This is a genomic window from Bradyrhizobium sp. IC3195 (assembly GCF_020193585.1).
GTDB lineage: Bacteria > Pseudomonadota > Alphaproteobacteria > Rhizobiales > Xanthobacteraceae > Bradyrhizobium > Bradyrhizobium yuanmingense.
Genome location: NZ_JADYVG010000002.1, coordinates 111961 through 339521, shown reverse-complemented (window position 1 = coordinate 339521; position 227561 = coordinate 111961). Strand labels below are relative to the sequence as shown.

Below are 227561 nucleotides of genomic sequence, written 5' to 3'. Positions count from 1 at the left end.
TTTGCACCGTTCTTGATATCAAAACGCAGGTGCGCGAGGTGTCGCTCACCAATCCGGGGGGCGTACGCCGATGAGAATTATACTTCTGGGACCGCCGGGGTCGGGCAAGGGGACCCAGGCCCAGCTCCTGGTGCAGCGCTATGGCATCGTCCAGCTCTCGACTGGCGAGATGCTGCGTGCCGCGGTTGCGGCCGGCACCCCGGTCGGGTTGAAGGCCAAGGAGATCATGGCGAGCGGCGGCCTCGTGCCCGATGACGTCGTGGTGGGAATCATTTCCGACCGCATCGAGCAGCCGGACGCCAAGAGCGGTTTCATCCTCGACGGTTTCCCCCGCACCGTGCCGCAGGCCGAGGCGCTGGACGAGCTGCTCAAGCGCAAGCACCTCAAGCTGGACGCCGTGATCGAGCTCCGGGTCAATGAGAGTGCGCTTCTGAGCCGCGTCGAGACCCGCGTCGCCCAAATGCGGGAGCGCGGCGAGGAGGTCCGGCTCGACGATACCCCGGAGGTCCTGACCAAGCGGCTGGCCAGCTATCGCAGCCAGACGGAACCGCTGATTCACTACTATTCCGAGCGGCGGAAGCTCTCGACCATCGACGGCATGATGACCATCGACGAGGTCACCCGCGCCATCCATCGCCAGCTGCTGGCTCTGGGGGCGGTCGAGCCCAAGACGCATGCCCGGAGCGCCGCCAAGGCGGCGCCGGCTAAAAAGGCCCAGGCGGGGAAGAAGGCGGCGGCAAGGCCGGCAAAAACGGCCAAAAAGGGCGTCAAATTGGCTAAAAAGGCCGCCAAATCGGCGGTGAAAGGCCCAAAGAAGGCGGCCAAGAAAGCCTCCAAGAAAGCCACCAAGAAAACCGTCAAGAAAGCAGCCAAGAAGTCGGTCAAAAAGGGTGCCAAAAAGGCCGCAAAAAAGGTCACGAAAAAGCGAGCCAAGCGCTAGCAGCGGTTGACGAAAGCCCCCGGAATCCCCTAATAAGCCCCGCATCCAAGTCGGATAGTTTCAGACGATGCCGGGCCCCAGGAAGACCGGGGGTGGGCGTCGTGTTCGCGTTTGTGAACACCTGCCCGAGAAAGCAAGCACTTAAAGCCCGAGCCCTGACGAGGGATCGGCAACAGGAGAGAAGGCCGTGGCCCGTATTGCCGGCGTGAACATTCCCACCAACAAGCGCGTGCTGATCGCGCTCCAGTACATCCATGGCATCGGCCAGAAGATCGCTGGTGAGATCCTCGAGAAGGTGAAGATCCCCGTGGATCGTCGCGTCAATCAGCTCAGCGACGCCGAAGTGCTCCAGATCCGCGAAGTGATCGACCGCGACTATCTCGTCGAGGGCGACCTGCGTCGTGAGGTCGGCATCAACATCAAGCGTCTGATGGACCTCGGCTGCTATCGCGGCCTGCGTCATCGTCGCGGTCTGCCGGTGCGCGGTCAGCGGACCCACACCAATGCGCGCACGCGCAAGGGCCCGGCCAAGGCCATCGCCGGCAAGAAGAAGTAAACTGGCGAATTGGACGTGGCGAGTGGCGAGTAGGGGGCTTCCCTATTCGCCACTCGCTACTCGCTATTCGCTTCCATAGGTGTAGCCGCTGGCATTACGGCGGCGTTTGAGATCTTCAGGAAAGGGACTCAATGGGCAAGGAAGCCACCCGCGTTCGTCGTCGTGAGCGCAAGAACATCGCCTCCGGCGTCGCGCATGTGAACTCGTCGTTCAACAACACGACCATCACCATCACCGACGCGCAGGGCAATACGATCGCCTGGTCCTCGGCCGGCACGATGGGCTTCAAGGGCTCGCGCAAGTCGACCCCGTATGCCGCGCAGGTTGCCGCCGAGGACGTGTCCAAGAAGGCGCAGGAGCACGGCATGCGCACGCTGGAAGTCGAGGTCGCCGGTCCCGGTTCGGGCCGCGAATCGGCGCTCCGCGCGCTCCAGGCTGCCGGCTTCACCGTCACCTCGATCCGCGACGTGACCACGATCCCGCACAACGGCTGCCGTCCCCGCAAGCGTCGGCGCGTTTGATTTTGACGAGCTGCGGGCGCGTCGGCGCCCGCGGCGACTTTGCAAGAAGCCGCGGGAATGATCTGCGGCCTTTCTCCAACGCCAGTATTTGCACCGTCAAATTGACTGGCCTGTATGGGTGAAACAGTGACGATCCAGAAAAATTGGCAAGAACTGATTCGGCCGAACAAGCTCCAGGTCACGCCCGGCAGCGATTCCTCGCGTTTCGCGACCATCGTCGCCGAGCCGCTCGAGCGTGGCTTCGGCCAGACCCTCGGCAATGCGCTGCGCCGCATCCTGCTCTCCTCGCTCCAGGGCGCGGCGGTGCAGTCGGTGCACATCGACGGCGTGCTGCACGAGTTCTCCTCGATCGCGGGCGTCCGTGAGGACGTCACCGACATCGTGCTCAACATCAAGGACATCTCGATCAAGATGCAGGGCGAGGGCCCCAAGCGCATGGTCGTGAAGAAGCAGGGCCCGGGTGTCGTCACCGCGGGCGACATTCAGACGGTCGGCGATGTGGTCGTGCTCAACCCCGATCTGCAGATCTGCACGCTCGACGAGGGCGCCGAGATCCGCATGGAGTTCACGGTCTCGACCGGCAAGGGCTACGTGCCCGCCGAGCGCAACCGTCCCGAGGATGCGCCGATCGGCCTGATCCCGGTCGACAGCCTGTACTCGCCGGTCCGCAAGGTCTCCTACAAGGTCGAGAACACCCGCGAGGGCCAGATCCTCGACTACGACAAGCTGACCATGACGATCGAGACCAACGGCGCGATCACGCCGGATGACTCGGTGGCCTACGCCGCCCGCATCCTGCAGGATCAGCTCAACGTGTTCGTCAACTTCGAAGAGCCGCGCAAGGAAGTCGCCCAGGAGATCATCCCGGACCTCGCCTTCAACCCGGCCTTCCTCAAGAAGGTGGACGAGCTCGAGCTGTCGGTGCGTTCGGCCAACTGCCTGAAGAACGACAACATCGTCTACATCGGCGACCTCGTGCAGAAGAGCGAGGCGGAAATGCTCCGCACCCCGAACTTCGGCCGCAAGTCGCTGAACGAGATCAAGGAAGTGCTGGCCCAGATGGGTCTGCACCTCGGCATGGAAGTGCCGGGCTGGCCGCCGGAGAACATTGACGAACTCGCCAAGCGCTTCGAGGATCATTACTGAGCGAATGGCGAGTAGCGAGTGGCGAGTAGGGGAAGAAGATCGATTCGCTACTCACCATTCGCCACTCGCGGCCTAGGGCGAACGCAGGAAGCCCACCTGAAAACCAGTCGCTGAACCACCGCGACACAATCGAAGAAGGACTACACACATGCGTCACGGCAAGGTTCATCGGAAGCTCAACCGCACGGCCGAGCACCGCAAGGCGATGTTCGCCAACATGGCGGCCGCGCTGATCAAGCACGAGCAGATCGTCACCACGCTGCCCAAGGCCAAGGAGCTTCGCCCGATCGTCGAGAAGCTCGTCACCCTCGGCAAGAAGGGCGGCCTGTCGCTGCGCCGTCAGGCCATCTCCGAGCTGCGCGACGTCGATATGGTCAAGAAGCTCTTCGATACGCTCGCGACCCGCTACAAGGACCGCCAGGGCGGCTACACCCGCATCATCAAGGCCGGCTTCCGCTATGGCGACAACGCCGCGATGGCCGTGATCGAGTTCGTCGATCGCGACGTCGACGCCAAGGGCCAGGATTCCGGCCCGGTGCAGGAGAAGGAAGCCGAGGCGGCGTAAAGCCCGATCGGCATGACGTTTCAAGAGCGGCGCCTTTGGCGCCGCTTTTTTGTTGGAACGGTCGGGTGGACAAAGGCCCGCTCTTGGCGCGCCGTGCCCACCATTCACGCTCCTCACGCGTCGGTGAGCCCCGATTGCAGCTGAGGGAGCCGCTTCCGATATCTCCATCCGCATCCATGGAGATATCGCATGAAGATCGACCTTTCCGGAAAAACCGCTCTCGTGACCGGCTCGACCGCCGGTATCGGCCACGCCATCGCCAGGGGTCTCGCCGGCTCCGGCGCCAGCGTCGTGATCAACGGCCGCGGCCAGGACAAAGTCGATGCGGCGGTGCGCAGGCTGGAAGGGACGGGCGCCAAGGTCCGCGGCATCGCGGCCGACGTCTCGACCGCGGCAGGCTGCAAGGCCCTCGTTGCGGCGCTGCCCGAGGTCGACATCCTCATCAACAATGCCGGCATCTTCGAGCCCAAGGATTTCTTCGACATCCCCGACGAGGACTGGAGCCGATTCTTCGAGGTGAATGTGATGAGCGGCGTGCGCCTATCGCGCGCCTACATGAAGGGCATGCTCGCGCGCAATTGGGGCCGCATCGTCTTCATCTCCTCGGAATCCGGGCTCAACATTCCCGTCGAGATGATCCACTACGGCATGACCAAGACGGCCCAGCTTTCGGTCGCGCGCGGCCTGGCGCAGCTCACCAGCGGCACCGGCGTTACCGTCAATTCCGTGCTGCCGGGCCCGACCATGTCGGAGGGCGTCGAGACCTTCGTCAAGGATCTCGCCAGGCAGAACGGCCAGTCCGTGGACGAAGCCGCCGCCAACTTCGTCAAGCAGCACCGCCCGAGCTCGCTGCTGCAACGCTTCGCCAGCGTCGACGAGATCGCCAACATGGTGGTCTATGTCGCCTCGAAGGAGGCATCCGCCACCAACGGTGCAGCGCTGCGCGCCGAGGGTGGCATCGTCAACACGATCGCCTGAGGGGAAGCGATCGGCTACTCGTCTTTGATGCCGGCCTTCTGCGCGATGTCCTTCATCTCGACCGTCTCTTTGGTCACCGCACCGGCCCAGTCGTCAAAGCGCGCGAAGCGGGGCTCGAAGCCGACCTTGACGAAGCGCTCCACAACGGAGGGGCTGTTGATGACCTCCTCCAGCGTCGCCGTGAGCTTGTCGGGAACCGGTGGCGGCAGTCCCTTGGGCGCGACCACCGCGCCCCACGACGAGAAGTCGATAGCGGGATAGCCGAGCTCTGCCAATGTCGGTACGTCGGGCAGGAATGGTGTGCGCTGGCTGGAGAATACGGCCATCACCTTCACGGCGCCGGCCTCGATCTGCGGCTTCGCGGCGATCACCGTGTCGACATGATACTGGATGTGCTTGCCGATGAGATCGTTCATCGCCGGCGCGCTGCCCTTGTAGGGCAGGTGAACCATCTTGATTCCGGCATTCGACTTGAACAACTCGCCGGCGAAATGCGACACCGTCGCGACGCCGAAGGAGGCCAGCGACAGCTTGTCCGGATTAGCCTTTGCCTCCGCGACGAGCGCAGGCAGATCCTTGACCGGATTGTCCTTATAGGTGACCAGCGCCAGGGTGATCTTGCCGACCCGGCCGAGCGGCTCGAAATCCTTGGCCGCATCGTACGGAACGTTCTCCTTCACGGCGGCCGGCAAGGTGAAGCTCGAATTCGAGCTGAAGAACAGGGTGTACCCGTCGGGGGCCGCGCGCGCGACCTCCTTGGCCGCGATCGTGGTGCCCCCGCCGGGACGGTTCATGATGATGACGGGCTTGCCGAGCCGCGCTTCGAGCTCGCCGCCGATGATGCGGGCCACCACGTCCGAGGCTCCGCCCGGTGGGAACGGGACGATCAATTGCAAGGATTTCTCGGGATAGGCCGATTGCGCGGTTGCGAGCGAGTTGACGCTTATCGAGCCGATCGCGGCGAGCGCTAGCGTCAGGAGCGTTGTTTTCATCGTGTCGTTTTTCCGCGGTTGAGGTTTCAATCGAAGGCTAGAAATCCCGGCTTGTCCGCAATCGGCGGCTGCCCGGCAAGCCACGCAATGTCGGGAACGGGGCGGGCGGTATCCGAATTGGCGGCGAGCACCGCTTCGATTTCGCGCGCGACCGCGAGCGTTAAGAGATCGCCGCCGCGCGGGCCGATCACCTGGATGCCGAACGGCAGGCCGGCGCCGTCGCATCCGGCGGGGATTGCGACGGTGGGATGGCCGACATTGGTGACGGCATAGGCGAGCGCGAGCCAGTGGAAGTAGCTCTTGGTCGGGCGACCGTCGATCTCGGCTGGATAGAGCTCCGACCACGGCCGTGGGCTGATGGTGACCGCAGGCGCGACGATGAAATCGTGATCCGCGTAGAAGGTCTGCCAGCGCCGGTAAAGGTCGGTCTGCATCGAGAGCGCACGCGCCACGTCGGCAGCGGAATAGCCAAGCCCCTCCGCAACATTGTCGCGAACGTTGGGCCCTACCTTGTCCGGAAACTTCTCCACGAGTTCGCGGTGGCGGCCGAGGAATGCGACCGCGCGGAGAATGCTGAACACTTCGTCAGCGCCGGTGCAATCAGGATGAGCCCATTCGACTTTGCGAAACACCGTTTCGAACGAGTTGAGCTTCTGTCTGAAGGCGCGGGCGACCGCCCCCTCGGTCGGCGCAAAGCCGAAATCGCTGGTTGCCGCAATGCGGAGCGCGGAGAGATCGACGCGCGGCGGATTGCGATAAAGCGCCGGCGAAGGCACTCCGCCGGCATGAAGGATTGCCGACAATGGATCGCGGGCGTCACGATCCAACATGCAGGACAGCATCAGGCAAACGTCGGGCACGGTTCTCGCCATCGGCCCGAGCTGCGAGATCTGCAGCCAGGCCATGTTGCGGCTGTTGCTGGCGGTCAGTCCGGGCGAGGGCCGGAAGCCGACCACGCCGCAAAAGGATGCCGGATTCCGCACCGAGCCGCCGGTATCGGATCCGGTCGCGAGCGGCACCATGCCAGTGGCGAGCGCGACGGCCGATCCCCCCGACGAACCGGCGGCGGATCGATTGGGATCGAAGGGATTGCCGGTCGCGCCATATACGGCGTTGCGCGTATTGCCGCCGGCGCCCCATTCCGGCACATTCGTCTTGCCGATGACGATCGCTCCCTCGCGCTTGAGCATCGCGACGATGGCCTCGTCCTGCCTGGCGACATTGTCCGCGAACAGCACGCTGCCGAAGCTGGTCGGCAACCCCTCCGCATCGATCAGGTCTTTGACACCGAGCGGCAGCCCATGCACGGCGCCGAGGGTCTCACCGCGCATCACGGCGGCCTCGCGCTCGCGCGCCGTCTTGCGCGCGGTTTCGAACGAGCGCGCAACGACGGCATTGACCGCCGGATCGACCGCTTCGATGCGGCGGATGCAGCTATCCGTCAGCTCGACGGGGGAAAGCTTGCGTTGGCCAATCAGCGTGCGTGCAGCGACCGCTGACAGGTCGCATGGTTCGGTCATCATCAATCTGCTTGTTGCTGGTCCCGGCGGGCGGGGGGTCGGCCCTCTTGTCCGGGACCGCAGACGCATGATGCATCAATCGTGCCAAGCCTACCACCCCTCCAGCACGATCTTGCCGCGCGACTTGCCGCTCTCCAGCAACTCGTGCGCGCGCTTGAGGTTGGCGGCGTTGATCGTGCCGAAGGTCTGGTCCAGCGTGGTGCGCAGCACGCCCTTGTCGATGAGGTCGGCGACGTCATCGAGCAGATGATGCTGGGCGATCATGTCAGGGGTCTGGAACGAGGAGCGCGTGAACATCGATTCCCAGTGCACCGAGATCGCCTTGCCCTTGAACGCGGCAATCGTGAACTCCGGGGGATCGTCGATCAGGCCGAACTTGCCCTGCGGTGCCATGAATTCCGCAATCGCCTTGTAGTGCTGGTCGGTAAAGGTGAGGCTGGCCACGAGTGCGACCGGCGGCAGCTTCAGTTTCTCGATCTGCTCCTTCATCGGCTTGCCATGGTCGATCACCGCATGCGCGCCGAGATCGAGGCACCATTTCTGCGACTCCGGCCGCGTCGCGGTGGCGAGCACCGTCAGCCCGGTGAGGCGGCGGGCGAGCTGGATCAGGATCGAGCCGACGCCGCCGGCGCCGCCCGTGATCAAGAGGGTACGCGGATCGACGCTCTTGCCCGGCACTGCGCCGAGCCGGTCGAACAGTAGCTCCCAGGCGGTGATGGAGGTGAGGGGAAGAGCGGCGGCTTGCGCGAACGAAAGACTCTTCGGTTTGCCGCCGACGATGCGCTCGTCGACCAGGTGGAATTCGGCATTGGTGCCCTGACGCAGGATCGACCCGGCGTAGAAGACCTCTTCCCCCGGCTTGAACAGCGTCACGTCAGGGCCGACAGCATCGACTACGCCGGCCGCGTCATAGCCGAGGATTTTCGTCTCGCCCTCTGGCGGGGCGGCGCGCTTGCGCACCTTGTAGTCGACCGGATTGGCCGAGATCGCTTTCACCGCGACGCGGATGTCGCGCCCTTTGGGCTCGGGTTTTGCGGTCTCGAAATCGAACAGTGACTCCGCGTCCTCGATCGGAAGCGATTTCTTGTAGCCGACGGCCTTCATGGCGTGTCTCCATCAGATGGCTTTGTTCGCCTGCTGTCTTAACTGTCGCTCTGGCTCCGATTTGGCAAGTACTGTAAATTCGGGGATATAGTCCCTGTTTGGATACTATTGGGAAATGCCGCATGAAACGCCGTAATTTCGCCCGCCGTCCAGGCTGCTCGGTCGAGGCAACGCTGGACCTGATCGACGGCAAGTGGAAGGGCGTGATCCTCTACCACCTGCAGAGCGGCACCCAGCGCTTCGGCGAATTGCGCCGCCGGATGCCCGGCATCACCCAGCGCATGCTGACGAAGCAGCTGCGCGCGCTGGAGGAAGACAAGCTCGTCATCCGCAACGTCTATGCCGAGGTGCCGCCGCGCGTGGAGTATTGCCTGTCCGAGCTGGGCGAGAGCCTGAGGCCCGTGATCGACATCCTGAAGGCCTGGGGCGAGAGCCACCAGGAGCGGCTGTCCTGCGCGCCGCCGCCGGTGATCGTGAAGAAGAAGCGCGCGGCGTGATGAAGGTGAGGGGCGGTGCCGTCACCCGACGGGGAGAGGTCGAATTGCGCCTGGCGATGCGAAGCATCGTCCAGTGCAATTCGGGTGAGGGGGCGCGGTATTCTCGATAGAGCGTAACCCCTCACCCGCGCCGGAGCCTGTCATCGGGCGCGCCTTCGGCGCGACCCGGTGGGCGCGACCTCTCCCAACCGGAGAGGCGACGAGGTCTAGAACGCGAACTGCGTGCGCATCGCGACCGCGTCGAACTTCGAGCCGACGTCGGCGGTCGAGATCGGCGAGGCCTGTCGCGACACCGTGCCGTGCAGATAGTCGAGCATGAAGCGCACGTTGCCGTTGACGTACCAGTTGAGCGCGAGCGTATAGACGGTCTGCCGGCCGCCTGCGACGCCGCTCGCGGTCGCGAGCTGATCGTTGAGGTCGATCGTCGAGAACCGTCCTGCGATCTCCCACGCGCCCCAGCCGCCGCCGCCGTCGAGAGAGAACGGATGCGCCGGCTTGACGCCGCTATAGGCCGCGTTCGCCGCATTGTACGACCGGCCCTCGCCGGTCAGCACATAGCCGGCCTGCGCATAGCCGCCCTGGAATTTCAGGCTCGGTGCGCCCGTCAGCGGCACGGCAGTGTTGGCGGTGCGATCGACATTGTACCAGAAATACTCGCCCTGGACGATGAACGGACCGTAGGTCGCCGCCGCCTCGACGCTGTAGACCTGCGCGCCCGCGGCGTTGGCGATGGCGCCGGTCGAGATCAGCGTGGTCGGGTCGAGCCGCAATTCCGGACGATCGCTGAGCGTGACCGTCTGGGTGTTGGCGATCAGATTGCGCGGTGGCTGGATCAGCCATTGCGCATTGGCGCCGATATGCACGGAGTAGTCCTTGGTGCTGATCGGATTGCCGGCCACGCGCGCCACGGCACCATATTGCTCGCTGGTGCCGGGCGGCGCCGCGCTCGAGGCGGAATGGATCGCGCCAGTCGAGGGGCCCGTGACATAGCCGCCGATCCAGAGCTGGTCGTTGAACCAGCGCGCACCGGCTGCGGAACGGAAGTCACCGGCGGCAATGTTGGTTGCGATCACGCCGGGCGAGGCGCGCTCCATGAACATGATGTCGTTCGAGCTCGTGGCTTCATCCATGGTGTAGGGCAGGTCCATGATGCCGGCCTCGATCGCCATCTTGCCGCCGAACGGCTTCAGGCCGGTATAGCTGATATAGGCGTTCTCGACGCCGGAGACGGCGCCGCCGGGCAGCGATCCCGGAGCAGTGCCGCCAAATCCGTCGGACGAGCCGCCGAAATCGTAGACCAGTGCGAAATTCCAATCGTGGAAGAACTTGCCGGTGACACCGATGCGCGCGCGGCGGACGTTCTGGCCGCTGTCGAGCTTTTGCGGCACGGTGGCCGCGGTGTTGGGACGATAGTCATAGCCGCCGACGTCCCAATGCAGGCGGCTGGTGATGGCGACGCAGTTGGCCTGGTCGGCGGTGCAGATCGTCGGCCGGTTGTTCGGCATCGTCACGACGACGCCGGAGGCCGGCGCCGGCCCCTTGACCGGGATTGCCGCGTTGGCATTGGCCACCGCGGCCTTTGCCTCCGCGCGCGCCTCGGCCTTTGCCTCAGCCTTGGCTTCGACTTTCACCTTTGCTGCGGCGGCCGTGTTCGCCGCGGTCTGGCTCTGCAGCTTGTCGAGCTTCTGCTCGAGCATCTTCAACTGCTGCTTCAACAGCACGATCTCCTGCTCGCTGCTGCTTGCCGACTGGGCCTGGGCCTGCGAGGCTGCCAGCGCGCCGGCGAGACCAATCGCGGTCGCCGCAATTCTTGTTCTGCTCACGTTACGCCTCCATCTTCCAACTGTTTTCCTGAAGTCGCGAACGGAGAGCCTAGGTGTGATCGATGACTGCCCCGCGACGCTGCGATCGGTTGCATGGGTTCCTACTGATGCAAATTCGCCTCAACCGAATCCGCCTCACACCACCATGCAAGATGACGTACATCATGCCAATCCGCCGCCGGGCAAATTGCCGATTCGCACGGCACCCTTGCATCCCGGACACGGCTTCGAGGCGGCCGAATATTGCCCTCCGGCGCCCTTCTATTGGGGGGCGAACGCGCCTATATTCCGGCGTCTTTTCCAAGAGGTAGGAATGTTTCGAGCGACCTGGACTGCCGCCGTCACGGCGCTGTGCGTAGCCTTTTTGGCCACCTTCAATCCGACTGCTGCGCAGGACCGTCGGGTCCCGTCGTCGCCGGCCGAGCTGCGGATGTCCTATGCTCCGATCGTGCAGCGGGTGCAGCCGGCGGTCGTCAACGTCTATGCCGCAAAGGTGGTGCAGAACCGCAATCCGCTATTGGACGATCCGATTTTCCGCCGCTTCTTCGGCGTGCCTGGCCAGCAGCCCGAGCAGATGCAGCGCTCGCTCGGCTCCGGCGTCATCGTCGATGCCTCCGGCCTCGTCGTCACCAACGTCCACGTCATCGAGGGCGCCGACCAGGTGAAGGTGTCGCTGTCGGACAAGCGCGAGTTCGAGGCCGAGATCCTGCTCAAGGATTCCCGGACCGATCTCGCCGTGCTGCGCCTGAAGGACAGCAGGGAGAAGTTCCCGACGCTGGACTTCACCAATTCCGATGAGCTCTTGGTCGGCGACGTCGTGCTCGCGATCGGCAATCCCTTCGGCGTCGGCCAGACCGTGACCCAGGGTATCATTTCGGCGCTGGCGCGCACGCAAGTCGGCATCACCGATTATCAGTTCTTCATTCAGACCGATGCGGCGATCAATCCGGGCAATTCCGGCGGCGCGCTGGTCGACATGGGCGGCAAGCTCGCCGGCATCAATACCGCGATCTATTCGCGCTCCGGCGGTTCGCAAGGCATCGGCTTTGCGATTCCCGCCAACATGGTGCGCGTTGTCGTCGCCTCCGCCAAGAGCGGCGGCAAGGCGGTGAAGCGTCCCTGGCTCGGCGCGAAATTGCAGGCGGTGACGCCCGAGATCGCGGAGAGCCTCGGCCTGCGCTCGCCGACCGGTGCGCTGGTCGCGAGCGTAGTGTCGAACGGTCCGGCGGCCAAAGCCGGCCTGAAATCCTCCGACCTCATCACCGGGATCGACGGCCAGATCGTGGATGATCCCAACGCCTTCGACTATCGCTTCGCAACCCGTCCGCTCGGCGGCACGGCGCAGCTCGACGTGCAGCGCGGCGGCAAGTCGGTGAAGCTGACGGTAGCGCTGGAGACCGCGCCCGACACCGGACGCAACGAGCTCGTCGTCACCGCGCGCTCGCCGTTCCAGGGCGCGAAGGTTTCGACCATCACGCCGGCCGTTGCCGATGAGCTGCGTCTGGATGCCGATACGGAAGGTGTCGTGATCACCGACATCGGCGGCGATACCGCTGCTGCGAGTGTCGGCTTCCAGAAGGGCGACATCATCCTCGCCGTCAACAATCAGAAGATCAGCAAGACCGGCGACCTCGAGAAGGCCGCAGGTGAACGCGCGCGGATCTGGCGCATCACGCTGGTGCGCGGTGGCCAGCAGATCAACGTCACGCTGGGCGGATGAGTCCGAAGCGGCCAAAGGAGACACCGACTCTCTTCGCCGCAGCGGGGCTCGATCACGATGCGCCCCATCCGCTGCCGGACCGGCTGCGCCCGCGTCTGTTGTCGGAGGTCGTCGGCCAGGATCACATCCTCGGCCCCGACGGTGCGCTGACGCGCATGCTGGAGACGCGCACGCTCGGCTCGTTGGTGTTCTGGGGGCCGCCGGGCACCGGCAAGACCACGGTGGCGCGGCTTCTGGCTGACGCGACGGATCTGCATTTCGAGCAGATCTCCGCGGTGTTCTCCGGCGTCGCCGACCTCAAGAAGGCGTTCGATGCCGCGCGCGCCCGCCGCGAGATGGGCAAGGGCACGCTGCTGTTCGTCGATGAGGTGCACAGATTCAACCGCGCCCAGCAGGACTCCTTTCTGCCGGTGATGGAAGACGGCACGGTCGTCATGGTCGGCGCCACCACCGAGAACCCGTCCTTCGAGCTCAACGCGGCGTTGCTCTCGCGTGCGCGCGTGCTGGTGTTCCGCTCGCTCGATGCCGCCGCGATCGAAAAGCTGTTCGAGCATGCCGAAGCCGTCGAGGGCAGGAAGCTGCCGCTCGATGCGGAGGCGCGCGCGGTGCTGGTGCGCATGGCCGACGGCGATGGCCGTGCGTCGTTGACGCTCGCCGAAGAGGTCTGGCGTTCGGCGCGGGCGGACGAGATTTTCAATGCCGCGCAGTTGCAGGAGATCCTGCAGCGCCGCGCGCCGATCTACGATAAGTCGGCCGACGGCCACTACAATCTGATCTCGGCGCTGCATAAATCGGTGCGCGGCTCCGATCCTGATGCCGCGCTGTATTACCTCGCGCGCATGCTGGACGCCGGCGAAGACCCGCTGTTCCTGGCCCGCCGCGTCGTGCGCATGGCGGTCGAGGACATCGGGCTTGCCGATCCGCAGGCGCTCGTCATCGCCAATGCCGCCAAGGACGCCTTCGACTTCCTCGGCCATCCCGAGGGCGAGCTCGCCATCGCCCAGGCCGTGGTCTATCTCGCCACCGCGCCGAAATCGAACGCGGTCTACACCGCCTTCGGCACCGCCATGCAGGTCGCCAAGCAGGCCGGCTCGCTGCTGCCGCCAAAGCACATCCTCAATTCCCCGACCAAGCTGATGAAGTCGGAAGGCTACGGCTCCGGCTACGCATACGACCACGATGCGCCGGACGCCTTCTCCGGCCAGGACTACTTCCCGGAGGCCCTGGGACGCCAGACCTTCTACGACCCGCCCGAGCGCGGCTTTGAACGCGAGATCAGGAAGCGGCTGGATTACTGGGCCAAGCTGAGGAAGGAGCGGGGCGGCTCGCCCTAGAAGCGGCCATTTCGTCGTGACGGAAGGCCGCTTTTAGGCTACGCAGGCAACCATGAGCCGCCGTATCAAGAGAATGAACCCAAAGCCGCGTTCGCGTGACGAGCGCGACGATTCGCGGCCGCATCAGGCGCGTAGCGCGAAGAAGGCCGGGCCGCGTCCGGGTGGCAAGCCTGGCGGTAAGCCGCCGCGCTTTGTCGGCGAGCGCGCCGAGCGGCGTCCGCCCAAAGCGGTCCAGGAGAGGCCTGCGCCTGAAAAATCCGTGGAGGCGCTGCTGCCGACCAAGGTGCAGACCGTCACGGTCACGGCCGACGAGAACAACATGCGCGTGGATCGATTCCTCGAGGCGCGCTTTCCCGGCCTGTCGTTCTCCCACATCCAGCGCGTCGTGCGCAAAGGCGAGCTGCGCGTCGATGGCAAGCGCGTCGACAGCAAAGACCGGCTGGAGGAGGGACAGAGCGTCCGCATTCCGCCGCTCAAGCTCGACGCGCCGAAGGTCGTTGGGGAGCTCTCGGACGCTGCGCAAAAAACGCTCAAGGCGCTGAAGGAGATGATGATCTGGGAGGACGACGACGTCCTCGTCCTGAACAAGCCGGCCGGCCTTGCCGTGCAGGGCGGCTCGGGCATGACGCGGCACATCGATCAGATGCTGGAGGTGATGCGCGATGCCAAGGGCCAGAAGCCGCGTCTCGTCCACCGTATCGATCGCGAGACCTCGGGCTGTCTGCTGATCGCCAAGACGCGCTTTGCCGCCTCGCATCTGACCGGTGCATTCCGCTCGCGCTCGGCGCGAAAGGTCTATTGGGCCCTGGTGCCGGGCCTGCCGAAGCCGAAGCAGGGCCGCATCTCGACCTTCCTCGCCAAGGAGGAGGGCGAGGACGACACCATCATGCGCATCGCCGAGCATGGCGATGAGGGCGCCAGTCACGCGGTGACGTACTACGCCGTGGTCGAGACCGCCGGTAACAAGCTGACCTGGGTGTCGCTGAAGCCGGTGACGGGCCGCACCCACCAGCTCCGCGCCCACATGGCCCATATCGGCCATCCCATCGTCGGCGATCCCAAATATTTCAACATCGAGAACTGGCAGCTGCCGGGCGGCCTGCAGAACCGGCTGCATCTGCTCGCACGGCGCATCGTTATCCCGCATCCGCGCGGCGGCGTGATCGACGCCACCGCGCCGTTGCCGCCGCACATGCAGCAGTCGTGGAACCTGCTCGGGCTGGACGCAAGCCGGTTCGACCCGATCGAGAATGCGCCGGAGGAGTAGAGCTGAGCTCCGCTGCTAGCCCGTCATTGCGAGGAGCTCTTGCGACGAAGCAATCCAGACTTCCTCTGCCGAAAGATTCTGGATTGCTTCGCGGAGCCTGTCATCGGGGCGCGCTTCGCGCGGACCCGGTGGCTCGCAATGACGGTGTGGAGACAGCGGTGGTTGCCACTTCAATTCCGAAACTGCTCCAGAAACATCCGCAAGGAATCGTGCGGGCTCTCGACATCGGTGATCAGCCAACCCTCGGGTCCGTTGACTAGGACGAAATTCAGCATCACCCGGCGGCCGTGATTGTCGAAATTCGCCGCGACATAGGTCTTGTCGTATTGCCTGCGGGCGACCACGATCGTAACAGGGCCGAGCTTCCAGCTTGAGCTCTGCACCAAGAAATCATAGGGCGCGACTCGCGGTGTGCTCCAGGCCTTGCGCAATGGCGGATCGAAGAACTGGCGGGCAGTCACGGCATCCCGCGGCAACCCCTTCGACAGCTCCGGCGCCCCTTCGCCGTAATGGGCATAGACGTTGCGGACCAGCGATTCGGGGGTGCGGAAGCCGGCCTCCGCCCCGGCCAGCCAAAATCCTGCCAACAAGGCTCCAACGCCCGCAAGTTCCCTCATGCCCGCCGCTCGCTTTATCGGCCGCCGGTCTTATCTTAGAAGCCTAGCATCCAGCGACCGGGACCGAAAACTCACATGCGCGAATTGTTCGAAGAAGCAGCAAGGCAGCCCGCGCCGGATCCCCGGGAATCGGCGCGCGCCTCTGCGCGCACGCCCCTGCGCAAGCGCTTCTACAAGGACGCCGGCGTCGCCGACGCCGAGGGCGGCTTCGCCATCACGCTCGACGGCAAGCCGATCCGCACGCCCTCCGGCCGTCTGGTGGTGATCCCCTCGCGCGCGCTCGCAGATGGCGTCGCCGCGGAATGGGCCGCCCAGGGTGACATGATCGATCCCGTGACCATGCCTTTGACGCGCATCGCCAACAGCGTGGTCGAGGGGGTCGTCGATCGCGTCGAGCTCGTCAGCGACGACCTCGCCAAATATTTCGAGTCTGACCTGCTGTTCTATCGTGCCGGCCATCCTGAGGGACTGGTCGCCCGGGAGGCCGCGCATTGGGATCCTGTGCTGTCCTGGGCGGCGCAGACGCTGGGTGCGCATTTCATCCTGTCCGAAGGCGTCATGCACGTGAAGCAGCCGGACGAGGCGGTGAAGGCCGCACGGGCCGCGCTGCCCGGCGACCCCTGGTCGGTCGCCGCGCTCCACATGGTGACCACCCTGACCGGATCGGCGCTGCTCGCGCTGGCGCTGGACCAGGACGTGCGCGATGCCGACCAGGTCTGGGCCGCCGCCCATGTCGACGAGGACTGGAACGTCGAGCAATGGGGCTTGGACGAGGAGGCGGCCGCCCGCCGCGCCGCCCGCCTGAAGGATTTCCAGGCCGCTGCGACGGTTCTGGCGGCGGTGAAGCCGCCGGCCGTGCCAGGTTAACGAGAGGTTTACGAGGCAGCGGTTACGGTAGCCAGCATTCCCCTAGGGCTGCCGAGATGCCGACGCCGGTCACCCCCATCGCTCCCGTCAACGCTGCCAGCCGCCCGGCTGATGCGGCGACGCCGGATCTCGTGCTGCAAGCCGGCAGTGTCGTCGATGCCAGGGTGGTCAGCGTGCTCGCCGACAATCTGGTGCGGATCGCGATCGCCAACCTGGCGATGGACGTGATGTCGGAGGTGGCGTTGACGCCGGGGCAGAATCTCCAGCTCGCGGTCTCGCAGAGCAACGGCACCATTCGCCTCGCGGTCATGGGCGGGGCGGGCGAGGCGGCGGGAGATCAGGTCACGCTGACGCCGCGGGCGGCCTCGCTGGTGGACAGCCCGCCGCTGGCGCCGTCGGTGGCCACGGCACGGAACACCCTCACTCCGTCCGAGCAGGTCGCCGTTCAGACGGCCTCTGCCGACGCCGCGACCAAACAGGGCAGCCAGGCAGCGCTGTTCGCCAACCTGGCCTCCGTCGTGACGAACAGCAAACTGCCCGCAGGGCTGAAGCAGGCGGTGCTCGATGTGCTGGCGCAGCAGACGCCGCTCAACACCGCCCTCGACGGCGGCGATATCGAATCCGCGTTCCAGAAGTCAGGGCTGTTTCTCGAGGCGTCATTGGCCGCAGGCACAACGCCGTCCTCCGGCACGATCCCGGACTTGAAGGCCGCTCTGCTGGTGTTGCGCCAGACCCTGGCATCGACCTCCGGCGCGCCGCAAGCAACTGCGCCAGGTGTGGCGCTGCCGGCGAGTGCTGCGGCAACGACGCAGACCGCAGCCTCCGCGCTGGCGGGCGAAACGGCCCAAGCGGCGTTGCCGGAACTCGCCCAACCGGCGCAAGCGTCGCGCGGTGCGCTCGCTGTCGCCGTGCTGGCCCATGCGGCGGGGAACAATCCGCAAGCCTTGGTGTCGCGCACCATGTCCGGGGGCCTTGCCGCGAGCCTGCTGCAGGAGGTCACGGAAAACCTGCCGCGCCTGACCGGCAACGTGCCGGGCTCCAACAAGTCCGTGCCGGACGCCCATATCTTCGAGGCGGCCGCACACCCGACACCTCCACCGGTCCGCGGTGCGCTGCCGGCGCCTCAGTCCATCGCCGCGCCGTCGCTCGCACCGGATACGCCGCTGGCTGCGACCGTGCATCGTCTGCTCGATGACACCGATGCCGCGATCGCGCGGCAGACGCTGTTGCAAATTGCCTCGCTTCCCGATCGCACCGACGCCAGCGGCCACCGCATCGATCCGGCCGTGCCGCAGTGGAATTTCGAGATTCCGTTCGCGACCCCGCAAGGTACCGCGATGGCGCAGTTCGAGATCTCGCGCGACGGCGGCAATGAGTCGGACGATCCCGCCAAGCGCGCCTGGCGCGCGCGCTTCTCGCTCGATGTCGAGCCGGCCGGACCCGTGCATGCGCTGATCACGCTGAACGGCGACAAGACCTTCGTTCGGATGTGGGCGGAGCGGCCGGTCACGGCGCAGCAGCTCCGCGCCGGCATCGGTGAGCTCAGCCAGGCATTGACGAAGGCCGAGCTCAAGCCCGGCGATATCGTGGTCCGCGACGGCACGCCGCCGGCTCCGGCGCCCGCTCGCGCCGGCCACTTCCTGGATCGCGCCACATGAGCGATCCCTCCAAGCTCGCGATCGCGCTGCATTACGAGAAGGGATCTGGCGCGCCCGTCGTCGTCGCCAAGGGCAAGGGCACGATCGGCGAGAAGATCGTCGAGATCGCCAAGGCCCACGACATTCCGATCGAGGAGAACGAGGTTCTGGCCGGCGCGCTGTCGAAGGTCGAGCTCGGCGACGAGATCCCGCCAGATCTCTACAAGGCCGTCGCCGAGGTGCTGGTGTTCGTGCTGCGGCTGTCGGGCCGGGGGCGGTAAACACAACCTGTCATCGTTTCAACACTTAGCGGCTGCATGGTCGCGCTGGTTTTCGCTGCTCACGGATATCGCTTTTGCTGACCCGCCGTTCCACCCTCGGCCTCCTCGCCGCAACCGCGATCCTGCCTCGACGCGCGCGCGCCCATGTCGCGCCGCCGCGCAATGAAATCCGCGACGCTCTTGCAAAGCGCTTCACCGACCTCGGCACGTCGGGCACCTTCGTCGGCTACAAGGTCGAGGACTATCTGATCGTCGCCAGCGACAAGGAGCGCTCGGGTGAGGGCAAGTTGCCGGCCTCGACCTTCAAGATTCCCAACTCGCTGATTGCGCTCGAGGCCGGTGTCGTCACTGACCCCGACAAGGACGTGTTTGCCTGGGACGGCGTCAAGCGGCCGATCGAGACCTGGAACAAGGATCACACGCTGCGCAGCGCGATCGCGGTGAGCGCGGTGCCGGTCTATCAGGAGATCGCGCGCCGCATCGGCGAGGTGCGTATGCAGCAATATGTCGACGCGTTCGACTATGGCAATCGCGAGATCGGCGGCGGCATCGACCAGTTCTGGCTCACCGGGGCCTTGCGCATCGATCCGGTCGAGCAAGTCGATTTCGTCGACCGGCTGCGCCGCCGCGCGCTGCCGATCTCGAAGCGCAGCCAGGATCTCGTCGCCGACATCCTGCCGGCGACCAAGGTCGGCGACGCCGTCATCCGCGCCAAATCTGGTCTCCTGGGCGCCGAGCGCGGCGAGCCGTCGCTCGGCTGGATGGTCGGCTGGGCCGAGAAGGGCGAGGCACATACCGTGTTCGCGCTCAACATGGATTGCAAAGAGCCACGGCACATCGAGGCTCGCATGACGCTGACGCAAGCCTGCCTTGCCGAGATCGGCGCGATCTAGCGCGACCGTGTGGTTGATGGAGAAGCAACCCGATCCCACACGGTCAGCTTAAGCGCGCGGTTGCAGATCAGCCGGCACCTGAACCTCGGTCGTCGCAATCAGGCGCCAATCGGCGAGCGCGGCCAAACGGTGGGGCTCGGCCTCACGCCGGTAATCGGAGCTCAAGACGATCGCTCGAAAGGTCGCGAAGGCAGGGTAACGGACGATTGCGGCGTCGTGCCAGGCTTCGCCTTGCGCGGCCACCAGCAGAGCTCCGACAGATCCAAGCCAAGTTGGCCTGACCCCTTGCGGAGTCGCGATCTTGCGAAATGCGGGGACATAGCGCGTAAAATAGGCTTCGCAGCCGCTACAGGCCGGAAGCTCGGACTTGTCCCGGTACAAGGCCTCATTCCGATAACGGAGAAGATTGATCATGAAGATAGGTTGATCTCCGGGCAGGCTCGAGCCTGCCATCGCGAGTGATGCATTATCGATATCGACGAACATTGTTCTCTCCGGTCGTGGGTTCTTGCTGCGCTGATATCGCTTTCGAACGCCCGGCCTTGTAGTGGATTCGGTGTCACCGCTATGATGACGTCATGGCAACACCACGCAGCCATCGGCAACTCCTCGGCTATTCCGAGCGCCAACCCGGCGGTCCAGCTCGAGCTGAAAGTCGACGATTTCGGGGACGGAGTTCAGGCGTTGTCGGGTTTTGCCGTGAGCGCCCGGTCAATCGCAAAGCCGCCGATCTCGCTCATGGCCTGCGAGATCGGATCACCGCGCCGGGCAAAGCCGCTGGAGAGATAATCGAACTGCGTCCGCGCCAGCCGCAGCACTTCGATCGGCACCGAGACCGCGGTCTCGTTGAGGCTGTCGACGGAGGCGCGCAAGCTGTCGAGCTCCGTCGTGAGCTTGCCGATATGTCTCTCGGCATGCTGCATCAGCTCGAGCAGCTTGCCGCGCTCGGCATCGAAGGCGGCGCGCTCGGCTGCGGTCGCGGCGGTGAGCTCGGCGAGCTGTGCCCGCAGCGCCGCGATCTGGCCGACCATGGCGTCGGAGGCGAGTTCGGCGGACTCGCGCAGCTCGGCGTTGCGCGTGCTCTCTTCCTGCGCCTGATGATAGAGCCGCTCGGCCGACATCGCCCGCTGGCTCAGCGTCTCGATCATGCTGGCTGCGCGCAGCAGCATCTCGCCGTTCCGCCCCGACACCATGCCGGCCATGCGGCGCAGGAAGTCGATCGTTTCGGACGCTGGGTTCGGCGGCAAGCGGACGACCGTCGCGGACATCTCGGTGATGCCAGTAGGTAGACGCTGGAGCCAGGGCATGATGATCACCGCCGTACCGACTGGGCTCACGCAACATTCGGCGCCTGATCTGACTCGGAGCAAGCCTGAATCGGTTGGCCCGGTCAACCTGCTGGTGCGGCAAATAAGGTCTCGTAGCCCGGATGGAGCGCAGCGAAATCCGGGGGGAGCGCGTCCTTTATCGTCCCGGATTACGCTGCGCTCCATCCGGGCTACGCACTCAGCCGAGATGAGAGATCAGGAGTCCCTCCGCCCAATCCGCCCCAGGTGGGTGAAGCCGAATCCGGCGGAATATTTCAGGCCGTAGCCGAGCGCCCGGTCGATGCCGATATGGGCAAGCCAGATCAAGGCGATGGAGAGGGTGAGGGGCGAGGCGAGGGCGAAGCCCAGCGTCAGCAGCGCCACCGGCACCAAGTAGCTGTGGGCGGCGTTGTAGACCATCGCGCCGAACCTGGCGTCGGACAGGTAGGCCAGGAAGCTCAGATCGGGTACGAAGAACAGCAGCGCAAACACCAGCCACGACCCGTCCCAGGCCGCATAGAGCGTCACCATCCCTGCAAACAGGGTGAGGCCCTCCAGCCGCAGCAGGATGTTGACGCCGCCTGTTGCAGCGCCCGTCTCGGCCGTTCCTCCGCTCACGCTCGCCTCCTGGGCAAAACTTTGTAATTCCTTGCGCTTTCCCGCTACGGCAGGGCAGCCCTGCGACGGCGAAAGCGGCTTTCCGGGCCGCAAAATGCCGTGTTAGAACCCGCCCATCACTTAAGAACTGGCGGGAGCAAATGAAACACATCCTGGACGCCCTTGAAGATCGTCGTGCCGGCGCAAAGCTCGGCGGCGGGGAGAAGCGCATCGAGGCGCAGCACGCCCGCGGCAAGCTGACGGCCCGCGAGCGCATCGAGCTTCTGCTCGACAAGGGATCGTTCGAGGAGTTCGACATGTTCGTCGAGCACCGCTCCACCGAGTTCGGCATGGAGAAGAGCAAGGTGCCGGGCGACGGCGTCGTCACCGGCTGGGGCACCGTCAACGGCCGCAAGACTTTTGTGTTTGCCAAAGACTTCACGGTGTTCGGCGGCTCACTCTCGGAAACGCATGCGCTGAAGATCACGAAGCTCCAGGACATGGCGATGAAGGCGAGGGCGCCCATCATCGGCCTCTATGACGCCGGCGGCGCCCGCATCCAGGAAGGCGTCGCCGCGCTCGCCGGCTATTCCTACGTCTTCCGCCGCAACGTGCTTGCCTCGGGCGTGATCCCGCAGATCTCCGTCATCATGGGCCCCTGCGCCGGCGGCGACGTCTATTCGCCTGCGATGACCGACTTCATCTTCATGGTGAAGAACACCAGCTACATGTTCGTCACCGGCCCGGACGTCGTGAAGACCGTGACCAACGAGGTCGTCACCGCCGAAGAGCTCGGCGGCGCCTCGGTGCACGCCACGCGCTCCTCAATCGCCGACGGCGCCTTCGAGAACGACGTCGAGACCCTCTTGCAGATGCGTCGCCTGATCGACTTCCTGCCCTCCAACAACACCGACGGCGTGCCGGAATGGCCGAGCTTCGATGACATCGAGAGGGTCGACATGTCGCTCGACACGCTGATCCCCGACAATCCGAACAAGCCCTATGACATGAAGGAGCTGATCCTGAAGGTCGTGGACGAGGGCGACTTCTTCGAGATCGCCGAAGCCTTCGCCAAGAACATCGTCACCGGCTTTGGTCGCATTGCCGGGCGCACGGTCGGCTTCGTCGCCAACCAGCCGATGGTGCTGGCCGGCGTGCTCGACAGCGACGCATCGCGCAAGGCGGCACGCTTCGTCCGCTTCTGCGACGCCTTCAACATCCCGATCGTCACCTTCGTCGACGTGCCGGGCTTCCTGCCCGGCACCGCGCAGGAATATGGCGGCCTGATCAAGCACGGCGCGAAGCTCCTGTTCGCCTATTCGCAGTGCACCGTGCCGCTCGTCACCATCATCACCCGCAAGGCCTATGGCGGCGCCTTCGACGTCATGGCCTCCAAGGAGATCGGCGCCGACATGAACTACGCCTGGCCGACCGCCCAGATCGCCGTGATGGGCGCCAAGGGCGCGGTCGAGATCATCTTCCGCAGCGATATCGGCGACCCCGACAAGATCGCCGCCCGGACCAAGGAATACGAGGACCGCTTCCTGTCGCCGTTCATCGCCGCCGAGCGCGGCTATATCGACGACGTCATCATGCCGCACTCGACAAGAAAGCGCATCGCGCGGGCGCTGGCGATGCTGAAGGACAAGAAGACGGAAATGCCGGCGAAGAAGCACGACAATTTGCCGTTGTAATAGGAGGTAGCCCGGATGAGCGCAGCGAAATCCGGCCCTTTGCCGAGGTCCCGCATGTCGCTTTGCTCATGCGGGCGACAGGCTCCTTCTGATTTGGCACGCTCGATCCAATGACCGAAGACGATCCTTCCGACGAAATCTCCGACATCGAAGATCGGATCGAAGAGCTCGCCGAGATCGCTGAGCGGTGCCGCAAGTACATCCTGGCGTCCAAGATCGCGATCGGTGGCGGGGCGGCGCTGCTGCTGGTGACGATCCTCGGTCTGTTCGGATTTGGTCAGACTGCCGCGCTCGGATCGATTGCGCTGGTGCTCGGCGGGATCGTCTCGCTCGGCTCGAATGTCTCGACGTTGCGGCAGACGGACGAGGCCATCAGTGCTGCGGAGGCGCGGCGTGCGGCGTTGATCGGCAGCATTGACCTCAGGGTCGTTGCCGATGCGCCGCTGAAGCTGGTGTGAGGTGTAGGGTGGATTAGCGAAGCGTAATCCACCAAGGTGTGCGTCATCGGATGGAGAAGTGGCGGATTACGCTATCGCTAGTCCGCCCTACGCATCAGACGCCTCCAGCGCCAGCAAGCCTCACGCGGCCTGCTTGACTGTCAGCTCCGACAATTCGGCGCGGCATTCGGCGGCGTAGGCCTGGAGCCGGTCGGCGGTCTGCCGGTCGAGGATGGCCTTGGCCAACCGCTCGGCGCGGGCGATCTGTCGCTTGAGATATTCGATGCGGACCATGGGTCACCTGTCGAATTGAATCGTTCCGATGCCGGCGACTCTATGCCAAGCACAGCATCGATTATGTGAGGTGCATCACGCCCCGCGCGCCTTATCCGCCGCGGCGAAATGCGCCAGCTGGTCGGCGTGGGCCTTGGCGAACGCCGGACGTCCGGTGGCGCGCGCGACGTAAGCGCGGCAGGCAGGACTATCCGTCAGCCCGTTGAAACCATCGACGACGCGCAGCACGTCCGCCATCAGGATGTCGGCGACGGAGAAGGAGCCCGCCAACCATTCGCGGCTGGCCAGCACCGCCTCGAGATGCTTGAGCCGAAGCTTGAGGAAGTCGTCCACGAATTTCCATGCTGCCGTGTCGGTCGGATGTCCCATGAATTTGGACATGCCCCAGGGCAGGCTGGCCATCTCCACCGAATTGAGCGCCGCGAACACCCACTCCGCCGCTTCAGTGCGGCCGCGCTGATCCTTTGGCATCAGCCTCTCGCTGAGGCCGCCGAGATGCAGCAGGATCGCGCCGGTCTCGAAGATCGAGAGGTCGCCGTCGGTCAGCCACGGAACCTGGCCGAACGGCTGGTGGGCGAAGTGCGCGGGCCCGCGGTCGTCGAATGGCACGCTGGCGACGCGATAGGGCAAGGCGGCTTCTTCCAGCGCCCAGCGCACGCGGAAGTCACGCACGAAGCCTCGCGGCGCTGCGGGAACCCAATCGAAGGTGGTCAGGGTGAGCTCGGCCATTTTCTGTCTCCGTGTCCTGGTTCGATGCAAAGGACGAACGAAGAGCGCCCGTTCCGACATCCAGGCCAACTCTTTTTGTCGCCGGCGGCTTAACCGGCTAGGCTCGCCCCAAACAACAGGAGGAAATCCGATGCCAGCAGCCTTCTTCGTCGTTCGCGCCGTCGTCTCCGACGCCGAAAAGCGCGCTGCGTTCGACCGGTGGTACGAGACGGAACACTTGCCCGACGCAGTGAAGGCCTTCGGCGTGAGCAAGGCGTGGCGGTTCTGGAGTCTCGACGATCCCTCGCTGCACCAGGCGATGTATCAGTTCGACGACGAGGCCAAGCTGAACGCGATGCTGAAAGGCGACGCGCTGAAAAAGCTCGTCGCCGATTTCAACCGCGACTGGCCCGACGTGAAGCGCTCGCGCGAGACGCTGGTGCTGGCGCAGGAGTTTGCGACGTAGCGAGGTCCTGTAACCCGGACGGAGTTACGAATTCTTCATCTCGGCTCGCATGAATCTGAACGCCGGCTTCAGCTTCGGTTCATGGCGTTGCGGCGACATTCCTTCTGCATCACGGGTACGATGATCCAAGAAGGAAGAAACGATGGAGCGCCGGAACTTTTTGAAACTTGCCTTGGGATTGACGGCGGGCGCCGCTGCCTTCGCCGCGACCGCGGCACAGGCCGCGCCGCTGTCACCGCAGCCGCTCGCTGATCCCACTCACGCGCCGCAAGGCAATCCCGACGCGCATCCCGCTGTCACGACCAGTGAGGAAGCTGCGCAACTCGCTCCTGAGCAGGTTCACTGGCGTGGGCGTGGCCGCCACTGGGGCTGGCACCGCCGTCATTGGCGCCGGCGTCACCGGCGCTGGCGCCGCCGCCATTATTGGTAAGCTCGCGACCATTCGCGGACTCAACGGGGATCGCCGCTGGCGGTCCCCGTTTCGATTCTGCAGACGCCCGGCTCCGTGGGCGAAAGTCAGAGCGCCAAAAGAAAATGGCCGCGCAGCGGGTGCCGCGCGGCCATTCTGGAGTGCGAAGAAGATCAGTAAGGACGGCAGCGGCCGGCGTACCAGCGGAAGCCGTAAGGGCAGACGCGCGCGCGGGGCACCACGACGACCGGTGGGGCGACCACCACGGGGGCGGGGCGCACGACGACCGCGCCACGCATCGGGCGGCACTGACCATAGGGGCCGCGATAAAACCCTCGGCCGCAGCCCTCGGCGGCGCTGGCCGCCTCGCTGAAACCGACGACGGCCGCGCTGGCGAGCATGACGGCGGCTAACAGGTATTTCATTTTTGATCTTCCTTCTCGTCCTGGGGGCAGGCTTAGGGGGATGGCGCTTGTGGCGCACAATGAATCAACAGACACGATTCGACACGTTAAAATTGGAGAAACGTGCCGGCACGTTGCGATCCAAACCTGCCAATCATGACCTGAATGCGGCATGAACGTTCCCCGCATCTGGTCCCGGACGACACGCTGGTGTCGCTAGCGGCCGAGAAAGCCCAGCACCAGTTCCTTGTACGTCTCCGGCGCCTCCAGGAACACGAGATGGCCGGTGCCGGGGATCACCTCGGCCCGCGCGTTCGGCATCTTCGCGGCGAGCTGCTTCGCAAGCTCTGCGTTCTGCCCCATCTTGGCCCGCAGCGCCTCCGGCGCGAGCGGCCGGCCCGGCGCGTTGTGGTCGTCCGCGCCCATGATGAACAGAGTCGGTGTCGCGATCAGCGGGATCTCGTGCGCCACCGGTTCACGATAGATCATCTGGCCGGAAGAGACGAAGGCGCGCAGCCAGCGCGGATAGTCCGGGCTGCCCTTGATATTGAAGCGGGCCTCGATGAACGGCGTGATCGCCTCGGCCGGCAGCTTGATTGCGTAATTGGTCTGGAGCTGCTTGCGATAGCGGTCGGCGGTGAGCTTGTCCTCGGTCTCGATCATCTTCTCGGTCGGCGTCGGCGGCACGTAGAGGCGGTAGTCCTCGAGCCCGATCGGCGCGGTCAGCACCAGATGGGCGAGCGGTCCGGATAGGCGCGAGCGATGCGCACGCCGAGCATGCCGCCGAGCGAATGCGCGACGATCTCGGCCTTGTCGATTTTGAGGTGATCGAGCAGCGCAATGGTGTTGCGCGCCAGATTGTCGAAATGCAGCTCGCCCGCCGGCTTGGAAGACTTGCCGAAACCGACCTGGTCCGGCACCACGACACGAAAGCCGGCCTCGCTCAGCATCTTGATCACGGGCGCCCAATAGCTCGACGGAAAATTGCGCCCGTGCAGCAGCACGACGGTGCGGCCGTTCGGCCGTGCCGCGGCGACATCCATATAGGCCATGCTGAGCTGCTCGCCGTCGTTGACGACGGGGAGCAAGTGCACGGGGTAAGGATAGGCAAAGCCTTCGAGCGCGATGCCATAGGGCTCGCGGGGCGTGGCATCGGCGGCGTAGGTCGATGTGAGTTGGAAAGTAAGAAGGGCGGCGGCGAGCGCGGCCAGGAAGATGCGGTTCATCACGGTCTCCGTCATGCCCCGGGCTTGTCCCGCCTGCGCGGCCGAAGCCGCTTCGGCGAGGCGAAGGCCCGGGCATCCACGTGCCAGCCGCAATAAAGACGTGGATGGCCGGGTCAAGCCCGGCCATGACGAGAGTGCACATTCACACGCAAACGTGCGATCTCACAGAGCTTGTGTGATCAGTCCTTCCCATTCGCGAACAGCGCAGCGAACTGCTTCTCGCCGGTACGGGTGAAATTCACGATACGGCTGCCGGGCGTGGGATCGCGCGCGGCCCATTTCAACTCGGCGAACCGTTGCATCATGGCCGCGCCCAACGTGCCGGCGAGATGGTGCCGCCGCTCGCTCCAGTCGAGGCATGCCTTGCAGACCGGGCGGCGCGGATGGCTGAGCATGTCGGGCGAGATCTGCAGGTGCTTCACAAGAAAGCGCTCGCCTTCGGCGGTCAGCTCGATCTCCTGCTTCCTCTGCCTGACCAGATGTCGCTCGCGCAAAGAGTCCAGCATCTGCACGCCGAGATCGCCGGCGAGATGGTCGTAGCAAATCCGCGCGCGCCGCAGCGCAGGGTCCTTCGGCCCGGTGCGCACGCGCATATGGCCGGTCCGCGCGGCAAGGCCGGCGAGCCCCTCGAGCACGCCGGCGACGTCGTCGTCGGTGAGGCGGTAATAGCGGTGGCGGCCCTGTTTCTCCGGCTCGATCAGGCCGCCGGCCTCGAGCTTCGACAGATGCGAGCTTGCGGTCTGCGGCGTGATGCCGGCCTCCTGAGCCAGCTCGCTCGCCGTGAGCGCACGGCCGTTCATCAGCGCCGTGAGCATGTTGGCGCGGGCGGGATCACCGACCAGCGAGGCGACCATGGCGATGTCGGGTCCTGATTTCATGCTTCGATGGTAACCGAAGCGTTGCAGTCGGGCAAGCGCGTAGCGTGTCACCAAGTCGTCATTGCGAGCGTAGCGAAGCAATCCAGACTGCGTCCGCGGAGGGACTCCTGGATTGCTTCGCTACGCTCGCAATGACGGCGAAAACAAAGGAGCCCATTATGTCCGTCACCGTCTTCATCCGCTATCAGCTCGATCCCTTCAAGCGCGCGCAGTTCGAGGAATATTCGAAGCGCTGGCTCACCATCATCCCCAGATGTGGCGGCGAGTTGATTGGCTACTTCATGCCACATGAGGGCACCAACAACATTGCGTCGGCCCTGATCTCGTTCGAGAGCTTGGCCGCCTATGAAGCCTATCGCAAACGGCTGCGCGCCGATCTCGACGGTATGGCAAACTTCAACTTTGCCGAGGCGGAGAAATTCATCCTCGCCGAAGAACGCACCTTCCTGCGCAAGGTGGTATTGTAGGCCGACCAACAGCAGGAGACGCCCATGATCGCCGTGATCTTCGAGGTCTGGCCCAAGCCGGAACACCGCCAGACCTATTTCGACCTTGCAGCCGATCTGAAGCCGTTGCTGCAGACCATCGACGGCTTCATCTCGGTCGAGCGCTTCGAGAGCCTGACGGAGAAGGGCAAGATCCTGTCGGTATCGTTCTGGCGGGACGAAGCGGCCGTCCAGGCCTGGCGCAACACGATGGAGCACCGCCGCACCCAGGCCAGGGGCAGGGCGCAGATCTTCGCCGATTATCACTTACGCATCGCCAGCGTCATCCGCGACTACGGCATGAACGATCGCGACGAGGCGCCGAAGGACAGCCGCGCCGTGCATGACGCGCACTAGCGGACTCGAAAACGCAGCCTTATCTCTGCGCGGCTAACAAGGGAGAGAAACATGCACGTGACGACCGCTGACAAGCGCGCGACGTTCAGGAAAATGCACGAGAGCGGCTGCTTCATCCTGCCCAATCCGGTCGATGTCGGCAGCGCGAAAGCCTTGCAGCATCTCGGCTTCAAGGCGATCGCGTCATCGAGCGCGGGCTTTGCCTGGACCATCGGCAAGGCCGACAACCACGTCACCGTCGAGGACGTCTGTCAGCATCTGGCAGCATTGAGCTCGGCTGTCGACATCCCCGTGAACGCCGATTTCGAGGGTGGCTTTGCGGTCGAGCCCGACAAGGTCGCGGACAATGTCGAGCGCGGTGTGCGCACCGGCGTTGCGGGCCTCTCGATCGAGGATTCCACCGGCGACAAGGACAAGCCGCTCTACGATCGCGCGCTGGCCGTCGAGCGCATCAAGGCCTCGCGCGAGGCGATCGGCGACAGCGGCACGCTGCTGGTCGGCCGCTGCGAGGCCTATCTGTGGGGCGTGACCGATCTCAAGCTCGTCATCGACCGGCTCACCGCCTATGCCGATGCTGGCGCCGACTGCCTCTATGCGCCGGGTCTGAAGAGCCGCGAGGACATCGCCGCGGTGGTCAAGGCGGTCGCACCGAAGCCGTTCAATCTTCTGATCGGCGGCTCCGGCCTGTCGCTGCAGGAAGCCCAGGATCTCGGCGTGCGCCGCATCAGCGTCGGCGGCTCGCTCGCCCGCGCCGCCTGGGGCGGCTTCATGCGCGCGGCCAAGGAGATGGCGGAGAAGGGGACCTTCACCGAGCTCGGCGGTGGCTATCCCGGCGGCGAGCTCAACAAGATGTTCGGGTAGGCAAACGAAAGCGGCGGGATGTTGCATCCCGCCGCTCTCGCGCATCATTACGAAATGTTACTTCGCCCCGTCGGACGGAGCTGGCGTATTCGGGGCCGGCCTGTTCGGCGCTGCACCCGTGGTCACGCCCGGCTCGGTGTTGCTGCGCGGCGTCACGTCACGCATGCCGGGAGGTGCGGCCGGATTGGTCGGCTGCGTCTGCGCAGTCTGCGAGGCCGGTGTGTTGCTGGCCTCGTTGGTGGTGCTGGAATTGTTCAAGCCGTAGAACACTGCGCCCAGCACCAGGGCGACAGCGACCGCAAACAGCGCGATCTTGCCGCTGGAGGCGGGGCCTTCCCCGAGCTCGGGATCGGCCTGCAGGTCGGCATCCCGGCGCGCCGCGCGAGAGTACTCATCGTCGGCGAGGTTCGGGCGGTACGGATCGTTGGGAAAACGGTCGTCTGCCATCGATTTGGTCTCCTCGGTTATGACCCCGGGACAACCCTCAGGTGCGAGATTCTGTTCCGCCGCCTTGGTGCTTTCGTCGCATGTTGCCTCGGTGTGGGGAATCGGGAACCTGTACCATGGGAACCCACGCCTGAGTTCGAGGGCCATGGAGGAGGGAACACGCGATGTGGAGCCTGCCGCCTACCGATAGCGTGCTGCATTTCCTGTCCCTGGCCGCGGTGGCCGCGCAGGGCATGACGGCTGCGCTCGCTGCCGGACGCCGCAGCATGGATTGGCTGGGCGTCTGCTTCCTCGGCTGCATCACCGCGCTCGGCGGCGGCACGTTGCGCGATCTCTTCCTCGGACATTATCCGCTGGCCTGGGTGCAGAACCCGATCTATCTCGCGCTCGCCGGCGGCGCCGCCTTCCTCACCATCCTGTTTGCGCGCCTCGTGCACCGGCTGAAGGTCGCCTTCATCGTGCTCGATGCCATCGGTCTCGTCGTCTTCACCATGGCCGGCTGCGACGTTGCCTGGCAGATGGATGCCTCGCTGCCGATCGTCATCGTCTCGGGCATGGTGACGGGCTGCGCCGGCGGCGTGCTGCGCGACGTGCTCTGCAACGACGTGCCGCTGCTGTTTCGCTCCGAGCTCTATGCCAGCGTCTCGGTGGTGACGGGGTTGTTCTATGCGACCGCGTTCGGTCTCAAGCTCAACGCGGAGCTCTGGACCATTTTGACATTTGTCCTCGGCATCAGCTTCCGCCTGCTTGCGGTGCGCTACAAATGGGAGATGCCGAAATTCGTGTTCACGGGGGATGAAGAGCGGTGAGCGCTGTCGCGCGCGAATGGCGAATAGCGAATGGTTCTGGGCCATTCGCCACTCGCTATTCCCCATTCGCCTCTCGCTTCCTTGCTTTTGCCACCTGTGCCGGTGTCACCAGCGGGCCTGCATTGCCCCAGGAATTGCGGATGTAGTTCGTCACCGCGGCGATCTCGGCGTCGGACAGCTGCTTGGCGTAAGCCGGCATCTCGCCGGTGTTCGGCGCGCGCGGCGTCGTCACGGTGTGGGCACCGTCGAGGATGATGCGCAAGGTCGAGGACGGATTGATCGATTGCAGCAGCGCATTGCCCGGCAGCGGCGGGTAGATGCGCGGGCTGCCTGTGCCGTCGGCCTCGTGGCAGGCAATACAGAGCTTTGCGTAGACCGCCTGGCCGGCCTTCATCTCGGCAGCGTCCGGCGGCGTTACGATCGTCTCGCGCCGGGCCGGCGGCAGGCTCTTCAGATAGGTCGCGATCGCGCGCACGTCGGCATCGCTCATCTTCGAGGTCGAGTTGACGACGACCTCCGCCATCGGCCCGCCGGCGTGGCTTTTGGCATTGCGCCCGGTTTGCAGGTACTCCGTGATATCGGCCTCGCTCCAGGATTTCAGCCCGGTGCGCGGGGCGCCGTCGAGCCGCGGTGCGAACCAGCCGCCGACCGCGTTGCCGGACAGCGCCTGCGCATCCCGGTCGGCGCCGAAATAATTCTTGGGCGTGTGGCAGGCGCCGCAATGGCCGAGCCCGGTGACCAGGTAGCCGCCTCTGTTCCAGGCCGCGCTCTTGGTCTGGTCCGGCTCGAACAGGCCGGGCTTGAAATACATCGTGTTCCAAAGCCGCATCAGGCCGCGATAGCCGAATGGCCAGCGCAGCTCCGGCGGCTTGTTGCGGCTGGTGACGGGCGCCAGCGTGGCGAGATAGGCGCGGATCGCCAGCGTGTCGTCCTTCGTCATCTTCGTGAAGTAGGGGTAGGGAAACGCCGGGTAATAATTCGAGCCGTCAGGCGCGATGCCGGTGCGCAAGGCGCGGGTGAAATCGGCATCCGTCCAGCCGCCGATGCCGGTGTCGCGGTCCGGCGTCAGGTTCGGCGCATAGATCGCGCCAAAGGGCGTGTCGATGCGCTTGCCACCCGCGAACGGTTTGGCCGGATCGGCAGTGTGGCAGCCCGCGCAGTCGCCGGCCTCGACCAGCGCCTTGCCATAGGCGATCAGCTCGGGCGATGGTCCGGCGGCGCCGGCCGCGCTTGTGACCGTACTTGCAACCGCACTGCACAACGCCAGGCCCACAAGCGCCAGGCCCGTCAGAATCGTCCGCATCGACAGCCTCCCCTGCGACCCATCGACCCTACCTGCGTGAAGGGAAGCGTCGATTCATTTCGCAACGATGGGGGTATGGTGACACAAACTGAAAATCGCCAACGTGTTTCAGGCCACGAAATTGCGATTTTTACCCGAGGCCTCCTTTGGTCCAGAATTGTGGTGCGGAGCATGAAATATCCGACATAGAGTGGCGGAGGTGGTCGGCGCGCCCTAGCTAAAACCAATGGGCAGGCAACGACTTAAGTCAGCAAGACCTGAACAGGGCGCAAGCGAGGACAGCATGGGCATCAACCAGGGTCCGATCAGTCTCGATCAAAAGTACACCCAGCAGACCGGACACGTCTTCACCACGGGCATCCAGGCCCTGGTCCGCTTGCCGATGGCCCAGATCCGGCGCGACCGCGCCAACGGCCTCAACACCGCGGGCTTCATCTCCGGTTATCGCGGCTCGCCGCTCGGCGGCTACGACCAGCAGCTCTTCGCCGCGCGCAAGCATCTCGAGCAGTACAACATCAAGTTCCAACCCGGCGTGAACGAGGACCTCGCCGCGACCGCGGTGTGGGGCTCGCAGCAGCTCAACCTCTCGCCCGGCGCCAAATACGATGCCGTGGTCGGCATCTGGTACGGCAAGGGCCCGGGCGTCGACCGCTGCGGCGACGTGTTCCGTCACGGCAATGCCGCGGGCTCGGCCAAGAACGGCGGCGTGCTGTGCCTTGCCGGCGACGACCACGGCGCAAAATCCTCCACCGTCCCGCATCAGTCCGACCATGCTTTCATGTCGGCACTGATGCCGTATCTCTATCCCTCGAGCATCCACGAGATGATCGAGATGGGCCTGCTCGGCATCGCGATGTCGCGCTATTCCGGCTGCTGGGTCGGCATGAAGGTGATCACGGAGACGGTGGAGACCACCGCCGAGATCGACCTCACCGACGAGATGAAGCCGTTCATCATTCCCACCGATTTCGAGCTGCCACCCGGCGGCCTCAACCTGCGCTGGCCCGACGACCGCTTCGAGCAGGATCGGCGCCTGCAGGACTACAAGGGCTTTGCCGCCATCGCCTTTGCCCGCGCCAATAAGGTCAACCGTGTCACCATGGATTCGCCGAACGCCCGTTTCGGCATCATGGCCTCTGGCAAGAGCTACGAGGACGTTCGTCAGGCGCTGCGCGAGCTCGGCATCACCGAGGAGGTCGCCGCCAAAATCGGCCTTCGTCTCTACAAGATCGGCATGCCCTGGCCGCTCGAGCCGGAAGGCGTGCACGAATTCGCCGTCGGCCTGGAGGAGATATTCATCGTCGAGGAGCGGCGCGAGATCGTCGAGAACCAGGTCAAGCAGGTGTTGTTCAACTGGCGCGACGATGTGCGCCCGCGCATCGTCGGCAAGATGGACGAGCACGACAAGCGCTTCCTGACCTTCGCCGCCGAGCTCAGCGTCGCCTCGCTCGCGACCTCGCTCACCGAGCGCCTGCTTCGACTTGATCTCAACCCTGAAATTGCGGAGATGCTCCGCGCCAAGGCCGATTGGTTCAACGGCCGCCAGGCGACCCAGATGCAGGCGGTCGCCCCTGTCTCCCGAACCCCGTATTTTTGCTCCGGCTGCCCCCACAACACGTCGACGAAAGTCCCCGAAGGCAGCCGCGCGCTGGCCGGCATCGGCTGTCACTTCATGGCGCTGTGGATGGACCGCTCGACCGAGACGTTCACGCATATGGGCGGCGAGGGCGTGCCCTGGGTCGGCATCGCGCCTTTCACCAACGAGAACCACATCTTCGCCAATCTCGGCGACGGCACCTACTTCCACTCCGGCATTCTCGCCATCCGCCAGGCGATCGCCTCCAAGGCCAACATCACCTACAAGATCCTCTACAACGATGCGGTAGCCATGACCGGCGGCCAGCGTCATGACGGCGATCTCTCGCCGCAGCAGATCACCCAGCAGCTTTACGCCGAAGGCATCCGCGAGCTCTATCTGGTCTCGGAAAACCCCGACGCTTACCCGGCTGATACCATCGCGCCCGGCGTGAAGAAGTATCACCGCGACGAGCTCGACAACGTCATGAAGATGTGCCGCGAGTTCAAGGGCACCTCGGCGATCGTCTTCGTGCAGACCTGCGCCGCCGAGAAGCGCCGTCGCCGCAAGCGCGGCCTGATGGAGGACCCGGCGCGCCGCGTCATGATCAATCCGGCCGTCTGCGAAGGCTGCGGCGATTGCTCGGTGCAGTCGAACTGCATCTCGGTCGAGCCGCTGGAGACCGAGTTCGGCCGCAAGCGCGCTATCAACCAGTCATCCTGCAACAAGGACTATTCCTGCCTGAAAGGATTCTGTCCGTCCTTCGTCACCATCGACGGCGGCGCGCCGCGCCACCGCGCGCCAGCCGAGCTCGCTGAGATCGGCGCGCTGCCCGAGCCGGCCTCGCGTCCGACGCTCGACAAGCCCTATAACATCGCCGTCGGCGGCGTCGGCGGCACCGGCGTGCTCACCATCGGCGCGCTGCTCGGCATGGCCGCCCACATCGAGGGCAAGGCCTCGATGATCCTGGATATGTCGGGCCTCGCGCAAAAGGGCGGGGCGGTGCTCAGCCATGTGCGGCTATCAGATCATCCGGCCGAGGTGACCTGCTCGCGCATCGTCACCGGCACGGCCGATCTCGTGCTCGCCGCCGACGAAGTCGTCGCAGTCGCCAAGGACACGATCACCCTTTGTGACACCAGCCGCACCCACGGCATCATCAACAGCCACGTCATTCCCACGGCCGATTTCATCCTCAACCGCGATTTCAATTTCCAGACCCGCAAGCTGAACGGGCTCCTGGAAACGGCGCTGCACAAGGATTCGGTGTTCTTCGACTTCACCAAGCCTGCCGAGCAGCTGCTCGGCGATGCCATCGCCACCAACATGATGATGATGGGCTATGCCTATCAGAAGGGTCTGTTGCCGCTCTCCGCGGAAGCGATCGAGCAGGCGATCGAGGTCAATGGCGTCTCGATCAAGATGAACAAGGAAGCCTTCCGCCTCGGCCGCCTCGCAGTCGCCGACCCCAAGCGCCTTGCCGACATGCTGAAGGGCGGGGACGAAGTGGTCGCGCCGAAGGCGCTGGATGCCATGACGCTGGACGAGGTCGTCGAGCACCGCGCCAAGCATCTGACCGCCTACCAGAACGCTCGTCTCGCCAAGCGCTATCGCAAGCTGGTCGACCAGGTCCGCGATGCCGCCGCGAAGGGCGGCTATGGCGATGCGCTGCCGCGCGCGGTTGCCGTGAATTATGCAAAGCTCCTCGCCTACAAGGACGAGTACGAAGTGGCGCGCCTCTACACCGACGGCGCCTTCGAGCAGCAGCTTCGCGACCAGTTCGAGGGCGACTTCAAGTTCAACTTCAATCTCGCGCCGCCGATCCTCAGCAGCGGTGTCGATGCGCTGGGGCGCCCCAAGAAGCGCGCCTTCGGCCCGTGGATGCTGAAGGTCTTCCGCGTGCTGGCCAAGTTCAAGTTCCTGCGCGGCACGCCGTTCGACATCTTCGGCCGCAGCGCCGACCGCAAGCTCGAGCGCGATCTCATCGCCGGCTACGAGAAGGACGTCGCCACCGTGCTCGGCCTGTTGTCGCCGCTCACGATCGACACCGCGGTCGATTTGCTCTCGCTGCCCGACCGCATTCGCGGCTACGGCCCCGTGAAGGAGAAAGCCGTACACGACGCCAAGGCCCGCTACGCCCAGCTCGCCGCGGATTTGACCAACCCGCCGCCGGCGCCCCGGCAGATCGCGGCGGAGTAGCTGTAGTAGCCCGGATGGAGCGCAGCGTAATCCGGGACGAGTGCCTCCGCGGGTGACGGCCCCGGATTGCGCTGCGCTCCATCCGGGCTACGACACCATCCGTTGCGTTGCCCGTCGGGCAAAACACCCAAGCCATGGTCAAGCCGGTCGCGCAAAAACATTCCGCTTTACCGAAATTCGGAATTATCGTATCTGTCCGCCACCTCATCCCTCTCAGAGGGGCGTATCGCGATCGTCACGAAACGCGGGGTGAGCGGCGGTGGACGCGGGCTGCGTCGCGCGAGTCTTTCGCGCGCACGACGGGCGCGGTCTCGCGTACGGCAAAATCGTGTGGTCCTGACGCCCGGGGTCTGTGCGTCAAGTCTTGCGGGTCTCTCTCGCAAGGCGACGGGGGCAATAGTGCATCGCTCCCCGGGGAGAGCGCGACATAAGCCGTAAAGCCACTGCGCAGGGAAGGCCGGATGTTGAGCCGCACCTGTATGCCGCTGTGCATCTGTTTTTCGCGCAATTCGCGCACAGCGGACCGTGGGTGCCCAGCCGGCACCCGGTCTTCCCTGCGCCCTCTGTCTTCGGAGGGAGCAAGACGGGAGCAAAACTCGGGCGAGATGTGCCGCGAGGATGCGGGCGTGTGTCTGCGAACGAGTCTTGACTTGAAGCAGCGCCATCAGTGGCAACAAACTCCGTCATTGCGAGCGTAGCGAAGCAATCCAGAATTCCTCAATGGAGGGGCTCTGGATTGCTTCATCGCAAGGGCTCCTCGCAATGACGACGCGGCGGGCAGGTTCGCTTGCTATCCGAGGCCCGGATTTCGGATGTGCTCCACTCGCGCCAATCCGCCGCTCTCTCGCGGGGCGGAATATTTCCGCGCTTGCCAATCAGCCCGGTGCGGTTCAGAAAAAAGCACCAAGACAAGACGCGAGCGGAGACTGAAGTTTTGACCATCAAGGGCAAGGCCTACATTGCCGGGATCTACGAACACCCGACCCGGCATGCGCCGGACAAATCCACCGCCCAGCTCCACGCCGAGGTCGCCAAGGGCGCGATCGAGGATGCCGGGATCAGCAAGGATGATATCGACGGCTATTTCTGTGCGGGCGACGCGCCCGGCGGCGCCTGGCCGATGGTCGATTATCTCGGCCTGAACACCAAGAAGCTTCGCCACATTGATTCCACCGAGACCGGTGGCTGCTCCTACATCATCCATCTCGGCCATGCCGCCGAGGCGATCGCCGCGGGCAAATGCTCGATCGCGCTCGTGACGCTCGCCGGCAAGCCGCGCACCGGCGCGATGCCGCCGCGCGCTTCCGGCGCCGAGGTCGATTTCGAAACCGCTTACGGGGCGACCACGCACAATGCCTATGGCATGTGTGCCATGCGCCACATGCACGACTATGGCACCACCTCCGAGCAGCTCGCCTGGATCAAGGTCGCGGCCTCGCATCACGCGCAGTACAATCCGCATGCGATGCTCAAGGACGTGGTCACTGTCGAGGACGTCCTGAACTCGCCGATGATCTCCGATCCCCTGCATCGCATGGATTGCTGCGTCGTCTCCGACGGCGGCGGCGCGCTGATCGTGACGACGCCGGAGATTGCCAAGAGCCTGAAGAAGCCGCTGGTGCGCCTGATCGGCCATGGCGAGGCGATGAAGGGCCCGCGCGGCGGCAAAGATCTCGACCTCACTTACTCCGCCGGCGTCTGGTCCGGTCCGCGTGCGTTCGAGGAAGCCGGCATCACGCCGAAGGACATCAAATACGCCTCGATCTATGACAGCTTCACCATCACCGTGCTGATGCAGCTCGAAGACCTCGGTTTCTGCAAGAAGGGCGAGGGCGGCAAGTTCGTCGCCGACGGCAACCTGATCTCGGGCGTCGGCAAGCTGCCGTTCAACACCGATGGTGGCGGCCTCTGCAGCAACCACCCCGTCAACCGCGGCGGCATGACCAAGATCCTCGAGGCCGTCAGGCAGCTGCGCGGCGAGGCGCATCCGAAGGTGCAGGTCAAGAATTGCGATCTCGCCATCGCCCACGGCACCGGCGGCCTCCTCGGCGTCCGCCACGCCGCCTCGACCGCCATTCTGGAGCGCGTGTGATGAGCGAAGTGAAAAAGTATCCGGCCCCGGTGACGAATCCCGAGACATCAGCGTTCTGGGACGCCGCGAAAGAGGGCAAGTTCATGATCAAGCGCTGCACCGCCTGCGGCGAAGCGCATTACTTCCCGCGCTCGATCTGCCCGTTCTGCTACTCCGACAAGACGGTGTGGGAGCAGGCCTCGGGCGAGGGCACGATCTACACCTACAGCTTGATGCGGAAATCGCCGACCGGTCCTTACGCCATCGGCTACGTCACGCTGAAGGAGGGGCCATCGGTGCAAACCAATTTCGTCGACTGCGATCTGGAGAAGCTCAAGATCGGTCAGAAGGTGAAGGTGGTGTTCAAGCCGACCGACGGCGCCCCGCTGCCGTTCTTCACGGTGGCTTGATTGCTTTCTTCCTTCCCCCCTTGCGGGGGAAGGTGGCGCGAAGCGCCGGATGAGGGGTTCTCTCCACGGAGAGAATCTTCAACGTGGAAGCAACCCCTCACCCGAACGCGTATGTGGCCGGCACCTCGGAGCCCTCTCCCGCAAGGGGAGAGGGCGCATCAGTAAGCGCCGGTGAAATCCCGGGAGAAACCAGAAGAATGTCCGCCAGATACGAAGAGCTCAAAGGCCTGAAAAATCTCGGCCAGAAATACGCCTACACCGATCGCGAAGTCATGCTCTACGCCTACGGCATCGGCCTCGGTGCCGATCCCATGGACGAGAACGAACTCGCCTTCGTCAACGAGGGCACGTTCACGCCGCGGCCGCTGAAGGTGGTGCCGACCTTCGCCTCTGTCGCGGCCTGGGGCTCGGGCCCGGGCGAGATGAATCTCAACCGCGTCATGGTGGTCGACGGCGAACGGGACATCACCTTCCACCAGCCGCTGCCGGTCGCCGCCAACATCACCGCCGACTCCTCGGTGCTCGAAGTCTACGACAAGGGCAAGGACAAGGGCGTGGTCATCGTTCACCAGACCGTGCTGAAGAACGAGAAGGGCGAGAAGCTGGCAACGCTGGTCGCCTCGCGCTTTGCCCGCGGCGATGGCGGCTTCGGCGGGCCGAACCTGACCCAGCCCGATCCGCACAAGATCCCATCGCGCGAGCCGGACAAGACCATCGACATCACCACGCGCCCCGACCAGGCGCTGGTCTATCGCCTCTGCGGCGACCGCAACCCGCTGCACTCCGATCCCGAGTTCGCCAAGAAAGCCGGCTTCCCGCGTCCGATCCTGCACGGCATGTGCACCTACGGCATCACCTGCCGCGGCGTGCTCCAGACCTATGCCGACTACGATGCGAGCGCCTTCCGTCAGCACGTCGCGCGGTTCTCCTCGCCGGTCTATCCCGGCGAGACCGTGACCATGGACCTCTGGAAGGACGGCAACGTGATCTCGTTCGAAGCCAAGGTGAAGTCGCGCGGGGTGACGGTGATCAAGAACGGCAAGACGGTGCTGGGTTAGTGGGCACCGGCGTTTCACTCCCTCGCCCCGCTTGCGGGGAGAGGGTGGGGTGAGGGGCTCTCACCACGAGTCGGGACGGCATTGAGACCTGTACCCCCTCACCCGATCGCTACGCGATCGACCTCTCCCCGCAAGCGGGGAGAGGTGGAAGAAAAACAAACAGGGAGACGCCACCATGGGACTACTCGACGGCAAGGTCGCGCTGATCACCGGCGCGGGCGGCGGGCTCGGTGAGGCCTACGCAAAGCTGTTCGCGCGGGAAGGGGCCTCGGTCGTGGTCAACGATCTCGGCGGTCCCCGCGACGGCTCCGGCGCCGACAAGTCCATGGCGCAGCAGGTCGTGGACGCGATCAGGGCCCAGGGCGGCAAGGCGGTCGCGAACGGTGCCGACATCTCCACCATGGAAGGCGGCCAGTCGGTGTTCGACGACGCCATCAAGCATTTCGGCCGGGCCGACATCCTGGTCAACAATGCCGGCATTTTGCGCGACCAGACCTTTCACAAGGCCAGCGAGGCCGACTGGGACAAGGTCATCAAGGTCCATCTGAAGGGCACCTTTTGTTGCACCATGCCGGTGTTTCGCTGGATGCGGGAAAACGGCGGCGGCGTCATCGTCAACACCTCCTCGACGTCAGGGCTGATCGGCAATTTCGGCCAGACCAATTACGGCGCGGCCAAGGGCGGCATCTGGGGCCTGTCCAACGTGCTCGCGATCGAGGGCCGCAAGTACAACATCCGGATCTGGACGCTGGCCCCGGGCGCCCTGACCCGCATGACCGCAGACCTGCCCCGCTATAAGGAGAACCCCGGCGCCGCGCTCGGGCCGGACGGCATCGCGCCGGCCGTGCTATACATGGTCAGCGACTTGTCGGGCGACCAGACCGGCAAGGTGCTGGGCGTGTCCGGGCCCCGCGGCGTGCGCGAGATGCGGATGATGGAGATGGAAGGCTGGAAGCCGCCGCACTCGGGCTGGAAGGCCCAGGACATCGTCGATCACGCCAAGGAGATCTTCTTCTCCGAGGAGCAGATCAAGATGGGGGCGCGGCGGTTTTAGAAGGCCGTCATCCCGGGGCACGCGAAGCGTGAGCCCGGGATCCATACTCCGGATCGTGGTTATGGATTCCGGGCTCGCGACTGCGTCGCGCCCCGGAATGACAGATTAGAGAAAGACGAGGACCGATGAAACTCACCGCCGACGCCAAGGGCACCTTCGCAATCGCGCCGACGCCGTTCCATGACGACGGCCGGATCGACGAGCGCTCGATCGATCGCCTGACCGATTTCTACGAGGAGGTCGGCTGCGACGGCGTCACCGTGCTGGGCATCCTCGGCGAGGCCCCCAAACTCGATGCCGCCGAGGCCGAGCAGGTAGCGGTGCGCTACGTCAAGCGTGCCAAGAAGATGCAGGTGATCGTCGGCGTCTCCGCGCCGGGCTTTGCCACCATGCGCTCGCTGGCCAAGGCCTCGATGGATGCGGGCGCGGCCGGCGTCATGATCGCGCCGCCGCCCTCGCTTCGCACCGACGACCAGATCATCGGCTATTTCAAGCAGGCGGCGGAAGCCATCGGCCCCGATGTGCCCTGGGTGCTCCAGGACTATCCGCTGACCTTGCAGGTCGTGTTCACCCCCGCCGTGATCCGCAAGATCGTCATGGACAATCCGAATTGCGTGATGCTCAAGCACGAGGACTGGCCGGGCCTGGAGAAGATCTCGACGCTGCGTGGCTTCCAGAAGGACGGCTCGCTCCGTCCGCTCTCGATCCTCTGCGGCAATGGCGGCACCTTCCTGGACTTCGAGATGGAGCGCGGCGCCGACGGCGCCATGACCGGCTATGCCTTCCCGGAGCTCCTGATCGACGTCGTGAACCTCTCCAAGGCCGGCAGGCGCGACGCGGCACATGACATCTTCGACGCGCATCTGCCGCTGATCCGCTACGAGCAACAGCCTGGCGTCGGCCTCACCGTGCGCAAATACGTGCTGCAGAAGCGCGGCATCATCGCTTCCAGCGCGCAGCGCAAGCCCGGTGCGACGATGACGGCGACGGCGAAGGCCGAGGTCGACTATCTCTTGTCGCGGGTCGCCCGTTTCGACAAGCGCGCCAATCTCGGCCCGCAATCCAGCGCCGCAGGCTAGTTGCATGGCCGAGACATCAGCATCACGCCCGGCCTCGACGATCCTCCTGCTGCGCGACGGCACTAAGGAAATCGAAGTCTTCATGATGGTCCGCCATCATCAGATCGAGTTCAACTCGGGCGCGCTGGTGTTTCCCGGTGGCAGCGTCGATGCCGGCGACAACGAGATCGTCGCCCGCGCCGACCTCTATTCGGGCGGCGAAAGCCTCAGCGAAGCGGACCGCGGCTTCCGGATCGCCGCGATCCGCGAGACCTTCGAGGAGAGCGGCATCCTGCTGGCGCGATCGAGGCAGACTGGCCTGGCGGTCGATGCCAACCGCGCCGGCGAGATCGCTGACGCGCACCGCGTTGCCCTCAACGAGCACAAGATCAGCTTCCTGAAGATCCTCGACGACAATGGCCTCCAGCTCGCGCTCGACACGCTGGTGCCTTACGCACACTGGATCACGCCGGAGGGCATGCCGAAGCGCTTCGATACCTGGTTCTTCCTCGCGGCCGCGCCGCCCGACCAGCTCGGCGCCCACGACGGGCGGGAGTCCACCGATTCGATCTGGCTGTCAGCGCGCGAGGCGGTGGAGGGCGGCGAAAGCGGCCGCTTCAAGCTGCCGTTCCCGACCACGCGCAATCTGATCCGGCTCGCCAAGCAGGGAAGCGTGAGCGCGGCGCTGGAGCACGCCCGCGGCCTCTCGATCGTTGCGGTGATGCCGGTGATGACCAAAACCGAAACCGGCCGTCAGCTCCGCATCCCCCGCGAGGCCGGCTATGACGGCGAGGTGTTCGAGGTCGGCCCCGTCGGCTAGCACACTTCGACAGGCGGCGAAGTATCGATGAATCCCGGCGCGCGGGGCAGCCAGCGTCAAACTGTCGTAAAGCTGAAGCGGGCGGCAGGTCCCAATATTAACGATATTCCGCGTCCCGAGGCATGTTCCCCCCGGGCAGCATTACGTCGTATATTGGACCTCCAGCAGTCCGGTCCTCAAACCACCAATGTCCGCCGAATTGAAGCCGTCCCCTGAGAAAAGGCGAACTTTCTCGCTCTCCATCGGCCAGCTCACCTTCGGTAGCTTCCTGTTGGTGCTGGCGGTGATCATCGTCACCTCGACTGCGAGCGTGATTGCGATCCGGCACATCGATTCGACCTTCGCCGAGCTGCAGCGGCTGCAGAGCGTCGGTGACCTCGCCGAGGACATCGATCGCCGCATGAACGAACTGCGTCTTGCCGCGCGCGACTTCGTCACAGATCCCGGTGCCGGCATCCAGTTCCAGCAGGTCGGCGAGGCGGCCTCGACGCTCAGCGACATCCTGAAGAAGACCCGCATCGAGCTCGCGCCCGAGCAGCAGGACATGCTCGACGGGGTCACCGAGCGGCTCGCAACCTATCGCTCCGGCCTCGAGCGGATCTCCACGCTGATCGACCGCCGCGCCCAGCTGCTCGCCGGACTGCCGCCGCTGCGCGAACAATTCGACGCAGCGGTTGAAGGCACCGCGGACCGCGAGCTGGCGTCCCGCCTGTCCGAGGCACAGGGCCGGATCGCGATCGGGCTGCTCGCGCGCAACCCGTCCGCAGCCGAGCAGGCTGCACAGGGAATGCGGGGGCTCGATATTGCCGATGCCAAGCTGAAGTCGGCGGTGAACGACTATGCCGAGGCGATCATGGCCGTCGCCGTCCGCGAGCGGCAGATCGCCGACATCGATCGCGAGGTGCTGGGAACGGAAGGACGGCTGATCGGCCGCGTCACCGAATTGCTGCGCGAGGTCAGCTCCCGACGCGGTCATGTGCTGTCGCGCGACTTCGCCCGGACACTGACCGAGGCGCGATGGCAGAGCATCGTGCTCGGCACGGTCGGCGTGCTGATCGGCATCGGCGCTGCCTGGTTCGTGGTTCGCAGGACGGTGCGTCCGCTCGCCCAGATCGCGCGATCCATTCGCGCGCTTGCCGCCGGCCGGAAAGATGTCTCAATTCCGTCCGCCGACCTTGGCAACGAGATCGGCGACATTGCGCGGGCGGCCGAAGTGTTTCGCCGCGCGCTGGAGGAGGCCGACACCGCGCGCGAGGCGGCGGTGCGCGCGCTCACCGAGCAGCGGCTCGCCGAGGAGAGCTATCGAAAACTGTTCGAAGGCTCCATCGACGGCATCTACGTGACGACCCCGGCCGGTGACCTCCTCAACGCCAATCCCGCGCTGGCGCGCATGATGGGCTACGACAGCCCGCAGCAGCTGATCGACAGCATCAGCGACATCGCCCACACGATCTACGTCCACCCCGAGGCGCGCGCCGAATACCAGCGGCTGATGGCGCGCGACGGCATGGTGCGCGAGTTCGAGTATCAGGTGCGCCAGCGCAGCGGCGACATCCTCTGGCTCTCCGACAGCGCCACGGGCGTGCGAGACGAAGCGGGCAACATCATCCGCTACGAGGGCACGCTGCGCGACATCACCGACCAGAAGCGGGCGGAGGAAGCCATCGCCGAAGGCCGGCGCCTGCTCCAGCAGGTCATCGACACCGTGCCGGCGGTGATCAACGTCAAGGATCGCAATCTGCGCTACGTGCTGATGAACCGCTACATGGCCGGCATCTTCGGCATCGAGCCCGGCGAGGCGCTCGGCCGCACCACGGCCGACCTGATGTCGCGCTACGGCGCATCCAAGTCGGACGAGAGCGACAAGCGGGTGCTCAAGCTTCGAAAAGGTCTCGGTTTCTACGAGGAGGAGTATCAGGACGCCTCCGGCAACATGCGGCAATGGCTGGTCAACAAGTTGCCGCTGCTCGACGCCGAGGGCGAGATCGAGCGGATCGTGACCGTTGCGCTCGATATCGGCGAGCGCAAGCGCGGCGAGCAGGAGATGCGCAAGGCCAAGGAAGCCGCCGAAACCGCGCTGCGCAATCTCCGCGAGACCCAGGCCTCCCTGATCGAGGCCGAGAAGCTGGCCGCGCTCGGGCGCCTCGTCGCCGGCGTCGCCCACGAGGTCAACAATCCCGTCGGCATCAGTCTCACCGTCGCCTCCGCGCTGGAGCGCAAGACCGCCATGTTCACCGCCGAAGTCGAGCGCGGCGAGCTGCGCCGCTCCACGCTCAACGACTTCCTCAGCACCAGCCGCGATGCGTCCTCGCAGCTCGTCTCCAATCTCAACCGCGCCGCCGAGCTGATCCAGTCGTTCAAGCAGGTCGCCGCCGACCGCAATTATTCGGATCAGCGTACTTTCGATCTCGGTGACCTCACCGAGCAGGTGGTGATGAGCCTGCGGCCGGGCCTGCGTAAGCACAATCTGACGCTCAACGTCGAGTGTCAGCCGGACCTGACCATGAACAGCTATCCCGGCCCGTACGGCCAGGTGCTGACCAATCTGTTTCTGAACTCGGTGGCGCACGCCTTCCCGGACGGCCGGCCCGGGACGATCGAGATCCAGGTGCGCGAGTCCGGCAAGGACAACGTCGAGATCATCTTCTCCGACAATGGCTGCGGCATGTCGCTCGACGTCCGTCGCCGCGCCTTCGATCCGTTTTTCACCACGCGGCGCGACCAAGGCGGCACCGGCCTCGGGCTGCACATCGTCTACAGCATCGTCACCAACCGGCTCGGTGGCCGGCTCGATCTCGATTCCGAACCGGGTGGCGGTACGCGCATCCAGATGATCCTGCCGCGTGTGGCGCCGCTCGAACAGGCCGCGGAATAGCTAATCGACGTCTGCAAGCTTGTGCAGCGTCGCGCCGAAGATCTGGCTGGCCTTGCCGACCAGCGCGGTGCCGGTCATCTGTCCGCGCGTGTCCGTGAACGTGCCGGTGACGCCGATGCCGACCGGGGCAGGGCCGCCGAACAGCGGATTGTCATCGCCTCGAGGCGAGGTGTGCCGTTGCACCAGCACCTCGCCCTTGAAGCTGTTGTTGTCCTTCACCGTGTAGCTGCCGGTGTAATACAGGTAGGCATCGCCGCCGAGAATCTTGCCGTCGCGGAAGAGAATCACGCCGCTGCCCTTGCCGACTCGACCATCGAGCAGGGTGACGTGAATTGAATAGAGGCCGTTTTTCATAACGTCCCGTAGGCCGGCCGCCATCGCCCAATGGCGCAACCGGTCCCGCTTTTATGCCAAAGCCCATCCCTGCGCGCAACGAGGCAGTTTGCCGGGCCGGTCGCCGCGGCCTGCGAGCCGTAGTTGTTCCGGCTTGTCCATGACACCGTCGTGACGCTCTGATGGTGAGGCGAGGCCCGACGTTGCGAATCAGAGTTGGCCCGCGAAATGCATAACCATTGTTGCACTGGCCGCGGGGTGCTGGAGCAAGACGAACGTGACCAACTGGATCGATTCCGGCGGCAATGAGCCGCGTCTGTACAGTGCGCGTCCCACGAATTGCAAAAGCGAACAACGGCGGATTGGCGATGCGATACGCCGGGCAAGCCTGACGAGGCTGGCGCCCGCGTTGGCTTTGATCGCGCTCGCAGCCTCCTCCGGGCACGCGCGTGACCGCGGGCAGTTCGTCAACACCAATCCCGAATTGAAGGCTTGGTTCGACAGTCTGCGCAGCGGCAAGGGGCCCTGCTGCTCCGATGCCGACGGTTCGGCGCTCTCGGACTCCGACTGGGACAGCAAGGACGGGCATTATCGCGTCCGCGTCCCGCGCTATGGCTATGCGCTCGATGGCCAGCAGCAGGAGCTCGTCTGGGTCGACGTGCCCGCGGAGGCCGTGATCTCGGAGCCGAACCGGGTGGGACGCACCATGGTCTGGCCGATCTACGGCTACATGGGTGTCACCATCCGCTGCTTTATGCCCGGTAGCATGACTTAGCCTTCGGGCGTGACGTCGTCGCCGGCTCGGTGCCTGGACGGCGGGGCGCCCCGTCGCGTCAGGTATATTTCTTGTCGCGCTCGAGCAGCTCGATCGAGATGCCTTCGGGCCCGCGGATGAAGCAGATGCGTACGCCGGGACGAATGGTCGTCGGCTCGCGCGTGAACGTGACACCCTTGGCCTTGATCTCGGCGGCGACCGCGTCGATGTCCTTCACCGTCAAGCCGAAATGGTCGAGGCCCTGATGCGGGTGCGGAGGTGGCGGGCTGACGGCGCTGTCGCCCTCGAGTGGCGCGATGAAGATCCTGGCTCCGCCGAGGTTCACGTCGATTCGTCCCGGCGCGCGCACGATCTCGCCACCAAGGATGTCCTGCAGCCAGGCCGCGGTGGCCTCCGGATCGGGGCTGCGCAGATGGACGTGATCCCAAGCGACGGCGAACGGCATTTCATAATCTCCCAACGGGTCTTTTCGATGCTATGGCGCATGCTAGCAGTATCGCCGGTGGCCACCACCGCCGTTGCCGACTCGCATGACGTTGGGGGAACCTTAGTTCGTCGCCCGAATTAAGGTAAGCTGTGACTAAATCCATCTTCGATGGTGCTGCGGTCGCGATCGGTGTGCAACCATGAATGCGAGGCTCGACCGACTCGGATTGGGGCGCTTGGCCGGCACCGGCGAACGACTGGCGCGGGCGGTGACGATTGCGAGCGTCTCATTTGGCCGAAGCCTTCTATGGCTGCTGGCGGCAATCATCGTCGGTTGCGGCATTTGGATGCTGCTACCTCTCTCCAAGGGCAACAGTGCTGAGCCGGTGAGGCCTGAGCTGGCGGCTGTTGAAGCGCCTCCCTCCGGCGATGCGTCCAAAGTAGCCTCGCCAGTGTCCGAAGCTCAGGTGCCGGCGACAGCAGAACTTGGTCGTCTCAGGATTTCATCACAGACCTGGCGTCGCGGCGGCCTCGGCTCCAAAGCCCTGGTGACGTTCACGCTGCGAAACGACAACGACTATGCCGTAAAGGATGTCGAGATCGTCTGCGCCTTCACGCGGCGCGATGGAAGTCATCTGACCGACCGCAGCCGCGTGCTGGCCGATCCGGTCAGCATGAAGAGCCGCAAGACCTTTGTGCGTATCCCGATCGGCTTCGTTAACGTGAATGCCGATCAGGCAAAATGTTCCCCGGTTGCAGCACGCCGTGCTTGAAGGCGACTTGTCCCGGTAGCTGAAAAGTTACCTTCTGCAGTCCTTGGCCGAAAACTATGCATCACCATTTGAACCGAACGGCTGGGCCAGGAACCAATTGGAAGATCGCCTGTTGAGGCGAGCAGAGCCCACGCGGGGATGCGGGGGGCGGAGCGCGGCCAATGCCCATCTTTAGGTATTTCATCTTTGTCGGTGGAGCTTTGCTCACACTGCTGTTCGCGGCGGATTTCGTTCTCCCGGCGGCGCCCGTAGCGCAGGCCGTCGCGACCGCAAGCAACGACCAGCCGCTGATCCGAATCCGGTCCGACCGCCATCTGCCTGAGCGCGTCGTCCTCGACACCAGCCAGCCGACGATTGTCGCACCCGCGGTTCAGACTGCCGCAGTTGCGGCTCCCCAGCCACCGGTACAGGAGAGCCTGTCGCCGGCTTTGGCCGAGATGTCTGCCAAGACGCGGGTGCGCGAGACCTTCGCCCAGTTCACGCCAGAGCCGAGGGCCGGGACCGCCGCAGCGAGGAAGTCCGACGCGGGCCAGCCCCAGACGTTCCAGGCCCAAGCGTCTCCTGTCCAGGCTCAGCCCAAGCGTAAGATCGTCAGGACGCAACCGGCGCATCAGCCGGGCCGCCCCATGATGCTGGTCGCTCAGCAGCCGCATTTCGGCCTCTTCAACACGACCTGGTAACAGCGCCTTCGGCTGCCTCGATCGAGGTGGGAAGGGCTTTTTATTGGCCGGCCTCTCTGCTAATTCGAACCAATCCGACCGCCGTCGGGTGTACTGGCTCCTCGCCAGTGCCGGCCGGCGGATCTCGGTGGCCCGCTACTCGGGCCAGGGCGCTCGTAGCTCAGCTGGATAGAGCATCGGATTTCGATTCCGAGGGTCGGAGGTTCGAATCCTTCCGAGCGCGCCAGCAAAATCAATCAGTTAGATGATGACGATGCCGGCTCTTGGGCCGGCATGTTGCGTTTATGTCGCGCTCAGCAGCTGGCGCTCTGCCGCTTCCAGCTCGGCGCCGTCGTCGCCGCGGGGGAAGAGGTGACCATAGGTGTCCGCTGTCATCGCGATGGTGGAGTGCCCCAGCCGGCCTGAAACGACCTTCAACGGCAGCTCAAGCCCGCCCTCGGCCCGGCGGTTGATGCACCAGGAAGCGTAGAAGTGACGCAGTGAGTGCATGCCCGTGTACTTGGCTTCGACCGTCGGGTTTCCCTCGGCATCGACGGCGGGGACGGTCACGCCCGCGGCGATCATCGCTGGTTGCAAGCCGCGCTGGAGGATGTTGGACAGGCTCTCGATGTTCCCGCTGCCGTTCGGGAAGACAAACTCCAAGGCTTTGATCGGCTCGCCGGTCTCGTCTTTTTCCCCGGTGTCGCGCCTCGGGCACTTTAGTTTCCATTCCCTTAACGTGTTGGTCAGGATCGGCGGCATCGGAACCGTGCGTTCGCCCGATTCGCTCTTCGGCATGCCGATTTCGTTGTAGATGTCGGCGCGCTGGCGGACGTGAAGTTCGCTCTTCTGGAGGTCGACATCGACCCAGCGGAGACCGCGCAGCTCCGAGGCTCGCAACCCCGTGAAGATGGCCGTCAGGAGGAGGGGGCGCCAACGGCCCTCCAGTGATGCGATCAGCTGGCGGATCTCGGCCGGGGCGGGGATATCGATGCCGACCTTAAGTTTGCCTCGCTGACGGCGCTCGGCCTTCTTGGATTGGCCGCGCTTCCGGCGCGCCGACAGCACTCGGACAACATTCTGATTGATAGCGCCGCGCTCCTGAGCGTCGGCCAGGAGCGAGCCGAGACTGCTGACGACCTTTTTGACCAGGGCCGGCGACCGCTTCTTTTCTTCGGTCGTGCCCGGCGCGGGCTTGCCGTCCAGCAGTTTGTCCGAAAAGTCCCGCACCATGGGTGCCGAGAGATCGCTGAGCTTCACTGCGCCCAAATAGGGATAGATGTGCAGGTCGAGATGGTCGCGGTACTGGGTGAGAGAACTTCGTTCGAGCCCGTTTCGCTCGCAAGCTGCATGCCAAGCTTCGCCCGCCTCTCGAACCGTGACGCTCCGACTGCGTGGAGTGTGGGTGCCCTCAGACACTTCCACCCTGACGGTCGCGTGATAGGCGTCCGCTTCTTTCTTGCGCTCGAAGGTCTGGATGCAACGGTTGCCGGCCTGGTCGACGTAATCGACGATCCAAGCTTCGCGCGCTTCGCCTTTGCTGGTCTTCCATGTCCGCTTGCGTACCGACATAATCAGGCCTTTCCTTTATTGCGCTTACGTAGGGCAGCTACGCGGCACTTGTCCGAGCAATATTCAGCATGTGACCGACGTCCGGTCCGAGGGCCGTGAATGAACAGCGTGAAACAGTTTTCGCAATGCTTGGCTTTTGCGCCGGCTTCAGCGATCAGCGCGGCTTCCATCGCCATGTAGGCCAACAGGTTTGCTACTCGGTAGATTAGCTGAGGGTGTCCCTCGTCTGAACGGCGCAATGCGGGCTTCACCGAATAGCCCGCCCATTCCACTATCAGGCGATTGAAATCTGCCGCAGCGATATCAACGCTCTTGTCTTCCGTCCCAACCGCGGCCCAGAAAAGCTGCTCGATCTCGGCCTGCTGCTCTTCAGCAAATTCCCGTTTCATCGACTTCCCCTCGATAGGGAGGCCGTACTTGCTGAAGAAGCCGACGAAACCGGCATCAATGCCAGCTCTCTTGGTCTCCTTGCGCCCGACCTTCGTCGCGTGAGCGATCTCCTTTGGGTGCGTCGCATTCAGAAAATCGACGATCAAGGTCTCCTCTAGACCTGCCAAGCGGCGGCGCACTGTGTCTCTGGACTCCGATCGGCATTCAAAACGGCTTCCTCGATGATCGTGCGTGAGCCGCACACCATCTGTGCACCGCGACCATTCCAGCTCCAGTGGGGACATGTAACGCTTATTCCCTGCCAAACGATCTATGGAGATTAGGCTACTTCCGGCCCGTTCGCAAGCCCTGTATGTAACGGATACCGTATAAGATCGAATCAATCTTCTGCGGGCATTTTGAAAGCCGTCCGAACAGGAGCCGCAAATGGACAAGCAGATCGAAGACTCAGGGGACATCGTTTGGGGAGCAGAGGGGATCGCTGGCGTCATCAAGCGATCGGTCGTGGCAACCAATCACCTGCTGGCGCAGGGAGCTTTGCCGGCGAAGAAAGTAGCTGGCCGCTGGGTCGCTTCGCGGCGCCGCTTGCTCGAACACCTGCTCGGGGAGGCTGCGTGAACCATGCAGATTGCCGCTATCAACACGGTGGTTACCACCGAGGGCATTGTTCGCCAAATTCACGAAGCAGCCGCCGGCGCGACTTGGCCGGCCAACGAAGTTGATCTTGCCGTTGTTGAACTAGCTCTTCGCCAGTCGCTCGGGGCGGTCCAGCAGGAAATGAGCTGGCGGCTCCATCTGAACGGGGAGGCTGCTTAAGCATGACCTCTCAAATGGAAAACCCCGCGCTGGCGGCACGGGGCGTTCCGGCAATCAATCTAGCGGCTGGCAAGATCGAACCGGAATATGCCCTTGAGCTTCGGCGTAGGCAATACCTTGCCGAGATTTTTGCCCTCCCGCCGCACACCGCTGTTGTGGTTGCGGAGTTGGCTTTCGGGGAGGCGCGCGCATGAGTATCCGCGAACGCCTTCCCAACTGCCGGCCGAACGAAACGCAGGAATTCGATCGCGACGGCATCCACATCACCATGACGGTCGGCTTCAAGCCCGACGGGGAGATCGGCGAAGTGTTCCTGAACGCCGATCGACTGGATTCCATGCTCGACGTGCTCATGTCCGACGCAGCGATCATCGCCAGCCTGGCGCTTCAGTACGGGGTTTCGCTGCGCCAGATTGCCCACAGCATCAAGCGCGACAAATTCGGCATCGCCTCATCCCCAATCGGCGCTGCCATCGACCGCATCTGCCCGCCGGAGGCGCTGTGATGAGGGGTGGACGCAAATCACGGGACAAAGGCAATCGTGCCGAGCGTGCGATCGTCAAATTCCTCCAGGATCGCGGCTTTGCCGCCGAGCGGGTGCCGCTAAGTGGCTCTGCCGGCGGCTCCTATCTCGGTGATGTCACGGTGCCGGTGATCGGCGTCGATCGCGTAGCCGAAGTTAAGTGCCGCGCGGACGGCTTCCGCGAACTCTACAAGTGGCTGGAGGCTCGCGATCTGCTGATTGTCCGGGCGGACCGCAGAGAGCCTCTTGTGGTCATCCCCCTCAAGCTGGCTGCGGAGATTGCCGCGAAGGCAGGTGGTCATGGGTAGGCACGCCCTCATGGTCTCTGACCCCGAGATCCGGAAGCAGCTGCAGCTCGCCGGCCTCCGCTTCATGTGTACCCGCGCGAAGTGGTTGGAGAGCGAGGCCAAGATCCTCGGCGTGAGCCTCAAGAATGGCAACCTTTCAAGTCGAGAGGTTGATCAGCGGCTAGAGCAAATGGGCGCTTTGGATCTCGTCTATCCCGAGCTGATGAGGTGCGAATGAGAACCCCGGACATCGCACAGGCGCGTCCGAAGGGTTTCGGGTTCGAGCTGTTTGGCAACATTCGTAGTCCAACCGAGGCCACCAAGTCCCACATCATCAAGGGCATCTTCGCCCGCGACGAGACGTCAGCATGGGTTGGTCCTCCTGGAAGTCTAAAGTCCGCACTGCTGGCGGATGCCGCAGTCGCGATAGCCAGCGGCTCCGATTGGTTCGGCCACCGCAACAAACATCAGACAGGGGTGATCTATTTCGCCCTGGAGCGGGCGGATCTCGTACGGCGGCGCCTGCTTGCAATCGCGAAAAGCAAGGGGCTCGATCGGCTGCCAATCGCGGTTGTGCCCGCGGTTGTCGACCTAGTCCGGCCGGAATCGGTCAGGAAGGTGCTCGACACCATCGCGGACGTCGAAGCGGAGTTCTACGGCCCAGACTACGATCAAGCTACCAGCGTTGGCGTGCTAATCTTCGACACCTGGGCCAAGCTGATCGCCGCCGGCGGGGGCGACGAGAACCAGGCCAAGGACCAGGGCGCAATCTTCGCCAACCTCCAGCGCATCAAAAACGTCACGGGCGGCCCCCACGTGGCTCTGATCGGGCACACGGGAAAGGAAGCGGACCGCGGACCGCGCGGAAGCAACGCGCTCGTCGGGGACGTCGACATGCTGGTGACGATCAGCGGCGACGAGATCAAGACGGCGAGCATCACGAAGGCTAACGACGCTCCCGAAGGCCCGCTGTTCTCCTTCAAGTCGAAAGTGCATGAGTTCGGCTTGGACGAGGACGGCGACCCGATCACGGTCAACGTCGTGGAGACCGCAGACGCGCCTGCCCCGATGTCTCGGTCAACCAAACTCTCGGCCAACCAGCAGACGTTCTTCCGCATCCTCCATGATGCTGGGGCCGCTGGCTTGACCTTGGAGGAGTGGAACAGCGAAGCAAAGGCATTGGGCATCGGGGCCAATCGCAAAGCCACGCTGCACGATCTTCGCAAGGCATTGGAAGACCGTTCTATGGTTCGCGAGTCGGCAGGCCGGTGGAGGGTGGACCACGCCTCCTAGCCTCCGCTCCCCATCGATTTTGTGAATGATCCGGCGGCTGAGCCAATCAAGTCGCCGAAGAACGACGCAATTCGGCTTCGCCGCTCACCCGCGTCTTCGTCGTGCTTGGCATCGGAAATCGACTGGCCAATGCTTTTGCCACCAAGATTTGCTGGCACGGCGTTCAGAGCAGCTAACGACTTAGTTGTCAGGCAATATAATTCCACGAGGCCGTGGTCGACAAACCCCTCAAGTACAAGCCATTTGAGCGTGGCTGTGTACACCTCTTTGAACATCCGACCTGACTCCATGACCTGCATCGCGTGCTCAATCTTCATGGTCTGCATGATGGCGTCTTCAGATATTCGGGTTCGTATCGGATGCGTTTCGGCTAGCTGATCCAAAATCAATCCCGCGATGGTCGCAAACTCTTGCATATTCGGTCTGGGGGTCATTACGCCTCCGCGCAGGTTGGGTCGGTGAGGTACGGTTACGGGTTACGGCTCTCTATAGAGAGCCGAACCGTAACGTAACTCCGTAACCCGCGGAAATCCGTAACCGTAACGTAACCCGAACCGTAACCCGTAACTTGGGATGAGGCTGAGCAGCGGGGCAGGCAGCATTTCCGCAAAAGCAGCCGATTTTTTTCTGTCGCGATTTTTGGTGTGAAAAATTTGCATCGAGACTGCGAAGCGATGCAAACCGCTGCGAATGAGTATCGGATTTTATATCCTACTGTCTTTGCAATTTCCTCGTAGAAACAGCATGTTGTCGAAGCATGTCGCGTGCGTGTTGCGCGCAGTGAGGTTTGACAATCGTGCTGATCGATACGTCCGAAACCCCTACCGATGCGGAAGAGGTATCCCCTCGAAAGGGTGCCGATACTTCCAAGACGGTGCGTCTGCTGACGCTTGCAGACTTGGACGGTCGCACGCGCGCTGCCAAGCGAGCAAACGAAGTCCTGGAGACAATCATCAGCGAGCGCGGCGGGCGCGATCGTCTGAACATGGTGCAGCTGAAGTCCGCGGAGGCCTACGCAGTCCTCACGGCGATGATTGAGGGCATTGGCGCCGGCTGGCTCGACGGCCAGAAAGTCGACGCGAACGAATACGCGACGCTCCTGAACGCACGGCGCCGCGAGCAGCAGGTCATGGGCGGTCCTGAGCCGCGCGACGTGACGCCTGGCGGCAACCTCCGCAACACGCTGTTGGCGGAGCGCGCATGAAGCAGGACAATCCGTCTCCGCTTGAGTTCTTCTCTAAGCTTCGCTGGCTCGACGGGCGCGATCTGCTCGACACGATGGAGGACTACCGGCGCGAGCTGCACATGCAGGCGCTGTACACCTTCAGGGACGACGGCTCGCCTCTGTACAACTTCGTTCTGTCCGGCCGCGCGAAGAAGAACTGGAAGACGACAGACCTCGTCTTGGCGGCCTTCTATCGCAACCTGGTGTGGCACAGCCTGCACAACAATGATTGCTACATCCTCGCAAATGATGAAGGGCAGGCCGGCGACGACCTGACGATTGCGAAGAAGCTCGTTGAGGCCAATCCGATCATCAAGCGCGACGTCAGCGTGCTGGTGAAGGGCATCAAGCGCAAGGACGGTGCGGGCGCCATCATGATCCTGCCGGCCGGCGATCCGACTGGCGCGCACGGCAAGACAGCCTCGTTCATCGGCTTCGACGAGATCCACGGCTACAAGACCCATGACCTGTTCGAGGCGCTGGCGCCCGATCCGACGCGTCAGGACACGATGACGTGGATTACGTCATACGACACGATCTACAACTCGCCCGGCGTGCCGCTGTACGACTTCAAGCAGGCCGGCAAGGCAGGCACTGATCCCCGCATGCTGTTCAGCTGGTACTCCGGCGAATACTGCACCGATCCACGCTTTGCTGAGCTGCCGAGCGACGAGCGCGCCAACCCCAGCATGGGCTCATGGCCGGAGGGGCCGGCTTATCTCGCTCAGCAGCGCCGCCGCTTGCCCTCGCACAAGTTTCGCCGCCTGCATCTGAACCTGCCTGGCGCGCCCGACGGCGCGTTTCTCGACAATGACATCGTCCTCAATTCGACCATCTCCGGCCTCCGGCGCATCCCCTATGAGCCTGGCCGCAACTACGTCGCCTTCGTCGACATGTCCGGCGGCTCGTCCGACGATGCAGTGCTGGCGATTGCGCACAAAGAGGGTCGCTACCGCCGCCTGGACGTCTGTATCTCGCAGGATGGGAAGCCGCCATTCAATCCGCGCGATGCCGTGCGCAAGTTCGTTCGGACCCTGGTCGACTACAAAATCGATGAAGTCACCGGCGATAACTACGCGGGCCTGACCTTCAAGAGCGATTTTGAGATTGCAGGCATCAGCTACCGCTCGTCGGATAAGAACAAGACCGAGATTTACGAGGCGTTCGAGCCTCACCTCAACGGTGGTGATGTCGAACTGCTCGATCTGCCCAAGCTGCAGGAGCAGTTGCTTACGCTTGTGGTGCGCGGGGCCAAGATTGACCATCGGCCTGGCGATCACGACGACTGGGCCAACGCTGCGGCCGGCGCGATCGCGCTCGCCAATGACGAGAAGGCTTATCACGTTCGAAAATGGGATGAGGTTGAGCGTCGCCAGCATCGAGAGATGGCGGACCCGCTTGCTGAATTTTGAGGAGGCAGAGCATGACACGCTGGGCAGTGACGAAGCGAATTGAAGCGGGCGAGGATCTGAAGCCCGCGAGGACCGAGGTGATTTCGATCTGCAGCCGCGAGGAGAGGAGCGGGCCGCCGCCGATGCCGGGCCTGGAGAACTCCGACCTGAAAGACCGCTATGCGGCCGTCGAGGTGCCTGACGGCGTGGTGGTCGGGATGATCAAGGGCGGCCCGGTCGACGCTGCCGGCGGCTTTGGCTGGCCGAGTGTTTCGGACCGGCTCGTGGTGCAGCTGGACGAGAAGCGGCTTGCGCCTGCGCGGCGCCGTCGCTCGGGAGTGAAATAGCCATGAACATGCGCGCAACGGCAGCCGTGCGGTTGATGTCAGGAGACCGTGAACCGGTGCGCCTTGCGTCGACTACGAACCTTGCCCTTGTCGGGCTCGTGACCGTTGACGGCGTGGCGGCGGCTGCCGGCGATCGGATCCTGGTGAAGAATCAGACCGACGCGACACAGAACGGCATCTACACCGCGTCCGCGGGCACTTGGTATCGCGCGCCGGACAGCAACTCCTCTCGCACTCTCATCAAGGGAATGAAGGTCGCGGTGCAGGAGGGCGCCACGCATGCCGATCAGGTCTGGAACCTCGTCACGAACCGGCCGGATATCGGCGACGATGATATCGAGTGGGAGTTCTATCTCAGCTCGGACATGGTCACGCAGATTAACAATGCTGCGAACGATATTATTGCAACGATCATCGCGCTGACCAATGCCGCGGACTTCGCGAGCCGCGCGATTGCCGCCGGAACGACGCTGCCGAGCGGGATGACCTACCTGCGGACGGCGGGCTATGCCACGGCTGGCGACGGTGGTGGGGCGCTCTACAAGAAAGTCGGGGCGCAACCTACGCACAGCGGAAAGTTTCAGTCGGCAGATGGGGCGTGGTGGGAGGTCGTCTATCTCGGCCAGCCCATGAACCTGCTGCAGTTCGGGGCGCTCGGTGATGACTCGACGGATGACAGAGCGGCTATTCAGGGGGCGATTGATTTCGTCTCTGCTGCGGGTGGCGGCATTCTTCGTGGTATCCCCGGGAAGACTTATCGATGCGTCATCAACACCGGCGTCACTAGCCACGGTTTGGTGCTGAAGCCGAATGTTACGCTTGATCTCTGCAGGTCGACCATCTCTCTCCGTTGCACGGGCGATGTCTTTGGTGTCCGCGTCCAGAGCAACGCAACTATTGAGAACGGTACGGTTGCGACCACTTTGTCCAGCAGCCTGTCAAGCGGACAGGCGATCTATCATACGCCGATTTCCCTTGGTTCCGCATATGGAGATTATCCGACCGTTGGGTCAGTGGATGCTTTCGCCTCGCCGAGTGGCTGGAAGCTCAGCAACTTGACGGTGACGAATGTTCGCGCAGACAGTCCAACGCCGGGCGGCGAGATGATTTGTATTTTCGGTGGCGCCCATCACGGCCTCATCGAAGACATCACGATCCCGGACAATGCCACCGTTGGCATCGCGATCGGCATGGACTGGATGCCGGTCGGGCCGTTCACCGGGACCGATCTTGCGGCGCTCAACGCGGCCAAGACTGCTTTCAATTCTGGACAAGCTTATACTTTGCATCCTCACGAAATCGATGTGCAGAGGATCAACATCGGCAACATGAGCGCACCAAACACGGGGTCGTTTGGATCGCACGGCATTCGTCTGTCGGGCTGTTATTCGATCCGCGTCGATGGCGTGACCGTTGTCGGTTCAACGTACGCGGGCATATACCACACCGCCGGTGATTTTGGATTTGAGTTTGCGCCCACGGCTGTCAAGGATTTCCGGCTCAAAGGCATCGTCTTCCGGAATGTGACTATCGAGAATGCGAATAACGGCTATGGCGTCTTCTGCGATGCCTATGCGGACAACATCGACGCTGCAGTGAGCCTAGGTTATTCCTCGTTGCTGCCGACGATCACCACCACCGATATTCTGTTCGACAACGTGTTTACTCAGGGGTCTTTGACCTCATCGGCTATTGCTGGCTTCAGGATCACCTATGCGGACGGAGGCGAGTTTAGAAACTGCCGCGCCCGCCGCCATTCGGCAGGAGTTTTCGTCGACTCCCATGTTTCGAACCTCAAGATCATTGGCGGCAACTACAACTCCAATTGGGTCCACGGCATTCAGGTCGATCCAGATTCTACCGCAGAAGACATTCTTATCGATGGGGCAAGGTGCTTCTCGAACGGCCTCGGCCTTGGTGGAGCTGATGCCGGTATCTACCTTGCGAACACGCTTCGACCTGTCGTGCAGAACTGCACACTCGGGATCAACGGTGAGAATTTCCAGGATTTCGGGCTGCGGTGCGTGGCAGATGTCCAGGACGCTATCATTCTCAACAACTATTGCGATGGCGCTGCTGGAACGACGCCCGCTTACTCGATCGCGTCCGGCGGGGACTACGGCGTGCTGGCCCAATTCAACGGCAACCGCTGCCGATCTACGGTTACGACCAAATACGGCGGCGTGAACATCATCCCTTACGACTACGTCATCAACAGCGCCGGCGATGTGGTGCTGAAGTGTCGCGCTTCGAATGCAGCCTTGGTAAGCGCGACAACGCCCAGCGGCGGCTCCTGGAAGCGCGGGACCATTATCGAATTCGACAATCCAAGCGCTGGTGGAGCGTGGGGCACTGTATGTGTGTCCTCCGGCGCTCCGGGTACCTGGAAGACGATTGCCTCGATCAACGCTTAGGGAGATCCTCACTCATGCAAGACGACGTTGAAAGTCTCCGCATTGAGGTCGAGCGCGCTGAGGAAGCATACATCGCGCGACACCGTCAGTTTCGGTTGGCGGAAGGTGAGCTGAAGCTAGCGACGGCTTTGCGCCACGATCTGCACCAGCGCTATGCGCGCGCGGTTGCCGAGAATGATGCTCTGCGGGCCGGAAGGGCTTGCTGATGGCAACTATCCCTCGCATCATCGCCGGCCGCAGCCTCGATCCTGGCGGCGTCGTCTCGTTCCCGTCGGGAAGTCCGGTTGGGCAGGCGCTCGAACAGGGCGGCAAGACCCTCCAGCCGCTCATAGAGCGGTATGAGGAACGGCGTCTACAGCAGGAACGGTTCGGTACGTTCCTCGATTTTGATGGGTTCTCCTCAAGTTTGGAGGGTGAAAAGCTCGCGGCTGTGCAGGCGATGAAGCCAGGCGCCTTCGGCCTGCATGATACGCTGATGAAGACCTTCGATGATCGATCGAAGGAATGGCTTTCGAGCGTTCCGGAGCAGCAGCGCCCGGAGTTTCAGGCCCGGATCGCGGCTAAGCGGGAATCTTATTCGGTCTCTGCGGCACAGCTGGAGCTGAAAGAGAGCCAGCGCTTTCAGTATTCGGGCATTGATAATCGTCGTGAGCAAGCAAAGGCCGGCATCCTGCAGGGCGGTCCTGAGGCGCTGGCGCCCTTTAGCCGCGACATGGAAGAGTTGATCGACGCTTCGACCCTATCGCCCGAACTCAAGGACATCCAGAAGCAGAAGGCGCGCGCGGAGTTGTCGTCGGCCGCTTTCCAGTCCCTGGCAAACCGCGATCCTCAGGCCGCCCAACAGGTTGCGAAGGGCTGGGGCGTCGACCGCGGCTTCTCAGGCTCCGCCATTGACCGGACAATGCAGCTGCTTCGCGACAAGGAAGGGTTTCGATCATCGACCTATTGGGACGTAAATGCCGATCGGGTCGGATACGGTTCGGACACAATCACGGATGCCTCCGGCGCGGTTCGGCGCGTCCAGCGGGGCGATACGGTCACTCGCGAGGATGCAGAGCGTGACCTTCGCCGACGAACCACGGAGACGCTTGGAGCGATCCGGAGCGCGGTCGGTGACGCTGCGTTCAATTCACTGAACCCTAATCAGCAGGCCGCGCTGGGTTCTGTGGCCTACAATTACGGAAAGCTGCCTGAGGGCGTCGTGGCGGCGGTCCGAACTGGCGATGCAGGGTTGATCGCTCAATCGATCGAGGATCTTCAGAACGACAACTCGGGCACCAACCGTAACCGGAGGCGTTCGGAAGCTGCACTGGCCCGCAGTGCCGGCGGGGATGGCCCTGTGCCTGGTGTCTACCAGCCGGATGTCCGGTTTGAGGGTGTCCCCGCCGACGACCGCGCGCGCCTGGCGGGTGTGCTGGAAACAAGCATCAAGCAGCGCGCCGCTGCGCAGGCTGCGGAGGATGCGAAGTACTACAACGAGCGCTTTAACTCCCTCCAGACTGACATCATCGACGGGAAAGCCTCTCTAGCCGACGTCACCAAGGCCCGCGAAGAAGGATGGCTGCGCAGCGCGGATGACATCCTGCGGCTGGCCGGCATGATCGACAAACGGGACCGGGACACCGACCTGACGCGGGCCGCTATGTCTGCGATTCAGACGGAAGGCTTTGCCTGGAACCAATTCGATACCGATCACAAGAAAATGGCCGATCGCGCATTTGAGCAGCTGGGCAGTAGCGAAGCTGCGCTCGATACGGTTGTGAGCAAGACCGGGATTGTGCCGGCTTCCGCGGTAACGCTCATGCGCGGCGGTTTGAACTCGAACAATCCCCAGCGTGTGCAGGCGGCGCTGCAAGCCGCCAGCAACATGATCGAGCAGAAGAACCCGAATATCTTTGCCGGTGTCGAAGGCGGTTCAACGGTCGCTGAACAAGCTTTGAAATTTCGCGAGTACGTCTATGGCCGCGGCATGACGGGGGCCGACGCTGCCCGCAAGATCATGGAAGAACAGACGCCGGAATATCAGCAGAAGGTGAAGGCCCGCATCAAGTCGGAGGACGTCGACGAGATCGTGAGGAAGAACCTCAAGCCGGATGATATCCGCGGCGCCTTCGATCAGAGCTTCCTGGGTCTCGCGTCCAATCCGCAGCTTACCTTCAATCCCGAAATGCGCGTGCGCGCGATGGGCGATTATGAGGCAGCTTTCCGGGATCATTATCTCGCCAACGGTGACGTCGAACTGAGCAAGAAGCTTGCGCAGGAAGAGATGAAGCGGACCTGGGGTATCACCAGCGTCAACGGCTCTGCGGTGGTGATGAAGTACCCGCCTGATCGCTCACCGGCATATGCTGGAATTGAGGATCCGGCCGGCAGGTTTGCTCAGCAGGCAACGGACGCCATCAAAGAGTGGAATGGGAAGGACGTTCCGCGCGGCAATCTGATCATCAGCGAAACGCGCGCGACCGGCGAACGCTACGTTCGCGGTGAGCCGCCGACCTATGTGCTCGCTTACAAGGACGAAAACGGGATCGTTCAAACCATTCCCCGCCAGTTCTATGCCGATCCCGCCAAGATGAAGGCCGATCAGACGGCGGGCCGCCAGATCGAGTACGATGCCATCGTGAAGGATCGTTTGCTGCGCACTGCGGATTGGAAACTCAGCCCTGAGGAGCTTGCCCAGAAGCAGGCGATCAAAGCTGAGCGAGCAGTGAACTGGACGCCCGCCACGCCGGAAGAGACCGCGATGGTTGGAGATGCGAGCGAGGCCGCGGCGGCTCGCGTCGCTGGAGCCGCGCGCGGCGGCCGCAGCGGGACCAATCAGCAGTTTGAGGCGGCTGCGGCAGCTGACAGGGATGCCAGCGCGGCTTCGACGAACGAACTCTGGCAGCGAATTTTGGACCAGGCGGAGCGCGATCGCGCCGCTCGCAAACAGCGTCTGGAAGGCATCTACGGAAGGAGAGATCGATGAAGGCGAATGCACTGAACAGTTTGCTTGAGGAATGCCGGTCGTCCAAAACTTCGGATGACCTGGGCACGGCGGTGCGTAAGGTCGACGAGATGGCTGCGAGTGTCCGCGCTGAGCGCGCGAAGCTCGACGGGCAGCTTCAGGAAACGATCCTGGCCGGCAGGGACACGGGCAAGATCCATGGGACGATCGCCGATCTGGATCAGCAACTCAGGGACTTGGAGGCCGCTCAGACGGGCTTCAGCCAGCGGCGCGACGAGATGGCAAAGCAAGAGACGGAGGCCGCCAGAGCGGCCCTAAAGGAGCGGCTCGCGTTGGAAACCGATCAGGTGGCCGACATCGGCCGGCGCATCCGTGCTGCGGCGGACGTGCTCCTGGAGCTGACTGCCGAGGGCGAGAAGCTCGTCCGGCAGCATGACCGGACAGTGGGCGAACTGGAGAGCCTGGGCGAGCGCCGGCTAGAGCGTGCCGCGACCGTGCTGCGGGAGAACATCGGGCAGCCGCCGGCGCCGTCGGGCAAGATGGGCCTCTCAGAGTATGGGCGGCAGGTATTCACACTTGTGAGCCAGATCTTGAAGCTCAGCCCGTCCTATCTGCTGCGGGGCAGACTGACCCGGCGGCAGAACGGGCGGCTCGGGGAGAGCTTCGCTGCAAAGGACCACGCCACGGAGGCGCTCATGGATCAAGTGAGGAGTGTCAGGTCCGCTGGCGACCGCTGAATTGGCGAAACGGCATATCTGAATCAGGCAAACATCATCCGCTTTTGGTGCCGGTGTTCGAGATCCGCAACGATGTACTCAAGCCGATCAGAGTGGATGGTAGTGCCGGCAAATCGAGCAACGTAGCCTTTACTCGGGTCGGTTGGGTCGCTGAAAAACTCGACGGGCGATCCGAGAAATCCGAGCTTCACGGGCGCCATTTTGTGAAAATCATCCACTGAGGCGTGGTGGCGCACAAACTGATCGCGGTCTGGATGATCTACCCACTGAAGTACGCTGTAAGCAGTCACGGGGCGAACCACATCGGCTAAAGCCATCAGTTCATCGGATGTCTCATCGCAGAAGCAATGAAGATGCACTGATACAGGAGTGTCTCTCAGAGCTTCGAATAGGGGGAAGAAATCTAGATCTGTAGTCATGACGTGCGCTTCCGACATGTTCCGAAGTGAAGCGTGTTTAAAGACGTCGATCGCAAGCAGAATATCTACGCCCTTCTGCTGTCGAGCACGACTAGCCAACCTGTTTCGGGTAATTCCCTCGCGGGTATGCATGTAAGGCGTCGCGTTGATCCGCGCGAAGAGGTTCTGTTTGCGTTTGAGAATTTCCTCGTAACCAGCTTGATCTTGGTCGGGCTTAGGCACGGGAAGAGCATCGTAATAGAACGTGCGTTGGAAAGGACCGGCTATGCGGTCGAACTTGACCTCGTCGATTGAGATGAGACGATCGTAGAATTTGGCGGCCTTCGGGATCAAAGATTCCAGAAATCCGCCATCAACGAACAAATACTTTGACATAGGCTTTGCTTTGCTCGACGAGCTTTGTTGACTATGCAACCCGAGCCCGAGCCCTAGGTGCATTGATTTGCTCCTCTTCTTCTGCTCCCAATCAATCGCAACCAATGGATGAGAGCAACGGAAGATGCTGGTGGATCGACAACTGTTCGCCCTTGCGCCGCCCCGACTCAGGCGCGCCCTTCCGCAGCGCTGTATCTACTCAGTAGAGCCAGCGATAGGTAGCCCAACCGGCCAGCAGCACGGCAGCAAGCACAAATTCAATTCGGCGCGGTCGGTACATCGGTCCGCCTCTAAAGTCACTTTCTCAGGCGCGACGGGGTTATGACGGGCTTCCTAACCAAAATGCGCCGCGACCGCAAAAACGCGAAGGCATTCTGGGAAAGCGAATGGGAGGTGCGCGCTAGGGCCGGCAGCGTCGCATGTCGTACATAACCAGTTTCAATGTAGCGTGAGCCCCAATAATTCGACCCATCTACCAGTCCAATTACCGCGATATCTTCGTCATCGAAATCTAAACCGTTCCGCTCGCAGGCGGCTTGAAGTTTGCAAAATTGATGGCCGTAAGTGGATTTGATCTCGACCGGGGAGAGACCCAGGGCCCTCAGAACACTTTTTAGGTAGAGTTCTATGGAGTGATAATAGAGGAAGCGGATCGGCGCATCGAACATTAGTGGCTTCGCCTTGCTCAGTCTGATGCGGTTGGCACCGTGACGATAGCTTTCCGCGAAGTGATACATTCCGAGGGCCGTCGTTCGTTCCTCTGGGCTAAGCCCTGTCGCAGTCGCCATTCCTGCCCCCTTCGCATTCCCCGTAGACTACCAAAAGACGGGCGAGAGCGCCCCACAAGGGGATGGATTTTTAAACAAATCAGGAGCAGCATGGCCCGTGGGTGTGAGAACCCGGACCAGAGCTAGAGCCGCATTCCTTGGTCAGGAAATCCCTCGTTTGGCGACGAGCGATCGCGGCTGAAAGAATTCTGCCTCCACGGTAGAATTCTGACGGACGCACTTGGCGGTGCGGCTCCGACCCAAACCTTATTGCCTATTCGGTTCCGAAGGGCAAGTGGCCGGGGGCGGACTGTGCTGTCCAGGGGAGCAATCCCTAAAAGCGTCCGACCAGTCGCTCTGGCTGGTTCTCACCCCCCGGCTGCCCGGTCCGTCTCCGGGCTCAGGCTGTGAGAAGCCAAAGACAGAGCAACCACCATGGAAAACGTCAGAGAACTTGATACGGAGTCCAGCCGTGCGATTTCAGCCGGGCTGGCAATCCAACAGCGCAGACGCGAAACGTCGCTCCAGCGCCTCGCGAGACTCAGGAAAGAGGCATCCGCGGAGATCGAGCGGCTGATCGCCTTCCTGGACGCTTCGGATCCCTACGTCATGACGGAGCTTGAGGACGACATTTCGGCCGACCTGGAGGATGATGACCCTGCCGAGGACGATGACCCCGCGGAGAACGATCTCCACGACGAGCCGTCGCTCGGCAGCATTGAACGGCACCCGAGCTGCTACGGGCCGGATGGTCGCAACGGATCGGGCGATCAGACCCGCTGGGCTGCCGGCGACAGGAGGGATCTAGAGGACGAGCACGATGGCGCCGAACCGGACGATAGCGGTATCGGTGACATGGAGGGCCTGCTTGAGCAGATGGGCTCACAGAGCTGGCAGCTGGACGGTTACGTCTGATGCGCCTGGTCCGGCTCCTACTTGGCCGGCTCTGCTTCAGGGTGAGCTTGCATCTCACGATAGCGGGGGCGGCTATCAGCGGGCTTAGGACGGCCCCCGCGCGATCCTTCCCGGCTTACCACTGCTGACAATCCAGGCCCGCCGGTTCACGCTGGCGGGCTCACCACCTGCCTGTAAGGGCTAGGAAGACGATGCTGAATAGGGCAACCACAAACAGCATGATCGCGCAGCCTAGGCTTTCAACCGGCTTGCCGCGGTAATAGCGACCGTGACTGCCCATCGCCGCGACTAACCAGCAGCCCAAGAACAGGGCAAACAGCATGCCGGCGAGTTGGATGATCGTCATCATTGGGCACCCATCTCGCACATCTCGCTAGCCCTGGGGCCGCTTTTTTGCTTCGCTCCTGAAGTGCCACGCCGATCGTGCGGAACGTCGAGGGCACCGGCCGGACGCCCCAGCATCATAATGCCCCCCGGCCCGATGCTGGGGCTGCCACGGGCTTTCACGAACGAGCCTGTATCAGTTCCGAAGCCGTTGCTCTGTACATCCCTGCGTTGAGCGTGCAATGCTCAGGCATCAAACGGGGGTGATATTATGCGGATAATCATTTTGCTTGCGGCCGTCCTTTCGGTTTCCTCGGCCCACGGTCAAAGCTGCACGGCGGTCGGCGCCACGACGTTCTGCGACAATGGCGTGAGTGGCACTCGAATTGGGGACACCACCTTTTGGAGCGACGGGGTCTCCTCGACCCGCATGGGCGACACCACGTTCAACAGTGATGGCACTAGCTCGACCAGGATCGGGGGCAGCAGATTTTACAGCGACGGCACATCGTCGACCACGATCGGGGATACTACGTTCTTCAGCAATGGGCGCTCTTGCACCCGCATAGGCGACACGGCCTTCTGCAATTGAGCCGACATGTCGCGAGCATGTCGCGTCGAGTAGCCGCCAGTCGTTATGACTGGTTGATATTGCAGGGAATTTGGTCGCAACAAATGCGACATGCGTAAGTGGTTGAGGGTAACATCGAAGAACCAAAATGCTCTTGTTTTTCAGTTGCTTGCTTGAGTGCGGCAGCGTGCGAGGCGATGAATTTGATCGGATTTCGATTCCGAGGGTCGGAGGTTCGAATCCTTCCGAGCGCGCCAGTCCTCTTTGTTCCATATATGTTCTAGAGCGGCGAGGATGCCGGGTCACCGCCGCGAGGGCCTGCGGCGTCCATCAGCCTGCCGGGACACCGCTTTGCCGGCCGCGTGCCAGCGTGTCGGAGGGCGCCTCGTGGAAGATCGCGCGGTAGGCTGCGGCAAATTCGCCGAGATGATGGAAGCCTTGGGCACGTGCGCAGGTGGCCACGGTGACGCCGCCCTTGAGGAGGCGGGCGCGGGTCGCCCACAGCCTCTTCAGGCGAATGTACTGGTGCAGGCTCATGCCCCGCACCTTGCTGACGGCGCCGCCGAGCGTACGGATCGAGACGTCGAACTCGCGGGCGAGATCGGCTGTATAGATCGGCGCGGTCGGATAGGTAGCGACGTAGTCGTCGATGCGCTGCACGAGCTTGATCGCCCGCTCGCTGTGGACCGAGGTGCTCCGATCCGACGTCGAATCGATTCGAAACAAATCGTCGAGCGCGAGCAGCAGGCCTTCCTGCAGATGGGCCGCAACCTCGGTCGTCTCGAACAGGTCTGGCTGCACTGACGCGGTGCGCAGGATATCGAGCAGGAGCTGTCGGCTGTGGAGCAGGGCGGGCCGGTTCGCGACATGGGCGCGCAAATGGTCGGCGCGGTCGAACCAGCCCCGGTCTCTCAGCTCGGGGGAGAAGATGATCATGGCGTGATGATTGGTCCGGGGCTCGACGAAATGGCACTCATCGTTGCCGTGGAGGGCAGCGAAGAAGCGGGCGTCGAGATCCACACCTTTGAAGTTGACCTGAAGATCGTCGCTCATCGACAGGATCACCATCCCGCTCGGCATGCGATAAGCGGTATCTAGGATCCGCGCGAACGATCTCATCACGATGATGCGGCACGCCGGCAGGGAGACGATGGCTCGGGCCGCCGCGAAGTTCGGGATGTCGAGCGGAATGCTCCTCGCATCCTCCATCGTCTCAATCGGCCGAAACGCATCGACATCGGAGAAGCCGATCAGTTGAAGGGCAGAGGAGGGAGCGAGGTCGTCGAACAACATGATTCTGGCCGGCCGCTGAAATGAGACAATCAAAGGAACATCGCTGCATCATCAATGGCGAAGCATCGAGTTTCAGTAAACCGAATTTCAGGGCCGTAGTATTGCGGACATCATGCCATGAGGTACGTTGGCTCATCGCCGTTTCTCAACGCTCTGCACCTTCATGTTGACAGCACCGAAACACGATCGGTTAAATCGTCATAAGTGACCTTTTCGGCTGATCTCATCTTTGATCTAGATCAAACATGAACGCCTTGGGGCCAGTGATCCACTGCGCAAGACATGATCTCGCAAAAGCGAAGGGGCCCGAAGGCCCCTTCAAACGTCACCAGCGGCGATAGCCGTAGTACCCATAATGGCGCGGCTCGTAATAGCGCGGCGGCCCATAGTACCGCGGGCCGTAATAATATGGCCGCGGCCTGTAGTAGTAGCCATAATAGTTCGGCCGCCACCAGCACCGTCCCCAGGCGTCGCAGACCATGCGGACCTGCTCGACGCCGGAGACCTGCGGTGTCGCAGGTGCAGGCGCGATGGGCATGGCGGATGCCGTCGACGATGCAACGAGGGCGCCGAACAGGAACGCGGCCAATCGGCCAGTCGTGAGGTTCATGATGTCTTCCTTCGCTTACGCGATGCAGGATATCGAGGTTGTTCTGATCAAATTGTGGCCGAACCGAAATGTAATACAGATGAACAGGCGAGCTGACCCTTACGTCACGGCTCGGCAGCGGGCCGTAGGCCGGGCAGGCCGTGTCGTGACTTGAGCTTGATCCTGCGCAATTCGCAAGTTTGCCTTGGCTCTTACTGTCGCCGTCATGGCAGCGGCGTGGTGCCTGCTGCCGGGCAAGGTGAGCTGAATGCGAGTCATTCCAGATCTGTCGATCTCGCCGGAGAAGGTGTTCTTCGTCATCTCGAAATCGCGCCGGTCCGACAGCGAAGCGGGCGGGGGTGGCGTCGTCCTGGACTTCGGCGACGACGACATGAGCTACGGCCGCGGTGGACGCGGCGAAAGCACCGACCGTGCGGAGCTCGCGGGCTTCATCCGCGCTCTCAATGTTGACGAGCAGATCGATCTCGTGGCGCTGACCTGGCTTGGCCGCGGTGACGGTGATCTCTCTGGTTGGCGTCAACTGCGCGCCCAGGCCGCCCAGGCGCACAACCAGCGTACCGCCTCCTACCTGATCGGTACGCCAATGCTCGCCGACTATCTGGAGGAGGCGATGACGCAATTCGGCAAGTCCTTCGAGGAATTCGAAGAACAGCTCTGATGCCGGATGCGGCGTCTGCAAGTGAAGGAGAAGTTGCGATGGACAAGATGAGAATGGACAAGGGTGACTGGCTGGTCGTGTGCGACGGGCGCAAGGCGCTCATTCTGGAAAACCTCGGCGACGAGATGTTTCCGAACCTCCACACCAGGGAGGTGCACGAGCAGCCCAATCCCGCGACCGCCGCTCAGGGGGCCGACGCGCCGGGCCGATTGCATGGCGCGGTCGGCGGCGCACGCAGCTCGGTCGAGCAGACCGATTGGCACGACGAGGCCGAGCGTGCCTTTCTGCGGAGCCTGGCCGGCCGGCTCGATGCCGCCGTCAGCTCCGGTGAGACGACGGCCCTGACCATGGTGGCCTCGCCACGTGCGCTCGGCATGATCCGCGCCGACTATTCGGACGGGCTGCGCAAGGCGCTTCAGGGGGAGGTCGGCAAGGACCTCGTCAAGCTGCCGGTCTACGAGATCGAGAAGCAGTTGCTGCGGTCGGGCGCCCCCAAATAGAGGAGCCGCAGCGGCCGCGGCGCCTCAGTAGCAGGGGTGCCGCCGGCCGTCCTGACCAATATAAGCGGCCGCGCTGCGGTAGCAGTGGTTGGTCGCCGGGCCGTCATAGTAGGCGAAGGTGCCGGGGGTGATACCCGGGCCGTAATTGTGCAGGTAGCTGATCGGGTAGGGCAGCGGGCTCGCGTAGGAGCGGTGGTACCGGTGGCGGCCGTTCGCCTCCGCGAGGGCGGGGGCCAGGACCGCAGCCGTCAAGGCCGCAACCGCGGCGACACGCGTCAACTTGCTCATCTCGATTCTCCGGAACCCGCTCGAATGGGTCAGCCTGTTATAGCAATTTCGAGCGGCCAAGCATCGCTCCGGAGGCCAGAAATCAAGGCCAATCCCGCAGATTTCCGGGTGGGTGTGACAGAATTGCCGGACATGCGGCCAAAGCTGCCCATTTTTGGCCTTTTCGGGATGCTTAACGAATTCCCCACACAAGTATGACCAAAGACTATTCGGTTCAGAATTCTTCCGCCGGCCCGGGGGCATTTGCCGGCCCCTCGAGTCCGGTACATTCCTGAAGGCCTTCGCCGTCATCTCGCCATGCGCATCACGCTTCCGAGTCTGCTGTTGCTCTGCCTCGCCGCCGCCACGCCGGCGCGCGCCGAGCTGCACATCACGCGCGACCACGGCGGCTATGTCGAGGAGTACAAGGCCAAGTACAAGCGGGTGCGCGAAAAGGGCGAGCGGGTCATCATCGACGGCATCTGCAATTCGGCCTGCACGCTCGTGCTCGGCATCGTGCCGATGAACAAGATCTGCGTGACGCCGCGCGCGAGCCTCGGCTTCCACCAGGCCTATTACGACAAGGCGTTCACCTTCGGCATCAAGGTCACCAGCGCTGAGGGTACCTCCGATCTCATGTCCTACTACCCCGACACGGTGAAGGACTGGATTCGCCGCAATGGCGGGCTCACCACGGACATGAAGAAGATCAAGAACGGGGTCGAGCTCTGGAAGATCGTCAATCCCTGCCCGGACGAATGGTGAGCGGCTGAGACGGACCGCGATCCTCCGTCGCAGCGCAGCATATCGTCACCACGAAATTCGCATTGCCGCATGGCCGAGGGTCGGGCAATGAGGGCGGCAATGAATCATAATCAAGAAGCCCTGGCCGCCCGCGCCGCGCCGATCCTGTTCGTGCTGCTCTGGAGCACCGGATTCATCGGCACCAAATACGTCGTCAACAATGCCGATCCCTTGACCTATCTCGCCATCCGCATGGCGATCGTGGTCGGGCTGATGGCAATCATCGCGGGAATCGCCCGGCCGAAATGGCCTGATAGCGCCGGCATCGCGCACAGCGCCGTCGCCGGCATCCTCGTCCACGGCTTCTATCTCGGCGGCACCGCGATTGCGATCGCGCATTCGATTCCGGCCGGCCTGTCGGCGCTGATTCCAGGTCTGCAGCCGATCCTGACCTCGACCATCGCCAATCGCTGGCTCGGCGAACGGGTCACGCCGCTGCAATGGGCCGGGCTCGTGCTCGGCCTCGGGGGGGTGGTGCTGATCCTGCACAACCGTCCGATGACCGGCGAAGCCGGGCTCGGCTGGCTCGCCTCGGTGGTCTCGCTGGTCAGCATCACGCTCGGCACGCTCTATCAGCGCCGCTATTGCAATCACATCGACTGGCGGTCCGGCAATCTCGTGCAGTACGTGGCGGTCACCATCTTCTTCGCGGTCGGCGCCTTCCTGTTCGAGGATCGCGTGGTGCACTGGACGCGGGAGTTCGTGCTTGCGCTCGCCTGGCTCGCGGTCGCGCTCTCGATCGGATCGATCGGGCTGCTGTACTGGCTGATCCGCCACGCCGCGGCGACCTCGGTCGCGAGCCTGTTCTATTTGGTTCCGGCCGTAACGGCCCTGATGGCCTATCTGCTGTTCGGAGAAAAGCTGGATGCGATTGCCATTGCGGGCATGGCGCTCTGCGCCACAGCGGTCTTCGTTGTCAATCGGCGGTCCTGACGGCGTGCACAGCCGCGATCCTGAGAGCAAGCGCCATCCGGGCCGGCGCGCAGCCAAGCGGCGAGGATAGGCGTGCGCCTTCTCCGGGCGCGCCCGCACCCGGAGACGTCTTCCGGTGCGATCAGCGCTTGGCCTTCTTGGCCTTCTTCTTCGACTTGCCGGCTTTCTTGGTCGCCTTTTTCGCAGACTTTTTCGCCGCCTTCTTGGACGACTTCTTTGCGGCCTTCTTCGTCGTCTTCTTCGCAGCCTTCTTGGCTTTCTTCTTGGCCGCCTTCTTCGGCGCTACTTTCTTCGCGACCTTCTTGGCGGCTTTCTTCACCTGCTTGACTGCGGTGACTGCCGCGTCCTTGGTCGTTTCCACGGCGCTGGTGATCGTCTCCATCGCCTGTTCGGTGATCGGCTTCTCGTCGTCCATATCGTCCCCCACGGTTTGCATGGAGCGATGACGATAGCGGGTTTCGAAATTGTGTCAAAGCGACGCTCAACCTTTGCGGATCTTTGCGTAGGCGGCGAGCGCGCGTTCGCGTGCCCTGGCATGATCGACGATCGGTTGCGGATAGGTCTTGCCGATCGTGATGCCCGCGCTCGCAAGCTCGATCGGCGTTGCCTGCCAGGGCCGGTGGATCAGCTTGGCGGGCAGGGCCTTCAGCTCCGGAACCCAGCATCGAACATAGGCTCCATCAGGATCGAACTTCTCGCCCTGAAGCTGCGGATTGAACACGCGGAAATAGGGCGCAGCGTCCGCGCCGCAGCCGGCGACCCATTGCCAGTTGGCAGGATTGCTGCCGGCGTCCGCGTCGACCAGCGTGTCCCAGAACCAGGCCTCCCCCTCGCGCCAGTCGATCAGGAGGTGCTTGACCAGGAAGGAGGCCACCACCATCCGCACCCGGTTGTGCATCACGCCGGTGTGCCAGAGCTCGCGCAGGCCGGCATCGACGATGGGGTATCCGGTGCGCCCGCGCTGCCAGGCGGTGAGCGCTTCTTTGTCGGGCTGCCAAGGGAAGCCATCGAAGTTCGTCTGCAGGTTTTGGGTGGCGAGCTGGGGATGATCGTGGAGCAGGTGGCGGCAGAATTCGCGCCAGCCGAGCTCGCTCAGGAATTTATCCACACCCTGCCCGAGTGCTGGATCTTCCGCCGCGGCAAACCGGGCGGCGTACCAGAACTGACGCGGGCTGATCTCGCCGAAGCGCAGATGCGGCGACAGCCGTGAGGTCCCGTCTCGGTCCGGACGGTCACGATCGCCGGAATACGTTCGAACATTGTGCTCGAGGAAGTCGCGCAGGCGCAGATGGGCGGACGCGGCACCGGGGGTCCATGCCTCGCGCAGGCCGCCCGCCCAATCGGGCGTGGTAGGCTCGAGCGTCCAGCTCTCCAGTCGATCGCTTGCGATGCTCGGTGCAGGGCGCAGCTCCTTCGGCGCGGGCAGGGGCTTTGGCGGGTCGCCGAGCGAAAGTACGCGGCGCCAGAACGGGGTGAACACGCGCAGACCCCGGCCGTCCTTGGTGCGTATCGCCGCGGGCGGGACCAGCAGGTCGCCGGGAAAGCTCTGCGCGTGCATGCCCAGCTTTGTCAGGGCCGCTTCGAGCTGTCGTTCAACCGCCTGATGCGGCGCCTGCGCGATCTCGTTCCAGTAGACGGCGCGGGCACCGCTCTGTCGCACCACCTCAGGGATCACCTTGGCCGCCGGTCCTCTGCGCAGGACGAGCGAGCCGCCGCGCGCGGCGATCTCGGCGCCGAGCGCCCGCAGCGACTGCGCCAGCCACCAGCGTGCCGCGCCGCCCGGCGCTCGTCCCGCCGCCTCGTCCAGTACGTGGAGGCAAAGCACCGGCGCTCCGGACTTGGCGGCGGCGTGGAGGGCGGGGTGGTCGGACAGGCGGAGATCGTCGCGAAACCAGACGATGACGGGCGGGGTCAGGGAAGGCCTCGTTTACCAATTGGAAACCGTACGGCGTGCGGCGGTGGGAACCCGTCGTTAATGCGGCTGTAAGTCAATTGCACCAATATGCAGGAATTACGGGGGTCATTCCATCCATGTCCAATCTTCTAACGGCGAAGTTCCTGCCGCGGTTCAAGCTCGGCACCAAAGCGGTCCTGTGCGCGGTGCTGCTGATCGCAATGAACACGGCGCTCGTGGTCGGCGCCGGCTATTGGTCACTGACATCCGCCTTCAATGACCGCGCCCTGCGCGACATCGAGGTCAATCTGCGCACGCTGGGGCTGGCCTTTGCGGAGACCGTTCCCGAAGCCAAGATCACGATCCGAGACGGCGCGGTGGTCCGCGCCGAGATCCCCAAAATGCCCGACTTCAGGGATCACGCCATCGTCGACCGGGCGGTGTCCTATGTCGGCGGCAACGCGACCCTGTTCGTGTTCGACGCGGCGAGCGGACAGTTCATCCGCCGCTCGACCAACGTGAAAAAGGAAAACGGCGACCGCGCCGTCGGGACCCAGCTGGCCGCCGATCATCCGGGGCAGGCCCCGCTGCGCCGTGGCGAGGCCTATAAGGGGCCGGCCACGCTGTTCGGCAAGACGTTCATGACCGCCTATTTCCCGATCGCCGATGGCACCGGCAAGGTCGCCGGCATTCTCTATGTCGGCATCCCCATGGTGCAGTTCGAGGGCATGCTGTCCCAGGCGATGGAGAGCATGGCGGCCGCTGCCGGGCTTGCCGCGCTTCTGGTGCTGGTCCTGACCCTGCTGGTCGTCCGGCGCATCACCCGGCCGCTGACCTCGGTGACGCATTCGCTCACCGCGCTTGCCAACGGTCAGAGCGACGTCGCGATCGAATGCGAGGACCGTGCCGACGAGATCGGCGAAATCGCCCGCACGGTCGCGGTGTTCAAGAGCAACTCGCAGGAGCGGGCGCGCCTGCGCACTGAGCAGGCAGCGGCAACCGCTGCCGCAGCCGAGCAGCGCAAGGCCGAGCTGCGCAACTTCGTCGAGGGGTTCCGCGGCAGCGTCGGCGGCATTCTCGACAAAGTGCTGGCATCGTCCGGCGAGTTCGAGCGCGCCGCGCGACAACTCACCGACGCCGCGCGCTCCACGGCAGATCTGTCGGCGCAGTCGGCGGGAACATCCGAAAGCGCCTCCGAGCATGTGCGTTCGGCGGCGTCCGCTTCCGACGAGCTGTCTCAATCCATCTCCGAGATCACCCGCCGGGTGCAGGAATCGAACGAGATCTCCGCCGAGGCGGTGCGGCAGGCCGAAGCGACGGACCAGCGCATCGCGCAGCTCTCGGAGGCCGGCTCGCGCATCGGCGACGTCGTCAAGCTGATCACCTCGATCGCCGAGCAGACCAATCTGCTGGCGCTGAATGCGACCATCGAGGCTGCACGCGCGGGCGATGCCGGCCGCGGCTTCGCGGTGGTGGCTCAGGAGGTCAAGACGCTCGCCGGCCAGACCGCGAAGGCGACCGACGAAATCTCGAACCAGATCGAGAGCATGCAGCTTGCGACCGAGGAATCGGTCGCAGCCATCAAGGCGATCAGCCAGACCATCGAGCGCATCAGCGGCATCGCAGGCTCGATCTCGGCGGCGGTCGAGCAACAGAAAAGTGCGACGCACAACATCGTGGCCAGCGTGCGCGCCGCGGTGTCAGGCACGGCCGATGTCGCGGTCAATGTCCGTCACGCCGCCAAGGGCGCCAGCGAGACGGGCGAAACGTCGAGCCGGATGTTTGCTTCCGCCCAGGCGCTGTCGGGCGAGAGCCTGCATCTGAAGGCCGAGGTCGAGAGCTTCCTCGACCGCGTGCACGCGGCGTGATTCTGGGTCGTCATCCCGGGATGGTCCGAAGGACCAGCCCCGGGATCTCGAGATCCCGGGTTCGATGCTGACGCATCGCCCCGGGATGACTTTTTGGGGCCGCTATCCGCGACCGCCAAAAGTCATCTGGGCTGCGGGACGATGCGGATGTAGGGCTTCGGCTCCTTCCAGCCCTGCGGATAGATCGTCTTGGCCTCGTCGTTGGAGACCGAGCCCGCGATGATGACGTCGTCGCCCTGCGACCAGTCGGCCGGGGTGGCGACGCGATGCTTGGCGGTGAGCTGGAGCGAGTCGATGACGCGCAGGATCTCCTGGAAGTTCCGGCCCGTCGTCATCGGATAGACCAGCACCAGCTTGATCTTCTTGTCCGGGCCGATGATGAAGACGTTGCGGACGGTTTGGTTGTCGGCCGGCGTGCGGGTGAGGGGATCGCCAGAGGTCGAGGCTGGCAGCATGCCGTAGAGCTTGGAGACGTTGAAATCGGTGTCGCCGATCATCGGGTAGTTCGGCGCGGCGCCTTGGGTCTCCATGATGTCTTCCGACCATTTGGCATGACGGTCGACCGGATCGACCGAGAGGCCCATCAGCTTGACCCCGCGCTTGTCGAATTCCGGCTTCAGCTTGGCGAGGGCGCCGAGTTCGGTGGTGCAAACCGGCGTGAAATCCTTCGGGTGTGAGAACAAGAGGGCCCAGCTGTTGCCGATCCAGTCGTGGAATTTGATTTTCCCTTCGGTGGTTTCGGCTTCGAAGTCAGGGGCGGTGGCGCCGATCGGAAGTGTCATGATCTTACCTCATCTCATTGAATCTAATCGAGAATTCGTCTCCGGCCGTCACATCCATTATAAGGGCTTCGCCGGCCTAAGTGAACGCCAACTGAACCGGCTCAAGTAAAATGTGAATTCCTTCTTTGAAGAGCCGATTTTCTAGCAACTTATTGTTACAGCGGCAGCTGCGGCGAAACAGCTCCACCCGGGGTCACACGGTCTCGCTCGCCCCGATAATGCCTTTTATGACTTTCATCACGCTCGCCCGGCGCGTTCTAGAACCAGATTGGTCCTGATAGCGACCAATTGGCAACCATCTAGAAAAGTCGCGATCCCCGTATCGAATCGTTAACCACCCCTTTACGCCGGCATGGAAATGCTGGTCGATCAGAAGAAGTCTGGAAGTGAACTATGTCCGCCGCTGCGCCTAAGCCCACCGAGCCGTCGTCCCTCGTGCCGTCCTGCCGCGATACTGCAGCTCATGCCCTTTCCGTCGTGCGGGACGGCGTGATCACGGGCGAAGGCCCGACCACCAAGGGACGGGTGCATTTCTCCCGCTCGCTCGACGCCGATGACACCGCCTGGTGCGTGCGCATCCTCACCGCCACCACCGTCAACGACCAGCCGGTCAGCCGCGCCGAGGCCGAAGTTCTGTTCGAGATCAACGAGGCCGCGACCGAGCGCACCGATGGCGGCCGGTTCGACGACCTGCTTGCCAAGGCGGTCGCCCATTATGCCGCGAGCGCCTCGGGCCTGAAGGTGCCGCCGCGCAGCGTCGCGCTGTCGGCCGACACCGAGATCGAGAGCTGGGCGCCGTCCTATGCCTCCAAGGTCAACAGCGAGATGCTGGAGTGGATCGCCGGCCAGATGCGTGGCAAGCGCCAGAACAACCGTCGCCTGATGGCGATGGTGGCGACCTTCCTCGGCGCCACCGCACTGCCTCTGGCAGGCCAATTGCCGAACGTGTTCGACATCGGGATGTAAGGCAAATGGGCCGCGGTCGCGGCTCACAGCTCGTGTCACGCTCGTGTCCGGGGCACGAGACTACCGCATTGTGACACCGCTGTCTCAACAGCGTCATTGCGAGCGCAGCGAAGCAATCCAGAATCTTTCCGCGGATACATTTCTGGATTGTTTCGCTGCGCTCGCAATGACGGAGCAAGTTGCGACACCGCGTCTGTCCAATTCGCGTGACTCGCAGGCACGCTGGCGCATCCTCGCGGCTCATTTCGCCCGAGCTTTGCTTCTCGCTCACCCTCAATTGAAAGAGGGCGCAGGGAAGACCGGGTGCCGGCCGGGCACCCACGGTCCACTGTGCGAAAGGTGGCAACGAAGAATTTGCACAGCGGCATACAGGTGAAGCCAAACATCCGGCCTTCCCTGCGCAGTGGCTTTACGGCTTATGTCGTGCTCTCCCCGGGGAGCGATGCACTATTGCCCCCGTCGCCTTGCGGATGGCTGACGCGTGGGCCCGGTTGGGCAACCACATCACCGCAAGACTTGACGCACAGACCCCGGGCGTCAGGACCACACGATTTTGCCGTACGCCGATGACACCGGTCGTATGCGCGAGGTCTTTGCTCACGGCTCTCCGCCCTGCAAACCCTTTCGCGCCAACGCCATCAGCGTCCACCGCCCCCCGGCCCGCGTTCGTGACGATCGCGATACGCCCCTCTTCCTTGGGCCAGGTTGCGCGACACATACGCGATTTCCGAATTTCGGTAAAGCGGAATATTTTGGGCCGCGTGCGTTGACCCATAGATTGGATGTTTTGCCCGTCGGGCAACGCAAGGGATGGTGGCTGCAACCATTCAATCCGGCGCGGTCTGCGCCGTCGGTGGATTCGGTGCAAGCGCCTGCGCCGGCTTCGTCGCGGCCGGATAGAGCTCGGTCTTGGCGAGATCGCGCCGGAGCGACGATGGCGCCGCGTGCAGGGCAAAGGCGATCGCGATCTGCGTTCTGTTCTGAAGCCGGTACTTGCGCATGATGTTGCCGATATGCGCCCGCACCGTGTTCTCCGAGATGTTGAGCTCGTAGGCGATGTTCTTGTTCTGCATTCCCCGCGCGATCAGCGTCATCAGCTCCCGTTCGCGCGGCGTCGGTGCGATCAAGTCCTTCGGATCCGAGCTCATGGCTGATGCCTCCCTGGCCTTTGCGAACATCCCGGCATGCTCTCACTCCGTCTTGAGCGCCTCGATCGGGCTCAGCTTGGACGCCTTGTGGGCTGGATAGAAACCAAAGACGAGGCCGGTCGCGATCGAGAAGACGAGAGACAGGCCGATCGCCTGGCCGTCGATCGAGGTGACCCAACCGGCCATGCGGGCGACCGTCATCGAGAGCGTGATGCCGCCGGCGACGCCGATGGCGCCGCCGAGCAGGCAGAGGACGAGCGCTTCGGAGAGAAACTGCAGACGGATGTCGCGCATCCGCCCGCCGAGCGCCCCGGGCGACGGTCACACCACAATGGTCCAGGACGAGAACGGCACGTCGGTGATCACGCAGAGCGGTGATCCGGCGGAGGCCGAGGTCACGATCGAGAAGGAGCCCGGGCGCACGACGGTCACCCGCCGCAGCGGCGGCAACACCGCGATCGTGACACAGGGCAGCGCAAGCCCGCAGGACATGCTCGACTGGCTGCGCAAGCTGCAGGGCCACTGACGCACGAAGCCATTGAAATGAGAGAGGAATTCCGGGCGTTCTGCCGCACCTTGTTCCCGGTTATTCGCGTGCCTTAACCAATAATTAATTATACGTTTGCGGGTGGGCGACAGCCCGGCCTAGCCTCCTTTCGGGGAGCCGCTATCGCGAAGCCAAACGAGTGTGGTGCGTATCATGATTGCCAGATCATATGGGGCGTTGTTCGCCTCGCTCAGCGCAGCTGCGCTGCTGTTCAGCTCCAGTGACAGTCTTGCCGGACCCGCCGGCGCCACTGCGTCAGGCGTCGCAACTGCCGCCGCGCCGCCGGCTGCGGCACGTCCGGCGATCGGGCCGGGCGCCAGGTTCCACCGCCGCAGCGCTCCCTGGGTCTATTGGCCGGGCGGCGGCAGCTACTTCTACGACGGCGCCGGCTACAGCCAGCCGTTCGCCGATGTGAACCAGTCGCTCTCCGCCGATGTGCGCTACACCTACACCTATGATGTGCCCTGGGACTGGACGCATCGCTATCCGCCGAACGTCGTGCCGTCCAATCGGCCCTACGTGCCGAGCTGCCCGACGGAGCAGGTGACGGTGCCCGGCCGTGGCGGCAGCGAGCACACCGTCAACATCATGCGCTGCTACTGAGTTAACCCAACTCGAAGCTGGTGACGCCGAAGACGCGGTCGAGCCGCAGCGACGCGATCGGCCCCGTATACATCCGCGCCGTCTCGAACACCGGCTCGAGGCCGAGCGCCTCGGCGAGCGCGATGGCGGCGGGATTGACGGCGGGGACGTCGAGGAAGACCTCGCCGGCGCCCGCGCTTCCCATTAGCGCCTGCACGACTTGATCCGCGGCGGCGCGATCGTCGGCGACGAGCGGGCCGATCTTGTAGCCCGTCCGGCAGGTCCGGATCACACCCCATGCAGCGAGCCTGCCCTCGCGCAGCAACGCGCGGCCGACATGACCTCGCGTGTTGATCCAGGCGCGCAGGAAGGCGCTACGCGCGGCGGGGAATACACGGGCGTCATCGGCGTCCACCAGCGCAAACGGGACCTTGTCGAGCGCAACGACATCGGCAGACGGCTTGACGGATCCCGCAACGGTGCCGCCATAGCGGATATTGGCGTAAGCGAGCTGGAAACCCGACTTCTTGTAATTCTCCTGCTGCGCCACGACGCCGTCGAGGCCGATCACGCGCGCGCCTGCATGCGCGATCGCGGCATTCCAGATGCGCAGGCCATGGCCCGCGCCGCGAAAGCGCTCGCGCACGATGTAGAAGCCAAGGAAGGCGAAGCGGTCGTCGTAATTGACGCAGGAGACGGTCGCGACCGGCTCGCCGTCGATCTCGCCGACGAAGAAGCCTCGGGCATCGGGGATCGCGAAGCAGGCGGCATCCGCCAGCCCCGGATTCCAGCCCTCTGCAGCGGCCCAGTCGACGGCGAGGGCGATTTCGTCGGGGCGCAAATTGCGGATCTGCAGATCACTCATTTCAAGCGCCTCATGATGGATGTCTTCGGCCATGGACCTGCCGACGGGTCTGGCTGTAGAAGGCCTCATGATAGGCCGAGCCTGCGGCTCGCCTCAACTGAAGGGATCATCGGATCATGGCAGTAGAGAAGGTTGCGCTCGTCACCGCCGGCGGCAGCGGCATGGGGGCGGGGGCTGCGCGGCGGCTGGCGGCGGACGGGTTTGGCGTCGCGATCCTGTCGTCCTCGGGCAAGGGCGAGGCGCTGGCGGCCGAGCTCGGCGGGCTCGGCGTTACCGGCTCGAACCAGTCGAACGACGACCTGAAGCGCCTCGTCGAGGCTGCGATGGCGAAGTGGGGACGGATCGACGTTCTCGTCAACAGCGCGGGGCACGGGCCGCGTGCCCCCATCGCCGAGATCACCGACGAGCAGTGGCACACCGGCCTCGACACTTATCTCTTGAACGTGATCCGTCCGACCCGACTGGTGACGCCGCTGATGCAGGCGCAGAAGGGCGGCGCCATCATCAACATCTCGACCGCCTGGGCGTTCGAGCCCAGCGCGATGTTCCCGACCTCGGCGGTGTTCCGCGCAGGGCTCGCCGCCTTCACCAAGATCTTCACCGACGCTTACGCGGCCGACAATGTCCGCATGAACAACGTGCTGCCGGGCTGGATCGACAGCCTGCCGCAACAGGACGCGCGGCGCGACAGCGTGCCGATGAAGCGCTACGGCAAGGTCGAAGAGGTCGCGGCGACAATCTCGTTCCTGGCCTCCGACGGCGCCGCCTACATCACCGGCCAGAACATCCGCGTCGACGGCGGGCTGACGCGCTCGGTCTGAGGCGGCCGCCTCAATGTGAGGCGATGAGCCGCGCCAGCTCCGGCAGGATCTTGTAGCGGGCGATCTCGTGCGGATACTCGCCGCGATTGGCCAGCAGGACGATGCCGATCCGCCGCGCCGGCACCAGGCCGATATAGCCGGAGGCGTTGTTGAGTCCGCCGGGCTTGTCGACGATGGTGACGCCTGGAACGCGCACGGTCTCCCAGGCCAGGCCCTGTCCGAATCTTTCGTCGACGCGGAAGGCCTCGCGCTGCGTCAGCCGCAACGCCTCGCGCAAATGCGGGTCGATCGCGCGGCCGTCGACGCAGGCGGCCGCGAAGGCGGCAAGGTCGCGGGCGGAGGCGAACATCTGGCCCGTGCCGGGAAAATCGAAGTAGCTCTGCTGGTTGCCGATCGGCCCGATCGCCATGCCCTGGTCGGAATAGCCCTGGACCACGCGCTGCATCGCCGCCGCGTCCATGACGGCGCGATGGTCCGGACCGCGCTCGGGGAGGAAGGTGGAGCCCATGGCGAGGGGGCGGAGAATGCGGTGCTGGATCAGCGCATGGATCGGCTTGCCGTAGCAACGCTCGAGCACGAGCTGAAGCAGCACATAGCCGGCATGGGTGTAGACGCGTTGCCGGCCAGGTGCGATGCCGGGTGCCGGCGTGAAGGCGTTCAGCAGGGCGATGAACTGCTCGCGCGTAAACTCTTCGTTCGGCCAGGGCGGATGGTCGGTCGGCAGCAGCAGGCCCGACGTGTGCGTCGCCAACTGGCCCACAGTGACGTTGCGGATGTAGTTGCCGCTCAGCTCGGGCAGGTATTTCGGCAGACGATCGTCGAGCCGCAGCTCGCCGCGCAGCACGCCGAGCGCCACGAGCGTGGCCTCGAACGGCTTTCGCAACGAGGCGAGGTTGAACAGCGTGTCGGGCGTCACCTTCCGTCCGGTCGCATCGTCGGCGAACCCGTAGCTGAAGAACTCGACATGGCGGCCGGCATAGAGCGCTGCGGCGAGGCCGCCCGCATGGTCCGCCGTCGCGGTCGGCGCCAGCGCGCCGGCGACGATGTCGCGCATTTGCGCAATCATGTCGGAATCGGCCGAGGCGCGGCGCGGGCAAAGCGCCATCGCCATCGCAATGGACGCGGCCTGGGCGAAGCCTCGCCGGGTGATCGGGGATGAGATGACAACGGGCGGCACGTGCTCTGATCGATCATGCTGATGCGCCCCGGACATGGTTTAGCGAGAAGACCGCGAGGTCCCAATTCACGATTGCGCGTTGTGGGTTCCCGTCATCCGGGCTGCGAAACTGAGCCGTCGGGCTAACAATTGTTGACGGCCGCGACCCCGGCGTGTATAGTTAGCTTCATGGCTAACCAATTATCCAATCTCGACCAGATCTTCGCCGCGCTCGCCGATCCGACGCGGCGGGCGATCGTGATGCGGCTGTGCGCGGGCGAGGCGTCGGTCGGCGAGCTCGCCGGTCCCTTCGACATGGCGCTGCCGAGCTTCATGAAGCACATCCATGTGCTGGAGACGAGCGGGCTCGTTCAGTCCGAGAAATCGGGACGCGTGCGCACCTGCCGTCTCAGCGCGGATGCGCTGGTCGGCGCCGAGGATTGGTTCCAGCAGCAGCGCGCGGTCTGGGAAGCGCGGCTCGACCGGTTCGAGGCCTATGTGATGAAGCTCAAGAAAGAAAGGGCGGCCGTCAAGCGGCCGTCCCGAACAACCAAACGGAAAGGTTTCTGACAATGACTGGTTTTGCCAACCCCGCTCTGTCGCAATGGTCGCTCGACCGCGAGATCGTGATGTCGCGCGTGATCGACGCGCCGCGCGATCTGGTGTTCGAGGCATGGTCCGACCCGAAGCATCTGCCGCAATGGTTCGGCCCGAAGGGCTTCAAGGTCGAGACCTTCGAGATCGACGTGCGCGTCGGCGGCGTCTGGCGCTTCAACATGATCGGGCCCGACGGTACGGTCTATCCGAACCGGATGCGCTTCCGCCGCATCGAGCGGCCGTCGCTGATGGAGATGGATCACGGTACCGACCAGGATGACGATCCCCGCATGTTCCGCTTCACCGTCACCTTTGCCGAGCAGAGCAACGGCAAGACCGTGCTGATGATGCGGCAGCTGGCCTCGAGCACCGAGCAGCGCGATGGCATGATCGGCTTCGGCGCCGTCGAATACGGCTACCAGACGCTCGACAAGCTCGCGGCCTATGTGGCGGGCATGAAGCGGTGAAGGCAGTCCCGCCATTCCCGGGCCCTGAGATGGCGAGCCGGAAATGGCGGCGTGCGCGAACACATTCTGATCAAGCCGCCGTCGAAATGGCGGCTTGCCTTGTACAGGTCAGGTCAGCGCGTTGGTGACCGGCGGCTCCTGCATCTGCTCCACTTGCGCGGCGCTGTCGGGACGTGCGGGTCCAAGCACGGGCTCGTCGCCGAGCGGCTCGAAGGCGGGGCGGAAGCTGAATTCGCCGCGGCCGTCGAGCGACGGACCTTCGTTGTAGCGGCCTGGCTCGAGCGGCGCTCCGCTGCGCTCGGTACCCATGAACATGTAGCTGAACTCGGTCGCTTCCTTGCTCCGGTCGAAGCTGTTCGGAATCGGCAGCGCGGCATCTCCGCCCAGCTCCTCGATCACGGCGAGCCATTGCTGTTGATGCATGGTGTCGCGCGCGATCAGGTAGCTGAGCATGTCCTGCATGCCCGGATCGCTCGTGGAGTTGAAGAGGCGCACCGCCAGCGTTCGGCCGGTGGCTTCGGCGGCCACGTTGCAATACATATCGGCGGCGAGATTGCCGCTGGCGTAGATGTGCGAACAATCGAACGGGACGCCGTCGGCGTTGGCCGGGAAGGCCGCCATGCCCGTCGACAGGATATGCCGATGCAGCATGCCCTCGATCACGTGTCGCGGCCGCTCGCCGCCGGACATCACCGCGCCGACGATCGGATTGCCCTGCATGCTGCTCTCCTGCATCGTCGCCGGTGCATTTTCCAGGTTCAGGGCGACCGCGGTCGAAAGCATCTCGATGTGGCTGATCTCCTCGGTTGCGGTGTTGAGCAACACGTCGCGATATTTGGCCGGACCGCGCGCGCCCCAGGCCTGGAAGAAATATTGCAGGCAGACGCGGATCTCGCCCTCCACGCCGCCGATCGCCTGCTGCAGCTGGCGGGCGAAGATCGGATCGGGCTTCTCGACCCTGACCGGGTATTGCAGTCGCTTGTCGAAATAGTACATGCGCAACTCCTTTTTGTTCTGTCGTATTGGCGCAATGAAGCCCGTGGGGTTGCGTTCCTAATCATCTGCAATCGCAGTTCAGATCGCTTCGAAATTCGCGGACCGCAAAGCCGAAATTGACGCGGTCCCCCACCACCACTCCTATGCGCGTCGATGGGAAGGTACGGCGACCTCGTCGAACAACTCGGCCAGAGCATCGAGCGCAACGCGCATCGCCGGTCCTTGCATCGCCGCGCCATGGCCGGTCACGACGATCTCGGGAGCAAGCGCGGCAAGTTCGCGCACCGAGGTTTTTGCGCTGGCCCAATCCGGCGTGAAATACATCGGCGGCCCGTGCATCTCTGGTGTTTGCGTCATTGCCGCGTAAACTGACTCCTGCCGGGTGGTGATGAAGGCGTCGCCGGCGATCAGGACGCGGTCGCGCTCACGCCAGAGCGAGACATGACCGGGCGTGTGGCCGGGCGTCGGGATCCACCGCCAGTCTTGCATGAAGGGCACGCTGTGGTCCGAGGGCAGATCATAAAGGCGGGATGCGACGTTGACGGGTCTTGTCGGAAACAGCGGAGAGAGCAGGGCGAGCAAGCCGCCACCGACACTCGGATCGGCTGGCGGATAGGATTGCGTGCCGTCGAGATAGGGATGCTCGGCGTGATGCGCATAAACCGGGACGTCCCACTCGTTCGCCAGCGTCTCGAGCACACCGACGTGATCGAAATGAGCGTGTGTCATGATTATGCAGGCCGGGCGGCCGTGGCCGCCGAACCGAGCCTTGGCGGCGGAGCGAATCGCCGGTGCCGCTCCGGGGATGCCGGCGTCGACCAGTACCCAGTTGCCGTCGCCAGCACCTTCGCGGCCGACAAAGATCACGTTGACGATGGCAAGCTGCCGGTAGGCAACGTCGGCCACGATCTGTCGTGTGTTGTCGTTTCGCTCGAGGTCGAATTCGGGGTTTTCCGCCTCGGCCGCCGGGGAAAGAGGAATTTGCGTCATGCCGGTCCGTGTCGACCCAGTCTGATGTGTCATCGTTCTATCGTGCCCATCCGCCGGATTTTCTTCTGGAGCAGCATCACGCCGTAGAGCAGCGCTTCCGCGGTCGGCGGGCAGCCGGGGACGTAGATGTCGACCGGCACCACGCGGTCGCAGCCGCGCACGACGGAATAGGAGTAATGGTAATAGCCGCCGCCGTTGGCGCAGGATCCCATCGAGATCACGTAACGCGGCTCGGGCATCTGGTCGTAGACCTTGCGGAAGGCCGGGGCCATCTTGTTGGTCAAGGTGCCTGCCACGATGATCACGTCGGATTGACGCGGTGAGGCCCGCGGCGCAAAGCCGAACCGCTCGGCGTCATAGCGCGGCATCGACATCTGCATCATCTCGACGGCGCAGCAGGCGAGTCCAAACGTCATCCACATCAGCGATCCCGTCCGCGCCCAGGTGATCAAATCCTCGGCGGTGGCGGTGAAGAAGCCCTTGTCCGCGAGGTCATCGCGGATCTGCATGAAATAGGGATCTGAGGCGTTGTCCGGCTGCCCCTGGCCCGGACGCGGCACCGGGAAATTGCTGGCGGGTGAAGGACTGTCGGTCATTAGATCATCATTGTCGCTGGGGTGAGGGCGCAACGTCGCGCTGTGACCACGCGCTGCTGTGAACGGCGGGGCGCAGCCGGCGTTCCCGCGGTCGAAGACCACGTTCCGTTTGGCTATCGCAGGTTAGCGCTGGGTCCTTCGGCCGGAACAGGCGACGAAGACATGGTCTCTCCTGCGGCAATCAGCGCGGCCGTGTTAGGAACAATCGCCCGTGCTTCCCGGTTGCGCGAACGACGCCAGTCAAATGGAGAACAGGAAAATGGCCAATGCAGCCCGCGATACGTTCGTGGTGGGACTACGCAATGCGCATGCGATGGAAGTGCAGGCGCGAGAGTTGATGGAGCGCCAGTCGGAGCGGCTGGACGAATATCCCGAGGTCAAGGCGAAGATCACGGCGCACCTTCAGGAGACCAATGAGCAGCTGCGTCGCCTCGAAAAGTGCCTGGAAGCCTGTGGCGAGAGCACGTCGAGCCTGAAGGATACGGCGCAGTCGGTGATGGCCAACATGATGGCCATGGCGCATTCGGTTGCCGGCGACGAGATTCTGAAGAACACTTTCGCGAACAACGCCTTCGAGAATTTCGAGATCGCCGCCTACAAGTCGCTGCTCGCGCTGTGCGGCGCGGCCGGCATGCCGGAGGCGAAGGAGCCGCTCGAGACGTCATTGAAGGAGGAGCAGCGCATGGCGGCCTGGATCGATTCCAATGTCGAGAAGGTCACCATGGAGTACCTCACGCATCAGCGCCAGGCCGCGTAGTCCTTCGCGTTCCTCGCTGACAGCGAACCACCGGCGCGCCCCGCGGCCGGTGGTTTTTTCGCGCCGCCGGGTTCCCTGCCATCTGCGCGTGAGCCTAGGAACGATCGCTGCGATCAGGCTTTGGCAGTGATGACGCACATCATCTTCAGCGATTACCGCAATCCCGCGGCGGAGCAGGCCTACGAGATCGCCTGGGACTTTCTTACGCGAACGGGCGCCATCAGCGACGAATTCGACGCCTGCGTGTTCCTGGCGCAGCGCATCACCGTGATGGTCGAGGAGGGACACACGAATCGGATCCGCATGGCCAACCGCGCGATCTCCGAATACCAGCGCCATGCCGCGGAACGCGACGATCTCATCCGTGGCGGCGGCCGTTACGCCGAAAGGCGTTGAGCGCCGGCGAAGCGGGTTCACTCCCTGGCTTCGTCCGTGACGATGTCGCCGAGCTTCTGCCAGCGCTGGCCGTCGAACTGCACCATCTGGAACTGCTTGTTGACGCGATAGTCCGTCGGCGTGGTCGTGACCGAGATCCCCGGGAGCGTCAGGTCGAGCTCGACGTTCTTGAGGTTGGCCGCCTGTCGCATCACGTTCTCGCGGGTCAGATCGTCGCCGCATTGCTTCAGCACTTGCACCAGGAGCTGCGCGGTGATGTAGCCGTAGACGTTCAGGTTCGAATCCTTGTCGCCCTCGGGATAGTACTTGGCCATGAAGGCGAGGTAGCGCTTCATGCCCGGGTCGTCCTTCCATTCGGGATCCGCGGCATCCTTGACGTATCCGACGCTGATGATGCCCTTGGAATTGTCGAGCCCGGCGGGCTTGAGCACGGCGCTGAGCGAGGAGGCGTTGATGTCGATGATGTGCAGCGCCTTCCAGCCGATCTCGGCCATCTTCTTGATGGCCTGCGCGGCCTGCTTCGGCGTGGTCGCGCTGAACAGCACGTCGGCGCCCGCATCCTTTAACCGCAGGATCTGCGAGTCGATCGTCGGCTCGTTGATCTCGTAGGAGGTCTCGGCGACGACCATGTTCGCCTTGTCGCCGAGGCCCGCCTTGAGGCCGGCGAGATAATCCTTGCCGAGATCGTCGTTCTGGTAGAGCACGCCGATTTTGGCCTTCGGATGGTTCTTCAGGAGGTATTGCGCATAGATCCGGCCCTCGACGAGGTAAGAGGGGTTGAAACCCATGGTCCAGGGGAAGTTCTTTGGATCGGTGAAGCGTGCGGCGCCGGTGGCGGCGAAGAGCTGCGGGATCTTCTTGGCGTTGAGATATTTCTGAACGGCGACGTTCGGCGCGGTGCCGATGATCTGGAAGGTCAAAAGCACTTCGTCGCTTTCGACGAGCTTGCGGACCTGCTCCACCGTCTTCGGCGGCGAATAGGCATCGTCATACTGGATCAGCTCGACCTTGCGGCCGTTCACGCCGCCCTGGTCGTTGATCATCCTCAGATAGGCGGCCTGGGTCTTGCCGATCACCGCGTAGGCCGAGGCCGGGCCGCTGAGCGGCACGGTCTGGCCCACCTTGATCGCGGTGTCGGACGCGCCGGGATCGTATTTCTTTTGTGCCTGCGCTGCCGCGACCGAGAGGAGAAGGGCGGAGGCGGCGATGAATTTGGTGACGACGTTTTTCATGTCGGTTTCCTCCAGCAATCCTCATTCGCCCTTGAGGCCGGCGTCGCGGATCAGCTTGGTCCATTTCTGCGTTTCGGCGTCGATGAACTTGCTGAACTCGGCGGCGGTGCCTGGGCGCACTTCGAGGCCTTGCGCGGTCAGCTTGTCCTTGATCGCAGGCTCGGCGAGCGCCCGCAGAACCTCGGCCTGGAATTTGTCCACGATGGCGCGCGGCGTCGTGGACGGCACCATGAAGCCGTACCAGCCGGCCGCAGCCACATTGGGAAAGCCCTGCTCGCGCAGCGTCGGTGCCTGCGGATACAGCGCGCTGCGCTCGGCCGAGGCGACGCCGAGCACGGTGAACTTGCCGCTCTGGATGTAGGGCAAGGCCGTCGGCAGCGCGGTCAGTGTGGCGTCGACGCGTCCGGCGAGCAGCTCGGTGTAGGAGGCCGCATCGCCCCGGAACGGGATGTTCAAACCCTTGACGCCGGCGTCGCGGAACAGGAGCTCTCCGGCAAGATGCGGCTGCGAGCCGGCGCCTGGGGAGGCGAAGGTGAGGCCGTCGGGCTTGGATTTGCCGTAGGCGATCAGGTCGGGAAGCGTCTTGAACGGCGCGTCGGCGCTGATGATGAGGAACAGCGGCGCGATCACCACCATCGCCACCGGCGCCAGATCCTTGCGCTCATAGGTCAGCTTGCCGAACAGCGCCTCGGCGGTGGCGTAGGGCGCCGCGACATAGAGGATGGTGTAGCCGTCGCCCGGCGCATGGGCGACCATGTCGTTGGCGATGCGCGTGCCGGCGCCCGGCTTGTTCTCGACAATAAACTGCTGACGCAGGCTGCGGCCGAACTCTTCGGCGAGCAGACGCAGCGAGATGTCGTTGGACCCGCCGGGCCCGTAAGGCGAGATCAGACGGACCATGCGCGAGGGCCAGGCGTCCTCGGCATGTGCCCTCATGCCTGAGCCGGCCGCGAGCCCGCCCGCGATCGTGCCCAGCAGAGCTCGCCGCGTCACCTTGAACGATGCCACTGTTGTCTTCCTCCCTGTATTTGTTTCTCTTTTATCTGCCGCTCTTACGACCTCAGATCACCTTTCGTTGGGTGAGCTGCTCGATCCTGGCGTCCGAGAGCCCGAGCCAATCCCGGTAGACCTCGTCATTGTCCTGGCCGACGTCGCCCGCGGCATGGCGCAGGCGCGCGGGATCGACGGTGAAACGCGGCACGACATTGGTCATGGCGACCGTGCCGAAATCCCGGTCGGCAACGCGCGTGATCACCTCGCGCGCCTTCACCTGCGGGTCGTCGGCGATCTGATCTATCGAATAGATCGGGGCGAGCGTTCCCTGCGCGGCGTTGAAGCTCGCGAGGACCTCGTCGAGGGGGTGCGCGGCGCACCAGGCCGCAAAGATGTCGTTGAGCTCGGCGGCGTGCTGGACGCGCTGCTCATTGCCGGCAAAGCGCGGATCCGCGATCAGATCGGGGCGGCCGATCGCCCGGCAGTTCGCTGCAAAGAGCGCGTTGGTCGAACCTGCGAGCGTGACCCAGTGACCGTCGCGGGTGCGAAACACCGCGGCCGGTGCTGAATAACCATTGGCGTTGCCGATGCGGCTGCGAACGGTGCCGAGCTGGTCGTGCTCGATGGCGAGGACGTCGAGCAGGCGGAAGGTGGCTTCGGTCAGCGCGAGATCGATCTCCTCGCCCGGCGCATCCGGGTCGCGCGCCCGCTTCCACAGCGCTGCCAGCACGCCGACGGCGCCGAACAGGCCGCCGATCGAATCCCCGATCGGGTATCCGGGATGGGTCGGTTCGCCGCCGCTCTCGCCGGTGATGTAAGTCAGTCCGCCCATGGCCTCGAAGATGCGGGCGAAGCCGGGGCGCTCCCGATAGGGACCATCCTGCCCGAAGGCGGTGGCGCGCAGAATCACGAGACGCGGCTGGATCGACCACAGCACCTCCTTGGGAAGCCCCCAGCGATCCAGCGTTCCCGGACGAAAATTCTCGATCAGCACGTCGAAGCGTGGAAGCAGCTGCTTGAACAGCGCAAGCCCTTCCGGCGTGCGCAGATCGAGCGTGGCAAACTTCTTGTTGCGGTTGGCGGCCTTCCACCACAGCGGCTTGCCGTTCTTGAACGGCGGAAACGACCGCACGCCGTCGCCGTGCCCGGGCATCTCGATCTTGAGCACGTCCGCGCCGTAGTCGGCCAGCAGCGTGGCGGCGAACGGCGCGGCGATGATCGTCGCGATGTCGAGAACCTTCAATCCTTCGAGCGGTCCAGCCATATCATGTTCCGGCGCTTGTGATTTTCTTGGTTTTGCGCGGCGGCGGCTTGAGCTCGGCCTGCCCGACCATGGCCCGGATGCTATCGGCGAGCGCCGCGATGCGCGGACCGATTTCGCCCTCGAGCTGCCCGGGCTGCAGCCGGAAGGCGGGGATGCCGCAATTGATCGAGAATGATTGTTTCGCTTCGCCGATATGAAACAGCGGCGCGGCGACGGCATGGATCGAGGCCATGTACTCGCCCCAGCAGGTGCAGAAGCCGCGGCTTTTGCATTGCGCGATGCCGGCGCGGTATTTGTCGCGGAGCGCCGACCACAATCCGGCATCCTCGGCGGCGAGATTGCGTTCCAGCCGGTCTGCATCGGCCGGCGGCAAGGTCGCCGCCGCGGCGCGGCCCATGGCGGTCATCACGACGGGAATGGGCATGCCGATGTCGGGCACGTGCGGGCCGACATCGCCGGAGCGCGCGGTCTCGACATAGATCATCGACGTCGCATCGAGCAGGCCGATCGACACCGTGCCGCGGACGCTGTGCGCCAGCTCCTGCATCATCGGCCGCGCCACCTGGCGGAATTGCATTCCGGCGAGCAGGGGATGCGCCATCCGCAGCGCCCGTGCACCGACGCGGTACTTCGACCGCTCGGCGTCGTAGCGGAGATAGCCGAGCTCGGCCAAGGTATGGGTCAGCCTCGCCACCGTCGGGCGCGGGATGCCGGTCAGCGTCGACAGCTCCATGTTGCCCAGCAGCGTGCTCCCGGCCTTGAACGCCTCGAGCACGACGAGCCCCTTGGCCAGAGTGGTGGCGAAAGCGGCGTCATCGGCGCTCTCGGCCAGCACGGCTGCGGCAGAGGAGAGCGGGCGCTGCGGCGTGGGTGAGTCAGTCGGAGCCATCCCGGAATATCAGACGGACGGATTTCGAATGTCCAATAGATTCGCCGTCTATGAGAAAATTGTCCGATATGTGGACACTCGGCTCGCAGCGCTTCTTGCGCCTTCCGAGCACCGCTGGAACGACCGGGCACACAGATTTTTGTCGTGATTGCCTGTCGTTCTGTGACAGGATTATTACGACGACGTGTCAGATCGATAATTTTTGCGGAGCGGTTCATGTTGCAGTGGCAGGCGCGGTCAAATCCCCTGGCGTGGTGGTGGGGATCCCTCACGCTTGTGAGCAGCGCCAATATCCTCGTCTGGTTCATGCTCTATCGTGAGTTCTATCCGACGCCTTCGGCCAGCCTCGGTGGCGGCTCGGACATCGGGCTGATGTTCCTGCTGTGCGCCGGCTATGTGTTCGGCTGCGCCTTCCGTTCGGTGCTGCCGCGCGCCGACGTGCAGCGCATCTGCCTGTTCGACACCTGGCTCTCCAGCGTCGCCGTCGGCCGGACGGTGGCGACGGTGGCCGAGCTCTGCTTCGCCGCGCAATGGGCCATCATCCTGCATCAGCTCGGCAAGATGACGGGCGCGGAGACCGCGGTGAACATCGCGCTCGTGATCGTGCCGATCATCATCATCGCGGAATGCTTCTCCTGGTACGCGGTGGTGACGACCAACTTCCTCTACAACGCGATCGAGAATTCGCTGTGGGCTGTGACCTTCTTCCTGGCCGGCATCGCGCTATGCCGTCTGATGCCGGAATTCCAGGGCGTAGTGCGCTGGGCGCTGATGTCAGGCATCGTCGGCATCGCCTGCTTCCTTGCCTTCCTCATCACAGTCGACGTGCCGATGTATCTCAGCCGCTGGCGGGCAGGGCATGAAGAGGGCAACACATTCCTCGGCTTCCTCGAAGGGCTGCATGACGTCTCGACGCGCTGGGTGGTGACCCACGACATCGCGCACTGGAAGGGCGAGCTGACCTGGATGTTCCTGTATTTCAGCGCGGCGGTGTGGTCGAGCCTCGCGCTCTGCGCGCTCTACGCGATGGAAGGCTATCTGACGCGCTATCTCGCCTGACGGTCAGATTCCAACTTGACGCGTTCTCTGAAGCGAAGCGGTATCCACTTCGCTTCAAGGGCTTCACTTGCCGACCAGGCTGCATTTGCTGCGATCGAGCGGGCGGAAGGCCTGGTCGGGCGGGATCGTCGCGACCAGCTTGACGAAGTCCCACGGACCCTTGGATTCCTCCGGTGTCTTGACCTGCACCAGATAGAGATCGTGCACCATGCGTTGGTCCTCGCGGATGCGGCCGTTGGGGGTGTAGGCGTCCGACACCGGCGTCGCCTTCATTTTGGCCATCACGACGGCGCCCTCGTCGGAACCGGTGTCCTTCACGGCCTGCAGATAGTGGCGCACGGCGGAATAGACGCCGGCCTGAATCTGCGAGGGCATCGCCTTGCGGCGAGCATAGAAGGCATCGGAGAATTTCCGGGCTGCCGGCGAGACATCCTCGAAGAAGGAGGTGACGATGAGATCACCGCGCGTCGCTTTGAGCCCAACCGCCTCGATGTCGACGTTCTGGAACGACATCGGCACGATCTTCATGCCTTGGCTGGCGAGGCCGAACTCCTCGGCCTGCTTGATCGCGGTCGCGTTGTCGCCGGCAACGTTGATGGCCAGGATCTTGGCGCCCGACGACTGCGCCTGGAGCAGGAATGAGCTGTAATCGGGCGTGCCGAGCTGCGCCTTGACGCTGCCGGCGACCTTGCCGCCGAGTGCGGCGATGCGCTCGCGTGCGGTCACCTCGATCGAATGGCCGAAGGCGTAGTCGCCGGTGATGAAGAACCAGGGCTCCTTGCTGGTCTGCATGATGCCGGAGACCACGGCGGTCGCGGTGGAATAGGCGTCCTGGGTCCATTGCACGCTGGTCGGCGCGCACGCTTCATCGGTCAGCTGGTTCGCGCCGGCGCCGGAGATGAGGAATATCTTGCCGTTGCCGCGCACCAGCTCCTGCACCGCCAGCGCTGCACCGGAGCTGCCGCCATCGGCGACGGCCTGGACCCCGTCGCTGAACCATTTTCGCGCCAGCGATGCGGCGAGATCCGGCTTGTTCTGGTGATCGGCCTGCAAGATCTCGATCGGCTTGCCGTTGATCTTGCCGCCGAACTCCTCGGCGGCCATTCGCGCCGCTTCGACTGAGCCCGGACCCATGGCGGTCGCGAACACGCCGTTCATGTCGGTGAGGACGCCGATGCGGATGGCCTCGCCTTTGATCTCGGCCCGCGCGGGGAGGGGCGCGAGCGCAAGTGCGATCAGGAGGGTGGCGACGGAGGTGGTGCGGGTCGTGCCCATGGCGTTTCCTTGATGTTATCGTTGATTGATCGATGTTGACGGTCAGGCCGGTTCGGCGATCACCGTGTTGCGCAGGGTGCCGATGCTGGAGATCTCGACCTCGACGGTGTCGCCGGGGCGCATCCACAGCGGCGGCGTGCGCTTGGCGCCGACACCGCCTGGCGTGCCCGTGACGATGACGTCGCCGGGCAGGAGCGGGCAGATGGTGGAGATGTAGGCGATCAGCTCGGGGATGGCGGTGATCAGGAGATCCGTCGTGGTGTCCTGCACGACGTTGCCGTTGAGCCTTGTCTGCAAGGTGAGTTTTGACGGATCCGGAATCTCGTCGGTCGTCACCAGCCACGGACCGAAACTGCCGCTCTCGGCAAAGGTCTTCCCGGCGAGGAATTGGCTGGTGTGGCGCTGCCAGTCGCGGATGCTGCCTTCGTTGTAGCAGGAATAGCCGGCGACGTGATCGAGCGCGCGGCCAGGGGGGATGTGACGTCCCGCCTTGCCGATGATGAGCGCGAGCTCGCCTTCATAGTCGAAATCGTCGCTCACCCCAGGTTTGACGATGGGCTGGAGATGGCCAACCTGGCTACAGGCGAAGCGCGCAAACAGCGCCGGCTTTTCGGTGACGGTGCGGCCGGTCTCGGCGACGTGATCGCGATAGTTGAGGCCGACGCAGATGATCTTGCCGGGATCGGGAATCACGGGCGCGAAGTTGATCTTATCGAGCGGATGATCAGGGGCCGCGGAGGCGGCCAGCCTTGCCGCCTCGGCGAGCTGACCGGCTTCGAGCAGCTCCCGCAGCGTGGTGCACGCCGCCATCCGCGCGCCGAGATCGACGACGCCGTTGTCCTTGACGGCGCCGAAGGAGGGGCGTCCGTCCACACTGAATGAGAGCAGCTTCATGAAATGTCCTTGACAGGGTTCGGTCAGGCCGCGGAGGGCGCTTGGGCTGAAGGAATTCGGGTTGCAGGGGCGATGGCGGCGATGAGGCGGTCGAGCTCGGCCTCGTTGCGGGCGGAGCCGCGGATGTAACGGTCGGGACGAACCAGTGCGGCGATGATGCCGTGCTCGCGCAGCCAGGGCCCAAGATCGTTGGCATCGTCGCTGGTCAGGATCTTGATCCCCGTCTGCGACAGCGCGAGACGCGATGAGAGTGCCGCCGCCGTCTCGACGAGCAGCACGTGGTTGTAGCCGGTCCGGTCATCGCTGCGGCTGGCGTCAGTCAACGTGAACTGCGGCGCGAGATGTCCGGCGAGCGGCAGGTCGCCGAACTCTAGTCCGGGGCCGAGCAGGGGCTTCTTCACATCCAGTTTGACCGGCGCGTTCTCGCGCGCTTCGCCGGCGGCAAGGCCGGCCTCGATCGCCTTGGTGTTGATGACACCGCCGAGGCGAATGGCGAGCTCGATGAACGCGCGCACATGCGGCAGCCGTTCGCTCTGATAGGTGTCGAGCAGATCGGGCGCGGCGCCTTCGCGGATCACGCTCGCCAGCTTCCAGGCGAGGTTGGCGGTATCACGGATGCCGGCGCACATGCCCTGGCCGAGGAAGGGCGGGGTCTGGTGCGCAGAATCGCCCGCGAGCAGCAATCGCCTGTTCCGCCATTGCTGCGCGATGACCGAATGGAACGTGTAGACCGCGGCGCGCTCGATCTCGGCATCGGCGGGCGTGATCCAGCGTGACAGCAGCTCCCAGACCGTCGCGGGTTGCGCGACCTCCTGCGAATCCTCGTCCGGGAGAACCGTGATCTCCCAGCGCCGCCGCATGCCGGTGCCGCGTACATAAGTTGCGGGCCGCCTGGGATCGCAATGCTGGAGGCTGTAGTCGCCGAGGTCCTCGCGCGCGCGCTTAAGCAGGACGTCGATCACGAGCCAGCGCTCGTGGAAGCCGAGGTCGTCCATGCCCGAACCGATGAAGCGGCGCACCAGCGAGCGGGCGCCGTCGCAGCCGATCACGTAACCGGCGCGGACCTCGCTGAGCCTCCCGTTGGAGAGGTCTTCGCAGCGGACGCGCACGCCGTGCTCGTCCTGATCGAGCGCGAACACCTCGCAGCGGTTGCGCAAGGTGACGTGTGGCCAGCGGGCGAGGCCGCCGATCAACACATCCTCCAGATCCGGCTGGTGGAAGCGGTAGCTGAGATGCCAGCCCATCGGGGTCAGCGTCTGCGGACGGGACCAGTCCAGCAGCATGCGGCCGGCTGCATCGAGAAACAGCATGCCGGGACTGAGAATGACGTGCGGCAGGATCGCCTCGGCAAGCCCGATGGTCTGGAACACGCGCATGCATTCATCGTCGAAATGCACCGCGCGCGGCAGATGATAGGTCCGCGCCTCGCGCTCCAGCACCAGAGTCCGCACGCCGCACAGGCCGAGCAGGTTGGCGAGCGTGGCGCCCACCGGCCCGCGGCCGACGATCACGACGTCAAACTCTTCCGGGGTGGATTTATCTTGCATGGGGTATCTCTTCCCCAAGCAGGGCCGGCGCATCAACGCCGGCGCGGCAAGTGTCCGCCCAGCGGACGGCCTCTATTCCGCAACAGGAATGGCCGACGCCGTTTCCAGCAGCTGGCTCGCAAACTGCGCGACCGCTTCCTCGATCCCCAGCGCCGAGCGGATCCAGATGATCGAGATGCAGCCGAATACGGCGCCGTCCCGCACGATGGCAACGGCAATCGAAGCCGTCTTGGGATTGTATTCGCCCTCGCTGCGGATCGCGTAACCTCGCGCCGCGGTCTCGGCGATCATGCGGTCGAGCCGGCCCTGGTCGAGGAAGGGGCGGTCGTCGGCCTCATCGATGCGGCGGAGATGATTGATGATGAGATCGCGTTCGCGCGCTGGGCAGGCGGCGAGATAGGCGCGGCCCGCAGACGTGCGCAGCATCGGCAGGCGCTTGCCGATCATGCCGCGATCGATCGAGAGCGGGCTGCGAGAGTGGGTGGTCTCCTGCACCACCATCGCCGCGTTCTCGTAAGTCGAGAGATCGACCGGCCAGACCAGCTTCTTGCTGAGATCGGCGAGATAGGGCGCCGCCGCCTGGCAGATCACCACGCCGGGATCGTAGCCGTCGCCGAGGCTTAGGGCACGCCGGGTGACCCGAAATCGGTCGTCGCTGGCGCTGCGGGCGATATAGCCGAGCTCCTCCAGGGTTTCGAGGAGGCGGTAGACGGTGGGTCGGGGCAGGTCGAGCGCGCGGGCGACGTCGCCGGCGCGGATGCCGCCGGAGCGGTTGACCTCGTGCAGCACGTCGAGCCCGCGCTTGAAGGCACGGACGCCCTCAGACTGCCGAGGCTGGCCGTTCCGCGTCCGCTCCTTGGACACTTCCTATTTCCTCCCTTGTGGCACATCGCGGCGCGCTTATTGTCGCCTGCGAACGCGAGGCGATTGCGGAACGCCACCGTAGGATCGCGCGCGGCCGGTATCAAGCTCGCCGCAGTACGGCGACCGCGATGCCTCCGGGAGGAATTCGATGGAAATCGCAGCGCTCGGCTATATCGGAATCAGTTCATCCCAGCTCGATCAGTGGAGCCGGATGGCGACCGGGCTGCTCGGCATGCAGCAGGTCGATCGCGGCGGCAAGATGCGGGCCTTCCGCATGGACGACCGCAAGCAGCGGCTGATCGTCGACGGCGGCAGCGATGCCGGCCTTGCAGTGATGGGATGGGAAGTTCCGTCGACGGTCGCGCTGGACAGGTTGGCAGGACGGCTCGAAAGCCATGGCATCAAGGTGGCGAAGGGCTCGCGCGCACTCGCTGACGAGCGGCATGTCGCCGAGCTGATCGCGTTCACTGACCCCGCCGGCAACCGGCTGGAGGCCTTTTGCAAGCCGGAGCTTGCGAGCGAGCCGTTCAGGCCGGGTCGCCCGATCTCGGGCTTCCGCACCGGCGCGCTCGGCATGGGGCATGTCGTGCTCAATGTGGAGGACCTCGAGCCGCTGTTGCCGTTCTATCGCGACGTGCTCGGCTTTCACGTCTCCGATTTCGGGCTGAAGCCTTACGGGCTTTATTTCTTCCACGTCAACGGCCGCCACCACTCCTTTGCGATGGTCGGCTCGGGGCGAAAGGCGATGCATCACTTCATGGTCGAGCTCGGCTGCCTTGATGATGTTGGGCAGGGCTACGACCTCGCGCAGATGGACGAGGGGCGCATCGCCTACACGCTGGGCCGGCACACCAATGACCACATGACCTCGTTCTACGTGAATACGCCGTCCGGCTTCTTCATCGAATATGGCTGGGGCGGACGCGTCATGGATCCCGAGACCTGGCAGCCGCACGAGACCTTTGATGGGCCCTCGCTGTGGGGCCACGAGCGGCTGCATATGCCGGAAGAGCAGCGCAAGCGGTTGCGCGAGATGCGGCTGGATGCGGCTGCCCGCGGCGTGCGCGTCGCCGATCCGCGCGTGCCGCCACTCAACTGCGCGTGGCTGGACTCGGTGGTCGCACGTGAGTGATCCGCGACGCCGCGATCAGGCTTCGCCGAGATCAACCTCCGTCAAGATCCCCTGGCGCAGCGCCAGCCGGACCAGCTCGATGTCGGAGCCGACGCCGAGCTTGTCCTTGATCAGCGAGTGCAGGTTCGCCACCGTCTTCGGGCTGACATGCAGCGTCTCGGCGATCTCCTCCGTCGTGTTCTCGGCGAGCAGCAACCGCAGCACCTCGAACTCGCGTGGCGTCAGCACGTCGGCGGCGGAGCTCTCGCCGCTGATGCGGCTGAGCGCTAGCTCGTGGTCGATGTCGGGGCTGATGGCAATCTTGCCGGCGAGCACGTCCTTGACCGCGCGCACCAGGGTCTCGGGCGGGCTGGTCTTGGTGACGTAGCCCCTTGCACCGGCGCGGATCGCCTGCACGGCAAATCCGGCGTTCTCGTGCATGGTGAAAACGAGAATCCGTGCCGCCTTGTCCCACTGCCTGATCCGCCTGACGGCCTCGATGCCGCCGATGCCGGGCATGCTGAGGTCCATGATGACGAGGTCGGGCGTCTCGGATTTGTAGAGGCGATAGGCTTCCGCTCCGTCGGCCGCCTCAGCGACGACGCGCAGGCCCGGCTGCTTCTGCAGCACCGAGCGATAGCCCTCACGGACGACGGAATGGTCGTCGACCAGCAGGATGGTCGCTTCCGCCGTGCTCATGCAGCGTGCTCCAGGGCCTCAGAGGCGGCAGCCGGGAGCGGAATGAATACGCGCAGCGAGGAGCCCTGAAGGCCGGTCTCGAAGCTGATCCGGCCGCGAAGCGCGGCGACGCGCTCGCGCATGCCCAGCAGGCCCATGCCCGATTTTGCGGAAGCCTCGTTCGGGCGGCCGTCGTCCTCGACCACGAGAGCAATCTCGCTGTCGGCCATGGTCAAATGCAGGCTAACCTTCGTTGCACCGGCATGCTTGGCCGCGTTGGTGAGTGCCTCCTGCACGATGCGGTACAGGTTGGCACTGACAGAGGCGGGCACGCTGTCGAAGGCGCCGTCGAATCGGATCTCGAAGCGCGGCTGGCCGCGGCTGCGGCCGTTCCACCCCGAGACCAGGCCTTCGAGGCTGGCGATCAGGCCGAGCTCCTCGACATCGGGCGGCCGCAGCCGGAACAGCGCGCCGCGCAGCGTCTCCATCATGCCGGTCGCGGTGCGGGCGATGCTGTCGCATTCGCCGAGCAGGTCGGGACAGTCCTGTGCCGCAGTCTGGCGGGCGGATGCGGCCAGCGCGCGGATCGCGGCGAGGGACTGGCCGAACTCGTCGTGCAACTCGCGGGCGAGATGGCGGCGCTCCTCGTCCTGGAGCGCGATCAGCTTCCGCGTCAGCTCGTTGCGCTCGGCAAGCGCCGTGTCGAGGCTTTCCGCGAGATGGTTAAAGACGTCGCGGATGGCTGAGAGCTCGGCGAGGTCGAACGGCGGCAGCCGGGTGGAGAGGTCGCCGGCGGCGATGCGTTCGAGGCCGCTGCCGATCATGCGGGTGGGCCGCAAGGCGCGGGCCAGTGCGGCATAGACCAGCGCGCAGAGCAGCGGCAGCGCGATCGCAAGCGCGATCATCAAGCGGCCGGCCTCGTGCCAGGCCTCCGCCGTCTGCACCGCCGGGTCGATAGAGACCACGGTCTCGCCGAGCTTGGTTCCGCGCACGATCACGGGGCGCGCCGCCTCGCGGCCGGGGTCGAATAGGCTGCGATAGAAGGCGGAGAAGGCTTGCGGCGGCGGGCTCGCCGGGGCAGGCGCGCCGCTACAGAAGCGCTGCAGCATGTCGCCGCTCGCGCTGCGGAAGCCGAGGCAGAGGCCGGGCGTCATCACATGGGCCGACACCGGGTCGAGGTCCGGAAAGTCCGAGCGGGGGCTCGCCGCCCACTGCACCTTGCCTTGCTGCAGCTCCAGCGTCTTGGCCACGATGGCGGCGATCCCGTCGATGCGCGCATGCGCGGCGCTATCGGCGGTGATGAGGAAATAGGTGGAGATCGCGGCGAAGCAGGCAGCCGATATCGCCGCCACGCGCAGCGTCAGACGGACCTTGAGATCGAATCTCGGGCGATTCCACATCGGCTTGCACCTGGCGCGAACGGGCTTGTCGCGCCTCATTAAAGGGCAGAACGCCAGCGGCGGGAAGCGTTCCCGACTTGCCGCAGTGCAACGTCGTGAAATTTTCCCGGCGCTGCTCGGGACGGTGACGGGTGCGGGGCCTGAGGCGGCCCGTCCAGATTTTCGTCCCATCCACGAGGTCCGTTCATGCACCGCTGCCGCCTGGTTCTCTCCGCCTGTCTCCTCCTCGTCCTCTCTTGCTCGCCCCTCGCTGCGCAGGCCGCCATCGGCGTCGCCATGGACGATTTCAGCTACACCGACACTTCGGGCGAGCCGACCGACCAGACCGCGGCCCACGAGCGGCGGCTGGCGGCGTTCATGGCCGCGCTTCGAAGGGACATCGAGGCAGACCAGCGCTACCGCTTGGTGCGATCCGCCCAAGATGGAGCGGTGTTCAAGGTGGTCGGCGGCATTCAGAAGACGAGTACGCTGGTGCAATGGGCCAAGGTCGCCGTGATCGACGTCGGCGCCAAGACGCTTGTGCTGGACAAGCTCTACAGCTTCCGCGGCGACAATGACGAGGCATGGGAGCGCGCCCAGATGTTCGTGTCTCGCGAGGTCATCGCCGCGCTCGGCACGCCTGCGCCGGTCGCGCTGGCCGTGTTCGATTTCGAGCTCGAGGACATGACGGCCGCCTCAGCGGGAGCGTCCGCTGCGTCGGACGCGTCATATCTCGCGGAGGTCACGGGCGGTGTGCGCGAGGCGCTCGGCCAATCCGGCCGTTACCGCATCGTCGAGGTCGGCGCAGAGGCGGGGAAGGCCGGCGCGTTGCGGGATTGCGGCGGCTGCGAGGTCTCTACTGCGCGCAAGCTCGGCGCCGACCAATCACTGATCGGCGTGGTGCGCCGCGTCAGCCGCACCGAATACACGCTCGGCTTCCAGGTGCGCGATGCCAAGACCGGCGCGGTGCTGGCGCGCGGCGACAGCGGACTACGCATGGGCGCCGACTATTCCTGGAAGCGCGGGGCCGTGCGGCTGGTCACCGACCGGCTGATCGAGGGGCAACAGGCCAACGACGCGCCTAGAAGGTAAGCTGGACCTTCATCGACTGCGCGCGGTCGCTGGCGAGTTCGAAGGCCGCGACCGCATTCTCGAACGGCATGGTGGCCGTGATCAACGGTTTGACGTCAATCAGGCCTTCGCCCATCAGGCGCACCGCCAGCTCGAACTCGGGATCGAAGCGGAATGTGCCGCGCAGCTGCAATTCCTTGGCCACAATGGAATTGATCGGCAGCGTCATCTCGCCGCCGAGGCCGAGCTGCACCAGCGTCGCACCGGGCCTCAGCACGTCGAGCGCGGTGCGGAGCGCGGCCTGGTTGCCGGAGGCCTCGAACAGCGTGTCGAACACGCCCTTGCCGGCGCGCCAGGGATCGAGCGCAGTGGCATTGGTCGCGACGTTGATGGCATGCGTGGCGCCGAGCTTTTTCGCGACCGCGAGCGGAGCGTCGGCCACATCGGTGACAACGATCTCCGACGCGCCGCCGAAGCGCGAGACCAAAATCATCAGCGCGCCGATCGGACCGCAGCCGGTGATCAGCACGCGCTTGCCGAGCAGGGGACCGGCCTGCTTGCCGGCATGCAGGCACACCGCAAGCGGCTCGGCGACCGCGGCTTCCGCCAGCGACAGCTTGTCTGAGATCGGCACGGCCTGCGTCGCGTCGACCGTGATGAACTCGCGAAAGCCGCCCTGCACATGGGGAAAGCGCATCGCGCTGCCGAGGAAGCGCATGTCGAGGCACTGGTTGCGCATGCCTTCCTGGCAATGCAGGCAAGCCCCGCACGGCTTGCTCGGGTTGACCGCAACGCGCGTGCCCGACTTGACGCCGGCGACGCCGCCGCCGACGTCAGCGACGACGCCGGCGATCTCGTGACCCAGCGCCATCGGTTGCTGGATCCGCACGACACCGAAGCCGCCGTGATGATAGTAGTGCAGATCGGAGCCGCAGATTCCGCCATTGACGATCTTGACGCGGACCTCGCCAGGGCCGGGGGCCGGATCGGCATAATTGTCGATCCGCAGGTCCTTCGGGGCGTGAATGACGACGGCGCGCATGGCTTGCTCCTTCGTGGTCTTGGCGATCACATCGCGGCGATCATGCCGCCATCGACATAGATGATCTGTCCGTTGACGTAGGTCGACGCATCCGAGGCGAGGAAGATCGCGGCGCCCACCAGCTCATCCGGCTTGCCCCAGCGCTTGGAGGGAATGCGGCCCATCAGCCAATTGTTGAAATCGGCATTGTTGACCAGCGCCTCGTTCATGTCGGTGAGCATGTAGCCGGGGCCGATCGCATTGGCCTGGATGCCGTGCTGGGCCCATTCCACCGCCATCGAACGGGTCAGGTTCTTGATGCCGCCCTTGGCCGCGGTGTAGGGCGCAATGGTGGGGCGGGCGAGCTCGCTGCCGAGCGAGCCGATATTGATGATCTTGCCGTGCTTGCGCGGGATCATGCGCTTGGCCGCCTCGCGGCCGATCACGAAGGCGCTGGTGAGGTTGGTCTCGATCACCTTGCGCCATTCGTCGGTGGTGAACTCCACCAGCGGCTTCCGGTGCTGGATGCCGGCATTGTTGACGAGGATATCGACGGCGATCCCCTTATTATCGAAATCGCTGAACGCCGCGATGATTGCGGGCTCATCGGTGACGTTGAAGGCGGCGCCTTCGGCCTGGTGGCCGGCGGCGCGAAACTCGTCGACGGCCTGCTCGACTCGCTTGGGATCGACGCCGTTGATGATGATCTTCGCGCCGGCCTTGGCCATGCCCTCCGCAATGGCGCGACCGAGGCCGCGGGAGGAGCCGGTGACGAGCGCGGTGCGGCCGGAGAGATCGAAGAGGGAAGTGCTCATCTCAAGAATTCCTCAGACGTTGGAGCGGCGCACGGTGAGATCGGTGCGCTCGAAGACGGCAGGCAGGAGGTCGACGCCCAGGCCGGGGCCTTCCATCGGAAAGACATAGCCGTCCTTGATGGTGGGCATCGTGGTGACGAGCTCATTGTACCAGCCCTTGTAGAAGGCGCGCACTGATTCCTGGATCAGGGTGTTGGGCTGGCTGAACGACATGTGGATGGCCGCGATGAAGCCGATCGGGCCAATACAGTCATGAGGAGCAAAAGGCCGATGATAGGTCTCGGCCATGGCCGCGATCTTGCGGCCTTCGGTGAGACCCCCGGTCCAGCACAGATCGGCCATCACCACGTGCATGGCATCGCGGTCGAGCATGTCCTTGTAAGGGAAGCGCGAGCCCAGCGTCTCGCTGGCGCAGACCCAGACGTCGGTCGAACGGGCATATTCGGCCAACGCCTGCGGCGAGTTCATCCGGATCGGGTCTTCATACCAGGTCGGCTTGTAGGGCTCGAGCGCACGGGCGATCTGCTTGGCGGTCGGCAGATTCCAGAGCGAATGGAGCTCGACCATGATCTCCATCTTGTCGCCAACGGCTTTGCGGATCTTCTCGAACGGCTCGATCGCCTGCTTCATCTGTGCGGCAGTGATGTAGAGGCCCTTGTTCTCCTGCGCGGCGGGATCGAACGGCCAGATCTTCATCGCCGAGATGCCGCTTTCGAGCAGGCTTTCGGCGAGCGCATCGGCATGGTTCATGAAGCCGTCGAGATCTTCATAGGGCCCCTTGGAGGCGCCGAGATTCCAATTGGCCACCGGGCTGATATTGGTCGAGCGCACATATTGCGTGCCGGCGCAGGTGTTGTAGATGCGCTGCTTGTCGCGGCAGAGGCCCCCGAGCATCTGGTGCACCGGCTGACCGCAGACCTTGCCGAATAGATCCCACAGCGCGATGTCGATCGCTGATGCCGCGCGGTATTCGACGCCGGTCGAGGACTGCGCCATCGGCAGATTCAGCATGTCGCGATGGATCGCTTCGATGTGCAGGGGATTGCGGCCGAGCAGGCGGCCGGCAAAGGTGTCGTGGATCTGCGCTTCGACCGCGCCGGCGCCATAGAAGGTTTCGCCGAGACCGATCAGACCAGTGTCGGTGTGGATGCGGACCCAGATGACGTTGGAAAATTCCTCGGTGCGCAATGTCTCGATCGACGTGATCTTCACGGCAAGTATCCTCCCATCGAACGGCGCTTCGCACCTGACGTCTCATTTTGCGCTGCAGCATGCTGCAGGTCGTGCCGACGTCTTACGCTTGCTTGTAATATATCACAACATGTTTTAAGGGTGCCACAAACAAGGCGCCACCCAGCAACGAGAGCGCGGGCGGACGGGAGAGGACGGCATGGCACGGCGCAAGCGCGCACTCGCGGTGCTGAGACACGGCGACGGGGAGGGCAGGCCCTCCCGGCGCAACCGTCTCAACTTCTTCGAGCTGGCTTATCAGAGGATCGAGGAGCTGCTCGTTCATTGCGAGCTCAAGCCCGGACAATTCATGACGATGCTGGAATTGCAGCAAATCACCGGTTTCGGCCGCACGCCGGTGCATCACGCCGTCAATCGTCTCTCCGCCGACACTCTCATCGTCATCCGGCCGCGTCACGGCCTGCACATCGCGCCGATCGATCTGGCGCGCGAGCGCATGCTGCTGGCCTTACGCCGCGACATGGAACGCTTCGTGATCCGCCTCGCCGCCGATCGCGCCACCCTGTCGCATCGCAATCAGGCGATGCACATCGAGCGTCTGCTGCGCGAGCGCCGCGCCAGCCTCACCCTCGACGAATTCAATCATATCGACCGCCGCATCGACGCGTTGGTGCTGGAGGCCGCCGGCGAGCCGTTCCTGGTGCACACGCTGCGGCCGCTGCACACGCTGTATCGGCGCATCGGTTACATCCACCATCGCTTTATGCCGGGGCAGGCGGATCTGTCAGGCACGATCGATCATCATCTCGCCATTCTTGCAGCCGTCGCCAACCGCCGCGTCGAGGAGGCGGTGAAGGCGAGCGACGCGTTGATCGACTACATGGGCGAGATGTTTACGGGCATGGAGGCGGGGATCGATCCGCGCCTGCTCGATTGCAGCATCGAGCCGCTGCTCGGCGCGTAGAGCATGATCCGGAAAAGTGTGAGGCGGTTCTCCGAAGAATCATGCGCAAGACAACAAGCCAAAGCGTGATGAGATCCTGATGTCATCGCGCTTTAGAGAGTTCTGAAGAAAGGAAGAAGAATGTCAACGATGGCGATGCCACAGGCGACCGCGAGCGAAGCCGCGGTCCGCTACCTCATCACGAACTACAGTCCCAAAGGCAACAAGGTCGGTTGGCTGATGATGGCCTCGATCCTGGTCGAGGCCTGGGACCTCTATTCGATCGCCTTCGTGCTGATCTTCATCAAGGAGCAGTACAATCCCGATCCACTGATGCTCGGCCTCGCCGCCGCGGGCACGCAGGGCGGTGCCCTGATCGGCGCGCTGCTCGGCGGCTGGCTGTCCGACAAGATCGGCCGCCGCGTGATGTTCCTCGTGACGATGGTGCTGTTCATCGTGCTGGCGCTGGCGCAAGCCTTCGTACCCAGCGTCGGCTGGCTCGTCGTGATCCGCTTCCTGCTCGGCATTCCGCTCGGCTCCGACATCTCGACCGGCTACACCTACATCATGGAATCCATGGCCAAGGGCGAGCGCGAGGTCATGGGCAACCGCTGGCAGTTCATGTTCGCCGTCGGTGAAGTTCTCACCATCGGCGTCATCGTGATCTTCCTGCTGGTCGACATGAACCACGAGATGCTGTGGCGCGTGACGCTCGGTCTCGGTGCGGTGCCGGCACTGATCATCCTGATCATGCGTCACGACGTGCCGGAGACGGCGGTGTGGCTGGTGCAAAAGGGGCGCTACCGCGAGGCCAAGCAGGTCGCGCGCGAGATGTTCAACGACAATCTCGACATGCTGCCGGATCGGGACGTCGAGGTTCCCAAGACCAGCACGCGCGCATTCCTCGCTGACCTCAGGAAGGATCCGATTCGCTGGCGTGCCACCCTTTATGGCTGGATCGCCTGTTTCGCCCAGGCGAGCGAGTTCTCGACCTTCGCATTCTATCTGCCGGTGCTGTTTGTGATGGTCGGCGTATCGAGCGTGCTTGGCATCAATGTGGTGACGATGGCGCTGTTCTCTTTCGCCGCCCTGTCGGGCTGGGTCGGACCCTTGCTGACGCCGAAGATCGGCCATCGTGGCATCGCCATCGCCGGCTTCGGCATCGTGCTGGTTTCGCTGCTGGTCGCGGCCTTCGCGCTCTACACCGACAACAAGATCCTGCTGCCGTTCGCCGCCGCCGGCATGCTCTGGGGCCATTATTGGGATGCGTCGAACTGCATGACGATCCCGACCATGGTCGCCCGTCCGCGATATCGGGGCACCGCAAGCGGCTTCGCCTACATGTTCGTGAAGCTGCCGTCGTTCCTGGCGATCTTCCTGTTCCCAACGGTGTTTGCCGCGATCGGGCAGGCGAACGCCACGCTGATGGTCGCGATCTTCCCGCTGGTAGGCCTGCTTGCCGCGATCTTCATCCTGCCGGAAGTCTACGGCTACGAGAACGACTGACGATGAGCGCTATCTGATCGCGGCGGCTAACGCCGCGATCAGGGCCGGCGGCGTCACCAGCAGGCCGAGCTTGAGGAACGGCCAGGCGCCGACCTCGATCTTCTCGCGGCGGAGCGCGACCAGCCAGAGGATGGTGGCGAGCGAGCCGGTGACCGACAGATTGGGGCCGAGATCGACGCCAATCAGGATCGCGCTGACGACGGGCACCGGCAGATGATCGCCGGCGGCAACCGAGCCGGCGACGAGGCCGACCGGAAGATTGTTGGCGATGTTGTCGGCGAGCGCGGTGGCAATGCCCACGCTCCAGGCCGCCTGCGGGACCGATTGAGCTACCGCCTGGTGCAGCAACGCGTTGAGCTGCGCGATCACGCCGGTCTTGATCAACGCCTCCACCATGACGAAGAGCCCGCCGACGAGCGGCAACACGCTCCAGGACACCCCGCGCAGCACGGGCAAGGGTGATTGCCGGCTGAGCAGCAGCACGATCGCGGCCGTCACGCCGCCGCAGATAAAGGTCGGCAGGCCGAGCTGCTTGTCGAGCGCTGACGCCGTGACCAGCACGATGCCGATCGCGACGATGCCTATTGCGGTGAGCTTGCCGCCGCGGCCGAGCTTGGGATGCGGCACGCTGCGCGCGATCGTCTCTTCCTTCAGCGCGTGGTGCTGGGTCAGGCGCAGCACGATGTAGGTCAGCAGGATCGACGCCGCCGAGGGCAAGGCGAACAGGCGTAGCCATTCCGTCAGGTGCGGCATGCGCGCGCCGAACACGACGAGGTTGGCGGGGTTGGAGATCGGCAGGACGAAACTCGCGGCATTGGCGATGAAGGCGCAGACGAACAGATAAGGCAGCGGCTTCGCGCCGGCCGCGCGCGTCGCGGCATAGACGGCCGGCGTCAGCACGATCGCGGTAGCATCGTTGGAAAGCAGCACGGTCACGAGCGTGCCGACGAGATAGATAAGAAGAAACAGCCGCTGCGGCGAGCCGCGTGCGTATTCCACCGCGAGCGCGGCCAGATAATCGAACAGGCCTTCGAGCCGCGCCAGCTCGGCGATCAGCATCATTCCGATCAGGAAGAGATAGACGTCGAGGCCTTTCTCGATGCCCGTCAGCGCCTCCTGCCAGGGCAGAAAACCAAACAGCACGAGTGCGCCAGCGCCGATCGCGGCCCAGATCGCCTCGGGCAGGCGAAACGGCCGGATGATGACGCAGGCGGTCGCGACGAAGATGATGCTCCAGGCCCAGATGGCGTCAGACGGCACGTTCATTCCTTGAGGTTCGGTCAGTCATTCGGCATCGATAACCGATGCGGGAACGGCTGTCTTCCCCTAGAGTCTTGCCGCGGCAACGGACTGGAATTCGTGGCTGCTTCTCGCGAATGTGACACTCACCTTGCGACTGACAGCTTCTCCATGATCGCCTTGCGCAGGATGCGCGAGAGCGATTCCACCGAATACGGCTTCTGGATCAGCTCAAATCCGCGGTGGGCGTTCTCGGCCAGCACGTTGCTGTAGCCGGAAGTGAGCACCACGGGCAGGCCGGGATAGCGCTCGCGGATGATGCCGGCGAGCTCGACCCCGTTCATGCCGGGCATGATGACGTCGGAGAACACGAGGTCGACGGCAAATTCGTTCTCGCCCAGGATCGCCAGCGCCGCGTTGGCATTGGCGACGCGGCGCACGACATAGCCGAGATCCTCCAGGAGCTCGGTGGAGAAGCGGCCGACCTCGTCGTCGTCCTCGACCACGAGCACGCGATAACCACGCCCGGTCGTGGCCGCCTCGTGGCTCAGGGCCGCTGCTTCCTTCTCCGTGGTGGGGCTTTGCGCCTGCGGCAGGTAGATGGTGAAGGTGGCACCTTCACCTTGCGTGCTCGTCACCGCAATGTCGCCCTCGGACTGCTTTGCGAAGCCGAAGGCCTGGCTGAGCCCGAGGCCGGTGCCCTTGCCGACCTCCTTGGTGGTGAAGAACGGCTCGAAGATCTGTTCGAGATGTTCCGGCGCGATGCCGCTGCCGGTGTCGGTAACGGAGATCGCGACATAGTCGCCGCGGCGCGCCGATTGTGCGCGCAGGCTCGGTATTCCCGAGACCTTGCGCACGGCGATGGTGAGGCGGCCTTCGCCGTCCATGGCATCGCGGGCGTTGATGGCGAGATTGATCAGCGCGGTCTCGAACTGGGCGATGTCGGCCACCGTGAAGCAACCGGTGTCCCGAACCTCCACGGCGATCTCGATGCGGGCGCCGACCAGCGGCCGCACCAGCTGCGCCACGCCCTCGACCTGGCTGCCGACGTTGAAGATCTGCGGCTTCAGCGGTTGCCGGCGCGCGAAGGCCAGAAGCTGCGCGGTCAGCTTGGAGGCGCGCTCGACCGTGTCTGAGATGGCATCGACGTAGCGTCGGCGGCGCTCCTCCGGCAGCTCGCGGCGGCGCAGGAAATCGGTCGCAGAGCGGATGATGGTGAGAAGATTGTTGAAGTCGTGAGCGACGCCACCGGTGAGCTGGCCGATCGCCTCCATCTTCTGCGACTGCCGCAGCGCTTCCTCGCCGCGGCGCCGCTCGGTGATGTCCACCGCCTCGGGCACGGCGCCGGTGATGTTGCCCTGGCGGTCGAGCACGGGACGCATGCCGAAGTCGAAATCGCGCTCGCCGATCGGAAGGCGCAGGCGCATCTCCAGCCGCACGGGTTCGCCCTTGAGCACAGTGTCGAAGGCCTCGCGCACGGCGGCACTCATGCCCTCCGTGCCGGTGAACCAGGGTGTGTCCCAGAACGGCTTTCCGACCACGTCCGCGGAATTCGCCTTGATGCCGGCGAGCGCGGTCTTGTTGGCGTAGACCAGCTGGCCCTCGAGATTGACCAGGCCCTGATACTGATTGCTGGTCTCCAGGATCGCGCGCAGCCGCGCCTCGTTGGCTTCGAGCTCGGCGGTGCGCTCCGCGATGCGCTCTTCCAGCGTCTCGTTCAGCCGCCGGAGCTCGATCTCGGCCTGCTTGGCGACGGTGACGTCGTGGGCGACGCCGATGAAGCCGATATGCTTGCCGGTCGCATCCCAGCGCGGCTGCGATTCCGAGCGCAGCCAGCGCCATTCGCCGCTGGCGTTCTTGTAGCGCGCTTCCAGCACGAAGGGTTTGAGGGACGCTTCACCCTGGACGGATTGCTGCAGCACGTGCGGCAGGTCGTCGGGATGCAGCACCTTGCGCCAGTCGAAGTCGATGGCCTGGTCGTAGGGCAGGCCGACGAAATCGACATAGGCCTGGTTGGCGAAGGACCGCTTGCGGTCGAGCTTGGTGACCCAGATCGGCACCGGCGCGCTGTCGGCGATCAGCCGGAAGCGCTCCTCGCTTTCGCGCAGCGTCTCGCGCGCCAGCGCCTGATCGGTCATGTCGATATGAGCGCCGACGAGCCGGATGGCGCGGCCGTCCTTGTCGCGCTCGATCTTTGCGACGACACGGATCCAGCGGGTCTCGCTGTCGCTGGGGCGGATGATGCGGTATTCGGCGCTATAGTCCTCGCTCCCTCCGGCGAGCGCTTCGAAGAAATGCTTGACAGTGGCGTCGCGGTCGTCGGGATGGATACGGTTGACCCAATCCTCGTGCGACTCCTCGGCGGCTTCCGGCGGAAGGCCGTGGATCATCAGATATTCGGGCGAACGCCGGTTCTTGAAGCCTTCGCGGAAATCGACCTCGACGCCGCCGACCTTGCCGATGCGCTGGATGCGCGCCAGCTCGGCCTCGCGCTCCTGCAGCGCGCGATAGGCATTGTCGCGCTCGCGCGCGACGTCTTCGAGGTGCTGGCGCAGCCTTTCGGCGGCGATGGTCTCGGGCAAGGGTTCGTTCAAGGCATCGGCCGTTGTCATGCAGGTGCGCACGTGCCGGACCGATATTCACACAGACGGAGCGTGATGGCCATTGTTTAGAGGGCAGGTGGTGCCGGGAAATGGGGGCGCGCGCCTGAACGCAGAGAAGTACGCGGTGGTAACGTCCGGTCTGGCAATTTGTTCCGAATACTGGAACGATCGGCGGATTGAGGCGTCGTCGCGAGGTGCCAGCGCGCTCATAGGCTTTCCTTTCCCACGAGGCTAAATCTTGAAGCTCTTTATCTGCCAGGCCTGCGGCAACGTCCTCTATTTCGAGAACCGCGCCTGCGAACGCTGCGGCCATCGGATCGCCTTCCTGCCAGAGAAGGAGACGATGTCGGCGATCGAGGCCGACGGAGACGCCTGGAGCATCCTCGCCGACAAGAGTGAGAGCCGGATGCTGTGCCGGAATGCCGAGTACGACGCCTGCAACTGGCTGACCGACGCAGGCGATAGCACCGGCTATTGCCGCGCCTGCCGCCACAACGGGACCGTGCCGAACCTTTCGGATCCGGCGCAGCTCGCCGGCTGGCGCGAGCTGGAGGTGGCCAAGCACCGGCTGTTCTATTCCCTGATCCGCTGGAAGCTGCCGCTCCAGACCCGCCAGGACAATCCCGAGCATGGCCTGATCTTCAACTTCCTCGCCGACGATCCGCACAGCGGCGAGAAGGTCATGACCGGCCATGACAACGGCCTGATCACGATCGCGCTGACCGAGGCCGACGACATCGAGCGCGAGCGGCGCCGGCTCGAGATGGGCGAGCCGTACCGGACGCTGCTTGGGCACTTTCGCCACGAGGTCGGACACTACTTCTGGGATGTGCTGGTGCGCGATGGCGGCAAGCTCGACCAGTGCCGCGCCGTCTTCGGCGACGATAGCGCCGATTACGGCCAGGCCCTGCAGCGCCATTATGCCGAGGGCGCGCCGCCGGACTGGCAGCAGAACTACGTCTCGGCCTATGCCACGACCCACCCTTGGGAGGATTTCGCCGAAACCTGGGCGCACTACCTCCACATCGTCGATGCCCTCGAAATGGCCGCCGAGTTCGGCATGGAGGTGCGTCCCAAGGTCGACCGCGACGGGGAGCTGACGGCGCGCATCCGCTTCAACCCGTACGAGGCCAGGGATGTCGAGGTGCTGGTCAACGCATGGCTGCCCTTCACCTTCGCCATGAACAGCGTCAACCGCGCCATGGGCCTGCGCGACCTCTATCCCTTCATCCTGTCGCCCGCGGTGGTCGGCAAGCTGGGCTTCATTCATGACCTGGTCCGGGACGCGGCCAAGGCCGGAAAGTCCTAGGGATGCCGCACGGCAGGCGCGCCGGGCCCATTTCGGTCTTGCGCTGGTACGCCAAAGGCGGCCCGATTTAGACCGTTGCCTCCGGCCCATTTTGATGTACCACGGGAGCCACACGGCCCCTCCCAAAGGCCCCAACGGCCAGGGAAGGGTCCCGCCCAAGGTCGAGACTCAAGAAAAGCATGTTCAAACGCATTCTGATCGCCAATCGCGGCGAAATCGCCTGCCGGGTCATCAAGACTGCCCGCAAGATGGGAATTCAGACGGTCGCGGTCTATTCCGAGGCCGACCGCGATGCCCTCCACGTCGAGATGGCCGATGAGGCGGTGCTGATCGGCCCGCCGGCCGCGGCCGAGAGCTACCTGGTGATCGAGAAGATCGTGGAGGCCTGCCGGAAGACGGGTGCCGAGGCTGTGCATCCCGGCTACGGCTTCCTGTCCGAGCGCGAGGCGTTTCCGCGCGCGCTGGAAGCCGCAGGAATCGTTTTCATCGGCCCGAATCCCGGCGCGATCGCCGCAATGGGCGACAAGATCGAGTCCAAGAAGGCCGCCGCAAAAGCAAAAGTCTCGACCGTGCCGGGCTATCTCGGCGTCATCGAGGACGACAAGCACGCGGTGCGGATCGCCGACGAGATCGGCTACCCCGTCATGATCAAGGCCTCCGCCGGCGGCGGCGGCAAGGGCATGCGCATCGCCCATTCCAAAGCCGAGGTTGCCGAGGGCTTCAACCTCGCCAAGGCGGAGGCGAAGGCCTCGTTCGGCGACGACCGCGTCTTCGTCGAGAAGTTCATCGTCGATCCCCGCCACATCGAGATCCAGGTGCTGGGCGACAAGCACGGCAACGTGATCTATCTCGGCGAGCGCGAATGCTCGATCCAGCGCCGCAACCAGAAGGTCATCGAGGAAGCGCCGTCGCCGCTGCTGGATGAGGAAACCCGCCGCAAGATGGGCGAGCAGGCGGTCGCGCTGGCCAAGGCCGTGAACTACGATTCCGCCGGCACGGTCGAGTTCGTCGCAGGCCAGGACAAGAGCTTCTACTTCCTGGAGATGAATACGCGCCTCCAGGTCGAGCATCCCGTCACCGAGCTCGTCACCGGCATCGATCTCGTCGAGCAGATGATCCGCGTCGCGAGCGGCGAGAAGCTCGCCATCGCGCAGAAGGACGTCACGCTGACCGGCTGGGCGGTGGAATCGCGCCTCTACGCCGAAGATCCGTTCCGCAACTTCCTGCCCTCGATCGGGCGCCTGGTGAAATATCGTCCGCCGGCGGAAGCGAGCCACGACGGCATCACCATCCGCAACGATACCGGCGTGCAGGAGGGCGGCGAGATCTCGATCCATTACGATCCGATGATCGCCAAGCTCGTCACCCATGCGCCCTCGCGCGCGGCGGCGATCGAGGCGCAGGCGACTGCACTGGACTCGTTCTATGTCGATGGCATCCGCCACAACATCCCGTTCCTGTCGGCCTTGATGCATCATCCGCGCTGGCGCGAGGGACGGCTCTCGACCGGCTTCATCGCCGAGGAATTCCCCAAGGGTTTTGCGGTGCGTGTGCCCGAGGGCGAGGTCGCGCGTCGCATCGCCGCGGTCGGCGCCGCGATCGATCACGTGCTCGGAGCGCGCAAGCGGCAGATTTCCGGCCAGATGGGCGGCCGCGTCGTGCAGCGCGAGCGGCGTCGCGCGGTCTGGCTCGAGCGCCAGGAGATCCTGCTCGAGGTCGCGCGCGAAGGCGAGGCGATAGCGATCCGCTTCATCGACGCCGACGGCAAGGCCGGCAACACGCATCTGTTGCAGTCGCCGTGGAAGCCGGGCGATCCGGTCTGGCAGGGCACAATCGACGGTCAGTTCGTGGCCGTGCAGGCGCGGCCGATTCCGAACGGCGTTCGTCTCGCGCATCAGGGCGTCGAGGTGCCGGTCTATGTCTGGACCGAGGCCGAGGCGGCCTCCGCGCGGCTGATGCCGGTGACCACGGCCTCCGACAGCGGCAAGAAGCTGCTCTGCCCGATGCCGGGCCTCGTCGTCTCGATCGCGGTCAGCGAGGGGCAGGAGGTCAAGGCCGGCGAGACCTTGGCGGTGGTCGAAGCCATGAAGATGCAGAACGTGCTGCGCGCCGAACAGGACGGAACCGTGAAGAAGATCCACGCCAGCGCCGGCGCGACACTCGCGGTCGACGCGCTGATCCTGGAGTTTGCGTAAGATAAAAGATGTGAGTGGGGGTCTTGCCGGGCCCCAAGCTCACCGTCATTGCGAGCGCAGCGAAGCAATCCAGACTGCCTCTGCGGAAAGACACTGGATTGCTTCGCTGCGCTCGCAATGACGGAGTACGTTGCGGCTGCGTCGCAATAATTGGGAGGGCAACCATGGCCTTTCGTTCCCGCCGCGAGAAACTGCGATCGATCCTGTCGGGCGGGACGTGCGTCCATCCCGGCTCGGTCTATGACGCGATCTCGATCCGCATTGCCGAGGATCTCGGCTTTCCGCTTGGCATGTTCGGCGGATCGGTGGCCTCGCTCGCCGTGCTCGGCGATCCCGATGTCACGCTGATCACGCTCACCGAGCTTGCCGAGCAGATGCGGCGGATGTCGCGGGCCTCGGCGCTGCCGGTGCTCGTCGACGCCGATCACGGCTATGGCAATGCGCTGAACGTGCGCCGCACGGTGCAGGAGCTGGAGACGTCGGGCGCGGCCGGCCTCACCATCGAGGACACGCTGTTGCCCGCCGCATTCGGTGCGACGAAGGCGCAGCTGATCTCGCTGGAGGAGGGCGTCGGCAAGATGGAGGCGGCGCTTGGCGGCCGCAGCGATCCCTCGCTGGTCATCATGGGCCGCACAGGCGCAGCCGCGATCACCTCGATCGAGGATGCGGTGCGCCGCGCCCAGGCTTATGAGGCCGCCGGCGTCGATGCGCTGTTTTTCACCGGCATCAAGTCGCGCGCCGAGCTCGAGGCCATCGTCTCCGCCACGCGGCTGCCGATCGTGCTCGGCGGCGCGTCCGAGGAATTGAGTGGGCTCGATTATCTCCAGGGCCAGCGCGTGCGCATCGCGCTGCAGGGCCATGCGCCGATCGCCGCCGCGACGCAAGCCGTCTACGAGACACAGAAGGCGTTGCGCGAGGGCATGGCGCCAAAAAGCCTCAAGGGCCTGGCATCGTCGGAGCTGATGGCGCGCGTTACGCGCGAGGCCGCGGTCAAGGCGCGCAGCTCCGATTTGCTCGGATGGAAGAAGACATGAGTCGGGCGATTCTCCAGGTCATGATCCGCGGCCGCGTGCAGGGCGTCGGTTATCGAGCCTGGGTGGAGTCTCAGGCCACCGCGTATGGCCTTGAAGGCTGGGTCCGCAACCGCCGTGACGGCAGCGTGGAAGCGCTGTTCGCCGGCGCGCCGACGCACGTTGCCGACATGGTCGCGCTGTGCCGCCACGGGCCGCCATCCTCGCGCGTCGACAGTGTCACCAGCGAGACGGCAAGCGTGGATGAGCTGAATTTGCGCAGGGCAGGGGAAGCATTTTCCGTGCTGCCGACGGTGTGATAGTTCACAAGAGATCGTCATGCCCGGGCTTGTCCCGGGCATCCACGTTCTTGGTGCCCCTGTCCAGGCGTGGATGGCCGGGTCAAGCCCGGCCGTGACGGCGAGTTGGCCGTGGTAAGCGGTGAACATTCACTTCGGCAATTTCGCGATTGCCTCGCTCAGCTCGTGGATCTCGTAGGGCTTGCGCAGGATCGGGAAATCACCGCGCACGCCGGCGGCGACCTCGCTGTAGCCGGTGGCGAGCAGGATCGGCAGGCCGGGACGGATCTGACGCAGGTGATGGGCGAGGCTGAGGCCGTCCATCTTGCCGGGCATGACGATGTCCGAGAACACGAAGTCGACGCCGTCGCTCTCGATCTCGCGCAATGCCGCTTCGGCATCGGCGACACGGCGCACCTGATAGCCGAGCTGCTCCAGAAGACCGATGCTGACCAGCGCGACGTCGGGATTGTCCTCGACCAGCAGCACCGTGCCGCTGCCGCGGAACGTCGCTCCCGGCGCCTCCCGCGACGGCATATCTGTGCCGCGCGGCAGGACGATGGTGAATGTCGTGCCCTTGCCGAGCTCGCTCGCGACCTTCACCGTGCCGCCGGCCTGGTGGGCGAAGCCGTGCACCTGCGAAAGGCCGAGGCCGGTGCCTTTTCCGATCGGCTTGGTCGTGAAGAACGGCTCGAAGATCTTATCGAGGACGTCGGAAGGAATTCCGAGCCCGGTATCGCGGACGTCGATTGCGACGAAATCGCCGACGAGGGGCGTCTCGTTCAGCACGACGTTGCGTGCGCCGATCGTCACCGTGCCGCCGTCCGGCATCGCGTCGCGGGCATTGATGACGAGGTTGAGCAGCGCGGTCTCGAGCTCGGAGACGTCGGCCCTGATCGGCCAGGTGTCGGAGTGGATGTCGAAAGCGAGGCGCACGGAGCTGCCGACGCCCGCGTCGAGCACCTCGCGGATCGCCGCGATACGGTCGGCAAAATCGATCGCCTGCGGGTTGACGCTTTGCCGACGCGCGAACGTGAGAAGCTGGTTGGTCAGCGCTGCGCCGCGCTTGGTCGCGGTGTCGATCGCCGAGATGGCGCGCTCGAGCTTGGGGTCGTCGGCGGCGCCTTTCTTCAGGATGTGAAGGCTGCCGCTGATGATCATCAGAAGATTGTTGAAGTCGTGGGCGACACCGCCGGTGAGCTGCCCCAGCGCATCGAATTTCTGCGACTCGGCCAACTGCTTCTGCATCGCCTCGAGCTTGAGCTGCGCATTGCGGCGCTCTGTGATGTCGCGTGTGATCTTGGCGAAGCCGATCAGCCTGCCGTCCTCGTAGATCGGGTCGATCACGACGCTCGCCCAGAAGAACGTGCCGTCCTTGCGGACACGCCAGCCTTCCTCCTCGTATCGGCCTTTTTCCCGCGCGATGCCGAGCGCCCGGGCTGGCTTGCCATTGGCGCGGTCGGTCTCGGTGTAGAAACGGGAAAAATGCTGGCCGAGGATCTCCTCTGGGGGGTAGCCCTTGATGCGTTCGCCGCCGATGTTCCAGCTGGTGATGATCCCGTTGGGGTCGAGCATGTACAGCGCGTAGTCGGCAACCCCCTCAACCAACAGCCGGAAACTGCGCTCGCTCTCGAACAGGTCTCTCTGTTGATTGAACTTTTCGACCATTCCCGGACCCCGCCTCGACGGGAACAAACGCGGCATCCGCGAGATGGTTCCCGCCCTGTGGGACATTTCTAGGCAAGCTTTACGGACCGTATGCAAGGCGGGTCCTTGACAAGAAAGCAAGTTCGTCAGATATTTCTGTCATGACAGAAATAACCGGAAAAAAGAAACTCCCCGCCGCCGTCGAGCGCTTCATCCTGCACTGGGGCGACATGGGCGACGAGTGGGGCGTGAACCGCTCGGTAAGCCAGATTCACGGGCTGCTTTATCTCGCCGAGGCGCCGATGACCGCCGAGGACATCGCCGACACGCTCGGCATGGCGCGGTCCAACGTCTCCAACTCGCTGAAGGAGCTGCTCGCCTGGAACCTGATCCGGCGGGTCCCGATCCTGGGCGATCGCCGCGACCATTACGAGGCCGAGACCGACATCTGGGAGATCGCCGCGAGGATCGCGGCGCGGCGCAAGGAGCGGGAGATCGACCCGGCGATCGCGGCCCTTCGCGCCTGCGTGTCCGATGCCACGGACGATCCCGGCATCAGTCCCGTCGCAGCCAAGCGCCTGAAGGAGATGCTGGCGTTCACCGAGCTCGCCGACCACTGGTTCATGCAGATGCTGAAAGTGCCGCGGCCGCGTCTGGTCGCCTTGATGCGGCTTGGCGAGAAGATCGCCAACCTGCTGCCGATCGGCAAGGTCAAATAGCATCGAGGAGGTTGCGATGACGTCGGCAAGACTATCGGGCTCCAACGCATCGACCTCCGCTCACGTAAGACTGCTCGACGACCGACGTTTCCGCACGCTGCTGTCGGACGAGGATTGGGGCCGCTTGCCGCTCGCCACCTGGCGCCGCTTCTCGAAACGCGTCGCCGACGGCGACAGTATCGTCTATGTCGGCGTGGTCGACGAGCTCACCTTCAGCGATTTCGGCTGGTGGTTCGCGCAGGCCGCGCGCCTGATCGGCGGACCGTTGCCGACCGGCCGCGATATCGGTGTGCCCATGATCGTCACGGTCACCGAGGACGGCGCGACCGGCCAGACCTGGACGCGCATCTGCGCGCGCAAGCGCGGCTTTCCGCAGGTGATCCATTCCGCCAAGCGTTTCGCCGGTCCGACCGGGCTCGAGGAATATGTCGGCTTCGGCGTGTCGATGGCGCTGCGCATCGCGGTCGAGGATCAGGTACTGATCTTTCGCAGCGCGGCTACGGCCTCCAGCTTGGACGGCTGTGGCTTCCGCTGCCGGGCTGGCTGACGCCGGGCGAGCTCATCGTGACACATCGAGATCTCGGCGAGGGCGCCTTCCGCTTCAGCTTGGATGTCACTCACCCGCGTCACGGTGCGCTGATCCATCAGTCCGTCCTGTTCAGGGAGGCCGTATCATGACGCCGCTGCTGTGGACACTCATCGCCATCCAGATCGCGATGGGTGTGTTCGATACCTTCTATCACCACGAATTCACCGAGCGCCTGGCCTGGCGGCCGTCGCAGCGCTTCGAGCTGAAGCTGCACGGCATCCGCAACATGCTCTATGCGCTGCTGTTCCTGATGCTCGGCTGGCTCGAGGTTCACGGCGTGCTGGCGCTGTTGATCGTCGTGGTGCTGGTCGCCGAGATCGTCATCACCTTGATGGATTTTGTCGAGGAGGATCTGAGCCGCAAGCTGCCGCCGAGCGAGCGCATCAATCACACGCTGCTTGCGATCAATTACGGCGCCATCCTGGTGCTGCTGATGCCCGTCCTGATCGATTGGGCCATGCAGCCCTTCGGCGTGAGCGTCGTTGATCAGGGCCTGCTCAGCATCGCCGCGACCGCCTGCGCAGTCGGCGCGGCACTGTGCGGCCTCAGGGATTTCGCGGCGATGCGGCGGCTCGGCCGCATGCGAAGCGTGGCGGCAGCCGGGCTTGTCGAAAAGCTGCCCGGCCGCAAGACCGTGCTCATCACCGGCGCCACCGGATTCATCGGCAGCCGGCTTGCCGCAAGCCTCAGCGGGGCAGGGCATCACGTCATCGCGCTGATCCGAAATCCCGCGAAAGCCGAGATGCTGCCGCCGCCGGTGACGCTGATCACCAGCCTCGATCAGCTCACCTCGGACGCGCAGATCGACGCCATCGTCAACCTCGCGGGTGAGCCGATCGGCAACGGCCTGTGGACCGAAGCGAAGCGCGCGAAGATCATCGGCTCGCGCATCGACACGACCGGCGAGGTCGTCAAGCTGATCGCGCGGCTCGCGCGCAGGCCCGAGGTGCTGATCAGCGGCTCGGCGATCGGCTGGTACGGCCTTTGGGCCGACCAGGTGCTGACGGAATCGGCCAAATCTCACGCCTGCTTCAGCCACGAGCTGTGCGCGGCCTGGGAGGCGGCAGCGCGACCTGCGGAAGAGCTCGGCGTGCGCGTGGTTTATTTGCGCATCGGCCTCGTGCTCGGCACCGAAGGCGGCTTCGTCACGCGCATGCTGACGCCGTTCGAGTTCGGCCTCGGCGGCCCGCTCGGCACCGGGCGACAATGGATGTCCTGGATCGAGCGCGACGATCTGATCCGCCTGATCGCCTATGTGATCGCGACGCCGGACCTGTCGGGTCCCGTCAACGCCACCGCACCGATCCCGGTCACCAATGCAAAGTTCACGGAAGAGCTCGGCCGCCGCCTGCACCGGCCCGTCCTGTTCCGCATTCCCGGCCGCCTGCTCCGCCGGATCGGCGGCGGCTTTGCCGACGAGCTCCTGCTCGGCGGCCAGCGCGTGCTGCCGAACAAGGCGCTGAGCCGCGGTTTTGTCTTTCGGCACGAGACGCTGCGCAGCGCGTTCGAGGCGATCTTGTGAGACTTCAGGCGGCCGCCACGCTCCGGAACGTCGCGGCCACCGCACGCAGCGCGGCGAGTTTCGCGGGATCGCTGACCTTCGAATGCAGCATCACCTTTGAGCTGCCGAGCTTCGGCAGCTTGTGCGCAGGTCCGACATCGATCAGCCCGGGCGGCGCGATCCGCCGCGCCAACGGTGCAATGGCAAGCCCGGCGAGTGCTGCCGCGACCACCGCGGTGACGCCGCCGCCGACGAAGCGCTCGCGCCAGGGGAGGCCGGCCTTGTCGAGCGTGCGCACGGCGACGGCGCGCACCCCGCAGGGCGGAGCGAGGGTTGCGAGCGGCAACGGTTCGCCCTTCGGCAACGTGAAGCGGCGTGCGGCGAACCAGCCGAACTCGTCCTCAGCGAGTTTCTCGCCGCCGCGGCGGCTGCCTTCCTGGCGCACGATCACCGCATCGAGCTCGCCCGCATCGTAGGCATCCTGCATCTCGCGCGAGAAGCCGATGGTGACGGCGAGGGTGAGGTTCGACGACATCGCGTGCAGGCGCTCGAGTAGCGGCACCAATTCGGGGCCAGCGGCGTGATCGGAGATGCCGAGCGAGAGCGACTGCGCGGCCGGCGCGTCGCCCGACAGCGCGAGATCGTGCGCCGTCATCAGCGCGCGGGCGCGATCGAGGAACGCGGCGCCATCGGCGGTGAGGCGGACTGCGCGCGGCGAGCGCTCGACGAGGCGCTTGCCCAGCAACGTCTCCAGCCGCTGCAGTTTGAGACTGACGGCGGCCTGCGTCGTGCCGAGCGCTTCGGCGGTGCGCGTGAAGCTCTGGAGGTCGGCGACCAGAAGGAAGGTCTGGACGGTGGCGATGTCGAGTGTGGCTTTCATTACAAATCGTTATCATTGGTATCAGTCGTGATAAGATACCAAAATGATGGCGGCAGGTCTAGTTTCTTACCGACGCCGCACGCATTGCGCGGCATATCGAGGAGAACGACGATGCCCCTGATCACCGTGTCCTACACCACGTCTCGCCAGTCCCCCTCGCTGAAGGCCGATATCGCGAGCGCGGTGTCCGAGCTCACAGCAAGTATCCTGCACAAGGACCCCAAGGTCACCGCCATCATCGTGAAGTCCGTGGATGCGGGCGACTGGTTCGCCGGCGGCGAGTCGCTCGCCGAGCAGAAGCTCGCCAGCTACTGGATCGACATCCACGTCACCGAGGGCACGAACACCAAGGACGAGAAGGCGGCCTATCTCGCCGCCATGTTCAAGCGCATGGCCGAGATCCTGGGGCCGCTGCATCCCGAGACCTACCTGCATGTCGACGAGGTCAAGGGCGATGCATACGGCTTTGGCGGCCTGTCTCAGGAGCGGCGCTACATCGCCGGCAAGCTCGAGGTCTCGCTGCAGGCGGCGTGATGCGAGAGGCCGCGGGTGAGCCGTCTCACCCGCGGCCTGCAGCCATCAGCTCGCCGCGCGGAATTGCACTTCGGCTTTGTTGATGAAGCATGTTTTGTCGAACAGCGTCAGGTCCAGCGGGTTGGGCAGGCGGACATCGCTGAGATCGGGGCAGGGCTTCGCTGCGGGATCATAGGATCGATCGATCTGCGAGATGAAGACGACGATCAGCCCCGTGTCGCGCGCGAACGACCTCAGCGCCCGCACCTGCACCGTCAGGTCGGGGTTTTCCCGCCTCTGATCGAGCAGTTGCAGATAGTCGATCACGACGAAGGTGCCGCGCGGCGCCGCTTCCATCTGCTTGACGATGTAATCGGCGCTGATTGCGTCCGAGCAATCCACCTCGAACAGCTTGTCGAACTGTGTGGGCTCCACGCCGATCGCACGGAGGCGGTCCAACACATCTCGCTCGGTGTACTCCAGTGAGAAGAATGCGGCGCGATGGCCGGACTTCATGGCTTCGACGGCAAGTTCGAGGCTCATCAACGTCTTGCCCTGGCCGGGACGGGCCCCGACCAGCACCAAATCGCCCGGCCGGAACTGCGCGAACAGTTTGCTCGCCGGCGTCAGTGCGGCTGCTTTCGCCGCGAGCATGCTCCAGGCGGAAAAGCCCTCCGTCGCAGCGATGCGGTCAAGCGCGTCGTGGAGCGGAATGCCGGCCTCGCGGGACAGGCGCCTGGCCTTGCGCTTCAGATGGTAGATGGGCGCAGACAGTTTCATCGTCAAAACCTCCCATTGCGAGCATGGATCGCAACCCCTCCTTATGCCTGGCGCTCGAACAGTCGGCCGATGATCAACTCGCCCGGCATGAGGTCTGCTTTCCCGGCGGAGGGAGGAGGCGTGGGCGGCACCGAAATGAAGCGTAGCTGATTCCGCGACGGGCGGAGAGCGGCGCGGTCGGCTCAACAAAAAAAGTATTAGACTGCCGCTTCCGGCAGCAGCGCGCGGGTCGGTCCGAACAGCTCTTCGAACGCCTGCCTGAGCGCGATGTCGACGTCGGCCATGGTCACGAGCTGGCCGAGATCGACCAGCGAGGTGACGCCGTAACGGGGGTCGACGACGCCGCAGGGCACGATGCCGGCGAAATGCGACAGCTCCGGCTCGACATTAATGGCGATGCCGTGAAACGAGACCCAGCGCTTCAGGCGGACGCCGATCGCCGCGATCTTGTCTTCGTGTCCAGGTCCCTTGTCGGGCCGCCTGACCCAGACGCCGACCCGGTCCTCGCGCCGTTCGCCGCGGACGTTGAAGGCGGCGAGCGTCTTCAGGATCAGCTCTTCCAGGCTCGCGACATAGGCCCGCACGTCCGGCCGGCGGCGCTTGAGGTCGAGCATGACGTAGGCCACGCGCTGGCCGGGTCCGTGATAGGTGAGCTGCCCGCCGCGCCCTGTCGCGAAGGTCGGGAATCGGGAATCGAGCAGGTCGCTTTCCTTGCCCGAGGTGCCGGAGGTGTAGAGCGGGGGATGTTCGAGCAGCCAGACCAGTTCAGGGGCCTCGCCCGCGGCGATCGCCGCGACACGCGCCTCCATGGCGGCCACGGCCTCCGGATAGGGCACCGGGGCATCCGAAATCCGCCATTCGACGACTTCGCCGCCTGCGGCGGAAAACGACGTCAAATCGAGGTCTTGGCGGTGGCTTTCAGGGGAATTAACCATTGGCTAACCATAACGTGGTGATCATCTCTGGAGCAAATGAAGAGTCCCAAGTCCCAAGTCTCAAGTTGCGGCGGTCCTGACAGTGCCCACTCTCGACAAAGTCACCGTGGATCTCATGGTCGTCCTCGGGACGACCACGATGCCGATCCATCAAGTATTACGTCTTTCCCGCGGCGCCATCATCGAGCTGGACGCAACTGAGGCCGACGAAGTCAAGGTGCTCGCCAATAATCTGCCGGTCGCCTCCGGCGTTGTGCTGGTCGACCGCAACAGAATCGCGGTCGAGGTCAAGCAGATGCTGCCGCGCTCGCCGGGGACGCGGTAGGCCCCCGGTCACACGGGACCGGGCAAGCGGTAGCGGCCTGGGTATCCTATAAGGCCGATCTCCTGGGGAAGGGCGGCGTTTTTCCTGCCAAGCTTGTGGAATTCAGGGCTTTTGCAGGCTTGTATCCCCCTGATGGATTTGTTAGATCGGCGCCGCTGATCCGGCCGCCCGAACGACCTCAGGCCGGCATCTCCTAGCGCTCGTGGCGGAACTGGTAGACGCGCTGCCTTGAGGTGGCAGTGGGTAACACCGTGGGGGTTCGAGTCCCTCCGAGCGCACCACAATTTGCAATCGCTGGCGGGTTGCCCACCGTGGCGGTGAATACGAGTGTGCAAGAGCCGTCGAAAGTGAACGCAAGCTCACTTTGTGGCTTGCTCGTTGCCCTCAAGATTTCACCCCCCATCCTAAGTAATGATGAGTTTCAGCGGAGAGCCGGCCGCAATGATCCCACGCCTGTCGGGCACGTTGCGGACGATTGGGGGCGGGGTAATCCGGGAAAATGCCTGGCATGCTCAGTTGCCGACGCTGCTGTTGAGCTCGCCACAAGCGGCGGATCGCGTCCACGTTCTTCGTCATCGAGTAGAGGTTGCACACGTTCAGGTCTCGGGAGGTGCCTGGCGAGGACGGTTGTCAGTTGCGGGTTTGGCATGCGCCAGCTCGCGGGTCGATCAGACATACCCAGCTAGAACATAATGGGAACGAAAGAGGCGATACGGTCGCTCGTTATCGTTCTCCTCGCCCGTTGGGCATCGATGAAGCGGTCCTACACTAACGGGGATCCAGAAGAGCGCTTGCAATTCCATGCTGGCCTTCAACTCCAGGGAGCATAGTCGTCACAATTGCCCCTGAACTGCGGATGCCTTGCGTGCGATGTCTCATGCTCGGCGGCCTCGGGCGCGCGATGCCGACGATGATCGTCGTCTTTGTCCCGAGCGCCGTGCTTCCGCCCTTCTTACTCTCTCGCGGAGCCGCCTCAATTGGGCCAGCAGGCTGACGAGCTCGATTCTTGTGTCACGCAGAACAGCCAGGCTGGAAATCCCACTACTCACTACAACACCCCCAAACAGGCCTTTGCCGAATTCGTGACGGAAGCTCGGATTTGTGGCGACGTGCCAACAACGTCTAAGCGATGGCCACCGGGGGCGTCGGTTCGTTTTACGACAATGCGCGAAAATATTCTAAATGGTTGCAATGCATTGCAACAGCAACGCGCTATCGGAAGGGGAATATCAACACACTCTCCGAAGCGCGCGCGTCATTTGCATCAGCACGTTGGCGCTGTACGAGCTACCTCTACAGTTCTGACGATCGGCTCCTCGACCCAGGCCTCGCGGGCAAACCAGTTGTGATTGGCCCGACAGTCCGGACAAAGAGTATTGCCGAAAAACACGATGCTTCGCAGGAAAGTCTCACGATCGGATTTGATGCCGGTCGGAATCGCGCGGCCGGATTGCGGACACTTGACCATGATCATGCCCATACGAGCCTCCCTGAAACACGTATTTGTCGAGAAAAAGGGCCGGCCGGCTGGAGTGCGCTCTCGTCGGTGCGGGTGACTTGGGGGGCATCGCACCTGGGGTCGTTGTTCGAGCAAAAGGGCAGCTTGCTCGTGACGACGCTTCTCCAACCGACCGGATTCCTGCTTGGCGAATTCTTGGGATAGCTGCGGGCTTTCGCCGCAACTCTGAATAATGTCCGACCTCAACCGAACGCTTCTGGGAGGCGCCTAATAACCGTCATGTCGAAATACCCGCGACTTCGTGTCGAACGTTCCCCCTGCGACAAAACCATCAATTTCCTCTCGACGGACAGATCAGCCAACCGCATCACTGGTGTCACTCCCCTCGGTGCAGTCCATTAACTATTCTCTTTTTTATTATTTGTGCAAATTAAAACTCGCCTTGTCGGTCTGATTTACGACTCTCGGCTGATTTATTTTTTTGCGCGGCGCGATGCATTACCGAAAACGTCAGTCCCTTTTCTCGTAGGCTTCTGCAGGCCACCATTCTCAAGTCGGTTCGGCACGTGGTTGCGCTTTGTCACGGTATTGAATGCTCGCCCGAGGTTCAAATATGAAACAAATTTTGATTATAAGCAAAATCTGCAAATCTCGTTGGTTAATTGCTGCCGATCACGTAAGGTACACTCGTCCAGGTTTCTTCGGCTGGAGGAGACAATGTGGGAATTAATTCTTAACGAGTACAACCTCACCTCGGAGACGCTGCAGCTGGCTCAGATGCGCGCAGAATTGGTCAGCATTGGCGAGAAGGAACGCATTCTAAGAGAACGGAGTGCCGATCGCGAAGCTTATCGGTACCTATTGGATGCTCATCGGTCGATCGCCAGGCCGAGCCTCATGGGAGAGCAGGGGTTGAACATTTCTCCTCAAGACGGGGGCAAGGACGGTCAGCTCGCGGCATGACCAGCCGGATTGACATGTCCAAACGAGCCGGACCGGTGGCGTGTGTTCGGGTGAACGAAATCGCAGGCGGCGCAGACCGGGCTAGATTGAGTCTCGCAGGTGGCGGCGGGTCCGCTTGTCCGGTGCCGCGACAACATCGCATCCCGGAGGCTGTCGCCGCCTCGCCGGTACAGGCGAGGCAGAATGGTTCACATTGGTGGAAGCCGTGCTGGAAAGATCGTCGGCAGAGATAGTATTGAGACCGGCTCCGGATGCAGTATTCGCGCTGTTGGATGGTCGACCAATGATCTTCAGCGAAGCGGGGCAGAAGATTTTTGAACTCGACCGAGTAGGGGCATTCATCTGGTGCAAGTTAGGGGAAGGCTCCTCGCTTGGAGACATTTATCGGGGGCTTGCGGCGCAAGGCATTGACGAGCACACGGCACGCCAGTTCACGCGACAGGTCGTAGATGTCTGGGTCGATCGAGCGTTGCTCGAAGTCGATTGGCGAATGCCGACCGATTGCGCCTTCTCAGCTCATCTGGGTCGCCACAGAATAGACATCCGGGCTGCAAATCCGGACCTCTTGAGGCGGCTGCTGTCGCCATTCAGTGTGTCGGACCAGAGTGCCGGCGGCGACGGCGACATCGCGATCGAGGCAATGATGCTGGATGAACAAGTGTTCTTGCGCGCAGAAGATTCCAGCATTTCCAGATGCGACGTCGATGCACTAGCCCCTACGATCAAAGCTCACGTCACCGAGCGGCTTATTCGAAACATTCGCTGGGTGTTCTCCCTTCATGCCGCTTCTCTCGTGAACGACGGCATGGGCCTGTTGTTATGCGGCCATCCGGGAGCAGGAAAGTCTACCCTCACATTGCAGCTGGTGGACGCCGGATTTCGGTACGCTGGCGATGACGTCGCGCTGGTTGGCGGTGACGGAACGATCTGCGGAGTCCCGTTTGCGCTCACCCTCAAGGAAGGATCGTGGGACTTGCTCTCGCGACTACATGGCGACCGCTACGATGCGACGCATTGCCGCTCCGACGGCGTTCGGGTGCGGTACGTACCCATTCCTGATGCGCAGAACGAAAGCTTCTCCGCAGGCTGGATCATCTTCTTGAACCGGGTCGCGAGCGGTCCGACCGAACTAACCGAAATAGATCGTTTGGATTCAATGAGGCGGCTCATCGAGCACGCATTCGCCAGCGATGGTAGACTGTCGCAGACTGGCTTTCTTGCTTTAAGGCGGATTGTCGCGGGTGCGCAATCGCTTCAACTCACCTACTGCGAGGCCGGCGAGGCTCGGCGCCTGCTTGTGGATCTGTGCAATGGCAAGGCATAGCAGCGCGGTCAGGAGCCTCTGCAATTGCTTGCGAGGCATGCCGCCCGTCGACGTAGAGTGGACCTCCGTCATCGGGCTCGCAAATCAGACCCTGACGACGCCGGCGCTCATCGACTTTGTCGACAAATTCGCATCGGTGCTGCCGGAGGACGTCTGCGCCTATATTCGCCATATCCACCGCCGAAACGGGTTGCGCAATGACCGCCTCGTCGCTCAACTCGAAGAGGTCGTCGTTGCGCTGAACGGTCATGGCATTACGCCGGTCCTACTCAAGGGGGCTTCGACACTGGCGACCGCGCCCGAGGCGCGAAGAGGTGTTCGGATAATGTCCGATCTGGATATCATGGTCATGCCAGACGACGCCAGAACGGCTGTCGCCGCGCTATCTGGAATTGGTTACGATATCCATTACCAGACCCCTCCCGAAAGCCATAGATGGCATGCCGATCTGAATCGCCCCCAGGATGTCGGGTCGATCGACCTGCAGCAGGCAGCTCCAGGTCCTGCGTACCTCTACCAGAACTTCGGGCATGCGCTGAACCATTGTATTCCTGCGCCGCTCGGACGGGCACGCGTATATATCCCCACGCCAACCTTCCAAGCGCTGATGTTGATCATCCATGACCAGTTTCAAGACTATGGTTATTGGCTCGGCGACCTCGACCTGCGGCACCTTGTTGAATTGCGCGACCTAAGCCATTCAGCCGAGCCTGTCGATTGGGAGAAGCTTACCTCTCGTGTCTCGGGCGACTTGATGAAGAACGCGGTTGAAACCCAGCTGATCGCCGTTGCCGAGCTGCTTGGCGTCGATATTCCACACGCGTTGCGCTCCCGACTAATTCCTCGCCTGCAGTTCATGCGTCAGTTGATGCAAGCACGCTTTCCGGCTACGCGCGTGCCTCTCCTGGCGATGAGCCTTCTGGACTTCAGAAACTACCGCAGAGAGGCAACTATCGTCTCGACAAAAACGGGGGCGAACCGACGGGGATTGTGGACTGTGCCAAGAGCTAGCACCTTACGACTTCTTTTGAACGCGACGACCGCAGCTCGTGCGGGCAAGGTCTAAGGCAGCGAACGTCAGCGCTTTCGCGATCGAGGCGTCGGTTGGCCAAGCGGGTTTTCGATCCGCCGCCTGTTCGAGGCGGAATTCGCCGCTCAGCACGCACGGTGGAAATTCCCAGCTCAATGCGGTGTGTCCGACTTTCGCGCATCTAGGAATGCTCTCGACCACCAGCATTCCGTTCGGACGATTCACCGTTCTCGGGGATCTTGAACTCCTCGAGCGTGTGGCCCGATTGCAGGGCGGCAACGAGCCAGCGGGGCTGCTTACCACGTCCGGACCAAGTCTCTGTTGGCTGAAGCGGATTGAAGTATTTCGGCACGACCTTCGGGTATTTGCGACGGGGCGGCTGGCCTGTTCCCGCCTCAGTCGCCCCGCTTTCAGCTCCGCCGAGTTGATCCGGCTGGTTGAGCTGCGCAAGACGCTTTTCTAGCTCTCGCTTTTCGGCGGTGATCTTTTCGGCGAGAATCTTTGTCAGCTCCTCGTGAAGGAGCCAAAGTTCCTCAAAATCCATGGCTTCGAGATCTTGCCTTCGCATTAGCATTTCTCGACACCGTTCGACTGACCCGTCGTCATCTAGCCATTCTTCGTCCGAGTGACGAATGAATGTTTGACCAAATCAGTGCTCAAAACGACCATGCAATAAATCTATTATATATTATTTAATAATTATTTCGACGATTATTTTATTAATTGATCTCGGTGGCAAAGTATCTTGCGAAGATGCGTAGAGGAGGCATGGTTTGATAGAGTATCCTCTTGAACGTCTTCAGGATTCAGTCGGCCGGTTTGCGGCTCCGTCGACCGTGTTGTCCGATATCCGGGCCCTGAGCTTCCAAATCGAGCTCAGACGACGCGCGCTGAAGGATATTGGGATTATTAGCTGCCGTTTGCGTCTCTGGGGACGCCCCAAGGCGGTAGGCCAGCCGAGGCTTAACAAAAGCAGTCCGGCGCGTCAGCATCTAATGCTGCGGCGTGGCAGGTCCCTGACGGGATCGGCTCATATGCCATCTCTGATGGGGCTTGAGCAGTTCCCGCGCGGTGATTGGTCCGCGGTTAAATTGTGCGGATCGCTCATTTTCTCGGCTTGATTATTAACGTGGACCCCGTTATCTGGAGCGCCAGTTCCAGTTCGGTTCCAAACATTCTTCTGGGATAATCGGGCTCTCTGTCTTGATTAATATATCGACAGAGGCAATATTGGGTTGGGCGCAACTACACGGTGAGATCATGGCGGCTAAGAAACTTGAGTTAGAAGCGATGTCCCTTGACGATCTCTGGTCGCTTCATGAGGAAATCAGCGGGATCCTGTCTGACCGGATCAAGGCGGAAAAGAACGAGCTGGAGAAGCGCTTAGCGGCACTTGGGGGCGGGATGGCTGTTTTGGCGGATTCGAGCCCGGCAGGCGCGTCTTCGACCGGCAAGCCGAGACGCAAATATCCTCGGGTGCTGCCGAAATATCGGAATCCGCAAACGGCCGAGACCTGGTCGGGACGTGGTAAGCGGCCGCGCTGGTTGGTTGCCGCAATGAAGTCTGGCCGGAGAATTGAAGAGTTTCGCATTGGCGAAGCAAGTCCGAAGCTTCGCCAGCGTGCGTGACTAATCGGTAATTGGCAGGAGTGTAAGGGCCAATCAGAGGCGCTACTCGCATGATCTGTGCTCTAGTAGGCATTGCGCCCTCGCAAGACCTCTACCGGAGTTCGCAGGAGGATTGCGAGATCCAACCCAAGACTCCAGTTGTCGATGTACCAGAGATCATATTGGACACGTGTTTCGACCATGACTGCTGTGGGAGTGGCGCCCCGGCAGCCATGGACTTGAGCCCAGCCAGTCAATCCTGGCCTGACCCGGTGCCGAAGCGCGTAGTTTCGCACAAGCTTGTCAAATTCACTGTCGTGAGCCACGGCGTGAGGACGCGGGCCCACGAGCGACATGCTGCCATCGAGAACGTTTAGCAGTTGCGGCAATTCATCGAAGCTCATTCGGCGCAGCCATTTGCCGACGCGGGTAACGCGTCGATCGGCGCGGTTGGCCTGAAGGATTACGGGCCCGTCCTCGAGCACACGCATGGTCCGGAATTTACGGATCAAGAAGATTCGGCCGTTAAAGCCACAGCGTTGCTGCCGAAAGAATACAGGGCCCGGGGAATCTAACTTGATCGCCACCGCGGTGAGCGCAAGCAGCGGGGCGAGCATCACCAATGCGAGGCCCGCACCGATAACGTCGATCGTCCGCTTGATCGCGCACTCCAGCGGTGTGAGGGGGCCACGCTGGAGCTCTACACAAACGGCGCTTCCAAGACTCCGCTTGGGGTGTCGAAGCAATTCGGATGTCGTGCCAACGGGCACGAATATAATCGGGAAGGGCAAAACGCGCAGATCGGCAACAAAGGCTCGCAGTTCGGGCCATCGCTCCGGTTCAGCTTCCACCACCACCTGATCAAGATGGCAGGTGCGGACGTAGTCGATGACGCGCGTCGTGAGCCGCCTTCGGCAGGCAGGACCGAAGCCTAACGGAGGCAAGCTGAACCTTTCTTTGACGAGGTACCCGTGCATCGACAAGGTCTCGGACAGTCCCACGTTCTTCGACAAGGGTTGATCGCTGATCAGAACAATATTTGTAGTGGCGAACCTCCTGCCGCTCAGAGCCCTTCCGAGAAGCACCTTGACTCCCCACCGCTCGCCCAAAAGCAAGCTCAGGGCCAAGACGGCGAAGAGCAGACCTGGGTGCTGTGAGGTCTCCGGGCGAATTGCGAAGCCGTACACCGCCAAGATGAAAAGCACTGAAGACATCCAAGCTAAACAAACCGCGCGCATCTGGTTTCGGAGGACGAGGAGCTCAACCGGCTGATAAAGCCGGTAGGTCTTCAGCAGGCAAACGAGACAAGCTGCGCTAACCAGCGCCAAGCCAAGCGCGTTGCCCAAGTTGGCCGCGGCTTGCCCATACTGGGCTTGGTACAGCAATGTAGAGGCGAGGCTCGCAAATAGAATGATCGCAACATCAGCACCGAGCACCACGTGCTCGACCGCCTCATAACGGAGGGGCCATTTGGGCTCGCGCGATACCGTCGGTTCGGGACTGAGACGATCCGTAACCTCCCGATCGGGGAAATGTCGGTTCACGAAGTTCATGACCGGGGCTCTGCGATTTAATATTTAATTATTTATTAATTAATCTCGTTTATCAAGTAAAAACCGCGGTTCCGCCCATTTTAATGGCGTGCGCTTCTTTGTCCGATCCGCAATCGCAGTTTGGGCTGAAGTCGCGGCTTTTCAGGTTATCGAGAGCGCCTTCCGGAACTCCTCGCGTAGACCTGGTCCAGGAACGTCGGATCGAGTTCCGAAAGCAGGCCCTCGAAATAGACCTTCCCATCGGCCGAGGCTGACCGGTAAGCGGTCACAAGGGCTGGCTTGAGGGCAGGCCGATGTCTCACGACGAGGTTGACGTCCCGTTTGATCAATTCACGCAGGTCAGGCTCCCGCACCGTGGCATCTGCGGCGAGTGCGATCGATACGCGCAACGGAAGCAGGTCCAAATCATTCGGCGCAGTATAGTATGACATTCTGAGCATCGCTGCCGTGCTGGACTGAGGCGAACTGTGCTTCGACGTCGCCGCGAGCAAGAGCCAAATGTCACCGCGGAGCGGCGAAGAGCGCAATGCACGAGCAAACTCGTCCGAAGACATGGGAGGAGCCGTCCTTTGCTCGTTGGCAGCCAGAGCCGAATCCCGGGTGAATTTCGATGCCCCTCGGATCCATAAGTCTTCACGCGCTGCCGCAAGGGAAACCGGCTTCGACGTCGCGTCCGGCCAGACTGCTGCAGTTGAAAGAACTGACGGCAAAGACGATCTTGCACCGAAATACCGCTCAGGGAGCGCCATCCATGCTGCCTGCACGATCAACACAATACCAAGCACCATCAGGCTAACGCGGGGCCAAATGGCGACTGACGCTGAGGTCAACGTTCGGCGAGGGGCAGGTGTTTGATCTGCAGTCTGGTCGGACGACGCTTTCGGCTCGGAGGATACGGCGTCACGTCCCGCGCCGGAAAGGCTTTGACCGAACGCCAGCCCCAAAAGTGCGGCGAGCAGAAGCGATGCTCCTAAACTCAGAACTCCATGATCGGAAAATGCGAGTATCGTCGCTGCAATCAAGGCGCCGGCGCCTAGCGCTGGGAAGACGTAATCGTAAGCACGTGACAGAGCACGTCTGACCAGAAAGGAAGCGCAGAGCAATGCAGCAATCGCGAGGGCGCAAAGAAAAGCCCACCCCATATCTATAGCGATGGTGGCGGCGGCGGTTGGCCGTTCTGGCGAGTCGCCAGCTCCGGCGTCCTGATAAATCGGCAAGAGTAGCGTTGAAGCACCCGCGCCGGATCCTGCCGGCGCCACGTCCTGCAGTACCCGTTCTGTTGCGGCCTGACTGCTCGTTGACAAGACGATCGTGAGATCGGTGTTCGTTCTGAAGGGAAGGACCGTAGCTGTGGCAATGAAGACAATCGTGGCAGTTGCAAGAACGCCAGCACGACCCCACAGTCCCGGGAACCACCGGCGAACCGCGAACACCGACAGCAAGATTTCCGAGCCGAGGAGGACCGCGACGACTGCAGTCGAGTTGGCCCGAATGAGCAGCGCGGCCATACAGACAATCATTGCGATGATCGCGGCGGACAGCGCAGGGAGGGGTGCTAGCGCAATAGCTCCTGGCCGACTGCGTCGGAGTAGCTGATCGACCGCACGAATTGCCGTTGCACAGGAGAGCAACACACCGAGCACCGCGACGGTCGAGCCGTCGGGCCCAGCCACACCGGTTATTTCCCTGCCGAACCACATGGCAGTAACGATTGTGGCTGTCGACAGCAGAATATGTAGCAGTTGCGCTGCGCGATATCGGTCGAGCGCGACGACGGCAGTAATGAGAGCTGCAGCGAGCACAGCGCAATACTGCACGAGCGAGAACATGGTCGCCATGGTGTCGACGGTGATTCTGTCGGCGAGGCGCTCGTTTAAGGTCGCCGATGCAGTTACCCAAATGGGATTTCCGAGTTTGCTAATCGGCATCGGCACTGACTGCAAAGCCATCCAGAGCGCAGGAGCCGCGAGTACAACGACGAGACCAGGACGGATTAGTTTGGCAAGCCCGAGGGAGGAGGGCGATAGAAAGATCGCCAAGATCAGCGCCGCTGTTGCGAGTGCCAACGATATCAACACCCAGCCTTGAAGGCTTTCCGGCATTGCGAACGCCGCGGCAATCGCCACCAACTCGGCCAATATGACAAGCCGGACCATCATGTATACACCGTCGTCTGGTGTGGCCACTCCTCTGGTCCCGCAGACCAGATAACGTTTCGGCCGCTATGAACAGCCTCAAGAGCCAGAAAGACCATATCGGATGTAATGGCTATCATGGTAATAGTAGCTCCGATGACCGTCATATCGAGCCATCGCCTTGGTATCGGTCTTGCTGAGAACTGCCCCAATAAGAGATTCGTGAATGTTTGGTGCCGTGTGCAGTGCGTGTTGCACTACATCGATCTTGGTCCGGCCCCATTCAACAACGAGAATGTAACAGTCGATCAGAGATGAAGTGGCTCGAACATCAACCAACGGTGTCAAGGGCGGAAGGTCGACGATGACGTAGTCATACTCGGCCCGCAAACGGTCGAACAGTTTGCTGATCGAGTCCGCGCAAAGAATTTCGCTGGTGTGTAGCAGAGGTCCCCGACGCACGGCGGGCAGAAATGCAAGATTGGTCGTCGGGTCTCTCCAGATGGCGTCGGCGAGCGGCCGGCTACCGTTTGCAACTTCGATGATTCCGCAGGCCGCCTTGGGCGCAAAGATGCCCGTTAGTGAGGGATTCCTGAGGTCGCAATCGACGATAATAGCTCGTTTGCCGGTGTGCCCGATCAATTGCGCGAGCGAAGCTGCAATCGTGGTCTTCCCCTCGTTCGGTAATGCAGAGGTAATGCCGATGACCTGGGAGGAGATTTTCGCCGGATTGTGGTCGATGGCTAGCTTGATGGAACGAATGGCCTCCGTATATCGAGATAGTGGCATCCCGACCACCGTCTGATGAATTGCGGTAGGAGGCAAAGCTATCCGCCGCTGAACATCATCATCGGTTTTCTGGAGGCGGATTGGTGGCTTGGGAGATTTGCGGGCCGGCAACAATGGGACCAAAGATAGACAAGGCAGCTCCAGCGCGGATTCCACCTGTGAAGAGGTCCGAAAGACGCGGTCCATGAGGTCTCTGAGGAGCCCCAAGCCGATGCCCAGTGCGAGACCGCCGAGAATGCCAAGCGCAAGTACCAGTTTTGTCTTTGGCTTGCTCTTGCTCGTCGGCGGCGAAGCCGGAAAAAGTACTCGCGTATCCGAGGTGGGAAACGTCTCCTGCTGTGCGGAGCCCATGTAACGCTGAAGGAAGGTCTCGTACAAGCTGCGTAGGCCCTTTGCCCTGCTTTCCAAGTCCTTGATGGTCAGCTCAGCCGAATTGACCGAACGGGACTGCGAAACGGCCTTGGATAATTGTTTTTCGATTTCCTCCTGGCGCTGTTTGGCGAGTTCGAATTCGCTTCGGCTGACTTCGGCAAGTCTCCTGACCTCGTCGAAAATGGAGACGCGAAACTCTCGCGCGCGGTTCCGGACATTGACGACTGCCAAGTGCTCGCGACCGACCCTCGCCGCCAACTCGGCCTCACGTCTGGTGAGCTCGAGATATTGCTGGCGCAACCCTGTAATGATCTGGCTGTTCAGCGCGTCGGCACCGACAGCATCGAGGTTGTCCATCGAGGACGGCTTTTTCGGATCGACGGCAAGGAGAGTTTCATAGCGGGCCAGCTTGGCCGTGGCCTCAGATGTTTGGGTGCGTGCGGCGGCCAATCGGTTGTTGATCTCCGCAATCTGTTGCTCGTCGATGGGCTTTCCATCCAGGGAAACGATATTATTCTGGGCCTTGTAGAAGTCGACGGCGCGCTGGGCGGCGAGGGCTTGGTCGCCGAGATCGCGAAGTCTTTCCTGCAGCCAGCTCGTTGCCTTGCGATTGGCGTCAAATTTTGCATTAAGCTGGTCTGCGACATAAGTGTTCGCTATCGCATTGACGATCTCCGCGGCGCGGGGTGCGTTGCTCGAGCTAAAACCGATCTCAATGATGTTGCTGTACCTGACACGTCCAGCGGACAGCCGGTCGAGAAATGCGCCCACGAGAGCGTCGGATGGTTCGCCGTGCGTCCCGGATGGTGCCTCCTTCTTCGATCTAGGCGAGACCCATGACCGAATCCGTTGCCAGAGCGCCTGCAAAGATAGGTCCGGCGCATTGAAATCCGGATCGTCGGCCAGCTTCAACTCGTTGATTACAGCAATCGCAGTCGACTTCGACCTCAGGAGCTGAAGCTGGGTCTCGATTTGACTGAGATCGAAAGCCGGCTCGGCGAGGAGTGATTGCTGCTGGACAAATTGCGGCCTTGGATTGGCCAACAGGATCTGAACCTGCGCTGTATAGGTTGGAGAGACCAAACGGAGATACAACAGGCTGGCAGCGGTGGCTAGTATCGCAGTGATAAGTATTACGAGATACTGGCGCCGTAGAATCCCGATGACGAAATTGATGATGTCCCTGATTCCCCCGCCTTCTGCCTGGGCGGGTTGAGCCAGCCCGTTCACTGGCAGCCGCATTCCATCCGTATGTTGAAGATTGTTCTGGAGCATCACGTACCTGTCCGAGGGTGGGTCCACGTTGCGGCCGCCCGCCCGCAAAGCAGGATTTAAAGAGCCGCGGGATGGTTGGACGATTATATATCTTAGAAAAACCGTCTTGCCAAATTAAATAAATAATATATTAATCGCGACTGGCGCGGAAAATGTAGGATTATGCCGCTTGTTTGGGCGGCTGTTGGCAAATTCCGTGATGTTTCCGAGACTTACAATTGCTTCGATGACGTTGTCGAAAGTCATGCTTTAGTTTGATCGGGACGCAGAGGGTGGAGAAATTGATCGCTTGGGCGATTATGTCCGTCGCATCGGAGCTATGAAATGAAAGCGAGCAGAAGGGTACCCAATGTTGGAGCTGCGATCCCTGGAGATTCCTGATGTCAAAGTCATTCGCACAGATAGGTTTTCCGATGCCCGCGGCTACTTCTCTGAGACATTTCAGCGATCAGCTTTCGCGGAGAAGGGAATTCTCCATGACTTTGTTCAAGACAATCAGTCCAGCTCGGATCGGATCGGTACGGTGCGCGGCTTGCACTTCCAGCGGCCGCCCTTCGCCCAGGCGAAGTTGATACGGGTGTTGAGCGGGGCGATTCTGGATATTGCAGTTGACCTTCGGCGTTCATCGGCCAGCTTCGGCAAGCACATCGCGATCCAGTTGGATAGTGAAAGCGGCGAGCAGGTGTTCATTCCGAAGGGATTCGCGCACGGCTTCTGTACGCTGCAGCCCAAGACCGTCGTCTTATACAAAGTCGACCAGGTCTATGCCCCAAGTCACGACGGTGGCGTTTATTGGGCTGATTCAACATTAGCGATCGAGTGGCCCGTGAGGCCCTCAGAAGCCCAGGTGTCGCCAAAGGACCAGACTCTTCCTACTCTCAGCCAGCTCGGTTGCGTTTTCGACTAGTGGAGGCGGTAGTATGCGTATCTTGGTGACCGGCGGAGCGGGCTTTATCGGTTCTGCGGTCTGTCGCCGTTTGGCGCTCTACATGGGTGCCGCAGTGATCAACATCGACAAGTTGACATACGCGGCGAACTTGACGTCGCTCGCGAGCATCGAGAGGCTGGAAGCCTATGTGTTCCTGCAATCCGACATTTGCGATCGCGAGACTATGGATTGTGCGTTCGCCGACTATGAGCCGGATGCGATCATACATTTGGCCGCCGAAAGCCACGTCGACCGCTCGATTAACGGACCTCAAGCCTTCGTCAATACCAATGTGGTTGGCACCTACACCCTCTTGGAGGCGGCCAGAGCCTACTACGAACGTCAGCCAGCTTCGAGGCGGAAGCATTTCCGCTTCATCCACGTGTCGACGGACGAAGTCTACGGCTCATTGGGACCGGACGACCTGTTTCGAGAGGATACGCCCTACAGGCCGAGCTCGCCCTACTCGGCGAGCAAGGCCGCCTCGGACCACCTCGCGCTCGCGTGGTTTCGAACCTACGGCCTGCCCGTGATCGTGTCGAACTGCTCGAACAACTATGGGCCGTATCAGTTTCCGGAAAAGCTCATTCCGCTGACGATCCTCAATGCGATCGATGGGAAGCCTCTGCCGATCTATGGCGACGGAAGAAATATCCGCGACTGGCTTCACGTCGATGATCATGCCGCGGGCTTGATACGACTTCTGCACGAAGGAAGGCCCGGCGAGAAGTACAATTTCGGCGGAGATGCCCAGCGATCCAACCTGGAGGTCGTCACCCGGATCTGTGACGTTGTGGATCGCTTATCTCCGGGCGCCGGGTGCAGACGTTCTCTCATTACGTTCGTGCCGGATCGTCCCGGGCATGATGCCCGCTATGCAATCGACGCGTCGAAAGCACATCGCGAGCTCGGCTGGAAACCGACCAGAACCTTCGAACAGGGCCTGTTCGAAACCGTCGGATGGTATCTCAAGAACCGCTCCTGGTGGGAGCGTGCTCGCAGCGGCGTCTATGACGGCTCGCGTCTGGGTCTCCTGGTCGCCCAAAGCTGAGGTGAAGATGACAGGTCGACCCATCCTCATTGCCGGACGGAATGGTCAGCTGGCGAGGTGCCTTCGTGATCTTGCCACAATGCGTGGTCTGCCTGCGGTGGCTGTTGGGCGTCCGGAACTCGATCTAGAGGGGCGGGAAGGGATTGGCGAGATAGTCTCTTCGATCTTGCCGTCTGTAATCATCAATGCGGCCGCCTATACCGCGGTAGATCAGGCCGAATCTGAAGCGGCGAGGGCCTTCAGCATCAATCGCGATGGCGCGGCCGCGCTGGCGGATGTCGCGTGGCAAATGAACATTCCGCTCATCCATCTCTCGACCGACTATGTATTCGACGGTGCGAAACCCGATGCGTACGACGAAAGCGACATTCCAGCGCCGTTGAACGTCTACGGCGCATCCAAGCTTGCCGGGGAGGCTGCTGTATTGGCAGCGCACCCGCTCGCGACCGTGATCAGATGCTCCTGGCTTTACAGTCCCTATGGCAGCAACTTCGTCCGAACTATGCTGCGGCTATGCGAGACGCAGCAGGTCGTGAGGGTTGTCAGCGACCAACATGGTAACCCGACTTACGCGTTCGACCTCGCGGAAGCCGTCCTCCGGATCGCACAACAGTCGGTAACGGAAGATCGCAGGGCCACCGCCGGGATCTTTCATCTCGGTGGCCAAGGCGAGGCAAGCTGGCACGATTTTGCGCAGGCAATCTTCCACGAGTGTTCCCGTCGTGGAGCGCGGATTCGGGCGCTCGAGGCGATCACGACTGAGGAGTTTCCGACTGCTGCGCGTCGGCCTCGGAACTCGCGCCTGGATTCATCCAAGGCCGAACGCGTGTTCGGGATTCGCCTGGCGCCTTGGCGCCATTCACTCCAAGCTTGTCTGGACCAACTGGTCGGAGAAGGAGAAACCGATGCTGAAGGGAATCGTGCTGGCTGGCGGCAGCGGAACGCGCCTCTATCCGATCACACGAGTGGTCAGCAAGCAGTTGCTCCCGATCTATGACAAGCCCATGATCTACTATCCCCTCTCGACTCTGATGTTGGCAGGGATCCGCGAAATTCTGATTATCACCACGCCTTCGGATCGGTGTCAGTTCGAGGGATTGCTAGGCGACGGCAGCCAATGGGGGATCAAGCTTAGCTATGCCGAACAAACCCGACCCGCTGGTCTGGCAGACGCGTTCATTGTCGGGGCCGATTTCATCGGAAGCGATCGCGTAGCGATGGTGCTTGGGGATAATATTTTCTTCGGCGATGGCCTGAGCGAGTTGCTTGCCAGGGCGGCAGGTCGCGAGGAAGGCGCAACCATCTTTGCCTATCACGTGCGAGACCCAGAACGATACGGTGTGGTCGCATTTGATGAAGCGGATCGCCCCGTGTCGATCGAAGAGAAACCCAAACGACCGGCTTCGAACTGGGCAGTCACAGGGCTGTATTTTTTCGACAACCGCGTCGTCCGCTACGCTCGCCGCGTCGAGCCATCGGCGCGCGGCGAGCTCGAGATTACCGATCTTCAGATGCGTTATCTTTCGGCCAATGCGCTCCACGTTGAGCGGATGGGGCGGGGATTTGCGTGGTTGGATACCGGCACGATCGAATCTCTCATCGATGCAGGGACGTTCGTCCAGACCCTGGAAAAGCGGCAGGGGATGAAAATTGCCTGCCTCGAGGAGGTCGCATTTAGACTCGGCTTCATTGATCGCGATCAACTTCTGGCGCTGGCGCAACCGCTGGAGAAGAGCGGCTACGGCAAATATCTGAGCGAAATCATGCGACTGCCGCAGTTTGCCTCGCGTTAGCGCTGCTCAAGAAATATCGAAACGATGTTAAATGTATGCGTATTGAATTGACCGCAGTTTAAAACACAATTAAAAGATTTGATGCGATTAATATTTAATCGGTGTGGTCATGCTGTTGCGAAAGGCGAGTGCCTTCAGCCGGGGAGCTCGACCCGTTAGCTGGGGGGAAGATATTCCAGCCTCTTGGCAGGAATCAACGTTCTGGAAGGCTTTCGCAAGCTTCGACCCCCTTGGCCCCTCGGCTGCGCAGCTTGCTGATCAGCCCGTAGGCGAGACGCCCACTCTGAGTGTTCCCTGGTTCTTCGGGCAGACGTCTCGTGCCAACTCGGGTCCGCTGTCGGACTTGCTCCGTCGTCAGCCTCGCCTCTCCGCCGCTCCTTCCCATTCGCGATTATCTACGCTGCTGTCTTCGACGTCTTTGACGCGCGGTCAAGACTTGACGCCAACGTCAGCATCTGTGGCAAACGAAGCGACGCCGGCATCACAGTTCGTTGCCACCACTGCCGCCACGCACTGGGCTCACCCGACTGATGGAGCCTGGAATGTCGCTACTAACTCGAGCGCCGGGCTTCCGGGCATCAGCGATGCCGCGTTCCTAGATGCAGCAGGCACGTATGTCGTCACGAGCTCGACCAGTGTTGACATTGGGAGCCTGCTCCTCGATGCAGGTGCGACGCTTTCGTTGAGTGCTGGCTCGCGGTTTATCGTCGAAGGCGATGTGCTGAACAATGGGACAGTCGAGGTTGAAGCGTTCCTTGGCTATCGCATTCCGACTGGGGAGTTTAGGGGTGACGTCAGCGGTACTGGATCTTTCGAGATTGCAGACAAGGCGATCCTGGAGATCGGAGGTTCGGTTTCCGGCCAGTTCTTGAATGGATCGTTCTCCGGCATAACGGTGTCGTTCGAAACGGGAACTGGCACGCTTGTCCTCGATCAGTCGGCCAACTTCCGCGGCTTGATCGCGGGTTCGTCGCCGGGAGCGCCGCTTGCGCCAGGCAACCTCATCGACTTGAAGGATCTCCCCTTTACATCGTCGATGTCGGCGACCGTCCACTACGACAATAGCTCGAATATCAGCACGGTCGATTTCAGCAACGGTGCGGCCAATGTCTCCTTGCTGTTCTCGGGCATGGACTCGAATTGGAATTTTGAAAGCGATGGGCAGGGAGGCACCATTGTTTCCGATCCGCCCACGAATCCCATCGTGCTGGAAAACCAGAAGCCAGGTACGCCGAAGAGCGTCTGGCAGATTCAGCCGGGTGAGAATTCAACTCTGACCGAAGGATTTACGACAGCGATCAGCACCAATGTCGGGGGAACGGTCCAATTCAAGATCAATAACCTGACCGGCAACCCGAACTATCGGGTCGATGTCTACCGGCTGGGCTATTACGGCGGCGATGGTGCTAGGCTGGTTACGAGCATGCAGCATCAGGCCGCAACGGCGGTCGTCCAACCCGATCCATTGCGCGATCCGTCGACCGGGCTCGTCGATGCCGGCAATTGGAGCGTGACGGATTCCTGGAGCGTACCGACCGATGCGGTCTCGGGCGTCTACATAGCCAGCGTCGTCAACGGCACCGAGATTTTCCAGATCCCATTCATCATAAGGAACGACGCTTCGCACAGCGACATCGTCCTCCAGACAAGTGATCAGGACTGGCAAGCCTACAATGGCTGGGGAGGGGCCAACTTATATTTCGGGAATGGCCCGGGCGTCAGTGGATCAGCCTACGCGGTCAGTTACAATCGCCCTCTCATAACGCGTGACGGCGAGGGAACCTTTGCCGAGGGGGGAGATTCCCCGTTCACGGCTGAGTTTGCGGCTATTCAGTGGATCGAGCAAAACGGGTACGACGTTTCTTACATTTCGGGAATCGATGCTGCGACGAACGGCTCGTTGTTGCTCAATCACAAAGTCTTCATGGACGCGGGGCATGACGAGTATTGGACCGAAGCTCAGCGTGCCAACGTACAGGCCGCAGCGCATGCTGGTGTGAACCTTGCGTTTCTCACAGGCAACGAGATCTATTGGAAAACAAGATTGGCACCCAGCATCGATGGCAGCGGATCAGCCAATCGCACACTCATTAGCTACAAGGATACGCACGCGAATGCGTTGATTGATCCAACAGGACAAGCGACCGGCAATTACTCTGACCCGCGGTTCGGTCCGCCTCTCCCCTCGAACGAGTTGACCGGTACATTGTTCGCGGTCAACGCATTTCGGTACGATACGATCACGATACCGTATCCGATGACCCAATTGCGCTTCTGGCGCGATACGGCCGTCGCGCAAACGTCACCCGGGCAGACTGCCTCGCTCGTACCTGGCCTGTTAGGCGTTGAATGGGACACCGCGCCGGACAACGGATTTCGCCCAGCGGGGTTGATGAGTGTCTCATCTACTACATTGCAGGTGAATGGACAGCTTCTCCTCGATTATGGCAACACGTTCGCAAACGGCACGGCGACCCACAATCTCGTCCTGCATCGGGATCCCGTCAGTGGCGCACTGATATTCTCGGCCGGTTCGATCAACTGGTCATGGGCGCTTGCCAGCGACCACGACGGACCAGCGACCCCGGTAGACCCTAATGTCCAGCAGGCGATGGTCAACCTTTTCGCCGATATGGGCGTTCAGCCGGCGACGCTGCAAGCAAACCTGATGGCCGCGATTCGGTCGACCGACACTACGGCGCCCACTTCTAGTATCGCCAATCTCTCCGCCGCCAGCGTTGTCGAGGGGCAATCGATTACGGTGACGGGGGCGGCCACTGATGCTGGCGGAAGGATTGCCGGCGTCGAGATTTCCACGGATGGTGGTACGAGCTGGCATCCAGCGAATAGCAATGTCGGCGCGGCGAACGTCACGTGGTCATACACGTTCGTCACAGGCGCGCAGGGGACATATCGTCTCAAGACCAGGGCGGTCGACGACAGCCTGAATCTGGAAACACCTGGTGCGGGCACGACCTACACGGTTACGCCGTCTTCCAACCTGACGCTCTTCAGTCCGACTGACACGCCTGCGGTGATCTCGACCAGTGATTCCAGCGCAGTTGAGGTCGGCGTCAAATTCATCCCCGCAGTGTCGGGCAAGATCACCGGCATTCGTTTCTACAAGGCGTCTGATAATACCGGCACCCACATCGGTGACCTCTGGACCTCCAACGGGACGCTGCTTGCGAGCGCAACGTTTAGCAATGAAACGACGAGTGGATGGCAGCAGGTTGATTTCGCAACGCCTGTCAATGTGCAGGCGGGTGTCACGTATGTCGCTTCCTATCACACGAATACCGGCCACTATTCCTCGACGGACTACTATTTCATCGACTATGACGGCCTTACGAAAGGTGCGCTCAACGCCCCCGGAAACAGCCTCAACGGCGTGTATGCCTATGGCAGTAGCCCGGTCTTCCCCAGCAACGCCTCCTATATCAAGGCCGCGAACTACTGGGTGGACGTTGTCTTCAACGATTCAGGCTCGACCTCGCCACAAGCCAATGCCGACAGCGGCTTCACGGTCAGCCAGAATGGCGTGTTGAACATCGCGGCTTCAACGCTGCTCGCGAACGACACCAACCCCTCCGGATTGGCTTTCTCAATTACCAGCGTCAGCAACGCTTCCAATGGAAGCGTAAGCTACAATTCGCAGAACCAGACCGTGACCTTCACGCCCACCAATGGCTATGCCGGGGCGGCCAGCTTCACCTACACGATCACGGACACCAGCGGCCAGAGCGGGTCCGGCCAGGTGTCGCTCAAGGTCAACTATCCGGTCTCCGCACAGAGCCTGTTCGGCACCAATGATGCGCCAAGCGTCCCCAATTCCGGCGATACCAGCCCCGTCGAAGTCGGAGTCAAGTTCACCGCATCGGTGAACGGGACAGTAACCGGCCTGCGCTTCTACAAGGGATCGTTGAATACGGGTCCCCATATTGCGGATCTCTGGAGCTCGACCGGAACCCTGCTTGCAACTGCCACGTTCACGAACGAGACCGCCAGCGGCTGGCAACAGGTCAACTTCTCCACCCCTGTCGCGATCACGGCAGGGACCACGTACGTCGCATCCTATCACACCAACGGCAATTATTCCGGTACCCAGAACTATTTCGCAACCTCGCTTACCAATGGTCAGTTGACGGCGCCGGCTGGCAGCAACGGAGTCTATGCCTACGGATCTGGAAGCGCGTTCCCGACGAATAGCTTTAAATCCTCCAACTACTGGGTCGACGTCGTCTTCAACGGATCCGCCGCAGCCAGTGCGCCCCAAGCCAATGCGGACAGCGGCTTCACAGTTAGCCAGAATGGGGTGCTGAATATTGCGGCATCGACGTTGCTCGCGAACGACACCAACGCATCCGGATTGGCTTTCTCGATTACCAGCGTCAGCAACGCTTCCAATGGCAGCGTAAGCTATAATTCGCAGAATCAGACCGTGACCTTCACGCCCACCGCTGGCTATGCCGGCGCGGCGAGCTTCACCTACACGATCACGGACACCAGCGGCCAGAGCGGGTCCGGCCAGGTGTCGCTCAAGGTCAACTATCCGGTCTCCGCACAGAGCCTGTTCGGCACCAATGATGCGCCAAGCGTCCCCAATTCCGGCGATACCAGCCCCGTCGAAGTCGGAGTCAAGTTCACCGCATCGGTGAACGGGACAGTAACCGGCCTGCGCTTCTACAAGGGATCGTTGAATACGGGTCCCCATATTGCGGATCTCTGGAGCTCGACCGGAACCCTGCTTGCAACTGCCACGTTCACGAACGAGACCGCCAGCGGCTGGCAACAGGTCAACTTCTCCACCCCTGTCGCGATCACGGCAGGGACCACGTACGTCGCATCCTATCACACCAACGGCAATTATTCCGGTACCCAGAACTATTTCGCAACCTCGCTTACCAATGGTCAGTTGACGGCGCCGGCTGGCAGCAACGGAGTCTATGCCTACGGATCCGGAAGCGCGTTCCCGACGAATACTTTCAACTCCTCCAACTACTGGGTCGATGTCGTCTTCAACGGCTCCGCCGCCAGCAACAATACCCCGCCAACCGCGGTTGCTGACAGCGCGGACGCCATCGAAAAGGGTGGCGTGAACAACAGCACGGGCGGTTCGCCCGCGGCCGGCAATGTCCTGGCCAACGACACCGATCCCGATGCTGGGGACACCAAGACCGTCACTGCATTCAGCTTTGGCACGACCAGCGGGGCGTTCCAGACGGCTCTCGCGGGCGCGCACGGCACGCTCTTGCTCAATGCCTCGGGTGCTTTCACCTACACGGTGAACGAGAACGATCAAGCCGTGCAGGCCTTGCGGCAGTTGTCCAATACGCTGAACGATGTCTTCAGCTATACGATGCGGGACGCCGCGGGCGCGGCGTCCTCGGCAACCCTTTCTGTCACCATTCACGGCGCCAACGACGCGCCGGTCCTGGCAATCCAGACCGGCAACCAGGCCGCGACCGTTGGCTCGGCGTTTTCGCTAACGCTACCCGCCGGCACCTTTACCGATGTCGATGCCGGCGACTCGCTCACCTACAGCGCAACCGCTGGCAGTTCAGGGCTTCCGGCCTGGCTCACGTTCACTCCATCGACCCGAACCTTTACCGGCACGCCGACGTCCGCGGACGTTGGCACGTTCAGCGTCACGGTGTCCGCTGCCGATCTCGGCAACCTCACGAGCAGCGAGACATTCAATATCGCAGTTTCGGCGGTTCCTTCGACCGTGAGCCTATTCTCTACCACCGATACTCCGGCGATCCGATCGGGGTCGGACACTTCCCAAGTCAACCTCGGAATGCAATTCTCGTCGTCCGTGGCAGGCACGATTACCGGAATCAAATACTACAAGAGCGCGAATGATCCCGGAACCCATACGGGCTCGTTGTGGAGCAGCACCGGCGCGCTGCTGGCGACCGCGACTTTCACGAACGAGAGCAGCAGCGGTTGGCAGACAGTCACGTTCAGCAATCCGGTGTCCATCACAGCCGGCACCACCTACGTCGCAAGCTATCACAGCAACGGCCACTACGCCTCCACCACCAGCTACTTCACCGCCGCTCGCACCAATGGGCCGCTCACGGCTCCCGCGAACATCAACGGCCTCTACACCTATGGAACGAGCAATTTGCTCCCGACCAATACCTATAACGCGAGCAATTACTGGGTTGATGTCGTGTTCAACAGCTCGAGCGGTGGCCCTAACCGGTCACCCGTCGCCGCGAACGACAGCGGCTTCGACGCCACGCAGAACGTGCCTTTCGGGATCCCGGCCTCGGCACTGCTTTCCAACGATACCGATCCGGACGGCAATACGCTTACGATCACGGGCGCGAGCGGTGGTGTGAACGGTGTCGCCAGCTACAACGCCCAAAGTAACAGTGTGATCTTCACACCGACGACCGGTTACACGGGGCCGGCATCGTTCAACTACAGCATCTCCGATGGCCAAGGTGGCTCCGCCAGCGCATCCGTCGCCCTGGATGTGAATGCTCCGTCTTCAACTACCGTGCGTCTGTTTAGCGCAAGTCAGACGCCTAGCATCGTGGCGGCCAATGATCCCAACTCTGTGGAGTTGGGAGTCAAATTCCAGACGTCGACCCCGGGCGATATCATCGGCGTTCGCTTCTACAAGGGACCGTCCAACACGGGCACCCACGTTGCGGATCTTTGGAGCAGCACCGGCACATTGCTCGCAACTGCGACCTTCACCAACGAAACCGCCGATGGCTGGCAGCAGGTCAATTTCGCTACGCCCGTGACGATCATGCCGGGAACTACCTACGTCGCCTCCTATCACACCGCCGGGAATTATGCGGCCGATCCGGGCCTGCTCGCCAGCGCAATTACCAACGATCCTCTGACGGCCCCATCCTCGGACTCGATCGGTGGCAACGGTGTGTTTGCGTACGGAACAGATAGCCTATTCCCCACCAACACCTACAACTCAACGAGCTATGGCGTAGATGTTGTTTTCAGACCTCAGCTAGCAGCATAGGAGACGTAAGATGCACGCCGAACTTTATACCGATGGAATCGAAGAAATTACCGTCAGTGGAACCATCGTCCGCGTCGATCTGGTCAGTCTTTCACCGACAGAGCGTGACGCCAACAACGCTCCGAAGCGCGTATTTTCTCAGCGGCTGATCTTTTCGGTCGAATCTTTCGCTAACTCGGTCGACGTAATGCAGAAGGCGCTCCAGGGCCTGGTCGATGCGGGCGTCGTCCGGCGGAACCAGCCAGCTCAATCGCACAACGGTGCGTCGGGAGTACGTGATGCGCTGGCGCACAACACACGGTCTCTGAATGTCTCTTCGAACTTCCGCTGACATCGATGCCGCTGGCGGCGCGAAGGACCGGGTTGCGGACGCGCCCGCGCCCGGATTGTCGACCCAGACGGCATTGGAATGCCTGTCCAAGGTTTCCAGTCACCATGGCATAGATCTGCCGGTCGAACGCTTGAAGCATGCGTATGCGGTAGCCGGCCCGCTCTCGTTGAATCTCCTGCTGCGCATGGCGAAGGATGCAGGCCTGCGCGCGAAGTGCACGAAGCTGGATTGGGGCGCGCTGATTCGTCTTGGAGAGGCCTATCCGGCGCTGGCGAGGCTCGCCAATGGCAACTGGATCGCCGTTCTTGGTGCGGGACGGCGAACTGATGGCACCGAGGTCGTCAGCATCTTCGACCCGCTCGCCGACCGCAAGCACGAGGTCTTGGTTATCGAGCGCGATCGATTCTGTGCGCAGTGGGCCGGTGACACGATCCTGATCAAGCGCGAGCAGTTGACACAGGATGGTCGAGGGAGTTTCGGCCTCCGGTGGTTTGTGCCGGAACTGCTTCTTCAATGGCGGCTGTTCAGGGACGTCGCCATTGCCGCCATCCTGCTCTATGGGTTGGGCCTCGTCGTCCCGATATTCTTCCAGCTCGTCATCGACAAGGTTTTGGTTCACGAGAGCTTCACCACCCTGTACGTACTCGCGGCAGGAGCGGCCGTAGCGCTCGTCTTTGACGCGATATTCGGCTTTCTGCGGCGCTACTTGCTGCTATATGCGACCAACAGGGTCGACATTCGCGTTGCTACGAAGACGTTCGGTCATCTCCTCGGGCTGCCGGTCACGTTTTTCGAGCATATGGCCGCGGGGGTCCTGGTCAAACACATGCAGCAGGCGGCGAGGATCCGTGAGTTTCTGACCGGGCGCTTGTTTCTGACGACCCTCGATGCGCTTTCGCTATTCGTCTTCCTGCCTGTCCTTGCGCTTTATAGCGTCAGATTGACGTTGATCGTCCTGGCCTTCACCGCCGCGAGCGGCGCCGTCGTCGGCCTGCTCATGGGTCCATTTCGGCGACGACTGTACGATCTATACCAAGCGGAAGGTGCGCGGCAGGCTCTCCTCGTCGAAACGGTTCACGGCATGCGCACCGTGAAATCGCTTGGGATGGAGCCAGCGCAGAGCAGGGTTTGGGATAGCCGCTGCGCGCAGTCCGTGACGATGCGATTCGGTGTCGAGAAGATCTCGGCAGGCGCGCAGGCGCTCACCGGATTTCTCGAGAAGATCATGACGCTCGGAATCATCTCCATCGGAGCACTCGATGTCTTCGCCGGCCAAATGACAATCGGCGCGTTGGTCGCCTTCAACATGTTGGCCGGTAGGGTCTCCGGACCCCTGGTCCAACTCGTGACCATGGTGCACGAGTACCAGGAAGTAGCTCTTGCGGTGAAAATGCTCGGCGAGGTGATGAACCAGAAGCCTGAGCGCGACGGTCGGAAAGATGGGCTACGGCCTGACCTTGCCGGAAAAATCGAGTTCGAAAGTGTCTCGTTTCGCTACGGACCCGAGGGATCGCCGGCGCTTGATGATGTCTCCTTCACCGTCGAGCCAGGATCGATCTTCGGGATCGTGGGACGGAGTGGCTCCGGCAAGACGACTCTGACAAGGTTGATTTCGGGCATGTATCCGGTGCAGCAGGGCCTGCTGCGCATCGACGGATATGACTCGAGGGAGTTAGACCTCGCGCATCTGCGCCGAAACCTTGGAATCGTTCTGCAAGATAATTTCCTGTTTCGCGGGACGGTTCGCGAGAATATCGCCTGCGTGAAACGCGATGCCACCTTTGCCGAGGTCGTCGCTGCGGCGCAGCTCGCAGGCGCCGACGAGTTCATCGAACGGTTGCCGCGTGGCTTTGACACCATGCTTGAGGAAGATGCCTCGAACCTATCCGGCGGGCAGAGGCAGCGGCTCGCGATTGCGAGAGCTCTGATCGTCAATCCACGGATCTTGATTCTCGATGAAGCGACGAGTGCCCTCGATTCCGAAAGCGAAATGATCATCAGGCGCAATCTCCGCCGTTTGGCGGCAGGGCGTACCGTCATCATCGTCTCGCATCGATTGTCGATGCTGACGGAAGCAAGCCAGATCCTGGTGATGGACCGCGGCCGAATCGTCGATGTGGATCGCCACGACCACCTCCTGTCGAAATGCACCATCTACCGGCATTTGTGGAATCAACAGATGAAGCAGATTGCATGAGGGAGACAGGGCCATCACGCGCGGGTGTGAAGCCGAACGATCTTGTTCCGGCCAGACCGGTCGAGCGCCGCCGCAAGCTATTCAGGCCGGGGCCGAGGCGAGCATCAGTCATCGCCGAATTCCAGTCCGATGCCGCCGAGGTCGAGCAGCAAGCGCCACCGCGGCTCGCGCGTTTCACCCTTTACGGCGTAATTGCACTGATTGCTTTCGCGGTCATCTGGGCTTCCGTTTCGCAGGTGGAGATGATCGTCACGGCGCAGGGAAAACTGACCACGACACGTCCCAACCTGGTCGTGCAGCCATTGGAAACGTCGGTCATACGCGAGATCCACGTCAAGGCCGGTGATCGCGTCAACCGCGGCGAAGTTCTGGCCACCCTCGATCCGACGTTTTCGCAGGCGGATTTCGACCAACTGCGCGGCAGAGTGGCTGCATTCGATGCGTCAATCGATCGTCTGAGCGCCGAATTGAACGGAATCGAGTATGCCGTCAAAGAGCTGACGAATGCGGATCAAGTCCTGCAAGGCAAGTTGTCTTCGCAGAGGAGAGCCGCCTACGAGGCGCAGATTCAGAACTACGACGCACAGATCGCATCCGCGCAAGCCAATCTCAAGACGGCACAGAATGAAGAGGCGGTTCTCCTTCAGCGGCTCGACACGATGCGTTCGATTGAAGCGATGCGGACCACGCTGATGGATAAGGAGGTCGGTTCGAGGCTGAACTTTCTACTGTCTCGCGATGCTCGGCTCGAGGTCGAAAGCAATCTGGCGCGTGTTCGCGGCAGTATCGCCGATAGTACCCATCGGCTCGAAAAGGCCCGCGCTGATCAGAAAGTGTTCGCCGAGGAGTTTCGTCGCACCACCTATCTGGAACTGGTGGAGACGCTGCCGAAGCGCAATAGCGCAGCAGAGGAATTGAAGAAGGCGGAGCTTCGTCGACAGTTGATCGTCCTGCAGGCGCCGGCAGATGCCGTGGTCCTGGATATCGCGAACCGGACAGTCGGCTCGGTGGTTCGCGAAGCTGAAGCGCTGTTTGTCCTGGTTCCGCGTGACGTGCCGCTTCAGGCGGAGGTCAACATCGAGGGGCGGGATATCGGTCAAGTGGCGCTCGGACAGTCGGTTCGGATCAAGTTCGAAGCGTTTCCCTTCCAGAAGTATGGAACTGCAACGGGAGAAGTCCGCGTCATCAGTCAGGATACGTTCTCGCCGGATGCGAAGGCCGAAGGTGCGCCCCGCGCGCCAGCTCCCTATTACCGCGTACTGGTCGATTTGTCGGACACGCACCTTCGGCTGCCCGCGGAGCGCATTCAACTGATTCCGGGGATGGCGGTGACGGCCGAATTGAAGGTCGGGAAGCGCACCGTGATCTCCTATTTCCTCTATCCATTGCTGCGCGGATTGGATGAAAGCATCCGGGAATATTAACCCGACTTGGGAGGGCGGTTAACATGATCATTCGTCCGAATTTTGGGGTGAAGCTCGTGGTGCCCGCCGCGGCGAGTAAGCTCGCGCACAATTCCCCGCTGGTTGACTATGCACTCAACGGGCTGGAACGTTGTTGGTTACCCGAACACCGCAGGTGGTCGCATATCTACCATCTCGATGGACGTACCTCGCCGAACGAGTCGATCCCACGCAGCGACGTATTTTATACCCTCAACGTTCTACTCGGGATGTCGCGCGTTGCCGCCATTCCGGATGGGATTGATTTGTCCGAAATATTCAATCGCAACGCGTTGCTGCTCACGAAGCTTCCGGTGCGCAAGTACGCGTTCGGTATGGCGCTATGGAGCGCCGCCGAGCTCGGCCTCGAAATGCCGGAACCGGTCAAAACCGAGCTGAGAGCCATCCTTGCCGATGAGGCCCGGTGGAGGAGCTTCAGGGCGCAAGATCTGGGCATGCTGCTCACGGGAGCCGTGGCCCAGGCGAGGGCGGGCGAGAATGAGTGGGCACGCTATGCGCGGCCGCTCTATCGTTTCTTGAAGGACCGCTTTCACAGTGGATCGGGATTGTTCTTCGATGCGCCGTTCGGCTTTCGGCGGCGCTTCTCGACATTTGCGACGCAGACCTATCTCTCAATCGCCTGCTATCAATTTGGCGAATTCGCCGGCGATCCGTCCGCGCTTGTCATGGCCGACACCTGTGTGCGGAATCTGGTTGCGCTTCAAGGCCCACAGGGTGAGTGGCCCTGGTTTTTCGACGCGCAGAGCGGTCGCGTTCTTGATTTCTATGAGGTCTATTCGGTCCATCAGTATGGGATGGCTCCGGCACTGCTGGAATGGGCCGAGCGCTTTGGGCAGCGGGGGGCGCGGGATGCCCTGGTCAAGGGATTCAATTGGGTGCTTGGCCATAACCAGCTGGGCCGGGCCATGCTCGTGCCCGAACTGAGCCTGACCCTCCGTTCGCAGGTTCGCAAAGGTGAACTGACGACCAAGGTGCCGCGGGTCGCGCGCGCACTCAGGAACGCCTGGCTCGGAAGCGAGGAGCGGCTGGTCGACGGCACTGACGTGGAGGTTCGGTTCGAGTGCCGAAGCTACGAACTGGGCTGGATTCTGTGGTCGTTCGGCCGGCGTGCCGACCTGCCGGAGCTGACCCACAATGGTGCCTTCGGCGCCTGACGGAATCGGCGTTGCGCTAGCGATTCCAGGCGACCGCCCTTCGGCCTCGCAGGTGCGAGAGCATCGTGAGGGCGCGGTGCGCTCGGACGGCACACAACACGGCGATGGCCTTGAGGCGAACGCCGGTACCGTGCAGGCGATCGCTGGTCAGCACGGTCACAGCGTTCGGCGCGAGTGATGCGAAGACGAGCAACGCTTGCGCGAGCCAGCGCAGGCGCCAGATGGGTTTGCCTTCCGCCATGTTGCGGTAGTGCGCGATGTGTCGGTCCCATTTGGTGTAGAGCTCCTGGAGAGAGCCCCGGGCCGGGTGGAAGACGATCATTTCAGGGGTGTAGCGAAATCGAAGACCGACGCGCAACGCGCGCTCCCCCCATTCCATGTCTTCGGCGACATCAATGCCCGCAAAAGGGCCGACGCGGTCGAAGTCGCGGCGAAACACCGCCATGTTGCCAGTGCCAGAATATCCGTGGCGCTCGATATAGAGCTTAAAGCGGTAAGCGAACACGCTTTCGTAAGCCGCAATGGCGTCAAGCTCCGCATCGTCCGGCCGCCAGATGCGGACGTCGCCCCCGAGAACAGTGCCAGCTGGAGACAGGGAAGACCATTTCATTACGCTGCTCAGCCAATCTTGATGGGCCCTGCAATCGGCGTCGATGAAGGCGAGGATCTCGCCGTTGGCAGCGGCGACGCCTGCGTTTCGCGCCGGGCCGGGCCCGGGACGCGGTTCATGCTCCAGCCGTACACCGGGATGACCGGCAACGACATCCATTGGGGGCGTTGCCGAGCCGTTGTCCACCACGATGATCTCGAACGCGTCCCGAGCGAGGGTCTGTGCATCCAGGCTGCGCAAGCAGGCTTCCAGCGCATCGGGCTGGTTGAGGTGGGGAATTACGACTGAAATCATCAGTTAATTCCTCTATTTAATTCCGGCTTCGTCTGTGACCCGCGACCTTACGCGGAGATCCTGTATTCACCGCATGCGGCGAATATTGTCAGATTTAAACATTGCAATTAAATGTTGCCTCGATATTATCTCTATAATAATCTTAAAAGCAAACATTAAACGAGTAGAATTTATGGGAGGTAGGTTCCGATGCGCGCCTCATTTCTGGGATGCCCTGTCGACCTGCTGACAATGGCGGAAACCGTCGATCTTGCGCGCGGGGCCATGCGCAGTCGGCGACGTCTGCAACACGTGGCGCTGAACGTCGCGAAATTGGTGAATATGAGATCTGATCCGGTGCTCGCGGCTGATGTCGCCAACAGCGATGTCGTCGGCCTCGATGGCATGGGGATTGTTTGGGGCGCTCGAGTGCTGGGGCTTCCGCCGACGCCGCGGGTCGCGGGGGTGGATCTCCTCGCCGAGTTGCTCGCGGTATGTGCGCAGGAAGGCTTCAAGCCGTATTTCCTGGGAGCCACTCCCGCCGTGCTGCACGAGGCGATGCAAGCCGCGCGCAAGAAGCATCCTTCACTCGTGTTTGCCGGCTCGCACGACGGCTACTTCAAACGCGAGCAGGAAAATGACGTGGTGAGGGACATCCAATCCAGCGCGGCCGATTGCCTCTTCATCGGCATGCCGACACCCCGGAAGGAGCGCTTCCTCGCCGCCCATCGCGATGAACTTGGCGTTCCCTTTATCATGGGGGTAGGTGGTTCATTCGATATTCTGGCAGGCACCGTTCGGCGCGCGCCGCCGCAGATTCAGAAACTCGGCCTCGAATGGCTCTACCGCATTTATCAGGAGCCTGGCCGGATGTGGTGGCGATACGCCACGACGAACACCCGGTTTGCAGGCATCCTGGCGCAAGCCCTCATGAGGCAGGCGTTTCGGAACCCGCTCGGTGCAGCCAGCGCCGTCCCTCCTGGTCCGAGCCGGATCGGGGGGTGAAGCGTGCGCAAGCATTTTTTCATCCTTCTGGGAACCCGGCCGGAAGCAATCAAGCTCTTTCCGGTGATCAATCGGCTCAAGGCCGAGGCGGGTAAGGACATCGCCGTGACGATCTGTGCGACGGCACAGCATCGGCACCTGCTTGATCAAGTCCTGAAGCTTGCCAAGGTGGTTCCGGATTTTGATCTGAACGTCATGACGGCCAATCAGTCTCTCGATCATCTGACCGCCCGGCTGCTCGGTCAAATTGGCGAACTCCTCGAAAAGGTGAAGCCCACCAGGATTATTGTCCAAGGCGACACGGCGACAGCCATGTCGGGGGCACTGGCATCCTACTATCACCGTATACCGGTCTCGCACATCGAGGCGGGTCTGCGCAGCGGCGACATCTTCGCTCCCTGGCCAGAGGAGGTGAACCGCAAGATCGTCGGCTCGATCGCCGATCAACATTTTGCTCCCACGGAGCGCGCGGCGCGCGCGTTGCGCTCCGAAAATGTCGCGGGCGACCGCATCCACGTGACCGGAAACACGGTGGTGGACGCTCTCATCCTCGCGAAAGCCATGGTCGAATCCGATCCAGGACTCTCGAGTCGGTGGGACGGTATCAAGAAACGTCACGGCAACCGTCGGATCATCCTGGTGACCTGCCATCGTAGGGAAAATTTCGGCGGCGGCGTTGCAAATATCGTGAACGCGCTCGAGACCATCCTGCGCAGGGAGGACGTTGCTGTGGTGCTTCCCGTGCACCCGAATCCGAATGTCCGCGACTTGTTTGCGTCCCGGTTGGCGGACCATCCGCGGGTCGCCCTCATTTCTCCGCAGGAATACACGGATTTCGTGAGCCTGCTCTCGTTGTCATATTTGGTCCTGACAGATTCAGGGGGCGTCCAGGAGGAGGCGCCCACTTTCGGGAAGCCGGTCCTGGTGATGCGCGAGACGACCGAGCGTCCCGAGGGCGTAGAAGCGGGAACGGCGCGACTCGTCGGTGCCGACTACGACAGGATCGTTTCGGAAACATTCCGTCTCCTCGACGATGACGAGACTTACGCTGCCATGGCGCGTTCGCACAATCCGTTCGGTGACGGACACGCGAGCGAGCGGATCGTGAAGGTTCTTCTCGATGCCTGAATTCCAGAAAATCAATGTCATCGGACTTGGCTATATCGGGCTGCCGACAGCGGCTCTGATTGCGAGCCGTGGACTGCAGGTGGTTGGCATCGATACCAGCGAACGCGTTGTCGACACGGTTGCATCCGGCAAAATTCATATCGCTGAGCCCGATCTCGATGGTCTCGTTTCCAAGGTCGTATCGAGCGGTGCGCTCACGACGGCCAGGAAACCGCAGCCGGCGGACGTATTCATCATCGCAGTACCGACCCCGATCGATCACGAGAACCGCCCGGATTTGGCAAGCGTGAATGCCGCAGTCGACAACATCGTGGATCTTCTGGCGCCAGGAAACCTTGTCATCCTTGAATCGACGTCGCCGATTGGGACAACTGAAGCCATCGCAAAGCGGATCGTCGAACGCAGGCCGGAGCTTCACATAGGCGTCAACGGCAAGGAGGATGGAGCGATTTACGTCGCTTACTGTCCCGAACGCGTGTTGCCGGGACGGATCCTGACCGAGCTTATCAACAACGACAGGTGCATCGGCGGAATTACGCCGACCTGCACGCGACGTGCTCAGCGCTTCTACAAGATGTTCGTTCGCGGCGCCTGCGTCGGTACTACGGCGCGTGCGGCCGAGTTGGTCAAGCTGACGGAGAACGCCTTCCGCGATACCAACATCGCATTCGCCAACGAACTCTCGATGATTTGCGACAGGTTCGACATCAACGTCTGGGAAGTGATCGATATCGCCAACCGCCATCCTCGCGTGAACATTTTGCGGCCGGGACCGGGAGTCGGGGGGCACTGTATTGCGGTCGACCCCTGGTTCATCATCGATTCTGTGCCGGATCTCGCGCGGGTAATGCGAACAAGCCGGGAAGTGAACAACGCCAAAACGCAGAAGATCATCGAGCGCACAGAGGCGCTGATCGACGATCATCCTTATGCGAACATTGCCTGCTGTGGATTGACGTTCAAGGCCAATGTCGACGACGTGCGTGAAAGCCCCGCTCTGGAAATTGCTACGCATCTCGCGGCGAAATACGGCGAACGTATCAAGGTTGTTGAGCCGAATCTGCGCCGTCTGCCGCCTCAATTGGCCGATTATCGCGTTGCATTCGTGAACATCGAGGAAGCGCTGCGCAGTTGCGAAATTGCGGTTCTCCTCGTCGACCATGACGAATTCAAAATGGTGCCCTTGGCCGAGCGCCGGCACCTGGACGTCATCGATACGCGAGGCATATGGCAGGATATGCCCGCGCGCACCTAGCCAACAAAATCGAAGTTCTCCGAATGGAGCGAGGTCGGTATGCGAGATAGTCAGCTGGGAATCGGGGTCGTGGGCTACGGCTATTGGGGGCCCAATCTCGTTCGCAATTTCTCGATCAATCCCGCCGCCCGCGTCGTCGGCGTCAGCGACCTTGATCCAGGCAGACTGGCCACCATCAGGCAGCTGTACCCAGGGGTAGCAATCACCGCTCGATATGACGATTTGCTGAAGGACTCCTTGATCGATGCAATCGCCATCGCTACGCCGGTGCACACGCACTACGAGCTGGCATTGGCGGCGTTGAGAGCTGGTAAGCACGTGTTGGTCGAGAAGCCACTTGCGCCGAGCGCGGAGCTGGTGTCCCGCTTAATCGACGAGGCGGACCAACGCGGATTGACGCTGATGGTCGATCACACCTTTCTCTACACGCCGGCGGTCCAGAAGATTCGTGAGCTCCTGCAGAAGAGAGAGCTCGGAGATATCTACTATTACGATAGCATGCGCTCGAGCCTCGGGCTGTTTCAAAGAGATGTAAATGTGATCTGGGATCTGGCGGTGCACGACATCTCGATCATCCACCATATCCTCGATCAAGATCCGGTTGCGGTCTCGGCAACGGGTTCATGCCATGTTGTCGGTTCGCCGGAAAACATGGCCCATATCACCTTGTTCTTTGCCAACGCATGCGTGGCTCACGTCAGCGTCAACTGGCTCTCACCCGTCAAGGTGCGGCAGACGTTCATTGGAGGCAGCAAGAAGATGATCGTCTACGACGATCTCGAGCCGACCGAGAAGGTTAAGGTCTACGATAAGGGAATTACGCTCGACGCGCCTCCCGAGAGTGCACATCAATTCAGGATCGGATATCGAGCTGGTGACATGTGGGCTCCGCATATCTCGCCCAAGGAGGCGCTGCAAACGGAGGTCGAGCATTTTGTCGAATGCGTCCGCACGGGGACGCAGCCGATTTCCAGTGGCATGTCCGGGCTGCGGGTGATCGAGGTGCTCGAGGCAGCTTCTCGATCGATCGCCAAACAGGGCAAGCCAATCCCGATCAGGCCATTGCCGCGTATCCTAGCGGAGGGGGCTCGGGCCATGGCCTGATTGACGGCTTGGCCATGGCAGTTTGGCCAGCCGAGCCCTGGGACGGAGTCTCGATGAATACAGTGCATCGTTCAGTCCTGTTTTCCGGGGTGGACCGTTATGCCACCTTTGTGCTGTTCGTTGTCTCGACCGCGGTGCTCTCGCGTCTGCTGACGCCGAGCGAGTTCGGGATCTTTGCGGTTGTCAACGCACTCACCGCTATTATCGCAGCCGCATTTCAGGAGTTTGGAGGGGCGAACTACCTGATTCAGAAACATGAGTTGTCTCGCGGGACGATTCGCACGGCATTCACTGTATCCTGGGCGATCTCGCTGGCAGTTGCCCCGACCCTGCTAGTCTCGGCCGATGTCGTATCGCAACTCGTTGGGCCGGACAGCCTGAGGCGAGGTATCCAGGTGTCTACGCTAAACCTTCTCCTTCTGCCGGTCTCCGGAACGTTGATCGCCTTGTTTCGCCGCGACATGCAGTTCGGGACGCTCGCGATCTGCAATCTTGCAAGCAACATGGCGGTTGCGCTGGCTTCGATCGGACTTGCGGTATTGGACTTCAGTTACATGGCCCCGATCTGGGGTGGTGTGGCGGGGAACATCGTTCTCACAGCTATGCTGTTGAGCTCCTATCGTGATTTCGGCGTGCTGCGCCCTTCGCTGTCCGAATACCGCGACGTCCTCAGATTCGGTCTCTATTCCTGCGGCGTCGGTGTCATCAATATCTTCTACAACCTTGCCCCCCAGCTCTTTCTCGCGAAGATTCTCGATTTTGCGGCTGTAGGTCTCTATAGTAGGGCCACCACCCTTACCCAGGTATTTGATAGGCTCGTCACGCAGGTGCTGACCCCGGTCATCATGCCGGCGATGGTGACGAGGCGTGCAACCGGGGCCGATCTAAAGGGCGTATATCTGGACGGGGTCCAGCTACTTTCCGCAGTGCAGTGGCCGTTCCTCACATTCATTGCGATTATGGCAAAGCCTATCGTTTTGATTTGGCTCGGTTACGCTTGGCTGGAGGTCGTTCCTTTGGTGCGCATTCTCTGCCTCGCAAATATGGCACTGTTTGCTGCGTGCTTGACCTATCCTGTGTTCCTGGCGGTTGGAGGTGTGCGCGACGCTCTTGTCTCGTCCTTCATCTCGCTACCACCGTCGCTGCTTGCACTGCTGGGCGCGTCCTTCTTTGGCGTGGAGGCAGTCGCAGCATGTGCGTTGCTGACTTTGCCGTTCCAGGCGGCGGTAGCGATATACTATCTCAGTCGGCATCTTGCGCTGCGGCCGCGCGAGTTTGGCCGTGCAGTTCTGAAGAGCGGTGTCGTCACGATGGCGACCGCCTCGGGCGTGGCCGTCTGTGTGGTGTTAATCGAGACAGGAATTCTCAATGACTCACTCGGCCTTCTGACGGCGCTTGTAGTCGCCGCCTTCTGCTGGGGATGGGGACTGATCCTCACAGAGCACCCTCTGCTGCAACACCTTCGCCAGGCGGCAGCAGGTCTCGTCGAGATGGCGCCCCGGCTGAACCCGTCTCGCTCAGCAATGTAAAGGTTTTGCCAGACTGTACAGACAGGGAAACTCACATGCCAATAAAGGATGCCGAGCTTGGTCGCGATGTGCAAATCCTGCATCCGGACTTGGTCAACCTGTATGGTTGCACAGTTGGTGATGAAAGCAAGATCGGAACCTTCGTCGAAATCCAGGCAGGGGCGAAGATCGGTGCGCGCTGCAAGATATCGTCGCACAGCTTCGTGTGCGAAGGCGTCACGATCGAGGACGAAGTGTTTATCGGTCATGGCGTGATGTTCACGAACGACAAATATCCAAAGGCGACAACCGCGGATGGTCGTCCTCAACAAGCCTCGGACTGGACGCTACGGCGCACTCACGTCGGTAGGGGAGCTTCCATCGGCTCCAACGCCACCATTCTGTGCGGTGTGACGATCGGTGCGGGTGCCTGCGTAGGCGCGGGCGCGGTTGTAACAAAGGACATCCCGCCGATGGCCACTGTTGCCGGCGTCCCCGCTCGCATTCTGTCCTCGCCTGAAGAGATAGGCGCAGGAGGAGCAATTAAGCAAAGCCTCCCGAACAGCAGGATTCTTAATAATATATAAGAGCGAATTTAATGCTTGATTAAATGCAGAATTGAGATTTAAATGCCAGGTATTATCTTGTCCCATGCAAGGCGTTAAACCTTGATACCCTTCCTAGACCTCAAGGCGCAATACAGCGAGATCAAGCCGGAAATCGACGCGGCGGTCGCGAGGGTCGTCAGTAGTGGGCAGTTTGTCCTGGGACCGGAGGTCGCAGCCTTCGAGGAACGCTTTGCGCATTTTTGCAATACCGTCCATTGCCGCGCGGTGAACACCGGAACTTCGGCGCTTCACCTTGCCTTGCTTGCGGCCGGCGTCGGGCCCGGCGACGAAGTCATCACGGTATCCATGACGTTCGTCGCAACCACGGCGGCCATTCTCTACAGCGGGGCCAGGCCGGTATTCGTCGACGTTGATCCGGTAACATGGACCATGGATGCAGGCTTAATCGAAGCCGCGATAACGCCACGAACCAAGGCGATTCTGCCAGTTCACCTCCACGGGCTGATGGCGGACATGGATCCGATAATGGCCATTGCGCATCGTCACGGGCTGGTGGTCATCGAGGACGCCGCGCAGGCGCACGGCGCCGAATACCGCGGACGTCGTGCGGGCTCGGTTGGCGATCTGGGATGCTTCAGCTTCTACCCCGGCAAGAATCTCGGAGCGTTTGGGGAGGGTGGGGCGGTCGTCACCGACCGACCCGAATTTGCACGCCGCGTGGCGCTGCTGCGGGATTGGGGGCAGGAAGCGAAGTACGACCATGCCATCGCCGGATACAATTATCGCATGGACGAAATTCAGAGCGCCGTGCTGAATGTCAAGCTTGACTACATTGAGCGCTGGACTGAGGCACGCCGGTCGCTGGCTGAGCGGTACGATGCTTTGCTGTCTGATTTCCCATTCGGACGGCCATACCCGCCGGGGCACGCCCGCCATGTGTATCACGTGTATGCGGTCAGAATGGCCGGGCGCGACGACGCGCTGAAGCTGTTGCGGGATGCCGGTATTGGCGCCGGGATTCACTATCCGGTTCCGGTGCATCTACAAAGAGCCTATGCAGAACTTGGCTATCGCGGCGGTGATCTCCCGGTCACTGAGATGCTCGCGAAAGACTTCCTTTCACTGCCGATCTATCCGGAGATGCCGCCGGAAGGGGCGAACAAAGTTGTCGCCACACTGGGGAGGGCGGCGGCTTGGCAGCCCAGCGCAGCCGTCCGCAATCTCGAGCGTCCACGAAGCGGAATGTCATGGTCGCACAGCAGGAGAGCGTCTTGATTGATCTCAAGGGTAAACGCGTTCTGGTCACCGGCGGGGCAGGATTCATTGGCTCCCACATCATTGATCTGCTCTGCGACGAGGGTTGCATCGAAATTGTCGCCCTGGACAACATGATCAGGGGCCGGCCGGAAAACCTCCGTCGGGCGCTTGGGCGTGGGCCGGTGAGAATGGTTCACGGCGATATTCGGGATCGCAAGCTGATGGAAGCGCTGGTCAAGTCGGCAGACATCGTCTTTCACCAGGCCGCGCTCCGCATCACGCATTGTGCGGCCGAACCGCGCCTGGCGAAGGAGGTCATGGTGGACGCCACCTACGACCTGCTAGAGCTTTGTATCAAGCACGACATTGAAAAGATCATCGCGGCGTCCTCGGCCTCCGTCTACGGCATGGCCGAAGAATTTCCGACGACAGAGCGGCAGAATCCGTACAACAATCGAACTCTCTATGGAGTCGCCAAGGCTTTCAACGAGGGGCTCCTCCGGGCTTTCAACGATGCATCCGGCCTCGATTATGTGGCGTTGCGGTATTTCAACGTTTATGGCAGCCGAATGGACATCCACGGACGGTATACCGAAGTCTTGATCCGCTGGATGGAGCGCCTGGAAGCCGGTTTGCCTCCCATTATCTTTGGCGACGGCCGTCAGACCATGGACTTCGTCCACGTCCGGGACATCGCAAGGGCGAATATCCTTTCGGCGAGGTCAAAGGTTACCGATGAGGTTTTCAACGTCGGGAGCGGCACCGAAACCAGCCTGACGGAGCTGGCGATGGCGCTTGCGTCCGTGATGGGACGCTGCGGCCTGATACCCGAGTTCGCGCCGGAGCGCTCCGTCAATCCGGTACCGCGACGATTAGCTTCGACAGGCAAAGCAGAGCGTTTGTTGGGTTTCCGGACCACGGTTTCGTTGGAGCAGGGGCTCGCCGATCTGGTGAAATGGTGGCGATCAGAGCACGGGCTCGCGTCGGACCAACAACGGCAGGCGGCTGCATCGTGATTCCGATCGCCGTGCCGCTGCTTACAGACGAAGAGGCTGACGCTGCCCGCGCAGTCGTGCTTTCAGGTTGGGTATCGCAAGGGCCCCAGGTGGCAGCGTTCGAGCGAGAGTTCGCCGCTCTAGTTGGTGCACCACACGCCTGTGCCGTATCCAATTGTACGACCGCCCTGCAGCTCGCGTTGGCTGCGTTGGATATCGGGACCGGCGACGAGGTGATCACGGTCAGCCATTCCTTCATCGCGACCGCGAACGTCATCCGACATCAGGGCGCCACCCCGGTTTTCGTCGATATTGATCCCGAAACGTACAATTTGGATTGCACTCGGCTGGTCGAAGCCATCACCGAGCGCACGCGGGCGATCATTGCAGTTCATCAGATGGGCATGCCGTGTGACATGGCCGCGCTTCTGCCGATAGCGCGCCGCCACGGCATCGCCGTGATCGAAGACGCGGCCTGCGCCGCCGGATCCCAGATCCGGATGAATGGCGCGTGGGAGCCGATCGGAAAGCCGCATGGAGACATTGCTTGTTTCTCCTTTCATCCGCGAAAAGTGATCACCACGGGTGAGGGTGGGATGCTCACCACCGCGAATGCCGAGCTTGATCGCAAGTTCAAGCTCCTGCGCCAGCACGGCATGAGCGTTCCGGACACGGTGCGGCACAATTCGTCGTCCGTGATCTTCGAGAAGTACGTCGTTCTTGGCTACAACTACCGGATGACGGACATACAGGCAGCGATTGGGCGCAAGCAGCTCGAGCGTCTCTCGGAATTGATAGCACGCCGGCGAGCCGTCGCAGCCAGATATGTCGAACAGCTGGGTAATGTCGAAGGTCTGCGGCTGCCGGGAGAGCCGCACTGGGCCAGATCCAACTGGCAGAGTTACTGCATTCGCCTTCCGGAACGGTTTGACCAGCGTACGGTGATGCAAAACTTGCTCGAGAAAGGAATTGCGACGCGCCGCGGAATCATGTGCTCGCACCGGGAGATACCATACGAACGCGCGAACCAGCGTCATGACCTTCGTCAATCTGAAATCGCTCAAGACCGCTCGCTCCTGCTGCCGGTCTTCCCGCAGATCAGAGAGGAAGATCAGCTTCATGTGACGAATTGTTTAAAGGCCGAGCTGAATCGCATCCGATAATGCATTCAGGGACTGCGCGGATCAGCAGAAGCAGCTGTTCTTGAGACGATAGATAGACCGACGATAGGTGTGGAGTGGATGTGCGCCAGGTAGCTCGAGATCATGGACTAGAAAATGACAAAAGTTGATATTGTAGTCCCGTGCTATAACTATGGTCGGTTTCTTGAAGCAAGCGTGTCGAGTATTCTCGTCCAGTCTGTATCCGATCTGCGAGTATTGATCATAGATGACGGATCGTCGGACGAGTCGCTTACGGTTGCGAGGAAGCTAGCCCGTGACGACTCTCGGGTGACGGTGACGTCGCATTCGCGGAATGAAGGGCATATTAATACGTTTAACGAGGGTATTGCCTGGTCGTCTGCGGATTATTTTTTGCTCCTATCCGCGGATGATATCCTGGTTCCCGGGGCGCTTAAGCGGGCGACCGAGATCATGGACGAGAACCCGGATGTTGTTCTTACTCACGGGAAATGCATTCTCTGGTTTGACGATCTCCCGCTTCCCATCATTGAGCCTCAAAGGCGTTATTCCTGGGAACGGCACGATCTGATAGGGGAGATGTGCACCACAGGGTTTAATTTTGTACCGGCGGTAACGGCGATCGCTCGAACGAGCGTGCAAAAATCCGTCGGGGACTACAGGCCGTCGCTGCCGCATACGGGCGACATGGAGATGTGGCTCCGCTTTGCGGCGAACGGTTCTGTCGCCCGTATCGGCGAGGTTCAAGGAATTTATCGGAGACATTCAACCGCGATGTCTAACGCGTACTATTCGGAGAAACTGTCAGACTACAGGCAGTGTCAGTCGGCATTCGACAGTTTCTTCGATGAGTACGGTGGTCGCGTATCCGGTTCTGTTAGTTTACGACGGATTGCCCGGCGTGCTTTGGCCAAGCGCGTATTTTGTTGTGGGATCGGGCTACTGCGACGAGGCCGCGGCAAGGAAGCTGTTCATCTTATGCGAGAAGCAATGAAGATGGATCCTAGTTTGCGGTACTTTCCACCGCTCTGGCATTTGCTGAAATTCCCCGGTCCTGAAGGCCGCAAGTGGTTCAAGTCGGCCGTGGGTGGGGCAGCAACCCGGTTGTGGAAGCAAAGTGGCGCTATGCATTAATCTGGTCCGCAACTCTGCCGGAGAGGAATGGCTTGAACAAGAACACCAAACCGAGTTGGGAGCTCTGCAGTCAGCCACGGGGTTGCGGGATAGCCTGTGCAAAAGGAACTTACGGCATCGGCCCAGCAACGGCAATCCCAATCAGCGCATTTGGATCTTAACGGGGAGAACGGAATGAGATCCGTGACCTTTCTGCTGCCAGGGTGTGGCACCGTTCCGGTGGGAGGGTTCAAGGTTGTCTACGAATACGCTAACGGCTTAGCCCAGCGGGGCTGGAAAGTGAGGGTAGTTCATCCATACACGGTCAGGCCCGAAGAGATTGAGCAGATCCGCTCTTCCTATCTGCGTCGTGGTCGAAACTGGCTAAGTTACAGTCGCCTAAGAGTTACTGGAGACTATCGTCCGGACAAGTGGTTCAAGATCAGCCCAAGCGTCGAACTTCTTTGGATTCAGACGCCGCATGCGCGCTTCATGCCTCCCTCAGACGCATGGGTAGCTACTTTCTGGTCTACAGCAAGATGGGTTGCAACCTACCCCGGCGCTCACCTTTACCTGATTCAGCACTTGGAAACGTGGGCTGGCCCCGAGGCAGAGGTAATTGCGACTTGGAAACTTCCTCTTCAGAAGGTGGTCATTTCCCGGTGGCTTGCAAATATCGCTTCAAACTACGGCGAAACTGCTAGCTACGTACCGAACGGCCTCGATTTTCAAACATTTGGTCTAGACGTTGCCCCCGAAAGACGCGATCCCCACGCGGTTGCAATGCTGTACCACAGCGCGGAATGGAAAGGATCTTCTGATGGGATGAGCGCGTTGCGCCAAGCAAAAGCGCGACAGCCCGATATGAAGGCGTTCGTTTTCGGAGTGTTCCAGCGCCCCACCACGCTACCTGATTGGATCGAGTATTACCAAAATCCGCCTCAGCACACGCTGCGGGAGCTTTATAACAAGGCCGCGATTTTCTTGTCCCCCAGCTGGACGGAAGGCTGGCCGCTCCCGCCGGCCGAGGCTCTGCAATGTGGCGCGGCATTAGTGGCGACGGATATAGGTGGGCACCGCGAGTATGCACGGCATGAGGAAACCGCGCTCCTGAGTCCGGCAAAGGACCCCGACGGCTTGGCAGCCAACCTTGTTCGTTTGCTGAACGATCAGCAGCTGAGGTGCCGACTGGCTTACCAAGGACACGAGATGGTTCGACAGTTCACGTGGGACCGGGCGGTAAGCAGCTTCGAAATGGTTCTGGAAGACGCTCTCGCCCAAAGCGTTCCTGCGGTTGGGCGATTCCAGGACGCGACTGCTCAAGAACGGCGGGCGGAATCTGTGTGAGGCCATCTTTCTTCTGGCTGAGGAAGTGGGCGAACTGTTTTGGTGCGGCGGCGAACTAGTGGATGAAGGGCCCGTCTGTGGCTGTGTGCAGTGAAGCGAAGCACGGAATGCAATGGTCTTGATGATCTAAGCACTTCATGGCTGGCGATCGAGTCGCGAGGAACTCTGTGATGAGAAAATCAGGATCATTCAAACAGTTCGACAGCGAGAGATCGTTTCAAGATAGCCAAATCGACGATCCCATCCTTGTAGCGAAAAGTGTCGTCGGGAAGGCAAAAGCGAGTTGACTGCGGCAGTCGTCCATTGAAGTGGCAAATCGAAGAATGTGGGAGAGCATATTGTCCGAGCCGATTGCCGATGTCGCCGTGATCATCGTGGGGTTTCGCAATTGCGAAGACGTCAGGGATTGTCTATGGGCACTGTCTAACTCGTCGCCGGATCCCTCCTTCGACATTTTCATTTGCGAGAATGGAGGAACACCATCGTTTGTGCGACTTTTAAATGCCCTGCTCGGTGAGGGCGGCCCTTGCGAAGAATCTAACGAGCGCGAATTCGTAGCGCCGGAGTGCGAGCGTTGCGTGGAAGTCCGAGGACTACGACTGCGCGGCCGGTCAGCTAGCGTGTGGGTCGCCTGTGCGGCAGAAAATTTTGGCTATGCAGGGGGGGTCAACGCTTGGCTTAAACAACTACAAAAGCTTCCTTCCTGGAAGGGGGTATGGATTCTGAACCCGGATACGCAGCCCGAGGCGAATGCCCTCGCCGAATTGGCGCAGCGCGCGCGGGCCGGAAATAAGGGAATGGTCGGAAGCACAATTCTAGACGTTAATCAGCCCGACAAAATTAGCTGCCGGGGAGGAATCCATTGGCAAAAATGGGCGACCAGATCAGTAATGATCGGATTTGGAGAGCCTGCTAGTGCAGCGTGTGACCTGCGCGCGATTGAGGCGGCCATGGATTGTCCGTCTGGCGCGTCCATGTACGTGACCCGAGAATGCATTGAGAAGATTGGACCAATGGATGAAAGCTACTTCCTGTTCTCGGAGGATTTGGATTGGGGTGTGCGGGCCAAGAGGTACGGTTTGGGATATGCCAGCGCTTCAATCGTAACGCACAAGCGAGGGACGACAACCGGATCGGCCATGAGCCCGTTACATGTGCCGAGGTTCTCAGTATACCTGCAGCACCGAAATGCCGTCCGTTTCGTGAGAAAGCACTTTCCGCTGACGCTACCCATCTGCGTCGTGGTCATGTTCTTGTATGCCGTCAGGTATTTGCTTAGGCAAGCTCCGCGGCAAGCCATCGCCGCATTCCACGGCACGATTGCCGGCTTGAAGGGTGAGACGGGGCCGCCAATCCGCTACTCCGAATTTCGCAGTTAGTCAACGGAGAGGTCTGGGGATGGATCCGGCTATGGAAGACGATCTCAGCAATTCCTATGCGCATCGTGCGTACAGCCCCTGTTTGGTCATTGATCCATGACGGCACTGCGCGCGCGCAGCATTCCCGGCTTTGCGCCGAGCTCGGAAGTAGGACGCTCCCGCCGGATTCCGGCGTGGCTGGCGTTGATCGGCGCCCTGCTTCCATTCGAGCTGGCCATTTATATTGCCGACGCGAGGTTCACGCCAGCGCGTCTGCTCATCGTTCTGTTGCTGCCAGCCGCGCTGACCGTCCTGCTTCGAAAAGAGCGGCGTCCTGTGATCTCCGATTTGTTGATATTCGTCACCGCAGCATGGATGATTTACGCAGGTTATTCTGCCTCCACGTTGTCCCCGGCGGGAGCGGAGGCATTAGAGTTGTTCGGGAGCTATGTCGTCGGACGCGCTTACTTCCTGGGCCGGCCAGCTCTCGAGAATTTCGTTGGTGCTCTCAAGGTCGTCACGATAACCTTGGTGGGCCTTGGTTTCGCCGACACTCTGTCGGGGCGCTTTCTCGTTCATGACATAGTTACGAATGCCCTTCACCTTCAAAGCATCAACCCGCAGTATAGGGAGGGTTGGATACGGGCGACGGCAACTCTGGACCATCCAATACTCTTTGGAGTATTCTGTGCCCTTGCGGCTACCATATTTCTCTACTCAGAGCGGAGCGCGGCGCAACGCCTCCTGTTTGTGGGCCTGTGTTCGCTTGGATGCATAGCGTCGCTATCATCCGCGGCATACCTTAGCCTAATCCTTGTCATCACTATTTACGCTTACGATTGCTTATTGAAGAGATATTATTGGCGGTGGCAGCTGCTGGGCGCGATGTGCAGTGTATTCATTGCGCTCGTCTTTCTTCTATCCAACAACCCCGTGGGCTGGCTGGTTAGCCATATGACCCTAGATCCAGAGAGTGGCTATTATCGCATTATGATCTGGGATATTGCGACGGCGCAAATCGCACTGTCGCCGATCTTTGGATTCGGCGTTATCGAGTTCAACGATCAAGTTTTGGACAATACCGTTGATTCGATCTGGCTGGTGATGTCGCTTCGTTTCGGGATTCCGGCGATCGCTCTCTTGTGTTTGACGACGTTAGCGACATTCGTTCTGACAGGTCGGCACCCCTGTGCGGACGATGATTATGAAGATCAGATTCGCACCGGTTTCACGCTCGTACTCGTAACCTATCTCGTTGTTGGATTGACGGTTCATTTCTGGAATTACACCTGGATATTTTGGGGGCTGTGCGCTGGGATTCGCGCGTCACTTTACGAGCGTCAATCGGCGCGTCGCGGCCAGCAGGTTGCTGAGCCAGTTTCTCCCGTTGCGAAGAGTCGTTGGCATCGACGTAATGTTGCGTCGTCAGGTCTAAGTCCGCGTGCATCCAAGTCGTAGAAGCGAGGTTCCCGGGGGAGAGCCGTGCGGGCGCGTGAAGTTCAGGTCGTGCGTTGAAGTTTACGCTGGTTTGAAGGCGACTTTACTTTCGCCTTGAGCATTCTTCCAATGCTCTCTCTTTCGAAGAGCAAAGTGTCCTACTTTTTTCGTAAAGGCGGTGATATGAAGAATTCTATCCATCTTTATTGTGTATCGAACAACGACAGCACTCTTCAGCGCGACCTGCTGCGCTCGCCCGATCTTGCTTCTGGAATTGTGTCAATCACCGTCCTCCGAGGAGCCATGGCGGCGTCTCGCGCCTATCATGATGCAATCGGCACCGCTGACTCTCACATTTTGGTCTTCGCTCACCAAGACGTCTATTTTCCCAGTGGCTGGTTTCTTAGACTGCTGTCCATTTGCGAACGACTGGCGTCGATTGATCCGAACTGGGCTGTTGCTGGGTTGTTTGGTGTATCCGCCGAAGGTTCGTTAGCTGGACATTTGTGGGATTCCGCCCTTGGCAGAGTGTGCGGCGCGCCGTTCGATGCTCCTCAGGAAGCCGTAAGTCTCGACGAAGTGGTCCTGATTGTACGCCGCGCCTCGCGTGTGTCGTTTGACCCGACCCTGCCGTCTTTCCACCTTTACGGCACTGACATTGTTCTTAACGCGCGAAAGGCTGGTATGAAATCGTATATTGTGGATTTGCCCGTCATCCACAACGCAAAGCCCGTGGTGCGCTTAGATCGCAACTACGTGTCCGCCTATAAGTTCATGGTTCGCAAATGGGCGCCCCTACTGCCGTGGCCGACAGTCATTCTTCCGTTGACGCGTAATCCGCTCCGGTTAGTCTTTCGCGCGTCACGAATTCGCTATAAAGCCCAGTTCCGCGCGTCCACACTACATCCGGCGCTCGATCGGCCTGACCTCAAAGCACGCGAACTGCATTTTGATTTCGACGTGACTTGAAACCGCTCGCTCCGAGTGATGCCGGCAGTTAAATGCTGCATAAGACCCTGCTAATCACATATTGGCTGCAGTAACGTGTGAGCCCAAGCTACCGTCGAGACGACGTCTTTCGCGAGGCAAATCGTAATGGATCGCAACTACGTAATAACGTGTCTTGCGGCATTGGGGTTGAGTAGCGTGGTGCTCGGTGTTCCGCGCGTGGGACTGGCGCAAGAAGTGGGAATGCCCGCATCGAACGTCGGATTTCCGGACGCGACGAATACGGGCGTTCCGGCCGGTCTCGTTCTTACGCCCCATCATGGCGATCTGGTCATCAACACACCAGGAATGGTGATCAGTGGTCTTGATATTCATGGAAGCGTGAGGATCAACGCTCCAAATGTGACGTTGATGAACTCTAAGGTGACCTCTTCGTCCTTCTACACTGTTGGCCTTAAGAGCGCTGGCGGCACTGTCCAGAATTGCACTATCGATGGCACCGGCACGGGAAATGATGGCTCGGTTGGAATCCACGGATCTGGCACATTCCTGAACAACAATATTTTCAACGTCGAGGACGGTATCCACCCCGACAGCAATTCCATAGTTCGAGGTAATTACATCCACGGATTGCTAGCGTCGGGCGCGCCGCATTACGATGGCATTCAGATTGATGGCGGCCGATCGAATGTGACGATCAGTCACAACACGGTCATCAACGACCACAACCAAACATCGGCTGTGATGATCGACAACTGGCATGGGGCGATTTCAAATATTCGGGTCGACAACAATCTTCTTGTCGGCGGCGGCTATACAATCTACGTCGATGGTCAGTTCGATGGCGGTTCGATCTCGGGTGTCTCAATCACCAACAACCATATGGGACCGGGCCGATTTGGGACCACGGCTTTTAACAGAACTAAACCTATTTATACCGGTAACGTCAACGACGGTGCTGCGCTGGCGCGATCCCTACACCGATAGCGCTGGCCCTGGATGCGCACCGAGGCTCGGATCTTCGAGGACTGGATAATTATTGGTCACGCGGAGAGCAGGTGGGAAACCTTCAATTTGTGCTCGTCGAGAAGAAACCAGTTCACGTCCCTACGACGGCCTGGAATGAACCGCCCGCCAACATATCCGTAATACATATAGCCCCAGCTGGCCAAATAATCGATGAGTGCTGGCCACGGCCAGGCGGACATTATTATCGGTCGATAAGATTTCAAGGTTTCCGCCGCCCCCATCAGTGCCTCTATCTCAGATCGTTGGATATTCAACTTCATGAGCGCTGGCTGAAACCCGAACGAATCAAGCGTTCTGCCTTGCACGCGATATGTTTTTATCGCAATCTTGCGTGGATTGAAAAAATAGAGCCGCTCTGCGCTTGGCCAATCCCTTGCTTCCTCGAGCTTGAGTGAAGCTAGCCCATCAAGCATGAAGCCATTGTAGTATGGCACGTGCAAAGCAATTTCCCGTTCTGTCTCACACAATGCCACGCCCAGAACTGCAACGTCATCGTCTTCAATATGCCGCTTCACGAGATCGGCGGCCAACTGCGCATTTGGCTCAAACGCAATAATCTTCGGAGACTTCACAGCATTCTTGAAGGCCCTGATGCTTTGGCCGCGATTGGCTCCGACATCCAAAATTAGTTTTCCTGCAAGATCGAAGTGACGCAAGCCGCCATAATCTGATTTGTAGAGTATTCCTGTCGATCGGAAGAAGTGCTCATAAATAGCGAACTTCGCTTCAACAAGAGCGGGGAACTGTACCTGGACGGTTCGCAAAGCTTTCTTAAAGTCGATCAGCGCCATGGCGTCATCCTTGTCGATCACTTTTAAGCATCGGACACCTGCGCTAACGCTTAGGATGTACTTTTCGAATGGCCATAAGCGACTTGGTCAGTCCAAGTACCTTTTCTGGTATGATTTCAGCATCAGGGAAGAGAGCAGAGAACATGCTTCTGTCGAGCAGCGACGAGCTCTGTATTGTTCTCATTGCTTCATCGACCGTGGCGGCTTTGGACCAATACGGCCCGCACTTCCGACCCATCACAAGTCTAACTTTGAGCGATTCTGGAAGCCAATGCAGAAACGGTGTTCGTGCATGAGGCTCGATCGGAAACCAAAAATAGGGTGTTTGCACGAAATAACTTGGAGCAATCCTTCGTATCTCGCTGGCCATCGCCATCATGCTGGACCATTGGCCCACGTGCTCGATGACCGAGTTCGAATGAACTACGTCGAAACTGTTGTCGGCAAACTCGGGCATGTGGCATGCATTAGCCCGCAGCGAAATGAATCCGGGCTTAACGAATGGCTCGCTGGTTAGGTTAACGGAGGTAATTTCGATGTGGCGGGGGATCAGGTGTCGTTTATCCTTCCAATAAACTTCCACGCCGCCCACATCGAGAATACGTAGTGGCCGATCTATCTTTGGAATCGAAGCGACCAAATCAACGAAAAGAGAAAAACGCGCGAGCCTGAAACTGCTGGATGCCGCCTTCTCGTAACCACCGATCTCGGCGGCAGTGGAGCGAACCATCTTGGTTATCCGTTAGTTGTGCCGATCCATGCAACCGCCGCCCTGTCCCGCCGTGGGCAGGCGCCGTTCCGGTTTAAATGTCATGTCATAAACTATTATATGCTGAATTAAATAATCGCGCAAGCCACTGGTTTTAATTAATGGGGCGCCGAGGTGTGATAAAGAAGTCGATGTCGCGGCTAGGGTGGCGGCTGCAGCAGCGGGGTTGTCCGGCCAGCTGTTAGAAGTGCTCTGATGTGTTGGTTGCTAACTCAAGTCTGATACAGTGCGCCAGTGACCGAGATGCTCAACTCACTCAAGGCCGCGCTCCTCGCTGCCAGAGGATGGAGAGCGCTCCACTAAATTGTTAGGAGACGTCCGGCACAACAAATCGTTTTTGCCACTGAGCTTGGTCCCTGCATCTCTTAGAGGCGAAAAAATTTCCAGTAGGGAATTAGAACGTGCGCGCATTGAGATCCTATACCAGCAACACTCCCATGATGACCAAGCTGTGGGAGGCAAGAAGTCTATATGATTGGCATGCGACCAATGCGGTGACCAGAGTGAAGCAGGTCATCGAGATAATGGACGCCGTAGAGGACACGATCCGATCGCGGTATGATCTAGCTCTGACCGACTTGACGGTCCTCGACGTCGGCACCGGCCAGCAGCAGATTCAGTCGGCTTGGTTGGCTCGCAGGAATCGGGTCATTGGTATTGACCTCGATGTTGTCGCGAAAGGGTGGTCTCCACGAGGCTTTCTTACGATGTGGCGGGTAAACGGCGCTTACCGAACCGTGAAAACCCTCGCCCGCAAAGCGCTTCGTTTGGACGCCATGTATGCGCGTGCGCTACATCAGGAGTTGGGTCGAGGGGCTGAGGACATTCCAGTGTACCAGATGGATGTTGCCGCCATGGGCTTTCCGTCTCATAGTTTCGACTTTGTGTACTGTTCCTCAGTTCTACAATGTGTGCCGGATGTAAATCTGGCATTGCACGAGATGAACCGAGTCCTCGTGCCGGGCGGCGTCGGATATTTTACCGTGCAACTGTATACTAGCGAAACAGGATCTCTGGATCCTCGCTTGTATAGCGGTGACCGTAGTAGCATCCCCTATTGGGCTCACCTTAGGCCAGCAGAGTGCCAGCGGGTAAGCGGAAACGCATGGTTGAACAAGATGCGTCTTTCCGAGTGGCGTCAATGCGTTGATGCTTGCCTGCCCAACCCTATTGTGAAACTAAGCCAACCTCAGGCACATACCTTGCTAGCGATAGCGCAATCGCTGCAGGAAAGGGGACACCTGCAAGAATATAGTCTGGAAGAGCTCGTCACCCATGAGCTCCAGGTATCATGGCGCAAGTAGAATAGTGGATCGAGTCCGGCTACTGCCCTCGTTGCATCGCTTCGGCGAAGCCGTGCCGGCCTTGTCGCTGACTTCAGTCGATGCTCCGGCTTGGGCCGACGGAGCGCAGCGACGGCGTTTCTACTGGAGAACGCAACGGTCGGAAAAGGCCTGATTGGGATCGAGCATGGCAGCTGTCGCGAGTGTTGACGGTGATCAGAGGGATCATGCGGCAGCTGATCAGGTGCAATGACGTTCGAGAACTGAAGCTGAGGCAATTGAAGGCGAACTTGCAGCGGAGCGGCCGCTGAACACGACGATGCGCAGAGTTACGGGCAAGCGAACCGAGTGCTGCGCGAGCATCGGTCCCGCAGGTGGGCATTTGGCTCTTCTCGTCGATACAGAGCTCGATGGCATCATGCTGCGAGATCGCCTAAAGCCCACCAAGTCATGCAGCTCTCCAGATCTAGTCGGGATCGTTCGAGAGTTTGTATTGCCGGAGGCAATTCGGTTGCTACCCATCTGGCGACCGGCTTTACCAAGCTTGCACTCGAGCCAATCTCCTTCGCATCATGGTTGCGGTTAATTGGGCCCTCGCTGAGCTACCCGGAAGCCATCTGCGCGAGGCACGGGGATGCCCGAGCGGCCGTTCCGATCCTGTCGATCCCGGGAGCGGGTCTAGGACTTACCGGGCCGGCCGATCTCGTTAGTGGCGCCTCCGTCCTGGTCACCGGACCAGCGTGCGCGGCGTGTTGCGATCCCGCACCAGCGCCTGCAGACGGCGATTAGATGGAGTGATTGTGACGGCAAGACCGGTTCACGCGCCATCGGCTGCGCGGGACTCGGCATTTTTGTTTTCAATATCAGATTTAATATTCCTGTGCATGTCAAAACGCGATTTAAGTCTTTCGGCAGTGGGGCCGCACCGGGTAGACCGATGTCCGCAAAAGCGCGGGATCGCGATAGTGATCCAAGTGGGGATTCGCACGTCCACGTCATGCCGACGATTAGGCGAGCCTGTGCCTTCTAAGTGACTTGCTGGCCGCCAAATTTCGGTTGACTCGCCGATGCCAACGGTCTGCGATCTGATTTACCTGTAGTTTGATCGTACAAAGGATTGCGACGTCAAACGCAGCGTTCGAAGAACTCGTTGAACGGTTCGTGGAAACGATGCGGAAATGATTGTGCAACTATCGATGCCTGAGTTCAAATTGCCAGATTTAATATGCTCCTGCTGAGAGAGTTTTTTGCAGAGGGACGAACTTGACGGGGGACTAACATAAATGGCCTCAGCCAAGCCCCGGTATCGTCCAAAAAAAGCCGCTCCTGATCGACCATTTTGCGCGCGTCATCGCTACCACGATGGAGGCGACTGGCTTGTGATCGTTCGTTCGAGGGCGTCAAAGATCTTTAAGAGTTCGGGCGACGATCGAAATCCGTGTGAACGCACTACAAAGGAGAATGATATTGGCTACAACTACCCCTTCGACTGGATGGCCTGATGCAACGAACACCGGTGTATCTGCCGGAGTAACGCTTACTCCATATTACGGCGATCTTGTCATCGACACACCAGGAGCGGTGGTCAGTGGTCTCGATATTCATGGAAGCGTGAGAATCACCGCTCCTGATGTGACGTTGCTGGACTGCAAGGTGACGTCGTCATCCTTCTACACTATCGACCTTGCGAGCACTGGCGGCACTATCCAGAATTGCACGATCGATGGTGTTGGTACCGGAAATGAAGGGTCCGTTGGAATTCACGGATCTGGCACCTTCCTGAACAACAATATTTTCAATGTTGAGGATGGTATCCACGCTGGCAGCGATTCCGTTATTCAGGGCAACTATATCCATGGACTGCGTGCATCCGACAACTCGACAGGTGTACCGCATTACGACGGCATTCAAATCGACGGCGGCCAATCGAATGTGGTGATCAGCCACAACACGATCATCAATGATCACGATCAAACGTCAGCTGTGATGATCGATAACTACTTTGGATCAATCTCGAATATTCAGGTCGACAACAATCTTCTGGTCGGCGGTGGCTACACAATCTACGTCGACGGGCAATTCAACAGGGGCTCCATCTCTGGCGTTTCAATTACCAACAACCATATGGGGTCGGGCGGATTTGGGATCACGAATTTTAATGGGACGTCTCCCACCTACACCGGGAATGTCAATGACGGGGCCGCTCTGGCTGCCGTGCTTAATACATCGGCAAATTCCGACAGCGCATCGGGCAGCCCAGCTGCTCCGACAGCGCCTGTGATTGGCTCGTTCTCGAGCGATAGCGGCGTCGCCGGCGACAAGATTACCAACGACAATAGCATCGAGCTCAAGGGCACGGCGGCTGCCGGCAGCACGGTCAAGATCTACGACGGTACGACCCAGATTGGTTCGACGACTGCGGACTCGGGCGGCAGTTGGGACTACATCACCAAGGTCCTGACCGACGCCAAACATACGCTGACCGCAACGGCGACCAGCTCGTCGGGCCAGACCAGCGTGGCGTCGTCTGCGTTGGCAATCACCATCGATACCAAGGCTCCGACTGCGCCGACGATTGCCAACCATACGGTGAACACCGCCGATCAGGTGGTGATGTCGGGCAGCGCCGAAGCGAGCAGCGTCGTGACCGTGTTCGACGGCACGAACCAGATCGGGACCGCGACGACCAACAGCACCGGCGCGTGGAGCTATACCAGCAGCGCACTTGCGGCTGGTTCGCACAGCATTACCGCGACTGCAACGGACGCAGCAGGCAACACCGGCGGGGCGTCCGCTGCTTTCACGGCCAGCATAAGCGGCACCTCGGCGCCGTCCGCCCCGACATCGCCTACCACACCGACGTCCCCGACAGCTGGCACTGTAATCGAGTCGGCTGGTGCTACGCGTCTCGTTGAGAGTGGCGACAAGTTCTACCTAAACAGCAGCAGCGGAACGGGACCCTCGCTGAAGTACAGCGGTGCCGATTTCGTCGATGGGTCAGATGGCACCTGGGCTCCCATTGCTGCTGAGAAGACGGCAACCGGCTATCAGGTTGCCTGGAAGGAGGCGAGCACCGGTCAGTACACGGCCTGGAACACCGACAATGACGGCAACTACGTTTCCCATGTTAGCAGCCTGACCGGCTCGACATCGGGTGGCTCGGTGTCGGGTACGGACTCTGGCCTTAAGTCGCTCGAGACGAACTTCCACCAGGATCTCAACGGTGACGGGCAGATCGGGTCTTCCACCATGACGACCTCGCCCACCGTCTCCGCTGGTACATCGGGCAGTACGTTCGTCGCTTCGCCGGGCAACACGACCCTGACGAGCACGTCCGGCAATGACACGTTCGTTGGCAGCAGCCAGGCCGATACTTTCGTGTTTGGCGCAGACTTCGGCAACGACACCATCAAGGGCTTCGTCGCCCGCGGACCTGCTCACGACACGATCGAGTTCAGCAAGAGTGTGTTCGACAGTTTTGCGAGCGTTCTCTCCCACGCGACGCAATCGGGCACCGATGTCGTGATCGCGACGGGGAGCGATACCCTCACGCTGAAGAACACCAAGCTCGGCGCGTTGACCAGTAACGACTTCCACTTCGCGTAGGGGACGGCATCCACACAGACAGTCTTCAACAACTGCCTTGGGGATCTCCTGGGGGATCTTCCAATGCATGGTTCAAGGGCAGAAAGCCATGATCGACTTTGGACGGCGGGGGGGATTCCCCCCGCCCGCGAATCTCTATCGAACTCCACTTCTTCAACTATCAGGGCTCTGGACGGCCGGGCGGCAGTCTGCGGAAAACACTCGGCTGCAGACGTCGCAACTGATCGGCTGGGCAAAGCGTCTGATCGAAGCACTGCGGCAACGGATATTCGCTGGTCGACCCCGGCCAGTGGATCACTATGACGAGTCGCAGTCAGAGTTGTCGGCTTTCCTGCGGTCTTGCCGCCGGATTTTCTGGGCACTCGCGGCCTTCAGCGGCATGAGCAATCTACTCATGCTCACCGGTTCGTTCTTCATGCTGCAAGTCTATGATCGGGTGCTGCCTGGACGCAGCATACCGACTCTGGTCGCCCTGTTGACTCTGGCGACGGTGCTTTACCTGTTCCAGGGCGGGCTTGATCTGGTCAGGAGCCGGATCAGCGCCCGGGTCGGTCGGTATTTCGATGAAAGTCTCGGCATCCGCATATTCGACGCCCTTGTTCGCCTGCCTTTGAAGACCAGAGCGGATGGCGACGGCCTGCAGCCGGTGCGGGACCTCGATCAGGTCCGCAGTTTCCTGTCGAGCGGAGGGCCGACGGCGCTGTTCGATCTGCCCTGGATGCCGATCTATCTCGGCGTCTGCTTCCTCTTTCACTTCTGGATTGGTGTCACTGCGCTGGTTGGTGCGGTGGTGCTGGTCGGCATTACGATCCTCACGGAAACGCGCACCCGAGGTCCGGCTAAGGCGAGCTCGCGTCTCGCCGTTTCGCGAACTGCGCTCGCGCTCGAGGGACGGCGCAATGCCGAAGTTCTGCAGGCCATGGGTATGCGGCAACAAGCGGCCTTGCGTTGGCGGGATGTCAACGCGAAGTACCTCTCAGCCCACGAACGGGCTAGCGATGTCGCAAACGGACTCGGTGGTGCCTCGAAGATTTTCCGCGCGATCTTGCAATCGCTGGTTCTTGCCGTTGGCGCCGTTCTCGTCATCAACCAGGAATCAACGGCCGGCATCATCATTGCGGGATCCATCCTTACCGCGAGGGCCCTTGCGCCAGTCGAGATGGCAATTGCGAACTGGAAGGGGTTCGTCGCGGCGCGACAATCGGGACAACGGCTCGATTGCTTGCTGAAACTTCTTCCTCAGGAGGAGGAGCGGTTGGCATTGCCTGCCCCTGTCGAAACCCTGAGCGTCGAGAGCGTCTCTATCGGTGCTCCGAACTCCGAAAGGCCTACTCTCAGCGAAGTGTCATTCCAGCTGCGGAGTGGGCAGGCGGTCGGAATTATCGGTCCGAGCGGATCCGGCAAGTCGACGCTGGCGCGTACGCTGGTTGGGGTGTGGCCCTGCATTCGCGGCAGGATCCGGCTCGACAACGCCGCCCTCGATCACTGGTCTTCGGACGCCCTCGGCAAGCACATCGGTTATCTGCCGCAGGATGTAGAATTGTTCGACGGCAGCATTGCGATGAACATTGCGCGCTTCGACCCGAACGCGACCGCCGCCGCTGTTCTGGAAGCCGCCCATGCCGCGGGCGCGCATGACCTCATCCTCTCACTGCCGGACGGGTACAGCACGAAGATCGGCGAGGGAGGGCTGGCGCTGTCGGCGGGGCAGCGGCAGCGTATCGGGCTTGCGCGCGCCTTTTACGGCAAACCTTTCCTGGTCGTGCTTGATGAACCCTCTTCCAATCTCGATGCGGAGGGCGAGGAGGCCCTGACCGAGGCGATCATGAACGTGCGACGCCGCGGAGGGATTGTGGCCGTTGTCGCTCATCGGCCGAAGGCGCTGGAAGGTGTGGACCATGTCTTGTGCCTCGGCGAAGGCAGAGTTCAGTCCTTCGGCAAGCGAGAGGAGGTTCTCAAGAGAGTGCTGCGGAATCCGGTGCCGCTGAAGGTCGTCGCGGAAGCTCAAGGAGGCGGCCGATGAACGGTCAGGTAGCGCCGGCGTTGCAGTCCATCCAGCGTTACATGATCGTCGGTATGATCCTGTTCGCCTTGGTGACCTTCGGGGTCGGCGGCTGGGCGGCGACTTCCCAGTTGTCGGGCGCGGTCATCGCTCAGGGCGTGGTCGTGGTGGATTCGAGCGTCAAGAAGGTTCAGCACGCCACAGGCGGGATCGTGGGTGAATTGCGCGTGCGCCAGGGCGATCGAGTCAATGCAGGCGACGTCTTGATCCGCCTCGACGAGACGCAGACGCTCGCCAATGCGACGATCGTCACGAACAGCATCGATGAGCTGCTGGCGCGGCAGGCTCGCCTCGAAACGGAGCGCGATGGTGCCGAGCAGGTCGTGTTTCCCAAGGTGCTGCTCGACCGGGCCAAGGAGAGCAACTCCGAGGCGAATCGTGCGATCGCCGCGGAGCGGAAGCTGTTCGACCTGCGTCGTCAGGCGAGGAGCGGCCAAAAAGCGCAGTTGCAGGAGAAGAGCGCGCAGCTGGAGAACGAGATCAAGGGCTATATGGGGCAGACCGAGGCCAAGCAGAAGGAAGTCGAATTCATCCGCCAGGAGCTGGAGGGCGTGCGCAGCCTCTGGCAGAAGAATCTGGTGCCGATCACGCGCCTCAATTCCCTCGAGCGCGACTCCGCCCGCATCGAAGGCGAACGCAGCCAGCTCGCAGGAATGATTGCTCAGTCGAAAGGCAAGATCTCCGAAATCGGACTGCAGATCATTCAGATCGACCAGGATCTGCGGACGGAGGTCGGCAAGGACCTGATCGAAACGCGATCGAAACTCTCCGAGCTGGGCGAGCGCAAGACTGCGGCGGTCGATCAGTTGAACCGAGTCGATATCAGAGCGCCGCAATCCGGCCGCGTCCACGAGCTGAGCGTCCACACCGTTGGCGGTGTGATCTCTCCCGGCGAACAGATCATGCTGATCGTGCCCGATGCGGATCAGCTTGCGATTGACGTCAAGATCGCACCGCGCGATATCGATCAGGTGTATCTGGGGCAGACCGCGACGATACGGTTCGCAGCGTTCAATCAGAAGACCACGCCCGAAATCGACGGGGAGGTCAGCATGGTCGCGGCAGACATTACGCAAGATCAGCGTGCCGGCACGAGCTACTACACGGGCCGCGTCCTGCTGAAGCCGGAAGAGCTCGCGAAACTCGGGTCGGCCAAGCTGCTGCCCGGCATGCCCGTCGAGGTCTTCATCAAGACAGCCGGTCGGACGGCGCTTTCCTACCTGCTCAAGCCGCTGCACGATCAGGCGGAGCGTGCGTTCAAGGAGCGCTGACCAGGCGCTAGATTGCTGTGCTCGACTGCATGGAGTCAGAGCCGGCGCCCTTGGGCGCCGGTTTTGCGACTAGCCTCTGAAAGCACGGGCGGGCCGGAACCATCGGCCGCGGGCTTGCGGGGACGGCGGAAGCTCGTCTCGATCGGAACGGCGTCCGCAGTCTGGCTCGAAGAATCCGCCGACGCATTCTGGTGATATCGACGTGCCGCAAGAGATCCGGTGGGACGTACGCGATGAGATCGCGCCACCTCCTGCTCAACCGCAATAGATCGCGCGCCTTTCGAGGGAGCGACCATGGAAGGTGCTTGTTGCGCTCGGGTGAGACTATGGGTTGCTCGAACGATCGTCCGTTGAGCACGTCCATTCGCTTGGTGTGCAAGGTCATCGCGGCCACGTAGCCAAGTATTGAAGCTTCAGCTCCCAGAATGACGAGTAGCTCAACTGGCATATGAAATCGGTCCTGCCCGAGGATGCTCTGGTAGACGGTTTGGCTCCGGTCCCAAATTAAATCAACAATAAAATCACGTAGGAGCGGTAAATCGTCGTCTGACGCTGGGCACGGAGCACGTTCGTTCGTGCTGCGCCTTTCGCGCTTTGCATCGAGAGTAGCCAGAACCGGGCGAAGCTCCTCGCCCCTCCCATAGCGATCGTCGCGCTATTTAACATGTATATATTGCAATTAAATTAAATAGAATTAATATTGAAATATGGTATTAAAATCGTGGTCTCGCGTGGCCACGCTGGCGGCGGACCCGACGGTTTGGCGTTCGGAGCGGGATCGGCAGATGCAGCGAACCTCGGGCCCAGTTATCGCGGCAGCCGTAGCTGCCATGATTGGAGGCGTTCAATGGGCGCGTGCGTCATTGTCGACCGGGCCGCGAGCACCCCAAGCTGACCTTGTGCACATCGAACGGGGGCGCCCGACCCTTCCACCCCTCACTTACACGGTGTTTTGCCTGCGCTATGAGGCCGAATGTCGCCCGCGGCGCTTCTTCCGTGGCGGGCCGGTCCGGTTGACAAAGGAGCGATCGGCTGAGCTGAAGGCAGTCAATCGCGCCGTGAACCGTGCCATTGCTCCGCAGCCGAATGAACTCGGCCTTGCAGGCGAGGTGTGGATCGTTAACCCGGATCGCGGTGATTGCAACGACTACGCCGTGAGCAAGCGTCACGAACTGCTGCAACGCGGTTGGCCCGCGCGGGTCCTGTTATTGAGCGAGGTGGTCACCAGTTCTGGAGATCATCACCTTGTGCTGGTGGTGCGCGCCAGGAGCGGCGATCTGGTCCTCGATAATCTGACGCCCGAGATCAAGTCCTGGTCGCAAGTGCCATACGGCTGGGTCCGCATGCAGATGCCGAGCGACAGCCGGCTGTGGGCGACGATTGGCCGCCCGGGGGCCTGACTGAGCGGCCGGAATCATGCCTGGGCTGCGCTGGCGGGACGCCTGAGCCAAGCGTGAAAGTGCGGCTCTGACGTGCCCCATTGACCTACACAAGTCTTCCAGGCCGGCCCGCCGTCATGACGCCGCGAGGCCCAGCGCGTTGGGGGCGGCCGAGGGGTCCACCCAACGTCGGATCGTGCCGTCATATATGTCGGCTCCGTAGAGCCAGCCGTCGGGCCCCTTCTGCAGATCCACAATGCCCGGCACGGTGTCCACCAACTGGACGTTTGCGACCTGCCGGCTCGCATTCAATGTCGCGGCGAAGATCGTTCCATTGTAGACGTCATCGAAGAACATCGTGTTCTGATTGTAGAAGTCTCCAGCGGTGATCACGTGGAAATTGTCCGGAGCGCCGTGGCTCAGAGGTAAGATCGGGAATACGGCAGCCGGGTCGGTTGTAAAGTTGCGGTTGCCATTATTGTAGAAGGTGATCGCCTGGGCGAGGTTCTGGTAGCTGGCGGTTCTGTCCGGGCCTTCGAGATAGGGCCATCCGAAATTCGAACCGGCTGGACCCGTGTTGATTTCTTCCCAATTGTTCCAGCCCACATCTCCAAGCACCGGCAGATTCGTAACGGGATCGAAGCTGAAGCGGTACGCGTTGCGGACGCCGTAATAGAACACTTTTGACTGATTGCCGTTCGGATCGCTGGCCTGATAATACGGATTGCCCGGCGCTCCCTCACCTGTAACAGGGTCGATCCTCAAGAGCTTGCCGGAGAGATTGTGGATGTCTTGGACCCGCACGGCTCGCGGATCGACGAAGTTGTACGATGTGCCATCCCCCACAGTGAGATAGAGATAACCATCGGGTCCGAAATGGACGGCACCTATGGAATGCGAATCGCTGTCGGTCGCAAGATAGTCACGGATGTTCTGGTTCTGGATGCCGGCCCTGTCGGGATCGTTGTCCTGCGCTCCTGTCTCGATCTCGCTCGCAGGAGCGGTGATTGTAGTGCCGTTGACGATCCCGGAAGGAACGATGCTGGGATCACCGCCGCTGTTCGCGTCGGGACGGCTAGTATAGGCCCAGATGCTGTTCTTGCCGACCAGCACCACTTCGCTGGACGGATCGGCAATCATCGTGACGGGGTCGACAGTGACCCTCACCAGACGGCTAGGTCGGTTGCCACCCCCATCGGCCGCTGCGAGTCCGCTTTGAGTCGCCGTCTCGGGCGGATCGTAAGTGTAGAGCAGGTAGACATAGTGGTAGGTTGCGAAATTCGGGTTCACCGCGATCCCCAGCAGCCCGCGATCGCCGAAATCGTTCACCTCGGTCGAAAGGTCGATGAGCGGGGTCGATCGCAACGTGCCGTTGTCCACCACGCGCACCACGCCGTCCTTCTGCGCGATCAGCATGTAGCGGCCGTCGGGCGTCCAGTCCATCGCCGCTGGCTGGTTCAGCCCCGTCACGGCAGTCTCGCCCACCAGGTTGCCGAGAGCGGGGTTGTCATTATCCAGGATAGTCACCGTCGTCGTCACCTCGGACCCGAGAGTGGCGCCCGTCGGGTTGCTCAAGGTGACGGTGAAGGTCTCGTCGTTCTCCGGAGTCGTATCATTGACGATCGGCACAGAGACGGTCTGGCTCGCCTGTCCGGCGGCAAAGGTCACCGTCCCTAATGTGGTCGTGTAGTCGGATCCCCCGAGTGCGCTGCCGCTGCCCGTCGTGAAGGCGACCGTGGCTGCTTGATTGACGGGCCCGCTGCGCAGCAGCGTGATCTTTGCGGTCGGAATACTCTCTGCAACACTTAGCGCAACGTCCGCCATTGCGATTGTGGCGGGTGAGTCGTCGTCGATAATGGTCACGAGCACAGTGCGCGGAGCTCCGAGGGATCCAGAGCCCGGATTTTGAAGTCCGACGGCGAACGTTTCGTTGCTCTCGGTCAGTTGATCGTTGACGATCGGGATGGTGAAGCTCTTGGTGCTCTCTCCCGGTTGGAACACGATCTGGCCGGTGTTCGCCCGACCATTGAAGGTGGGCTGGATAAAGTCCGATCCAGCCGTCGCACTTCCGCCGGTGCCGATTTCGTTCGTCGTGTACTCAACGGTGTTTTGAGACTGGAGGTCGCCGGAGCGAGTAACGGTGACGGTGACCGTGCCGGCCGCCTCACTGACATAGATCGTGGAAGTGTTGAGGAGAGCGATGACTTTGGACGGCGCGTACACGACGTCGCGGAAGTAGTTTGCATTCTGATAGACGCTGGTCGGGAAGACGCCCGCGCTGTAGTCGAAGACACCGGCGCCGACGGGCGCGTTCAGGCCGCCATTGCTGATGCCGGACGCGAAGCCCTGGGTGGTCGAGACGTAGTAGCTGTTGATGTTGACCGAGACCACGTAGGTCGTGCCGGCCGCAATGGTAAGGGGCGTGGCCAGCGCCTGCTGCTGCCAGCCCGATGTGCTTTCGTTGGTGAACGTGACGGTCGCCAGCTCCTGGCCGGTTGCCGACCAGATGTGGCCGATATGGGTGCCGGTCTCGTTCGCGGCCTTGTAGTACCGGATCGCCTCGATCACGCCGGACGTGTCGGCGGTGAAGCGCATCCCCAGCTCATAATCCGCTCCAATGCCGTCGCTGTCGTTGGTGTTGGCCGGCGTCTGGGTGGTGAACAGGGTGGTGGTGGCACTCGCGGTGGCAACCGTCGCGGTGGCCGCACTGGTTACGTTCTCGCTGGCGCCGAGCAGGTCGGTGTAGGTGGCATTCACCCGGATCCGCTTGCCGACCAGGCTGCTGTCGAGGGTGAGGCTCGCGGTCGTGGCGGACAGATTGGTCCAGGTGGTGCCGTCGGGGCTGCTCTGCCAACGATAGGTGATGTTCGCAGGAACGCCGTCAGGATCCGTGACGCTGGCCGTCAGCGTCTGGTTCTGGGTCGCCGTGCCGTTGATCGTGACGACGCCGACGTCGTTGACGTTGGCCACTTTTGTGGCGGTCGCGGCGCTCACCGGGGTCTCGCTGCTGCCCAGCTGATCCGTGTAGAAGGCTGTGGCACGTATGAAGCTGCCGACCTGGGCCTGCCCGAGGGTGAGCGTGCGTGCCGTCGCGCCGGAGATGTTGTTCCATGTGGTGCCGTTCGTGCTCTGCTGCCATTGATAGGTGACGGTGGCCGGCACGCCATCGGCATCACTCACTGTCGCGGTCAAGGTCTGATTCTGTGTCGGCGTCCCGCTGATGCTCACCGCGCCAGGGTGATTGTCGGGCGTCGAGGAGCTCGCAGCAAACACGACGTCGCGGAAATAATTTGCATTCTGATAGACGCTGGTCGGGAAGACGCCCGCGCTGTAGTTGAAGACGCCGGCGCCGACGGGCGCGTTCAGGCCGCCATTGCTGATGCCGGACGCGAAGCCCTGGGTGGTCGAGACGTAGTAGCTGTTGATGTTGACCGAGACCACGTAGGTCGTGCCGGCCGCAATGGTAAGGGGCGTGGCCAGCGCCTGCTGCTGCCAGCCCGATGTGCTTTCGTTGGTGAACGTGACGGTCGCCAGCTCCTGGCCGGTTGCCGACCAGATGTGGCCGATATGGGTGCCGGTCTCGTTCGCGGCCTTGTAGTACCGGATCGCCTCGATCACGCCGGACGTGTCGGCGGTGAAGCGCATCCCCAGCTCATAATCCGCTCCAATGCCGTCGCTGTCGTTGGTGTTGGCCGGCGTCTGGATGGTGAACAGGGTGGTGGTGGCACTCGCGGTGGCAACCGTCGCGGTGGCCGCACTGGTTACGTTCTCGCTGGCGCCGAGCAGGTCGGTGTAGGTGGCATTCACCCGGATCCGCTTGCCGACCAGGCTGCTGTCGAGGGTGAGGCTCGCGGTCGTGGCAGACAGATTGGTCCAGGTGGTGCCGTCGGGGCTGCTCTGCCAACGATAGGTGATGCTTGCCGGGACGCCGTCGGGATCGGTGACGCTGGTCGTCAACGTCTGGTTCTGGGTCGCCGTGCCGTTGATCGTGACGACGCCGACGTCGTTGACGTTGGCCACTTTTGTGGCAGTCGCGGCGCTCACCGGGGTCTCGCTGCTGCCCAACTGGTCCGTGTAGAACGCGGTAACACGTATGAAGCTGCCGACCTGGGCCTGTCCGAGGGTCAGCGTGCTCGCCGTCGCGCCCGCAATGTTGCTCCACGCAGAGCCATTCGTGCTTTGCTGCCATTGATAGGTGACGGTGGCCGGCACGCCATCGGCATCGCTTACCGTCGCCGTCAAGATCTGCTTCTGCGTCGGGGTCCCGCTTATGCTTATCGTACCGGTGTGATTGTTGGGCTTCTTCGAACCGGCAGCGTACACGACGTCGCGGAAGTAGTTTGCATTCTGATAGACGCTGGTCGGGAAGACGCCCGCGCTGTAGTCGAAGACACCGGCGCCGACGGGCGCGTTCAGGCCGCCATTGCTGATGCCGGACGCGAAGCCCTGGGTGGTCGAGACGTAGTAGCTGTTGATGTTGACCGAGACCACGTAGGTCGTGCCGGCCGCAATGGTAAGGGGCGTGGCCAGCGCCTGCTGCTGCCAGCCCGATGTGCTTTCGTTGGTGAACGTGACGGTCGCCAGCTCCTGGCCGGTTGCCGACCAGATGTGGCCGATATGGGTGCCGGTCTCGTTCGCGGCCTTGTAGTACCGGATCGCCTCGATCACGCCGGACGTGTCGGCGGTGAAGCGCATCCCCAGCTCATAATCCGCTCCAGTCCCGTCGGTGGCAGTGCCGTTAGCCGGCGTTTGGGTGGTGAACAAACTCGCCATTTTGTTCTCCCGCGCAGTCGAATGCCTGTACTCAGTATTTAAAATCAAAAAGCGCAGGTTAAAAATTAATCCAAGATTTATTAAATTAACAATTAATTATTAGATATGGTGATTATTTTATTGCGGTGGGAAAGCAACCAGTGTGAGCGCCCACTGTCGATTTCTCTTGAAGATGCAGGCGCTGTCGTCCTCTTGCTTATCAAAAGCTAGTTGGTGGTGTTTTAGCCCGCTCTCAGACCGCCGCGCCGGGCTTTGCGAGGCGGCGCGGAGTGTGCCGACAGATTTGAGGCGAGATACCAAAACCTGGTGGCGCCCTACGTATTCACCTTTGCCTTCGAGGTCCACCACTCATGGCTCCATCCGCTTCGCGATCAGATCGGCGAACTCACCCAGGGTCCGCGCCGATTCGACCTCGCCGATCCGGAATCGGACGCGAAATCTCTGCTCTACGGCGATGACAAGCGAGATCTGCATGAGCGAGTCCCACTCCTCGACGTCCCTCGCCGAGAGCTCGGGCCTAGCTTCGACCTTCTCGAGGAAGATCCCATCGAATACCTCTTGCAACTGCGCCAACACTTCAGCTTGCTTCATAAGCCCTCCGAGCGACATCTATCCTAGTCGAACGCACCTGATACCTACTCGCCTCCAGCTCGAACTCTTTTCCGGCTGCAGAGTCTTCCGTACGCGAGAAACCAAACTGTTCGTAGATTCCGGCGACGATGCCGTTTTTGGCTGTCGGAAGATAAATGCCGCGCACAGTGGTGCAACCGGCTATCTCTGCTAGTCGAAAAATCTCATTCATGATCTCGTCCTCGACCTGTCGCTTCAGCACGCGGCAACTCATGAGCCAGGTATCGAGAACGAAGACGCAGCCCTCGATCTTTGCAATGACTACGGAGATGAGCCCGGAATCGCCGAACCTATCCTCGAGCCGCATCGTAAAGCACCGGTAGTCCGGCCGTCCTAAGAGTCGCTGGATCTCAGTCTCGGATCGACGGATCGTCGTCAGGTTGAACTGGTTGCTGCGCGCGATCAACTGGGCAATGCGGGGCACGTCGAGCGAGTCGAACTCTTTGATCGTGCCTCGCATCTCAAGCGACGCGAGGTAGGCAGGCATGTCGGTTACGCTCGTTGCGAGCTCCGCACGTCGCCGTTCTTGCCTGTACTGCGCCGTCCGTTCGAGATCCTCCTCGGTGACGGTCCGTGGCTCGAAATGACGCCCGGCCTGGAGGCGAACGATGAATTCGGCGGGGTCTGGGCCGAGGAGTACACCTGTGACCAAGGGCTGAAACTGGCGCACGATCTCGATTTCCGCCGGGTTGTCGTCGGCAAACACGAAGCTGTCCAGGCCAAGGCGGAGTTCATCCGCGATCCTCTGCAGGTTGTCGGATTTCGGGTCCCAGTTGGCTTTGAAGGCTGCGAAGTGCTCCAGCCGGAGAACCATCTCGGGATGCTTTTCGAATACCTCGATCGCGCGTGCGTGGTCGTTTTTGCTGCATACCGCAAGCAGGATACCGCGTCGGGAAAGCCCAAGCAGGTATTTCTGGAAGGATTTGAAAGCTTGGCCCCTGGGGGAGGAATCGCCAAGTTCGATTCCCTCGATACCGTCCTCCGCGATCACTCCGCCCCATAGCGTGTGATCGAGGTCGATTGCCAGGACCTTCTTCGGGCCCTGCTTCCGGGAGGCGATCAGATGGCTTAGCTCTAGCGCGATGTCGACGAGAAAGTCAGGTGAGCCGAGCTGCTTCGATTCATACCACGCTCGCGCATCCGCCGCGGCGGAAATCCCTCGTCGCGCCGAGAGGAACTCGACGTCGCAGATCTGCACCTCAGCTGGAGCCCGAAGCCCGAGCTCGAGATTGACCGCCTTTCGGAAACTCCAGTCGGTGCCGAGCGTGCGTGAACGAAACGAGCCGAGATCGAGATCGTCGGGCAGCGCAAGATTGGCGAGGATCGCCGCTGCACCGGAGCGCGCGCAGAAGGTCTTAGCGAGGTTAAGGAGGTGTTCGGCGGCGCCAACTGCGGCGTCGTGCTGATGATCCAGGGGGTCAAGGAGCGAACCGGTAAACCGGCAGCGGCCCGCGTTCGGCAGTATAAAGACGATATCCGGCTTGAAGGCGTACAGCGAGCTCGAGCCGTCGAGGATATCCGACACGAAATTATCGTACTCGCCGAGAAACCTTTGGCAGTCGATGCCACGAATGGCCAGGAGATGTTCAACCAGTTCGTGCAAGGGATAAAGGTTATAGCCGCCTATGAGGGCGAGCCGGAGTCTTTCCTGGACGCTTCCGCGCGCAATAGGTTTTGCCTTTTTTCGAAGCGTCGACAGAAAGAACAGCTCGGAGAAGCTCGTCGCTTGCCGCGAGCGGGCGACAAGATGCCCCCAGAACGTGGCATCGCCCGACAACGCAAGCGATTTGAGGTCGGCATCATTGATGGGCCGGTCCGGCGCGGGTACTGCAGCGAAAATGGCGAGCCTCCGTCAGGAACAGCGACTTCAATTGATTGTCTCCCACATTAAATGATGATATGGTTTGGGTCAATTAAATGTAGTTAAATTAGCCATTAAGGTGAAATAAATAGATGACGGGGCATATCAGACCGGAGCCGGTGAGCCCAAGCACGCTTTCCAACAAGGCTGAGACTTTCAAGCGGCTCCCAACAGGAAATAACTTGCTTCTCCGAGAAGTCCGGCTGGAGGACTCCGCGCAAATCATCGCTTGGCGGAATGATCCCGTTCTCGGCAAGTTCCTGACCCGCGAAAGGCTGACCTTGGCTCAGCAGGAAGAGTTTTTCCGGAAATATCAGGCGAGAGTGAACGATTACTATTTCATTGCCGAATTCAAGCGCTCGAAGAAGCCGGCTGGCAGCATCGCGCTCGCGAACCTGGATTTCGCGGCGGGACAGGGCGAAGTTGCGCGGTTGATCGTCGATCCTGGCGCGCGCCTCTTTCTGGCGGAGATGTTCGACCTTTTACTCGAATTCGCATTCGAGCAGCTGGGGCTTTCGGCCGTCGTGGCTAACGTTCAAAGCAGGAATAAGGCCTCGAAGAATTTTCATATCCGCCTCGGCTTCCAGATTGAAAGGGTTGCGCCGAAAGCTTGGTGGAACGGCGACGATGTGATTACGTTTCGGATGTCGCGCGCAGACTATCCGCGGCTAAAACAGGTCTGGTCGGTGCTGCTCCTCGATGCGCGAGAAAGTTAACTGTCGGAGCAGCAAGCCAGATTTCGTTCGCCGCGTGTCTCCTTAGGCTGGGAGGGGAGGAACAGCGCGGCCGAGCTGCCGGAACTCGCGATAGTTGGCTATGGGCCTGAAGGACCCATCTTCGAGGACCCGATCCAGCAAGTTCAGATTCAGTTCGTGTCAGGTGGCGGTCCGCGCCTGGAATTGATTGAGCCGGCAGGCGCACAGTCGCCAGTGGAGGGTATCCTGAAGCGCGGCAGCAAGCTTTATCATCTTGCCTACGAAGTGAGTCGCTTCGACGATGCGATCGCCAGCTTCGGGGCGCAGCAGTATCTTGCCGTATCGTCACCTGCGCCGGCGGTCGCGTTCGACATGCGCCGCATAGTGTTTCTTGCCTCCGCGACGCTCACGCTCGTTGAGCTCATCGAGGCGAGGGCCTAGCGCGAGTTGGCGATTGGTGCGGATGCCGGGTAACGATTTGCGCGAGCCCGTCAGACGAAACAGCTCCGCTGCGCCGAACCCATTCAGCAGCGCGCAGGCCGCCGGCCTGCAGTCTCACGACCGGCTCGGGGCCAAGCTCGGACAGCAGAATGCCCATGTGCCCCGATCCCGGAGGCGTTGTTGGCCAAACGCCCAACCCATTTTCTGACAATACGGTTCGATCGATGTCGCCCCAAAACTGCACGACAATGGCGCCAGGAGGCGCACACGCAACGAGGTGAGCTGTTTCCGGCGCGCCGATGCGAGGCTTAGCCGCCGGTCGCAGCGCAACGATGATTGCGTCCCATTGGTCATGATACAAGGTCTGGACGTCCTCGAAGACGTCCACGCTCGCTCCGGAGCTCACGAGACCGGAGCGAAGCGAGCCAATGAAGTCGTTGTCGCACAGCAGGGCAATGCGATTCTTGTAAGCGGATAAGCCGCTATCGTGCAGTTGCTTCACGCACAGTGGACCGAGAAACGAGAAGACATCGACTGACGGGTGACGTTCGTTCACGCCGACGATTGGAATTCCGCGCCGCAAGCATGCGTCCATGTCGAGGTCCTCGGAGCGAAATTCCCAGGCCTCGAACATCAAGGCGATGACGGCTTCCTTTGGTAGCTCATCAATAAGCGCAGCGGTCAGAGGCCGAAGATGGCCGCTGTTGGTCACGATATCCGTCTGATGGATGATATCGGGGGTGATCTGCTCCAGGATGTCTATGCGATTGGCCACGCCGACCGAATCTGCGAGCTTGAGGGTCTGGTCCATGGCTTCAACCGAGGTGCCGTGCCGCGTAGTTTTCGTAAAGGCATAGACGTGCCTGGCTCCGGCCATCGCTGCGAGAACGGCCGTCACGGCATACGCCCCGGTCGCAGCCTCGGTGAGAACCGTTAGTTCCGAAAGGTCTAAGAGAGTTTCGGTGAGGGCGCGGCTCATCAGCGCGCCCAGACGTGGCAATGAGAAGCCTGGTCGTAAGGTGGTGTCGAAGCGAGACCGCAATTGCCCGAACGCTACACCGGACTCGGTCCCGATCATGAAATCGCCTCTCGGTTTCGTCAGGTGGGAAAGCGGTCGCTTGGGCGCATGTGCGGCGACTGCTCTAGCCCCGTTTTGCGCCGAAGCGGCGCTGAAGAGCGATGTGCCGCTTCATTTAATGCAATTAAAATATAATAGTAACGCGCCCTGTGCATATAAGTCGTTTGGTATAATCTGCCTCTGGACCTCGCTTTGCGCAGGAGTTCACCGATGCGCCGCGACGGGAGTTCGGCATGCGATACTACTCAAGGTGTTGTTTCCGCGCAGACAATTTAAATGCCGAGATTAACATATTTAACTTGCGGCGCATCCAAATCCATTTATTTTCTATGACCATCGCAGGGAGAGCGCCGATGAACCCGACTGACTCCAATAGTGAAGACCGCCGTGAGTTCTTGAGAAGCTGCGGAAAATTTGCCGCCGTCACTCCTCCCGTGATGACACTGCTGCTTTCGACCTCTCTGACCTCATCCGCCATCGCTAGTTCTGGCGGAAACGTTGTGCAGGGCAATAATGGCAAGGGCAACGGTGGTGGGGACGGCAGTCCTAACGGGAAAGAAGATAGCACTCGCTAAAGTGGCGCCTGGCGGCCCAGCCCTGACACCACCGTCCCGGGGACCGGTCGGAGGTTCAGCCGGCCCGGCGGCGCCGTTGTGCGGACGGGCGGTCGATCAGGAGATCGTTTAGCTTCTTGCCGGCGCGAAGCTGCGCCTTCAGCCATCGAGGCTGCTTACCACGGCCGGACCAGGTTTCGGACGGGTTCTTAGGGTTCTGATACTTCGGCAGCACGGGAGGGTAGGGGCGGCGTGCACGTCCCTCGGTCTGTCCCCCGGTCTTACCTTCGATCTTGCGAAGCCGCTCTTCGAGCTTGGCTTTTTCCGCGGTCATCCTGCGACTAAGAACAGCAGTGACCTCATCGTAGAGTCGCCACAGCTCAGCTGTGGTCATAGATGCCCAGTCATCGTTCTCCATGGAAGCCGTCCCCACTACCTCCGAACCGAAACAGGAGGGGGGCTTATCAGGTCAAACCGGGGTCCGGCAAGCACGATCACCCGTGCCGCTGAGCCAGTGTGCGTGGTGGTCGGAGTTACCGGCTGGGCCCGTGCCTCCGAACCAGCGGTCGCTTCGCCCTCCGCCCCCGGGCTCGTCGCCTCGGCGCAAGTAATCGCTGCTCGGCCTTCGACACGCGGCTACGCAAGTTCTGCAATTCAGTGAATTGAATGATGAGAGCCTGATGAGTTTGACGCAAAACTGCTGAAGAATACATGTGACCACCTACTCATTGCCAACGATGCCCTCCATGACCGCTCATTGAAGTTGCTGAATTGACGAATATGCAGCTCCAATATGGGTGACCGGATTTCGTCGTTGCTACACTGGCTGCGCGACGCAGCCGTTTTCGTGCTTTACTAACCAGCTTCGCCTTGATGAATAGTATTACTTTTCGTCCCTTCAATAACGTGGCTTTTTGAACGATCTCGTGTTCGTCGAAACTTCGTCGAATGTTAGATTTGAATCGTGAATGACCCAATATATCGTTGGTAATAACGGTGCCAACGAAGTTAATTGGATGTTGACCATCATGACACAGCAGCCGATCCGTGCGCCTAGACATTCTATGGGAGAATTTTCTGATCGAATCTATCATGCGTTGTCGAAATTTGGCTTTCGTCTACAAGCTTGCGGCCTCGAATGTTGAGCACCGCATTCTTACGGTGCTGCGCATACTTGCCGGTCAAGTTACCGTGGCGCAGTCGTCGAACGTTCGGCTGTCTAGGATTTGAGACTGTGTGACATTGTCGCCGAGCGGACCCGTCATCCTCGCGTTTCGAAGAAATTGTTGGATTAAACGGCTGCACGGGGGGTTGTTAGCGATAGGCAGGGGAAGCATGCACCGCACCAGAATTGTCATCGCGGATCGACATCCGATCGTTTTGCAAGGGATCAGGAGCGTTCTTGCAGCGCAGCGTGATTTTACGATCGTTGCGTCCTGCAGCGATGGCGCAAGCTGCAATGAGGCAATCCGATTTCTTGTGCCGGACGTCGCGCTCGTCGATGCTGCACTGCCTGATGTCAGCCGGCAGCAGATCCTCGCTCCCGCAAACGCTTCAGGCCCAAGTCCCGCGGTAGTCTTTTTCGCCGGTGTCGCGGCGGATCGTGAGTTGCAAAGGCTGGCCTTGGAGGGCGCCTGCATCGTCCTCTCGAAGGATTCGGATGCCGAGATGCTGGTCTCAACCCTGCGGAAAGCCGCCCAGGGCCAAGCAGCGGCCTCGCCGAGCGCATGGCTAGCCGATGATGAGGCCCGCCCCGATGAGAAGCCCCTGGCACAACTGACGGACCGGGAGCGGCAAATCATGCGGCTTGTGTCGGAGGGTCTATCGAACAAGGAGATTGGACGTCGGTTGAACCTTGCCGACGGTACGATCAAGGTCCACCTTCATCATATCTTCCAAAAGCTGGACATCAGCAATCGCACGATTCTGGCGGCTTTGGCGATTTCGCGAAACGAGCTGCATGCCGCGTCACGTAAGATGGATCCCCCTGATCTGTTGCATCAGGATCCGGCGAGCGTGAAATAATGGGAGTGTCTGGCTCTTCCGAACGTGCGCGGGGGTTATCGTGGCGCCAGAAGCCCAGCCATGTCGCTGCAGGCCCCTTCGGCCTCGGCTAACGTTCGAAAGGGCGAACCGCCAATCTTGATTGCGGCCTGGTTTTTGTGGAGCGGACGCCAACTCGCCAAATAGCCGGCGCGGCCATGAAAGCCGGGGCCTCTCGGGCTTCCGAAGCTGATCACGAACGAGAAGCCCTCGCTGGTTGCGCTCCAGATCTCCATGTCGCGGACAGACCGGTGGAATTGCAGTGGCATTGTCCTCATCCGTTGCAATCGAGCCCTGCGCTCGACGTCCGTTAAAACGCAAATTAATCGTATTAAATGGCGAGCGCAACTCCGAAGCTGCGCCCGAAGGCCAGGAAGTACAGGAACGAGTACGGAAATTGCCCACGATCAATTGACGGCGCACGTCAAGAAACACCACTCACATAAAGAAAATTATCGGTTGAAAATACATTTAATGTATAATACCGTAATTAATATTTTAAACCGAGGAGAGCGTGTTGTGACCCGGGACGGCAACGAAGATGACGACCGGCGGGCGTTCTTGAAAACCTGCGGAAGATTTGCGGCCGTCACACCCCCAGTGATGACTCTGCTTCTATCCACTTCCCTGACCTCAGGAGCCATTGCAAGCTCGGGGGGCCTGCGTGGAGTGACGCAGAAGGATGGGAGGCAATCGTCGTTCTTCGATAACGACCGGTCGTCCGTATCGGGACCGGGGAGCTCCAGCGGCGGGTCAACAGGGGGCGGGGGAGCCCCTGGCGGGGGCTCTGCCAAATCATCTCGCGCCGGAGGAGGGGCAGCCGGTGGCGGATCCGGCGGTAGCGGCGGGTCTGGCGGTGGCGGAGGCAGTGCGAAAGGGCCTTTCGCAACCGGCGGCAGCTCTGGAATTCCAAACGCAAGTGGTGGGCTCGATTGCGCAGAAGAAGACGAGGAAAAGCGCAAGGCCGAGTGTCCGGGAGCTAACACCAGGATTTCGAGTGCAGCCGAATCCAGCCGATAGCAGTCTTCTCAGCCCATGCGTGGGCCTGCGGCGCCGTACGGTTTGGCAGGGCTGGACCTTTCTTAAACTCCGGCCGAGTCGTCCCTTGTTGCACCGCCGCAGCGCGATTTGCGGTGTAAACACTGCCAAATGTTCATGCGATTGTGGTGAATTACATACTTTTCCTGACCTTATGCGACTTCTTCTCAAGACCTCGATCAGGAGCGTGTCATGAATATCCGCGTTCGAGCGGAGAGTCCTGCGGCGCTGCTTCGAGAACGTCTCGAGGCGCTGGTGGCAGAGCTTGCGGAACTTGAAAAGCTCAGAGAGCGGGTAGGTCGAGAGGAGAATCTTCAGCGCAAGCTGCGCAAGGCGGGCAGCGCCAACAACCCCGCTCGGACCGCGGGTGGGCCTTCCGGCTTCGCACAGGCAAAGCTCATGGCCATACCGCTCATTCGCAAGAAGTCGGGCTGTTGTGACGAGCGTCCCAAGGCGAGTGGATGACAGGAATTTTCGTCCATTGTTCGCTTCGGCCGGGAGCCGGCCGCAAAGTCGAAAAAAATGCCGCGCAGGATCGGACGTTTGCAGCGACCGAGCCTCGCGCGGTTTGCCGAATGGCGCGGGCACATGCGGGGTGGTTCGAGAAAACGAACTGGTTCTAAGAGCCTGTCCCGGCTATTCGGCCGCCAGGCGAGCGGGAGGCGCTCCGCGCTGGAGGCCTATGAACGAGCCCGACCGTGCTCTGCGAGACGATCCGATCGATTCTGCGGCTCATGACCTTGTAGCATTCGCATGCCATGGCTTCGAGCCGCGGCCGATCGATTTCAAGCTGGCCACGTCGATTGGATCTTAGTGCTCTTGATGTTCGCATTGTGCTCACGACATGTGTGACGGTGGTGCGGCGGACGCCCAGCAATTCCGACAACGTTTCTTGGGTCAGCGGGAGGAGATCGCTGCCATTTGCCCGATCGTGAATGTGAAGCAGCCAGCGCGCCAAGCGGGCTTCGACGGAATGTAATGCGTTGCAGGCAGCCACGTGCTGGAGTTGCGTCAGCAACGATCTCGTGAACACTTGCACCATCGCTGCGACGGCGGGGCTGCAATGTTGCGCTGTCAGGAATTGCGCAGGCGAGATCTGCAGCGCGGTCCCGGCGATGCGAGCAACGGCCGTCACGGGCGAGTGGGATGCGCCAAGCGCTGACGTCAGACCCACAGCCCCTTCATGCCCCACTATCGTCGTGGCGACCGTCTGCCCGTTCGGCAGCTCCATGATAGTGGCTATCGCGCCGCTCAGGGGGAAGAGAAGATGTTCGATCCGATCGCCTGATCGGACGAGCACCGTATCGCGCTCGATGACGATCTTCCGCAGATGAGGTGCAAGCAAAGCAAAATCCGCCGGCGGCAACGCTGCTAACAACCGATTACCAACCCTGGTCGCGTGGTCCATCATGGGATCAACCCCCGACGGATGTTCGGCGCGAGAACTCATGCCGGCTCGTCGAGCTGCTGTCCGGCGTGCAGCTCAACAGCAGTCAACTGGCAACCACAGATATGGTTCCTGCGATGAAGGCTAGCATGCGCTGGTCTGCCAATCGCAGGAACGGCTTGCGCCCGCGACTCCAGCTTGCGCTTATACAGACCTGTCGCTGACCTGCAATTGATGTCGTCGACTCGCCGACGGCAGCCTGCGCTGCGGCTGAACAGCATCCCAGCCAACGATCATTCTCCGAACAGCTGATCGGCCTTGAGTTGTGAAGCGCGCCAGGCGCGGATCGCGAGCGCGCTCTGAAAGTCTCGTCTCAGGGGCGGACAATTTCCAAGATGGCGTTCTGGCCGCCGGGACCAATAGCGTTGGAATGACGGCCGTGAGCCGTTCGTGTGCCCCACTCGAAGCCCACCCAACGGCCTGGCGTCGCCGTACTGTTCGGCAAAAGGCTAGGACTTACGGCAAATGGGCACATTTGCACGTCAAATTCGCGATTTTAGATATGGTTAAACCGGATTAAATCTCTTTCTTTATTCTATTCGTTGTATTTTAATGACTTCACTCGGTCTCGGCTATATGCCGAAGGACATAGACGGCCGGGTCGAGGCAGAGTCCATGTTAGACACGTCTGCGAAAGAGCGGATACTCAAGCCCGTCCGGCTTGTGATCGTAGATCGACAGCCGATCGTTCTACGGGGGCTAGAGTCGATACTCGGGGCACAGCCGGACTTCGACGTCATCGCGTCGTGCAGCGACGGGACAAGCTGCATCCAAGCGATGCGGAATTTGACACCCGACGTTGCACTTCTTGCTGACACCCTGCCAGATCTAACGGCATCCGAGATCCTCGTCATTGCGAAAGCTGATCGGCTGCCCACGCGCCTGGTGTTCTTTACAGATTCCGACACGGACCACGATCTAACCTTGGCCATCGCTGCTGGCGCGTGTGATGCAATCGCGAAGTATGTCGCACCGGACGCTGTGCTGCGATCGCTGCGACTGATGACGAAGCGTAGCTTTTTGGAGCGGTCCGATCTCTCGCCAACCGTCGAGAAAACCGACAGCAGCAAAATCGACAACCTGCTGGAGCTATTGACGCCGCGCGAACGTCAAATTGTACGACTGGTGTCACAAGGAATGTCGAACAAGGAGATCGCGCACCAGCTAAACGTTTCCGATGGAACCGTTAAAGTACACCTGCACAACATCTTTCAGAAGCTTGAAATTACCAACAGGACGGTGCTCGCCACCCTCGCATTGCTACAACGCCCGTCCGGGTTCGGAATGCTGTCGCTGGCTCTCCTGGCGGTCGCCATTGCGGACGAACTCAAGGCGTCGGAGGCAAACGACATGCTTCCGCATGACGACAGCACCGGCCCCGCGGTGGAGTATGCCGAATATGAGCTCTGGAAGCGAGCTATCCTCCGTCACGCCATCGTCGCGGACTCCGACGACAAGCCGTCGCTCACTCAGAGAGGCGTTTTTGTCGGGGCGAGCCAAATCTCGACCGCGGCTTCGGCAATGGAAGCGCCTCGCACCGCTGAGCAATCCGCAGGCTCGAGATCGTGGAAGGACTACAGTTCTGTTGGTTCAAGCACGCCCGGTTTGGCCACACCTTCCCTGCGAGGAATGAACGACGCGACGATTGGAGGTAACTCCACCGCGGAACATCTATTCTCGCGGCTGACATCCAATCCGACGTTGATTCACGGAGGGTATGGTACTTTCGCCACTCTCACCGGTGCGTTGATCTACACACTCAGCGATCCCCATTTGGCATTGCTGTCGCATGACCCGGCCAAAGCGCCGCTCGACAGCTTCGTGGACGTTACCGGATACAATGCTGCCACCAAACTTGCTGCGAGCACCAATGCCGACGATCATCATGTAGACGATTCAGTCCCGGGTTTCCATGCGCAGGTTTCTCGCCTGCCTTCCGCGTTTGTGGTCGTTGAAAATGAAAGCGCCGCCGGAGAAGGCACTCGGGGCCACTCGAGTGATGGTACCGCAGGGGAGACTCTCCAAAAACTTGCCGGCCTCGTGCACTTCAGTCACGATGCCGGCAGTAGCGGATATAGCCACGATCAGCTGATGGGCGGCAACGTCGCTGAAAACGTTGTTCATCGCGACCCGACCGATTCCAGTTCTACCTCTTCCGACTCTGTCTTCAACTTCGCGTCTGGGCCGAGCAGGATCAATCTTGCGGCTTTCGGAGCCCTTGCCAGGCTTCATATGACAGCAGCAAGCAAGTCCATACCGCCACACACCGTCGCTTGGATCTTCAACTCCACAACCAATGAAACGATCGTCTATGTGAATGCGACCGATCATGTTCTGGAGATCGGAGACCGCGACCTGTTGGAAATCCATCTGCCGGGAATTGTATCCATCGCAGAATCGGATTTTGTCGGCCAGCCGACAGCCGCGGCGGCCGCTCTCACGTTGGAGCAGCTCGAAGAAGCGCTGACATCCGTGATTGCAATCGAAGCTATTCTGAGTACCGACAGTGCCCATGCAAGTATCGGGACGAGAGAGAGCACGCTCGGGACCGCTGGAGTTTGGGACAGTCTGGCTGATGCCGGCTTAAGGACTGAATTCGCGCCGGCCCGCACAACGGAAGAGGGCGTGGATGGGACCGAGGGGTCGGCTCGCATATCACCGATCGTGCTTGCTCATGCTGCAGCGGTAACGGAAGTTGAAAGTCTTACATTGAAGAGTCAGCGGAACGATGCAGGCACCGGCCCCAGCATCGCAGCGGCCGGTAGCGCGGGCGGCAGTAACTCACAGCATGTTCTGGAGCCATGGCCTGCAAAGGAAACAGGTGCGGAGCAGACGGACGGTGGCTTCATACCTGGGAGTGATGTCGGTGATGAGAACGAGCATCAATCCCCGGCTTCGGATCCTTCGGGAAGGTCAGGGAAGACGGCAGAAACAGGCAGCGCGGAACATGGCAAGCCGGTGCATTCAACCTCTAAAAACGCACCGGAAGCAGCCGATTTTGGTGAATCGAGCCTCGCGACAGCGCACAGGGACGACCGCGAAGGGGCGCAGCACGCTCCCGAGCAAATGTCTGCAATGGCCGGCGCCAGAGATACGGCCGACGTGAAGTCCATACAGGGCAATCGCGCCGGCAAGGACAACGCGCATGATCCACCGGCTTCGGACGATTGGTCAGGGCCAGCAAAAGCGGCCGAACCAGGCGGCCGGGACCACAGCAACTCGCACGCGGCGGAGCGAGGGTCGGCAAAGGCAGCCACGGAGACGGCCGAAGCGAAGTCCATGCCGGATAATCGCGCTGGGAAGGACAACGCGCATGATCCACCGGCTTCGGACCGTTCGTCAGGGTCAGCGAGAACGGCCGAACCAGGCGGCCTGGACCACAGCAACTCGCACGCGTCGGAGCAAGGGTCGGCAAAGGCACCCACGGAGACGGCCGAAGCGAAGTCCATGCCGGACAATCGCGCCGGCAAGGACAACGCGCATGATTCACTCGCTTCGGACGATTCGTCCGGGCCAGCGAAAACGGTCGAACCAGGCGGCCTGGGCGCCAGCAACTCGCACGCGTCGGAGCGAGGGTCGGCAAAGGCGGCCACGGAGACGGCCGACGCGAAGTCCGTACCGGGCAATCGCGCCGGCAAGGACAACGCTCATGATTCACTGGCATCGGACGATTGGTCAGGGCCAGCAGCAGCGGCCGAACCAGGCGGTCTGGACGACAGCAACTCGCACGCGTCGGAGCGAGGGTCGGCAAAGGCGGCCACAGAGACGGCCGAAGTGAAGTCCATGCCGGGCAATCGCGCCGGCAAGGACAACGCGCATGATCCACTGGCTTCGGACGATTGGTCGGGGCCATCAAAAGCGGCCGAACCAGGCGGTCTGGACCACAGCAACTCGCGCGCGTCGGAGCGAGGGTCGGCAACGGCGGCCACCGAGACGGCCGAAGCAAAGGCGACACCGGGCAATGGCCTCGGCAATGACAATGAGCATCATTCCTGGACACCAGCCTATACGCGCGAGTCAGCGAAGATGGCAGAGCCCAGCGGCGTGGAGCAGAGTAACAAATGGGGGCACTCGACCTCTGCTCACGGCCCGAAGGCTGACGAAAGTGTTGCAACGGCCGGTAGCGCGGATCGCGGTAGCACGCAAAACGTCGCGGAGCCGGAGCATGTAAAGGCGACAACCACCGAGTTGGCTGAAACTGTCTTCATGTCCGAGAAGAGTGTCGGTGAGGGCGACAATCATCGTGCATCGGACGCAAGCGCGTCGGCAGGAGTGGCCACGGCAAAACTGGCTGACCTGCAGCATAGCAATTCAGGATACAATTCACACTCGGCCTCCGCAAAGGCATCAGCAGCAGCCGAGATCGCCGAATCGAGCGCCACAAAAGGCGATAGTGCAGGGAACGGGAACTCGCAGCAAGCTACGCAACCTGCTGCAATCGCGTCGGTGGCCGCACAGCCGGCTAAAGCTGCGTTCGAAACCGGCGGCGCCGATCAAGAGCGGGTGTTCCGCTTCGACAGCGACGCAACTCCTTTCACTCCCATCGTCAGGATTGAACCTAGAGAGGTCCACATTCCGCTCGATCCACGCGCCAAGCCCGATCAGGCGGCCACCCTCGATATCCTCGTCAAAATCCTACCCAACGCACTGGACGATCCCGCGGCCAACCATGGCAATAACGGACCCCATCACGCCCCTGTAGCTGCGCATCATGACCTGCTGATTTGAAATGTTGCATTGTCTCGCGAGCAGGAGGCAGGGCCGATGTTGAACAGCCTGCTCCGTATACTGGTCGGTTGATATGCGCCCCTTATGCATTGATAGTCCTCGATAACTCATTGAAATCGCAGTAAATGCGACCGTCCTCCGAGCGCACCACCTCGCGCTGCACGCCGCGGTTCGGAACCAAAGCCCTCGCCCCGCATTCGCAACTGGTCGCCGAATGCGCTTGAAGGTGGAGGACGATGAGGGACGCTATGTCCGATGTTGCCGAGATCCGCGGCGCCGTTCACCTGTGCATCGACATGCAGAACATTTTCGCCCCCGATGGCCTTTGGGCGACGCCCTGGATGGAGCGGGTGCTGCCGACGGTCGTCTCGGTCGTTGCGCGCCACGCGGAGAGAACGATCTTCACACGCTTCATCACCCCGCAGGATCCGGAGGACCGCCCGGGGCAATGGCAGAGTTATTTCCGCCGCTGGCGCCAGGCGACGCGCAGGCATCTGCCGTCATCGACTCTGGAGCTCGTGCCGGCCTTGGCACGTTTCGTTCCGCCGGCGGCGATGATCGACAAGCCGGCCTATTCCGCGTTCAGCAATCCCGGTCTTGCGAGCCTGCTGGTCGAGAAGAACGTCGGCACCGTCGTGATATCGGGCGCGGAGACGGACGTCTGCGTGCTCTCGACGGTCCTGAGCGCCGTCGATCTCGGCTTCAGGATCGTCCTTGTCGAGGACGCGCTGTGCAGCTCGTCCGACGTCGGCCACGACGCGCTCATGACGATGTACCGCACCCGCTTCCACGGCCAGGTCGACCTGGTGACAGCGGAAGAGCTGGCCGAGGTCTGGCGGGAGTAGGGTCCGACGTCAGTGAGCCGCGCAAGGTCCTCGCGCCCACGAGGCGGATCAAGCGACCGCGACGTCGGCCGCCACCGGTCTCGCATGCGGCGGCCGAGCATCGTCCGCGCCGGACCGCATGCTCAGGTAGGTTGGGTCGAAGCCGGCGAGCCGCACCAGGCCCGGCCAGTCCGTGATGGTCAAGGTCTTGCCCTGCCATTGCAGCAAATGGCAGCGGCGCAGCTCCTGGATGGTGCGGTTGGCATGGACCGGGGAGATGCTGCAGGCTGCGGCGAGGTCGGACTGGGTGAAGGGCGAGGACAACCTGAAATCCCGGGCAAGCCCGACGGTTTGCAGCCGCACCGTGATCTCGCAGAGCAGGTGCGCCACGCGTGTCAACGCGTCCCGGCTGCCGAGGTTCACCGTCCAGTTGCGCTGGATGGCGTGATCGGCAAGCAGCATCAACAGCAAGGCGTGCGACATTGCTGGAGATCGCACCGCGAGCTCGCGAAAGAAGCGGTGCGGGACGAGCGCGACGATTGCGGAACCGAGCGCGGTCAGGTTGCCCTCGATGCGCGGGCGATACAGGCTTTGCAGGTTGGCGATGTCGCCGGGCACGCAGATCGCGGTGATCTGGCCATCTGCGCTTTCGTCATTCTGCCAGGACAGATATCCCTGGAGCACCAGGCAGCATTGCGTTGCCTCATCACCGTGCCGCAGGATGGTCTGATGCGCGCCGAAATGCGCGATGCTGCTCGGCATGTCCGCAAGCAGATCGAGATGTTCCGGGGTCAGTTCGACGAGGCTCGTCAGGCGGTCGGCCAGCCTCGAGAAAGCAAATCCTGCCTGCATTTGATCTCCGACGGCCCCCGTCGGCCCAAGTGTGGCCGATAATGACGGCGGAAAGCATTAACGTTTGATAGGTTCGTCTGGAGTATCGGCGAGGCAGCAGGCCGCTTGCCGATATAAGATCCTCACGTTCAATTGACGTTGTCGCCGAGCATGTTGCGGACGCCTGTGGTCACGGCGGCGAGGCCGCGCATGCCGTGCATCAGCGCGATCTCGCCCTGCTGCTCGTGGCGGATGGCATGCGCCATGATGCGCAGACGAGGGTCGCCGCGGCTGTGCCACATCTGGTCGGCCATCCTGACCGCACCGCGGTGATGCCGGCTCATCGCCTCGACGAACAGCGTGTCGAACTGGTCCGGCGGCGCGGTCTTGACCTGGCGCATCTCGGCTGGCGTCAGGAAGCCCGGCATCGCCGCCCGCTCCTCGGTGCTGCAATCGGGCATCTCCGTGTCGAACCAGCTCAGCCACCAATTCTCGAATATGCGGTTCTCTCCGGTCTGGCTCGCGACCATCAGCATTGCGAGCTTGCGCAGATGCGGATCCTGCGCGCGCTCGGCAGCCGTGCGTGCGAGCTCGATGCCTTGGGCATGATGGGTGGTCATGTGACGGATGTAGGCTTGGTCTTGATCCCTGTCGCGGCCCATCCACGGCGGCTCGTAACCATGACCGCCGAACAATGCGACCGCCCCAAGTAGCGCAATCACGGCCAGCGCGCCGGTGATCCACATATTCGTGAACCGCACGTCGCTGTCAGGCGCAGTCCCGCGCCTCCAGCGCAGGCGCGCGAACAGGGGATAGATCACGGCGGAGGAGCCATGCACCAGCAGGCCGATCCAATAGGGTTGTTGCAGCGTGAACAGCGGCTGCCAGAATGGAAACAGCGGCACCAGCACGAACCATTCCATGCCTGAAGAGAACGCGGCCCAGGGCAGCGCCAGCAGCAGGATCGTCATCGGCCGCAAGTCGGCCGTCCAGCGTCCGAGCACGCCGAAGAAAACCAACGCCCAGGAAAAATCGGCCCATTGGTGAAAGGCGATCCCGGCCAGGATCGCGCTCCAGGATGGCTCGGAGCTGATCGCCCAGTCGCGCGCAGGAATCGCGGCAACCGTCATCCAATCGACCCCCGCATCGCGGCCGATGCGGGCAGCGAAGAGTTGGCTGACGATGGTCGAAAAGGTGCTGCTGATCAGGCCGAGTGCGGCCGCGGCAATCCAGCGCGAACGCCGCCGCTCGCCGGTGGTGCGCCGCGCCCCACTCGTGAGTGCTGGTCGCGGCTCGGCGTTCACGTCAGCTGCTTGAGCTTCTTCAGCGGATTGAGTTCGCTCGGCTTGTCCTGTTCGTCGCGCCCACGCTCGGCTTGCGCCTTGCCGTCATCGTGCAGATCCTGGTCGCCGATGATCTCGCCGACGGCCTGCTTCGTCTTGCCGGCGATCCGCTGCTGCAGACCTTTGGTCTTGCCCATGAGCTGCCTCCGATATGTCCTGCCGTGGCTCGCGCCGCTACCCCGGCGCCTGAAGGGGGCGTGGGCGCCGGGGCTGCGGTCTTGCAAATTGCCTCCGGCGGCGGGGGGAGACGCCGGAAGCCTTGATCAGACTCTTCGCGACGCGGATGGTTCCTCCTGACGTCACCGAGGTTCGAGCGCGATGATCACGCCTTCGTTGCCCCGGAGCAGGATGGACGCATCCGGCACCGGCTCGGGCGGCCGATCCAGATGCGTCGACATCAAGAGACGGCCGCGACCTTGCCAATGGAATTTCCGCGGTTCGGCCGCGAGATTGAGCGCGACCAGAATTTCGTTACGGCCTGCCGTCCGTTTAAAGGCCAGGACATCGTTCTGCGAGCGCAGCGGCTCGTAGCCGCCCCGTTGCAGGCCGGCATGCTCGCGCCGCAGCGCCATCAGCGCGCGAAACAGAGCGAGGATCGAGCGCTCGTCGCGCTGCTGTGCGGCGACATTGGCTGCACCATCGGGCGGCTCGAGCGGTAGCCATGGGCGGCCCGTCGTGAAGCCGCCATCGGGGCTGTCATCCCACCGCATCGGTGCGCGTTCGGGATCGCGGCACAGGCCATAGCCGGGCACGAGCTTCTCGAAGGGATCGCGGACGCGGCCCTGCGGAATCGGCACGCGCTTGCGGCCGATCTCGTCGCCCATGAAGAAGAACGGCGTTCCCCGCAGCGTCATCAGCAGCATCGCCAGCACGCGCATCTGCGCCTCGCCGATCTTGCTCGCGATCCGCTGCTTGTCGTGGCCGCCGATGACCCAGACCGGCCAGGCACCGTCAGGGATGGCGTTGAGATAGGCGTCGACCGTGGCCTGCAGCGAGAGGGCGTCCCATTTGGAATCGAGCAGGGCGAAATTGAGCGGCAGATGCAGGCGCGGCCGGTCGTTGCCGTAGAAGTGGCCGATGCGGTCGGTCTTGCCCTGGACCTCGCCGCACAACATCCGTCCGGGATAGGCGTCGATCACCTCGCGGATGAACTCGATGCAATCCATCGTCTCGGGCCGATCGTCGGTGAACACCGTCGTGTGCCGCTGCGGCGGCGGCTTGCCCTCGGCTTGCGGATTCGCCGGATTGTCGCGCAACAGCCGGTCCTTGATCAGGACCGCACTGGCGTCGACGCGAAAGCCGTCGACGCCGCGGTCGAGCCAGAACCGCATGGAATCGGCGATCGCGGCGCGCACTTGCGGGTTGCGCCAGTTCAGGTCGGGCTGCTCCACCAGGAAGGAATGATAGTAATATTGTCGGCGCGCCTCGCACCATTCCCAGCCGCTGCCGCCGAACCGGCTCAGCCAGTTGTTGGGCGGCCCGCCGTTCTCGGCCGGATCGGCCCAGATGTACCAGTCGGCTTTCGCGCTGTTGCGCGAGCTTGCGCTCTCGACGAACCAAGCGTGATCGTTCGCGGTGTGATTGGGAACGAGGTCGAGGACGAGCCGAATGCCCGCACCGTGCAGCGCCTCGAGCAGGCGATCGAATTCCTCGAGGCTGCCGAAGGAGGGATCGATCGAACAATAGTCGGAGATGTCGTAGCCGAGGTCGCGGAAGGGGCTTTTGTAGATCGGCGTCAGCCACACCGCATCGACGCCGAGCCATTTCAAATAGTCGATGCGCGACATCAATCCGGCAAGGTCGCCCTTGCCGTCGCCGTTCGAGTCCTGAAAGGAGATCAGCGCGATCTCGTAGACGACGGCGGATTCCCACCACGCAGCTTCGTCACGGGACTCGTCGCTCATCACCTTGCTTCACCTCGTTTTGCCCAGCGTGCGTTGCGATCTGTCTCGCGGCAGTGCGGACGCTCTCGATGCCCTTGGGAAATCCGCTGCGGTTCGGATAGAGCTTGCGCCGTGCATCGCGCGGCGGGCGGCGTGGCCTGGTGTCCTGCGCGGCGCGGTAGTCGAGCACGGCGATGCCGCCGACCATCAGCAATGCGAGCGCGACATTGCCCTTCTTGGGATTGTCCGCCGTCAGCCCGGACAGCAGCGCGGCGGCATCGAGGCCGTCGCCGCCGACGCGAGCCCACAGGCCGGCGTTTTTCTCGACCGACAGCGTCATGATCCCGGCCATGATTTCGCGCACGCCGAAGGCGCGGACGAGGGTCTCATGGCCTTCCATGCCCAGCGTGTGCGTGACGCGCCTCGGCGCGAACAATTCGACGACGCCGAGGCCGATGCTGAACCAGCCGAGTGCGCGCGCGAGCTGGTCCGCCGGCTGCTTCAGGCTCGGTCCGCCCTCGACGATCTTGGGGTCGCCCTTGGTGCGAACGATGTTGGAGAAGTGAAACATGGCTGGCTCCTTCAGGGCTTCAGTACGACCTTGACGCAGGAATCGCGCTTGTCGCGAAACACCTGGTACATCTCCGGCCCCTGGGCGAGCGGGACGGTGTGGGTGATGACGAAGGACGGGTCGATCTCGCCCTCTTCGATGCGGCGGAGCAGGTCGTCGGTCCAGCGGTTGACGTGGGTCTGGCCGGTCCGCATCGTCAGGCCCTTGTTCATGAAGGCGCCCATCGGAAGCATGTCGGACAGGCCGCTGTACACGCCTGCGACCGAGATGATGCCGCCGGGACGGCAGACATAGATCATCTCGCGCAGCACGTGGGGCCGGTCGCTCTCGGCCATCACCATCTGCTTGGCGCGGTCGAGCAGGGTGTCGGGCAGCGATGGCATCACATGAGATTCCATGCCGACGCAATCGATGCATTTTTCCGGGCCCTTGCCGTCGGTCAGCTCCTGGAGCCGCTCCACCACGCTCTCGGTCTCGAAGTTGATCGTGGTGGCGCCGCCGGCCTCGGCCATGCTGAGCCGCTCGGGCAGGCAGTCGATCGCGATCACCTGGTTGGCGCCGAGCAGGATGGCGCTGCGGATCGCCATCTGCCCGACCGGGCCACAGCCCCAGATCGCGACCGTATCGGTCGGCTCGATGTCGCATTGCGCGGCGGCCTGCCAGCCGGTCGGGAAGATGTCGCTGAGGAACAGCAATTGCTCGTCCGGGATGCCGGCCGGAACCTTGATGTGGGTGGCGTCGGCAAAGGGCACGCGGAGATATTCGGCCTGGCCGCCGGGATAGCCGCCGGTCAGATGCGTGTAGCCGAACAGGCCCGCCGTCGTGTGTCCGAACACCTTGTCGGCCAGATGACGCTTGCGGTTCGTGGTCTCGCACACCGAGAAATTGCCGCGCTTGCACTGGTCGCATTCGCCGCAAATGATCGTGAACGGCACGACGATGCGGTCGCCCTTCTTCAGCTTGCCGTCGACGCCCGAGCCGACCTCGACCACTTCGCCCATGGTCTCGTGGCCCATGATGTCGCCGGGCAGCATGCCCGGGATGAAATTGTGAAAGAGGTGCAGGTCGGAGCCGCAGATGGCGCAGCTCGTCACCTTGATGATGGCATCACGCGGATCCTGGATCTCCGGGTCGGTGACGGTGTCGCACCGGATGTCCTCCTTGCCGTGCCAGACCAGCGCCTTCATCGTCCGTCCTCCCGGTTGAGCCACGTGCCATCTAAGTCCAGGCACGAACGATGGTTGCTATCGCCGCGCGCAAATTCTTCGCACTGCGCAAATAGGAACGAGGGAGCAGGGCGGCGATTGAGCGTGATCACCTCAATTCCAAGGATGTGCGCATGCCCGCCAATCAACTCGCCGTCGTCACAGGCGCCTCAACCGGTATCGGTCTGGAACTCGCCAGGTGCTGCGCGCAGGCGGGGTTCAACCTCGTCGTCGCGGCCGACGAGTCCCAGATCGAGCAGGTGGCCGTCGATCTCCGGCGGCTCGGCGGCAGCGTGGAGCCGGTCGAGACCGATCTTGCGACCACCGAGGGCGTCGACAAGCTGTGCGCGGCGGTCGGCGACCGGCCGATCGATGCGCTGCTGGCCAATGCCGGAATCGGCCTCGGCAAGGCGTTCCTCGACCAGGACTTTGCCAGGGTGAAACACCTCATCGACACCAACATCACCAGCACGCTGTATCTGATCCACCGCGTCGGCAATGAGATGCTTCGCCGCAATGCCGGCCGCATCCTCATCACCGGCTCGATCGCCGGCTTCATGCCGGGCAGTTTCCAGGCCGCCTACAACGCCAGCAAGGCGTTCCTCGATTCATTCTCATTTGCGCTGCGCGAGGAGCTGCGCGACAGCGGCGTCACCGTGACCTGCCTGATGCCGGGGGCGACCGAGACCGAGTTCTTCCGCCGCGCCGACATGATGGACACCAAGGTCGGCACCGACAAGAAGGACGGCGCCTACGATGTTGCCAAGGCCGGCTTCGATGCGATGCTGCGCGGTGAGGCCGATATCGTCACCGGGCTGAAGAACAAGATCCAGACCACGGTCGCGAACGTCACGCCGAACGAGATGCTGGCCAAGCAGCACCGCAAGATGGCGGAGCCCGGTACCGCAAGGTCTTAGAGCGACGCGCGCGCAATGTTGCGAAGCGCGCGAACCCTCTGCGAAGAGAAAGCAGACCCCCGATTCACATAGCCTAATGCGCCGCGGCCCTCAAACCGTCAAATTGTACGGGCTGAACCAAGAGGGGGCTGCTCTGGCGATGGATCGCATCGAACAGGCCTTTATCGCGACTGCCGTTACGGGTTTTCTCGTGATGATGGTTGCGATCGTCTGGATGATGATGAGCTGAAGGTGGGGAGCTTGCCGTCTTGCGCATCGCGCTACCTTACGCCGCAGTTATCCTGTGCCTGGCGGTGACCGCGTGGCTTGCGTTCGCGCATCTATTTTGATCGTCGCCCGGCTGCGAGCTTTCAACCGCTTTGACTAGACCGGCTGCTCGGCGATGAGTCCGGTGAGCTTCCGTGCCATCGCCGCAAGATCGATCGGCTTTTCCAGCAGCGGCACGTCCTGAAATTCCGGACTGAGCGTGATCTTGTCGTATCCGGTGGTGAAAAGGAAGGGCACGTTCCGCGCTCTCAGCTCGCGGGCGATCGGAAAAACCATCTCGCTGCGGATGTTCACGTCGAGCACGGCGGCGTCCAGGACGGTGCCGTCGTGCAGGATCTTGAGCGCGTCTTCGAGATCGCCGACGGGACCGGCGATCTCGGCGCCCAGCGCGCGGAATGTCTTGCCGATGTCATCGGCGAGAAAATACTCGTCCTCGACCACGAAGATGCGGCGCCCCTTGAGCTCTGCGCGCTGATGCGACGATGTCGCCATGCTGTCTCGGCCTCCAAACGCATAGGAACATAAGCCGGCGATCCGCCTTGGTGCAAACTGCAAACGATGCAATTGGAGGCGGGTTCCATGGGCAACCGCGACATCATTGTCATCGGGGGCTCGGCCGGGGCGACCGCTCCATTGAAGCAGATTCTGGGCCGTCTGCCCGCGGATTTGCCGGCCGCCGTCTTCGTCGTGCTGCACATTCCGGCGCAGGGCATCGGCATCCTCTCCACCGTGGTCGGCAGTGCCGGTCCACTTCCGGTGCGGCAGGCCGAGAACGGCATGAAGATCGAGCCCGGCCAGATCTACCTGGGTGCGCCGGACCATCATCTTCTCGTCACGGAGGACCGCATCTTCCTCGGCCGCGGCCCGCGCGAGAACATGGTGCGGCCGGCGATCGATGCGTTGTTCCGCTCCGCCGCGCTCTATCACGGGCCGCGCGTCATCGGCGTGCTCCTGAGCGGCCTGTTGTCGGACGGCGCTTCCGGCCTCAACGCCATCAAACGCTGCGGCGGGATGGCCGTGGTGCAAGACCCCGCGGACGCGATCTCGGACGAGATGCCACGGCGCGCCATGGAGGCGACCACGGTCGATCTCTGCGTTCCCGGCGCCACCATGGGCGACGTGCTCTCCGAGCTCGTCAGGGAGCAGGCCGGCGCCGCGCTGCCGATTCCGCCCGAGATCAGGCTCGAGGTCGAGATCGCGGCCGGTGAGCGGATCGGAAGCGACAATCTCGCCGCCATGGCTGACCCTGTCGCCCTGACCTGTCCATCCTGCGGCGGGGTGCTCTCGGAGGTCAAGAATGCCCGCCCGATGCGTTTCCGCTGCCAGGTCGGTCACGGCTTCACTGCCGATGCGCTCGCCAAGGAGCAGGAGGGGCGCGTCGATGAAGCCTTGCGGGTGGCGCTGCGGATCATCGAGGAGCGGGCGGAGCTGGTGCAGCGCATGGCCGCCGACGGCCGGCGCAGCGGCCGGGCTGCCGTCGCCGAGATGTACGAGGCTCGGGCGTTCGAATACCGCGAATATGCCGACATGATCCGACGCGTCGTGCTAAAGTCGCTGGATCCTTCCGTAGGCAAACGGGAGGCGTAAGGCGCCGCCATGGCCATCCCCCTTGCCCAACGCGTCGCGCAGCTCGATGCCGAGCGACGCCTCCTAGTGAAGGCGGAGCGGGATATCGAGGAAGGCTGGCTGCGGGTCCGCAATCAGGAGGACCGGGTGCGCGAACTCATGGCGGGCGGTCATGACACGTGTCAGGCGGAGCGGCTGGTCGACCTGCTCAAGCAGACGCTGGTCGAATGGGAGCGCCACCGCACCCTGATCGAGCAGCGCGTCGCCTTTCTCCAGCACGAGGTCAATCCGGAAGCGTAGGGCGCGCGACGCCCATCTCTCAAGCTGCGCTGTGCGACGCAGCGCAGCAGCAGGCGGCCCACTCGCGCTTGTCCCCTCAATCGGGCTAGCTGGGTCAAAGAGATGCCCGGGACATTTTTGCCTTTGATGTGTTGGGATAATATTGAATTCTGCTATGTGCAGGACGGGGCGCCCATCGGGTTCCCGCCAGCCAGTGAGCCACCAGAACCATGACCGAAGTCAGCGACCAGCCGGTCGATGCACAGCGCCAGAGCAGGACCCCGCTGATCATAGGGGTCGGCGCCTCGCCGGGCGCGCTGGACAGCATCGAGCGCTTCTTCGCCAAGATGGCGGTCGCGACCGATCAGGCCATCGTGTTGGCGCTTCAGCACCACGAAGCATTCGACGAGCCGCGGCTGCGCGAGATCGTGCAGAATTCCAACGGCAGCAAGGTGGTCGAGATTGCCGACGGCCGCCCGGTCGAAGGCGGCACGATCTATCTGTGTCCACCGGCCATGATCACCACCATCCAGGGGGACCGCTTCGCAATCCGCAAGGCCGAGCAGGCGCCCGGCGAACGCGCCACGATCGACAGCTTCCTGGTCTCGCTGGCCGAGGAGCGCGCCGAGCAGTCTATCGGTGTCATCCTTGCGGGCACCGGGGGCGACGGTACGCTGGGCACGGCGACGCTGAAGGATCACGGCGGCCTCGCCATCGCCGAGAAGATCGGAAACGCGGAGGAGGCCGGGCATCTCGACGGCAACACGCCCGCTGCGATTGCCGATTATGTGCTTCCGCCCGAGGATATCCCCGAGCACATCCAGGTCTATGCCCGTCATCTCAGGCGTCTGGAGGAGAAGCAGGGCTTCGACGAAGTCCTGGCTGCGGCCGCCACCTCGCTGTCGCGCATCGCCGACATCCTGCGCAACAAGACCGGCAACGATTTTCACGGCTACAAGCAGAACACCTTCCTGCGCCGGGTGCAGCGGCGAATGCAGGTGGTGCGGATCGACGACATTGCCGCCTATGTGGATTTCCTTCGCAACGACAAGGACGAGGCCCAGTATCTCTTCAACGACCTCCTGATCGGCGTTACCGAATTCTTCCGCGACAAGCGCGAGTTCGAGGTGCTGGAGACGCAGATCATCCCGAAGATCTTCGAGGGCAAGGGCGTCGGCCAGCAGGTCCGCGTCTGGGTGCTCGGCTGCGCCACCGGCGAAGAGGCCTATTCGATCGGCATTCTCCTGCGTGAGTATATGGCGCGGATGGATTCCGTGCCGCAGGTGCAGATCTTCGCCACCGACATCGACGGGCGGGCGCTCACGACCGCCCGCGTCGGCCGCTATCGCACCAATATCGAGGCGGACATGACCAGCGAGCGGCTGGCGCGCTGGTTCGTGCGCGAGGGCGATACCTATTGCGTGGTGAAGGAGCTGCGCGAGATGTGCATCTTCTCGCAGCACAACGTCATCAAGGATGCGCCGTTCTCCAAGCTCGATCTCGTCTCCTGCCGCAATCTGCTGATCTATCTCAACGCCGAGCTGCAGAACCGGGTGATTCCGCTGTTTCATTTCGCGCTGTTGCCGGAGCGCTATTTGTTCCTCGGCAATTCCGAGAACGTGACCCGGCATCCGAAGCTGTTCGCGCCGGTCGACCGCCGCGCCCGGATCTTCAAGAAGCTCGAGACGGGAACGCGGCTGCCGCCGGAATTTCCGATCACGACCGCGGCCGGCAGGGTGCCGGTCGAGGTGCCGGCGATGCGCTCCTTCGGGCCCGACGTCGGCCTCGAGCGACGCGCGCAGCGCATCGCGGAGCGCTATGCGCCGGCCTATGTCATCACCGACGAGAATTTTCAGGTCCTGCATTTCTCCGGGCGCACCGGCCGCTACATCGAGCCGACGGCGGGCGCCGCCACGCTCGACCTGCTGCAGCTCGCGCACCGCGATCTCCGGCTGGAATTGCGCACAACCCTCAGCCGCGCCGCCGACATCAACGAGCCGGTTCATGCAGAGCAGGTGCAGCTAGGCGTGAACGGTCACCGCGTCCTCGTCGACATCACCGTCGAGCCGATCCATGACGGCATCGGCGGCCACCGCAATTTCGTCGTTCTGTTCAAGGACGGCCCGCTGCGAACCATCGAATCCGACCAGAGCAATCCCAACGCGCTGGTGCGCACCGAGCACGTCGAGCGCCTCGAAAACGATCTGCGGGCCACGCGCGAGCGCCTCCAGGCGACCATCGAGGAGCTCGAAAGCACCAACGAGGAGCTGAAATCCTCAAACGAGGAATATCAATCGCTGAACGAGGAGTTGCAGTCCGCCAACGAGGAGCTCGAGACCTCGCGCGAGGAATTGCAGTCGGTCAACGAGGAGCTGACCACCGTGAACGGCGAGCTGGCACACCGCGTCCAGGAGCTGACGCGCGCCACCAGCGACCTCAAGAACTTCCTCGAGAGCACGCAGATCGCTACGGTCTTCCTCGACAACGATCTGCGCGTGATGAACTTCACGCCCGCGATCACCCAGCTCCTGCATCTGGTCGAGACCGACACCGGCCGGCCGATCAGCCATATCAAGGCCCGCATCCCGATCGAGGAGCTTTACGACGACATTCGCCGGGTGCTGCGCACGCTCGCCAGCATCGAGCGCGAGCTGAGCGCGCCGGATAGCGGCACGCGCTACATCGTGCGCATCCTGCCGTATCGCAGCGTCGACAATTTCATCGCGGGTGTCGTCATTACCTTCATCGACGTCACCGCAATCACCCGCGCCGAGGAGCGGCAGCGCCTGCTGCTGGCCGAGCTCCAGCACCGGGTTCGCAACACGCTCGGCGTGGTGCGCTCGATTGCGCGCCGCTCGGCGGAAACGAGCTCAACCGTGGAGGAATACGCCTCCCATCTCGACGGCCGTTTGAATGCCTTCGCCCGCACCCAGGCGCTGGTGACGCGCGATCCCGAGGGCGGCGTCGATCTCGAATATCTCGTGGTCGAGGAACTGCTCGCCTATAATGCCAGGGAAGGCGAGCAGATGCGGGTCTCCGGCCCGAAGGTCCGCTTCCAGCCCAAGGCCGCCGAGACCTTCGCGCTCGCGATCCACGAGCTCGCGACCAATGCGCTCAAATACGGTGCCTTAAGTCAGCCGAGTGGACGTGTCGATGTGACCTGGCGCGTCGATGAGAGCACCGAGCCGGCGGAGCTGGTGTTCGACTGGCGGGAGCGGGGCGGGCCGCCGGTGATGGCTAGGCCGCGCAAGGGATTCGGGACCGAGCTTCTGGAGCGCACGCTGGCGTTCGAGTTGAAGGGGCAGACCACGATGGCATTCAATTCTGCCGGGCTGCAATGCACCATCACCATCCCTTTGACAAAGCGCGCCTTCCACACACCGGTGGTGGCTGCCTGATGCCGCTGTCGACAGCCGATCGCAGCGTTTTGGAGCCGGCCATTCGTCGGCTGAGCGCGCTACGGCCGTTGTCGGCCGAGGCTCGCGCATCGCTGGAATACGCCATGCTCGAGGGCCTCCAGCGCGCCGGATCCGGCGAGGATCTGATCAGCGAGGGTGATTCCGTCGATGCCGTCCGCGTCCTGTTGTCGGGCTGGCTCGGCCGTTACAAGACGCTCGATGACGGCCGGCGCCAGATCGTCAATTTCATCTTCCCGGGCGAAAGCTGCGATGCGCATGCTTACCTGCTGTCGGAGATGGATCATTCCATCGTGGCGCTGACGCCCGTGGTCTATGCCGAGATCAAGCGCGCCCGCTTCGAGAACCTCCTCGCCAACAACCCTACGCTCTCGGAAGCGTTCTGGTGCGAGACTCTGCTCAACAGCGCGATCCAGCGCGAATGGGCGATCAATCTCGGCCGCCGCGTCGCGCTGGAGCGCGTGGCGCACCTGTTCTGCGAAATCTTCGAGCGGCTTCGCCCGGTGGGACTGGTCGACGGCAATTCCTGCCTCATGCCCGTCACGCAAACGGATCTCGCCGATGCGACGGGGCTTTCCGTCGTTCACCTCAATCGGACGCTCCAGGAGCTGCGCGCGGCGAAGCTGATCGTGCTGCGCGAGCGGACCCTGACCATCCCGGACCTCGATGCGCTCAAGAACGCGGCGCTGTATTCGCCTAGCTATCTCGGGATCTACCGGGCGACTGAAGCGGTCCGTTGACGCCGTTCCGTTCCGGCCAGACGAGTCGTTTCGCTGAGATGGGCCGGAACAGGATGTCGTCCTGCTCGCAATCACGCCTGTTTGGGGCGCTGTCCGTCCTGCACATCATCATCGTCTTCACTTGGAAAGGGCTCGTGAGTTTTCCGGCCCAGAAACGTATCCGGTCGAGGAAGCGTCAATACCTCCAGCGATTCACGGATCGCCTTGCGAACCTGCTCCACGTGCTTCCCATCGGACTGCAATGGATAACGAGTCGGCTTCGCCATCAGGCGCTCCCCCGGGTCATGCAGGCGGGAGCACCATCGGTCTCTCAGCCACCGGCGCCTACGGGCAGAGCCACAGCCAGTGATGAGATCACCGTACACCCGCTGTGGCGTTTCAGCTAAGGAAATCGAGGACCTGTCGGCCGATTCCTGTTCCGGGCTACCGGTACGTGGTTGAGGGCGGTCTGGCGGGTTGTGGCGACTTGATCCAGGTTAAGCGGCGACGCTTTTGAGCCGTTGGCCCCATTTGAGTAACCTATGCAAGTGCGCGCTCGCGAGCTCTGTTGCATGATGCCTGATGCCAGACACGCTGTTTGCCCGCGCTACGCGCGCTATCGAAGAGAGCCGAGCCCTCCGGGAGCAGCATAGACAAGTTGCGGGCCGCTACGGCGACACCGTGAACGATTTACGTTTGGCCATTATGGACAGCGCCATGCTTCGCTCCGAGATCAGGGCGCGCCGGGACAACGAAGAATCCTAACTCCGGTCTTTTCGCCGAAACAGGCAACCGTTCCCTTTCTGGAACGTTAGATCGTTGGCCAGGCTGTGTAGCCTGGCATCAACACCCGTCGGAACGCAACGGCGCGCTCGACCTCATGCACCAGGAGGACGCCTCATGAGGACGCGACATCGGTTCAAGCAAGTCGAAACTCTGGAAGCGCGGCTCGCCGCCGAGGCGGAGCGGCTACGCGAACAGGCCAGCTTGCTTCCGCCCGGCGCGGCGCGCGACGAAGTCCTGCGCAAGGCGCGTCAGGCGGAAACTGGGTCTCAGATGAGCGAGTGGCTGCGGTCGCCGGGCCTGCAGCCGCCAAGCTAGCCCGGCGCGATGCGCGTCGTCAGCGCCGCTTCGCGGCCTTGCTTCGCCGATTGTACGGGGAGCGGTTGACCGGCCGCAGCGAAATTCCTTCGCGTTGCGCCTTGCTGCGAATGGCCGTGACGGGGCGCTGCAGCTTGATGCTCATCACGCCGGTCGGCGTGTTGCCTTTCGCAAGCTGCTTCAGCTTGTTCACATCCGCCGCTGTCCACGGCTCGCGCGCGCGGCGCTTGTAGGCGGGATTTGCCTTGCGCGGTCCTTTGCGGCCGATCGGCGACCCCGGGCGTTTCAATGCTGCTTTTGCCATGATGATCCTCCTTCAGGTCGTCCTTGAACATACGAATCAGCATTTCGGTTCCGGCGCAGTCCGGATCGATCGGTCCTGCGGTTGTGATTTGCGCAAAATCGCGCAGCGTTAACTTATTGAAATGCCGGAACCGGCTGTTGCGACGGAAGCTACAATCGTTGCCGGGCCGAGCCGCCTCGACCGGCAAGCGACTTGAGTGACAAGAGAGCCTGGGCCCCGGCGCCCGATCCCCCGCCGGGGCCGATTTCCTTTCAACCGAATTGTCCACGAAAGTTCAAAAGTACAAATGACCGCCAAACGTAACCGCAGGAAACAGACCCAAACGCTTCAGGAGCGGCTAGCCGCTTTCGCCGAAAGCGCACGCGAGCGCGCCCGCAACTTGCCGCCCGGCAGGGAACGCGAGATGCTGCTGCGTCGCGCCAAGCAGAACGAAGTGACCTCGAACCTCACGGATTGGCTCAGCGCACCCGTCGCTTCAAGGCGAGGACACCCATAGTGGCAAGTATCAAGCACTACCGCGCGTTCCAGATCGATCCGGACGGGCACGTGTTCGGATGCATCAACCTCGTCTGCGACGACGACGAGCAGGCCAAGCGCGAAGCCGCCTCGCTCGTCCTGGTGCATCGCATCGAGCTGTGGCGGCTCGATCAACGGATCGCCAAATTCGATGCGCCGCAGGAGCTTGTTCGCCAGTAGGGCTTGGGAACTGCGCGCTGGGCGCCGGGTTGGGTCGGAGGGATTCGACTTCGCCAGGAGCCAGCATGACGGACGCCGACATTCGCAAGGGGATGCCGCCCGTCAAGCTGTCGCGCGAGGAGTTCGAGCGGCGCTACAAGCGTCAGTTCGTCGATCCCGCCTTTGCTCCGCTCGGGCGCGAGCTCGATGCCATCATCGCTGCGGCCTGGGACGCCTACAGCCATTCGCGCAAGGCACCGTTGACGCGGAAGGCCGGCGCAGGCTTTTCCGACCCGAACTACGATCTTGCCGTCGACTGGCTCGATGCGCGCTCAAAAATCCTGGAGGCGCAGCGTCGCCACGACGATGCCGACGAGACGCCGCGCATCCTGATCATCAACGGCTCGGCCCGCAGCGAGCACACCTGTCCCGGCGAGATGTCCAAGACCTGGCGGCTGGTCAAGCTGGCCGAGCCCGTCTTCATCGAGATGGGATTTGCCGTCGACATCCTCGATCTGTCGCGCCTCGCTTCGGAATTCGGCAAAACCATTCATCCCTGCAAGTCCTGCGTCGGCACCGCCATGCCGCTGTGCCACTGGCCGTGCAGCTGCTATCCGAACTACTCGCTGGGCCAGACCCACGACTGGATGAACGAGATCTATCCGCTCTGGGTTGCCGCCCACGGCATTCTGATCGTGGCGCCCGTGAACTGGTATCACGTGCCCGCCGGTCTCAAGGCGATGATGGACCGCATGGTCTGCGCCGACGGCGGCAATCCCGATCCGACCTCGACCCACGGCAAGAACGCCGCGGAAGCCAAGGCGATCGAGCTGAAGGGCTGGCCCTATCCGCGTCATCTCGCCGGCCGCCATTTCGGCCTCGTCGTTCACGGCGATGCGGTCGGCGCCGAGGGCGTGCGCCGGGCCTTGTCCGACTGGCTGACCGACATGCAGCTGATCTCGGCAGGGCGCTACGCCGAGCTCGACGGTTATGTCGGCTACGACGAGCCATACGCCACATCCCATCGCGAGCTCGACGAGGACCGCGAATTCCAGCAGGAAGTGCAGAATGCGGCGCGCGCGCTCGGCAACGCCGTCCGGCTCGCGCGAAGCGGGCGCCTCGATGAGCCCGGCGCCGGTCTTGCGGATCCGAACCCCAAATGACCGGCGCGCCACCCCTTGAATGCCTGATCGTCGGAGGCGGGCCGGCGGGACTGATGGCCGCGATCTATCTGGCGCGCTTCCGCCGCCGCGTCTGCGTCGTGGACGCCGGCGCGAGCCGGGCGGCTCTGATCCCGCGCAGCCACAATGTCCCCGGCTTCGTCCACGGCCTGTCCGGCGCGGAACTGATCGAGCGGATGTCGGCCCAGCTGAACGAGCTCGCCGTCACACGCGTGGAGGCCGAGGTCACGGCGTTGCAGCGTCACGAACACGGTTTTGAAGCGAGCTGGAATGGCCGCGGGCATTCGGCCGCCACAGTCATTCTCGCCTGCGGGATCGTCGATACCCATCCGCCGTTCGCGGAGTGGCGCGCGGCGGTCGCGGACGGACTCCTGCGCTACTGCCCGATCTGCGACGCCTTCGAGGCCACCGGCCGCCGCATTGGCGTCGTCGGGCCGCTGGATCGTGCCGCCGCAAAGGCGCTCTTCCTGCGTGGCTATGCGCGCGACGTGACGCTGCTTGCGACCGGCGCGGACGACGCGAAGGCCGCAACGTCGGAGCTGTCCGAGGCGGGCGTCGGAATCGTGTTCGCGCCCGAGCTGCGCCTGGCGCGGCGAGGCGGCGGCGTTGAAGCGGATTTCGCCGACGGACGTACCGCGCAATTCGACATCGTCTATCCTGCGATGGGCGCGGAGGTCCGCTCCCAGCTCGCGATGGCGCTGGGCGCCGACCACACTGCGGACGGTCATTTGAAGGTCGACGATCACCAGCGCACGTCGATCGCCGGGCTCTACGGAATCGGCGACGTCGTCACCGACCTGCACCAGATCTCGGTCGCGTTCGGCCACGCGGCCATCGCGGCCTGCACGATCCACAACAGCCTGCCGCCGCGATTTGCGTGATGGGGCGGCGGTGAGCCTCACAATCGACTGGAACCGGGAACGAAGCGCGTTGCCCCGCTTTGGTCGAGCGGAGCGGGGCGCGCAACTGGAGACAACCGATGGCTCAATCCGAAGACATGACCCGCTGCATCGCGCTTTGCATGAGCTGCTACCAGACATGTCTCGGCACGGCGATGAACCATTGCCTCGAGACCGGCGGCAAGCATGTTGAGCCGAAACATTTCCGCCTGATGATGGCCTGCGCCGAGATCTGCCGGACCGCCGCGCACTTCATGCTGATCAACACGCCGCATCATAAGCACACCTGCGGTGAGTGCGCCGAAATCTGCACCGAATGTGCCGAGGATTGCGCCCGGATCGGCGGCATGGACGAATGCGTCGCGACGTGCCGCTCCTGCGCCCAATCCTGCCGCGCGATGGCGGCTTGAGGAGGTGCCCATGCTGGAAGAGAAACTCAAGGAAGCGATCGTCAGCGAATTGCAGCGTCAGGCTGCTGACCGGCCGCAATCGTTGAAGGTGCAGGGCGCGGGAGACGCAGCGGCCTCGGAGGAGCTGACGGTCAACGGCAAGATCGACCTCGGGGCGCTTGTCATGGTGATCGCAGGATCCATCGCCGGCGGGCCTTGAGCTCGATCGTCGACCGGCGGCCTCAGCCATACTCCTCGCCGATGCCGTATTCCCGGTAGATCTGCAGCGGGTCGAGCTCGGGAAACAGACGGCATTTGGCCTGCGCAAGATGCAGGCTCACCGCAGCCGGCTCCTTGCCGTTCGCGAGCAGCTTGCGGATGTCCTCCATATGCGCGTTCGGCTGGTGCTTCGGTTCGAGCTGCTCCAGCGCGACCAGGGCGGTCGCGAGTGCCTCGGTCAGAACCCAGTCGTCGTGGCCCGTGATTCCCTTCTTCGACATCGGAAGAACCCCACATCTGGTGGCGGTCACAGTTTACCGCGCCTTCGGCCAAATCGCCATTGAGCCGTTGCGGGCCGTTCGCGCGCGCGAGGCCATGGGCCATGCTCCGGCTTGCCTTATGGCCGCCTCAGGCTAAAAGGCGGCTAGTTGCGGGGGCGGCAGTATCTTTGTTGAAACAAACTTGGCGTAGACGGGCCGTATCCAGGCTCGCCGTTCCGGTCTGGGTCCCGATCCCGCACTTCGCAGCACCATAGGGTTGCGACCCCCTCAAGGTTTCGAGCCAGCATGGTTTTTCTCAGTTTCGTCTACCGCTTCCTCACCAATTTCGCCTTCATGGCGGTGGTCTATTTCAGCTTGAACTTCATGGAAAAGTATCCGAACCGGGCGATCCTGGCGATCCTGGTGCTGGTCTATGCCGCCATGCGCGCGGCCTCGACGCTGCGGGCGTTCTACTTCTTCCAGAAGATCGAGAAGCTGGAGGCCGAGACCAAGCGCCTTCAGGCTCCGATCAACGACGGTTCGGGCAGCACCACCGCGCGCAAGCAGGTGATCACCGACGTCGCGCGGCTGCGGCGCGACGGCGAGCTCAAGTCCTACATGGACCTGTTCTTCCTGGCGCTGATCGTGCTGCTCTGCGTCGCCGCCATCATGCGGCAATAGCAGCTAAAGCATGATCCGGAAAAGTGCGAAGCGGTTTTCCGAAAAGATCATGCATAAACAACAACCTAAAGCGCGATGATGATTCATCCTAATCTCATCGCGCTTTAGGCGCGTTTTTTCAGGCTGGCGACGCGGGTCGGACGGGGCGGCACGCCCTTGGAGGCCGCGCCATTGGCCGCGGCGCTCTTCGCTGCGGTACTCTTGGGTACGATGTCGACGGGCTGCGCGGCGTGATCCGCTGCAGCCGGCGCCGCCTGGGCGGTACGCCGCCCATGCAGCTTGGCTGTCTTGCCCTTCGCGCCTCTGCCCTGTGCTGCCTTGTCCTTGGCCGGATGCGGCCTCTCGGCCGCCATGGCGAGCCGGGTCGCGGCGCGCCGCGATGAGGTCGTCGACATCAGCACCTCGACCGAGCCTTCCGGAATCGCGAACAGATCGCGACCCGGGACGGGCAGGGTGGATGCGAGGTCGATCTGGCCCTTGCTCCGGCGCGGCAGCAGCGACTGATGCTCGCCCTGCACATTGAGGTTCGCGAGCGCAGGCGCCGGCAGCGTCCTGGTCTGCGTGAACACGAAATGCGGCACGCGCGGCCAGCGCGCGATCGGCGTCGTCTCGGATGGCGGATGCATCAGCCATTCGACCGGCGTGGTCGGCGTCGCCGGCCGCTCGGCCGTGGCGGGCACCACATGCACGATGCGATAGCCGCGCGCCTTGAGGTCGCGGATGATCTTGGGCAGCGCCGCCACCGTGCGGGCCTGAATGTCGTGCAGCAGCAGGATGCCCTTGCCCTTGGCCTCCAGCCGCTGGATCGCGAGCTGGTAGACGCGGTCGGACGAGACGTGCCGCCAATCGTCGGCCGGGAAGTCGGCGCTCCAGACCTGGAGGCCGCGCGCAATCAGATGGTTCTCGATGCCCTCGGCGCGCATCAGCCCGGGAATGCGGAAGAACGGGGCGAGCTGCGACGGATCGGTCATCGCGGCCGCGGTCCATTCGATGCCGCCATTGATCTCCGCCTCGGCCTTCTCGATCGGCATCCGGTCGAAGGTCAGCGGATGGTCCATGCTGTGCGTGCCGACGGTATGGCCCGCCGCGACCAGCTTGCGCACGCCTTCCGGATTGGCCTTGGCCTGGTTGCCGACGATGAAGAAGGTCGCCTTGATGCATTCGTCGGCCAGGATCTTGAGCACCTGGTTGGAATATTTCGGGATCGGACCGTCGTCGAAGGTCAGGACGACCTCATGGTCCTTCAGCGGCAGCGTCTCGCGGTACTGCATGGTGCCGATCAGCGGATGTTCGCGCGGATCGACAACGAGGGTGCGGGAGGTGCCGAGGGCGTCGGGGTGGCCGGGACACTCGGCTGCGAGCGCGGCCGGCGAACCGGCGGTGAGCATTCCCAGACAGAGGACGATCCACGATCGCGTCCGCAAAACAACGCTACTTCCGATCATGAACCTCGTCTGCCCCCATGCAATTTGGCGCCCTAGATAGGTCGGAGATGGCTCAAAACGGTTCAGCCGCAGCCGCTCTCATCTTCACGGGGTAGCATGAACAGAGTGTTAATTGGCCCCAAATCACCCCATTTTGCCCGGGCGTGACATTCCGGCATCAGCGCGTATCGGCGCTCTTCTGTGATGTGCCCGCCGGGACGATGTGGACCACCCGATAGTCGTTCTCCCTCAGATACCGTAGAAACGCCGGCATCATTGCGGCCGTGCGCGCCTTGTTGTCGTGGAAGAGGATGATGCCCTTTCCGCTCGCGGCGAGACGCTCGGTGACGAGCTTCAATTGCTGCTCCGGCGTCAACTCCTCCCAGTCGCTGGCCCATAAATCGGCCCCGAACACAATGATGCCGCGCGACTGGAGCAGGTCGAGCTGCGCTTGGGTCGACTCGAAATAGGGAAAGCGGAAGAACGGCGTCGAGGGTGTCGTCGTCGAGACTCCGTGTAGCGCCATTTCGTCTGCGGCAATGCCCCGATCGATGTCGGCCATGGCCTTCTCGAACGGAATACGCCCCATGAACGGATGCGAGTAGGAGTGATGCCCGACGGTGTGGCCCTCGCGGGCGATGCGCTTGACCATGTCCGGGTGCTCGGAGGCGTGCTGGCCGATCAGGAAAAAGGTCGCGCGCACGCATTCCTGTGCCAGCGCCGCCAGCACTTTCGACGTCGTCGGCGGGTTCGGCCCGTCGTCGAAGGTCAGCACGACCTCGCGATCGGCCAGCGGCAGCGTCTGCGGAAAGCTCTTCAGGCCCACGCGCGGATAGGTCTTGGGATCGACGCTGAGGACGCGCGAGGTGCCGAGCGCGTCCTTGCGCGGGCACTCGGCGGCCTCCGTCTCGGCGGCGCCGATGACGGTCGCGGCATTGCCGATGACGGTTGCGACAAGCGCGCCCGCCATGGTCGAGGTCCACCTTAGTCGCAGCATCTTTGCCATTGCGCTCGGCTTTGCCTTGTGGGTATTGCCTGAAGCCTCAGCTCACACCACCGGTTCCAACCTGTCAAACGGCGAGGCGCGCCATGGATGAACATCTGGACGTTGCCCCATCGGCTGCGGATTCGGTACTCGACCACGTGCCGATGCGCAATGAAGACGGCGATATCAGGCACGAATTCGTCGAGGAGGTCGCCCGTGCGATCGAGGCCGGGGACAGCGCGGCGCTGCGTGCCTGCGTCGCGGAGCTGCACGAGGCCGATCTCGGCGATCTGATCGGCGCCCTCGAGCCCGACGACCGCGTCCGCCTGGTCGAGCTTACCGGCCGCGATTTCGATTTCTCGGCGCTGAACGAGGTCGATGAGACCGTCCGCGAGGAGATCCTCGAGGAGCTGCCGCCGGAGACGGTCGCCGAGGGCGTCCGCGAGCTCGAATCCGACGATGCGGTCGAGCTCTTGGAAACCCTCGGTGCCGAGGAGCAGGAAGAGATCCTGGAGAAGCTGCCACTCAAGGAGCGCGTCGCGCTCGAGCGCAGCCTGCTGTACCCGGAGAACTCCGCCGGCCGCCGCATGCAGACCGAGTTCATCGCCGTGCCCCAGGATTTCACGGTCGGCCAGGCGATCGACTACATGCGCGAGACGCCGGATCTGCCCGACCGCTTCTACGAGATCTACGTCGTCGACAAGGAACAGCACTGGCAGGGCGCGGTGCCGCTCGACGTGCTCCTGCGCACGCGCCGGCCGGTGGCGCTGACCGAACTCACCGACGAGGACCGCCGCCGCGTCTCCGTCCTGGAGGACCAGGAAGAGGTGGCGCGCATGTTCGGCAAATACAATCTCGTCGCCGCGCCCGTGCTCGACACCCAGGATCGCCTCGTCGGCGTCATCACCGTCGACGACGTCGTCGACGTCATCGAGGAGGAGGCGGACGAGGACCTCAAGGCGCTCGGCGGTGTCACCAGCGACGAAGAGCTGTCGGACACGTTCCTCACCATCGCCCGCGGCCGCTTCAACTGGCTGCTGGTGAACCTCGCCACCGCGTTCCTGGCGTCCTCCGTGCTCGGCCTGTTCGAGGGCCAGCTGGAGAAGATGGTCGCGCTCGCGGTGCTGGCGCCGATCGTGGCGAGCCAGGGCGGCAATGCCGCGACCCAGACCATGACGGTGGCGGTGCGGGCGCTGGCGACGCGCGAGCTCGGTTCCTCCAACGCCTGGCGCGTGGTGATGCGCGAGGCCCTGGTGGGCCTCGTCAACGGCCTCGCCTTCGCCGTGATCACCGGCATCGCCGCGGTGGCCTGGTTCAAGATCCCGGGCCTCGGCATCGTCATCGGGCTCGCCATCGTCTGCAACCTCGTGGCCGGCGCGCTCGGCGGCATCCTGATCCCGATGGCGCTGGATCGCGTGCGGGCCGACCCGGCGGTGGCGTCGGGCACGTTCGTGACCACCGTGACCGACGTCGTCGGCTTCTTCTCCTTCCTCGGGATTGCGACGCTCTGGTTTGGGTTGAAGTAGGTCTCACCCCATCGTCATTCCGGGGCGCGCCACTTGGCGCGAACCCGGAATCCATTTGTCCGCGTCGACGCTGCACAATGGATTCCGGGCTCGCGCTTCGCGCGCCCCGGAATGACGACAACCGTCTTTAATCCGACTTTAAGCGACCTGCCGCATCATCGCCTTTGCTTGGGGGAATGGGCATGCGGTTGCGGCTGAAGGCGGACGGACGGATCGTCGAATTGCGGAATGGGCAGGAATTTCCGGTCCAGCCGCTTTCGGTTCAGCCGACGGCCAATGCGGCGCCGTCTGACACCGGCCCGCTCGCGGTGCGCGATCTGCGCCGGCGCGCCTGCCTGACCCAGATGGAGTTCGCCGCCAGGCTCGGCGTACCCGTCGAGACCATCCGCAACTGGGAGCAGGGCAAACGCGCCCCGCGCGGCCCGGCCCGCGCACTGCTCACGGTGATCGCGCATGCCCCCGACACGGTGTTCCAGGCGCTCGCCAAGACCTGACGCCAAGACCTGACGCCAAGACCTGACGCCAAGACCTGACGCACAACCTCCCGTTAGGCCTGCATCGAATATCCCGCCTGGCTGCCGCGGCTTCCGTTGGCAGTATCATCGACCGGGTCCATAATGACGTCTGGGGCTGTCGCAACGGAAGAGGATTCCTCATGCTGTTCGTCGAGGCCAATGGCGCAAGGATTCCGGCGATCGGTCTCGGGACCTGGGAGCTGAGCGGAAGGCCGGCCGCGCGCGTGGTCGAGCAGGCGTTACGGCTCGGCTATCGCCATATCGACACCGCGCAGGTCTACGACAATGAGCGCGAGGTCGGCGACGGCTTGCGCGCCTCCGGCGTGCGCCGCGACGACGTATTCCTCACCACCAAGGTCTGGACCAACCATTTCGCACCCCATGATCTCGAACGCTCGGTGAAGGAGAGCCTCGCTCGCCTGCGGCTTCCCTCGGTCGATCTGTTGTTGCTGCACTGGCCCAATCCTCATGTGCCGCTCGCGGAGACGCTGGGCGCGCTGTCGCATGTAAAGACGATGGGCCTGACCCGCCACATCGGCGTTTCCAATTTCACCGTGGCACTGATCGAGCAGGCGGTCGCGCTGTCGGCGGAGCCGCTGGTCTGCAACCAGGTCGAGTATCACCCCTATCTCGATCAGGCGAAGGTACGGGCGGCCTGCGACCAGCATGGCCTTGCCCTCGTCGCCTACAGCCCGATCGCCAAGGGCCGCATCAAGTCCGACCAGACACTGGCCGAGATCGGTCGCGTCCACCGCAAGACGGCGGCGCAGGTCTGCCTGCGCTGGCTGGTGCAGCAGAATGTCGCTGCGATCCCGCGCACCTCGCGCATCGAGCGCCTGTCGGAGAACATCGAGATCTTCGATTTCGAGCTGTCGGAAAACGAGATGGACCGGATCGCCGCGCTCGCCAATCCGAAGGGACGCCTGACCGACTTTGGCTTCGCCCCGAAATGGGATTGAGAGGGACCCGGGGTATGCTAGGACCGCGGCGGCAACCCAAGATCGGTCGATGGAACTGGGGAAGATCATACGGACGGACATTGCCGCCTCGGCAATCGCCCATCTGACGCTGGTGGCGCTGATCATCGTGATCAGCGAGGTCCGTCCGTTTCATAGCCAGCCGCCCGAAACCGTCGCGGTCGACATCGTCACGCCGGAGCAGGTGAAGCAGGAGGAAACCAAGGCCGAGGAGAAGAAGGAAGAGGCGAAGCCGCCAGAGCCGCTCCCCGATCTGAAGCTGCCGAAGCCGGATATCACCGACAAGGCGGAGGCATCGAAGCCTGCGGCCAGGCCGCAGGCGGCAGCACCATCACCGTCACAGCAGGCCTCGCCCGAGCCGCAGCAGAAGCAGCCGCAGGCCTCGAAGCAGCGTGAGGCCAACGCGCCGCCGCCGCCGCAGGCCGCGCCGCCGCCGGCCTATCAGACGCCGCAACCGGACGTCACCATCAAGTACGGGGTCATGCTGGGCTTGCCGCCCGAATTGCCGGTCGAGCCGAAAGGCGCCAAGGACGACGGCGGGGATGCCAACGATTCAATCGCTGCGAAGCTTCCGCCCGAGGTCATCGCGGAGCTTCGCCGTCACTTGCGCGGCTGCGCCAAGCTGCCGCCCGGCGTCGCACCGACCGACAACGTTCATGTCAAGCTGCGCACCGTGTTCGCCACCGACGGCACGCTGGTGCGCGAGCCCATCCTGATCGAGGCGCCGCCGTCCGCCAAGGGCGTGGCCATCGTCAAGTCCGCAACGAGCGCGCTGCAGAACTGCCAACCCTACAAGATGTTGCCGGCCAATCTGTACGGGGAATGGAAGGTGCTGGATCTGCCGTTCAGCCCGAAGGATTTCGGCGGATAGCGCGTCGTGGTGTAGTCGTGTAGCCCGGATGAGCAAAGCGTAATCCGGGGCTGCTCGCCCGGCAGCTCGAATTGTCCCGGATTACGCTCGCGCTCCATCCGGGCTACGAGAGCAGGGTGTTTCGCTTCTCTGTCAACCTGCCCGCTCTAAAATATTCCACTTTACCGAAATTCGGAAATGGCGTATGTATCGCCCATCCCGGCTCAATCTCGAGGGGCGATCATGAGGTCGTCATTGTCGCGAGCCGGGCTTGCGGTGGACGCGGCAGCGTCGTGTACGAGAGCTGAGGGCAGGGCGGATTGCTCTCCGTGAGCCCGAGGCTTCGTACGGACGAGCGGCGCCGTCAGGTTCGTCGCGCCGGCATTTCGATGGCAACGTGCACAACGCCGTCGAACCCTGCGGCGCCAACGAACCGCGCGTACGGCAAAACCGTGTGGTCCTGGCCGTCGTTGCTACGGCCAAGCTCTGGCGAATGCGGCCCTCGCGTCAACCGGCGCGGTGCCGGCGACTTTCGCGGGAGTGAGGGAGGCCAGAGGGAACTCGGCTCCCGGGAGAGCGCGGCATAAGCCGTCCGACCATCGCGCAGGGAAGGCCGTGTGTTGGGCTTCACCTGTATGCTGCTGTGCGGTTCTTCCTGCGTGTGCTCTAGCGCAGCGGACCGCGGGTGCCGCCGGCACCCGGCCTTCCCTGCGCCCTCTTGCATCTGAGGGCGGCGAGACGAAGCAAAGCTCGGGCGAAGCAGCCGCGAGATCGCGAAGGCATGTCTGTGATCCGATCTCGTGCCCCGGACGCAGCGCAGCGTCCCCCCGGCGATGCGAAGCATCGTCCGGTTCGACGATGCGCTGCAGAGCAGGGGCCCATGCCTCCGAGCAATCCGTGTGGCGCTGGGTCCCGGCTCTGCGCCGCAACGCTTCACGCGTTGCAGCTTGTCCGGGACACGTGGCTCAATGCCCTCGCTTCATCCCCTCACCACCATCCACCGCCCCGGTGCCATCGCGGCCCAGGCGCTGGACGCGAACTGCCGCCGCCAGGTCACGACCACGACCGCTGCCGTGGTCACGAACAGCACCCAGGGGCTGACGAACCAGCCGAGATAGCCGAGCGCGAAGAAGAAGGCACGCTGGCCGCGGTTGAAGTGGCGGCCGGCGGATTCGAACAGGCGCGAGGTGCGGATGACGTGGGCTTCGGCCTCGGGGGTGTCGCGCTGTGAGGCCGGCGGCATACCGCCGAACAGGATCGCGACATAGTTGAACAGGCGATAGGCCCAGGCGAATTTGAAGAAGGCGTAGACGCAAATCAGCACGAGGCCGACGCATTTCAGCTCCCACAAAGCGGGCGAGCAACGATTGATTGGCGGCAGGCGATGGCGCTAAAAGCGGCTGCAACTGCAGGACTCAACGAAGGACCAGTGACATGGCTGCGCTGAAACTCGCGATCGGCAACAAGAACTACTCGTCATGGTCGATGCGGCCCTGGCTCGCGCTCCGCGCCAACGACATCCCGTTCGTGGAGACGCTGATCCCGCTCTACACCGACGATCCCGCCGACAAGGCGCAGATCCTGTCCTTCAGCCGCGCCGGCAAGGTGCCCGTGCTGGTCGACGGCGACGTCACCGTGTGGGATTCGCTTGCCATCATCGAGTACGTCGCCGAGCGCTATCCGGAAGCGAAGCTCTGGCCTGACGACGTCGCCGCGCGCGCGCATGCCAGGTCGGTATGCGCCGAAATGCATTCCGGCTTTGTGGCGCTGCGCAACGAATGCGGCATGAACCTGCATCGGCCGATCCGCGCCGTGGCGCTGTCGGCGGATGCCAAGGCGAACATCGCGCGCATCGAGGAGATCTGGCGCGAGTGCCGCACCCGCTATGGCGCACAGGGACCGTTCCTGTTCGGCCGCTTCGGTGCGGCGGACGCCATGTATGCCCCCGTCGTGCACCGCTTCCGCACCTACGCGATCGAGGTGGCGCCGGACACCAGGGCCTACATGGGGACCATGATGGCGCTGCCGGCGTTCCAGGAATGGACCCGGGATGGACTGGCCGAAACGCTCGTCATCGCCAAGTTCGAGGACGCCTGAGCGGCAGTCCGACCGGCGCCGGCCGGAGGCGGGGACGCCAGCCGATCGGGAGGAGGGTGCGACAGGCCTGCGACAGGTCGGCGGAATAAGCAGCTCCGCCGGTACCATCGCCCCACCGGCTGTCCCGTTATCATCCTGAAATAACTGCAAAAATTGTGCGCGGGCCATGCCGGCATGGCGCTGGCCAAAAGCATCGGACGCGTGCTATACAGCCGCCCGGGTTTCCGGCCGGCCCTCGCAGTGGGACACTGGGCGAGGCGGGCGCTGTTTGAGTAATGGAGAGGGTGTTGAAGCACAAATTCCCCGTGGGAACGCGCGTCCTATTCACGGCCAGCAATGTCGCGCGTCCGGCTGCGAGCGGCGCGTATGAGGTCATCCGTCTGCTCCCGACCGAAGGCGACGACTGCCAGTATCGGATCAAAAGCTCGACCGAAGCCTTCGAGCGCGTCGCCAAGGAAAGCCAGCTCGCGCTCTCCTGAAGGCCGACGCCGTCAGTGCATAGGCGCCTCCCGGGAATTGTACTTTGCCGCCGTCAAAAAGGCCCGCTTCACCTTCACAAGGGTGGGCGGGGGCAGTTGCCGACTCGCGGTGCTCGC

At 62.4% G+C, this 227561-nt stretch carries 214 protein-coding genes, 3 tRNA genes and 4 pseudogenes (1 of these 221 running past the window's edge); 139 read left to right on the top strand and 82 right to left on the bottom strand.

The genetic code is table 11. From position 1 onward, the window contains the following. From I6F09_RS05260 to I6F09_RS05230, 7 genes are all read left to right on the top strand, one after another. A protein-coding gene (locus I6F09_RS05260) for a preprotein translocase subunit SecY (protein WP_225187623.1) crosses the window boundary here: on the top strand, nucleotides 1–74 show its end. It extends 1138 nt beyond the left edge of the window; 74 of the gene's 1212 nt are visible here — the last part of the coding sequence; the start codon falls outside the window, past its left edge; it ends in the stop codon at nucleotides 72–74. Then, a complete protein-coding gene (locus I6F09_RS05255; RefSeq protein WP_225151412.1) occupies nucleotides 71–940 on the top strand; it encodes an adenylate kinase in 870 nt (289 codons plus the stop codon). The genes I6F09_RS05260 and I6F09_RS05255 overlap by 4 nt, the downstream gene beginning before the upstream one ends. 187 nt (nucleotides 941–1127) lie before the next feature. Continuing rightward, nucleotides 1128–1496, top strand: coding sequence for a 30S ribosomal protein S13 (gene rpsM / locus I6F09_RS05250; protein WP_008549231.1), 369 nt, complete (start codon nucleotides 1128–1130; stop codon nucleotides 1494–1496). Between the two features lie 131 nt (nucleotides 1497–1627). Beyond that, a complete protein-coding gene (gene rpsK, locus I6F09_RS05245) occupies nucleotides 1628–2017 on the top strand; it encodes a 30S ribosomal protein S11 (protein WP_007603045.1) in 390 nt (129 codons plus the stop codon). Nucleotides 2018–2131: 114 nt separating this feature from the next. Continuing rightward, nucleotides 2132–3163: a DNA-directed RNA polymerase subunit alpha gene (locus I6F09_RS05240; RefSeq protein ID WP_036011050.1), complete on the top strand. Its 1032-nt coding sequence runs from the start codon at nucleotides 2132–2134 to the stop codon at nucleotides 3161–3163. Nucleotides 3164–3311: 148 nt separating this feature from the next. Next, nucleotides 3312–3728: a 50S ribosomal protein L17 gene (gene rplQ / locus I6F09_RS05235; RefSeq protein ID WP_025036979.1), complete on the top strand. Its 417-nt coding sequence runs from the start codon at nucleotides 3312–3314 to the stop codon at nucleotides 3726–3728. A 189-nt stretch (nucleotides 3729–3917) separates the two neighbouring features. After that, nucleotides 3918–4706, top strand: a complete 789-nt coding sequence (locus tag I6F09_RS05230; protein ID WP_225187622.1) for an SDR family oxidoreductase — start codon at nucleotides 3918–3920, stop codon at nucleotides 4704–4706. A 14-nt stretch (nucleotides 4707–4720) separates the two neighbouring features. On the opposite strand, the gene I6F09_RS05225 is transcribed toward I6F09_RS05230, so the two are convergent. From I6F09_RS05225 to I6F09_RS05215, 3 genes are all read right to left on the bottom strand, one after another. Continuing rightward, nucleotides 4721–5698, bottom strand: coding sequence for a tripartite tricarboxylate transporter substrate binding protein (locus I6F09_RS05225; protein WP_225187621.1), 978 nt, complete (start codon nucleotides 5696–5698; stop codon nucleotides 4721–4723). Nucleotides 5699–5724: 26 nt separating this feature from the next. After that, nucleotides 5725–7218, bottom strand: a complete 1494-nt coding sequence (locus tag I6F09_RS05220; protein WP_225187620.1) for an amidase family protein — start codon at nucleotides 7216–7218, stop codon at nucleotides 5725–5727. Between the two features lie 90 nt (nucleotides 7219–7308). Further along, nucleotides 7309–8322 carry a zinc-binding alcohol dehydrogenase family protein gene (locus I6F09_RS05215; protein WP_225187619.1) on the bottom strand — a complete coding sequence of 338 codons (1014 nt, stop codon included), beginning with the start codon at nucleotides 8320–8322 and terminating at the stop codon, nucleotides 7309–7311. Nucleotides 8323–8444: 122 nt separating this feature from the next. On the opposite strand from I6F09_RS05215, the gene I6F09_RS05210 reads away from it, so the two are divergent. Then, complete coding sequence (locus I6F09_RS05210) at nucleotides 8445–8819, top strand: helix-turn-helix domain-containing protein (RefSeq protein WP_225187618.1); 375 nt, start codon at nucleotides 8445–8447, stop codon at nucleotides 8817–8819. 206 nt (nucleotides 8820–9025) lie between these two features. Here I6F09_RS05210 and I6F09_RS05205 read toward each other — a convergent pair whose 3' ends face one another. After that, a complete protein-coding gene (locus I6F09_RS05205; protein WP_225187617.1) occupies nucleotides 9026–10642 on the bottom strand; it encodes an OprO/OprP family phosphate-selective porin in 1617 nt (538 codons plus the stop codon). Between the two features lie 313 nt (nucleotides 10643–10955). Between I6F09_RS05205 and I6F09_RS05200 the strand changes: the two genes are divergently transcribed. From I6F09_RS05200 to I6F09_RS05190, 3 genes are read left to right on the top strand one after another with little or no spacing between them, the layout of a single operon-like run. Then, nucleotides 10956–12362, top strand: coding sequence for a DegQ family serine endoprotease (locus I6F09_RS05200; protein WP_225187616.1), 1407 nt, complete (start codon nucleotides 10956–10958; stop codon nucleotides 12360–12362). Further along, nucleotides 12359–13696, top strand: a complete 1338-nt coding sequence (locus tag I6F09_RS05195) for a replication-associated recombination protein A (RefSeq protein ID WP_225187615.1) — start codon at nucleotides 12359–12361, stop codon at nucleotides 13694–13696. Before I6F09_RS05200 ends, I6F09_RS05195 begins: the two co-directional genes overlap by 4 nt. Before the next feature lie 52 nt (nucleotides 13697–13748). Then, nucleotides 13749–14963: an RluA family pseudouridine synthase gene (locus I6F09_RS05190; RefSeq protein WP_225187614.1), complete on the top strand. Its 1215-nt coding sequence runs from the start codon at nucleotides 13749–13751 to the stop codon at nucleotides 14961–14963. 170 nt (nucleotides 14964–15133) lie between these two features. Here the strand turns inward: I6F09_RS05190 and I6F09_RS05185 are convergent, their stop codons facing one another. Then, nucleotides 15134–15580 (bottom strand): hypothetical protein, encoded by a 447-nt coding sequence (locus I6F09_RS05185; RefSeq protein ID WP_225187613.1) that lies wholly within the window; start codon nucleotides 15578–15580, stop codon nucleotides 15134–15136. A gap of 75 nt (nucleotides 15581–15655) precedes the next feature. On the opposite strand from I6F09_RS05185, the gene I6F09_RS05180 reads away from it, so the two are divergent. From I6F09_RS05180 to blaOXA, 4 genes are all read left to right on the top strand, one after another. Continuing rightward, nucleotides 15656–16447, top strand: coding sequence for an ATP12 family protein (locus I6F09_RS05180; RefSeq protein ID WP_225187612.1), 792 nt, complete (start codon nucleotides 15656–15658; stop codon nucleotides 16445–16447). A 56-nt stretch (nucleotides 16448–16503) separates the two neighbouring features. Further along, entirely contained in the window at nucleotides 16504–18105 is a 1602-nt protein-coding gene (locus I6F09_RS05175; RefSeq protein ID WP_225187611.1) for a flagellar hook-length control protein FliK, read from the top strand. Further along, a complete protein-coding gene (locus I6F09_RS05170) occupies nucleotides 18102–18365 on the top strand; it encodes an EscU/YscU/HrcU family type III secretion system export apparatus switch protein (protein ID WP_025036968.1) in 264 nt (87 codons plus the stop codon). Before I6F09_RS05175 ends, I6F09_RS05170 begins: the two co-directional genes overlap by 4 nt. 74 nt (nucleotides 18366–18439) lie before the next feature. After that, nucleotides 18440–19258 carry a class D beta-lactamase gene (blaOXA, locus tag I6F09_RS05165; RefSeq protein ID WP_225187610.1) on the top strand — a complete coding sequence of 273 codons (819 nt, stop codon included), beginning with the start codon at nucleotides 18440–18442 and terminating at the stop codon, nucleotides 19256–19258. A 48-nt stretch (nucleotides 19259–19306) separates the two neighbouring features. On the opposite strand, the gene I6F09_RS05160 is transcribed toward blaOXA, so the two are convergent. The 3 genes from I6F09_RS05160 to I6F09_RS05150 all read right to left on the bottom strand — a co-directional run bounded on the left by I6F09_RS05160 (nucleotide 19307) and on the right by I6F09_RS05150 (nucleotide 21183). Next, nucleotides 19307–19744: a hypothetical protein gene (locus tag I6F09_RS05160; RefSeq protein WP_225187609.1), complete on the bottom strand. Its 438-nt coding sequence runs from the start codon at nucleotides 19742–19744 to the stop codon at nucleotides 19307–19309. Nucleotides 19745–19935: 191 nt separating this feature from the next. Then, nucleotides 19936–20526, bottom strand: coding sequence for a hypothetical protein (locus I6F09_RS05155; RefSeq protein ID WP_225187763.1), 591 nt, complete (start codon nucleotides 20524–20526; stop codon nucleotides 19936–19938). Between the two features lie 255 nt (nucleotides 20527–20781). Then, a complete protein-coding gene (locus tag I6F09_RS05150) occupies nucleotides 20782–21183 on the bottom strand; it encodes a DUF4260 domain-containing protein (RefSeq protein ID WP_225187608.1) in 402 nt (133 codons plus the stop codon). Nucleotides 21184–21323: 140 nt separating this feature from the next. Here I6F09_RS05150 and I6F09_RS05145 point away from each other — a divergent pair, with 140 nt between their 5' ends. Next, on the top strand, nucleotides 21324–22856 hold the full coding sequence (locus I6F09_RS05145; protein WP_128264731.1) for an acyl-CoA carboxylase subunit beta: 1533 nt from the start codon (nucleotides 21324–21326) through the stop codon (nucleotides 22854–22856). Between the two features lie 110 nt (nucleotides 22857–22966). Continuing rightward, nucleotides 22967–23314: a hypothetical protein gene (locus tag I6F09_RS05140; RefSeq protein WP_225124914.1), complete on the top strand. Its 348-nt coding sequence runs from the start codon at nucleotides 22967–22969 to the stop codon at nucleotides 23312–23314. Between the two features lie 120 nt (nucleotides 23315–23434). Here I6F09_RS05140 and I6F09_RS05135 read toward each other — a convergent pair whose 3' ends face one another. Both I6F09_RS05135 and I6F09_RS05130 read right to left on the bottom strand, forming a co-directional pair. Further along, a complete protein-coding gene (locus I6F09_RS05135) occupies nucleotides 23435–23587 on the bottom strand; it encodes a hypothetical protein (RefSeq protein WP_193374987.1) in 153 nt (50 codons plus the stop codon). Between the two features lie 75 nt (nucleotides 23588–23662). Further along, nucleotides 23663–24316, bottom strand: coding sequence for a glutathione S-transferase family protein (locus I6F09_RS05130; RefSeq protein ID WP_225157150.1), 654 nt, complete (start codon nucleotides 24314–24316; stop codon nucleotides 23663–23665). A gap of 130 nt (nucleotides 24317–24446) precedes the next feature. On the opposite strand from I6F09_RS05130, the gene I6F09_RS05125 reads away from it, so the two are divergent. Together I6F09_RS05125 and I6F09_RS05120 are read left to right on the top strand one after the other, a co-directional pair. Then, on the top strand, nucleotides 24447–24761 hold the full coding sequence (locus tag I6F09_RS05125) for a hypothetical protein (protein WP_157280536.1): 315 nt from the start codon (nucleotides 24447–24449) through the stop codon (nucleotides 24759–24761). Between the two features lie 142 nt (nucleotides 24762–24903). Then, nucleotides 24904–25191, top strand: a complete 288-nt coding sequence (locus I6F09_RS05120; RefSeq protein WP_225147659.1) for a twin-arginine translocation signal domain-containing protein — start codon at nucleotides 24904–24906, stop codon at nucleotides 25189–25191. 152 nt (nucleotides 25192–25343) lie between these two features. Here I6F09_RS05120 and I6F09_RS05115 read toward each other — a convergent pair whose 3' ends face one another. The 3 genes and pseudogenes from I6F09_RS05115 to I6F09_RS05105 all read right to left on the bottom strand — a co-directional run bounded on the left by I6F09_RS05115 (nucleotide 25344) and on the right by I6F09_RS05105 (nucleotide 27678). Then, nucleotides 25344–25595 (bottom strand): hypothetical protein, encoded by a 252-nt coding sequence (locus I6F09_RS05115; RefSeq protein WP_036011098.1) that lies wholly within the window; start codon nucleotides 25593–25595, stop codon nucleotides 25344–25346. 195 nt (nucleotides 25596–25790) lie between these two features. Further along, nucleotides 25791–26800 (bottom strand): annotated as a pseudogene (locus I6F09_RS05110) (alpha/beta hydrolase). A 179-nt stretch (nucleotides 26801–26979) separates the two neighbouring features. Then, a complete protein-coding gene (locus I6F09_RS05105; protein ID WP_225132582.1) occupies nucleotides 26980–27678 on the bottom strand; it encodes a winged helix-turn-helix domain-containing protein in 699 nt (232 codons plus the stop codon). A gap of 158 nt (nucleotides 27679–27836) precedes the next feature. Here I6F09_RS05105 and I6F09_RS05100 point away from each other — a divergent pair, with 158 nt between their 5' ends. The 3 genes from I6F09_RS05100 to I6F09_RS05090 are packed head-to-tail and all read left to right on the top strand — an operon-like array spanning nucleotide 27837 to nucleotide 29381. Beyond that, entirely contained in the window at nucleotides 27837–28145 is a 309-nt protein-coding gene (locus I6F09_RS05100) for an NIPSNAP family protein (RefSeq protein WP_036011128.1), read from the top strand. A gap of 24 nt (nucleotides 28146–28169) precedes the next feature. Beyond that, nucleotides 28170–28520 carry an antibiotic biosynthesis monooxygenase gene (locus I6F09_RS05095; protein ID WP_036011104.1) on the top strand — a complete coding sequence of 117 codons (351 nt, stop codon included), beginning with the start codon at nucleotides 28170–28172 and terminating at the stop codon, nucleotides 28518–28520. A 51-nt stretch (nucleotides 28521–28571) separates the two neighbouring features. Continuing rightward, a complete protein-coding gene (locus I6F09_RS05090) occupies nucleotides 28572–29381 on the top strand; it encodes an isocitrate lyase/phosphoenolpyruvate mutase family protein (protein WP_225187607.1) in 810 nt (269 codons plus the stop codon). Between the two features lie 57 nt (nucleotides 29382–29438). Here I6F09_RS05090 and I6F09_RS05085 read toward each other — a convergent pair whose 3' ends face one another. After that, nucleotides 29439–29828 carry a hypothetical protein gene (locus I6F09_RS05085; protein ID WP_036011109.1) on the bottom strand — a complete coding sequence of 130 codons (390 nt, stop codon included), beginning with the start codon at nucleotides 29826–29828 and terminating at the stop codon, nucleotides 29439–29441. A 164-nt stretch (nucleotides 29829–29992) separates the two neighbouring features. On the opposite strand from I6F09_RS05085, the gene I6F09_RS05080 reads away from it, so the two are divergent. Then, a complete protein-coding gene (locus tag I6F09_RS05080; RefSeq protein ID WP_036011112.1) occupies nucleotides 29993–30637 on the top strand; it encodes a trimeric intracellular cation channel family protein in 645 nt (214 codons plus the stop codon). A gap of 55 nt (nucleotides 30638–30692) precedes the next feature. On the opposite strand, the gene I6F09_RS05075 is transcribed toward I6F09_RS05080, so the two are convergent. Next, nucleotides 30693–31940 (bottom strand): c-type cytochrome, encoded by a 1248-nt coding sequence (locus I6F09_RS05075; protein ID WP_225187606.1) that lies wholly within the window; start codon nucleotides 31938–31940, stop codon nucleotides 30693–30695. Between the two features lie 283 nt (nucleotides 31941–32223). Between I6F09_RS05075 and I6F09_RS05070 the strand changes: the two genes are divergently transcribed. From I6F09_RS05070 to I6F09_RS05035, 8 genes are all read left to right on the top strand, one after another. Beyond that, nucleotides 32224–35715 carry an indolepyruvate ferredoxin oxidoreductase family protein gene (locus I6F09_RS05070; protein WP_225187605.1) on the top strand — a complete coding sequence of 1164 codons (3492 nt, stop codon included), beginning with the start codon at nucleotides 32224–32226 and terminating at the stop codon, nucleotides 35713–35715. Nucleotides 35716–36649: 934 nt separating this feature from the next. Beyond that, on the top strand, nucleotides 36650–37807 hold the full coding sequence (locus I6F09_RS05065; protein WP_036011137.1) for a thiolase domain-containing protein: 1158 nt from the start codon (nucleotides 36650–36652) through the stop codon (nucleotides 37805–37807). Continuing rightward, nucleotides 37807–38196, top strand: coding sequence for an OB-fold domain-containing protein (locus tag I6F09_RS05060; RefSeq protein WP_036011139.1), 390 nt, complete (start codon nucleotides 37807–37809; stop codon nucleotides 38194–38196). Before I6F09_RS05065 ends, I6F09_RS05060 begins: the two co-directional genes overlap by 1 nt. Nucleotides 38197–38393: 197 nt before the next feature. Then, nucleotides 38394–39254, top strand: coding sequence for a MaoC family dehydratase (locus I6F09_RS05055; RefSeq protein ID WP_036011141.1), 861 nt, complete (start codon nucleotides 38394–38396; stop codon nucleotides 39252–39254). A gap of 175 nt (nucleotides 39255–39429) precedes the next feature. Beyond that, nucleotides 39430–40308, top strand: a complete 879-nt coding sequence (locus I6F09_RS05050) for an SDR family oxidoreductase (protein ID WP_036011144.1) — start codon at nucleotides 39430–39432, stop codon at nucleotides 40306–40308. A 125-nt stretch (nucleotides 40309–40433) separates the two neighbouring features. Next, nucleotides 40434–41387: a dihydrodipicolinate synthase family protein gene (locus tag I6F09_RS05045; RefSeq protein ID WP_225187604.1), complete on the top strand. Its 954-nt coding sequence runs from the start codon at nucleotides 40434–40436 to the stop codon at nucleotides 41385–41387. A gap of 4 nt (nucleotides 41388–41391) precedes the next feature. After that, nucleotides 41392–42186: an NUDIX hydrolase gene (locus I6F09_RS05040; RefSeq protein WP_225187603.1), complete on the top strand. Its 795-nt coding sequence runs from the start codon at nucleotides 41392–41394 to the stop codon at nucleotides 42184–42186. Nucleotides 42187–42373: 187 nt separating this feature from the next. Then, entirely contained in the window at nucleotides 42374–45061 is a 2688-nt protein-coding gene (locus I6F09_RS05035; RefSeq protein WP_036011152.1) for a PAS domain S-box protein, read from the top strand. Here the strand turns inward: I6F09_RS05035 and I6F09_RS05030 are convergent, their stop codons facing one another. Next, a complete protein-coding gene (locus I6F09_RS05030; RefSeq protein ID WP_036011154.1) occupies nucleotides 45062–45415 on the bottom strand; it encodes a GrlR family regulatory protein in 354 nt (117 codons plus the stop codon). 256 nt (nucleotides 45416–45671) lie between these two features. On the opposite strand from I6F09_RS05030, the gene I6F09_RS05025 reads away from it, so the two are divergent. Continuing rightward, a complete protein-coding gene (locus tag I6F09_RS05025) occupies nucleotides 45672–46169 on the top strand; it encodes a hypothetical protein (protein WP_057029664.1) in 498 nt (165 codons plus the stop codon). Nucleotides 46170–46227: 58 nt separating this feature from the next. On the opposite strand, the gene I6F09_RS05020 is transcribed toward I6F09_RS05025, so the two are convergent. Beyond that, nucleotides 46228–46614, bottom strand: a complete 387-nt coding sequence (locus I6F09_RS05020; RefSeq protein ID WP_036011159.1) for a VOC family protein — start codon at nucleotides 46612–46614, stop codon at nucleotides 46228–46230. A gap of 181 nt (nucleotides 46615–46795) precedes the next feature. On the opposite strand from I6F09_RS05020, the gene I6F09_RS05015 reads away from it, so the two are divergent. From I6F09_RS05015 to I6F09_RS05005, 3 genes are all read left to right on the top strand, one after another. Then, entirely contained in the window at nucleotides 46796–47368 is a 573-nt protein-coding gene (locus I6F09_RS05015) for a hypothetical protein (RefSeq protein ID WP_036011161.1), read from the top strand. A 161-nt stretch (nucleotides 47369–47529) separates the two neighbouring features. After that, on the top strand, nucleotides 47530–48048 hold the full coding sequence (locus I6F09_RS05010) for a hypothetical protein (RefSeq protein WP_225187602.1): 519 nt from the start codon (nucleotides 47530–47532) through the stop codon (nucleotides 48046–48048). A gap of 149 nt (nucleotides 48049–48197) precedes the next feature. Next, a tRNA-Arg gene (locus tag I6F09_RS05005) sits at nucleotides 48198–48274 on the top strand. A gap of 56 nt (nucleotides 48275–48330) precedes the next feature. On the opposite strand, the gene I6F09_RS05000 is transcribed toward I6F09_RS05005, so the two are convergent. Continuing rightward, a complete protein-coding gene (locus I6F09_RS05000) occupies nucleotides 48331–49599 on the bottom strand; it encodes a site-specific integrase (protein WP_225187601.1) in 1269 nt (422 codons plus the stop codon). A 2-nt stretch (nucleotides 49600–49601) separates the two neighbouring features. Further along, complete coding sequence (locus I6F09_RS04995) at nucleotides 49602–50135, bottom strand: hypothetical protein (protein WP_225187600.1); 534 nt, start codon at nucleotides 50133–50135, stop codon at nucleotides 49602–49604. Between the two features lie 280 nt (nucleotides 50136–50415). Here I6F09_RS04995 and I6F09_RS04990 point away from each other — a divergent pair, with 280 nt between their 5' ends. The 7 genes from I6F09_RS04990 to I6F09_RS04960 are packed head-to-tail and all read left to right on the top strand — an operon-like array spanning nucleotide 50416 to nucleotide 52908. Then, complete coding sequence (locus I6F09_RS04990; protein ID WP_225187599.1) at nucleotides 50416–50607, top strand: DNA-binding protein; 192 nt, start codon at nucleotides 50416–50418, stop codon at nucleotides 50605–50607. A gap of 3 nt (nucleotides 50608–50610) precedes the next feature. After that, a complete protein-coding gene (locus tag I6F09_RS04985; RefSeq protein WP_225187598.1) occupies nucleotides 50611–50805 on the top strand; it encodes a hypothetical protein in 195 nt (64 codons plus the stop codon). 2 nt (nucleotides 50806–50807) lie between these two features. Next, nucleotides 50808–50999 (top strand): hypothetical protein, encoded by a 192-nt coding sequence (locus tag I6F09_RS04980; RefSeq protein ID WP_225187597.1) that lies wholly within the window; start codon nucleotides 50808–50810, stop codon nucleotides 50997–50999. Next, nucleotides 50996–51310, top strand: a complete 315-nt coding sequence (locus I6F09_RS04975; protein ID WP_225187596.1) for a hypothetical protein — start codon at nucleotides 50996–50998, stop codon at nucleotides 51308–51310. The genes I6F09_RS04980 and I6F09_RS04975 overlap by 4 nt, the downstream gene beginning before the upstream one ends. After that, entirely contained in the window at nucleotides 51310–51636 is a 327-nt protein-coding gene (locus I6F09_RS04970) for a hypothetical protein (protein ID WP_225187595.1), read from the top strand. Before I6F09_RS04975 ends, I6F09_RS04970 begins: the two co-directional genes overlap by 1 nt. Nucleotides 51637–51646: 10 nt before the next feature. Further along, the gene (locus I6F09_RS04965; RefSeq protein WP_225187594.1) at nucleotides 51647–51853 is read left to right on the top strand and encodes a hypothetical protein; all 207 of its coding nucleotides are present in this window, start codon (nucleotides 51647–51649) and stop codon (nucleotides 51851–51853) included. Continuing rightward, nucleotides 51850–52908 (top strand): AAA family ATPase, encoded by a 1059-nt coding sequence (locus I6F09_RS04960; protein WP_225187593.1) that lies wholly within the window; start codon nucleotides 51850–51852, stop codon nucleotides 52906–52908. The genes I6F09_RS04965 and I6F09_RS04960 overlap by 4 nt, the downstream gene beginning before the upstream one ends. Here I6F09_RS04960 and I6F09_RS04955 read toward each other — a convergent pair. Continuing rightward, nucleotides 52905–53342 carry a hypothetical protein gene (locus I6F09_RS04955; protein WP_225187592.1) on the bottom strand — a complete coding sequence of 146 codons (438 nt, stop codon included), beginning with the start codon at nucleotides 53340–53342 and terminating at the stop codon, nucleotides 52905–52907. The two genes, I6F09_RS04960 and I6F09_RS04955, sit on opposite strands and share 4 nt — an antisense overlap. A gap of 353 nt (nucleotides 53343–53695) precedes the next feature. Here I6F09_RS04955 and I6F09_RS04950 point away from each other — a divergent pair, with 353 nt between their 5' ends. The 7 genes from I6F09_RS04950 to I6F09_RS04920 are packed head-to-tail and all read left to right on the top strand — an operon-like array spanning nucleotide 53696 to nucleotide 61969. Further along, nucleotides 53696–54112, top strand: coding sequence for a hypothetical protein (locus tag I6F09_RS04950; RefSeq protein WP_225187591.1), 417 nt, complete (start codon nucleotides 53696–53698; stop codon nucleotides 54110–54112). Continuing rightward, nucleotides 54109–55545: a hypothetical protein gene (locus I6F09_RS04945; RefSeq protein WP_225187590.1), complete on the top strand. Its 1437-nt coding sequence runs from the start codon at nucleotides 54109–54111 to the stop codon at nucleotides 55543–55545. The genes I6F09_RS04950 and I6F09_RS04945 overlap by 4 nt, the downstream gene beginning before the upstream one ends. An 11-nt stretch (nucleotides 55546–55556) precedes the next feature. Then, entirely contained in the window at nucleotides 55557–55871 is a 315-nt protein-coding gene (locus I6F09_RS04940; protein WP_225187589.1) for a hypothetical protein, read from the top strand. Nucleotides 55872–55873: 2 nt separating this feature from the next. Then, nucleotides 55874–58285: a hypothetical protein gene (locus tag I6F09_RS04935; RefSeq protein WP_225187588.1), complete on the top strand. Its 2412-nt coding sequence runs from the start codon at nucleotides 55874–55876 to the stop codon at nucleotides 58283–58285. 14 nt (nucleotides 58286–58299) lie between these two features. Next, nucleotides 58300–58491 carry a hypothetical protein gene (locus tag I6F09_RS04930; RefSeq protein ID WP_225187587.1) on the top strand — a complete coding sequence of 64 codons (192 nt, stop codon included), beginning with the start codon at nucleotides 58300–58302 and terminating at the stop codon, nucleotides 58489–58491. Then, on the top strand, nucleotides 58491–61253 hold the full coding sequence (locus I6F09_RS04925; protein ID WP_225187586.1) for a hypothetical protein: 2763 nt from the start codon (nucleotides 58491–58493) through the stop codon (nucleotides 61251–61253). The genes I6F09_RS04930 and I6F09_RS04925 overlap by 1 nt, the downstream gene beginning before the upstream one ends. Then, nucleotides 61250–61969, top strand: coding sequence for a hypothetical protein (locus I6F09_RS04920; RefSeq protein WP_225187585.1), 720 nt, complete (start codon nucleotides 61250–61252; stop codon nucleotides 61967–61969). Before I6F09_RS04925 ends, I6F09_RS04920 begins: the two co-directional genes overlap by 4 nt. Before the next feature lie 23 nt (nucleotides 61970–61992). Here the strand turns inward: I6F09_RS04920 and I6F09_RS04915 are convergent, their stop codons facing one another. Continuing rightward, complete coding sequence (locus I6F09_RS04915; RefSeq protein ID WP_225187584.1) at nucleotides 61993–62763, bottom strand: NYN domain-containing protein; 771 nt, start codon at nucleotides 62761–62763, stop codon at nucleotides 61993–61995. 296 nt (nucleotides 62764–63059) lie between these two features. Then, on the bottom strand, nucleotides 63060–63551 hold the full coding sequence (locus I6F09_RS04910) for a hypothetical protein (RefSeq protein ID WP_225187583.1): 492 nt from the start codon (nucleotides 63549–63551) through the stop codon (nucleotides 63060–63062). A 414-nt stretch (nucleotides 63552–63965) separates the two neighbouring features. Here I6F09_RS04910 and I6F09_RS04905 point away from each other — a divergent pair, with 414 nt between their 5' ends. Then, a complete protein-coding gene (locus I6F09_RS04905) occupies nucleotides 63966–64445 on the top strand; it encodes a hypothetical protein (protein WP_225187582.1) in 480 nt (159 codons plus the stop codon). A 160-nt stretch (nucleotides 64446–64605) separates the two neighbouring features. Here I6F09_RS04905 and I6F09_RS04900 read toward each other — a convergent pair whose 3' ends face one another. Beyond that, nucleotides 64606–64794, bottom strand: coding sequence for a hypothetical protein (locus tag I6F09_RS04900; RefSeq protein WP_225187581.1), 189 nt, complete (start codon nucleotides 64792–64794; stop codon nucleotides 64606–64608). 696 nt (nucleotides 64795–65490) lie between these two features. Here I6F09_RS04900 and I6F09_RS04895 point away from each other — a divergent pair. Next, nucleotides 65491–65597, top strand: a tRNA-Arg gene (locus I6F09_RS04895). Nucleotides 65598–65670: 73 nt separating this feature from the next. On the opposite strand, the gene I6F09_RS04890 is transcribed toward I6F09_RS04895, so the two are convergent. Next, a complete protein-coding gene (locus I6F09_RS04890; protein ID WP_225187580.1) occupies nucleotides 65671–66633 on the bottom strand; it encodes an AraC family transcriptional regulator in 963 nt (320 codons plus the stop codon). A 325-nt stretch (nucleotides 66634–66958) separates the two neighbouring features. After that, entirely contained in the window at nucleotides 66959–67243 is a 285-nt protein-coding gene (locus I6F09_RS04885; RefSeq protein ID WP_225187579.1) for a hypothetical protein, read from the bottom strand. Nucleotides 67244–67490: 247 nt separating this feature from the next. Between I6F09_RS04885 and I6F09_RS04880 the strand changes: the two genes are divergently transcribed. Next, nucleotides 67491–67901 (top strand): DUF3775 domain-containing protein, encoded by a 411-nt coding sequence (locus I6F09_RS04880; RefSeq protein WP_225187578.1) that lies wholly within the window; start codon nucleotides 67491–67493, stop codon nucleotides 67899–67901. A gap of 38 nt (nucleotides 67902–67939) precedes the next feature. Then, nucleotides 67940–68401, top strand: a complete 462-nt coding sequence (locus I6F09_RS04875) for a host attachment protein (protein WP_225187577.1) — start codon at nucleotides 67940–67942, stop codon at nucleotides 68399–68401. A gap of 24 nt (nucleotides 68402–68425) precedes the next feature. Here the strand turns inward: I6F09_RS04875 and I6F09_RS04870 are convergent, their stop codons facing one another. After that, nucleotides 68426–68689 (bottom strand): hypothetical protein, encoded by a 264-nt coding sequence (locus I6F09_RS04870; protein ID WP_225113203.1) that lies wholly within the window; start codon nucleotides 68687–68689, stop codon nucleotides 68426–68428. 297 nt (nucleotides 68690–68986) lie between these two features. Here I6F09_RS04870 and I6F09_RS04865 point away from each other — a divergent pair, with 297 nt between their 5' ends. Then, nucleotides 68987–69433 (top strand): hypothetical protein, encoded by a 447-nt coding sequence (locus tag I6F09_RS04865; RefSeq protein ID WP_036011182.1) that lies wholly within the window; start codon nucleotides 68987–68989, stop codon nucleotides 69431–69433. Between the two features lie 99 nt (nucleotides 69434–69532). Then, complete coding sequence (locus I6F09_RS04860; protein WP_225187576.1) at nucleotides 69533–70405, top strand: DMT family transporter; 873 nt, start codon at nucleotides 69533–69535, stop codon at nucleotides 70403–70405. Nucleotides 70406–70526: 121 nt separating this feature from the next. Here the strand turns inward: I6F09_RS04860 and I6F09_RS04855 are convergent, their stop codons facing one another. Both I6F09_RS04855 and I6F09_RS04850 read right to left on the bottom strand, forming a co-directional pair. Continuing rightward, on the bottom strand, nucleotides 70527–70820 hold the full coding sequence (locus tag I6F09_RS04855) for a hypothetical protein (RefSeq protein WP_036031605.1): 294 nt from the start codon (nucleotides 70818–70820) through the stop codon (nucleotides 70527–70529). Between the two features lie 66 nt (nucleotides 70821–70886). Further along, on the bottom strand, nucleotides 70887–72278 hold the full coding sequence (locus I6F09_RS04850) for a deoxyribodipyrimidine photo-lyase (protein WP_249784402.1): 1392 nt from the start codon (nucleotides 72276–72278) through the stop codon (nucleotides 70887–70889). A 158-nt stretch (nucleotides 72279–72436) separates the two neighbouring features. Here I6F09_RS04850 and I6F09_RS04845 point away from each other — a divergent pair, with 158 nt between their 5' ends. Continuing rightward, nucleotides 72437–74167 (top strand): Cache 3/Cache 2 fusion domain-containing protein, encoded by a 1731-nt coding sequence (locus I6F09_RS04845; RefSeq protein ID WP_225187575.1) that lies wholly within the window; start codon nucleotides 72437–72439, stop codon nucleotides 74165–74167. Nucleotides 74168–74289: 122 nt separating this feature from the next. Here I6F09_RS04845 and I6F09_RS04840 read toward each other — a convergent pair whose 3' ends face one another. Further along, nucleotides 74290–74949, bottom strand: coding sequence for a peroxiredoxin (locus I6F09_RS04840; protein ID WP_036011192.1), 660 nt, complete (start codon nucleotides 74947–74949; stop codon nucleotides 74290–74292). Nucleotides 74950–75342: 393 nt separating this feature from the next. On the opposite strand from I6F09_RS04840, the gene I6F09_RS04835 reads away from it, so the two are divergent. Next, the gene (locus I6F09_RS04835) at nucleotides 75343–75915 is read left to right on the top strand and encodes a hypothetical protein (protein ID WP_225187574.1); all 573 of its coding nucleotides are present in this window, start codon (nucleotides 75343–75345) and stop codon (nucleotides 75913–75915) included. A gap of 827 nt (nucleotides 75916–76742) precedes the next feature. Here I6F09_RS04835 and I6F09_RS04830 read toward each other — a convergent pair. Both I6F09_RS04830 and I6F09_RS04825 read right to left on the bottom strand, forming a co-directional pair. Next, nucleotides 76743–77063 (bottom strand): LuxR C-terminal-related transcriptional regulator, encoded by a 321-nt coding sequence (locus I6F09_RS04830; RefSeq protein ID WP_036029207.1) that lies wholly within the window; start codon nucleotides 77061–77063, stop codon nucleotides 76743–76745. A gap of 42 nt (nucleotides 77064–77105) precedes the next feature. Then, nucleotides 77106–77357, bottom strand: a complete 252-nt coding sequence (locus I6F09_RS04825; protein WP_225142834.1) for an FtsX-like permease family protein — start codon at nucleotides 77355–77357, stop codon at nucleotides 77106–77108. On the opposite strand from I6F09_RS04825, the gene I6F09_RS04820 reads away from it, so the two are divergent. Further along, the gene (locus I6F09_RS04820) at nucleotides 77347–77589 is read left to right on the top strand and encodes a hypothetical protein (protein ID WP_225187573.1); all 243 of its coding nucleotides are present in this window, start codon (nucleotides 77347–77349) and stop codon (nucleotides 77587–77589) included. The genes I6F09_RS04825 and I6F09_RS04820 overlap by 11 nt on opposite strands. 174 nt (nucleotides 77590–77763) lie before the next feature. Beyond that, entirely contained in the window at nucleotides 77764–78213 is a 450-nt protein-coding gene (locus tag I6F09_RS04815; protein WP_225157165.1) for a hypothetical protein, read from the top strand. Nucleotide 78214: 1 nt separating this feature from the next. On the opposite strand, the gene I6F09_RS04810 is transcribed toward I6F09_RS04815, so the two are convergent. Then, nucleotides 78215–79057, bottom strand: a complete 843-nt coding sequence (locus tag I6F09_RS04810) for a GNAT family N-acetyltransferase (protein WP_225187572.1) — start codon at nucleotides 79055–79057, stop codon at nucleotides 78215–78217. Between the two features lie 116 nt (nucleotides 79058–79173). Here I6F09_RS04810 and I6F09_RS04805 point away from each other — a divergent pair, with 116 nt between their 5' ends. Further along, a complete protein-coding gene (locus tag I6F09_RS04805; protein WP_225187571.1) occupies nucleotides 79174–79878 on the top strand; it encodes an SDR family oxidoreductase in 705 nt (234 codons plus the stop codon). Nucleotides 79879–79888: 10 nt separating this feature from the next. Here I6F09_RS04805 and I6F09_RS04800 read toward each other — a convergent pair whose 3' ends face one another. Next, nucleotides 79889–80944, bottom strand: a complete 1056-nt coding sequence (locus I6F09_RS04800) for a serine hydrolase (RefSeq protein ID WP_192893422.1) — start codon at nucleotides 80942–80944, stop codon at nucleotides 79889–79891. Between the two features lie 279 nt (nucleotides 80945–81223). Here I6F09_RS04800 and I6F09_RS04795 point away from each other — a divergent pair, with 279 nt between their 5' ends. Further along, nucleotides 81224–81604, top strand: coding sequence for a metalloregulator ArsR/SmtB family transcription factor (locus I6F09_RS04795; RefSeq protein ID WP_036013482.1), 381 nt, complete (start codon nucleotides 81224–81226; stop codon nucleotides 81602–81604). Between the two features lie 2 nt (nucleotides 81605–81606). After that, a complete protein-coding gene (locus tag I6F09_RS04790) occupies nucleotides 81607–82098 on the top strand; it encodes an SRPBCC family protein (protein ID WP_036013486.1) in 492 nt (163 codons plus the stop codon). Between the two features lie 108 nt (nucleotides 82099–82206). Here the strand turns inward: I6F09_RS04790 and I6F09_RS04785 are convergent, their stop codons facing one another. From I6F09_RS04785 to I6F09_RS04775, 3 genes are all read right to left on the bottom strand, one after another. After that, entirely contained in the window at nucleotides 82207–83094 is an 888-nt protein-coding gene (locus I6F09_RS04785) for a manganese catalase family protein (protein WP_225147647.1), read from the bottom strand. A gap of 141 nt (nucleotides 83095–83235) precedes the next feature. Further along, nucleotides 83236–84084 carry an MBL fold metallo-hydrolase gene (locus I6F09_RS04780; protein WP_057029681.1) on the bottom strand — a complete coding sequence of 283 codons (849 nt, stop codon included), beginning with the start codon at nucleotides 84082–84084 and terminating at the stop codon, nucleotides 83236–83238. Between the two features lie 29 nt (nucleotides 84085–84113). Further along, nucleotides 84114–84680 carry an NADH-quinone oxidoreductase subunit B gene (locus I6F09_RS04775; protein ID WP_225124950.1) on the bottom strand — a complete coding sequence of 189 codons (567 nt, stop codon included), beginning with the start codon at nucleotides 84678–84680 and terminating at the stop codon, nucleotides 84114–84116. 259 nt (nucleotides 84681–84939) lie between these two features. On the opposite strand from I6F09_RS04775, the gene I6F09_RS04770 reads away from it, so the two are divergent. Further along, nucleotides 84940–85437: a ferritin-like domain-containing protein gene (locus tag I6F09_RS04770; RefSeq protein ID WP_036013491.1), complete on the top strand. Its 498-nt coding sequence runs from the start codon at nucleotides 84940–84942 to the stop codon at nucleotides 85435–85437. Nucleotides 85438–85566: 129 nt separating this feature from the next. Then, nucleotides 85567–85833 carry a hypothetical protein gene (locus I6F09_RS04765; RefSeq protein WP_081493004.1) on the top strand — a complete coding sequence of 89 codons (267 nt, stop codon included), beginning with the start codon at nucleotides 85567–85569 and terminating at the stop codon, nucleotides 85831–85833. Between the two features lie 17 nt (nucleotides 85834–85850). Here I6F09_RS04765 and I6F09_RS04760 read toward each other — a convergent pair whose 3' ends face one another. The 4 genes from I6F09_RS04760 to I6F09_RS04745 are packed head-to-tail and all read right to left on the bottom strand — an operon-like array spanning nucleotide 85851 to nucleotide 90211. Then, the gene (locus I6F09_RS04760; protein WP_225187570.1) at nucleotides 85851–87065 is read right to left on the bottom strand and encodes an ABC transporter substrate-binding protein; all 1215 of its coding nucleotides are present in this window, start codon (nucleotides 87063–87065) and stop codon (nucleotides 85851–85853) included. Nucleotides 87066–87086: 21 nt separating this feature from the next. Further along, nucleotides 87087–88073 (bottom strand): tripartite tricarboxylate transporter substrate binding protein, encoded by a 987-nt coding sequence (locus I6F09_RS04755; protein WP_036013495.1) that lies wholly within the window; start codon nucleotides 88071–88073, stop codon nucleotides 87087–87089. Between the two features lie 52 nt (nucleotides 88074–88125). After that, on the bottom strand, nucleotides 88126–89322 hold the full coding sequence (locus tag I6F09_RS04750) for a CaiB/BaiF CoA-transferase family protein (RefSeq protein ID WP_225132561.1): 1197 nt from the start codon (nucleotides 89320–89322) through the stop codon (nucleotides 88126–88128). 1 nt (nucleotide 89323) lies between these two features. Continuing rightward, a complete protein-coding gene (locus I6F09_RS04745) occupies nucleotides 89324–90211 on the bottom strand; it encodes an IclR family transcriptional regulator (protein ID WP_225187569.1) in 888 nt (295 codons plus the stop codon). A gap of 216 nt (nucleotides 90212–90427) precedes the next feature. Here I6F09_RS04745 and I6F09_RS04740 point away from each other — a divergent pair, with 216 nt between their 5' ends. Next, complete coding sequence (locus I6F09_RS04740) at nucleotides 90428–91270, top strand: hypothetical protein (RefSeq protein ID WP_036013504.1); 843 nt, start codon at nucleotides 90428–90430, stop codon at nucleotides 91268–91270. Between the two features lie 63 nt (nucleotides 91271–91333). Here the strand turns inward: I6F09_RS04740 and I6F09_RS04735 are convergent, their stop codons facing one another. The 4 genes from I6F09_RS04735 to I6F09_RS04720 form a co-directional block, all read right to left on the bottom strand. Further along, nucleotides 91334–92545 (bottom strand): ABC transporter substrate-binding protein, encoded by a 1212-nt coding sequence (locus I6F09_RS04735; protein ID WP_036013507.1) that lies wholly within the window; start codon nucleotides 92543–92545, stop codon nucleotides 91334–91336. A gap of 42 nt (nucleotides 92546–92587) precedes the next feature. Next, on the bottom strand, nucleotides 92588–93439 hold the full coding sequence (locus tag I6F09_RS04730) for a fumarylacetoacetate hydrolase family protein (RefSeq protein ID WP_225187568.1): 852 nt from the start codon (nucleotides 93437–93439) through the stop codon (nucleotides 92588–92590). A gap of 23 nt (nucleotides 93440–93462) precedes the next feature. Then, nucleotides 93463–94986, bottom strand: a complete 1524-nt coding sequence (locus I6F09_RS04725) for a bifunctional 3-(3-hydroxy-phenyl)propionate/3-hydroxycinnamic acid hydroxylase (protein WP_225187567.1) — start codon at nucleotides 94984–94986, stop codon at nucleotides 93463–93465. A 72-nt stretch (nucleotides 94987–95058) separates the two neighbouring features. Further along, nucleotides 95059–95850 carry a DNA-binding transcriptional regulator gene (locus I6F09_RS04720; protein ID WP_225187566.1) on the bottom strand — a complete coding sequence of 264 codons (792 nt, stop codon included), beginning with the start codon at nucleotides 95848–95850 and terminating at the stop codon, nucleotides 95059–95061. Between the two features lie 148 nt (nucleotides 95851–95998). Here I6F09_RS04720 and I6F09_RS04715 point away from each other — a divergent pair, with 148 nt between their 5' ends. Beyond that, a complete protein-coding gene (locus I6F09_RS04715) occupies nucleotides 95999–96982 on the top strand; it encodes a VOC family protein (RefSeq protein WP_225187565.1) in 984 nt (327 codons plus the stop codon). Nucleotides 96983–96997: 15 nt separating this feature from the next. Here the strand turns inward: I6F09_RS04715 and I6F09_RS04710 are convergent, their stop codons facing one another. Further along, a complete protein-coding gene (locus tag I6F09_RS04710) occupies nucleotides 96998–97660 on the bottom strand; it encodes a response regulator transcription factor (RefSeq protein WP_036029111.1) in 663 nt (220 codons plus the stop codon). Further along, nucleotides 97657–99039 (bottom strand): histidine kinase, encoded by a 1383-nt coding sequence (locus I6F09_RS04705; protein WP_036029212.1) that lies wholly within the window; start codon nucleotides 99037–99039, stop codon nucleotides 97657–97659. The genes I6F09_RS04710 and I6F09_RS04705 overlap by 4 nt, the downstream gene beginning before the upstream one ends. Nucleotides 99040–99225: 186 nt before the next feature. Between I6F09_RS04705 and I6F09_RS04700 the strand changes: the two genes are divergently transcribed. After that, complete coding sequence (locus I6F09_RS04700; RefSeq protein ID WP_036013522.1) at nucleotides 99226–100110, top strand: DUF3280 domain-containing protein; 885 nt, start codon at nucleotides 99226–99228, stop codon at nucleotides 100108–100110. Here I6F09_RS04700 and I6F09_RS04695 read toward each other — a convergent pair. The 3 genes from I6F09_RS04695 to I6F09_RS04685 are packed head-to-tail and all read right to left on the bottom strand — an operon-like array spanning nucleotide 100100 to nucleotide 103137. Next, nucleotides 100100–101131, bottom strand: coding sequence for an L-idonate 5-dehydrogenase (locus I6F09_RS04695; protein WP_036013589.1), 1032 nt, complete (start codon nucleotides 101129–101131; stop codon nucleotides 100100–100102). The two genes, I6F09_RS04700 and I6F09_RS04695, sit on opposite strands and share 11 nt — an antisense overlap. 26 nt (nucleotides 101132–101157) lie before the next feature. Then, the gene (locus tag I6F09_RS04690) at nucleotides 101158–101925 is read right to left on the bottom strand and encodes a glucose 1-dehydrogenase (RefSeq protein WP_036013524.1); all 768 of its coding nucleotides are present in this window, start codon (nucleotides 101923–101925) and stop codon (nucleotides 101158–101160) included. 12 nt (nucleotides 101926–101937) lie between these two features. Further along, on the bottom strand, nucleotides 101938–103137 hold the full coding sequence (locus I6F09_RS04685) for a mandelate racemase/muconate lactonizing enzyme family protein (protein WP_225114304.1): 1200 nt from the start codon (nucleotides 103135–103137) through the stop codon (nucleotides 101938–101940). 178 nt (nucleotides 103138–103315) lie between these two features. Here I6F09_RS04685 and I6F09_RS04680 point away from each other — a divergent pair, with 178 nt between their 5' ends. Both I6F09_RS04680 and I6F09_RS04675 read left to right on the top strand, forming a co-directional pair. Next, the gene (locus I6F09_RS04680; RefSeq protein WP_109143398.1) at nucleotides 103316–104080 is read left to right on the top strand and encodes a GntR family transcriptional regulator; all 765 of its coding nucleotides are present in this window, start codon (nucleotides 103316–103318) and stop codon (nucleotides 104078–104080) included. Nucleotides 104081–104200: 120 nt separating this feature from the next. Further along, nucleotides 104201–105565: an MFS transporter gene (locus I6F09_RS04675; RefSeq protein WP_057029694.1), complete on the top strand. Its 1365-nt coding sequence runs from the start codon at nucleotides 104201–104203 to the stop codon at nucleotides 105563–105565. A 9-nt stretch (nucleotides 105566–105574) separates the two neighbouring features. Here the strand turns inward: I6F09_RS04675 and I6F09_RS04670 are convergent, their stop codons facing one another. Then, nucleotides 105575–106825 (bottom strand): arsenic transporter, encoded by a 1251-nt coding sequence (locus I6F09_RS04670; protein ID WP_225187564.1) that lies wholly within the window; start codon nucleotides 106823–106825, stop codon nucleotides 105575–105577. 125 nt (nucleotides 106826–106950) lie between these two features. Next, entirely contained in the window at nucleotides 106951–109428 is a 2478-nt protein-coding gene (locus tag I6F09_RS04665) for a PAS domain S-box protein (protein ID WP_225187563.1), read from the bottom strand. A 217-nt stretch (nucleotides 109429–109645) separates the two neighbouring features. Between I6F09_RS04665 and I6F09_RS04660 the strand changes: the two genes are divergently transcribed. From I6F09_RS04660 to I6F09_RS04645, 4 genes are all read left to right on the top strand, one after another. Further along, entirely contained in the window at nucleotides 109646–110716 is a 1071-nt protein-coding gene (locus I6F09_RS04660; protein ID WP_225114299.1) for a putative zinc-binding peptidase, read from the top strand. A gap of 179 nt (nucleotides 110717–110895) precedes the next feature. Further along, nucleotides 110896–112911, top strand: coding sequence for an acetyl/propionyl/methylcrotonyl-CoA carboxylase subunit alpha (locus I6F09_RS04655; protein WP_225187562.1), 2016 nt, complete (start codon nucleotides 110896–110898; stop codon nucleotides 112909–112911). Between the two features lie 164 nt (nucleotides 112912–113075). After that, on the top strand, nucleotides 113076–113945 hold the full coding sequence (locus tag I6F09_RS04650) for an isocitrate lyase/PEP mutase family protein (protein WP_225147635.1): 870 nt from the start codon (nucleotides 113076–113078) through the stop codon (nucleotides 113943–113945). Continuing rightward, a complete protein-coding gene (locus I6F09_RS04645; protein ID WP_225187561.1) occupies nucleotides 113942–114241 on the top strand; it encodes an acylphosphatase in 300 nt (99 codons plus the stop codon). The genes I6F09_RS04650 and I6F09_RS04645 overlap by 4 nt, the downstream gene beginning before the upstream one ends. A 129-nt stretch (nucleotides 114242–114370) precedes the next feature. Here I6F09_RS04645 and I6F09_RS04640 read toward each other — a convergent pair whose 3' ends face one another. Continuing rightward, entirely contained in the window at nucleotides 114371–115888 is a 1518-nt protein-coding gene (locus I6F09_RS04640) for a PAS domain-containing sensor histidine kinase (RefSeq protein WP_225187560.1), read from the bottom strand. Between the two features lie 140 nt (nucleotides 115889–116028). Here I6F09_RS04640 and I6F09_RS04635 point away from each other — a divergent pair, with 140 nt between their 5' ends. The 3 genes and pseudogenes from I6F09_RS04635 (at nucleotide 116029) to I6F09_RS04625 (ending at nucleotide 118697) form a co-directional block, all read left to right on the top strand. Beyond that, the gene (locus I6F09_RS04635; protein ID WP_036029135.1) at nucleotides 116029–116586 is read left to right on the top strand and encodes a MarR family transcriptional regulator; all 558 of its coding nucleotides are present in this window, start codon (nucleotides 116029–116031) and stop codon (nucleotides 116584–116586) included. A gap of 16 nt (nucleotides 116587–116602) precedes the next feature. Continuing rightward, nucleotides 116603–117264 (top strand): annotated as a pseudogene (locus I6F09_RS04630) (DUF4166 domain-containing protein). Next, on the top strand, nucleotides 117261–118697 hold the full coding sequence (locus I6F09_RS04625; RefSeq protein WP_225187559.1) for a TIGR01777 family oxidoreductase: 1437 nt from the start codon (nucleotides 117261–117263) through the stop codon (nucleotides 118695–118697). The pseudogene I6F09_RS04630 and the gene I6F09_RS04625 overlap by 4 nt, the downstream one beginning before the upstream one ends. A gap of 4 nt (nucleotides 118698–118701) precedes the next feature. On the opposite strand, the gene I6F09_RS04620 is transcribed toward I6F09_RS04625, so the two are convergent. Then, on the bottom strand, nucleotides 118702–119556 hold the full coding sequence (locus I6F09_RS04620) for a LysR substrate-binding domain-containing protein (protein ID WP_225187558.1): 855 nt from the start codon (nucleotides 119554–119556) through the stop codon (nucleotides 118702–118704). 111 nt (nucleotides 119557–119667) lie between these two features. Here I6F09_RS04620 and I6F09_RS04615 point away from each other — a divergent pair, with 111 nt between their 5' ends. After that, entirely contained in the window at nucleotides 119668–120090 is a 423-nt protein-coding gene (locus tag I6F09_RS04615; RefSeq protein ID WP_036013556.1) for a 4-oxalocrotonate tautomerase family protein, read from the top strand. 45 nt (nucleotides 120091–120135) lie between these two features. Here the strand turns inward: I6F09_RS04615 and I6F09_RS04610 are convergent, their stop codons facing one another. Together I6F09_RS04610 and lipB are read right to left on the bottom strand one after the other, a co-directional pair. Next, on the bottom strand, nucleotides 120136–120849 hold the full coding sequence (locus tag I6F09_RS04610) for a DNA helicase (protein WP_036029156.1): 714 nt from the start codon (nucleotides 120847–120849) through the stop codon (nucleotides 120136–120138). A 197-nt stretch (nucleotides 120850–121046) separates the two neighbouring features. Then, entirely contained in the window at nucleotides 121047–121784 is a 738-nt protein-coding gene (lipB, locus tag I6F09_RS04605; RefSeq protein ID WP_036013562.1) for a lipoyl(octanoyl) transferase LipB, read from the bottom strand. A gap of 82 nt (nucleotides 121785–121866) precedes the next feature. Between lipB and I6F09_RS04600 the strand changes: the two genes are divergently transcribed. Both I6F09_RS04600 and I6F09_RS04595 read left to right on the top strand, forming a co-directional pair. After that, nucleotides 121867–122109 (top strand): FliM/FliN family flagellar motor switch protein, encoded by a 243-nt coding sequence (locus I6F09_RS04600; protein ID WP_018647371.1) that lies wholly within the window; start codon nucleotides 121867–121869, stop codon nucleotides 122107–122109. Nucleotides 122110–122305: 196 nt separating this feature from the next. Further along, nucleotides 122306–122390: transfer RNA gene (locus I6F09_RS04595), tRNA-Leu, on the top strand. 983 nt (nucleotides 122391–123373) lie between these two features. Here I6F09_RS04595 and I6F09_RS04590 read toward each other — a convergent pair. Next, a complete protein-coding gene (locus tag I6F09_RS04590) occupies nucleotides 123374–123589 on the bottom strand; it encodes a hypothetical protein (RefSeq protein WP_074448160.1) in 216 nt (71 codons plus the stop codon). A gap of 696 nt (nucleotides 123590–124285) precedes the next feature. Here I6F09_RS04590 and I6F09_RS04585 point away from each other — a divergent pair. The 3 genes from I6F09_RS04585 to I6F09_RS04575 all read left to right on the top strand — a co-directional run bounded on the left by I6F09_RS04585 (nucleotide 124286) and on the right by I6F09_RS04575 (nucleotide 126921). Then, nucleotides 124286–124531, top strand: a complete 246-nt coding sequence (locus I6F09_RS04585; protein WP_036013565.1) for a hypothetical protein — start codon at nucleotides 124286–124288, stop codon at nucleotides 124529–124531. Between the two features lie 283 nt (nucleotides 124532–124814). Next, nucleotides 124815–125855 (top strand): PqqD family peptide modification chaperone, encoded by a 1041-nt coding sequence (locus tag I6F09_RS04580; protein ID WP_225187557.1) that lies wholly within the window; start codon nucleotides 124815–124817, stop codon nucleotides 125853–125855. 37 nt (nucleotides 125856–125892) lie between these two features. After that, nucleotides 125893–126921: a nucleotidyltransferase family protein gene (locus tag I6F09_RS04575; protein ID WP_225187556.1), complete on the top strand. Its 1029-nt coding sequence runs from the start codon at nucleotides 125893–125895 to the stop codon at nucleotides 126919–126921. A 145-nt stretch (nucleotides 126922–127066) separates the two neighbouring features. Here I6F09_RS04575 and I6F09_RS04570 read toward each other — a convergent pair whose 3' ends face one another. Beyond that, nucleotides 127067–127453: an H-NS histone family protein gene (locus I6F09_RS04570; RefSeq protein ID WP_081493007.1), complete on the bottom strand. Its 387-nt coding sequence runs from the start codon at nucleotides 127451–127453 to the stop codon at nucleotides 127067–127069. Nucleotides 127454–128145: 692 nt separating this feature from the next. Between I6F09_RS04570 and I6F09_RS04565 the strand changes: the two genes are divergently transcribed. Next, nucleotides 128146–128514 (top strand): H-NS histone family protein, encoded by a 369-nt coding sequence (locus I6F09_RS04565; RefSeq protein WP_036013596.1) that lies wholly within the window; start codon nucleotides 128146–128148, stop codon nucleotides 128512–128514. A 62-nt stretch (nucleotides 128515–128576) separates the two neighbouring features. On the opposite strand, the gene I6F09_RS04560 is transcribed toward I6F09_RS04565, so the two are convergent. The 3 genes from I6F09_RS04560 to I6F09_RS04550 all read right to left on the bottom strand — a co-directional run bounded on the left by I6F09_RS04560 (nucleotide 128577) and on the right by I6F09_RS04550 (nucleotide 134617). After that, nucleotides 128577–130046, bottom strand: a complete 1470-nt coding sequence (locus tag I6F09_RS04560; RefSeq protein ID WP_225187555.1) for an exopolysaccharide biosynthesis polyprenyl glycosylphosphotransferase — start codon at nucleotides 130044–130046, stop codon at nucleotides 128577–128579. Between the two features lie 146 nt (nucleotides 130047–130192). Continuing rightward, complete coding sequence (locus I6F09_RS04555) at nucleotides 130193–132232, bottom strand: hypothetical protein (RefSeq protein WP_225187554.1); 2040 nt, start codon at nucleotides 132230–132232, stop codon at nucleotides 130193–130195. A gap of 48 nt (nucleotides 132233–132280) precedes the next feature. Next, on the bottom strand, nucleotides 132281–134617 hold the full coding sequence (locus tag I6F09_RS04550; RefSeq protein ID WP_225187761.1) for a Wzz/FepE/Etk N-terminal domain-containing protein: 2337 nt from the start codon (nucleotides 134615–134617) through the stop codon (nucleotides 132281–132283). Nucleotides 134618–134966: 349 nt separating this feature from the next. Here I6F09_RS04550 and rfbC point away from each other — a divergent pair, with 349 nt between their 5' ends. From rfbC to I6F09_RS04505, 9 genes are all read left to right on the top strand, one after another. After that, a complete protein-coding gene (gene rfbC / locus I6F09_RS04545; RefSeq protein ID WP_225187553.1) occupies nucleotides 134967–135524 on the top strand; it encodes a dTDP-4-dehydrorhamnose 3,5-epimerase in 558 nt (185 codons plus the stop codon). 13 nt (nucleotides 135525–135537) lie between these two features. Then, on the top strand, nucleotides 135538–136596 hold the full coding sequence (gene rfbB / locus I6F09_RS04540) for a dTDP-glucose 4,6-dehydratase (protein WP_225187552.1): 1059 nt from the start codon (nucleotides 135538–135540) through the stop codon (nucleotides 136594–136596). Nucleotides 136597–136603: 7 nt separating this feature from the next. Next, nucleotides 136604–137593: a dTDP-4-dehydrorhamnose reductase gene (gene rfbD, locus I6F09_RS04535; protein WP_225187551.1), complete on the top strand. Its 990-nt coding sequence runs from the start codon at nucleotides 136604–136606 to the stop codon at nucleotides 137591–137593. After that, nucleotides 137502–138389, top strand: coding sequence for a glucose-1-phosphate thymidylyltransferase RfbA (gene rfbA, locus I6F09_RS04530; protein ID WP_225187550.1), 888 nt, complete (start codon nucleotides 137502–137504; stop codon nucleotides 138387–138389). Before rfbD ends, rfbA begins: the two co-directional genes overlap by 92 nt. 457 nt (nucleotides 138390–138846) lie before the next feature. Further along, on the top strand, nucleotides 138847–145389 hold the full coding sequence (locus tag I6F09_RS04525; RefSeq protein WP_225187549.1) for a DUF4082 domain-containing protein: 6543 nt from the start codon (nucleotides 138847–138849) through the stop codon (nucleotides 145387–145389). A 10-nt stretch (nucleotides 145390–145399) separates the two neighbouring features. Next, on the top strand, nucleotides 145400–145720 hold the full coding sequence (locus I6F09_RS04520) for a hypothetical protein (protein ID WP_057029412.1): 321 nt from the start codon (nucleotides 145400–145402) through the stop codon (nucleotides 145718–145720). Beyond that, the gene (locus I6F09_RS04515; protein WP_225187548.1) at nucleotides 145698–147917 is read left to right on the top strand and encodes a peptidase domain-containing ABC transporter; all 2220 of its coding nucleotides are present in this window, start codon (nucleotides 145698–145700) and stop codon (nucleotides 147915–147917) included. The genes I6F09_RS04520 and I6F09_RS04515 overlap by 23 nt, the downstream gene beginning before the upstream one ends. Further along, nucleotides 147914–149341, top strand: a complete 1428-nt coding sequence (locus I6F09_RS04510; RefSeq protein WP_225187547.1) for an HlyD family type I secretion periplasmic adaptor subunit — start codon at nucleotides 147914–147916, stop codon at nucleotides 149339–149341. The genes I6F09_RS04515 and I6F09_RS04510 overlap by 4 nt, the downstream gene beginning before the upstream one ends. 23 nt (nucleotides 149342–149364) lie before the next feature. Further along, nucleotides 149365–150534 carry a hypothetical protein gene (locus I6F09_RS04505; protein ID WP_225125011.1) on the top strand — a complete coding sequence of 390 codons (1170 nt, stop codon included), beginning with the start codon at nucleotides 149365–149367 and terminating at the stop codon, nucleotides 150532–150534. Nucleotides 150535–150550: 16 nt separating this feature from the next. Here the strand turns inward: I6F09_RS04505 and I6F09_RS04500 are convergent, their stop codons facing one another. Then, a complete protein-coding gene (locus tag I6F09_RS04500) occupies nucleotides 150551–151438 on the bottom strand; it encodes a glycosyltransferase (RefSeq protein ID WP_036013610.1) in 888 nt (295 codons plus the stop codon). Nucleotides 151439–151627: 189 nt separating this feature from the next. On the opposite strand from I6F09_RS04500, the gene I6F09_RS04495 reads away from it, so the two are divergent. From I6F09_RS04495 to I6F09_RS04425, 15 genes are all read left to right on the top strand, one after another. Next, on the top strand, nucleotides 151628–152422 hold the full coding sequence (locus tag I6F09_RS04495; RefSeq protein WP_225125013.1) for a WecB/TagA/CpsF family glycosyltransferase: 795 nt from the start codon (nucleotides 151628–151630) through the stop codon (nucleotides 152420–152422). A gap of 3 nt (nucleotides 152423–152425) precedes the next feature. Then, entirely contained in the window at nucleotides 152426–153550 is a 1125-nt protein-coding gene (gene wecB / locus I6F09_RS04490; protein ID WP_036013612.1) for a UDP-N-acetylglucosamine 2-epimerase (non-hydrolyzing), read from the top strand. After that, on the top strand, nucleotides 153543–154805 hold the full coding sequence (gene wecC / locus I6F09_RS04485) for a UDP-N-acetyl-D-mannosamine dehydrogenase (protein ID WP_036013614.1): 1263 nt from the start codon (nucleotides 153543–153545) through the stop codon (nucleotides 154803–154805). Before wecB ends, wecC begins: the two co-directional genes overlap by 8 nt. A gap of 39 nt (nucleotides 154806–154844) precedes the next feature. Continuing rightward, nucleotides 154845–155909, top strand: coding sequence for a Gfo/Idh/MocA family oxidoreductase (locus I6F09_RS04480; protein ID WP_225187546.1), 1065 nt, complete (start codon nucleotides 154845–154847; stop codon nucleotides 155907–155909). 53 nt (nucleotides 155910–155962) lie between these two features. Next, nucleotides 155963–157438, top strand: coding sequence for an oligosaccharide flippase family protein (locus I6F09_RS04475; protein ID WP_225187545.1), 1476 nt, complete (start codon nucleotides 155963–155965; stop codon nucleotides 157436–157438). 35 nt (nucleotides 157439–157473) lie between these two features. Continuing rightward, on the top strand, nucleotides 157474–158004 hold the full coding sequence (locus tag I6F09_RS04470) for an acyltransferase (RefSeq protein ID WP_225187544.1): 531 nt from the start codon (nucleotides 157474–157476) through the stop codon (nucleotides 158002–158004). A gap of 81 nt (nucleotides 158005–158085) precedes the next feature. Continuing rightward, nucleotides 158086–159261 carry a DegT/DnrJ/EryC1/StrS family aminotransferase gene (locus I6F09_RS04465; RefSeq protein ID WP_225187543.1) on the top strand — a complete coding sequence of 392 codons (1176 nt, stop codon included), beginning with the start codon at nucleotides 158086–158088 and terminating at the stop codon, nucleotides 159259–159261. Then, on the top strand, nucleotides 159258–160259 hold the full coding sequence (locus tag I6F09_RS04460) for an NAD-dependent epimerase/dehydratase family protein (protein ID WP_225187542.1): 1002 nt from the start codon (nucleotides 159258–159260) through the stop codon (nucleotides 160257–160259). The genes I6F09_RS04465 and I6F09_RS04460 overlap by 4 nt, the downstream gene beginning before the upstream one ends. Further along, a complete protein-coding gene (locus I6F09_RS04455; RefSeq protein ID WP_225187541.1) occupies nucleotides 160256–161401 on the top strand; it encodes a DegT/DnrJ/EryC1/StrS family aminotransferase in 1146 nt (381 codons plus the stop codon). The genes I6F09_RS04460 and I6F09_RS04455 overlap by 4 nt, the downstream gene beginning before the upstream one ends. Nucleotides 161402–161515: 114 nt before the next feature. Continuing rightward, on the top strand, nucleotides 161516–162514 hold the full coding sequence (locus I6F09_RS04450) for a glycosyltransferase family 2 protein (RefSeq protein ID WP_225187540.1): 999 nt from the start codon (nucleotides 161516–161518) through the stop codon (nucleotides 162512–162514). Between the two features lie 174 nt (nucleotides 162515–162688). Beyond that, a complete protein-coding gene (locus tag I6F09_RS04445) occupies nucleotides 162689–163840 on the top strand; it encodes a glycosyltransferase family 4 protein (protein ID WP_225187539.1) in 1152 nt (383 codons plus the stop codon). Between the two features lie 338 nt (nucleotides 163841–164178). Further along, entirely contained in the window at nucleotides 164179–165219 is a 1041-nt protein-coding gene (locus tag I6F09_RS04440) for a glycosyltransferase family 2 protein (protein ID WP_225187538.1), read from the top strand. A gap of 96 nt (nucleotides 165220–165315) precedes the next feature. Further along, a complete protein-coding gene (locus I6F09_RS04435) occupies nucleotides 165316–166656 on the top strand; it encodes an O-antigen ligase family protein (protein WP_225187537.1) in 1341 nt (446 codons plus the stop codon). Between the two features lie 132 nt (nucleotides 166657–166788). Then, entirely contained in the window at nucleotides 166789–167604 is an 816-nt protein-coding gene (locus I6F09_RS04430; RefSeq protein ID WP_225187536.1) for a glycosyltransferase family protein, read from the top strand. A 126-nt stretch (nucleotides 167605–167730) separates the two neighbouring features. Further along, complete coding sequence (locus tag I6F09_RS04425; RefSeq protein ID WP_225187535.1) at nucleotides 167731–168570, top strand: right-handed parallel beta-helix repeat-containing protein; 840 nt, start codon at nucleotides 167731–167733, stop codon at nucleotides 168568–168570. Nucleotides 168571–168626: 56 nt separating this feature from the next. Here I6F09_RS04425 and I6F09_RS04420 read toward each other — a convergent pair whose 3' ends face one another. Together I6F09_RS04420 and I6F09_RS04415 are read right to left on the bottom strand one after the other, a co-directional pair. Next, nucleotides 168627–169403 (bottom strand): FkbM family methyltransferase, encoded by a 777-nt coding sequence (locus I6F09_RS04420; RefSeq protein ID WP_225187534.1) that lies wholly within the window; start codon nucleotides 169401–169403, stop codon nucleotides 168627–168629. Nucleotides 169404–169446: 43 nt separating this feature from the next. Continuing rightward, nucleotides 169447–170133, bottom strand: coding sequence for a methyltransferase domain-containing protein (locus tag I6F09_RS04415; RefSeq protein WP_225187533.1), 687 nt, complete (start codon nucleotides 170131–170133; stop codon nucleotides 169447–169449). Nucleotides 170134–170609: 476 nt separating this feature from the next. On the opposite strand from I6F09_RS04415, the gene I6F09_RS04410 reads away from it, so the two are divergent. The 5 genes from I6F09_RS04410 to I6F09_RS04390 all read left to right on the top strand — a co-directional run bounded on the left by I6F09_RS04410 (nucleotide 170610) and on the right by I6F09_RS04390 (nucleotide 179794). Beyond that, the gene (locus I6F09_RS04410) at nucleotides 170610–171476 is read left to right on the top strand and encodes a class I SAM-dependent methyltransferase (RefSeq protein ID WP_225187532.1); all 867 of its coding nucleotides are present in this window, start codon (nucleotides 170610–170612) and stop codon (nucleotides 171474–171476) included. A gap of 1446 nt (nucleotides 171477–172922) precedes the next feature. Then, nucleotides 172923–175061, top strand: coding sequence for an Ig-like domain-containing protein (locus I6F09_RS04405; RefSeq protein WP_225187531.1), 2139 nt, complete (start codon nucleotides 172923–172925; stop codon nucleotides 175059–175061). Nucleotides 175062–175149: 88 nt separating this feature from the next. Then, nucleotides 175150–177084, top strand: a complete 1935-nt coding sequence (locus tag I6F09_RS04400; RefSeq protein ID WP_225187530.1) for a type I secretion system permease/ATPase — start codon at nucleotides 175150–175152, stop codon at nucleotides 177082–177084. Then, the gene (locus I6F09_RS04395; RefSeq protein WP_225187760.1) at nucleotides 177081–178394 is read left to right on the top strand and encodes an HlyD family type I secretion periplasmic adaptor subunit; all 1314 of its coding nucleotides are present in this window, start codon (nucleotides 177081–177083) and stop codon (nucleotides 178392–178394) included. The genes I6F09_RS04400 and I6F09_RS04395 overlap by 4 nt, the downstream gene beginning before the upstream one ends. 707 nt (nucleotides 178395–179101) lie before the next feature. Then, nucleotides 179102–179794, top strand: coding sequence for a transglutaminase-like cysteine peptidase (locus tag I6F09_RS04390; protein ID WP_346730106.1), 693 nt, complete (start codon nucleotides 179102–179104; stop codon nucleotides 179792–179794). A 114-nt stretch (nucleotides 179795–179908) separates the two neighbouring features. Here I6F09_RS04390 and I6F09_RS04385 read toward each other — a convergent pair whose 3' ends face one another. From I6F09_RS04385 to I6F09_RS04375, 3 genes are all read right to left on the bottom strand, one after another. Beyond that, complete coding sequence (locus tag I6F09_RS04385; RefSeq protein ID WP_225187529.1) at nucleotides 179909–184546, bottom strand: DUF4082 domain-containing protein; 4638 nt, start codon at nucleotides 184544–184546, stop codon at nucleotides 179909–179911. Nucleotides 184547–184894: 348 nt separating this feature from the next. Continuing rightward, the gene (locus I6F09_RS04380) at nucleotides 184895–185137 is read right to left on the bottom strand and encodes an acyl carrier protein (protein ID WP_225187528.1); all 243 of its coding nucleotides are present in this window, start codon (nucleotides 185135–185137) and stop codon (nucleotides 184895–184897) included. Then, a complete protein-coding gene (locus I6F09_RS04375; RefSeq protein WP_225187527.1) occupies nucleotides 185124–186953 on the bottom strand; it encodes an HAD-IIIC family phosphatase in 1830 nt (609 codons plus the stop codon). Before I6F09_RS04375 ends, I6F09_RS04380 begins: the two co-directional genes overlap by 14 nt. A gap of 176 nt (nucleotides 186954–187129) precedes the next feature. On the opposite strand from I6F09_RS04375, the gene I6F09_RS04370 reads away from it, so the two are divergent. Both I6F09_RS04370 and I6F09_RS04365 read left to right on the top strand, forming a co-directional pair. Beyond that, a complete protein-coding gene (locus tag I6F09_RS04370; protein ID WP_225187526.1) occupies nucleotides 187130–187753 on the top strand; it encodes a GNAT family N-acetyltransferase in 624 nt (207 codons plus the stop codon). Continuing rightward, nucleotides 187754–188173, top strand: a complete 420-nt coding sequence (locus I6F09_RS04365) for a VOC family protein (protein ID WP_346730111.1) — start codon at nucleotides 187754–187756, stop codon at nucleotides 188171–188173. Here I6F09_RS04365 and I6F09_RS04360 read toward each other — a convergent pair. Continuing rightward, nucleotides 188154–189251 (bottom strand): hypothetical protein, encoded by a 1098-nt coding sequence (locus I6F09_RS04360; protein ID WP_225186507.1) that lies wholly within the window; start codon nucleotides 189249–189251, stop codon nucleotides 188154–188156. The genes I6F09_RS04365 and I6F09_RS04360 overlap by 20 nt on opposite strands. A gap of 353 nt (nucleotides 189252–189604) precedes the next feature. Between I6F09_RS04360 and I6F09_RS04355 the strand changes: the two genes are divergently transcribed. Next, nucleotides 189605–189826 (top strand): hypothetical protein, encoded by a 222-nt coding sequence (locus tag I6F09_RS04355; RefSeq protein ID WP_081493985.1) that lies wholly within the window; start codon nucleotides 189605–189607, stop codon nucleotides 189824–189826. Nucleotides 189827–189881: 55 nt separating this feature from the next. Here I6F09_RS04355 and I6F09_RS04350 read toward each other — a convergent pair whose 3' ends face one another. After that, entirely contained in the window at nucleotides 189882–190223 is a 342-nt protein-coding gene (locus tag I6F09_RS04350) for an H-NS histone family protein (RefSeq protein ID WP_036025684.1), read from the bottom strand. 917 nt (nucleotides 190224–191140) lie between these two features. Here I6F09_RS04350 and I6F09_RS04345 point away from each other — a divergent pair. The 3 genes and pseudogenes from I6F09_RS04345 to I6F09_RS04330 all read left to right on the top strand — a co-directional run bounded on the left by I6F09_RS04345 (nucleotide 191141) and on the right by I6F09_RS04330 (nucleotide 193351). Further along, nucleotides 191141–191830: a response regulator transcription factor gene (locus tag I6F09_RS04345; RefSeq protein ID WP_225187525.1), complete on the top strand. Its 690-nt coding sequence runs from the start codon at nucleotides 191141–191143 to the stop codon at nucleotides 191828–191830. A 492-nt stretch (nucleotides 191831–192322) separates the two neighbouring features. Beyond that, nucleotides 192323–192727: pseudogene (locus I6F09_RS04335) on the top strand (hypothetical protein); the annotation flags it as partial. Nucleotides 192728–193078: 351 nt separating this feature from the next. Continuing rightward, on the top strand, nucleotides 193079–193351 hold the full coding sequence (locus I6F09_RS04330; RefSeq protein ID WP_036013665.1) for a hypothetical protein: 273 nt from the start codon (nucleotides 193079–193081) through the stop codon (nucleotides 193349–193351). Between the two features lie 154 nt (nucleotides 193352–193505). On the opposite strand, the gene I6F09_RS04325 is transcribed toward I6F09_RS04330, so the two are convergent. Beyond that, nucleotides 193506–194297, bottom strand: a complete 792-nt coding sequence (locus I6F09_RS04325) for a Crp/Fnr family transcriptional regulator (protein WP_036013668.1) — start codon at nucleotides 194295–194297, stop codon at nucleotides 193506–193508. 588 nt (nucleotides 194298–194885) lie between these two features. On the opposite strand from I6F09_RS04325, the gene I6F09_RS04320 reads away from it, so the two are divergent. Beyond that, nucleotides 194886–199061, top strand: coding sequence for a response regulator transcription factor (locus I6F09_RS04320; protein WP_346730105.1), 4176 nt, complete (start codon nucleotides 194886–194888; stop codon nucleotides 199059–199061). A 236-nt stretch (nucleotides 199062–199297) separates the two neighbouring features. Beyond that, nucleotides 199298–199906, top strand: a complete 609-nt coding sequence (locus tag I6F09_RS04315; RefSeq protein WP_225187523.1) for an isochorismatase family cysteine hydrolase — start codon at nucleotides 199298–199300, stop codon at nucleotides 199904–199906. A 48-nt stretch (nucleotides 199907–199954) separates the two neighbouring features. Here I6F09_RS04315 and I6F09_RS04310 read toward each other — a convergent pair whose 3' ends face one another. The 6 genes from I6F09_RS04310 to I6F09_RS04285 all read right to left on the bottom strand — a co-directional run bounded on the left by I6F09_RS04310 (nucleotide 199955) and on the right by I6F09_RS04285 (nucleotide 205700). Then, nucleotides 199955–200737, bottom strand: coding sequence for a Crp/Fnr family transcriptional regulator (locus I6F09_RS04310; protein ID WP_036013671.1), 783 nt, complete (start codon nucleotides 200735–200737; stop codon nucleotides 199955–199957). Nucleotides 200738–200865: 128 nt separating this feature from the next. Continuing rightward, nucleotides 200866–202020 carry a DUF305 domain-containing protein gene (locus I6F09_RS04305; protein WP_225187522.1) on the bottom strand — a complete coding sequence of 385 codons (1155 nt, stop codon included), beginning with the start codon at nucleotides 202018–202020 and terminating at the stop codon, nucleotides 200866–200868. Then, complete coding sequence (locus I6F09_RS04300; RefSeq protein WP_027575113.1) at nucleotides 202017–202196, bottom strand: hypothetical protein; 180 nt, start codon at nucleotides 202194–202196, stop codon at nucleotides 202017–202019. Before I6F09_RS04300 ends, I6F09_RS04305 begins: the two co-directional genes overlap by 4 nt. Before the next feature lie 162 nt (nucleotides 202197–202358). Continuing rightward, nucleotides 202359–203963 (bottom strand): alpha-amylase family glycosyl hydrolase, encoded by a 1605-nt coding sequence (locus I6F09_RS04295; protein WP_225187521.1) that lies wholly within the window; start codon nucleotides 203961–203963, stop codon nucleotides 202359–202361. After that, the gene (locus tag I6F09_RS04290; protein WP_225130091.1) at nucleotides 203944–204513 is read right to left on the bottom strand and encodes a hypothetical protein; all 570 of its coding nucleotides are present in this window, start codon (nucleotides 204511–204513) and stop codon (nucleotides 203944–203946) included. Before I6F09_RS04290 ends, I6F09_RS04295 begins: the two co-directional genes overlap by 20 nt. A gap of 11 nt (nucleotides 204514–204524) precedes the next feature. Continuing rightward, nucleotides 204525–205700: a zinc-dependent alcohol dehydrogenase gene (locus I6F09_RS04285; RefSeq protein WP_225187520.1), complete on the bottom strand. Its 1176-nt coding sequence runs from the start codon at nucleotides 205698–205700 to the stop codon at nucleotides 204525–204527. Nucleotides 205701–205852: 152 nt separating this feature from the next. Between I6F09_RS04285 and I6F09_RS04280 the strand changes: the two genes are divergently transcribed. Next, entirely contained in the window at nucleotides 205853–206635 is a 783-nt protein-coding gene (locus I6F09_RS04280; protein ID WP_225187519.1) for an SDR family NAD(P)-dependent oxidoreductase, read from the top strand. Nucleotides 206636–206998: 363 nt separating this feature from the next. Here the strand turns inward: I6F09_RS04280 and I6F09_RS04275 are convergent, their stop codons facing one another. After that, nucleotides 206999–207394 carry a response regulator gene (locus tag I6F09_RS04275; RefSeq protein ID WP_225125038.1) on the bottom strand — a complete coding sequence of 132 codons (396 nt, stop codon included), beginning with the start codon at nucleotides 207392–207394 and terminating at the stop codon, nucleotides 206999–207001. 87 nt (nucleotides 207395–207481) lie between these two features. Between I6F09_RS04275 and I6F09_RS04270 the strand changes: the two genes are divergently transcribed. The 4 genes from I6F09_RS04270 (at nucleotide 207482) to I6F09_RS04255 (ending at nucleotide 212903) form a co-directional block, all read left to right on the top strand. Further along, the gene (locus I6F09_RS04270) at nucleotides 207482–208489 is read left to right on the top strand and encodes a chemotaxis protein CheB (RefSeq protein WP_225125040.1); all 1008 of its coding nucleotides are present in this window, start codon (nucleotides 207482–207484) and stop codon (nucleotides 208487–208489) included. Between the two features lie 9 nt (nucleotides 208490–208498). Further along, the gene (locus I6F09_RS04265) at nucleotides 208499–208768 is read left to right on the top strand and encodes a hypothetical protein (RefSeq protein ID WP_225125042.1); all 270 of its coding nucleotides are present in this window, start codon (nucleotides 208499–208501) and stop codon (nucleotides 208766–208768) included. A gap of 209 nt (nucleotides 208769–208977) precedes the next feature. After that, nucleotides 208978–212145 (top strand): CheR family methyltransferase, encoded by a 3168-nt coding sequence (locus I6F09_RS04260; protein WP_225187518.1) that lies wholly within the window; start codon nucleotides 208978–208980, stop codon nucleotides 212143–212145. Then, nucleotides 212145–212903 (top strand): Crp/Fnr family transcriptional regulator, encoded by a 759-nt coding sequence (locus I6F09_RS04255; protein WP_225125047.1) that lies wholly within the window; start codon nucleotides 212145–212147, stop codon nucleotides 212901–212903. The genes I6F09_RS04260 and I6F09_RS04255 overlap by 1 nt, the downstream gene beginning before the upstream one ends. Nucleotides 212904–212974: 71 nt before the next feature. On the opposite strand, the gene I6F09_RS04250 is transcribed toward I6F09_RS04255, so the two are convergent. After that, entirely contained in the window at nucleotides 212975–213169 is a 195-nt protein-coding gene (locus I6F09_RS04250) for a hypothetical protein (protein WP_225187517.1), read from the bottom strand. A gap of 613 nt (nucleotides 213170–213782) precedes the next feature. On the opposite strand from I6F09_RS04250, the gene I6F09_RS04245 reads away from it, so the two are divergent. Further along, entirely contained in the window at nucleotides 213783–213983 is a 201-nt protein-coding gene (locus tag I6F09_RS04245) for a hypothetical protein (protein ID WP_225148388.1), read from the top strand. Between the two features lie 19 nt (nucleotides 213984–214002). On the opposite strand, the gene I6F09_RS04240 is transcribed toward I6F09_RS04245, so the two are convergent. Next, nucleotides 214003–214287, bottom strand: a complete 285-nt coding sequence (locus tag I6F09_RS04240; RefSeq protein ID WP_225130075.1) for a hypothetical protein — start codon at nucleotides 214285–214287, stop codon at nucleotides 214003–214005. A gap of 286 nt (nucleotides 214288–214573) precedes the next feature. On the opposite strand from I6F09_RS04240, the gene I6F09_RS04235 reads away from it, so the two are divergent. The 6 genes from I6F09_RS04235 to I6F09_RS04210 all read left to right on the top strand — a co-directional run bounded on the left by I6F09_RS04235 (nucleotide 214574) and on the right by I6F09_RS04210 (nucleotide 217651). After that, nucleotides 214574–214783 carry a hypothetical protein gene (locus tag I6F09_RS04235; RefSeq protein WP_036013729.1) on the top strand — a complete coding sequence of 70 codons (210 nt, stop codon included), beginning with the start codon at nucleotides 214574–214576 and terminating at the stop codon, nucleotides 214781–214783. Then, nucleotides 214783–214983 (top strand): hypothetical protein, encoded by a 201-nt coding sequence (locus tag I6F09_RS04230; protein WP_036013732.1) that lies wholly within the window; start codon nucleotides 214783–214785, stop codon nucleotides 214981–214983. Before I6F09_RS04235 ends, I6F09_RS04230 begins: the two co-directional genes overlap by 1 nt. Nucleotides 214984–215048: 65 nt before the next feature. Beyond that, nucleotides 215049–216125, top strand: coding sequence for a flavodoxin family protein (locus I6F09_RS04225; RefSeq protein WP_225156995.1), 1077 nt, complete (start codon nucleotides 215049–215051; stop codon nucleotides 216123–216125). After that, a complete protein-coding gene (locus I6F09_RS04220; RefSeq protein ID WP_225170992.1) occupies nucleotides 216122–217024 on the top strand; it encodes an NAD(P)/FAD-dependent oxidoreductase in 903 nt (300 codons plus the stop codon). Before I6F09_RS04225 ends, I6F09_RS04220 begins: the two co-directional genes overlap by 4 nt. Before the next feature lie 98 nt (nucleotides 217025–217122). Continuing rightward, the gene (locus I6F09_RS04215) at nucleotides 217123–217452 is read left to right on the top strand and encodes a four-helix bundle copper-binding protein (RefSeq protein WP_036013740.1); all 330 of its coding nucleotides are present in this window, start codon (nucleotides 217123–217125) and stop codon (nucleotides 217450–217452) included. A 10-nt stretch (nucleotides 217453–217462) separates the two neighbouring features. Next, nucleotides 217463–217651 carry a hypothetical protein gene (locus I6F09_RS04210; protein WP_225187516.1) on the top strand — a complete coding sequence of 63 codons (189 nt, stop codon included), beginning with the start codon at nucleotides 217463–217465 and terminating at the stop codon, nucleotides 217649–217651. A 22-nt stretch (nucleotides 217652–217673) separates the two neighbouring features. Here the strand turns inward: I6F09_RS04210 and I6F09_RS04205 are convergent, their stop codons facing one another. Then, complete coding sequence (locus I6F09_RS04205; RefSeq protein ID WP_036013744.1) at nucleotides 217674–217931, bottom strand: hypothetical protein; 258 nt, start codon at nucleotides 217929–217931, stop codon at nucleotides 217674–217676. A gap of 285 nt (nucleotides 217932–218216) precedes the next feature. Between I6F09_RS04205 and I6F09_RS04200 the strand changes: the two genes are divergently transcribed. After that, nucleotides 218217–218591 carry a hypothetical protein gene (locus I6F09_RS04200; protein ID WP_036013747.1) on the top strand — a complete coding sequence of 125 codons (375 nt, stop codon included), beginning with the start codon at nucleotides 218217–218219 and terminating at the stop codon, nucleotides 218589–218591. A 104-nt stretch (nucleotides 218592–218695) separates the two neighbouring features. On the opposite strand, the gene I6F09_RS04195 is transcribed toward I6F09_RS04200, so the two are convergent. Then, complete coding sequence (locus I6F09_RS04195; protein ID WP_225187515.1) at nucleotides 218696–220036, bottom strand: polysaccharide deacetylase family protein; 1341 nt, start codon at nucleotides 220034–220036, stop codon at nucleotides 218696–218698. Between the two features lie 157 nt (nucleotides 220037–220193). Further along, the gene (locus I6F09_RS04190) at nucleotides 220194–221021 is read right to left on the bottom strand and encodes a polysaccharide deacetylase family protein (RefSeq protein WP_225125055.1); all 828 of its coding nucleotides are present in this window, start codon (nucleotides 221019–221021) and stop codon (nucleotides 220194–220196) included. A gap of 83 nt (nucleotides 221022–221104) precedes the next feature. Between I6F09_RS04190 and mgtE the strand changes: the two genes are divergently transcribed. From mgtE to I6F09_RS04170, 4 genes are all read left to right on the top strand, one after another. After that, nucleotides 221105–222526 (top strand): magnesium transporter, encoded by a 1422-nt coding sequence (mgtE, locus tag I6F09_RS04185; protein WP_036025625.1) that lies wholly within the window; start codon nucleotides 221105–221107, stop codon nucleotides 222524–222526. A 176-nt stretch (nucleotides 222527–222702) separates the two neighbouring features. Beyond that, on the top strand, nucleotides 222703–223020 hold the full coding sequence (locus I6F09_RS04180) for a helix-turn-helix domain-containing protein (RefSeq protein ID WP_036013755.1): 318 nt from the start codon (nucleotides 222703–222705) through the stop codon (nucleotides 223018–223020). A gap of 161 nt (nucleotides 223021–223181) precedes the next feature. Further along, nucleotides 223182–224000, top strand: a complete 819-nt coding sequence (locus I6F09_RS04175; RefSeq protein WP_225187514.1) for an aldo/keto reductase — start codon at nucleotides 223182–223184, stop codon at nucleotides 223998–224000. A gap of 49 nt (nucleotides 224001–224049) precedes the next feature. Further along, on the top strand, nucleotides 224050–224889 hold the full coding sequence (locus tag I6F09_RS04170) for a hypothetical protein (protein WP_225187513.1): 840 nt from the start codon (nucleotides 224050–224052) through the stop codon (nucleotides 224887–224889). Between the two features lie 944 nt (nucleotides 224890–225833). On the opposite strand, the pseudogene I6F09_RS04165 reads toward I6F09_RS04170, so the two are convergent. Next, nucleotides 225834–226228, bottom strand: a pseudogene (locus I6F09_RS04165) (DUF599 domain-containing protein); the annotation flags it as partial. 74 nt (nucleotides 226229–226302) lie between these two features. On the opposite strand from I6F09_RS04165, the gene I6F09_RS04160 reads away from it, so the two are divergent. Both I6F09_RS04160 and I6F09_RS04155 read left to right on the top strand, forming a co-directional pair. After that, nucleotides 226303–226965 carry a glutathione S-transferase family protein gene (locus tag I6F09_RS04160; RefSeq protein WP_225125061.1) on the top strand — a complete coding sequence of 221 codons (663 nt, stop codon included), beginning with the start codon at nucleotides 226303–226305 and terminating at the stop codon, nucleotides 226963–226965. Nucleotides 226966–227240: 275 nt separating this feature from the next. Beyond that, nucleotides 227241–227444 (top strand): hypothetical protein, encoded by a 204-nt coding sequence (locus I6F09_RS04155; RefSeq protein ID WP_085969273.1) that lies wholly within the window; start codon nucleotides 227241–227243, stop codon nucleotides 227442–227444. Nucleotides 227445–227561: the final 117 nt, after the last annotated feature.

Coding starts and splice junctions, on each gene's coding strand:
- I6F09_RS05255 (WP_225151412.1), top strand. CDS start 71: ATGAGAATTATACTTCTGGGACCGCCGGGGTCGGGCAAGGGGACCCAG.
- rpsK (WP_007603045.1), top strand. CDS start 1,628: ATGGGCAAGGAAGCCACCCGCGTTCGTCGTCGTGAGCGCAAGAACATC.
- I6F09_RS05240 (WP_036011050.1), top strand. CDS start 2,132: ATGGGTGAAACAGTGACGATCCAGAAAAATTGGCAAGAACTGATTCGG.
- rplQ (WP_025036979.1), top strand. CDS start 3,312: ATGCGTCACGGCAAGGTTCATCGGAAGCTCAACCGCACGGCCGAGCAC.
- I6F09_RS05230 (WP_225187622.1), top strand. CDS start 3,918: ATGAAGATCGACCTTTCCGGAAAAACCGCTCTCGTGACCGGCTCGACC.
- I6F09_RS05225 (WP_225187621.1), bottom strand. CDS start 5,698: ATGAAAACAACGCTCCTGACGCTAGCGCTCGCCGCGATCGGCTCGATA.
- I6F09_RS05220 (WP_225187620.1), bottom strand. CDS start 7,218: ATGACCGAACCATGCGACCTGTCAGCGGTCGCTGCACGCACGCTGATT.
- I6F09_RS05215 (WP_225187619.1), bottom strand. CDS start 8,322: ATGAAGGCCGTCGGCTACAAGAAATCGCTTCCGATCGAGGACGCGGAG.
- I6F09_RS05210 (WP_225187618.1), top strand. CDS start 8,445: ATGAAACGCCGTAATTTCGCCCGCCGTCCAGGCTGCTCGGTCGAGGCA.
- I6F09_RS05200 (WP_225187616.1), top strand. CDS start 10,956: ATGTTTCGAGCGACCTGGACTGCCGCCGTCACGGCGCTGTGCGTAGCC.
- I6F09_RS05195 (WP_225187615.1), top strand. CDS start 12,359: ATGAGTCCGAAGCGGCCAAAGGAGACACCGACTCTCTTCGCCGCAGCG.
- I6F09_RS05190 (WP_225187614.1), top strand. CDS start 13,749: ATGAGCCGCCGTATCAAGAGAATGAACCCAAAGCCGCGTTCGCGTGAC.
- I6F09_RS05185 (WP_225187613.1), bottom strand. CDS start 15,580: ATGAGGGAACTTGCGGGCGTTGGAGCCTTGTTGGCAGGATTTTGGCTG.
- I6F09_RS05180 (WP_225187612.1), top strand. CDS start 15,656: ATGCGCGAATTGTTCGAAGAAGCAGCAAGGCAGCCCGCGCCGGATCCC.
- I6F09_RS05175 (WP_225187611.1), top strand. CDS start 16,504: ATGCCGACGCCGGTCACCCCCATCGCTCCCGTCAACGCTGCCAGCCGC.
- I6F09_RS05170 (WP_025036968.1), top strand. CDS start 18,102: ATGAGCGATCCCTCCAAGCTCGCGATCGCGCTGCATTACGAGAAGGGA.
- I6F09_RS05160 (WP_225187609.1), bottom strand. CDS start 19,744: ATGTTCGTCGATATCGATAATGCATCACTCGCGATGGCAGGCTCGAGC.
- I6F09_RS05155 (WP_225187763.1), bottom strand. CDS start 20,526: ATGTCCGCGACGGTCGTCCGCTTGCCGCCGAACCCAGCGTCCGAAACG.
- I6F09_RS05145 (WP_128264731.1), top strand. CDS start 21,324: ATGAAACACATCCTGGACGCCCTTGAAGATCGTCGTGCCGGCGCAAAG.
- I6F09_RS05140 (WP_225124914.1), top strand. CDS start 22,967: ATGACCGAAGACGATCCTTCCGACGAAATCTCCGACATCGAAGATCGG.
- I6F09_RS05135 (WP_193374987.1), bottom strand. CDS start 23,587: ATGGTCCGCATCGAATATCTCAAGCGACAGATCGCCCGCGCCGAGCGG.
- I6F09_RS05130 (WP_225157150.1), bottom strand. CDS start 24,316: ATGGCCGAGCTCACCCTGACCACCTTCGATTGGGTTCCCGCAGCGCCG.
- I6F09_RS05125 (WP_157280536.1), top strand. CDS start 24,447: ATGCCAGCAGCCTTCTTCGTCGTTCGCGCCGTCGTCTCCGACGCCGAA.
- I6F09_RS05120 (WP_225147659.1), top strand. CDS start 24,904: ATGGAGCGCCGGAACTTTTTGAAACTTGCCTTGGGATTGACGGCGGGC.
- I6F09_RS05115 (WP_036011098.1), bottom strand. CDS start 25,595: ATGAAATACCTGTTAGCCGCCGTCATGCTCGCCAGCGCGGCCGTCGTC.
- I6F09_RS05105 (WP_225132582.1), bottom strand. CDS start 27,678: ATGAAATCAGGACCCGACATCGCCATGGTCGCCTCGCTGGTCGGTGAT.
- I6F09_RS05100 (WP_036011128.1), top strand. CDS start 27,837: ATGTCCGTCACCGTCTTCATCCGCTATCAGCTCGATCCCTTCAAGCGC.
- I6F09_RS05095 (WP_036011104.1), top strand. CDS start 28,170: ATGATCGCCGTGATCTTCGAGGTCTGGCCCAAGCCGGAACACCGCCAG.
- I6F09_RS05090 (WP_225187607.1), top strand. CDS start 28,572: ATGCACGTGACGACCGCTGACAAGCGCGCGACGTTCAGGAAAATGCAC.
- I6F09_RS05085 (WP_036011109.1), bottom strand. CDS start 29,828: ATGGCAGACGACCGTTTTCCCAACGATCCGTACCGCCCGAACCTCGCC.
- I6F09_RS05080 (WP_036011112.1), top strand. CDS start 29,993: ATGTGGAGCCTGCCGCCTACCGATAGCGTGCTGCATTTCCTGTCCCTG.
- I6F09_RS05075 (WP_225187606.1), bottom strand. CDS start 31,940: ATGCGGACGATTCTGACGGGCCTGGCGCTTGTGGGCCTGGCGTTGTGC.
- I6F09_RS05070 (WP_225187605.1), top strand. CDS start 32,224: ATGGGCATCAACCAGGGTCCGATCAGTCTCGATCAAAAGTACACCCAG.
- I6F09_RS05060 (WP_036011139.1), top strand. CDS start 37,807: ATGAGCGAAGTGAAAAAGTATCCGGCCCCGGTGACGAATCCCGAGACA.
- I6F09_RS05055 (WP_036011141.1), top strand. CDS start 38,394: ATGTCCGCCAGATACGAAGAGCTCAAAGGCCTGAAAAATCTCGGCCAG.
- I6F09_RS05050 (WP_036011144.1), top strand. CDS start 39,430: ATGGGACTACTCGACGGCAAGGTCGCGCTGATCACCGGCGCGGGCGGC.
- I6F09_RS05045 (WP_225187604.1), top strand. CDS start 40,434: ATGAAACTCACCGCCGACGCCAAGGGCACCTTCGCAATCGCGCCGACG.
- I6F09_RS05040 (WP_225187603.1), top strand. CDS start 41,392: ATGGCCGAGACATCAGCATCACGCCCGGCCTCGACGATCCTCCTGCTG.
- I6F09_RS05035 (WP_036011152.1), top strand. CDS start 42,374: ATGTCCGCCGAATTGAAGCCGTCCCCTGAGAAAAGGCGAACTTTCTCG.
- I6F09_RS05030 (WP_036011154.1), bottom strand. CDS start 45,415: ATGAAAAACGGCCTCTATTCAATTCACGTCACCCTGCTCGATGGTCGA.
- I6F09_RS05020 (WP_036011159.1), bottom strand. CDS start 46,614: ATGCCGTTCGCCGTCGCTTGGGATCACGTCCATCTGCGCAGCCCCGAT.
- I6F09_RS05015 (WP_036011161.1), top strand. CDS start 46,796: ATGAATGCGAGGCTCGACCGACTCGGATTGGGGCGCTTGGCCGGCACC.
- I6F09_RS05010 (WP_225187602.1), top strand. CDS start 47,530: ATGCCCATCTTTAGGTATTTCATCTTTGTCGGTGGAGCTTTGCTCACA.
- I6F09_RS05000 (WP_225187601.1), bottom strand. CDS start 49,599: ATGTCGGTACGCAAGCGGACATGGAAGACCAGCAAAGGCGAAGCGCGC.
- I6F09_RS04990 (WP_225187599.1), top strand. CDS start 50,416: ATGGACAAGCAGATCGAAGACTCAGGGGACATCGTTTGGGGAGCAGAG.
- I6F09_RS04985 (WP_225187598.1), top strand. CDS start 50,611: ATGCAGATTGCCGCTATCAACACGGTGGTTACCACCGAGGGCATTGTT.
- I6F09_RS04980 (WP_225187597.1), top strand. CDS start 50,808: ATGACCTCTCAAATGGAAAACCCCGCGCTGGCGGCACGGGGCGTTCCG.
- I6F09_RS04975 (WP_225187596.1), top strand. CDS start 50,996: ATGAGTATCCGCGAACGCCTTCCCAACTGCCGGCCGAACGAAACGCAG.
- I6F09_RS04970 (WP_225187595.1), top strand. CDS start 51,310: ATGAGGGGTGGACGCAAATCACGGGACAAAGGCAATCGTGCCGAGCGT.
- I6F09_RS04965 (WP_225187594.1), top strand. CDS start 51,647: ATGGTCTCTGACCCCGAGATCCGGAAGCAGCTGCAGCTCGCCGGCCTC.
- I6F09_RS04960 (WP_225187593.1), top strand. CDS start 51,850: ATGAGAACCCCGGACATCGCACAGGCGCGTCCGAAGGGTTTCGGGTTC.
- I6F09_RS04955 (WP_225187592.1), bottom strand. CDS start 53,342: ATGACCCCCAGACCGAATATGCAAGAGTTTGCGACCATCGCGGGATTG.
- I6F09_RS04945 (WP_225187590.1), top strand. CDS start 54,109: ATGAAGCAGGACAATCCGTCTCCGCTTGAGTTCTTCTCTAAGCTTCGC.
- I6F09_RS04940 (WP_225187589.1), top strand. CDS start 55,557: ATGACACGCTGGGCAGTGACGAAGCGAATTGAAGCGGGCGAGGATCTG.
- I6F09_RS04935 (WP_225187588.1), top strand. CDS start 55,874: ATGAACATGCGCGCAACGGCAGCCGTGCGGTTGATGTCAGGAGACCGT.
- I6F09_RS04930 (WP_225187587.1), top strand. CDS start 58,300: ATGCAAGACGACGTTGAAAGTCTCCGCATTGAGGTCGAGCGCGCTGAG.
- I6F09_RS04925 (WP_225187586.1), top strand. CDS start 58,491: ATGGCAACTATCCCTCGCATCATCGCCGGCCGCAGCCTCGATCCTGGC.
- I6F09_RS04920 (WP_225187585.1), top strand. CDS start 61,250: ATGAAGGCGAATGCACTGAACAGTTTGCTTGAGGAATGCCGGTCGTCC.
- I6F09_RS04915 (WP_225187584.1), bottom strand. CDS start 62,763: ATGTCAAAGTATTTGTTCGTTGATGGCGGATTTCTGGAATCTTTGATC.
- I6F09_RS04910 (WP_225187583.1), bottom strand. CDS start 63,551: ATGGCGACTGCGACAGGGCTTAGCCCAGAGGAACGAACGACGGCCCTC.
- I6F09_RS04905 (WP_225187582.1), top strand. CDS start 63,966: ATGGAAAACGTCAGAGAACTTGATACGGAGTCCAGCCGTGCGATTTCA.
- I6F09_RS04900 (WP_225187581.1), bottom strand. CDS start 64,794: ATGATGACGATCATCCAACTCGCCGGCATGCTGTTTGCCCTGTTCTTG.
- I6F09_RS04890 (WP_225187580.1), bottom strand. CDS start 66,633: ATGTTGTTCGACGACCTCGCTCCCTCCTCTGCCCTTCAACTGATCGGC.
- I6F09_RS04885 (WP_225187579.1), bottom strand. CDS start 67,243: ATGAACCTCACGACTGGCCGATTGGCCGCGTTCCTGTTCGGCGCCCTC.
- I6F09_RS04880 (WP_225187578.1), top strand. CDS start 67,491: ATGCGAGTCATTCCAGATCTGTCGATCTCGCCGGAGAAGGTGTTCTTC.
- I6F09_RS04875 (WP_225187577.1), top strand. CDS start 67,940: ATGGACAAGATGAGAATGGACAAGGGTGACTGGCTGGTCGTGTGCGAC.
- I6F09_RS04870 (WP_225113203.1), bottom strand. CDS start 68,689: ATGAGCAAGTTGACGCGTGTCGCCGCGGTTGCGGCCTTGACGGCTGCG.
- I6F09_RS04865 (WP_036011182.1), top strand. CDS start 68,987: ATGCGCATCACGCTTCCGAGTCTGCTGTTGCTCTGCCTCGCCGCCGCC.
- I6F09_RS04860 (WP_225187576.1), top strand. CDS start 69,533: ATGAATCATAATCAAGAAGCCCTGGCCGCCCGCGCCGCGCCGATCCTG.
- I6F09_RS04855 (WP_036031605.1), bottom strand. CDS start 70,820: ATGGACGACGAGAAGCCGATCACCGAACAGGCGATGGAGACGATCACC.
- I6F09_RS04845 (WP_225187575.1), top strand. CDS start 72,437: ATGTCCAATCTTCTAACGGCGAAGTTCCTGCCGCGGTTCAAGCTCGGC.
- I6F09_RS04840 (WP_036011192.1), bottom strand. CDS start 74,949: ATGACACTTCCGATCGGCGCCACCGCCCCTGACTTCGAAGCCGAAACC.
- I6F09_RS04835 (WP_225187574.1), top strand. CDS start 75,343: ATGTCCGCCGCTGCGCCTAAGCCCACCGAGCCGTCGTCCCTCGTGCCG.
- I6F09_RS04830 (WP_036029207.1), bottom strand. CDS start 77,063: ATGAGCTCGGATCCGAAGGACTTGATCGCACCGACGCCGCGCGAACGG.
- I6F09_RS04820 (WP_225187573.1), top strand. CDS start 77,347: ATGTCGCGCATCCGCCCGCCGAGCGCCCCGGGCGACGGTCACACCACA.
- I6F09_RS04825 (WP_225142834.1), bottom strand. CDS start 77,357: ATGCGCGACATCCGTCTGCAGTTTCTCTCCGAAGCGCTCGTCCTCTGC.
- I6F09_RS04815 (WP_225157165.1), top strand. CDS start 77,764: ATGATTGCCAGATCATATGGGGCGTTGTTCGCCTCGCTCAGCGCAGCT.
- I6F09_RS04810 (WP_225187572.1), bottom strand. CDS start 79,057: ATGAGTGATCTGCAGATCCGCAATTTGCGCCCCGACGAAATCGCCCTC.
- I6F09_RS04805 (WP_225187571.1), top strand. CDS start 79,174: ATGGCAGTAGAGAAGGTTGCGCTCGTCACCGCCGGCGGCAGCGGCATG.
- I6F09_RS04800 (WP_192893422.1), bottom strand. CDS start 80,944: ATGATTGCGCAAATGCGCGACATCGTCGCCGGCGCGCTGGCGCCGACC.
- I6F09_RS04795 (WP_036013482.1), top strand. CDS start 81,224: ATGGCTAACCAATTATCCAATCTCGACCAGATCTTCGCCGCGCTCGCC.
- I6F09_RS04790 (WP_036013486.1), top strand. CDS start 81,607: ATGACTGGTTTTGCCAACCCCGCTCTGTCGCAATGGTCGCTCGACCGC.
- I6F09_RS04785 (WP_225147647.1), bottom strand. CDS start 83,094: ATGTACTATTTCGACAAGCGACTGCAATACCCGGTCAGGGTCGAGAAG.
- I6F09_RS04780 (WP_057029681.1), bottom strand. CDS start 84,084: ATGACGCAAATTCCTCTTTCCCCGGCGGCCGAGGCGGAAAACCCCGAA.
- I6F09_RS04775 (WP_225124950.1), bottom strand. CDS start 84,680: ATGACCGACAGTCCTTCACCCGCCAGCAATTTCCCGGTGCCGCGTCCG.
- I6F09_RS04770 (WP_036013491.1), top strand. CDS start 84,940: ATGGCCAATGCAGCCCGCGATACGTTCGTGGTGGGACTACGCAATGCG.
- I6F09_RS04765 (WP_081493004.1), top strand. CDS start 85,567: ATGACGCACATCATCTTCAGCGATTACCGCAATCCCGCGGCGGAGCAG.
- I6F09_RS04760 (WP_225187570.1), bottom strand. CDS start 87,065: ATGAAAAACGTCGTCACCAAATTCATCGCCGCCTCCGCCCTTCTCCTC.
- I6F09_RS04750 (WP_225132561.1), bottom strand. CDS start 89,322: ATGGCTGGACCGCTCGAAGGATTGAAGGTTCTCGACATCGCGACGATC.
- I6F09_RS04745 (WP_225187569.1), bottom strand. CDS start 90,211: ATGGCTCCGACTGACTCACCCACGCCGCAGCGCCCGCTCTCCTCTGCC.
- I6F09_RS04740 (WP_036013504.1), top strand. CDS start 90,428: ATGTTGCAGTGGCAGGCGCGGTCAAATCCCCTGGCGTGGTGGTGGGGA.
- I6F09_RS04735 (WP_036013507.1), bottom strand. CDS start 92,545: ATGGGCACGACCCGCACCACCTCCGTCGCCACCCTCCTGATCGCACTT.
- I6F09_RS04730 (WP_225187568.1), bottom strand. CDS start 93,439: ATGAAGCTGCTCTCATTCAGTGTGGACGGACGCCCCTCCTTCGGCGCC.
- I6F09_RS04725 (WP_225187567.1), bottom strand. CDS start 94,986: ATGCAAGATAAATCCACCCCGGAAGAGTTTGACGTCGTGATCGTCGGC.
- I6F09_RS04715 (WP_225187565.1), top strand. CDS start 95,999: ATGGAAATCGCAGCGCTCGGCTATATCGGAATCAGTTCATCCCAGCTC.
- I6F09_RS04710 (WP_036029111.1), bottom strand. CDS start 97,660: ATGAGCACGGCGGAAGCGACCATCCTGCTGGTCGACGACCATTCCGTC.
- I6F09_RS04705 (WP_036029212.1), bottom strand. CDS start 99,039: ATGTGGAATCGCCCGAGATTCGATCTCAAGGTCCGTCTGACGCTGCGC.
- I6F09_RS04700 (WP_036013522.1), top strand. CDS start 99,226: ATGCACCGCTGCCGCCTGGTTCTCTCCGCCTGTCTCCTCCTCGTCCTC.
- I6F09_RS04695 (WP_036013589.1), bottom strand. CDS start 101,131: ATGCGCGCCGTCGTCATTCACGCCCCGAAGGACCTGCGGATCGACAAT.
- I6F09_RS04690 (WP_036013524.1), bottom strand. CDS start 101,925: ATGAGCACTTCCCTCTTCGATCTCTCCGGCCGCACCGCGCTCGTCACC.
- I6F09_RS04680 (WP_109143398.1), top strand. CDS start 103,316: ATGGCACGGCGCAAGCGCGCACTCGCGGTGCTGAGACACGGCGACGGG.
- I6F09_RS04675 (WP_057029694.1), top strand. CDS start 104,201: ATGTCAACGATGGCGATGCCACAGGCGACCGCGAGCGAAGCCGCGGTC.
- I6F09_RS04655 (WP_225187562.1), top strand. CDS start 110,896: ATGTTCAAACGCATTCTGATCGCCAATCGCGGCGAAATCGCCTGCCGG.
- I6F09_RS04650 (WP_225147635.1), top strand. CDS start 113,076: ATGGCCTTTCGTTCCCGCCGCGAGAAACTGCGATCGATCCTGTCGGGC.
- I6F09_RS04645 (WP_225187561.1), top strand. CDS start 113,942: ATGAGTCGGGCGATTCTCCAGGTCATGATCCGCGGCCGCGTGCAGGGC.
- I6F09_RS04640 (WP_225187560.1), bottom strand. CDS start 115,888: ATGGTCGAAAAGTTCAATCAACAGAGAGACCTGTTCGAGAGCGAGCGC.
- I6F09_RS04635 (WP_036029135.1), top strand. CDS start 116,029: ATGACAGAAATAACCGGAAAAAAGAAACTCCCCGCCGCCGTCGAGCGC.
- I6F09_RS04625 (WP_225187559.1), top strand. CDS start 117,261: ATGACGCCGCTGCTGTGGACACTCATCGCCATCCAGATCGCGATGGGT.
- I6F09_RS04620 (WP_225187558.1), bottom strand. CDS start 119,556: ATGAAAGCCACACTCGACATCGCCACCGTCCAGACCTTCCTTCTGGTC.
- I6F09_RS04615 (WP_036013556.1), top strand. CDS start 119,668: ATGCCCCTGATCACCGTGTCCTACACCACGTCTCGCCAGTCCCCCTCG.
- I6F09_RS04610 (WP_036029156.1), bottom strand. CDS start 120,849: ATGAAACTGTCTGCGCCCATCTACCATCTGAAGCGCAAGGCCAGGCGC.
- lipB (WP_036013562.1), bottom strand. CDS start 121,784: ATGGTTAATTCCCCTGAAAGCCACCGCCAAGACCTCGATTTGACGTCG.
- I6F09_RS04590 (WP_074448160.1), bottom strand. CDS start 123,589: ATGGGCATGATCATGGTCAAGTGTCCGCAATCCGGCCGCGCGATTCCG.
- I6F09_RS04585 (WP_036013565.1), top strand. CDS start 124,286: ATGTGGGAATTAATTCTTAACGAGTACAACCTCACCTCGGAGACGCTG.
- I6F09_RS04580 (WP_225187557.1), top strand. CDS start 124,815: ATGATCTTCAGCGAAGCGGGGCAGAAGATTTTTGAACTCGACCGAGTA.
- I6F09_RS04575 (WP_225187556.1), top strand. CDS start 125,893: ATGCCGCCCGTCGACGTAGAGTGGACCTCCGTCATCGGGCTCGCAAAT.
- I6F09_RS04570 (WP_081493007.1), bottom strand. CDS start 127,453: ATGCGAAGGCAAGATCTCGAAGCCATGGATTTTGAGGAACTTTGGCTC.
- I6F09_RS04565 (WP_036013596.1), top strand. CDS start 128,146: ATGGCGGCTAAGAAACTTGAGTTAGAAGCGATGTCCCTTGACGATCTC.
- I6F09_RS04560 (WP_225187555.1), bottom strand. CDS start 130,046: ATGAACTTCGTGAACCGACATTTCCCCGATCGGGAGGTTACGGATCGT.
- I6F09_RS04550 (WP_225187761.1), bottom strand. CDS start 134,617: ATGCTCCAGAACAATCTTCAACATACGGATGGAATGCGGCTGCCAGTG.
- rfbC (WP_225187553.1), top strand. CDS start 134,967: ATGTTGGAGCTGCGATCCCTGGAGATTCCTGATGTCAAAGTCATTCGC.
- rfbB (WP_225187552.1), top strand. CDS start 135,538: ATGCGTATCTTGGTGACCGGCGGAGCGGGCTTTATCGGTTCTGCGGTC.
- rfbD (WP_225187551.1), top strand. CDS start 136,604: ATGACAGGTCGACCCATCCTCATTGCCGGACGGAATGGTCAGCTGGCG.
- rfbA (WP_225187550.1), top strand. CDS start 137,502: ATGCTGAAGGGAATCGTGCTGGCTGGCGGCAGCGGAACGCGCCTCTAT.
- I6F09_RS04520 (WP_057029412.1), top strand. CDS start 145,400: ATGCACGCCGAACTTTATACCGATGGAATCGAAGAAATTACCGTCAGT.
- I6F09_RS04515 (WP_225187548.1), top strand. CDS start 145,698: ATGTCTCTTCGAACTTCCGCTGACATCGATGCCGCTGGCGGCGCGAAG.
- I6F09_RS04510 (WP_225187547.1), top strand. CDS start 147,914: ATGAGGGAGACAGGGCCATCACGCGCGGGTGTGAAGCCGAACGATCTT.
- I6F09_RS04505 (WP_225125011.1), top strand. CDS start 149,365: ATGATCATTCGTCCGAATTTTGGGGTGAAGCTCGTGGTGCCCGCCGCG.
- I6F09_RS04500 (WP_036013610.1), bottom strand. CDS start 151,438: ATGATTTCAGTCGTAATTCCCCACCTCAACCAGCCCGATGCGCTGGAA.
- I6F09_RS04495 (WP_225125013.1), top strand. CDS start 151,628: ATGCGCGCCTCATTTCTGGGATGCCCTGTCGACCTGCTGACAATGGCG.
- wecC (WP_036013614.1), top strand. CDS start 153,543: ATGCCTGAATTCCAGAAAATCAATGTCATCGGACTTGGCTATATCGGG.
- I6F09_RS04480 (WP_225187546.1), top strand. CDS start 154,845: ATGCGAGATAGTCAGCTGGGAATCGGGGTCGTGGGCTACGGCTATTGG.
- I6F09_RS04475 (WP_225187545.1), top strand. CDS start 155,963: ATGAATACAGTGCATCGTTCAGTCCTGTTTTCCGGGGTGGACCGTTAT.
- I6F09_RS04470 (WP_225187544.1), top strand. CDS start 157,474: ATGCCAATAAAGGATGCCGAGCTTGGTCGCGATGTGCAAATCCTGCAT.
- I6F09_RS04450 (WP_225187540.1), top strand. CDS start 161,516: ATGACAAAAGTTGATATTGTAGTCCCGTGCTATAACTATGGTCGGTTT.
- I6F09_RS04445 (WP_225187539.1), top strand. CDS start 162,689: ATGAGATCCGTGACCTTTCTGCTGCCAGGGTGTGGCACCGTTCCGGTG.
- I6F09_RS04435 (WP_225187537.1), top strand. CDS start 165,316: ATGACGGCACTGCGCGCGCGCAGCATTCCCGGCTTTGCGCCGAGCTCG.
- I6F09_RS04425 (WP_225187535.1), top strand. CDS start 167,731: ATGGATCGCAACTACGTAATAACGTGTCTTGCGGCATTGGGGTTGAGT.
- I6F09_RS04420 (WP_225187534.1), bottom strand. CDS start 169,403: ATGGCGCTGATCGACTTTAAGAAAGCTTTGCGAACCGTCCAGGTACAG.
- I6F09_RS04415 (WP_225187533.1), bottom strand. CDS start 170,133: ATGGTTCGCTCCACTGCCGCCGAGATCGGTGGTTACGAGAAGGCGGCA.
- I6F09_RS04410 (WP_225187532.1), top strand. CDS start 170,610: ATGATGACCAAGCTGTGGGAGGCAAGAAGTCTATATGATTGGCATGCG.
- I6F09_RS04400 (WP_225187530.1), top strand. CDS start 175,150: ATGATCGACTTTGGACGGCGGGGGGGATTCCCCCCGCCCGCGAATCTC.
- I6F09_RS04395 (WP_225187760.1), top strand. CDS start 177,081: ATGAACGGTCAGGTAGCGCCGGCGTTGCAGTCCATCCAGCGTTACATG.
- I6F09_RS04390 (WP_346730106.1), top strand. CDS start 179,102: ATGGTATTAAAATCGTGGTCTCGCGTGGCCACGCTGGCGGCGGACCCG.
- I6F09_RS04385 (WP_225187529.1), bottom strand. CDS start 184,546: ATGGCGAGTTTGTTCACCACCCAAACGCCGGCTAACGGCACTGCCACC.
- I6F09_RS04380 (WP_225187528.1), bottom strand. CDS start 185,137: ATGAAGCAAGCTGAAGTGTTGGCGCAGTTGCAAGAGGTATTCGATGGG.
- I6F09_RS04370 (WP_225187526.1), top strand. CDS start 187,130: ATGACGGGGCATATCAGACCGGAGCCGGTGAGCCCAAGCACGCTTTCC.
- I6F09_RS04360 (WP_225186507.1), bottom strand. CDS start 189,251: ATGATCGGGACCGAGTCCGGTGTAGCGTTCGGGCAATTGCGGTCTCGC.
- I6F09_RS04355 (WP_081493985.1), top strand. CDS start 189,605: ATGAACCCGACTGACTCCAATAGTGAAGACCGCCGTGAGTTCTTGAGA.
- I6F09_RS04350 (WP_036025684.1), bottom strand. CDS start 190,223: ATGGAGAACGATGACTGGGCATCTATGACCACAGCTGAGCTGTGGCGA.
- I6F09_RS04345 (WP_225187525.1), top strand. CDS start 191,141: ATGCACCGCACCAGAATTGTCATCGCGGATCGACATCCGATCGTTTTG.
- I6F09_RS04330 (WP_036013665.1), top strand. CDS start 193,079: ATGAATATCCGCGTTCGAGCGGAGAGTCCTGCGGCGCTGCTTCGAGAA.
- I6F09_RS04325 (WP_036013668.1), bottom strand. CDS start 194,297: ATGATGGACCACGCGACCAGGGTTGGTAATCGGTTGTTAGCAGCGTTG.
- I6F09_RS04320 (WP_346730105.1), top strand. CDS start 194,886: ATGACTTCACTCGGTCTCGGCTATATGCCGAAGGACATAGACGGCCGG.
- I6F09_RS04315 (WP_225187523.1), top strand. CDS start 199,298: ATGAGGGACGCTATGTCCGATGTTGCCGAGATCCGCGGCGCCGTTCAC.
- I6F09_RS04310 (WP_036013671.1), bottom strand. CDS start 200,737: ATGCAGGCAGGATTTGCTTTCTCGAGGCTGGCCGACCGCCTGACGAGC.
- I6F09_RS04300 (WP_027575113.1), bottom strand. CDS start 202,196: ATGGGCAAGACCAAAGGTCTGCAGCAGCGGATCGCCGGCAAGACGAAG.
- I6F09_RS04295 (WP_225187521.1), bottom strand. CDS start 203,963: ATGAGCGACGAGTCCCGTGACGAAGCTGCGTGGTGGGAATCCGCCGTC.
- I6F09_RS04290 (WP_225130091.1), bottom strand. CDS start 204,513: ATGTTTCACTTCTCCAACATCGTTCGCACCAAGGGCGACCCCAAGATC.
- I6F09_RS04285 (WP_225187520.1), bottom strand. CDS start 205,700: ATGAAGGCGCTGGTCTGGCACGGCAAGGAGGACATCCGGTGCGACACC.
- I6F09_RS04280 (WP_225187519.1), top strand. CDS start 205,853: ATGCCCGCCAATCAACTCGCCGTCGTCACAGGCGCCTCAACCGGTATC.
- I6F09_RS04275 (WP_225125038.1), bottom strand. CDS start 207,394: ATGGCGACATCGTCGCATCAGCGCGCAGAGCTCAAGGGGCGCCGCATC.
- I6F09_RS04270 (WP_225125040.1), top strand. CDS start 207,482: ATGGGCAACCGCGACATCATTGTCATCGGGGGCTCGGCCGGGGCGACC.
- I6F09_RS04265 (WP_225125042.1), top strand. CDS start 208,499: ATGGCCATCCCCCTTGCCCAACGCGTCGCGCAGCTCGATGCCGAGCGA.
- I6F09_RS04260 (WP_225187518.1), top strand. CDS start 208,978: ATGACCGAAGTCAGCGACCAGCCGGTCGATGCACAGCGCCAGAGCAGG.
- I6F09_RS04255 (WP_225125047.1), top strand. CDS start 212,145: ATGCCGCTGTCGACAGCCGATCGCAGCGTTTTGGAGCCGGCCATTCGT.
- I6F09_RS04250 (WP_225187517.1), bottom strand. CDS start 213,169: ATGGCGAAGCCGACTCGTTATCCATTGCAGTCCGATGGGAAGCACGTG.
- I6F09_RS04245 (WP_225148388.1), top strand. CDS start 213,783: ATGAGGACGCGACATCGGTTCAAGCAAGTCGAAACTCTGGAAGCGCGG.
- I6F09_RS04240 (WP_225130075.1), bottom strand. CDS start 214,287: ATGGCAAAAGCAGCATTGAAACGCCCGGGGTCGCCGATCGGCCGCAAA.
- I6F09_RS04235 (WP_036013729.1), top strand. CDS start 214,574: ATGACCGCCAAACGTAACCGCAGGAAACAGACCCAAACGCTTCAGGAG.
- I6F09_RS04225 (WP_225156995.1), top strand. CDS start 215,049: ATGACGGACGCCGACATTCGCAAGGGGATGCCGCCCGTCAAGCTGTCG.
- I6F09_RS04220 (WP_225170992.1), top strand. CDS start 216,122: ATGACCGGCGCGCCACCCCTTGAATGCCTGATCGTCGGAGGCGGGCCG.
- I6F09_RS04215 (WP_036013740.1), top strand. CDS start 217,123: ATGGCTCAATCCGAAGACATGACCCGCTGCATCGCGCTTTGCATGAGC.
- I6F09_RS04210 (WP_225187516.1), top strand. CDS start 217,463: ATGCTGGAAGAGAAACTCAAGGAAGCGATCGTCAGCGAATTGCAGCGT.
- I6F09_RS04205 (WP_036013744.1), bottom strand. CDS start 217,931: ATGTCGAAGAAGGGAATCACGGGCCACGACGACTGGGTTCTGACCGAG.
- I6F09_RS04200 (WP_036013747.1), top strand. CDS start 218,217: ATGGTTTTTCTCAGTTTCGTCTACCGCTTCCTCACCAATTTCGCCTTC.
- I6F09_RS04195 (WP_225187515.1), bottom strand. CDS start 220,036: ATGATCGGAAGTAGCGTTGTTTTGCGGACGCGATCGTGGATCGTCCTC.
- I6F09_RS04190 (WP_225125055.1), bottom strand. CDS start 221,021: ATGGCAAAGATGCTGCGACTAAGGTGGACCTCGACCATGGCGGGCGCG.
- mgtE (WP_036025625.1), top strand. CDS start 221,105: ATGGATGAACATCTGGACGTTGCCCCATCGGCTGCGGATTCGGTACTC.
- I6F09_RS04180 (WP_036013755.1), top strand. CDS start 222,703: ATGGGCATGCGGTTGCGGCTGAAGGCGGACGGACGGATCGTCGAATTG.
- I6F09_RS04175 (WP_225187514.1), top strand. CDS start 223,182: ATGCTGTTCGTCGAGGCCAATGGCGCAAGGATTCCGGCGATCGGTCTC.
- I6F09_RS04170 (WP_225187513.1), top strand. CDS start 224,050: ATGGAACTGGGGAAGATCATACGGACGGACATTGCCGCCTCGGCAATC.
- I6F09_RS04160 (WP_225125061.1), top strand. CDS start 226,303: ATGGCTGCGCTGAAACTCGCGATCGGCAACAAGAACTACTCGTCATGG.
- I6F09_RS04155 (WP_085969273.1), top strand. CDS start 227,241: ATGGAGAGGGTGTTGAAGCACAAATTCCCCGTGGGAACGCGCGTCCTA.